Genomic DNA, 228,848 nt, shown 5'->3' on the forward strand with positions numbered 1-228,848 from the left:
GCAGCAACAGCCGTTCTGGGTTGGCAAAGCTGGCACGCAGCGTCACGGTGCCGGTGCCTTCATTGACGCTGACGCCGCTGAATTGCAGGCGGCCATCCTGGTTGTAGGTGCTGCCGTCATCCAGCTTGAGGGTGATGCGGGCTTCCCCGTCGCTGTTGGTTTGCAGCTTGCCGCTGGCCAGGTCGCGCTTGAGACGCAGCAACTCGGTGGTGGACTGGGTGACATCGACATAAATCGGGTCGAGCTGCTGAACCGTGGTCAGCGCGGTGTCCTGCTGGGCCACCACCAATGCACCGGGGGTCACGGTCGAGGTCTCGATGCGGCCGCTGATGGGCGCGGTAATCCGTGTGTAGGCCAGATTGATGCGTGCGGTCTGCACATCGGCCTCCGCCACTTTCACCTCGGCGGCGGCAGTCAGCAGGCTGGCCTCGGCGTCTTCTTTATCCTGCTGGCTGATGGCGTCGATCTTGGCCAACTGCACATCGCGTTTGGCGGTGGCCTGTGCGGACTTGAGCGTGGCACGGGACTTGGCGAGCGTGGCCTGCGATTCTGCCAGAGCCGCCTGGTAGGTCGCACTGTCGAGTTGGTACAACGGCTGACCGGCTTTGATTTCGGCACCTTCGACGAACAGTCGCTGCTGCACGATGCCGCTGACCTGGGGCCGTATCTCGGCAACCATGAACGCTTTGGTGCGCCCCGCCAGCTCGGTGGTCAGCGACTGGCTGCGCGGTTTGACGGTGACCACCGACACGCTCGGTTTCTCCGCAGCAGGCGGCGAATCACCGTCAGAACAACCGCTCAGAAGACCGATAAGGGCTGCGTAGATGACAAAGGTCAAAGTCATCAGGTATTTGGCGAAAATCTTGCTCGACATGATTGCCTCAGGACGTTGTGGCGAAAGCCTGACGTCAGAGTGCGAGGCAAATGTGCAGGAAAATTGAAGATTGCCGCGTTGACTTGAAACTTGCTGTCACGAAGGCCTAAATGGACGCCGTCTTCACGTAAAACCCGGGCCTTCATGAAATCGAGCATCTCCACCAAACTGTTTGTCGCGGTACTGGCCAGCGTGCTGTCAGTGATCCTGATCATGGGCCTGACCGCGAACTGGAGTTTTGCCCGCGGCTTTCTGGGCTACCTCAACGAACAGGCCATGCAACGCATGTCGCCGGTCCTGCCGCGGTTGGCCGCTGCCTATGCACGCGAAGGCAGTTGGGAATTCATGCGTGACAACAAGGATCGCTGGTTCGAAGTGATGCGCCCGGAACCGGCACAGGATTTCGCCATCCCCGGGCTGGCGACACCGCCTACTTCCGACTTGACCGGCGCGGTGTTCCGGATCGCGCTGCTGGATGCGCAGAAGAACCTGGTGATGGGCTTTCCAGGGGTCCATGACGATGAATTCATGCGCCCGGTGGAAGTCGACGGCAACGTCGTTGGCTGGATGGCGGTCACGCCCTTTCAAAGTGTCAGCGAAGCCGGTGGCGAGCGCTTTCAGCAGTACCAGTTGCGCGCCAGCCTGGCGATGGGCGTGCTGTCACTGCTGCTGGCGGTGCTGATTGCCTGGTGGATCGCGCGCACCCTGCTTGATCCGGTCAAGCGGGTGGCCGCAGCAACCCATCGCCTCGCCGCAGGTGAATACGCCAGCCGCGTGGCGGTGTCCTCCAACGACGAGGTGGGTCAACTGGCGCGCGACTTCAACCAGCTGGCGTACACCCTGGAACGCAATGAGAAGATGCGCCGCGAATTCATGGCCGATGTGTCCCATGAGCTGCGCACCCCGCTGTCGGTCTTGCGTGGCGAACTGGAAGCCATCGAGGATGGCGTGCGCACACTGGATCAGGCATCGATGAAGTCCCTGCAGGGCGAAGTCGGCATGCTCAGCAAGCTGGTGGATGATCTGTATGAGCTGTCCCTGGCGGATGTGGGCGCCCTGACCTACCGCAAGGTCGACTGTGACCTGGCGGAGCTGCTGACGAATATCACTGACATGTTCGAAGAGCGTTGCGCAGCCCGTCAGTTGCATTTGCAGTTGGAGCTTGCTGGCGGAGCTCTGCCGGTGCATGCAGACCCAGGGCGCCTGCAGCAATTGATCGGCAACCTTCTGGAAAACTCGGTGCGCTACACCGATGCCGGGGGGACAGTGCATGTGCGTGCCGCTTTGCAGGGCGATGAGGTGCGCGTCGATGTGATGGATTCCGGACCCGGCGTCGACCCGCAGCAATTGCCCAGACTGTTCGAACGCTTCTATCGCGGTGAAACCTCGCGTAACCGCGCCAGCGGCGGTGCGGGTCTGGGGTTGGCGATCTGTCACAGCATCGCCCTCGCCCACGGCGGCACCCTGAGCGCCGACCACTCGCCCACAGGCGGCCTCTGGCTGACCCTGTGCCTGCCAGGACACCTGCGCCCATGACCGCTGCCAGCCTCGACACACCGATTCTCATTGTCGAAGATGAGCCCAAGCTGGCGTCGCTGATGCGCGACTACCTGATCGCGGCCGGCTATTCGACACACTGCCTGAGTAACGGGCTGGACGTTGTGCCTGCTGTCAGAGCGAACGCGCCACAACTGATCCTGCTCGACATCATGCTGCCTGGCCGCGATGGCATGGACATCTGCAAGGAACTGCGCAGCTTCAGCGATGTGCCCATTGTCATGATCACCGCACGCGTCGAGGAAATCGACCGGTTGCTGGGCCTGGACCTCGGTGCCGACGACTATATCTGCAAACCGTTCAGCCCACGAGAGATGGTCGCTCGCGTCAAAGCCATTCTGCGTCGGAGCTCTTCCAGCGAGCCGCACACGCCCAAAGGTTTGCAGGTGGACGAAGCGCATTACCAGGCCTCGTTCAACGGGGTCACCCTGGACCTGACCCCGGTGGAACTGCGTCTGCTGGCTACCTTTGCCCGCTCACCGGGCCGGGTCTTCTCCCGTGACCACTTGCTGGACAGGCTCTACTCGGATCACCGCGTAGTGACCGACCGCACCGTGGACAGCCACATCCGCAACCTGCGCCGCAAACTGGAACAGACCTGCCCGGGTCAGGACCCGATCCAGTCGCTGTACGGGGTGGGTTACAAGCTGGAGTTGTGACCGGTGCTGTGCGCAGCATGGGTACGATAGTTACAGGACGATCGTTCCTTACGCTCCAGTGGAATGCCTGTCGTGACGCTCCGCGTCAAGAATCTACGCCGCGCCGCCTGCGCGACGACAGTCATCACATTTCAGGCACTCTCCGTCTGCCGGTTGCGATGCAGCGCAGCCAGGTCGCGGAATCCGGCACCCGGATGCCCTGCTTCCAGGCGTGGCCCGTCGCCAAACAGCTTCTCGCGCAACGTGCCCTTGGCGTATTCGGTCTTGTAGACGCCGCGCTTCTGGAGCTCCGGCACCAACAGCTCGACCGCATCGATGAAGGTTTCATGGGTCAGTGCGTAAGCCAGGTTGAATCCATCGACGTCGGTTTCTTCAACCCACTCCTGCAATAGGTCGGCCACGGTTTCCGGGCTGCCGACAAACAGCGGGCCGAAGCCACCGATTCCGACCCAATCGGCCAGTGCCCGCGGCGTCCATATCGTGTTCGGGTCTGCCGTGGAAAAGGTCTCGACGGCCGACTGAATGGCATTGGTGTGAACGTGGCGCAGGGGTTCGTCGGGCTTGAACTGGCTGAAGTCGATACCGGTCCAGCCGGAAATCAAGGCCATTGCGCCCTCATAACTGACCCAGCTTTTGTATTCCTCGAATTTGGCCCTGGCCTTGGCATCCGTCTCGCCGAGGATCACCGTCTGCAAATTGAAAATCAGCACCTTGGACGGGTCGCGGCCAGCCTCTGCGGTGCGCCGGCGGATATCGGCCACGGTCTTTTTCAGCAGCACTTTCGAGGGCGCTGCAACGAAAACGCATTCGGCGTGCTCGGCGGCGAACTGCCTGCCGCGGCTTGACGCGCCAGCCTGATAGAGCACAGGCGTGCGTTGCGGCGACGGCTCGCACAAGTGGATGCCAGGCACCTGGAAGTGTTTGCCGACATGGCGAATCTCATGGATTTTGCTCGGATCACTGAATACACGGCGCTCCCGGTCACGCAGAATCGCGCCGTCTTCCCAACTGCCTTCCCAGAGTTTGTAACAAACCTCCAGATACTCCTCTGCGTAGTCGTAACGCGCGTCGTGTTCGGTAAGGGTTTTCTGGCCCAGGTTCTTCGCGCCGCTTTCCAGATACGAGGTGACGATATTCCAGCCTGCGCGCCCCTTGGTCAGGTGATCCAGCGTCGACAGGCGACGGGCAAACGGATAGGGATGTTCGAACGACAGCGACGCCGTCACACCGAAGCCCAGGTGCTCGGTCACCAGCGCCATGGGCGGGATGAGCTGCAACGGGTCATTGACCGGCACCTGGGTGGCCTGGCGAATCGCCGCCTCGCCGTTGCCGCGATACACGTCATAAATGCCCAGCACATCGGCAATGAACAACCCATCGAACTTGCCGCGCTCGAGGATTTTCGCCAGATCGGTCCAGTATTCGAGGTCCTTGTACTGCCAGGAGCGGTCGCGCGGATGCGCCCAGAGGCCCGGCGATTGATGTCCGACGCAGTTCATGTCAAACGCGTTGAGGCGGATTTGGCGGGACATACACTTACTCCTGAAGCTGTGGCGGAACCACGCCGTTGAGGCGTTGATTGCCGATAACCTGATAGTGCCAGCGCAGCGGCTCGCGACCGGCCGGGGCTGACAATGACGGGCGCTGCCCGGTCAATTCGTATTGAATATTGCCCACCGCCTGCAAAGCATCGGCGCTGGCAATGACCGCTTCGCTGCTGGCGATCAGGCGTTGCTCGGCCGAACCGTCCAGCCGCCGGGCGCGCTCCAGCAGCGCGGCGGCGACGTCCAGACGAATCTGCAGATCCCCGACCTTGCTGATCACGTAGGGCTCATCGATGATGCGCTGCAGGCCACTGAGCGACCACGGCCGACCATGCTCACGCAGGTAATCGAGGGTGTCTTGCAGGCCCTGGCGCGCCTGATCGAGGTCTTCGGTGGCGACCGCCAGTTGTGCGGTAATTGCGGGATGCGTCATGGGCGTACTCCTTGATCAGTTCCAGGCGTGACGTGGCGGTGCGATACCGTTGAGCACCTGATTGCCGATCAGGTGGTATTTCCAGCGCGCCGGGTCATGCAGCGTGTGGGTCCGCGCGTTGCGCCAGTAACGGTCCAGATTGAGTTTGCCGGGCACCGAGCGGGTGCCGGCCAGTTCGAACAGCTGGCTGCTGGCGAGCAAGGCAATCTGCGCCGACAGCACCTTGGCCTGGGCGACGATCACCGAGGCCTGTGCGACGCTGGCCTCACTGGGTTCGGCCAGGGCATGGTCGATGGCCTGCCCGGCTTTGGCGAGGATCGCGTCGGTACCGTGCAGCCGCCACTGCAAGTCGCCGATGGCGGCAATACTGAACGGGTCCTGCCAGCCGAAATCCTGCTTGCTGTCGATCCATGGGCGGGCCAGCCGGGCATGCTTCAGGGTTTCCTCGAACGCGCCGTGAGCAATGCCAGTGTCCACCGCCGCCTGAATGATCTGCGAAATCGGCCCATTGGCCGTCGGTTCGTCGAAAGCGCGATGCGCCGGGATCACCGCACTCGAGGGTACGCGAACGGCCTTTAACACCGCCCCGCCACTGGCCGTGGTGCGCTGCCCGAAACCGTCCCAGTTATCGATGATGGTCAGGCCCGGGTTGTCGCGCTCGACGAAGGCGATGAACGCCTGATTCTGCTCGTTGACGCCGGAAACCGGCACGATGTGCGCGAACAGGGCACCGGTGCAGTAGAACTTTTCGCCGTCCAGCACCGCGTACTCGCCCTCGAAGCGAATCCGGGTCTGAAAGGCGCCGGCGTTCTTGCTTTTCGACTCGGAGAACGCATTGCCGAAGCGGTAGCCGGCCAGCGCCTTGCCGAAGTAGTAGCGCTTCTGCGCCTCGGTGCCGGTCTGCAAGAGAATATCGAGCACGCCCAGATGGTTCTGCGGGATTTGCCCGAGTGACGGGTCGGCGGCAGAAATGAGCTTGATCACTTCCGCGACGGTGACATAGGAAACGCCCGCACCGCCGTAGGCCTTGGGTACGGTAATGGCCCACAGGCCGCTGGCGGAGAACTCATCCAGCTCGGCGACTGGCAGACGCCGTTCGCGATCACGCACTGAAGCTTCTTCAGCGAAGCGACCCGCCAGTGCCCTGGCTACTTCAATGGCTTCGGCGTCCGAGCCAATGACGTGCGCTGCGGGAGGTGCGGCAGTTGCAAGGGAGGAAGGGAAACTCATGGACAGGCTCCTGCTCGTTGGCGACAGGTTGAAAACACTCAACACGCTTGACCCTGAACACTGCACAGCCCGTGCCTAAAAATATTTACCTTTAAAAGCAATAAGTTGCGAAGCAATCCACATGAATAGCCGCACCCTGCAGCGCAAAATGTTCGAACGCTGTTGCTGGCCGAACAGCGGCGCACTCGCAGCGCATCCAGCGCAGACACAGGTATTTCAGGGCTGACGAGCTGCCGACGTGGCTGACGACGCGGTGGGATTTGCCAACCAGCAGTCATGCCACTGTTGGCTGATCAACAAGAAAACCATCGCCCCACAAATAAATCATTAAAATCAGTCAGTTACATTCAGGCACAAAGCATGCAAAGAGTCCGACGAACCTTCCACCGGCCCGTGTGCCGATGTCTTCGCGCTCAGGAGTACTGCATGACTCAAACAACCGGCTCGAACCCGCTCTCGCTGGGGACCGATTACGAAACCCTGGCCAACCGATTTCGCCCGATCTTCCGTGAGATCGGCGCTGGCAGCGTCGAACGCGAAAAAGCCCGCGCCCTGCCCCATGAACCGATTGCCTGGCTGCAGAAAGCCGGTTTCGGCGCTGTGCGTGTGCCTATCGAATATGGCGGTGCAGGTGCTTCGATCAGCCAGCTGTTTCAACTGCTGATCGAGCTGGCCGAAGCCGATTCGAACATTCCGCAAGCCCTGCGTGCGCACTTCGCCTTTGTCGAGGACCGTCTGAATGCACCGCCCGGCGCTGACCGTGACCAATGGTTTGCACGCTTTGTCGCCGGGGATCTGGTGGGTAACGGCTGGACCGAAGTCGGCGCGGTGAAAATCGGCGATGTGATGACCAAGGTCAGCCCGCAAGGCGATGGTTTCGTGCTCAACGGCACCAAGTACTACAGCACCGGCAGCATCTTTGCCGACTGGATCGACGTCTATGCCCAGCGCTCCGATACCGGCGCCGATGTGATCGCGGTGGTCGACGCCAGGCATGCCGGCGTGCGTCACAGTGATGACTGGGACGGGTTCGGCCAGCGCACCACCGGCAGCGGCACCTCGGTCTACGACAACGTACCGCTGCCGGCCACCCACGTCATACCGTTCGAGCAACGCTTCAAATACCAGACCGCGTTTTATCAATTGGTGCTGCTGGCGGTGCTGGCCGGTATCGGTCGAGCCGTCGAACGCGACATCGCTCAGGAAGTGCGCGATCGCAAACGTGTCTTCAGCCATGGCAACGCCGGGAGCGTCAGCCAGGACTCACAAGTGCAGCAAGTAGTCGGTCAGATCGCTGCCCAGGTCTATGCCGCCGAGGCCGCAACGCTGCGCTCCGCCGAGCCGTTGCAGCGTGCCTACGTGGCGCGCTTCGGCAATGACCCACAACGGGAAAAAGACGCCAATATCGCCGCCGAAATCGAAACCGCCAAGGCCCAGGTGATCGTCTCGGAACTGGTGCTGCGCGCTGCCAGCGATCTGTTCAACGCACTAGGCGCTTCAGGTGTCAGCGTCAACAAGGCGCTGGACCGCCACTGGCGCAATGCGCGCACAGCCGCCTCGCACAATCCGCTGATCTACAAGGCGCGCATTGTCGGTGACTGGCGCATCAACGGCACCGAGCCGCCGTTTGTCTGGCAGATCGGCAGCGGTAAAGGCAACGCGTAAGGAGCACTTACGCCGCGTTACGCAGCAGGTGGCGACTGGTGAAACTGAACGCCAGCACCAGAAAGATCAGTGCCCCGGTCGCAACCTGCTGCCAATAGAAGTTCCAGCCGATCAACAACAGGCCATTGGCGATCACGTTGATGAACAGCACACCCAAAAGTGTGCCCGGAATATTCGGACGCCCTTGACGACTGAGTGTCGTACCGATGAACACGGCGCCGATGGCATTGATCAGGTAAGCGTTGCCCGACATCGGTACGTAGGCATTGACCGTAGAGCTGAGCAGGATACCCGCCACCGCACAGGCCAGCGCGCTGGCGAAAAACACCTGCATGGCAATGCGTCGCGTGGGCAAGCCCGAGTAATACGCCAGTTGCGGCTGCGTGCCCAGCGCAAGGATTTCCCGCCCCAGACGTCCGCGCGCCAGGATCAGCCCGTAAAGCGCTGCCAGCACGCCGACCACCAGCAGCGGCAATGGCACGCCGAGGATCAACACAGCGCTGATACCCGGCAACGCGCCCTGAGCGATATAGATCGGCTGGCCACCGTCGGATAACAACTGCTGCACGCTGGTACCGATAAACAGCGTCCCCAGGGTCGCCAGAAACGGCGAAATACGCAGCCCGGCGATCAGCATTGCGTTGAACGCCCCGGCGATGCCCCCTGCCAGCATAGCCACCGCAACGGCCGCGCCCAGACCATGACCACCATTCAGGGTGACCACAAAACCCAGGCTGGCAAAGTCCAGCGCCGTGCCCACCGACAGATCGATACCGCCAGCCGCAACAGCCCAGGTCATGCCGATCGCCACGATGGCCAACAACACGAAGTTGTTCAGCACCAGACTCGACAGGTTGCCCCAACTCAGAAAGCCCGGTGCATTGATCGCGAAAAACAGCAGGATGACCAGCACCAACAGCGGCAGCACCGCTGGCAACAGGCGCGGCAGAACCTTTATCAGCGTCGAAGAGGTACTCAGGGTCAGCGTACTCATTGTTCACCCTCCCGGCGGCCGAATGCCCCGGAAAATGCCACCACCAGCAGAATCAACACGCCTTGCACGCCGTTGACCCAGAAGCTGGAAATGTTCAGCAATTGAAAGCCATTGATCAGAAAGCCCAGCAGCAGCGTCGCCAACAGGGTGCCGGGAATGTTCGCGGTCAGACGCCGCGAAAACACCACGCCGAGAAAGGCGATAGCCACCACTGACAGCAGCATGTCACCGGAACCGGTCGTGCTGCCGCTGAAAAACGCTGCGGAACAGAACGCGGCAATGGCGGCGCATCCGCCGGCAATCAGGTAGCTGGCGAACACATAGCGCCGCAGATTCAACCCGGCAGCCTCGGCTGCTTGCGGGTATTCGCCGATGGCGTACAGACGCAGGCCGAACGCGCTGTGCTGAATCAACAGCCACAACACCGCCGCGACACCCAGCAGCACCCAGGCCAACGCCGGAACACCCAGCCAGATGCCGGACGCCAGGCTGTCCAGCAACGCAGAATCGGTCGCCAGCACAGTGTTCTGGGTCAGCACCAGCTCCAGGCCGGCAATCAGGTTCATGCTCGCCAGCGTTGCCAGTAACGGCGGCAAGCGTAAAAACACCACCGCCAGACCGTTGAACGCGCCGACCAGCAGGCCGCAGCCGAGCGTCAGGCCAATCGCTTGCCAGGCATCGAACCCGGCGTTGTTCAGGCTGCTGTAAACGGCCGCACACAGACCGAGATTGGCCGCCAGCGACAGGTCCAGGCCGCCACTGACCACATTGGAACCACCACCGATGACCACACAGGTCAGGCCCAGCGCGAGTATGCCGAGCGTTGCTGACTGGGCGAACACATTGCTGATGTTGCCAAGGCTGAGAAAGTTCGGCGCACTGATGGCAAAGCCGAGCAGAATCGCCAGAAATACCAGCAACGAACCGCGCTGCGCCAGTTGCACGAGCCAGCGTTGCGCTGGATCGCCAGCCTGCGCAACGGATAGATCAAGCGCGGACATAGAGGGCCTCCGCAGGGAATGATTGGCTGTCATGGTCGCTTTCAGTGGCGCCCGTGGCGCAGGCCAGCAACTGGTCGCTGTCGGTGTTCAATGAGTCGAATTCGCCTGCAACGCGCCCTCTGTGCAGGACCACAATGCGCTGAGTGATGCCGATCAGCTCCGGCAAGTCCGACGACAGCACCAGCACCGCTGCGCCGCCCTCGGCAAGCCGGGCTATCAACCGGTAGATTTCCACCTTGGCGCCGATATCGACACCGACGCTGGGCTCGTCCAGCAGGTATAACGTCGAATGGCGGCTCAGCCATTTGCCCAGCGCAACCTTCTGCTGGTTGCCACCGCTGAGCGCGTGCACCGGCGCATCATGGCCTGAGGTCTTGATTGCCAGTTCATCGATCAGCTGTTGGCTTTCCCCGGCCTGCGCCGCAGCGTCGAGCAATCCCCAGCGGCTGAAGCGCCCCAGGCTGGCCAGGGTGATGTTCTCCAGCACCGAAAGCGCCGGTGCCACGCCGTGTGTGCGGCGCTCCTCGGGGACCAGCGCGATGCCATGGCGTACCGCGTCACGCGGTGATTTCAGCTGCAACCGCTGACCGTTCAAGAGCAATTCACCGCGATCCGGCTTGAGCAGCCCGAACAGACTCTTGAGCAGCTCCTTGGCACCCGAGCCGACCAGCCCGGTCAGGCCCAGCACTTCACCACGCCGCACGCTCAGGTCAACGCCGTCGTAGAAGCGCCCTGCCCCCAGTCCGCGCAGTTGAAGCACTGGCGCGCCGGGTAATGTCCGGGCACGGAAATATTGCTCGCCTACCTCGCGATTGACCATCAGCCGGGCGATCTGCGCGGTGCTGGTGAGAGCCGGATCGACCACCGCCACATCGCGTCCGTTACGCAGCACGGTGACCTGATCACACAGCGATTCGATCTCCTGCAAGTAGTGGGAAATGTAGACAATGGTCAGTCCTTCATCGCGCAGGCGGCGGACGATGTCCAGTAAGCGGTCCACCTCCTGCTTGACCAGTGACACACTCGGCTCGTCGAACACCAGTACCTTCGGCTTGGCCAGCAACGCGCGAGTGATCTGCAGTATTTGCCGCTGGGCGCTGTCCAGATCGCGTACCAGCGCCCTGGCGGGCAGGCGCATGGCAAAGTAATCGTCCAGAAGCCTTGCCGCCTCGCGCTCCTGGGCGCGTCGATCGACGAAGGGGCCACGCTTGATTTCCTGCCCGAAAAACAAGGCCTCGCCGACACTGAAGCTGCCCGGCAGGAGTCGCTCCTGATGAATGAAGTGCACGCCTGCAGCCTCGACCTGACGCGGCGTGAAATTGTCGAACGGCTGGCCATGAATACTCAAATGGCCGGCATCGGCACGATGAATACCGGCGAGAACCTTGATCAGGGTCGACTTGCCCGCCCCGTTTTCCCCCACCAGCCCGTGAATCGTTCCGGCCTCGACCCGCAGGTTGACGCCGTCCAGCGCCTGGGTGACGCCAAAGCGCTTGCTGATACCCTTCAAGTGCAAGGCTGGTGGCAGCGCCGCAACGTCTGTAATCGCTGATCCCATGATCGATCTCCCGCGTCAGTTATCGCCTCTGAGCTTTTGCACGTCCGGCAGATTGGCGGCCGTGGTCAGCAAGGTGGGCACTTGGGTCTCCTTCGGCAGATCGTGCTGTCCGGCCAGGTAACGGGCGACGTTCTGCACCGCAGTCTTGCCGATCAATGCAGGCTGCTGGGCAACCACGGCGCCCACCGGCGAATCTTCGCGGCGCATCAGCTCGAGCACTTCCGGCGTGCCGTCGACGCCGTAGGTCTTGATTTCGGTTCTGCCGGCGTCGATCAGCGCCTTGCTGGCGCCCAGTTGCGGGATGTCCCACGCAGCCCAGATCGCCGAAACACTGCCTTTGGGGTACTTGTTGAGCAACGCCGAGACTTGCGAGTAGGCGTCCTGAACCGTGTTGGGAATGACATCGCGCAACTCCGGCTCGATGATTTTCAGCTGCGGATGATCCTTGAGCGCCAACTTGAGCTGGTCATAACGAATGGCACAGACCGGTACGCCATAAAAGCCATTGAACACCAGCACGTTACCCTGGCCACCTGCGTCCTTGATCAGTTGCCCGGCCAGCGCCTTGCCGGTGGCAACGTTGTCGGAGGTTGTGTTGTTGAGGCTGTATTGCGATGGCGCATCAATGGTGAACAGCGGAATCCCCGCCTTGCTGATGCGCTTGAGCCAGGGGTCGATAACGCTGAGAGTGCCAAGGGTCTGGATCACTGCATCGGGCTTTTGCGTGACCACGGTCTGCAATTGATTGACCAGGTTCTTGTCGTTACGACCGGCATCGAGCGTGATGGGCGTGCCGCCCAGGCGCTTGACCTCATCCACCTGCGCCTGGAAGGCCTTGATATCGAAGTAGTGACTGGTGCCGGTCATGCTGATCGCAATGCGTTTGCCCGCCAGCGAAGGCACGTCGCTGTCCTCGGCATACGCGGTTGCGACGAGGCTGGTGGCCAACAGGCTCAGCACCAGGGTGCGCCCTATTGCATGCAGGCGTTTGGTCTTGGGGGTCGGGACGGCATCAGGCATTCGGGTGGCTCCGCTGGCTCAGGAAAACAATCCTGATCGGCAGTGCACAGGTCATGCCCAAAGCCTTGTGCGCCGCCTGGCGATGGCGTGAAGCCCTGCGCCAGGCGCTTTCAAGCTGTTGCGCCAGATGGCGTTTGCGCGGAGTGGCCTGGCTTTGCCGGCGTCAGCGCCAAACACATTGTCGATTCGCTGTTGCACGGACAACAGCGAATCGATGCGGGAACAGGCCTGCTATAGGCGCGTGTTATCCGAGCTTGAATTGCCCCAGGGTGATCGTCAGGTCACTCGCCAGCTCGGCCAGCGACTGGCTGGCGCTGCCGGTCTGGCTGGTGCGCACCGCCGATTGTGCCGACAAGTCACGGATGCGCACCAGGTTGCGGTCCACTTCCCGCGCAACCAGTGCCTGCTCCTCGGAGGCGCTGGCGATCACCGTATTGCGCTCATCGATAACCATCACCGAGCTGGCGATGCTGGCCAGCACGGCATTGGCCGACTCGGCCTGTTGTTTGGTGCGTTGCGCCTGTTCGGTACTGACTTCAAGCGCAAGCAGGGTACTTTTGGTGCCCTGCTGGATGTGCCCGACCATGGTTTCGATCTCGCGCGTCGATTCGCTGGTGCGGTGGGCCAGCGCGCGCACCTCGTCGGCGACCACGGCAAAACCCCGTCCGGCATCGCCCGCGCGTGCCGCTTCAATGGCAGCGTTGAGCGCCAGCAGGTTGGTTTGCTCGGACACCGCGCGAATGACATCCAGCACCTTGGTGATATCCAGCGTGCGGGTTGCCAGCGCCTGCGCCTCGACCGACGCCGTGCCCACATTTCGGGTCAGCTCAAGGATCGATTTGACGGTTTGATTGAGCTCTTCCTGACCTTCGCGGGCCGACACCGAAGAGGCTCTGGATTCCACCGAAGTGGTCACCGCATTACGCGCGACTTCATCGACCGCCTGACTCATCTCGGTGACCGCGGTGGCGGCCATTTCTATTTCGCTGTTCTGCACCACCAGATCGGCGTTGCTGTTGACCATCAAGGCGCTCATTTCTTCCGTGGCCGACGCCAACTGGTGAGCGGCATCGCCCACCTGACTCAGGGTCTGGCTCAGATTGCCGCGCATGCGCTCCATCGATTGCAGCAACAGGGCCGCTTCATCAGTGCCCTCACGGTTGATTGCGCTGGGACGCAGGTCGCCCGCGGCAATGGTTTCCGAGCTGTGCAGCGCCTGACTGATCGGCACTGCCAGACTTTTGGTCAGACGCCAGGCAAGCAATACCGTCAGCAACACCGTCAGAAACATGACCCCCTGAGTGACGATCAGGGCGTTTTCATACACCGACGTCGCTGCTGCGCTGGATTCGGCTTCGGAGTCATCATTGATCTTTTCCAGCTTGCCAAGCGCCGTTTCCATACCTTCCGCCATGGCCTTCATCTCGCCCCAGACCAGCGCCCTTCCGGCCTCCGCCTGATTCTCGTTGATCAGCGTATAGACCTTCTCGGCACGCTCGATGTAGCCCTGATAAGTACTCTTCAGCCCCTCGACGAGCGCGCGCTCGTCATCCTCGGTGATCAGCGGGTCGTAGGCCTCTACGGCCTTTTGGAACCCGGCCTTCCTGTCAAGGAACTCGGTATGAGCCAGAGTCACCTGCGCCATATCATGAGCGGCAAGCATTTTGGCCACCGTCGTGCGGGTTTTCTCGACCGCCAGGGCAATATCGTCACCCAGCGCAATCCCGGGAAGCGCATCGTTTTCTATTTCAAGCGATTGCTCACGAATACCGTGCAATTGCTGAATGCTGAAAATACCAAGCCCGAACACCAGCACCACCATCAACGCAAAGCAGGCGGAGGTCCGCGCGGCTATTTTCAGCTGTCTCAGCATCTTCAATCCCCTTCCCGTGACCGGTGAATAAATTAACTCCGTCATGTCTATCGGCAGAACAGGGCAAAGGATGAAGATGCTCTGAACAGAGAGGTGCCACTGCTATCGTGGGCCCACCTGAATCGAAGCTTATGGTAGGTTTCGCGACGCTCGATAATCGCGAGATGGACGGGTCTTTTCCCCCTTCAGACTGACTTCCTGGAGCTGCCATGAAACATTCCTACGCCGCTGCACTGCTTGCTCTTTCAATGCCAGGCCTCGCTCACGCAGGCGACGCGCTACCCACCTACTCTGCCATTACCCAGGCATTGAATACCGGAAAATCGGTCGCCGTGGTGATCGACCTGGGACAATGCAAATCCTCGATCGCCGGTGCCGAGCCGTCCAAAACCAAAGGCGGCAAACGCATCGATGCCTACCGCATCACCCCCGACGGCACCCTGGCGTTTTCGGACACTCATTTCAGCCTCGACCGCGATAACAAGCCCATCGAGCAATTCATTCGCTATCAGGTACGCTCGAACGGCACAGCCACATTCAGCATGACCACGCTGAATGTTCCTGGCTATCAACAAGTGGGTACGCCGGTGAGTTATGAGTGTGCGATCAGCAAAGGACTGAGCTTTTTTGTCAGCCAGTAAGGTTCACGCCTTAACCGAATAAACCAGATAGATATTCGGCGTGAGCGACAGACCCTCCTCACGCCTTTAACAGTAACGCTCGAGCTGCTTGTCGGGAGACAACATTTCGAGCACTTCAAACCCCTGTGAACTGGCGACTTCGACAAAATGATCGGGATGTAATGAACATGCTTCAACGGCCCCGGATGAAGCCTTTTCACGATGCTTTGCTTGTGCTGCCGAGTACCCTGAGCAACCAGCTCCCACACCCTCAGGCCTGACAAGCCCCCCCCTCTTCCGGGTGCAAACGAATCAAGCCCTGCTTCTATACATCAATAGAAAAAATAATTTAAATTTCGTTGCGCCGGGCCCGACAGGTGTCGACGACAAGGGTTGCGCCTCGATAGACAAAGCCAACACTTGCTTTCACATCTGCCCGCTTCTGTGAAGGCTCTTTATATCTCGTTAACCTGAAAAATACTGACACGCATGCTGTCATCCCCGGCGTGTATATTTACTCTGCCGACGTACAGGTTTCTCTGCAGGTCATCATGCGTACCGGCAGCAACGCTGAACTGCTTGCTGCACGTGCACCGACAGCGCGATTCGTCCAATGGTGCGCGGTCCGCTTCATCGAAGGCCACGAGCCCCTCTCCAACGACATCTATCTTTATTCCATCGTCAGTCAGCAAGGTGTAGTACAGGCTGAATCGTGCAAGGCTGTCATCCTGGGGCACGAGAAAAAGACTGCCTCCCGGAAGAACCTGCCCCTGCAATCCATCGCCGTTAAATTCTCCTCCCAGTATCTCACCGCTGCTGCGCTGGCCCCGCTGCGGGTTGCAAAGCGCTTGCGGCTTATCGATACGCAGGCGAGCAGTCAGTACTTCATGCAGTTGCATCGTCTCCATCCCCTACCCCCTTATCTTGCATGCGACGAGTGACGTTTCGCCCATAACTGTACCAAGGAGTATGTTTTAGCCCGTGCACCGCACGCTGTCAATTTAAATGTACCCATTGGTACGCTTATCAGGTGCAGGACAGGTTCCGCCCAAGCGGTATCGTTTCGCCACTTCCGATAAAAACCCTGGTCCGTGCCATGCGCAAAAAGAGGTGTAAGTGCATTGCATAAGGCCATGTAATGAACTGATTAAAATGGTTTTTACTCAACTAACACCCCTGGCCAACCAAGCCTGCCTGGCCAACTCATAGCACACTAGGTACTAAATGAATTTTAATCCAACGCCTATCAAAAACCTGCTTACATGAGCGATATCAATTTTCCTGACCGTGCCTTACAAGGAGAAACGGAATGACCTATACCGTCAAACAGTATGGATGGATTCGCGATCTGCCTGATCATCGCGATCATCTGTATGCCGCCCCGCCCACCGCACTGGCGGCGCTTCCACACATGGTTGACCTGCGCCCCCATTGCCCGCCTGTATACGATCAGGGCCAACTGGGCAGTTGCACCGCAAACGGTATTGCCGGAGCGATTCAGTTTGATCGCATGAAGCAAAAGCTGACGCCAGCATTCGAACCCTCGCGGTTGTTTATCTATTACAACGAACGGGTTATTGAACATACCGTCGATTCGGACAGCGGCGCGATGATCCGGCACGGCATTAAAAGTGTTGCGAAGCAAGGTGATTGCCCTGAAGAAGAGTGGCCTTATGATATTGAAAAGTTCGCTGTCAAACCTCCGGCAGCCTGCTACAAGGATGCAAGAAAGTACAAGGCGGTGTCTTATCAGAAAGTTGCGCAAAACCTCAACCAGATGAAAGGCTGCCTGGCGGCAGGTTATCCGTTTGTCATTGGTTTTTCCGTCTACGAGAGCTTTGAAAGCAAGAAAGTTGCCAAGACCGGGCATGCCCCAATGCCGGGTCCTCACGAAAAAATGCTGGGAGGGCACTGCGTATTGGCAGTGGGCTACAACGATGCCCATCAGCATTTCATCTTGCGCAACTCATGGGGCGCTGGCTGGGGCATGGAAGGCTACTTCACCCTGCCCTACAGTTATCTGCTGGATGAAAATCTGTCTACCGACTTCTGGACGATCAGGGTCGTGGCTGCCTGACCTTGTCAGGCACTTGAGCATTGCACGGCCGCATTGGCACTCTGCTGGTACTCTCGCGGCGTGCAGCCGAACTCGCGACGAAACACGGTGTGCAGGTATTGCGCAGACCGAAAACCACAATCACGGGCGATTTCGGCAATGGCCAGCCCGGTGTTTTCCAGTCCGTTCGCAGCGGCGGCCAGTTTGAAACGCAGGATCTCGTCATGCACGCTACAGCCCCTTACGCGGCGAAAGTGTGACTCCAGTGACGAGCGCGAAACGCCCACGTAGGCGGCGACCTGTGCAGTCTTGATGCCTTGGCACGCGTACTGCCGGATAAACAGCAGCGCTTGCATGACATAGGGGTCACCCAAAGGCTGATGCAGACTCGAAGCCTGCACGTTGACAGTATCCGGCGGTATCAGAATGTGGGTACCCGAGGACGGCATGCCGTGCAGCATCTGGTGCAGCAGACGTGCGGCTGTGCGACCCATGGTGTCGGTGCCCTGAACGACCGAACTCAGTGGCACGCGAGTGAGGGTTCTGGTCAACGGATCATTGTCGATGCCGATCAGTGCCACCTGTTCGGGGACGGCAATTCCGGCGGTCAGGCAGGCCTGCAATAGCTGACGAGCGCGGGCGTCGGTCACGGCGATGATGCCGATCGGTTTGGGCAGGCTTTGCAGCCAGGCGATCTGCTGTTCTACCGCGCTGTCCCAGAGCGGCGCGCTGGTGCCCAGGCCACGATAGACCTCGGCGTGCAGGCCGTCGCGCTGCAGCAGGCGGCGAAAGGCCTGCTCGCGCTCCTGGGCCCAGCGATTGGCTTGCGCTTCAGGCAGGCTGAAGCAGGCAAAGCGCGTCAGCCCGGCCTCGATCAGGTGCTCGTAAGCCGCCTTGATCAAGGCGTGATTGTCAGTCGCCACATAAGGAATACCCTTCGGGTAGGCGCGCTCGTCCTGATAGGACCCACCCACCGCTACCACCGGCAGTTTGATCCCGGCCAGTGCCTCGCCGATCAGCGGGTCATCGAAATCGGCAATGATCCCGTCGCCCTGCCAGCGCTCGATGCCTTTCAGGCGACAGAGGAAATCCTCCTCCAGGAACAGGTCCCAGGACACCCGGGTGCTGCTGAGGTAGTTGCCGATACCGCTGATGATGCCGCGGTCATAAATCTTGCTGCCGTTGAACAACAGCGCGATACGGTGAACGGGAGGTACGGTTTTCATTGTTTTTATGCCGATTCGATAAGCACGACGCCGTTGGCCACAGACTAGGCCGCTGACCGGCGAATCTCAACACTCAAAATCGCACTGTGCGTTGACGATTTTCATAATCAGCGCACGCGGGGCCGTTGCTAGTATCCAGACACCGCCAAGAACAATAAGGAAAACGCTCATGCCGTACTTCCCCGACGTCGACAGGGTTCGCTACGAAGGCCCTGACAGCGACTCGCCTCTCGCCTTTCGCCACTATGACGCCGACAAGCTGGTCCTCGGCAAACCCATGCGCGAGCACTTGCGCATGGCGGCCTGCTACTGGCACACCTTCGTATGGCCGGGCGCCGACATGTTCGGTGTCGGCACCTTCAAGCGCCCCTGGCAAGGGTCCGGTGACCCGATGGAACTGGCCATCGGCAAGGCCGAAGCAGCGTTCGAGTTCTTCTCCAAGCTCGGCATCGACTACTACAGCTTCCACGACACCGATGTGGCACCGGAAGGCGCCTCACTGAAGGAGTATCGCCACAACTTCGCGCACATGGTCGATCACCTGGAACGCCATCAGCAACAGAGCGGCATAAAACTGCTGTGGGGCACGGCCAACTGCTTCAGCAACCCGCGCTTCGCCGCAGGCGCTGCGAGCAACCCGGACCCGGAAGTCTTTGCCTACGCCGCGACCCAGGTGTTCAGCGCGATGAATGCCACCCAGCGCCTCAAAGGGTCCAACTACGTGTTGTGGGGCGGTCGTGAAGGCTACGAAACCCTGCTCAATACGGACCTCAAGCGTGAGCGCGAACAACTCGGTCGCTTCATGCGCATGGTCGTTGAACACAAGCACAAGATCGGTTTCAAGGGTGACTTGCTGATCGAGCCCAAGCCACAGGAGCCGACCAAGCATCAGTACGATTACGACAGCGCCACGGTGTTCGGTTTTCTGCAGCAATACGGCCTGGAAAACGAGATCAAGGTCAATATCGAGGCCAACCACGCCACGCTGGCCGGGCACAGCTTCCACCACGAAATCGCCACGGCGGTCTCGCTGGGGATCTTCGGCAGCATCGACGCCAACCGTGGCGACCCACAGAATGGCTGGGACACGGACCAGTTCCCCAACAGCGTTGAGGAGATGACCCTCGCCACCTATGAGATCCTCAAGGCTGGCGGCTTCACCAATGGCGGTTTCAATTTCGACTCGAAAGTGCGTCGCCAGAGCCTCGACGATATCGATCTGTTCCACGGCCACGTCGCCGCGATGGACGTCCTCGCCCTGGCGCTGGAGCGTGCCGCCGCCATGCTGCAGAACGATAAACTCCAGCACTTCAAGGATCAGCGCTACGCCGGCTGGCAGCAGCCTTTCGGGCAATCGGTACTGGCAGGCGAATTCAGCCTTGCGTCGCTCGCCGAACACGCCTTCGCCAACGAACTGAACCCGCAGGCTGTCAGTGGTCGCCAGGAACTGCTCGAAGGCGTGGTCAACCGCTTTATCTACGCCTGACAGGCTTGGCTGGACGTCGCCGTGACATTCAGGCGACAAATCTTCATACGCGACGTCCGGCAACGCTCTACAGTTCTATCGGTATCACCCACAGTCAAGCAGTGTCTCAAACAACAATAAAAGGACGCACCCTATGAACACCCTCAAACGTACGCTGCTCGCCAGCGCGCTGGCCTTGCTGTCCCTGCCGGTGATGGCTGACTCTGCGCAACCGAAAATCACGCAACCGAAAATAGGTTTTTCCATTGATGACCTGCGTCTGGAACGCTGGTCACGCGACCGTGATTACTTCGTTGCGGCGGCGGAAAAGCTCGACGCCAAGGTCTTCGTGCAATCAGCGGATGCCAATGAACAGAAACAGATATCGCAGATAGAAAACCTTATCTCTCGCGGCGTCGATGTGATCGTCATCGTGCCGTTCAACGCCACCGTGCTGACCAACGCCGTTGCCGAAGCCAAGAAGGCCGGGATCAAGGTGGTGTCGTATGACCGGCTGATCCTCAATGCCGATATCGATGCGTACATTTCCTTCGATAACGAAAAAGTCGGCGAGATGCAGGCCAACGGCGTGCTGAAAGCAGCGCCCAAGGGCAATTACTTCCTGCTGGGTGGCGCGCCCACCGACAACAACGCCAAGATTCTGCGCGAAGGCCAGATGAAGGCGCTGCAACCGGCTATCGACAGAGGTGATATCAAGATCGTCGGCCAGCAGTGGGTAAAGGAGTGGAACCCTACCGAAGCCCTGAGCATTGTTGAAAACGCCCTGACGCGTAATAACAACAAGATCGATGGCATCGTCGCCTCCAACGACGCCACTGCCGGCGGCGCGATTCAGGCCCTCGCCGCACAGAAACTGGCCGGCAAAGTCCCTATCTCGGGTCAGGACGCGGACCTCGCGGCGGTCAAGCGGGTCATCGATGGCACGCAGACCATGACTGTCTACAAGCCGCTGAAACTGATTGCCACGGAAGCCGCCAAGCTATCTGTGCAACTGGTGCGCAACGATGAGAAGCCGAAGTTTGACTCGCAGTCGGACAATGGCATGAAGAAGGTCGACACCATGCTGCTGACCCCGACCTTGCTGACCAAGGACAACATCGACCTGCTGGAGAAAGACGGGTTCTATACCAAGGCGCAGATTGACGGGCAATGAGCCTCGATCGTTGATACGTCGCTGAAAGCCAGAGCACGACCCTGCGGTTAGGCAGGGCCGCCGCTCAGGCCAAGCCATCACACCTTCGTAGAGCCCTGCGCCATGTCTGACTACCTGTTGCAAATGAACGGCATCGTCAAATCCTTTGGCGGTGTAAAAGCGCTCAACGGCATCGATATCACAGTGAAGCCCGGCGAGTGCGTGGGCCTGTGCGGCGAGAACGGCGCGGGCAAATCCACCTTGATGAAAGTCCTGTCGGCGGTCTATCCCTACGGCACCTGGGAGGGCGAAATCCTGTGGGACGGCCAACCGCTCAAGGCACAGTCGATCAGTGAAACTGAAGCGGCCGGGATCGTCATCATCCATCAGGAGCTGACGCTGGTCCCGGACCTGTCGGTGGCCGAAAACATTTTTATGGGCCACGAGCTGACGCTCCCCGGCGGGCGCATGAATTACCCGGCCATGATGCACCGCGCCGAGTCGCTGATGCGTGAACTCAAAGTGCCTGACATGAACGTGGCGCTGCCGGTTTCGCAGTATGGCGGCGGCTACCAGCAACTGGTGGAAATCGCCAAGGCGCTGAACAAGAAGGCGCGCCTGTTGATTCTCGACGAGCCCTCCTCGGCCCTGACCCGCTCCGAAATCGAGGTGTTGCTGGACATCATTCACGACCTGAAGGCCAAGGGGGTCGCGTGCGTGTACATCTCGCACAAACTCGATGAGGTGGCCGCCGTGTGCGACACCGTTTCCGTCATCCGCGACGGCAAACATATCGCCACCACTGCAATGGCGGACATGGACATTCCGAAGATCATCACCCAGATGGTCGGACGCGAAATGAGCAACCTCTACCCCACCGAGCCGCATGATGTCGGCGAGGTGATTTTCGAAGCGCGGCATATCACCTGCTACGACGTCGATAACCCCAGGCGCAAGCGCGTCGACGACGTGTCGTTCGTCCTCAGCCGAGGGGAAATCCTCGGCATCGCCGGGCTGGTGGGCGCGGGCCGTACCGAACTGGTGTCAGCCCTGTTCGGCGCCTATCCCGGTCGGTACAGCGGTGAAGTGTGGCTGAATGGCCAGGCGATCGACACGCGCACGCCGCTCAAATCGATCCGCGCCGGCCTGTGCATGGTCCCTGAAGACCGCAAGCGCCAGGGCATCATTCCGGACCTGGGCGTCGGCCAGAACATCACCCTCGCGGTCCTCGACAGCTACTCGAACATGACCCGCATCGACGCTGAAGCCGAACTGGGCAGTATCGACCGGGAAATCTCGCGCATGCACCTCAAGACCGCCAGCCCGTTTTTACCGATCACCAGCCTGTCCGGCGGCAATCAGCAGAAAGCCGTGCTGGCGAAGATGCTGCTCACCCGGCCACGCGTTCTGATTCTCGACGAGCCCACCCGCGGCGTCGATGTCGGTGCCAAGTACGAGATCTACAAGCTGATGGGCGCGCTGGCAGCCGAGGGCGTGTCGATCATCATGGTGTCTTCGGAGCTGGCCGAAGTGCTGGGCGTGTCCGACCGTGTGCTGGTGATTGGCGACGGCCAGTTGCGCGGCGACTTCATCAACCATGACCTGACTCAGGAGCAGGTCCTCGCCGCTGCACTCAGCCACTCCGATGCCCCTCACAATAATGCCCGGAAGACCGCGTAGATGAACCAGGTCAAACAGTTCTTCACCCGCTACAAAATGCTCGCGCTGGTGATTGCCATCGCCGTTATCTGGCTGTTCTTCAGCTGGCAGACCGAGGGCGGCTTCCTCACCCCGCGCAACTTGTCCAACCTGCTGCGCCAGATGTCCATTACCGGGATTCTGGCCTGCGGCATGGTGCTGGTGATCATCAGCGGCGAGATTGACCTGTCGGTAGGCTCATTGCTTGGCCTGCTCGGTGGCCTGGCGGCGATTCTGGATGTCGTTTACCACGTCCCGCTACTGGCAAACCTGAGTGTGGTGGCCCTGTGCGGCCTGATGATCGGCCTCGCCAATGGCTACATGACTGCCTACCTGCGGATCCCCTCGTTCATCGTCGGGCTGGGTGGCATGCTGGCGTTTCGTGGCGTTCTGCTGGGGATCACCGGCGGCACGACCATCGCCCCGGTGTCGCCGTCGCTGGTCTATATCGGCCAGGGCTACCTGCCGCACGCGGTAGGCACCGGACTCGGGATTCTGCTGCTGGCGCTGACGCTGTTCCTGACCTGGAAACAGCGGCGCAACAGAGCGCTGCACGGGCTGGCGGCACATTCGCTGATTCGTGATGGGTTGCGTGTGGTGTTGATCGGCACTGTGCTGGGCGGCTTTGTCTATGTGCTCAACAGCTACGACGGAATCCCTGTTCCAGTGTTGCTGTTGCTGGTCCTGCTCGGCGTATTCAGCTACGTCACCAGCCAGACGGTATTCGGACGCCGCGTCTACGCCGTCGGCAGCAACATGGAGGCCACGCGCCTGTCCGGCATCAACGTACAGGCCGTGAAGCTATGGATCTTCGGCATCATGGGCGTGATGTGCGCGTTCGCCGGGCTGGTCAATACAGCACGCCTGGCCGCCGGCTCACCCTCGGCAGGCAACATGGGCGAACTCGACGCCATCGCCGCATGCTTCATCGGCGGCACATCGATGCGTGGTGGTTCAGGCACTGTCTACGGCGCCCTGCTCGGCGCACTGGTGATTACCAGTCTCGACAACGGCATGTCGATGCTCGACGTCGACAGTTACTGGCAGATGATCGTCAAGGGCGGCATTCTGGTATTGGCGGTGTGGGTGGACGTGAGTACCCGCGCCGGGCGGCGCTGATCGCTGCCCGACACGCAAGCTGACAGCGCGCGATCAAGCCGGTCTGGCCGCTATCGCTTCGACCTCGATCAACGCGCCGGGCAATGGCAGCGCCACCACCTGCAACGCCGTGCGCGCGGGTTTGAGAGGTTGTTCCGGCGTGCCGAAAAATTGCGTGTAACCGGCCTGCAGCCCGGCAAAATCCAGCTTGCCGGCGGTTTCCTCGGCACCGACCAGAAATACCCGCAACTGTACGATATCGCCCAGATCGAGGTCCTGTTGCTGAAGGATTCTGCGCAGTTTGTTGAATACCGAAACGGTCTGTACTTCGGTGTTGCCATAGGCTGCCGGCGTACCCGCCGGAGCCTTCGGGTCGGCGAGGTCAGGCAAGGTGCCGCTGACGAATACCAGGCTGGTCGAGGCTGGCACTGTCACGGTTTGCGAGATCGGAAAATCGCCGACGCTGGTGCGTTGAATGCTGTCGCTCATGGTGTCTCTCCTTCAATGGATATTCAGGAATAAGGGTTACGTAAAACGACGGGGTCGTGCAGTTGCACGTCATGACGCGGCAAGGGTCGAAATCTGCCGCACTTGCCTCACTCGCTCGGCCAGTTGCGCCACCACATGTCGCGCCGAGTTGGCCGCCGACTCCTGCCAGATGCCGACTCCGCTTTGCACCAGCCCGTCACCGGCGAAGTACACACGACCATGGGGCTCGTCCAGCAACGCACTGGCAGCGGCCGGAAAATGTTCGCGTTGCAACCAAGGGCCTTCGCTGTAAGGGATCTGCTCCCAGGACACGGCCAGCGGGTTGCGCAACTGCCGCGAATACCCCGGATGCAGCAGCTCTACCGCTTCTCTGGAAGCAGCGTATTGTGTGTCGAACGGTTGCGCACCGAACGCAGCGGCCCCCTCCCCGGTGACATAACCCGCCACCAGCAGACCTTCACGGGTGTTCAAATCGTTACTGGGATACCACAACAGCCGCGCCGGATGGTCGATCCAGGACAACCCGCCGTAGATGCGGTAGTCGGTTTCCCAAAAACGCGGAGATTGCCAGGCCACCTTGGTCGCCTGATCGTTGCGGGTGCTGAGCAAGGCCGCCTTGACCGGGTCACTGAAATCGGTGTCCAGTCTGGCCAGCAAGGGCAGTGGCAGGGTTGACACCAGATAGTCGGCGCGCACCACATGCTCGCGACCGCTGTATCTGTCGTGATAGGTAACTGCCACGCCGTCTTCCAGTTGACGAATCTGCCGTACCTTCGCGCCCAGTTGCACCTGGTCGGTGAGGCGCTGGTAAAAGGCGTCGGTGATCCGGTCCATGCCACCGACCGGTTGAAACATGGTCGCGGAAAACTCGGGAAACTCGGTGTGCAGCAGTGCGCCCCACAATTCGGGGTGCAGCAAGCGATCCAGCGCCACCGGTTGCGCACTGGTCGGCAAGGCTCCCGGATGAGAAAGTGACGTCCGATGGCCGGAGCGCAGGCTGCCCTCGTACGCCAGCTCCTGCGAAAGGTCGCCATACACCTGCAAGAACGCCAACAGCCGCTGACGCTCCTCGCCACTCAACACATCGTCCAGCGCGTCGCGCTGCACCGCCCTGGCCAGCAAACCGGAAAGATGGCCGCGAGCGTCATTGATCGCCTGGCCGACAGTGAACGCGGGGCGTTGCAGGTCCGGGCGTACCTGTGCTCCATGGCTGCTGTTGACCAGTACTTCAAGCGGCACACCCAGTTCACTGCAGTAGTCGAGCAACGTCCGATGCTGGCTGGGAATGCGCGCCGGACCGGCATTGAAATACACCCCTGAATCGAAGCTTGCGGTCTGTGAGCGGCCGTCCTTGTACTCCACCCGATCGCCGTTGCGCAGCGTCCAGTTACGGCCACCCACTCGCTCACGGGCTTCCAGCACTTGCACGGCAAAACCTGCGCGCTTCAGTTCCAGTGCCGTGACCAGCCCGGCAATGCCTGCCCCCAGCACCAGCACGCGCGTGCCCTGCCCCAGACCGTCGCCGAGTTTCAGAGGCTGTGGCCGTCGATGTGATGAAGGCCCCAGCCCCAGTACCGCAAGCGCATCCTTGACGGCGGTCTCGCCGCCCACGGCAGCGATACTGGAAAGCGCTTCACGTCGTGTCAGTCCCATATCGTTTGCTCCCTTCAACGCTTCAGTCCGGCAAGCCGGGCGGGTTGATCAACGACCTGTCGACGCGCTCCACATCCAGCCCCCAGCGTTTGAGCACCTGCTCGTACTGGCCGCCGGCAATCGCTCCTTCCAGGGCGGTGTGAATCGGCCTGACCAGGCCGTTGTCCTTGCGCGTGGTCACGGCGATATCCGCCTGCAGCGGCCAGCCGCCATTAACCGTGCCTACCCGCTTGATGCCGCCAGTAATCGCGGCCGAATAGGCATATATCGAATTGGGCCCGAACAGCGCATCACTGCGACCCGACTGAATGGCAAGTTGTGCGGCCGCCTGATCATCGAAGTACTGCAACAGCGCAGGCTTGATACCGGCCTTTTCATTCGCTTCGTTCCACGCCAGCAGAACCTTTTCCTGATTGGTGCCGGAGCCGACGATAATTTTCAGCCCGGCAATGTCCGACGCCTGTTTTATCTCGCTGATTTTGCTGTTGGCTTTCACGTAGAAGCCCAGGACGTCCTGACGGTAAGTGGCGAAATCGAAGCGTTTCTTGCGTGCTTCAGTGACTGTGACATTGCTGATCACCGCGTCGTATTTTCCCGAACTGACGCCCAGCGGCCAGTCCTCCCAACTGGTCTGCACCACGTTCAATTGCAAGCCCAGGCTATCCGCTACCAGTTGCGCGGTATCGGCCTCGCTGCCGATAGTGGTTTTGTCGTCGTTGGCCAGCAGCGCCAACGGTGGCCCCGCAACACCGGAGACGGCCACGGTGAACTTGCCAGGCTGGGCGAACTTGAAGCCCGCCGGGATCTGTGCGATGGCCGCCTCGTTACGCGGCACATGAATGCGTGGCCGGTCGGGACTCAGATCGACCGGTTGCGCGGTCGACGCCAACGTATTGTGGGCGACGCTGACAGCTAGCGTCAGCAAGGCCACACGGGCGGTATTGATGAACATCAGTGGTCACTCCTTGATAGCGGGAAAGTCATAGCACCTTGCCGAGAAAGGCAGCCGTGCGAGGATGTCGAGGTTGATGGAACACCTGTTCCGGCGGCCCCTGCTCGATCAGTCGGCCCTCGCAGAGAAACACGACATGGTCTGCCACCTCACGGGCGAAGCCGATTTCATGAGTGACCACCACCAGCGTGACGCCCAGCTGCGTCAGGCCCTTGATGACGTCCAGCACCTCGCCGACCAGCTCGGGGTCAAGGGCTGAGGTGGGCTCATCGAACAGCAGGACCTTGGGGTCCAGCGCAAGCGCGCGGGCGATGGCGACACGCTGTTGCTGACCACCGGAAAGCTGGCGCGGGTACGCATCTGTCTTGTCTGCCAGACCAACCCTGGCGAGCAGTTCACTTGCCCTGGCCCGGGCCTCGGACTTGCTCCAGCGTTTGTGGGCCAAAGGCGCCTCGGCGATGTTTTCCCAGGCAGTGAGGTGCGCGAACAGGTTGAAATTCTGGAACACGAAGCCGACCTCGATCCGCCGCTTGAGAATCTCGCGCTCCTTGAGTTCATAGAGCAGGTCGCCCTTGCGACGATAGCCAACGTAATCACCGTCGATGGTGATGTACCCGCTGTCGATCTTTTCCAGGTGGTTGATAGTGCGCAGCAGCGTGGACTTGCCGGAACCGGAAGGACCGAGTATCACCGTGACCTTGCCCGGCTCGATGCTCAGGTCGATGTCCTTGAGCACCTGCTGGCTGCCAAAGCGCTTGCCCACGCCCTGAATCTGAATGCGCCCTGCGCGCACTGGCGTGGAGGCCTCACTCATGGTGCTTCTCCCCGGAAGCGCTGGCATGGAGCCAGCCGCGCAGGCGCTGCAAGGGTGTCGGCGGCAGTACACGTGCCGAGCCACGGGCAAAGTGGCGTTCGACGTAATACTGGGCACTGGTCAGCACCGTAGTGATGATCAGGTACCAGACGGTGGCCACGATCAGCAACGGAATCACTGCCTGGGTGCGGTTGTAGATGACCTGCACGGTGTAGAACAGCTCCGGCAAGGCCAGCACGTAAACAATGGATGTTCCCTTGACCAGACCGATGATCTCGTTAAAACCCGAAGGCAGAATCGAGCGCAACGCCTGGGGCAGAATGATCCGGAAAATTCGCCGCGACGCAGGCAGGCCAAGTGCCGCAGCAGCTTCATGCTGACCGGCATCGACACCGATCAGCCCGCCACGAATGATTTCTGCGGTATAGGCCGACTGCATCAGGCTCAAGCCCAGTACCGCAACGGTGAACTGACTGAGCACGTCCACCGTCGACCACTCGGCGAAGACCAGCTGGGTGAACGGCACCCCGAGTACGATGTGGTCGTACAGGTAGGCGAAGTTGTAGAGGATGATCAACACCAACAGCGCAGGCATCGAGCGGAAAAACCAGATGTAGCCCCAGGCCAGTGCCGCCAGCAGCGGCGAGCCGGACAGGCGCGCCAACGCCAGCGCCGTGCCGAGAATGATGCTGAACAGCGTGCTGAGCAACGTCAACAGAAGCGTCTGCGCAAGGCCGCGCAGCACCGATGGCGAGAAGAACCACTGGCCGAAGACGCCCCACTCCCAGCGCGGGTTGGTCGCCAGCGAGTGCACAATGGCCAGCAGCACAAGCGCCGCGAATATCGACCCGATCCAGCGACCGGGATGCCGGGCGGGAACGACCTGAAACGCCTTTATCGGCGGCGGTGCTACGCGGCTCTGAGGAAGCGGATAATGACTGGGCTCATCAATGAAGTCATAGGGTTTGGCGACAATGGGCATGGTGGTTCCTCGCACGCAATATTGAGTTGTCAGGTGCTGGCCTTAAAAGGCGTAAGTCAGCCGGGTGTAGTAATAGCCGCCAGTAAAACCGTAGGGCGAATAGGTGCCGTAGCTGCTGACCATGGTGCTGCTGGGAATCCCCTCCTTTTTGGGATAGACGTCGAACAGGTTCTTGGCCCCGACGGCGACGTTGAGGTTTTTGCTGAGGTTGTAGCCAAGGTCCAGATCGGTGATCCATTTGGTGCCGTACACCCGGTCCAGATCACGATTGGCTGAGGAATTGACCTCCTTGTAAGCGCCGTAGCGGGTCAGCGCCAGATTCAGGTTGAAGCGCTCGATACTCCAGTCACCGCCCAGAATCAGCTTGGTGCGCGGCTGCACACCGGTGATCAGATTGCGCGCTTCGCGGTCCATCAGTTCATAGGACGTACCGAGAATCGAGGTGGATTCCTTGTAGCTGAGGATCTTCGTCTGGTTCCAGTTGAACGCCGCCGTCCACTTCAATGCCCCGTACGGCCCCAGGTCCTGACTGTAATTGCTGACCAGGTCCAACCCCTTGGTACGGGTGTCGGCACCGTTGATGAAGTACTGGCCACCCGACGTCGAGTCGATGCCATTGTTGAGCAGCACCTGCGTGACCTCATCGCCCAGCAAGGTGCCGGTCAGCGTGATGCGGTCACGCAGATTAATCACGTAGGCGTCGGCGCTCAGCGTGAGGCGCTCGGTCGGTGTGAGCGTGAAACCCAGGCTGAAGTTGGTCGAGCGCTCCGGTTTGAGGTCCTCCGCGCCCAGCGCCTTCGCGGCCCCCGACCCGGTCGGCAACACGCCGTAGTTGATGGACTGATAGACCCCGTCCACCACGCCATACGTGGTCGAGCGTGCACTGAACAGGCTGTTGGCCAGAGACGGCGCACGGAAGCCATTGCTGACAGTGGCACGTACGGCGAATTGGGGAGTGAAATCGTAACGCGTGGTCAGCTTGCCGCTGCGGGTCGCGCCCACGCCCTGATTGTAATGCTCGTAGCGAAATGCGCTGCCAACGTACCAGTCCGGTACAGGGTTGAAGCCCACGTCGACATAACTGGCGACACTGTTACGCGAGGCGCTGTTTTCTTCGTCAGGGGAAATACCGTTGGTGACTTGCGCTCCGGAAGACGCGCAGTTGCCCGGCGCAATGCAGTAGCCGCCATTGGCATAGGATTCATAGTCACCGGCCTGCACCTCGTACGTCTCACGCCGATGCTCGAGGCCATAGGACACATCCAGAGGCTTTTGCAGACCGATGTCGAAGCCGCGCTTAAAGTCCAGATTGGTGGTCAGTTCGGTGGATATCCACGTGCCGGAAGTAAAGCGGTTGGGTGTGGCTTCACCCAGGGACGGGTTCTGATTGTGCGTAGTGCCCTGCTCGGCTTCGTTGCGCCCATAAGTGCTGGACAGGTCCCAATCCCATTCGCCGACGGCGCCCTTGCCGCCCAATGCTGCCTGAACATCGTCTTCATCGATGTACCAGGTCGGCGTGTATCCCGCCGGATATCCGTTAGGCCCGGTGGTAATGGTATTGGTGATGGTCGGCAGACGAAAATTCTGCCCCTGCTCGGCCTTACGAAGTGAATACGTGGTGAAGGAATACAGGCTCAGACTGCCATCGACGGGCAGTTCGGCGTTGTACCCCAGGGTCAGCAGATTAGTCTTTGGCGTGCCGTAGCCGCCATACGTGGACTTGCCCGCCAGGTCATAGGCCTGCTCGTAACTGTAACCATTGGCGCTGGCCTTGTTGTCATCATTCTGGCTGCGGGCGTCCAGCGCCAGTTGCACAATGCCCCCGTCGCCGATCTCGAACCCCTTGTTGAGGCTTTGCTGCACAGTCTGCTTCTTGCCGTCATAGCCGAGCCCGGCATTGGTCACCGAGGTACCACTGGTGTCAGCCTTGAGGATGACGTTGATGACCCCTGCAATCGCATCGGAACCGTATTGGGCCGCTGCGCCATCGCGCAGGACTTCAACATGGTCGATGGCGCTGATGGGGATCAGGTCCAGGTCCGCAGGGGCAGCCCCGGTATTGATGCCGTTGATGTTCAGGGTGGCGCTGGTGTGACGGCGTTTGCCATTGACCAGCACCAGCACTTCGGCGGCGCTCAGACCCCGCAAGTTGGGCGCACGGGCAATGCCGCTGGCGTCCCAGCCGGTTTTTTCCGGCAGGGTCAGCGATGGAATCACAGCGCTCAGGGCTTCCATCAGTCCGGGCTTGCCGGTGCTCTGTAACTGTCTGGCGCTGACCACATCGATCGGCACCGGGCTGCTGGTGACCGTGCGTTGCTCGGCACCGCGATTACCGGTGACCACCACAGTGGACAAGGTACGCGGGTCGTCGGTGTTGTTTTCCTGGGCTCTTATGGCCCCTGACAGCAACATGCCCCCTATCGCCAAGGCCAATGGGCAGTAGCCCATTGCAGCAGTCGATACCCGGGCACGTTGTAAGGCTTGTTTCATACCCACTCCAGACATGGCTGTCATCGCAGCCACACATCCAAATCGCGAAATCGGACACTCCCGCTGTCTTGAGGACGGCGCGGCATGCACGGTTTTAAAAGTGATCAACGACATGCAGGAAAGCCTGCGGCCGGGTTTGGCACTTAGCGGTCTGAACGAACTAGCTGTGAGGCGAGTAGTCGGTGCGGAGCAGTGGCAAGGCGATGCGCCTGTCAATGACAGGGCGAGAGAAGTAAAGGCAACGGCAGGATTGAACAGGCAACATACGTTGAACTCCCTTCCAACGATTCTGCACCGGGGTCAGCGTTTCAGCGCCCCTGTCACACTGCGCAGGCTGGCGGCATGACACACAGAATCTTGATCACGATTGGTACCATCCGAGGTAAGGGGTAGGCTGTTGAAACCAAACATAACGGAATCAATTTCGAAAATATAATTCTATTTGGTCATAAGCTAATATTATTATTTCTGATCTAAATTAAATCTAATTATTTAAAAATAACATTTTCTGCATGAGAAATTTTCCAGATCGAAAAGCCCGGTTATCAAGCCGGGCTTCACGCCACATTGCCTACTTCGAGAGCAGAAGCTCGACCAGCTCGTCCGCCCCTCTCGAAATGCCGGCCTGCGCCGCCGACAGACTTCCGAAGGTTGAGCCGATGTCATAGACCTTCGGATACTGCCGGGTGACATAGGACGCCAGCAGTTGCGAAGTGGACGCGTCGTAGATCTCGACGGCATAACTCACGGAGCCGGTAAAAGTCCCCTTACGATCTCGGGCCGCCTGAAACAGGTTATAAGAGCCCATGCCGATATCGAATCTGGAGAACGTCGACAGCCCGGCGACAGTGGTCTCGGCCCCGGTCAGCGTGAGGCGAATCCTCAACGTACCGCGCCCCGGCGTGGCGGTGAATCGAAAGTGTCGCCCCAAGGCCTCGGAGAACTTGACCGTCATGTCGTTGGCCAGGGTTATGCGGTCCTTGCGCTCCAGCCCGGAAAACTGGGCATCCACTCCCGTGTAAATCACCACGGGCTCAAGCATGATTTGATCGTATTTATTCCAGTTGACTGCGGTGGTGTATTTAAACGGTATACGCCCGGTACTGTCCTGCTCGTTAGGCCGCATTTCGAGCGAGGACTCTATGCCCGAGTAAGGGGACGGTTCGTGGCTGGCACACCCCGCGGCCAGAAATCCCAACAACAGAAGCACGGACACCTTCATCTGTTTAACGTAGTGCATGGGCAATTCTCCAGCGTGATCAGGTTATTGATATTCAAACGCTCACCGTCCATCAGGCACGCCTGCAGGCAACGCGCTTGAACAGCATTGTTTGTAGTGAAAAGCTCTCTGTTGCCTGTTGCGGGCTATCCACGAACGGCGATACCGCATTGCACGGCATTCAATCGTTCGCTATCTGTTGACACTGAAAGATGACTCATTCCGTTTGGGCTTTGCCGTCGCTCGTAGCGAAACCGGCAACGCCAAAACTGTACCAAGGTGTATACTTTTAGACGTTTGCAGAGCGCTCGTCAATCTAAAATGTACACATCGGTATACTTTTGATGGCTTCGAGATCATTGACCTGGAAAGACAGGCAGCGTGTCAGGTAAGTGGGAGCTAAACCCCCCTTGGATCGGTAGTACTCGAAACCCAAGGCCCGGATGAACGCCACCGCCCATTGTCAGCAAGGTCTTTTGAGCATAAGGTGTAAAAAACCTATACAAGACTACTAGCGATGTACAAGAAAGTTGAATGGCCGCTGACGCTTTACTTTGATGGTGACTGCCCGCTCTGCGCTCGAGAAGTCAGAACCCTGCGCGCCCATGCAAAGCCTGAGCGGCTTTTGTTCGTGGATATCCGTGATGACGCCTTTGACGCCACTTCACTGGGATTCACACTTGAGGATATGGAGTCGTTACTGCACGCCAGATTCAGCGATGGCACGTGGATCAAGGGTCTGGACGCGACACTCTGGAGTTGGCGAGCGGCCGGGCTGGGTGCATGGGTCGCGCCGCTGTCATGGCGATTCATGAGGCCAGTGTTTAACCTGGGCTACCGGCTTTTCTGCCGCTCGCGCCCTTACCTTGCCTGGCTGCCCCACCCTGACGGCAGCCGCCGTTGCAGTAGCAACAGCTGTGCGGTCCCGGGCGCAAAACCTGCTTCGGCCAAGCGGACGTCCACTACAGAGAAGTAAACCGGGAATGCATACCGCAGAAACGAAAAAAGACGCCTAGGCGTCTTTTTTGCTGATTCACAAAGCACGGAGGGTTCAGTGAATCAATGTTTGGAGCGGGAAACGAGACTCGAACTCGCGACCCCGACCTTGGCAAGGTCGTGCTCTACCAACTGAGCTATTCCCGCATTGTCTTGATGACGGGCGCTATTCTAGCGGTTCAGATAGCGGCGTCAAGCCTTTGATTCAAAAACTTATTTTTTTTCTGCAGTGGTTCTGAGGTGCGGCCACGCGGCTCTCAGGTATTGCACCATGGACCACAGGGTCAGCCCCGCAGCAATGAGCAGCAGCGCATAGCCGAGAATCACCCACAGGGTGATGGCCGGCGGGTTGCCGAGCAGAATGACCAGCGCGAGCATCTGCGCCGCCGTCTTCCATTTACCCATGTTGGAAACGGCAACCTGCGCACGCGCGCCGATTTCCGCCATCCATTCGCGGAGTGCAGAGATTACGATTTCGCGGCCGATGATCACCGCTGCGGGCAGCGTCAGCCATAGATTGGCATGCGCCTGAACCAGCAGCACCAATGCCACGGCCACCATCAGTTTGTCGGCTACCGGATCGAGAAAGGCGCCAAAGGGCGTGCTTTGTTCAAGACGGCGGGCCAGATACCCGTCGAGCCAGTCGGTCGCCGCAGCGAACGCAAAGACTGCACTGGCCGCCATGTAGCTCCAGTGATAAGGCATGTAGAACAACAAAATGAAGATCGGAATCAGTAAAACGCGTAGTACGGTGATCAGATTAGGGATATTCATCGGCACAACTGGCTACGAGGTGAACGAGCATTCTACTCGCTGTGCAGGTTTGCATAAATCGACTCTGCCAGCTTTTTGCTGATTCCGGGTGCTTTTGCTATCTCATCGATGCTGGCACGGGACAATTCCTGCAATCCGCCGAAATGCTTGAGCAGGTCACGACGCCGGGTCGGCCCGACACCCGCCACGCCCTCAAGGGTCGATGTGCGCCGGGTCTTGCCCCGACGGGCACGGTGGCCGGTGATTGCGAAACGGTGTGCTTCGTCGCGAATCTGCTGGATAAGGTGCAGGGCCGGAGAGTCGCCGGGCAGCGTGAATTCATGTGCTGAGTCGTTCAGGTACAGGGTTTCGAAACCGGCCTTGCGCGTGGTGCCCTTGGCAACACCGAGCAGGATGAGCTCAGGAACCTGTAATTCATTGAGCACGTCGCGCGCCATGGACATCTGCCCCTTGCCGCCGTCCACCAGCAGCACGTCAGGCAACTTGCCCTCCCCGGCCTTGATGCGGCTGTAACGTCGGGTCAACGCCTGGTGCATGGCGGCGTAGTCGTCGCCCGCCGTCACGCCTTCGATATTGAAACGCCGGTAATCGGACTTGATCGGGCCTTCGGGGCCGAACACCACGCACGACGCTACGGTCGCCTCACCGCTGGAGTGGCTGATGTCGTAGCATTCCAGGCGCATTGGCGGGTCTTCGAGACCCAGCACCTTGGCCAGCGCTTCGAACCGCGACGCCACATGCTGACGGTTGGCCAGCCGCGCGGTCAGCGCCTGCTCGGCATTGGTGACCGCCATTTGCTGCCAGCGCGCCCGAGTGCCGCGCACGCGATGACTGATGACCATCTCGACGCCGCGCAGCTCTTCGACGGCGTCGACGAACGCAGGGAAATCGTCGTTGATGACATTGACGATGACTTCGCCGGGCAGCTCACGGTCGATGCCGCCGAGGAAATACTGAGCCAGGAATGCCGACATCACTTCGCCGACCTCCTCTTCTATGCCCACCTGCGGGAAGAAGTTCTTGCTGCCCAGCACCCGCCCGCCCCGCACGCTGATCAAGTGCACGCAGGCACCGCCAGGGTTGACGAACGCGGCGACCACATCGACATCGCCGGTGCCGCCATCCATGCTTTGCTGATCCTGGACGCGGCGCAACAAGGCCACCTGATCACGCAACTCGGCTGCGCGTTCGAAATCGAGCGCCATCGCGGCTTTTTCCATCGACGCGTTCAGCTCGTCGCTCAAGGCATTGCTGCGCCCTTCGAGGAACATTACCGAGTGACGTACGTCCTCGGCATACACCTCAGGCTCGACCAGCCCGACACACGGCCCTTTGCAGCGTTTGATCTGATATTGCAGGCAAGGACGGGTGCGGTTCTTGAAGTAGCTGTCCTCGCACTGCCGTACCTGGAAAGTCTTCTGCAGCAGACTGAGGCTCTCGCGAATCGCGCCCGCACTCGGGTAAGGCCCGAAATAGCGACCCTTGGCCTTCTTGGTGCCACGATGAATGCTCAGCCGCGGAAAGGCGTTGTCGGACAGAAACACATAGGGATAGGATTTATCGTCACGCAGGAGAATGTTGTACGGGGGCCGCCACTCCTTGATGAGGGTCTGCTCCAGCAACAGCGCTTCGGTTTCGTTGCCCGTGATGGTGGTTTCGATCTGGGCGATACGCGACACCAGCGCTCCGGTCTTGGGCGCGTGTCCGGTCTTGCGGAAGTAGCTGGCAAGACGCTTCTTGAGGTTCTTGGCCTTGCCGACGTAAAGCAGTGTGGCTTCGACGTCGAACATACGGTAGACGCCGGGGCGACCGCTACAGGTCGCGAGAAATGCACTTGGATCAAATGTCTGGGTCATGTTCAGGCGCTGGCATCAACCATGCCGTGACGTACAGCGAGCAAAGCCAGTTCAACATCACTGCTGATCGAGAGCTTTTCAAAGATACGGTATCGGTAGGTATTAACGGTTTTCGGTGACAGGCACAGCTTGTCCGAGATGGTCTGGACTTTCTGACAGCCAACAATCATCAGGGCAATCTGGATCTCGCGCTCGGACAGCAGATCGAACGGCGAATTGTTGACCTGCGGCTGAAATGACTTCAATGCCAGTTGCTGGGCAATCTGCGGGCTGATGTAACGCTGACCGGCAAACACCAGGCGAATGGCCTGGACCATTTCAGCGAGCCCGGCGCCCTTGGTCATGTAACCGGCAGCGCCGGCCTGCAGCAAACGGGTCGGGAAAGGATCTTCTTCACAGACGGTGACAGCGACGACCTTGATATCCGGGTGGCTGCGCAGCATCTTGCGCGTCGCTTCCAGACCTCCGATACCCGGCATCTTGACGTCCATCAGCACGACGTCCGGCTTGAGCTCGCGCGCTTTTTTCAGGGATTCCTCGCCGGAATCGGCCTGTCCGACAACCTGCAGACCATCAATGTCGGCCAGCATGCGTGTGATGCCTGTCCGGACAAGATCATGGTCATCGACAACTAGCACCTTAATCAAGCAGACACCTCGCGCAACGGTCATAACGAATGCCAATCACCATAACAAAAACAACGAGGCAGACCTAGCACTGCGAACACCGTCTCACATCAATATGATGGCAGGCGCATCCGGGAGGGCTGCAAAAATCTCGACAGGACGGCGGAGCCGCGCGCGTCCCGGTCTTGTATCAGTTACCCGAAGGAAGCTTTGCAGTGCCCGGTGATGGCGCCGACAGCTCGGCAATTGTGGTGGTCAGGCGTCTGATAGCGTCCTGATCTTCCTTGCCCAGCACCCGGTAATTGCCCAGGATCTTTTCTTCGATGAGACTGAGATTGTCTATCGGCACCGGCGTTCGCGTCCCCGTTAACACATAGAGCACGTCAACACCTTTGGCCGCAACCGCAGCCAGGTAATCGGCCTTGGGCGCGCGATCGCCATTTTCATACTTACCCTGTGCGTTGGCCTCGACCCCTCCTATTTCGCCAAATGTACGCTGAGACATCCTCAGGCGCTCTCTTTCCTTTCTCAGCCGGCAACCGATTCCACTCATTTGAACCTATGATCCTGTCGAAGCCATCCTAACGAATGTTAGAATCCTGCGGAATTGAATAGATTTGAACGGTTTTGAACTATGCCCGGAATACGTAGCGCCGCACAAGCCAAGGCCTGGCTGGACCAACAGGGCAAATCTGTTCAGGAGTTCGCTCGTGAAAATTGCATTGATCCGGCGACCACTTACCAGGTACTGGCAGGACGCAAGAAAGGAAGGCGTGGTGAAGCGCATAAGGTAGCTGTACTGCTGGGCATGAAAATCGGGACGATCCCGAACTCGGAAGCCCTGCATGAAGAAGCACGTGAAGAATAGCCGTTATTGGCTGGCGACAACGCATCCCGGTCAAAACGCCAAAGCCGTTGCCTGATTAAGGTATACAGGGTTGCAGGTAAAATAGCTCGCCCGGATACCGCATGCCATCAACCGTTGAGCGGTTCGCTGTCGCTACAGAGAATCCATCTGCCTGCGTTCGCAAAAATCGATAATCCCGCTGATTGAATTTTCCAATTGAAGGCGCCTGCTTTCCTGAAGTAAGCTTGCGCCCATTCTATGGAGACTCACCATGCTGCAATCCACTTCACTGCTACTCGACGTTGCTACCGGCATTACTTGCCGTGCACGCGCCGTGGCTGTGCAGATGGCTTCGGTGAACGCATCCGTTGATTCTTATTATGGGTATTGGTTTAGCCACTGGCGCGCCTGATACCCATCCGGCGCCCACGTTAAGGGGACGCCAACCAGAGAATTCTCTAACCCCCGGTCGGCTTCCCGACCGGGGGTTTTGTTTTTTCAGGGAAACGTATTTCAACGGTCTGTTCCAGAACAGCCGTAAACAATCAACCTGCATCGCATCGAGGATCACGACATGAACTACGCCACTTATTACCGTAACGACATCGATTTTGCCTGGCGATTTAGCCACCTCCGTTCGGGACAGCCTGCCGCCTCCGTTCGGTCACTGCCAGGTGGCAAGCACATACCCCCGGTTCTAGAAGCCCTTTGTCGAACACCCCAATAGGGTCTGCGCGGGAGCGTCCCGCCAGCCCAGGAAGCCAGAACATGAATTCGTCCGTTGCCGTAAACCCGTCCGATGTGTCCAGCCATGCCGTCAAACTGACGGACAACAGCCCCGCCTCGAAACGCCTGCCAGGTACTCTGGAATTGAAGATGCGTCTGCCCCTCGACGCAGCGCTCACCGAACAGGTTGCCGGCCATCGCCGCGCCGTACGTGCCATCCTTGAAGGTCAAGACTCGCGACTGCTGGTCATCGTCGGCCCCTGCTCCATCCACGACCCTCGATCCGCCCTTGAATACGCTGAACGACTGGCCGACCTTGCCGCGCAAGTCAGTGATCAGATGCTGCTGGTGATGCGCGCCTACGTCGAAAAACCGCGCACAACGGTGGGCTGGAAAGGTCTGGCTTACGATCCGCGCCTTGACGGCAGTGACGACATGGCCGAGGGCCTGACGCTGTCGCGGCAATTGATGCTGGAGGTGCTGGGCCTGGGCCTGCCGATCGCCACCGAGATACTGCAACCGATGGCGGCCGGCTACTTCGACGACCTGCTCAGTTGGGTCGCGATTGGCGCTCGGACCACCGAATCGCAGATCCATCGGGAAATGGCCAGCGGCCTGCCCATGGCCGTCGGTTTCAAGAACGGTACTGACGGCGGCGTGACGGTGGCCAGCGACGCGATGCGCTCGGCTGCGCATCCGCATCGCCACTTTGGCATGGACGGTCATGGCCACCCGGCGATTATCGAGACGCAAGGCAATCCGGATACGCACATCGTGCTACGCGGCGGCCACGGCGGGCCCAATTACGATCGCCAGAGTGTGGCCAAGGTGCAGGCGAGCCTGAGCAAGAATAATGTCGCGTCGCGAATCATGGTCGATTGCAGCCACGCCAACAGTGGCAAGGACCCGCTGCGTCAGCCAGGGGTGTTCGAGGACGTTCTGGAACAGCGCTTGTCAGGCAACACCTCGCTGATCGGCATGATGATCGAGAGCCACCTGTTCGACGGCTGCCAGGCATTGGGCGGGACGCTGCAGTACGGCGTTTCGGTCACCGACGGCTGCCTTGGCTGGGAAGGCACCGAACAACTGCTGCGTCGCGCGGTTGACCGTCTGCGTTACAGATAAACAGAGCGACGGAACTTTGTCGGGAAATACCGCACTGAATCCGGTAGGCTGTTTCTTTTTTTTCACAGGAGATTATTCCCCATGGCTAAAGCCACTGCCCGCCACATCCTTGTTTCGAGCGAAGAAAAATGCAACGAACTCAAGGCGCAGATCGAAGGCGGCGCTGATTTCGCAGAAATCGCCAAGGCCAATTCCAGCTGCCCGTCGAGCCGTCAAGGCGGTGACCTGGGTTCGTTCGGTCCAGGCCAGATGGTCAAGGAATTCGACACCGTCGTGTTCAGTGCTCCGGTGAACACCGTTCAGGGTCCGGTAAAGACTCAGTTCGGCTATCACCTGCTGGAAGTGACCAGCCGTCAGGACTGATCCTGCCGCGCCGGGTGCCAGACGGCTCATCTTCGGATGGGCCGTTTTTGTATGTGGCCGTTTTCAACAACACAGTGACCCGGCATGCGCGCCGTGGCTTGGCGAGGCGGCCATTTGTCTGTAGAAGATAGCGCGATGCAGAGCCATGAGCTCTGCCATGTTTTTTGTCACCGCTGCACAGCCAGTCGCCTTTAACCCTGACGTTCGCTTGCGAACGTCAGTCAGGATTCGAGTCATGCGTTTTGTTTTTTCATCATTGCTCGCCTTGACGCTGACCTTCGTTGGCGCTGCCCAATCGCTGTACGCAGCCCCGCAACACGCCCTGACCGTTTACGGCGAAGCTGCGCGCTATCCCGCTGACTTCAAGCACTTCGATTACGTGAACCCGGACGCGCCCAAAGGCGGCAGCATGCGCCGCTCGGCCATCGAGATCGGCCAGTTCGATCACCTGATGCCCTTCACCGACAAGGGCATGGGCGTTTCGCAGATCAACGGCATGCTCTATTCCCCACTGGCCACGCGCTCGATGGATGAGCCCTACACCGTCTACGGGCTTGTCGCCGAGAAAATGGAGCGTGGCGCGGATGGCCTCTCCCTGCGCTTTTACCTGAACCCGAAGGCACGTTTCGCGGACGGCACGCCGATTACTGCCAGTGACGTGAAGTACACCTACGAGCTGCTGATGACGCAGGGCAACCTGCAATACCGCACCCAGTTTGAAGCGGTCAAGGGCGTGGAGGTCGAATCGCCTTCGCAGGTCCGCTTCGACTTCAAGCAGAGCGATAACCGCACCCTGCCCCTCGACCTGGCTTCGCTGCCGGTATTCCCCGAACACTGGTGGAAAACCCGTGACTTCGCCAGCGGCGCCGGCTTTGAAATTCCGCCCGGCAGCGGGCCCTACCGGATCAGCCATGTGGACCCTGGCCGCACCGTTACCTTTGAGCGCGATGCGGACTGGTGGGGCAAGGACCTGCCGGTCAGCAAAGGCCTGTATAACTTCGACAGGTTCAGCATCGAATACTTCGGCGACACCGATGTTGCACGTACGGTACTCAAAGGCGGCGCCTACGATTACAACCGCGAGTTTTCGGCCACCGGCTATTCAATCCGCTATGACGGCCCGGCCCTCAGCGACGGACGCCTGCAGAAAGCCCAACTGGCCAGAGGCGCGGTGCAAAGCTCGCAGGGTTTCGTCTTCAACCTGAGCCGCCCCATGTTCCAGGACCGCCGCGTGCGCCAGGCGCTGTCGCTGCTCTGGGACTTTGAATGGACCAACCGGCAGATGATGCGCAACATGTACATCCGCCAGAACAGCTTCTTCTCCAACTCGGAGCTGGCCGCCAGCGAACTGCCCACGCCGGCTGAGCTTAAAATCCTCGAACCATTGCGCGGCAAAGTCCCCGACCAAGTGTTCGACAGCGTGTTCGAGACGCCCAAAACCGATGGCACAGGCTTCATTCGCGACAAGCAGCTGCAAGCGCTGGCCCTCATGGAGGAAGCAGGCTGGACGCCAAAGGGCGATGAGCTGGTGAATGCCCAGGGCGAACCCTTCAGCTTCACTTTTCTCAATGCACAAACAGGTTTCGAGCGGATGCTGCTGCCCTACAAACGCACCCTGGCGCAGATCGGTATCCACTTCGACATTCGCCGCATCGATGCCGCGCAATACCTCAACCGCGTCATGGCCCGCGATTACGACATGATCGTCACCGGCTACCCGGTCTCGACATCGCCCGGTGCCGAGCTGTACAGCAGTTTCGGCTCCAAAGTGGCGATGGACCCTGGTTCGAGCAATTACATGGCGCTGCAAGAACCCGCCGTCGATGCGCTGATTGCCGGCCTGCTCAAGGCCGACAGCAAGCAGACCATGACCGACTACGCCCATTGCCTGGACCGGGTACTGCAGTGGAACTACTACTGGATTCCCAACTATTATCCGCCCGGCTCTTCAACCGTCTGGTGGAACCGTTTCGGCATCCCGAAAATTCAGGCCAGCAATAACGAAGCCATCGAAACATGGTGGGAAATCAGCCCGACACCGCTGACCAACGAGCAATTCGCTGAAAAACGCGGCGCTTCAGCCATTGTTTCGGAGATGCAGTGAATGCTTGGCTATATTCTGCGTCGCCTGCTGCTGATCATCCCTACCCTGCTGTGCATTCTGCTGGTCAACTTTTTCATCGTGCAGGCCGCGCCGGGCGGGCCTGTCGAACAGGCCATTGCTCGCCTGCAAGGGATCGGCGGTGCCACCGTGGGCGCGGGTGCCAGCGAGTCCGTCGGGGCCGGTCACTCCAAGGCGTCCCGAGGGCTTGACCCGGCACTGATCAAGCAGATCGAACGCCAGTACGGTTTCGACAAGCCACTGCACGAACGTCTCTGGCTGATGCTGAAGAACTACGCACGACTGGATTTCGGCAGCAGCTTCTTTCGCGGCGCAACGGTGACCGACCTGATTCTGCAGAAAATGCCAGTGTCGATATCGCTGGGACTCTGGGCGACATTGCTGACCTACCTGGTGTCGATCCCGCTGGGGATTCGCAAAGCAGTCAAACACGGCAGCCAGTTCGATATCTGGAGCAGCACCGCCATCATCATCGGCTACGCCATGCCAGCCTTCCTGTTCGCCATGCTGCTGGTGGTGGTGTTCTGCGGCGGCACGTCGCTGAACTGGTTTCCGGTGCGCGGGCTGGTCTCGGACAACTTCGAGCAACTGACTACGATCGGCAAGATCGCTGACTATTTCTGGCACCTCGCGCTGCCGGTCTTGGCGCTGGTGATTGGTGGCTTTGCCACGCTGACCCTGCTGACCAAACATTCCTTTCTCAACGAAATCACCCGCCAGTACGTGACCACGGCCCGCGCCAAGGGCATGAGCGAGCGGCGGGTGCTGTATGGCCATGTGTTTCGCAATGCCATGTTGCTGGTGGTGTCAGGCATTCCGCAGGCGTTCATCAGCGTGTTCTTTGCCGGGTCGCTGCTGATCGAGGTGATCTTCTCGCTGGATGGCCTGGGCCGCATGAGCTATGAAGCCGCCGTGTCGCGGGACTATCCGGTGGTGTTCGGCTCGTTGTTCATCTTCACCGTGTTCGGCCTGCTGATAAAACTGATCGGCGATATCTGCTACACGCTGGTCGACCCCAGAATCGACTTCAGCGCGAGGAATGCATGATGCGCAGCCTTTCGCCGCTGGCCCGTCGTCGCCTGGAACGCTTTCGCAGCAATCGCCGCGGCTGGTGGTCGCTGTGGCTGTTCTGCGGACTGTTTGCCCTGACCCTGGGTGGCGAACTGATCGCCAATGACAAGCCGCTGCTGGTCAGCTATCAGCATTCACTCTATTTCCCGGTGTTCAAGCGTTATACCGAGCAGCAATTCGGCGGCGAGCTGCCCTTCCAGCCCGATTACCGCAGCGACTACGTGCGCACGCTGATCAGCAAAGGGGACGGCTGGATGCTGTTCCCGCCCATCCCGTTCAGTGACGACACGCCCAACTATGACCTGACCACCCCTGCCCCCAGCCCGCCCTCTGCAGAAAACTGGCTCGGCACCGATGACCAGGCGCGCGACGTCATGGCGCGGGTGATCTTCGGCGCCCGGGTATCGATCCTGTTTGCCTTGGCACTGACCTTTATCAGCGCGTTGATCGGCATCAGCGCCGGGGCGTTGCAGGGCTATTACGGCGGCTGGGTCGACCTGTTCGGTCAGCGTCTGCTGGAGGTCTGGTCGGGCCTGCCGGTGCTGTACCTGCTGATCATCCTGTCAGGCTTCGTCGAACCCGATTTCTGGTGGCTGCTGGGCATCATGGCGCTGTTTTCCTGGCTGACCCTGGTCGATGTGGTGCGCGCCGAGTTTCTGCGCGGCCGCAACCTCGAATACGTCAAGGCCGCCCGCGCGCTCGGTCTGGGCGACCGAAAAGTGATCATGCGCCACATCCTGCCCAACGCAATGACTGCGACGTTGAGCTATCTGCCGTTCATCCTTACCGGCGCCATCTCGACCCTCACCGCGCTGGATTTTCTGGGCTTCGGCATGCCTGCCGGCAGCGCGTCCCTGGGCGAACTGATCGCCCAGGGCAAGCAGAACCTGCAAGCGCCCTGGCTGGGGCTGACGGCGTTCTTTGCCCTCGCGTTGATCCTGACGCTGCTGGTATTCATAGGCGAGGCGCTGCGTGATGCCTTCGACCCGAGGTCCTGACATGTCGGAAAACCTGATCGAAATCCGCGACCTGAGCGTCGCCTTCAACGGGCAGAAAGTGGTCAGCAACCTGAGCCTGGATGTGCGCCGCGGTGAGTGCCTGGCACTGGTCGGCGAATCCGGCTCCGGCAAGTCGGTCACCGCGCATTCGATCCTGCAATTGCTGCCCCGCAGCGGCACACTGACCACGGGCAGCATTACCTACCGGGGTCAACAGCTGGTGGGTGCCGACGACCGCACTCTCCGCGAGCTACGCGGCAACCGGATTGCGATGATTTTCCAGGAACCAATGACCTCGCTGAACCCGCTGCACAGCGTGGCCAAACAGATCGGCGAAACGTTGCTGCTGCATCGCGGCATCAGCGGTCGTGAAGCGCAGAAACGCATTGTCGAGCTGCTGGAGCTGGTCGGTATTCAGCAGCCGGAAAAACGCCTGAAAGCCTATCCGCACGAACTCTCCGGAGGCCAGCGTCAGCGGGTGATGATTGCCATGGCACTGGCCTGCGAGCCGGAGCTGCTGATTGCCGACGAACCGACCACTGCGCTGGACGTCACGGTACAGCGCAAGATCCTCCTGCTGCTCAAGGAGCTGCAGCAGCGCCTGAACATGTCGCTGTTGTTGATCAGCCATGACTTGAACCTGGTGCACAGCGTCGCGCAGCGCGTCTGCGTGATGCGCGCCGGTGAAATCGTCGAGCAGTCCGATTGCAAATCGCTGTTCCAATCACCTCAGCATCCCTACAGCCGCCTGCTGCTGGACGCCGAACCTGCCGGCGAGCCACTGCCACGCGACACCCGGGAAACGGTGCTGCAAGTCGACAACCTGAAGGTCTGGTTTTCCCTGACCGGCGGCATCCTGCGGCGGCACAGGGAATACCTCAAGGCGGTGGATGACATCAGCCTGAGCATCGAGCGCGGCAAGACCCTGGGTATAGTCGGTGAGTCGGGTTCCGGCAAGTCGACCCTGGGTCAGGCGATCCTGCGTCTGCTGGAGTCACGCGGCAGTATCCGCTTTCGCGGGCAGGCGCTGGATGGCCTGAGTCAGAAACAGATGCGCCCGTGGCGTAAAGAGATGCAAGTGGTCTTTCAGGACCCTTACGGCAGCCTCAGCCCGCGCATGTCGGTGGCGCAGATCATCAGTGAGGGGCTGGAGGTGCACAGCCAGTACAACCCGGCGAAATGCGATGCAGAGGTCATTCGGGCGCTGGAAGAAGTCGGCATCGACCCGCAGAGTAGGCATCGCTACCCCCATGAATTTTCCGGTGGCCAGCGTCAGCGCATCGCCATTGCCCGGGCGCTGGTGCTGAAACCCGCACTGATTCTGCTCGATGAGCCGACATCGGCGCTGGACCGTACCGTGCAGAAACAGGTCGTGGCGCTGTTGCGCGAACTCCAGGAAAAGCATGGCCTGACGTATCTGTTCATCAGCCATGACCTGGCAGTGGTCAAAGCCCTCGCCCACGACGTGATCGTGGTCAAGGATGGCAAAGTCGTCGAGCGTGGCGCGAGCCATGATGTCTTCGAGGCACCGCAACATCCCTACACGCAGGAATTGCTGGCGGCCGCGCATCCGGAATGATCTGGCCCACAACGAAGCTTCTGCCCGGGGGGCGTAGGAGCGTCTCTGATTTACGCCTGCGGACCCGGCGCGTCATCATCGACCAGCCCCCACTCGGCGGTGCTTGCCGTGCTGCTGCCGGTCGGGGCCGGCGGCGGTGTGGTGAGGCTCCCGGCGCCGCCTTCACTGTGCAGTTTGAGGCGCAGGCGCACGTTGTTCTGCGAGTCGGCGTTCTTGAGGGCTTCTTCTTCGCTGATCGCCCCTTCGACGGCCAGATTGAACAGCGCCGAGTCGAACGTCTGCATACCGAGGCTGCCGGACTTCTCCATGATGCCCTTGAGTTCGGTCAGTTCATTGCGCTGGATCAGGTCGCGAATGGTCGGCGTGCCCATCATCACTTCCACCGCCGCGCGGCGCTTGCCATCCGGGGTTCTGACCAGCCGCTGGGAGACGAATGCCTTGAGGTTGTTGCCCAGGTCATGCAGTAACTGCGCGCGACGCTCTTCCGGGAAGAAATTGATGATCCGGTCCAGCGCCTGATTGGCGTTGTTGGCGTGCAGGGTCGAGATCGCCAGGTGGCCGGTGTCGGCAAACGCCAGCGCGTGCTCCATGGTCTCGCGATCACGAATCTCGCCGATCAGAATCACATCCGGCGCCTGGCGCAGCGTGTTTTTCAATGCCGCATGGAAGCTGCGGGTATCGACCCCGACTTCGCGCTGGTTGACGATCGATTTCTTGTGGCGATGGATGAACTCGACCGGGTCCTCAATGGTGATGATATGGCCGCTGGCGTTGCGGTTACGGTAGTCGATCAGCGCCGCCAATGAGGTCGACTTGCCCGAACCGGTGGCCCCGACAAACAGCACCAGACCGCGCTTTTCCATGATCACGTCGAGCAGCACGGGCGGCAGGAACAGGTCTTCGAAACGCGGGATGTCCAGCTTGATATTCCGCGCGACGATGGACACTTCGTTGCGCTGCATAAAGATATTGATCCGGAACCGGCCGATGCCCGCCATCGAAACGGCGAGGTTCATCTCCAGTTCGCGTTGAAACTCGAGCTTCTGTTCTTCGTCCATCAGCCCCTGGGCAATGACTGCGACCTCCCCCGGCTTGAAGGTTTCGCTGCCCAGTGGCTTGAGCACACCGTTGAACTTGGCGCACGGTGGCGCTCCGGTGGAGAGGTACAGGTCCGATCCGTCCTGACTGGCCAGAATCTTCAACAGCGCCGGGAAATCCATAATCAATACCGTACAAAATGAAGTAAAGAGACCACGACCGTCAGGACGGCACGTGTGACGCGCGGGCGTCGCTCAGCAAGAGCAGGCATAATGGCAGCCTTTTGCAGCAGGTGATATTGCGACATGAAAGCCCAAGCCCGCCATATTCTGGTGAAGACCGCCGAAGAGGCCGAACAGCTCAAGCTGCGTATTGCCAAGGGTGAGGCGTTTGACGTGCTGGCTAAAAAGCATTCTAGCTGCCCGTCCGGCAAACGTGGCGGCGATCTGGGCGAAGTCAGGCCTGGGCAAATGGTCGGCGCCATCGATCAGGTGATCTTCAAAAAGCCGCTGCGCATCGTGCATGGGCCAATCAAGAGCAAATTCGGCTATCACCTGGTGCAGGTGTTCTATCGCGACTGAAGCGCAGGGCAAAAGCTGAAAAACCCCGAACCGAGCGCGGTTCGAGGTTTTTCGGGCATCGGCCAGCGCGCTGATCAGTTCGGCGAAATGGCGCCGTCTACCAGCACTTGAGCTTCTGCCACCAGACGCTTGAGGTGATCTTCGCTGACAAAGCTCTCGGCGTAGATCTTGTAGATGTCCTCAGTGCCTGAAGGGCGCGCCGCAAACCAGCCATTTTCGGTCATGACCTTGACGCCACCGAACGCCTGATCGTTGCCCGGTGCATTGCTCAGCACTTGCTGAATAGGCTCGCCCGCCAGTTCAGTGGAAGTCACTTGCTCCGGCGACAGCTTGCTCAGCAGTGCCTTCTGTTGCGGGTTGGCCTTGGCATCGACGCGGGTCGAGAACGGCTCGCCCAGTTCTTCAGTCATGGTCTTGTAGATCTGGCTCGGGTCGCGACCGGTACGCGCGGTCATTTCCGCAGCCAGCAAGGCCGGAATCAGACCGTCCTTGTCAGTGGTCCAGACCGTACCGTCGCGGCGCAGGAACGAGGCGCCGGCGCTTTCTTCACCGCCAAAACCCAGCGAGCCCTCGAACAGCCCCTGAGCGAAGTATTTGAAGCCGACCGGCACTTCGTACAGGCGACGGCCCAGGCGCTTGGCCACCCGATCGATCATGCCGCTGCTGACCACGGTCTTGCCGACCGCTGCATCGGCACGCCACTCGGGACGGTTCTGAAACAGGTAATCGATGGACACGGCGAGGTAGCTGTTGGGCGTCATCAGTCCACCTGACGGGGTCACGATGCCGTGGCGGTCGTGATCCGGATCGCAGGCAAATGCAACCTGATAACGGTCCTTGAGACCGATCAGGCTTTGCATCGCGTGGCTGGAGGACGGGTCCATGCGAATCTGGCCATCCCAGTCGACGGTCATGAAGCGGAACGTAGGGTCGACAAATTTATTGACCACATCCAGATTCAGGCCGTAATGCTCGCCAATCGCCGACCAGTAATTCACTCCGGCGCCGCCCAGCGGGTCGACACCAAGACGCAGGCCCGAGTTGCGGATGGCGTCCATGTCGATCACGTTCTTCAGGTCGGCCACGTAGGTGTTGACGTAATCATGGCGGTGCGTGGTATCGGCACGCAGCGCTTTTTCATGGCTGATGCGTGAAACGCCAGTGACGTTCTCGGCCAGCAGTTCGTTGGCCTTGTTCTCGATCCACTTGGTGACATCACTGTCGGCCGGGCCGCCATTGGGCGGGTTGTACTTGAAGCCACCGCTTTGCGGCGGGTTGTGCGACGGCGTAATGACGATGCCGTCCGCCAGCCCTGAGGTACGGCCGCGGTTGTAGCAGATAATCGCGTGGGAAACCGCAGGCGTCGGGGTGTATTCGTCACCTTGCGAAATCATCACCTGCACGCCATTGGCGGCCAGCACTTCAAGCGCGGTGGCTGCGGCCGGGGTCGACAGCGCGTGGGTATCGGCCCCCAGAAACAACGGGCCGTCGATGCCGTTGGCCTTGCGGTAAAGGCAGATCGCCTGACTGATAGCCAGCACGTGCCATTCGTTGAAACCCAGGTCAAACGACGTGCCACGGTGCCCGGAAGTGCCGAACGCAACACGTTGAGTGGGCACCGATGCATCGGGCTGGCCGGTGTAGTAAGCCGTGACCAGTCTCGGAATATCGACCAGTAACTGCGCAGGTGCCAGCTTGCCGGCGAAAGGACTGAGACTCATACAACCTCCACGAAGAAATGAAATACGGAGAAAAAATAAAGACTTGCTGCAGCTGCCAAGATGATCGATGCCGCAGTTTACTGGCAGTTCGACAGCGCCGCTTGAGTATTGATCCCCGGCATCTGCTTCTGTTTCAGCTCAATCGCCAAAACGGCAACCGAGCTCAGGCCATCGACGTTTCGGGCCGCCACCACGCTGGAAACAACTGCTTCACCTTGTGCTCGGCAAAACGGTCATCGATGAGCATCACCACACCACTGTCACTCTGGCTGCGGATAACCCGCCCCGCAGCCTGCACCACCTTCTGCACGCCGGGGTAAAGGTAGGTGTAGTCGTAACCGGCACCGAACAGCGCCGCCATGCGCTGCTTGAACTGTTCGTTGACCGGATTGAGCTGAGGCAGCCCCAGGGTGGCGATGAACGCGCCGATCAGGCGTGCGCCCGGCAAGTCGATACCTTCACCAAACGCGCCGCCCAGCACGGCAAAACCGATGCCCTGACTGCTCAGGGTGAACCGGTCGAGAAACGCGTGGCGCTCACTCTCGCCCATCCCCCGTGCCTGCAGCCAGAGGCTGATGTGCGGGTGGGTGCGCGCCATCAGCTCGGCGACCTGCTGCAGGTAATCGAAACTGCTGAAGAACGCCAGGTAATTGCCCGGCCGAGCATCGAACTGCTTGGCCATCAGTTCGACAATCGGCGCCAGCGAAGCCTGACGATGAGTGAAGCGAGTGGAAATGCGACTGACGATGCGCACATCGAGCTGATCGTGGTGAAACGGCGATTCCACATCGATCCATGCGGTATTGGCCGGCAATCCCAGCAGGTCCGCGTAATAGTGGCGCGGGTTGAGCGTTGCGGAAAACAGTACCGTGCTGCGCGCAGCGGTCAGGCGCGGGCGGATGAAACGCGCAGGGACGACGTTGCGCAGGCTGAGGCGCGACAGAACGCGCTTGCCGCCCGCCTCGCGCCGGGTGATGTCGAAAATGAAATGCTCATCGAACAGCTCGGCGATGCGCGCAAAGCCGATGGCGTCCAGGTAGAACCCCTGCAACGTGCCATCCACGGCCTGCGGGTGCTCGTTGAAATGATCACCGATGGTCGAGATGCTCTGGTTGAGGCTGCCGATGAATTTTTCCGGTGCTGCCGAATAAGCCTGATAGGTACCGGGCTGTGCCTTGTGCAGCGCATTCCATTGGCGATCCAGGCGCTGCAAGGCTTTTTTCACCGGTTCCGGCGCTGTCTGGATCAAGGCTTTCACCTGGCTCTGGTCAAGGCTCGCGCTGTACATCTGGCGTGCCCGCTCGACCATGTTGTGGGCTTCATCGACCAGCACCGCAACGCGCCACTGATTGAGCTGACCGAGGCCGAACAACAGCGCGCTCAGGTCAAAGTAATAGTTGTAGTCCGCGATGACCACGTCAGCCCAGCGCGCCAGTTCCTGGCTCAAATAATACGGGCAAACCTGATGCTGCAAGGCGACATCGCGTACGCCCGCCTGATTCAGCCACGGCGACGTCAACGCCGCCGAGCGAGCGGCTGGCAGACGATCATAAAAGCCGCTGGCCAGCGGACAGGAATCACCATTACAGGCCTTGTCCGGATGCTCGCAGGCCTTGTCACGCGCCACCAGCTCAAGGACCCGCAGCTTCAGCTCCGGCGCACTGTGATTGATGACTTTCAGTGCATCCAGTGCCAGGCGACGCCCTGGTGTCTTGGCGGTGAGAAAGAAAATCTTGTCGAGCTTCTGGCCGGGTGCGGCCTTGAGCAAGGGAAACAGCGTGCCCACCGTTTTGCCGATACCGGTCGGGGCCTGAGCCATCAGGCAACAGCCGGTACTGACGGCCTTGTACACCGACTCGGCCAGCACCCGCTGCCCGGTACGGAAGGACGCGTGAGGGAATTTCAGGCTGCCCAGCGTCGTGTGCAGCGCCTGCGTATGCGCCAGCTCCTGCTGCGCCCAGCCGAGGAATATCGTGCACTGTCGTTCGAAGAACGCTTGCAACGTGGCCGCACTGAACGGCTCGCGAATCAGGGTTTCCTGCTCGCTGACAATGTTGAAATACACCAAGGCCAGCGTCACTTCCTCAAGCTGCAGGCGCTGGCAAAGCAGCCAGCCGTAGACCTTCACCTGCGCCCAGTGCAACTGACGGTGGTTGGCGGGCATCGCGTCGAGTTCACCGCGATAGGTTTTCACCTCTTCCAGTTGATTGCGACTGGCGTCATAGCCGTCCGCCCTGCCCCTTACCGTCAGCTCGCGATAATCACCACTCAACGACAGCTCGGCCTGGTAATCGGCACCGCGCCGCGCGGCGACCGTGCGGTGCCCGGCAATGCCTTCCTGAGCCGTGGGTGGCGGCGTGAAGCGCAGGTCGAGGTCGCCCACCTTGGCGGTAAACTCGCACAACGCGCGCACGGCGACGACATAACGTGCAGGCAGGTCGCTGGCGAGGACAGGCTCGGGATCAGGGTTTACGGGGGCGTTCGGGGTCACTGCGCTGGGGAGCCGTTGGTTGTGAATACTGGACAGGCGTCCAGTTAACAACCTTGCACCATGTCTGGCAAACACAAATGGATCGACGGCCTGCCATGTCGACGCCTATGGCAGACGAGCGTGACTTAATGCCTCTGCCAGCGCGCCCAGCAGCCTGGCAGGTTCACGGGTCCAGTCAGTCGCATAGCTGACCCACAGATGTTGCGAGTAGCGGTTCTGCAAAGTGAACAGCTCGCCAGGACTGACGACGATCGACTGGGCCAGCAACGTAACGAACACCTGACGCATGTCCACCCGGTACGCACTCTCGGCCCACACGCCGCAGCCGCCCTCGGGCAGTTGATAGCGCAGTGTCCCGCCGGTCTGTTCATCCAGTTGCTGCGTCATCGCCTGCATGCGTCTGCTCAGCGTCTCTCGCAACGCCAGCAGATGCCTGTCCAGACGCCCGCTGCTGCATAACCTGGCGATGGCCCTTTGCCGAAGCGGCGGCAGTTCGAATGCTCGCAGGCAGAAATACTGCTGCCAATGCGCATCCAGGCTTTTGCACAGCAGGTAAGCATAGGGCGCTTCAGGCCCGAGGCTCTTCTCGAATCCGCCGATGATCACCAGCCGCTGCGGGTCGATCCAGTCGCGCAAGGGGGCCTGCCCGGCAGCAAATTGCAGCCCGGCGTGACTGTCGTTTTCCAACACCCAGACCTGATGACGATTGAGCACTTCGGCGACAGCCTGGCTGTTGTCTTGCGGACGCACACTGCCTCGCACCGGGTTCAGCAACGCGGGCAATACGGCAAGGCCGATGTCATGGCCGCGCAATAAGCCGTCAAGCCGGGCCGCATCAAGGCTGCCGGTCTCGTCCAGCGGCAATTCGATAACCCGTATGTCGAACGATTGCAGCAGGCGCAGCAACGCCCAGGCACAGGGCGATTCCACCAGTACCGTGCCGCCGCGCAGCCGCAGCGTGCCAAGCACCGCCTTGAATGCGCCATGAAAGTCAGCGGCAACATAGACATTGTCAGCGTGCCAGCAATGCGCTGCATCGCGGGTGTACCGGGCGGCCAGCGCCGTGCGAAGTTCCGGCTCGCCGAATGGCTGAAAAACCGGGTCCCGCGGGTGCGGGTAATGCCTGCCCAGCTCGCGCTCCATCGCCGGCAGCGGACTGTCCTGGGCGAGCAAAAGCGCCGGCTCATCGCAACCCAGCAACGCCATGCCGGGACGCCGGGCGTTGGCGTACAGGGCCTGCAAAAGATCGCCGTCTGCGTCAGGCACTACGTGACCGTGCGCATTCAAGCTGCGCGGTACCGAGTAATAACCCGATTTGGGCAGCGAATAGACGCGCCCTTCCTTTTCCAGCAATGAATAGGCGCTTTGCACCGTCGATATCGATACGTTCAGGCGCTGCGCCAGCTGTCGCAGTGACGGCATTTTCAGCGCCGGCTCGCCCTGCTGCTGGTCAACCAGACGCACCAGGTAGCGGTAGACCGCCTGATAGGCGAAATCCGTGTTGTTTTTCATGCAGGTACCCGCCGCTCAACCAGAACAGGCTTCAGAACATCGCTGCATGACCAACGCCGTTTACCGACAGCAGTCATGTTTGGCGACCGGATCAGCGTCCCGAGAGCATCTCGGCCACTGCCTGCCCCGTCGCCGGATCAACGGTCATGATCCGGCGCTTGTCGGGGTCGGCAGCGCGGATTCTGGCGATGATTGACTGCGGGTCGTCGAAGTTCACCCGCTGCTTGCCGTAGAGGTTGTGCAACGACTTGAGGCTCAAACCGCTGATATCCACCAGCCACTGCATGACCTGATCCGGCGCCGTCGAACCCGACAGCGCCTTGTGCAGATCCGGCAGCGCTACCAGCATCCCAGGGTGGCAACTGCGCAGAAACGACTCCAGCCCATGGCCATGATCCACGAACGGCGAAAACAGCATGCACACCAGTTGAGTCTCGTTCAGGCCGAAGCCCTCCTGAGCGAAGCTCGATGCCAGCTCGCGGCGCGCCTCGATGCGCGCCCGACCGGCATAAGCGCTCAGCGTCTGGTCGATCAATCGTGGCGGCATCTGCTTTCTGCGCATCAGTGACGTCGCCAGTTCAAGGTATTCGGCGATCCCGTCGGCATAAGTACGCGCTTGCAGGTACTGGGCCGTCAGGCCGCGCATGTGGGCCATCAACAAAGGGTTGGCGCAATCGGATTCACTGAAGCTGAACGACAGATCATCGAAGCGGAAATCGAGGAATTCGGTCAGCAGGTTCCAGTGTTCGTCCGCCTTGCAACTGACCAGATCGGCAATGGTGATGAACGCCGGCGAGCTGCTTTTTTCAGGCAGCGCCATGGCTCGGCTTGCGGGCGTGCTGTCATCGCCCTCACCGTACAGCTCGTGGTAGTAGGCCTGGCCAATCGTATCGATGACATTGAGCACGCTGGCCAGCGTCTGCTTGCCCCAACTGCCCGAGTATTGCCCGGTACGCTGGGCCAGACGCATGATCCAGGTCGCGTACTGACGCTGCTCTCTGAGCGAATCGCCACTGACCACCGCATCAACCCCACTGCCCCAGCTCAGGGCGCGCCCCAGAAACTCCGCCAGCCCGAGGTAACAGGTATTGCAAAACGTGGTGCGGGCGTCGCCAGCAGACAGGTGCCCACCCAGCAGCATGTCCAGACGATTCTGCTCACGCCCCGCGCTGGAAAAAGGCAGGTCCGGCTCGAAGGCCTGGGTGTACTGATTGTCGATCACCAACATCTCGACACGCGGGTCGTCGTAGAGAAACAACGCAGAATAGGTGCGGTTGATGTTATCCATTACCGCAGGAGTCATGCCCGCGTGACGCCGATTGGCAACCCGCAGGCTGAATGTACCGGGCGAGCGGCAGGCAATACTCAACTGGGCAGCGCGCAAAAAGGCCAGTGTGTAGGCACTGTCCTTGCCACCACCGAACGCCACCAGCACCTTGAAGCCGGAAATTCGCTCAATGCCGCCAGCCGCCACAATCAGGCGCTGGATCAACAACTGCAGCGCAGTGCGCTCTGCTCGCGAGAAGTATCCCAACAAGCGTTGCAACACTTGCTGGTAGACATAATTCATTGCCTGTTCGTGGATAGAACTCATTGTGTGTCACCTGCCTGTCGCTCAAGACATGACACCGTGCAGACAGCACATTGAACATCAAGCTGACAACCCAATTTATAGTCGAGCATGACTCATTCCCTGAGTGGTAATTACCGACGCATTATCAGTATCTTTAAAACAATTACAATAGACAGTTTGCATTGAAAAACAGTGCAGTTCAGGGCGAACTTTCAACTGATTAAACATCCTGTTTAAAGGTGTCACCGAACGCCGGCGACAAGCGATTCCCTTTGAACTTAACAGCCTGCAACCCCAGCAGCCAGGCCGCTCAGGCGTCACCACAGGCTGCCGGGCACCCGCCGCCGTTAATATTTCATTCTGACGCGTAGGACATGATATTTATAATATCGCTTTCACTGACAGAACTCATACACTCAAATAAACAATCACGTCGACCCTGTTGCGGGTTTTTATTGTCACTGTTCATTCACAGTTCTGCACGTCTCGGCAAACTGACAGGTGCGTCATTCGACGTCGTTTAATGCCTGGCGGCTCTTTTGCAATATGGAATGCAAAAAGCCCTCCGTTCGGAAGGCTTTTCAATAACCCGCGCTGACAAGGAGGTGATGAATCAGACCGCCTCGACTTCCAGCACCGCACGCCCGCCGATCGGGCAGACATCCATGTAACGGTGCGCCTGCACTACCTGGTCGAACGGAAAGCTGCGCGTCTGCAATGGCATCAGCACCTTGTCGCGAGTCATCTGGTTGATGTCCTGCAAGGCACGCTGCAGCGCTTCTTGATCCTGGGTAATGCCCAGTTCGGGCTTGCCGGTGAAATTGCCCAGGCAATGCACGTAGAACTGGATGTTCTTCTGGAATGCGGCACAGGCCGGGAACGGTGTCTGATTACCGCCTTGCAGGCCATACAGCACCAGACTGCCACGCGGCGCAAGCACATCGCCCATGATCGACATCTGCGGACCGCCAAGACCATCGAAGACGGCATCGACACCACGGTTGTCGGTGTACTTGTTGATCGCCATCAACAAGTCCTGTTCTTCGGTGACCACCACCTTGTCGGCCCCCAGGGACAGCAGGTACTCGCGGGCGTCTTCGGTCTTGGTCGCGGCGATGACCCGAGCCCCCAGCGCCTTGCCCAACTGCACGAATGCAGGGCCGGAGCAGTGGCTGGCGTCGGTGACCAGTACGGTCTGCCCGGACTTGATACGCGCCAGATCAACGTATGCAAAGTAAGCCACCAGATACGGCGTGTAATGCACGCTGGCCTGGACCGGCGTCAGCGCATCCGGATAGCGGGTCAGCGCCCGACGCGGCATGACGATGGATTCGCCATAGACCGGGTGCTGATTGGCGTCGGCAGCAGGAAAACTGGCGACCTTGTCACCCACTTGCAGATCATCCACACCGTCGCCCAGCGCGGTAACCACGCCAGCCATCTCATAACCCAGACCGGCAGGCAGCCGGGCATGGGTAGCCGCGAGATTTTGCCGCCAAAGAACGTCGTACCAGCTGACACCGATGGCCTGAACACGCACCTGTACCTCGCCGGTGACAGGCGACGCGACAGGATGCTCTTCGACTTTGAGCACCTCGGCCGGGCCAAACTGGTGGAAACGGATCGTGCGGGACATTTAGAACCTCGCCTGGTGAACCTTGATGCCACAAACTTTATCCGGGCATTGCCGGCAACACCATCGGTGGCTATTAATAGTCGACATGCCTGTCATCGATTGTGTCCTGTGCGCTGCACGGCGCAGCCAGACAGCGTCCGGGCGTCGATGCGCGTAATGGCCGCCATTGTTCGCATGTCGACGAAACATTGCAAGCCGTGTGGACATTCAGTAACCCCCACAGTAATTTTCGCTGCGCCCGACCCGCATTTGCTCGTACTATCGCACCCTGCTCACGTCCTCAACCGACAAATGGCCCGAGATATTCCGCATGAATCGCAACGACCTGCGTCGCGTCGACCTCAATTTGCTCATCGTTTTCGAGACTCTGATGCATGAGCGCAGTGTCACGCGTGCGGCGGAAAAGCTGTTTCTCGGTCAGCCGGCAATCAGCGCTGCGCTGTCGCGGCTACGCGGCCTGTTCGATGATCCACTGTTCGTGCGCACCGGGCGCAGCATGGAGCCCACCGCCCGAGCGACGGAAATCTTCGCCCTGCTCTCCCCCGCACTCGACTCCATCTCGACAGCGGTCAGCCGCGCCTCGGAGTTCGACCCGGCGACCAGCACCTCGGTGTTCCGCATCGGCCTGTCCGATGACGTCGAGTTCGCACTGTTGCCCACCCTGCTCAAGCGTCTGCGCTCCGAAGCGCCGGGCATTGTGCTGGTGGTCAGACGGGTCAATTACATCCTCATGCCACCCCTGCTCGCCTCCGGAGAGATTTCGGTCGGCGTCAGCTACACCCAGGACCTGCCCGCCAACGCCAAGCGCAAGGTCCTGCGCAGGAGCAAGCCGCAATTGCTGCGTGCCGACTCGATACCCGGCCCGTTGAGCCTCGACGACTTCTGCGCCCGCCCCCACGCACTGGTCTCCTTCGCCGGCGACCTGAGCGGCTTCATCGACGAACATCTGGAAAAACTCGACCGCAAACGCCACGTCGTCCTCGCCGTGCCCCAGTTCAACGGCCTGGCCACACTGCTCACCGGCACCGACATCATCGCCACCGTGCCCGACTATGCGGCGCAGGTCCTGACCGCCGCAGGAGGCGTTCGCTCTGAAGACCTGCCGATTGAAACCCGAACGTTCGAACTGCACATGGCCTGGCGCGGCGCGCAGGATAATGACCCCGGGGAGCGTTGGTTGAGGTCGCGGATTCAGATGTTTTTTGGGGATCCGGATAGTCTTTAGGGGGCGTTGGGCAGGCTGTTTAGCTGGTTATTTCTGGCTTTTCATAGGTCATGGAGATGCAGTACTGCGCACGACACCTGGTATCAAAAATACGACAGCTGCACGGCAGCTATTTCCGGACGGGCGTTGTAAATACGGTATGCGATTTTGGTGTCCTGGCTCCAACCACAGATCAACTCAAATAGCATCGACAGTAGCGCTATTAGCTAAACTACTGCTCGAGGTAGATTAGCGTCAAAGTTATGTATCGCTCATTACGACCCGGCCAGCGATTCTCGGCACGACTAGCTCCCACTCTTGCGAACGATGATAAGCTCGAAACGACTCTTCACACCGGTCAGAACGCCGAACCAAAACAGCCGCCACTTCACACTCCTCAATATCAAGATCTAGGCTGAATGATTTTGCTGTGCGGCCAATAACATAACCGTTGGCGTCCTGAATCAGATATCTATCTTCATGAGCTTTAAACGAAAGCATGTCGCCAGGTTCAAGCGCTGCCAATACCTTGTGTATTGATGCCGTAGGGTTCTGACGCCCAGCATAATCAAGATCAATGTCCTTCAAAGAGAGTTGTAGGTAACGCTTCTCCAGCTCCGCAAGGTATTCTCCTTGGAAGGTTCGCGCCATGACCTCTTCCGTAAGTTGGCTGCAGAAAGGATTGCCTTCTGGGTATTCACACAAGGTTAAAGTCTGCTCGGCGCGAGTCATGCCCACGTAGTAGAGTCGACGCTCATCGCTAAGCGTTTCAGGCTGCGTGGACCAGCCGCCGTCAAGCACGACTACGTGGCGGAACTCCAGGCCTTTGGCGGAGTGGACAGTGCCCAGATAGAGACCCTTTCTAGGTTGCTGACGCAGCTCCCGGAAATAGTCATAGAGCCAATCGAGCAGGATCTCAGCACTTAGCGGACATTGTCCGAACTCGGCTGTTAGCTGATCAAAGGCGACGAGTAACATGTCGTACCATTCTGGCCCGAGCTGCCTCTTACCTAGATATGTCCATGTCTCGGAGGCACTCAGCGGTTCGGTAATCTCTCTTAGTATTTCAACAGCCTGCACGAAGCCACGTTGAGCGGTGAGAGGTAAGACACCTTCCTTGTCGGCTGCCAAACAATATGGAACGCCGTGAGCTTCACACCACGCCTGAAGGGGCAGCAGGTTTTGATGGGTGCGGGCTAGCACGGCACACCCATGCCAATCCTCGCTGTCCAAACTGAGCAGGCGCTGCAACTCTGTCATCGCTGCCTGGGCTTGCAGATTAACCCGTGCGTGGCCCTGAGCGTCTATTTTGAGGCGAAGCACGCGCCCCTCCCGCTCAATGTCGAGGGTTTCCCAGTCACCGCCTTTCGGCATTGCGCGACGAACAGTATCAATCTGAATCGGATGGTCCTTTTTCAGGCGATCTGGGTTACGACCAATAACCCGGTTAGCCGCATCAATGATGCGACCGCTGGAACGGTAGTTGTCGACCAGATAGTTCTTTGTAGCCGAATACTCATCGCGAAAGCGCTCTATATAGCGGTTATTCGTATCCCGCCAGGCGTAGATGTTCTGATCATCGTCACCGACTGCCAAAATGCACAAGCGCCCTTCTTCTTCAGACTTACGCCCGGCCAGCGCACTTACGAGCCGATACTGTAGGTCATCAATGTCCTGGTACTCATCAACGAGGATGTAGCGGTAGCCTCGCATCAATTGCTCGCGCAGATCGTCCTCCCCTTCTACCTGACGCTTGCCTTCAAGCAACTCAACAGCCTCTCCCATCACCTGGGCTAATCGCCCTTCTTCAAGCGTTTCACCTCGCTCGAAGCGAGTGCCCGTCAGGCGCATGGCCATGCGATGATACGTCATCACGTTGACCCCAAAGGCATCAGCGCCAACCAACTTGATCAGGCGCTGCTTGATCTCATTTGCTGCATGCCGGTTGAACGTCAAAGCCACGATACAGCGCGCCGGAACGCGACGAACTCGCAACAGGTAAGCGATTCGATGCACGATCACACGCGTTTTGCCGGAGCCGGGCCCAGCCAGAATCAGGCGATTCACATCATCATCATCGGACACGATGATCCGCTGAGCAGCACTAAGCTTCTCGACAATGCTACGCCAAGATTCCTCACTCGTGGCTAGCTTAAGTACCTCCTCGCGATCTACGAAGTAGCGGCGAATGAACTCCTGTTTGGCTAGTGTGAAATAGTGCTGAACGAGATCCAGGGCATAGCCCATCGAGCCAAGCCCAACCTCGGCATACTCGCGCATGACGTGAACCTGAATACGTTTTTCTCGGTAGTGCTCATCAAGACGCTGATAATCATCTTTCAGGAATCCGGTGCGCTTTCCCCCCTCGACTTCAATCGTCATAGCCCGACGCATGACTGTCATGCCGTGGTTCAGCGTAATCACTTCTTGCTTATGCAGGTACAGCAGTACGTGCTCAACGGCCTTGCGGCGCTGCGACTCTGGGATTCTAGTGCGCAGCTCAAGATCCAGATCAATCAGGCCCATAAGTTCGCCGAACGTAGTATCCACTAACAGGTCTTTGTTGCGTGAACCCGGCGGTAATTTGCCAATCAAAAACGTGAGGACGACAGCGGCCAAAGCACGTCGACGCTCTCCCAGCCCTTGAATAGCTCTCCAGTTGTGTCCGCCGCGGATGCGCAACTTGAGGAAATCCTGAGTGATCTGGCGCAGTTCGAAACTGCTGCGCTGCTGGCTATTGCTGTCGTGATCTTGGGCCAGGCTGCGCAGCAGTCGCAACACGTGAAGCGGTATCAGGTCCTTGTTACCAGAAGCTGTTTTGAGCGTCGAGGTCAACAGTGGCACGTTCAGGTCCTGCCATTCCCCACTCTCGGCCTCAGGCGCCAGTTCCTGCAGCAGGTCGAACAAGGCAGACTCGAGCTGTAAGGTAGCTTGCAGGCGTTGAGTGGAAGGGAACACGACCCCATGTCGGACGTATAAGGTCAGCTTAGAGTCGTTAACCAAAAGCCCCAAGTCCTCCATCTGACGCAGTGTCGCAGTGACTTCTTCGGACGTGAGGCTAGTCAGAGCCATCAAGGCGTCGGTGTTGATTCGCTCGTCGACATTAGCTTCGTACAGATAACTCAAGATAGCCCTGAATTCTTCGAGCCGCCTGGCCGATAACTTAACGGTGGCCAGACGCTTATCGGCCTCCTCCTTAGTCAACTTCAGGCTTGCCGGAAAGATTTGGGTCTGGTTCTCCTCCCGTTTTAAAAACTGCCCTCGCTCAAGCCAGGACACTGCCGTGGCTACCTTGGTTTCAGCATCACGTTCTCCGGCTTCAAAGCTAGTATCAACATGCTCATCCATCAGCACCTCACCGGCAGTGATGACGAGCCTGCTGCCCTTGCGTCGGTCGCTCTCCTTGCGCAACTTGCGCAGGATTTGCTGGATATCACGCAGGGTCAGTTTCGAACCTTCGCACATCCCGAACTGGTTTTCGATGTCCTGAGCGTCATACAGAAGTACGCACCGAGCCTGCCCTTGATCGCGACCGGCGCGACCGGCTTCTTGTAAGTAGTTCTCGAGCGACCCCGGAATATCAGCATGTATCACCAAGCGAATATCGGGTTTGTCGACGCCCATGCCAAAAGCGTTGGTGGCCACGATAATCTTCAGTTCCCCGCCCTTGAAGGCGTCCTGAATATCTTTTTTTTCATGTGGCTCCAGCCCAGCGTGGAAGTACTTGCAAGCCCATCCGTGGCCGATCAAAAAGTCTGCAAGCTCTTCAGCGCCTTTTCGGCTTGAAACGAATATCACCGCGCCACCCTCCCTGGTGCCTAGCTCTTCCTCAATTAACGTCTGAGCATGGTGGCGCTTTTCTGAGCGAGAACACGGCAGGACCTCGAAGTGCAGATTGGTACGCTCGTGGGTACCGATAAAGTGCTTGAAGGTTATGCCCAACTGCTCTTTGAAATGCTGTTCGATGTCCTCAAGCACATCAGGTTTGGCCGTAGCCGTGAAGCAGCCAATCGCCGCGAGCGGACCGTCCCCAGAGAACTGCTTGATGAAGCGCGATACATAGAGGTAATCCGGGCGAAAATCTGCGCCCCATTTGGACAAACAATGCGCCTCATCGAAGATCCAGGCGCCGACCTGACGCTGGGAGATCGCGCGGCGAAAAGCCATATTGCGAAACTGCTCGGGGGATACCAGCAAAATGCCCACATCGCCTAATTGGATCTTCTCCAGCACCTCTGCCCGCTCGGGCATGGTCAACAGACCATTCAAAGTTGCAGCGCATTGGACGTTACGAGCCAGTAGGCCGTCGACCTGATCTTTCATCAGCGACTGCAGCGGCGATATGATGATCGTCAAGCTGCCGTTGCGGTGAAAGCGGTTCAGCGCCGGTAACTGGTAGCACAAGGATTTTCCGCCCCCTGTCGCAAGAATCGCGAGCACGTGCTTGCCCTGCATGCCTGCCAGCACCACGTCATGCTGTAAGGAGCGTCCGTCTGGTTCGGTCCGAAAGTCCTGAATAGGAGCGAAGTAGCGCCTGAGCTCGTGGCGAGGATCATGAGTGGTGCTGCAATAGTCGCATTGGCTCTCCCCGCAGGGAATATCACGCAGTTCAGCAATCAATTTACCTGTTGCAGGAAATTGATGGCGTACCCAAGGTGCCAGAACCGAGTTGCCGCCTGACACGCGCAGCCAGGCCAGCGCATAAGCAAGTGGCCAACGCTGGCTGTCGTCCATGAGGTCGCGTTGCAACAACTGGTTCAGTCGTTTACTGCAAACCTTGGAAGTGCGCGTCAACGTTGGGTCAGTTTCCCTAAGTAGCTCTGGGATCAGGTGACGAATTTCTTTGAGGGATCTAGGCGCCTGACCAGTTATCGAGGTAAAGAACGCCCCCAGGTCGCTATCTGGCATTGGAGCGAGCAGCGCTTGGTAGCAGAGCAGTTCTGATTGCAGATTAATACTCAGATCTTTGAATGCTCGCCGCTGATCATTGAACAGTGTCAAGGTTGAGCGGCAATCGGACAGTGGTGAGTTGAGGCTGTCACGAACGAGTTTGTAATCTTTGACCAGCCGGTGATACGGGTTTTGTGGAAAGGCCAAAGGCGATAGGCGTAGGGTGTCTATCACCGGCAGCTGGTGTAATGCCAGATGCGCAGCTTGCTCTAGAAGTATGGGTAAATCATGGTCGATAACGTTATGGCCAAGTACAAAGCTAGCGCCCTGCCCTAAGCGATCAAGGGCCTCAAGCACTGCAGGCAAGTCCTTGTTGACCTTATGCTCAAGCTCCTCGTCCTTATCAGGACGCATCGCACCAACCATAAATATGCGGTCAGTTTGATTGGGTTTGCCGGGGACGACTTCCAGGTCAAAAATCAGGCTTTTAGGTTGATCCGGTAAAACCATTTGAACAGCATCCTTGTAATAAACCTCTCGCATACTGGCATTTTAACTTCAAATGGCACAGTGCGGATAGGTACGCGAGATTGCGGTGAAGTTCCAACATGGGCAGGTGGTGTCTAGGATTGGGATTTATGAAGCAAGCGAACCCGTCTCAGAAGCGCTTACCGAGAAGCTAGAGAGCAGAAATTTTCTCCCAGTCCCCTGTGTCGATGGCCAGTCATTGGGTAATCATTACGATATCCGGGTGTTCGATGTTCAACATATCAAAGTGCTCTAGTTCGATGCGGTGTTCCTCATCGGGCTGGACGAGCTCGTCGAAGCAAAGCAGACGCTGTTCGAGCGGGTCCTACATATGTGCTTCACCCGTGTGACGACTTATTTCGGCATTGTCTTTCATCAGAAGCTCCCACACAACCTGGAAGATCTCAGACCGTATCTTGAATCGCCATTCATGATCGTTCATATATGCCGTCTGACTGGGGGAAAAATTGAGGGCATATAAAGATTTTTTCAAACTGAAACCACCGGCCCAGAGCCCAGTAAAAATGTTTTTGGGGAAATCCGGATAGCCTCTAAACGAATTATCTCCCCATCGCCTACACCTCTACAGACCGCCCGCTAAACGCGCAAACATAATCACTCAAATCGGCGCTCCTGTTTCTACTGCTACCAACACCAGCCGGAGATTACAGCTATAACCAACACCAAAACCCGCCTACGCAAAGCCCAATCCCGCCCCCTGAAAACAACACTCAAATCCCCTCCCGCCGCCGATCCTCCCTCGGGCATTTCGTAAACCGTGCTCGATAGCTGCGAGTGAAATACGACGGCGATTCGAACCCGCAGGCGATGCTCACTTCCAGCACACTCAGACCGCTTTGCCGCAGCAGTTGCCGGGCTTTCTCCAGGCGCAGGCCCAGATAGAAGTTGCTCGGCGTATCGTTCAGGTGCAGGCGAAACAAGCGTTCCAGCTGGCGCCGGGTGACGTTGATCGCTTCGGCCAGGGCCAGCGTGCTGAGGGGGCGTTCGGTCTGCTGCTCCATCTCTCCGATCACGTGCACCAATTTCTTGTTGGCGATGCCGTAGCGCGTAGCGATCTGCATGCGTTGGTGGTCCCTGCGCGTGCGGATGCGCCCCAGTACGAATTGTTCGGACACCTGAATCGCCAACTCGGGGCCGTGCGCCTGGGCGATCAGGTCGAGCATCAGGTCGATGGACGCTGTGCCCCCTGCGCAGGTGATGCGGCGGCGGTCGATCTCGAACAGTTCCTGGGTCACGGTGAGCTGTGGGTAGGACTCCTTGAACGCGTCGATGGCTTCCCAATGCAGGGTCAGGCGATGGCCATCGAGCAAGCCGGTTTCAGCGAGCACGCAGGCGCCAGTGTCGATGGCGCCCAGGGTCACGCCTTCATGATCAAGGCGACGCAGCCATTGCTGCAGGGCCGGGGTCGCGAACTGCAGCGGTTCAAAGCCAGCCACTACCAGCAGGGTCGCGCCTTTTTTCAGCGACTCAAGCGCCGCGTCGGCGTTGACCGACATGCCGTTGCTCGCCTGTACCGCGCCGCCATCGGCGCTCAGGACGTGCCAGCGGTACAGCTCGCCACCAAAGCGGTTGGCCACCCGCAAGGGCTCCAGCGCGGAGATAAAGCCGATGGCCGAGAACCCCGGCATCAGCAAAAAATAGAAATCCTGGGCCATGGTAACGCTCTCCTCGGACCTGCAGCGTGGCACGTTGATACTCCCGTTCATGGGCGCATTCAAGGGGCAGGTCGCCGCAGTGCAAAAGCGGGTCGCTGCAGTGCGCTTGGCCGCCCTCCAGGCAGGGTAATTTGTTTCCACGGTGCACAAAGACGCCGACACCCCACAATAACGATCTGCCGAGGGCCCCACCATGAACCGACTGATTAGTTGCAGCGTGCTTGCACTCAGCGCCAGCGCTCTCTTGAGCAGCAATGTAATGGCGGCTGATGCCGCTTCATGCCAGAACGTGCGCATGGGTGTGGTGAACTGGACCGACGTGATCGCAACCAGCGCCATGACCCAAGTGTTGCTCGACGGCCTGGGTTACAAGACCAAACAGACCAGCGCTTCCCAGCAGATCATTTTCGCCGGCATCCGCGACCAGCGCCTGGATCTCTTTCTGGGCTACTGGAACCCGCTGATGACCCAGACCATCGCGCCGTTTGTCGAGGCCCGGAAAGTCAAAGTGCTCGACAAACCGAGCCTGGAAGACGCTCGCGCCACCCTCGCCGTGCCGACTTACCTAGCGGACAAGGGCCTGAAGTCCTTTGCCGATATCGCCAGGTTCGAGAAGGAACTGGGCGGCAAAATCTACGGCATCGAGCCTGGTTCAGGCGCCAATACCCAGATCAAGGCGATGATCGCCAAAAACCAGTTCGGTCTGGGCAAATTCCAGCTGGTGGAGTCCAGCGAAGCCGGCATGCTCGCCGCCGTGGACCGCGCCGTCCGCCGCAAGGAAGCCGTGGTGTTTTTCGGCTGGACGCCGCACCCGATGAACGTCAACGTGGCGATGACTTACCTCAATGGCAGCGACGACGCCCTGGGCCCGAACGAGGGCATGGCCACTGTGTGGACGGTCACTTCGCCGACTTATGCCGAACAGTGCCCCAACGTGCACAAATTGCTGACTAACCTGACGTTCACCGCCGCCGACGAGAGCCGGATGATGCAGCCGCTACTGGATCACAAGGATGCTCTTGAGTCCGCCAGACAATGGCTCAAAGACCATCCGCAAGACCAGGCGCGCTGGCTGGAAGGCGTCACCACCTTCGACGGCAAACCGGCTGCGGCAAACCTTCAATCGAGCAGCCAATAACCCGATTTTGAACGGCCGTTTCGCGAGCATCCGTGGTCGCGAACGGCGTCCTCACGCCTGTAAGGAGCCCCCCATGAACCACGACGTCATCATCACCTGCGCACTCACCGGTGCTGGCGACACGACCGCCCGAAGCCCTCACGTACCGGTCACGCCCAAGCAAATCGCGGCCGCCGCGGTTGAGGCGGCCAAGGCCGGTGCCACCGTGGTGCACTGTCATGTGCGCGACCCGCACACCAGAAAATTCAGCCGCGACGTGGCGCTGTACCGCGAAGTGATGGAGCGTATTCGGGAGGCCGACATCGACATCATCGTCAACCTCACCGCTGGCATGGGTGGCGATCTGGAGATTGGCGACGGTGAGCACCCGATGGAGTTTGGTCCCAATACCGACCTGGTCGGCCCGCTGACACGTCTGGCCCATGTCGAGGAACTGCTGCCGGAAATCTGCACCCTCGACTGCGGCACCCTGAACTTTGGCGACGGCGACGCTATTTATGTGTCCACCCCATCGCAACTGCGTGCCGGCGCCAAACGTATCCAGGCACTGGGCGTAAAGGCCGAGCTGGAAATTTTCGACACCGGCCACCTGTGGTTCGCCAAACAGATGATCAAGGAAGGACAGCTCGATAACCCGCTGTTCCAGCTGTGCCTGGGTATCCCATGGGGCGCACCAGCCGACACCACCACCATGAAAGCCATGGTCGATAACCTGCCAGCCGACGCGGTGTGGGCTGGTTTTGGCATCGGCCGCATGCAGATGCCGATGGCCGCGCAAGCGGTGTTGCTGGGCGGCAACGTCCGGGTCGGTCTGGAGGACAACCTGTGGCTGGACAAGGGCGTGCTCGCCACCAACGGCCAACTGGTGGAGCGCGCCAGTGAAATTCTCAGCCGTCTGGGCGCGCGAGTCATGAGCCCGGCAGAAGGCCGCACCAAGATGGGCCTTACCAAGCGCGGCTAATGCCTCCGAGACATAAATCACCGCACTCTTCAGGAACGTCGCCATGAGCTTTATCACTGAAATCAAAACTTTCGCCGCTCTCGGCAGCGGCGTCATCGGCAGTGGCTGGGTATCCCGCGCCCTCGCCCATGGCCTGGATGTGGTTGCCTGGGACCCCGCGCCCGGCGCCGAAGCAGCGCTGCGTAACCGTGTCGCCAAGTGCTGGGGGGCGCTGGAACAACAGGGCCTGGTACCCGGTGCATCCCAGAACCGCCTGCGTTTTGTGGCCACTGTCGAAGAATGTGTGAGAGACGCCGACTTCATTCAGGAAAGCGCCCCGGAACGCCTGGAACTGAAACTGGATCTGCACAGCAGGATCAGCGCGGCGGCCAGGCCGAATGTGTTAATTGGCTCGAGTACGTCGGGCCTGTTGCCAAGTGACTTCTACGAAAGCTCCGCGCACCCGGAACGCTGCGTGGTCGGTCACCCGTTCAATCCGGTATACCTACTGCCGTTGGTCGAAGTGGTGGGCGGCAAAAATACTGCTCCGGCGGCCATACAGGCGGCAATCAAGGTCTATGAATCCCTCGGTATGCGCCCGCTGCACGTGCGCAAGGAAGTCCCCGGTTTTATCGCTGACCGCTTGCTCGAAGCGCTATGGCGCGAGGCGCTGCACCTGGTCAATGACGGCGTGGCGACCACCGGCGAAATCGATGATGCGATTCGCTTCGGCGCAGGGCTGCGCTGGTCGTTCATGGGCACCTTTCTCACCTACACACTGGCGGGTGGCGATGCAGGCATGCGCCACTTCATGACGCAGTTCGGCCCGGCATTGCAGTTGCCGTGGAGCTACCTGCCGGCACCGGAACTGACCGAAAAACTGATCGACGATGTGGTCGACGGCACCACTGACCAGCTGGGTAAACACAGTATCTCGGCATTGGAGCGCTACCGTGACGATTGCTTGCTCGCCGTGCTGGAGGCGGTAAAGACTACCAAGGCCAGGCATGGCATGAGCTTCGCGGAATGAACCTACGGTAGCTGGCTTGCCTTTGATGGGTGGCGGTGGATCTTCCATCGTCCTGCAAAGCACGCCAGCGCCCTCATTTTGATCAGTAATGACCCGGAATCCCCCGACATGCCTGCACTGACCACCTACACCACCCGAGTCCAATCCGACTGGGTCGACTACAACGGCCACCTTCGTGACGCGTTCTACCTGCTGATCTTCAGCTACGCCACTGACGGGCTGATGGACGCGCTGGGGCTGGGTAGCGACAACCGCGAAGCCAGCGGCCACTCGCTGTTCACCCTGGAACTGCACCTCAATTACCTGCACGAAGTGAAACTCGGCGCCGCGGTCGAGGTGCATACCCAACTGATCGCCCACGACGCCAAGCGCGTGCATCTCTATCACAGCCTGCATTTGGCAGGGGATGACATGGAGCTGGCCGGCAATGAGCAGATGTTGTTGCATGTAGATCTGACCGGCCCGCATGCAACAATATTTACCGAGGCAACAAAGGAAAGACTTAACGCTATAAGCGCTGGGCAGTCGGAGCTGCCGAGGCCCAAATTCCTTGGCCGGGTGATCGGGTTGCAGGCTGGAAAATAATCGAAAAAGCCCTCCTATTGCCAAAGCCTTGACCCACATCGGACTGCCCTGGCTGGCACTGGAGGGTGGGTGAGCGCAAGGCTCGCTTCAAAAACCTTGCAGGCGTGACCTGCAAGGTGACTTGTCGAACTGCGAGCATGATGTGCGCAGACGATGAGACCAATCCCTTAAGCACGGTACGTCGCATGACAATGTGCCACGCAAAAACAGCTTGCATTCCAACCCAACATGCCCCTATAAAATGTACATGACTAGACAGGTTAGATTCGACAAGAAAACCCAAGTGATCAATGAGCTGATCCGCCGTATCGAAAGCGGCCAGATGAGCTCCGGTGCTCTGCTTCCCGGGGAAAATCTCCTGGCCCAGGAATTCAACGTCAGCCGCGGCACGCTGCGCGAGGCGTTGTCCGAGCTCAAGCGGCGTAACTTCATTGCCACGCAGACCGGCGTGGGCTCGATCGTCACCTACGACGGCTTCAGCCTGGACCAGCGTGCCGGCTGGGCCCAGGCCCTGGCCGATACGGGTGCTGGCGTGCGTACGGAAATCCTGCGCCTGGTGGCGGTGCAACGCCCCGACATGGAAGTGCGCCTGGGCACTTCCAGTCTGGTGGCTCTGGACCGCCGACGTATCGCCGCCGACGGCAGTATCGTTTCCCTGGAGCGCGCCTTGATTCCGGCGGTCGATGGCTTGGAAAACCTGCCGCAAAACGGCCTGCTGGAACAGTCACTGACGGTGACCATGGCCGCGCACGGCTTCATTGGCGACAAGGGTGACCAGTGGATCGGCGCAGGCCCCTTGAACCGTGATGACGCCGCGCTGCTGGCACGCGAGCCCGGCACGGTGTTTCTCAAGGCCGTGCGCACCACCTTTGACCGCCGTGAACGTTTTATGGAGCACGTAGAGAGCCTGTTGGACCCTGTGCATTTTCGCCTTCATCTCGCCTTCGGATCGTCCACATGAGCGCAACATTTCTGCAAGACCGAGGCCTGGGCGCCTTTTATGGCCTGGCCCTGGGCGACGCCTTGGGCATGCCGACGCAGTCGCTGCCGCGCGCGTTGATCCTGCAACGCTATGGCCGTATCACTACGCTGATCGGCGCCGATGCCGACCAGCCGATCGCACCCAACATGCCGGCCGGCGCCATCACCGATGACACCGAGCAGGCCATCCTGGTGGCACAGTTGCTGGTGGCTGGCGGCGGCAGCATTGACCCGACAGCATTGGCCCACAGCCTGATCGAGTGGGAAGCCGCGATGAAAGCCAAGGGCTCCTACGACCTGCTGGGGCCTTCGACCAAGCGCGCGATTGAAATGATCCTTGACGGCCACAGCCCTGAAGAGGCTGGCCGCTTCGGCACCACCAATGGCGCGGCAATGCGTATCACCCCGGTAGGCATCGCGGCCGACGTGAGCAACCGCGAGGCCTTCATGGCGCTGGTGGTGCAAGCCTGCCAGGTCACCCATAACACCACGCTGGGCATCTCCAGCGCGGCGGCGGTCGCGGCCGTGGTGTCCGCCGGGATCAATGGCGCGCCCCTGACCGAAGCTCTGGATATAGGTACTGAGGTAGCTCTGAGTGCCGAACGCCATGGCCATTGGGTTGCGGGTGGGCGTATCGCCGCGCGCATTCAATGGGCCAAGGCACTGTGCGCTGACTGCACAGACGAACAGCTGGCCGACCGGGTGCACGATGTGATTGGTACCTCGGTCGCCTCACAGGAATCAGTGGTCGCTGCCTTCACCCTCGCCCACCGCGTGGCGAGCAGCCAGCTCAGTCCGTTCGATGCAGTGTGCATGGCGGCCAGCCTGGGCGGTGACACCGACACGATTGCCGCCATTCTCGGTGCCATGCTGGGCGCCTGCAACGGCATGCACGCCTGGCCGGCGGCGCTGATCGAGCAAATCGATGCGGTCAACGCGCTCGACCTCGCGCCTTTGGTCGAACAACTGCTGGCCCTGCGCGCCGGATGATGGACCGGGCTGTGCTCGTCCACTGTTAACGAGATCACTTTCGCCCTCAGCCTTCCGGGCGGCGATCGGGCTAACCCGATTTCGGAAAGCCAATTTGCACTGGATTGCACCTGCTGACGTACTGCCACAACCACAATAAAAGGCAATAGGAGCAACGCAAATGACTACATCGTCCCCCTCTCAAGGTGCGGGTCAGCTGGAAACCCGCGGTATCGAGCCGGTTCCTGAAAACGAATGCAACGGCCACCCGCTGCAGTTGTTCTGGGTCTGGTTCGCCGCCAATATCAGCATCCTCGGCTTGCCGCTCGGTGCCACCTTGGTGGCGCTCCAGGGGCTGGCCATCTGGCAGGCAATTATCGTCGCCATCCTCGGTGCCGCCGGCTCTTTCGCCGTGGTGGGCGTGATCTCCATTGCCGGGCGCCGCGGGCGGGCCCCGAGCCTGACGCTGTCCCGGGCCATCTTCGGGGTACGAGGCAATATCGGTCCCACGCTGGTTTCGCTGATGTCGCGTCTGGGCTGGGAAACGGTCAACACCACCACTGCCGCGTTCGTCCTGCTGTCACTGTTCGCAATCCTTTTCGGCACCCCCGTGGAGGCGAAAAACTCGCCTGGCCTGACCCTGGTGTTCATCGCCTTGTTCGTGCTGCTGACTTTGACCGTCTCGGGCCTGGGCCATGCTACCTTGCTGGTCATCCAGAAATGGGCGACTTACCTGTTTGGCGCGCTGAACCTGGTGGTCGGTGGCTTTCTACTCACCCGCATCGATTGGAGCCTGGTCTTCGACGCGCCAGCAGCGCCACTGAGTGCCATGATTATTGGCGTCGGCACCATGGCCGCAGGCACCGGTATCGGTTGGGCCAATGCGGGCGCTGACATGTCCCGCTATCAGCACGCCAGCGTGAAGGCCACTCGCCTGGTGGCCTCGGCGGCGTTTGGCGCAGGGATCCCCTTGGTCTTGCTGATCACTCTTGGCGGCCTGTTGTCGGTGGGCAACGATCATCTGGCGTCAGCCACCGACCCCATCATTGCCATTCGCGAGATGTTGCCCACCTGGATGGCCGTGCCCTACCTGATCACGGCGTTCGGCGGCCTGCTGTTGTCCAACAACCTGTCGGTCTACTCGGCCGGCCTGACGACCTTGACCCTCGGCCTGAAGGTCAAGCGAGTACACGCAGTCATCGTCGATATCATCGCGATCTTTGCCGGTTCGATCTATTTCATGTTGATCGCCGACAGCTTCTACGGCCCCTTCATTACGTTCATCTCGATGTTGGCAGTGCCCATTACCGCGTGGGTCGGCATCTTTGTCGTCGACCTGCTGCACCGCCACATCTACTCCCCAAAAGACCTGCTGGACCAGACCCCACGCAGCGCTTACTGGTATCGCGGCGGCGTCGAATGGCGCGCGCTGGGCTCGTGGGCATTGGCAATCGTGCTTGGCTTCAGCTTCACCACCGTGGCCACCACCCCGGAGCATGTGCTGTTCAAAGGCTTTCTCGCCGATTCCTGGCTGGGCCATAACGGCCTGGGCTGGATCGTGACCTTCATTGTCGCCGGTGGCCTGTATGCGCTGCTCGGCGGGGCGCGTGATCGCCGTGTCGTTACCGAAGAGGCTGCCCATGCCCGCTAAATTGTTCTACACCGGCCAGGTCTTGGTTGACCTGGTCATGGCCATCGACCGCCTGCCGCCGTCGGGCGGAGATGTGCTGGCCAGCAGCGCCACGTTCGAGGCCGGAGGCGGCTTCAATGTCATGGCCGCTGCGTGCCGCAATGGCCTGCCCACCGTTTACCTGGGTCGCCATGGCCAGGGCCGCTTCGGCGACATTGCTCGCCAGGCCATGCGCGACGAAGGTGTGGAAATTTCTACGATGCCCGTTTCCGGTGAGGACACCGGCCTGGCCGTTGCCCTGGTGGAAGCCTCGGCCGAGCGCTCGTTCATCTCCTATGTGGGCGCTGAAGGTGGCTTGTCTGCCGAGGATCTGCATGGCGTGCAGGTCAGCGCCGAAGATTATGTATTTGTCAGCGGCTACAGCCTGGCCCACAAAAACAAGGTTACAGCCCTGCTCGCCTGGCTGGGCGGATTGCCCAGCGGCACTGCCGTGGTATTCGACCCAGGCCCATTGGTTGATGCGCTTTATGGCGTCGAGATGCGCGCCGTACTTCCCCTGATCAGCTTATGGTCCAGCAACCGCGAAGAAGCCCTGCGCTTCACGCAAACCCAGACGCCCGCCGACGCGATCCACCGCCTGGCGTCCATTCTGCGCGAAGATGCGCTCATAGTGATGCGTGACGGCCCCGCAGGCTGCTGGATCCACCATGCTGGACAGACGCGGCTCATACCCGGCTTTGCCGTCACGGCACTCGACACCAATGGAGCCGGCGACGCTCATGCCGGTGTGCTGCTGGCCGAGTTGGCCAGGGGCAGCAGCGTCGACCGGGCGGCGCTGCGCGCCAATGCGGCAGCAGCGATTGCGGTCACCCGCCGGGGGCCGGCGACGGCGCCTGGCCGTGAGGAGATAGATGCGCTGGTGGGGGCCGATGTCTAATCTGGCTTGAGCCGCGCTACACCGTGATGAAGGTAATGACAGGGCAACTTTGCGGATGCTCAAAGTCTTGCACACGGCCCTGAGCGCTCGAAGCATACGGCAGCATCGTTTATGAGAATCGCCCGTGACCGCCGTCGGCCTGACTGTGGTGTAACCGGGCTACGTTCTGATCAATGCGGCTTTGGATCATGCGCAGGGTGTCTAGAGTAATAACCTGCGGGCACAGGTTCTCGGCGATGGCTGTAAACCGGCTCGCTACATCACACATGCCGTCAATCACTCCGGTTGCAGCGTCCGGGGACATCTCGGCTTCCTCGGCAAGCCGAAGCATTTGCGCACGGGAAATCTCCAGCGCCTCTCCCATCACGTCCATCTGATGGTATCCGCTTGGCCCCTCGCAGAAGGTTACGTCGTAAGCCGGCGACAGTCGCCACTGACCGTCCTGCGACATGATGTAGGCGAAATTCTTGGGATGATCGTCTCGGTTGTTGAACGCAACGTTAAAAACGGCACGTTCGAACGCGCGTGCCATCTCTCGTACATCGTTGGTACACATCTGTGTTGCCCGCAAAAAGTTGACATAGTCCAACACACCCGGAGACTGGTAATTTGCCCCCGTAAAGGCGGCCAGGCTTTGCATGGGTATACGTAGACCCTCGCGGCGGTCAAATCGCTTACTGGCAAACGCTGCCAGGCCATCAGGCAGATTGAAGTACTGGGTGTCAGGGGTCTCGATACCGCACATGCGCAGGCACTCGGCGTAGACCATTTCGATGGCGCACACTTCTGCATGTTCTTCTTTGGCCGGAAACTTGATCAACCATGCTTCAAAGCCCGGCGTAGCAGCAGTGGTAAACCCGCCAGTTTCAGGATCGCGATAGACGAGAGCCTTGGGCCTTGCACCTTGAGGCGAGCCACCCACCAGCAGCAATGCCTGCAGGAACTCACCACCGTTTCCATGCAGTACTTGCTTCACGTCGGCGGCGAGCTGTTCCAGCGGGATGTGGACGTCAGATTCCTGCCCTTCGGGCGCCACGGGCTCAAACGACATGGCGCCCATTGCACTGCTACCGATATAGGCCAGCCGCTCCAGAGGGCCGATGCGCGCGGTGGTGCGCCCGCGACGCCTGAAAAGACGGTCCATCAACAACATGCCCCATCCATCCGGCAACGAGTCGTAAACAGGCCCTGGCAAGTACAGCTGATGGTCCGGGAAGTCTCGACGCAACCTGTCCCCCTCCAGGGGCAGCGTATAGGAGGACAGTTCCAGGCCCCTTTGTCTGGCTTCATTGCTGTATTCGAACACGATCAGCGGGCGACCGGTCAAGGCGGTCGTCGAGACCAGCGTGCCCCACTGCCATCGCTCACCCCAGCCCTCGTAGAAGACGTTAACCTGCTCAAGCATCGCCGGACTTCCTCTTTGTACGGAGACGATTGGCGCTGTTTTCGTAGCGTCGAATGTCTTCGATGCTGTCCAGCTTTGGCAGAAACAGGCACTCGAGTTCCTTGGTTCGGCCAAGAGCCATAGCCACCCGAACGACGTTCTCGAATCCGACATTGCGTCCGGCTTCGAGGTTGGAGACCGTGTTTGTGCCGATGCCGGCACGCCCGGCGAGGTCGGCTTGTGTCATATTCAGCGCCAGTCGCTCTGTGCGCAGGCGCTCGCAAAGGCGCTTGACGATCTCACCGGGCTTGCTGAAGCTTAAATCCAACATAATGTGCATAAAGCTCGATTAAGCTATTTAATTCACAAAATTATAGAATTAACCCCCTGCATCAGCAAGCAGCTTGACGTCCATATTCCGGGTCTTGATCAGATCACCCAGCCAAAACATGTTCCCGGTCCAGCCGGCTGCCCCGTGCAAAACCATGAGCACCTGCGCGCAGTGCGATCAACAGGCTCAGCAATAACAGCATCAACAAGACCCAGGGAAAGGATCCCGCACCCCATTGGCCAAGCAACACGCCACCCAGTAACCCACCGCCTGCGATCGCGCTGTTCCAGACCACGACGTTCATCGAAAGCGCCACGTCTGCGCCCTCGCCTGCCGAATCGGCGAGCGCGGTTTGCAGCAGTGTGGCGGCGCCACCGAAGGTCAGGCCCCAGATAAAAGCGCCGATGTAAATGGCCGGTGCAGAGCCGGAAAACACGCCGAAGAACACTGACACGGCTGCGAAGGTTGCCAGGCTGGCAAGTACTGTCTTGCGCAGATGGCGATCAACCAGCCGTCCCGTTACCCAGATGCCTGCCAGTGCGGCGACACCAAATGCCAGCAATACCAGGTCCACGTCATTCGCCAGCCCCGCCCCGGAAACGAAGGGAGCAACGTAGGTGTAAAGCAGGTTATGCGCCAGCATCCAGGTGAAGACCACGCCCAGCACCGAGCGTACGCCGGGCGTGAAAAAGACCTGACGCAACGCCATGCGCTGTGAGGAAGACTTGCCCGGATAGTCCGGCACCTTGACCAGCACCCAAATGATCAACAGCACGGTCATCCCGGACATCAAGCCAAACGCCATGCGCCAGCCCATGAACCCGCCGAGCCAGGTGCCCAGAGGCACGCCCAGTGACAAGGCAATGGGCGTGCCGACCATCGCCACGGCCAGTGCGCGCCCTTGCAGTTGCGGGACCACCATGCGCCGTGCGTAACCGGCGATGAGGCTCCAGGCCAGACCCGCCGAGACGCCGGCGAAAAACCTTGCGATCAGGGTCAGTCCGTAACTGGACGACAACGCGGTGACGCTGTTGAAAACCAGAAAGCCGATAATCGTCACCAGCAAGACCGTTCTGCGCCGCCAGCTTTGCGTCGCGATCGTCAGTGGAATGGCGGCCAGCAATGAACCCAGCGCATAAACAGTCACCATCTGCCCGGCAAACGATGCGGACACGTCCAGCCCATCGGCGATCTGCGGCAACAAACCCGCAGGCAAGGTCTCGGTGACGATGCAAATGAACCCGGTCATTGCCAGCGCCAGCAACGCCCCCAGAGGGAGTGTTTCGCCCTGCTTCTCATCTGTAGTCATTGAAAAACCCTCACTAATATACTGATCGGTACAAATATAGGCAGATGAAGTCAGGTGGTCAATGACTTATGTATCGATTAGTATTTAATTAATTCCGAAGGAGACTCGATATGGCACAGCTGGGGCGTCCGCGTACATTTGACCGTGATGTAGCGATCACTCAGGCGCTGCATCTGTTTTGGGAGCACGGCTACGACGCAACTTCCCTCAGCCAGCTCAAGGCAACCATCGGTGGCGGCATCACGGCACCGAGCTTCTACGCAGCGTTTGGCTCTAAACAGGCCCTGTTCAATGAAGTGATGGAGCGTTACCTCGACACCTACGGCCGGGTCACCGACAGCCTGTTCGATACGAACCTGCCGCCCCGAGACGCGATTGAACTCACCCTCCGTCGCTCAGCGAAAATGCAGTGCGAGCCAGGGCATCCGACAGGGTGCCTGGTGGCGTTAGGGCTGATGAGCGCCTGCTCGGACGAGAGCAAGGCCATTTCCGAACCTCTTGCGCGGGCGAGGGATCTGAACCGCACAGGTATCGTGGGCTGTATCCAGCGCGCCATTGCGGCAGGCGAGTTGCCCGCAACGGTAATACCGGAAACGCTCGCGGCCGTGTTTGACAGTTTTCTTCTGGGCTTGTCTACACTGGCGCGCGACGGAGTCCCACATGCCACACTGGACGCCGCAGTGACCCAGGTGATGAGGCTGTGGGACAGCCTGGGCACTGGCGCCGACAAAAATTGACCCTGAAGCTCAATCTGGAAGAGGTTCGGGAGGCGTCGAGGACGCCAGACTCTTTGCACTGATTTTTTTGGAGAACACCATGCTTCGCGCGTTTGAAAAATGGCTTGACCCGTTCCCGCCTGACGAGGTGCCGCCGCCACCTGACGGTCTGGCACGGTTTCTGTGGGCCTGCACGCGAGGGGCACGCGGTTACATCCTTGCGTTTGCGCTGCTGTGCGCCGGTGTGTCGATTTACGAAGCCTGGCTGTTTTCCTTCCTCGGGCAGGTCGTGGATCTGCTGTCCACCTGGAAGGCTGGCGGCGACACGGCCGCGCAGGAAAGTAGCGTGCTGTGGGGCATTGGCCTGGTATTGCTGAGCAGCATCGTGCTGGTGGCGTTGCGCACAATGGTGCAGCACCAGGTATTAGCGATCAACCTGCCCCTGCGGCTGCGTTGGGACTTCCATCGATTGATGTTGCGGCAAAGCCTGTCTTTCTTCTCCGATGAGTTCTCCGGCCGCGTCACCACCAAGGTGATGCAGACAGCGCTGTCAGTGCGCGAGGTGCTGTTCACCATCGTCGAAATCGTCCTCGGTATCGGCGTCTACTTCATCGCGATCATCGCCCTGGCCGGCGGCTTCGACCTGAAACTGATGCTGCCTTTCCTTGGCTGGCTGATGCTGTTCGGCCTGGCCATGCTGTACTTCGTGCCACGCTTGGGCAAGGTCGGCCAGGAGCAGGCCAACGCACGCTCTTCAATGACCGGACGTGTCTCGGACGCGTACACCAACATCACCACGGTAAAGCTGTTCTCCCACTCCAAGCGTGAAGCGCATTTCGCGCGCGCAGCGATGGAGGACTTCAAGCTCACGGGCCTGGCCCAGATGCGTCTGGTCAGCCAGTTCGAGATCGTCAATCAGGCACTGGTGGTCGCGCTGATCATGGGTGCAGGCGGTTACGCCCTGTGGCTGTGGCACCAGGGCCAGATCGGCACCGGTGCGGTCGCGGCGATCACCGCTATGGCGTTGCGCATCAATGGCATGTCGCACTGGATCATGTGGCAGATGACCTCGTTGTTCGAGAACATCGGCACCGTCCAGGACGGCATGGAAACCTTGACCCGCGGTCCCAAGGTTGAGGATGCGCCGGATGCGAAGGCTCTGGTCACCCGCGGTGGCGCGGTCACCTTCGATAACGTGAGCTTCAATTACAACGGCGAACGCCAGGTACTGGATGCCCTGAGCCTGAGCATTCGTCCAGGTGAAAAAATCGGCCTGGTGGGTCGCTCCGGCGCTGGCAAATCCACCCTCATCAACCTGCTGCTGCGCTTTTATGATGTGGACAAGGGGTCAATCAGCATTGATGGGCAGGACATTGCGCACGTCACTCAAGACAGCTTGCGCAGTGCCATCGGCATGGTCACGCAGGACACCTCGTTGCTGCACCGCTCCATTCGCGACAACATCGCCTACGGACGCCCCGACGCGACTGATGAGCAAATCCGCAGCGCCGCAGCCAGTGCGCAAGCCGATGGGTTCATCAGCCAACTGAGTGACAAGCAAGGCCACAGTGGCTACGACACGCTGGTGGGTGAGCGCGGTATCAAGCTGTCGGGCGGCCAGCGCCAACGCGTTGCCATCGCCCGGGTGATGCTCAAGAACGCCCCGATCCTGCTGCTCGACGAAGCCACCAGTGCGCTTGACTCGGAAGTCGAAGTGGCGATCCAGGAAAGCCTCGATGAAATGATGCAGGGCAAGACGGTGATCGCCATCGGTCACCGCCTGTCCACGATTGCCGCCATGGACCGGCTGATTGTCATGGATGACGGCCGCATCATCGAACAAGGCACCCACGCCGAACTGCTGGGCAAAAACGGCACCTATGCGCGGCTGTGGCAGCACCAGAGCGGCGGGTTTCTCGGTGAGGATCAGGGTGTGGCCGAGGACATGGGATAAGCAGCAACAACAAAATAAACAAATGTGCTTTCAGTAAAAATACAATTATTCTTTGCCGATGATCAAAGAACTGAAAACGTTTATTGCCGTGGCGAGAGAAGGCACGTTTGCTGCGGCCGGCAGCAAGATCGGGCTCACCCAGGCCGCTGTCAGTGCGCAGATGCAGCGCCTCGAAGCTGAACTGGGCGTCGAACTGTTCGACCGAAAAGGACGTTCAGCCCAGCTCAACCGCATGGGGCAGCAGGTGTTGCTGCAAGGTCAGGACCTGGTGCGCCAGTTCAGCAGCCTGGGCACTACGACAGTAGGGCTACCCGCGAGCGTGCTGGTGACCATCGGCGCAATTGCCTCTGTACAACGCTCCTTTCTGCCGGAAGCGCTGGCTCGGTTTCATCAGCAATTCTCTGCGTGCAGGACGCGCGTCATTCCCGGCCTGTCCATGGACCTGGTCAATCAGGTGGACGCTGGCGAGATCGACATGGCAGCGATCATCCGCCCGCCCTTCTCACTGCAAAGCGACCTGCGCTGGACGACGCTGGTCCGTGAGCCCTATCGCCTTATCGTGCCTGCCGACATGCCGGGGGATGACTGGGCCGAGCTGGTTTCGGCTCATCCATTCATTCGTTACGATCGATCGTCGTTCGGTGGCCGACAGGTTGACCGGTTCCTGCGCCAGACCCATGTCTCGCTGCGCGAAGTCTGCGAGCTCGATGAACTGGATGCGATCATCAAACTGGTCGCCAATGGTGTTGGCGTAGCGTTGGTTCCGGAAACGGCAACCCTGCAGACATGGCACGCCGGTGTGCGCTCTGTCGACTTGAAAGCGCATACGTTCCATCGCGATATCGGGCTGGTACATCGCGCTCGCCGCAGCCTGACCGAACCGGTGAGCGCGCTGGTGCAACTGATTAACGACCACGCTCTGACTCGTTAGCGCTGCGCCTGCTCAAGCAGGCCTGGCGCGACGTGGTGTGCGCCAGGCCTTTTACTATTTTGCGAACAGCTGACTCATGTCCTTGAACGCCTTGAACTCAAGCGCATTACCACAGGGATCGAAAAGGAACATGGTGGCCTGCTCCCCCACCTGCCCCTTGAAGCGAATGTAGGGTTCGATGACGAACTCGGTGCCGAAGGATTTCAGGCGCTCGGCCAAAGCTTCCCACTGGGCCCATTCCAGAATGATGCCGAAGTGCGGAACCGGCACGTCGTGGCCGTCTACCGGGTTGCTGTGCACGCTCTCTTGAGAGGCAGTTTTCGGGTGTTCATGAATCACCAACTGATGCCCGTAGAAATCGAAGTCGACCCACTGGTCGCTGGAGCGCCCTTCGGAAAGACCAAACACTTCACCGTAAAAGGTACGTGTCGCGGCCAGGTCATAAACCGGGATTGCAAGGTGGAAAGGAGAAAGACTCATCAGGACTCCGATTGCAGCTCTTGGTGGCGTGTGAAGCCGGGCGGCGTGATCACTGCCCGGCGACTTGTTCAAGTTCCACTCATGCTAAAGCCGGGCGACACCAATAAAAATCAATATATATTTTCAAGAAACACAAATTATTTTTGTGACAGCCGCCACGCCCAAGCGTCAGGCCAGCTCACGAGTGCAGGCCGATCCAGCCGTTGATTCCTACATACATCCCGACACAAATAATCAGGACGCTGGACAGGTAAGGTGCGCGTCGAGCGGCTGCAGTGAGCCAGGGGAAACGATTCGAGGCTCTTCGCGCACCGATGGCGGCGGCCGCACCAACGGTGACCAACGTGATGGCAAGTCCCACGCTGAAACAGATCACCATCATCGCGCCAAGCGTGACCTGCTGCACCTGCAGGCACAGCAGCAGCACGGTGATGGCCGCCGGGCAAGGGATAAGTCCCCCGGTCAAGCCGAACATCAGGATCTGGCCATTGCTGACCTCTCGATGGGTGAAGCGCTTGCGGATGTCGTCGGCATGGGCCTTTTCATGGGCATCCTGGTAGCCCTCGGCGCTCAGGCTCAAGCCGCCCAGATCGCTGTGGTCATGGCTGTGACCGTGCTCATGCTCTTTGAAGTCAATGTCGTGCTCATGGCCATGGCCTGTATGCCCGTGACTGAGCCGGGCACTTTCGAACTTATACAACTGCTCGCCACGCCAGGTGCGCCACAGCATCCACAGCGCGATGGCGATGATCACGGCAGACGACGCGAGCTGAAAATAAGGCTCCGTGGTTTCAGCGTCCAGCCCCTGCCCCAGATACATCCCGCCGATGGCCACCAGCCAGACAACGGCAGTGTGCGAGACGGTAGCGGCGACGCCGAGCATCACGGCCTGTTTCACGGAGCCACGAATGGCCACGATGAACGCCGCCATCATGGTTTTCGAATGCCCGGGCTCCAGCCCGTGCAACGCGCCCAGCAGAATGGCACTGGGGAAATACAGCCAGGCATGCGAACCACCTTGCTGCAACAGCTCGACGAAATTCGGCATGCGAGACCTAAAGGTATTTGGTGATTTGCTTGAAGGCTTCCAGCGGTGCCCGCTCACCCTTGGCGAGTGAACCTAGCGTGTCTTCGAGGCAGTGATCGATATGATCCTGAATCAACGTGCGCTTGGCCTGGCACACTGCTTTCTCGACCGCGTGCAGCTGCTGGGCGATGTCCACACACTCGCGCCCTTCTTCGATCATGGTGATGATGCTGCGCAAATGACCGTCGGCCCGTTTCAGGCGCTTGATGACAGCTTCGTGGGACTGGTGCGTATGGCCGTGGGGATGGTCGTGTTCACTCATGGCTTGAGTTCCAGTCTGGATAATTCAGACCGGCACTCTATCCCCCCAGGGGGGATAGAGTCAAAGCCTATGCGGTATACATTTGCTGAGGTTTTTTTGCGCAAGCATATCCAGAAAAACCTACTAGACGACTGGTCGGTTTACGTTTAGGATGCTCGGCATTATGAAGAAACCAGCTCAGGACATGCGACAGCACATCATTGATGTGGCCCGCTCGCTCATGACGAACAAAGGCTATACCGCCGTCGGCCTCGCAGAGGTGTTAAGCACGGCTGGTGTACCCAAAGGTTCGTTCTATTACTACTTCAAATCGAAGGAAGAATTCGGTCAGGCGCTGCTGGAAGAGTATTTTTCCGAGTACCTGGGTCGAGTCGACGCCCTCATGGCACGCCCCGGAAGCGGCGCCGAGCGGTTACTGGCCTACTTCAACTATTGGATAGAAACCCAGGGCACCGACTTTCCCGAAGGCAAGTGCCTGGTCGTCAAGCTGGGGGCGGAAGTCTGCGATTTGTCTGAAGACATGCGTGGCGTGCTCGAGGTCGGCACAGCAAAAATCATCAAACGCATCACTGCCTGTGTCGACATGGGTGTCGCCGACGACAGCATTCATCCCGAGGGCGATCATGAAGGATTCGCAGAATCCCTCTATCAGCTCTGGCTTGGCGCTTCCCTTCTGGCGAAGGTGAACAAGTCCACCGAATCTTTCGAAAAAGCACTGACCATGACCAAACGCCTGCTGCGGTAGCGGGCATTTTTTTTGTCTTTTTAAGTAGACGACTGGTCTACTATATGGAGTATTTGATGAATGATTCCCGTAAAACTACCGACCTGTTTTCCCCCGTCACCCTGGGCTCCATGGAGCTGGCGAACCGTATTGTGATGGCACCGGTAACACGCAGCCGCTACGGCGAGGATGGTGTTCCCAATGAACTGCACGCAACTTACTACGCACAACGCGCTACCGCAGGGCTGATCGTCGCCGAGGCGACAAACATTTCCGCTCAGGGTCGAGGCTATGCCGCGACCCCGGGAATCTGGAGTGAGCAACAGGTCGCAGGTTGGCGCCTGGTGACCGACGCTGTGCATGCAGCAGGAGGCAAGATTGTCAGCCAGCTATGGCACGTGGGGCGATTTTCCAGTGTCGACCTGCAACCCAACGGCGAGGCACCGGTAGCGCCCTCCGCCATCAAGGCCGAGGGCAATACCTACACCGCCGACGGCTTTGTACCTGTCTCCATGCCGCGCGCACTGGAAACCGGCGAAATCCCCGGCGTCATCGAGCAATACAAACACGCCGCAGAGAACGCCAAAAGGGCCGGTTTTGATGGCGTTGAAGTCCATTCGGCCAACAGTTACCTGCTGGACCAGTTTCTGCGCGACTCGACCAATCAGCGCACCGACCAGTATGGCGGTTCGATAGAAAATCGCGCTCGCCTGACGCTGGAAGTCACCCAGGCCATCGTGGATATCTGGGGCAGTGACCGCGTGGGTATTCGCTTGTCGCCCGTAACCCCCGACGCCGGTAATACGGCACCCGACAGCAACGTCATGGGCCTTCATGGCTACCTGATCCGGCAACTGAACACATTCAATCTGGCCTATCTGCACTTTGTCGAAGGCGCCACTGCCACCTCCCGTGAAGTGCCGGAGGGTGTCGACATGGATGCTCTGAGCGCCGGGTTCAACGGTCCGTTCATTGGCAATAACAACTATGACCTGAAGATGGCGATCGAGCGTCGGGCGCAGGGCAAGATCGACGCCGTGGCTTTCGGCCGCTTGTTCATATCCAACCCCGACCTCGTCGCCCGTCTGCGCCATGGTGCCGAGCTGACCATTGCACCACGTGAGTCGTACTACGGCGGCGGTGCCAAAGGCTATATCGACTGGCCAATGGGCAAGTACTAAGCCACTGCCGGCCTCTTCCCCTTCATCAATTCCCAGGATCCCGGAAATACCGCGACAAAGGAAAAACACCACATGAATTATCTCGACAAGAAAACCGTAATCGTCACCGGCGCAGCAACAGCCAAAGCGCTTAACGAGATGGCCATTGCGCCTGAAGATATCAGCCGCGCAGTAGTCAGTTCCCAATCCAGGAGTAACACCCCATGAGCAAGAACATCAAAGCCGTCCCGACCACCGATTACAACGCAGTTATCGCAACGGCCGGCAAGTACGTAGAAGGCTTGCGTACAGGCAGCGTTGCCACTATCGAGGAAGCCTTTCATAAAGATGCGGTGATGTATGGTTTCACCAATGGTCAACTGCTGGGTGGACCGATCAGTAACCTGTACACCTTCGTCGAAACCAATGGTACCGCTCCAGACATCACAACGCGCCTGGACGTCCTTGCCATTACGCCCACCACGGCAGTGGTCCGGGTCGATATGGAAAAGGATGCTATTGGTGCGGACTACAACGACTACCTGACGCTGATCAAAATCGACGACAGCTGGAAAGTGATTGCCAAGGTCTACCATCAATTCGAAGGTTAACGCGGCTGGAATGCGCCGATATTGCTGAGCGTCGGCGCACGGCCCACCAGAGGAAGATTTCATGTCAAAAGTTTTTGTCATCGGCGCAGCCGGAAAGGTCGGCCAGCGCCTTCTGAAAAACCTTGGCGGCGGCGCTCATGAAGTGATCGCACTGCACCGTAAAGAAGACCAGTCGGCGGCAATCAAAGCGACTGGCGCCATACCATTGCTCGGCAACCTCACCGATCTGGACGCTTCGCGATTGGCCGCTGCGATGACAGGCAGCGATGTCGTGGTTTTCACCGCCGGGGCTGGCGGCGCGGGCATTGAGCTGACCAATGCCATTGATGGCGAGGGCCTGGAAACCGCTGTTGATGCAGCCGTGCTTGCCGGGGTCAATCGCTTCCTGTTGGTGTCGGCATTTCCTGAAGCAGCACGAGGCACGGACACCTCCGCTGGCTTCGAGAATTACATGCGGGTGAAAAAACAAGCCGATGTGTATCTGGCCTCTTCCGCACTGGACTGGGTGATTCTCAGGCCAGGCACCCTGGTCGACAACCCGGGGACCGGTGAAGTCTGCGCAGGTCCGGCTATCGCATATGGCGAAGTACCGCGCGATGACGTAGCCGCGTTCCTGGCTGCACTGGTCGATCGACCCGGGATATCCCGCCAGATCATCGAACTGACTAAGGGCGCAACACCTATCAACGAGGCATTGCGCACGCTCAGCCAGCGCTGATGTTCGTCACAAACGACTAGACCAGCTCACTGTCCTTGATGTTGGCAATCGGCCCGAGAATGGCTGGATCGAAGTCGCGCAGTGGCGCGCCCTGACGCAACAACTCTGGCAGGTCCGGATTGGCCAGCGCACCCTTGCCCACTGCGATGATGTCCGCACCCTGGCGAAGCACCTGGTCGGCTTTTTGCGGATCGTGCAGGCCGCCATTGGCGATCAGCGCAACATCCGGCGCGTAGCGACGGGCCAGTTCGACCAGGCTGGCTTCACCCTGGGTAAAAGCCGGCTGCCATGCTTCATGTTCGGTCACATGGATGTAATCGACGCCGGCATCGGCCAGCGCATCGAAAATGATTTCGGCATCGCTCTCGCCCCCCGCCCATTTGTGCTGAAAGTCGTTGACCTTGCCTTGTGAAAGACGCACGCCCACCGGTGCCTGCCCGGCGACTTTTTTCACTGCGGCGATGACCTCGAGCGTCAGTCGCAGGCGCTGTCCGACATCACCGCCCCACTGATCGGTGCGCTGATTGCTGTAGTCGGTCAGAAACTGATCCAGCAGGTAGCCGTTCGCACCATGTATCTCGACACCGTCAAAGCCTGCAGTGCCGATCGCCAGTTGCGCCGCGCGGGCGAACCCGTCAATGGCCTCGGCAATATCCTTGTCACTCATCGCCCGCGGAATCCGGTAGCTGCCCGCGCCGTAATAGAACGCCATCTGTTCGCCCTTGGGACGAATGGCCGAAGGACCCGCCGACTCGCTGACGAAGCGATTGGCCTGACTGAGCGCACCGGCGTGCATGAGCTGCGCAATCATGACACTGCCATGCCGGTGCACAGCATCGGTCGTGGCACGCCAAGCCTGAGCCTGCTCGTCATCGGTGAGCCCGGGCTGGAAGCGGTAGCCCTGGGAAGAACTGCGATCGGTGTAGTTGCCCTCAGTGATGATCAGGCCAAAACCGCCCTTGGCGAACCGCTCGTAATAGCGCGCCATGGTCTGCGTTGCACTGCCCTGCTCGTCCGCGCTCACGCGTGTCATGGGCGCCACTGCAAACCTGTTCTTCAGTTTCAGATGACCTCTGTCGAACGGGGCTGTAACGTGTTTGTTTGTCTCGCTCATGCTTCAAATCCTCACTGTGCAGACCGGCTGCGGATTGCCCGCAGTCATTGACAGAACCTGCAGTAACGGTAAGGGCTGGCGCAGCCCATTGGAACCCGGCCGTGCAGATAAGGCGCTTTAACGAAAATGGATAGAATCCATGCAAATATCTGATATAGAGGTGTTCGCCGCCATTGCTTCCAGCAGGAGTCTGTCGGAAGCGGCGCGTCGACTCGGGTTGTCGCCGATGGCCATCTCCAGGCGTCTGGCTGCGCTGGAAAACGACCTGGGCGTCAGGCTGGTGCACCGCACAACCCGCTCGGCATCACTGACGCCGGAGGGCGAAGTGTTTCTGCCGCACGCCAAAACCATGCTGCACGCCAGCGAAACCGCCCGCGCGACGCTGAAAGCCGATGCCGGTACAGCCAGTGGCGTACTGCGAGTCACAGCACCCAGCGTGTTTGGTCAGACCGTCATCATGCCGCTGCTGCCAGCCTTGATGCAGGACAATCCGGCACTGAGCATCGACCTGACGCTGTCGGACAGCATCGTGGACATTGCCGGGCTGGGCATCGATGTCGCCATCCGAATCGCTACGATACGTGACTCTGCTCTGGTGGCCAGATCGCTGGCGCCCAACCCTCGGGTCGTGTGTGCAAGCCCCGACTACCTGGCGCGGCGCGGCCAGCCATCGTTGCTGGACGAACTCCGTCAACACCCGTGCATCACCTTGCATGCGATGCCTTACTGGCCGTTCATCAGAGAGGGAGAACCGGTGGCCATCCGCGCTCAGGGGGCATTCTCGGCCAACAGCGTCGAAGCGGTGCGCACGGCGTGCAAACAGGGCCTGGGGCTGGCCATGCTGACTTATTGGGACGTTCAGCAGGAAATCCGTGAAGGCAGTCTTCAACAGATACACTTCGAGGATGTCATCCCCGAGCAGCTGTCGGTGACGGCCGTATTGCCAACCCGCCAGCGCGTACCTCACCGGGTACGCCTGTTCGTTGACCGTCTTGAAGCAGAGCTCAACAAGAATGCGGTTTGAAGCAAGGTGTCAGTGTCCCTGACGCTTCGCTGACGCTGTGATTTTAAAACATGGACCGCAGACTCAAGGCGCAACCTGTATCGGCTCAAACCGGCTGCAGTTTCGCCCCTCATGCTTGGCCCGGTACAAGGCCCGGTCGGCTTCCGCCAGCAACGCTATGGCGATCGAGTCAGGCGCAAGGCCGATTGCAGCGCCCGGGCTCGGGACGGGCAGCGCACCAGCCTCCAGACTTGCTACCCCCACCGACACGGTCACCCGGCCGAAGTCACTGGTTTCATGGGGCTTGTTGAGGCCTTGAATGTGCTGCACGATTTCATCCGCCAGACGACAGGCGCCCTCTGCCCCGGTATCCGGCAACAGCACGGCAAACTCCTCGCCCCCATAACGAGCCACCAGATCGGTCGACCTGTGCACGCACTTTTTCAAAGCGTGGGCGATGGCAATCAGGCACTCATCGCCTTGCAAATGGCCATAGTGATCGTTGTAACGTTTGAAGAAATCGATGTCGAGCAACAGCAGCGAAAACGCACCTTGGTTGCGCCGCATGCGCAGCCATTCGCGCGCGATACTCTCGTCGAGGAAACGCCGATTGGCCAGCCCCGTCAGTCCATCGGTCTGGGCCAGCAGGTTGAGCTGGTCCATCGCCATTTTCAGGCGCAGGTGGGTCTTTACTCGCGCCGTGACGATCAAAGGCTGAATAGGCTTGCCGATGAAATCCACCGCACCCAGCGCCAGTCCGGCTTCCTCGATACGGGTTTCGGTGTGGCTGGTGATGAAGATGACGGGAACGTCTTCCAGCAATTGATCGGCCTTGAGCGTCTCACAGACTTCAAAACCGCTCATTCCGGGCATCTCGGCGTCGAGAAGGATAAGGTCAGGACGCATTTCCCGGACCATCTTCAAGGCCTGGGCACCGCCCGTGGCAAAACGAATCTGCCCCAGACCGTTCAGAATTTTGCTCAATACGCGAATGGCGGAAATATCATCATCGACAATCAGCAGGCTAGGTACAGGTTGCATGGTGGGTGACGCTCCTTTTTATAATTCCGCACGTTCGAGCAGGTGCAGTGCCTGCTCGAACTCCAGCCCTTCAATGGTCTGCCAGAGCTGTTCGACCAGTGCCTGTCCGGCCAGCTCCTGAAGCGCCACAGCAGCCAGCGGAAACTGGTCCAGCGCGGCGATATCATGGTTTTCAAGCAGTTCACGCAAGGTCGACAATGCCTGTCGGGAAACATCGGGATCCGCATCGATACGCGGGGCCAGCGGCCTTTCCTCAAGTACCGGCGTGCGCTCCTGCAATGACCGGAAAGCGGCACTCAGGGCTCGCAACGCTTGCTCCGGGTCCGCAGCGTTGCGCAGCAGGGTTTCCGCCTGCCCGGCATGCAGGCCCACTTGCGTGGCGCCAAGCAGCAGTGCAGAACCGCGCAATTTGTGCAGATCAGCCATTGTTTGATCGGGGTTTTGTCGCGCCCGTGCCAGAACGCTCTCGCTCTCGCCGAACGCGGCAAATTCACTGAAAAAGCGCCGCAGGGACGAGAGAAACAAGGGCACATCATTGCCTAGCCGAGCGGCGACCTCCTGGGTGTCGATACCTTCGATAACCGGCCATGCAGAGCCTGTCGATGCTTCCTGCAGCAAGGTGCCGACCGCCAGCGGAGCACCTCGGACACGCTCGACGGCACGCCGTACCGCCCGAATCAGGGCTGCGGGGTCCAGAGGCTTGGTGAGGAAATCGTCCATACCCGCCAGCTCGGCCTGCCGCCGCTCTTCTGCCAGGGCGCCTGCGGTCAACGCCAGCACGGGCAAGCGTGTCAGGCCCAGTTCGCTGCGCAAGCGCCGCGTCGCCTCATAGCCATCCATTTCCGGCATCTGCACATCCATCAGCACAGCATCGAAGAAATCCGGCGTCTGCCGCAGTCGTTCAAGGGCCAGCAGACCATTGCTGCAGGTCTGGACCACAGCGCCCTGCTGCTGCAACAACAGGCTGGCAACCTCCAGGTTGATCTCGCTGTCGTCCACCAGCAGCAGGTGCAATCCACTCAACCAGAGCGTCATGGAGGTATCCATCCGCGTGGCCTGGATAACCCGTTCGGTGCTGCCCTGATACCTGGCGATACAAGCGTTGACCGCGTTGAACAAGGCCGAGCTGTCCAGCGGCTTGAGCAATACCTTGTCGACCAGAGGGTGCAGTTCTGCCCGGATCTCGGACGATGTCACCAGAATGACCGGAAGCGGCGTCGCCTCGATCAACTGCTGCACCTCCTCAACCTGCGGCTGCTGCCAGTCCACCAACAGTACATCCGGCAATGCCGCGTTAACGTGATTACGCTCCTGCAAGGCAGTGCGCAGGTCATGTTCGCCGGTCAGACTCGCCACACGCCAGCCCAGGCCGCGGCATAAGCGTTGCAACGCCATGGACGATTGCGCGTCGTCGCTTAGCAGCATGACCTCCAGACTGCTTCCCGGGCCGGACGGCTCCAGGTCGCTCTGGCTGATCTGGAACGGCAACTCCACCCAGAACTCGCTACCTGTGCCGAGTTCGCTCTCCACCCCTATACGGCCGCCCATCTGCTCGGCCAGCCCGCGCACCACCGACAAACCCAGTCCGGTGCCGCCAAACCGCCGCGTGGTGGACGCATCCGCCTGAGTGAACGGCGAAAACAACTGGCCGAGCACATCGCCCGGTATGCCGCAGCCGGTGTCCTGCACAGAGAAGCGCAAGCAGCAGGTGTCGGCGTGATCGTCCTCACGGCTGACCGTCACATCGACTCCGCCGACACTGGTGAACTTGAGCGCATTGCCGACCAGATTCATGAGGATCTGGTTGACTCGCAATGCGTCACCTATCAACTGGCCAGGCAGCGATGCCACAACGTTGACAGAAAAGCGCAGGCCTTTTTCCTGTGCCTGGGGCGTGAACAGCTCGCCCAGTTCGTCGAGCAATTGCCGGGGGCTGAAGGGGTTATGTTCCAGGCGCATCTCTCCCGCCTCGATCTTGGCGATGTCGAGGATATCGTTGATGATCCCCAACAATGTCCGGCCGGCAATCTGCAGTTTGGTCAGCAACTGGCGCTGCTGGTCGTTCAAGGCGGTGTTGTGTAGCAGATGGGAGATACCGATCACGGCATTCATGGGCGTGCGGATTTCATGGCTCATGTTGGCCAGAAACAGACTCTTGGCCGCATTGGCAGCCTCGGCGCTGGACTTGGCCGCGTGCAACTCGGCGCTATGGTGCAGCCGTTCGGTGATGTCCTGAGCAATACCCAGATGACCGATGAGTTCTCCGTCGGCGGTACGGATCGGGGTGATGATCATCAGCACAGGCACCGTCGTGCCATCCTTGCGCACGTAGGTCCATTGCCGGGTTTCCGAGCCTTCGCGGGACGCTTTGTAGCAAAAGACGTCAATGCCTTCGATCAGGGTGCCGTATTCACGACTCAGCTCGGCGGAGCGTGCGGCCACTTCTTCAGGAAGATGAAACACCCCTGGGCCGTTGCCACTGAGCATTTCCGAATTGCTGTAGCCCAGCAGCAATTCAGCGCCCCGATTGAACACAAAGATCTGCCCCTGTGTATCGGTAGCGATGATCGAAACTTCCGAAGAAGCGTCCAGCACACCCTGCAGCAAACCCGCCACTCTGGACAGCTCTGCAGTGCGCTCGCTGACCTGCTGTTCAAGCTGTGCGTTGAACTCCATGAGGTAGCGTTCGACGCGCTTGCGGTCGGTGATGTCGTGCATCATTTTCGCCGCGCCGAGTAGGGTGCCGTCAGTCTCGCGGATGAAACTGCAGGTAATGGTCACATCGATCAACTGGCCGTTCTTGTGCAGCCGCCGGGTTTCCAGCGTCGGCCCGCGCTCACCGCGGGCCACCCTTTCCAACAGCTGTTCGTCTTCGTGAACCAGCTCTGGCGGAACCAGCAGTGGCGCCAATGGGCGGCCCAGCACTTCGTGCTCGTCGTAGCCAAACATCTGCTCGGCAGCCCGGTTCCAGGTGATGATCCGACCGTCCAGGGCTTCACCGATGATCGCGTCGCTGGAGTTTTCGACGATGGTTGCCAGCCTGGCCTGACCGGCAACCACCTGCTGTTTGCGCTGACGGGACAGTAGCAGCGTGCCGACCAGCACCGTCAACATCAGGCTGACCAGCGTGCCGATGAGGAACACCCTGCCCGCCGGGACCGGATCGAGGGCCGCGATAAATGCCGGGTGAGCACCTACCTCCATGCGCCACACGCGCCCATAGATCTCCCGCTCGAAAGCATAGGTCTGCAAGACCTCCTGATCATGATCGTTTTCCGGGGTCTGGTAGATCAGTTGCCGACCTTCATTGACGTCATAAAGCTTCAAGTGCAGCCTGTGGTTCAAGGGGTCCAGATTGCTCATCACCTCCCGCATGGCCAACGGTGCATAGGTCCAGCCGATCAGGGACGTTTCACGCTGGGCGATATCGGTGGGGATTTCAGGGGTGCTGTAAACCGGTAACAGGAATAGAAACGCGCGCATGTGATCATCGTTGTCCTGCAGCAGGGTAATAGGCGCCGACAGGGTTGCAGCGCCGCTGCGCATGGCCTGAAGGGCTGCATCGCGACGATGCTCCTCCGAGGCAATGTCCAGCCCCAGCGCCTGGACATTGCGGTCCAGCGGGTCGATGAATTGAATGATGAAACGGTCTCCCTGCCGGGTGCCCGGTCCACTCAATCGACTGAGACTGAAGTCCGGCCTGCCATCCTCCCTGACACGCCTTACGAATTCGGCCTCATCGCTGGCCGCAACGCGGCGGATAAAACCGAATCCGCGCGCGCCCGGGTATTCCTTCTCGATATTGCGCCCTTTGCTGTAACGGCCCATCTGGCTGCTGTTGATATGCTGGAGGTCCAGCATGTGAACGGCACCGCGCAGACCTCGAAGGCGGTACTCATAGACCCTGAGCCGTGCCTGTAAGTTATCGCCGATCCCCTCTCCGGCCTCTTTGAGAGCCTGGCCTATGCGTGCATCAATCGACCTGCGCTGTTCATGGCTGGCGATAAAGCTGACGCTGAGCCCGGCCAACAGCACCACAGCCATCCAGCCAACGAGCCACGTGAGAGAGCTTTTCTTCATCGATCAGACACTCGTTTTCAATCCTGAATACCGGGAGGTGACCAGAGGACACCGTCCGCCTGCCCTGGCGCGTCTCTGCGACCTCAAGCGTAGATTGTCTTCGACCAAGCGCCAGTGACGTCGCCATGGCTGCCGGTTTATCGCGCGCGCGGTCGCACGGCATCTGTCAGCAGCCACCTGCAACTCATGGAATCGACCCAGCTGATGGCTAAATGATAGTTATCCTTTTTTTAAGGAAACCTTAGCGCCTTTATCGACTGAGCACAGGCACGACTTGACAAGCCATCAGTGCCTTATTTATGCGGGTGTGTTCGACAGGTTGCGGTGTACGACGAAGGAAGGAAGTCGGCTGGGCCCGGTCATGCTGGCCAGCCCTGCGGTTTCAGCTTGAATCGTAAGCTTGTTCGGCGTAACCAGTGCGATTGCCGCTCATGCAGTAAAACGAACCGGCATTGAGCCGGTTCGCCATTCAGTCAATACCGTCAGGCCTCTGCCATCAAGGCTTCCAGCTTCCGCCTTCGACGATGACCGCGTTGGGGTCTGTGCCCTCGGCCAGTTCCGGGCGTACATACTGGTCGTAGAGCTTGAGCAGGTATTTCTCTTCGCCCAGTCTGGCCAGTTCGGTATTGACCCAGTCGCGCAGCTCGATATTGCCTTTTTTGACTGCAGGGGCGATTGGCGCTTCGTCACCGAGTTTCTGCTCCAGCACGCGGTAGCCGGGGTTTTTCTTCGCCCAGCTGAACAGCACCAGATTGTCCTGCGCATAGGCATCGCCACGACCATTGGCCAGCGCCTGCAGCGACTCGGAGTTTTTCTCGAATTTCAGCACTTTCCAGTCAGGGTGATTTTTCGTCAGCCAGATATCAGCGGTGGTGCCGGTGGTGACGATGGTGGTCTTGCTCGCCAGATCGTCCAGGGTCTTGACCGGGCTGGCTTGCGGCACCAGCGCCTGGACTGCAACACGCAGATTCGGATGGGTGAAATCCACCGCCTCCCGACGTTCCGGCGTGACGGTCATGTTGGCCAGAATCAAATCTACCTTGTCACTCTGCAGAAACGGTATGCGGCTGGCGGGCTCGACCACCACGAACTCGACCTTCTTCTCGTCGCCCAGCAGGTCCTTGGCGAAACGCTTGCCCAGGTCAGTGTCGAAACCGACGTACTGGCCCTGCTCGTTGACGAAGCCAAAAGGCGGTTTATCGCTGAACACGCCGACAATCAGCTTGTCACGGGCCTTGATGGTTTCCAGGTAGCTGCTGGACGGTGAAGGGGCAGCCTTGGCCACGGGCTTCTGTTCGGAATGCGTAATCGAAGGTCATTGCTGGCCTTCCACATCGGGATAAACGGACAGAAAACACATCAGGCAGGGCCTTGAACTTACGTATTGATATATAGCTTAACCTTATGTTTTACATAAAATTAATACCTTTTTAGCATAAGCATAGCGCGAAAAAGGTGCCTGCCTGGGCGCCCCATACGCGTCACGTGCCAGTATCAAGTGGAATGAACACTTGCCCAATCAGTATGTGTGGGGCTCCATGAATTGGCGGTAGCGGGCTCTGCAAAACCGGATTGGCCCGAGGTGATGCAGGGCGTCTGCCTGGCTGGAATGTCTTCGCGAAGACGCTACTGCCAGTGCTCACACAACCGCACCAGCTCATCAACCACATACCTCACCTTGGGCCGCAAGTGAGAAACCCTGGGCCATACGGCATGTACTTCAACGGGCTCTGGTTCATAGCCTGCCAGCACCTCAACCAGTCGGCCCGCGTCAATGTCGTCCTTGAACAGGCAGCGCGGCATCTGGCACAGGCCGACGCCGGCGACGGCTGCCAGGATCATGGCCTCGCCATCGCCGATCTGATGTGCGGAAGGTGGCGCGTAGCGAACGGTTTCCTGATCTTCATTGACTCGCCAGGAGAGTGGTTGGCCCCGTCGATGGCCGACGATGCAATGGTGACGATTCAGATCTTCCAGGGTGTCAGGTACGCCAAAACGGGCCAGATAACTCGGCGCGGCGCAAATAGCCCAGCGTTGTCGCGCAAGCCGGCGAGCAACAAGGCCGCTGGTATCCTTGAGTTCTCCAAAACGAACCAGCAGGTCGATCCCCTCTTCAATCGGATCGACCAAGTGGTCAGAAAAAGTCATATTCAACTGCAGCGCGGGATACTTGTTAGCGATTTCAAATAACAACGGGGCGACAACCCGGCGCCCGAATGCCACGGGTATATCGATGCGCAATCGTCCGGACGGTTCGCGGGTTCCCGGAGCCAATCCGCTTTCAGCCGCACCTATTTCTTCGAGCGCGTTCGAGCAGGCGATGAAATAGGCATCGCCATCAGCAGTCAGAGATATTCGACGGGTAGAGCGATGAAACAGCTGGACGCCCAGTCGCGCTTCAAGCCGGGCTATGGATTTGCCGACGGCCGATTTCGAAATACCCAGTCGCCCGGCTGCCTCGGTAAAGCTATTCGAACGCGCTGCCACCACAAAGGTGATGACGCCTTGGAACGAGTCTATGGGAATCATAACCGCCCTGAAAAGTAGACAATAACTCTACCCACTTTAGAGTTTCAGGCAGTTTATCGCCAGACACTTCTACCCTAGCATGGCGGTATGTCTCTGGCTGATCACATCAGACCGAGTTTTCAATCCCAAACAGGAATACATCATGCCCGTCGTACGCGTCAGCTGGTTCGAAGGTAAAGAGCATGCTCAGAAAGCCGCCGTAGCTGCTGAAATCACCGAAAGCATCGTCAAAAACACGGGGACTCCCGCCGAATACATCTACGTCATTTTCGAAGACGTAGCACCGTCGGATTGGGCAGGTGCGGGCAAATTGTTCGGTGAAACTCCCGCCACGCCCTGAACCTGCACACTGCATAAATGCAACGACTGGATCAGCGTTGCATCCTCACCTGCCCCCCTTGGGGGCCGACCGTGGAAGAGATCACCATGCATCCACATATTTCCTGCTTATTCTCGCTTGCAATCAAACCCGGCGACTTTGCCGAGTTCAAAGCACTGATCGCCCAGGTCGTTGCCGCCACCCGGAAAGAGCCCGGCACCCTGGTTTACGAGTACAGCGTGAATGAAGATCAAAGCGTTGCGCATATCCTTGAGCGCTATAACGTCGAATCCGTTGTCAGCCACGTAGACATCACCTTCGCCCCATTCGGCAAGCGCTTCCTCGAACTGTGCACCATCACCAGTCTGGTTGTGTACGGCACACCAGATGCCGAGATCCGTAAACGCCTGGATCCGTTCGGTGCTGTGTACATGACGCCGTTCGACGGCTTCAGCCGCTAACCGATTTGATCTGCGCAGACTCGACTGCAAAAAATCGGGGCTGCACTTGTTTCCCCCTTACGGCACAGAGAGCACCATGTCTATTATCGCTGACCTCATCAAGTCCCGAATTTCCGCCAACAACTACGACACTGAGCGCAAACTCTCAGATCAAGCGATCACTGATCTGATTGATCTGGCCACCCATGCGCCGTCCGCCTTCAACCTTCAAAACTGGCGTTTCGTAGCCATACGCAGTGAGGAAGCAAAAGCACGTTTGCTGCCCTTGGCCTATGGACAAAAGAAGGTGGTGGATTCAGCCGTGACATTTATTGTGTGTGGCACCCTGAATCCGCATCAAACGATTGCAACGTCGCTGAAGCCTTCGATGGATGCCGGGGTCATCGACAAGGCCATTTATGACATGTGGGTGGGCGCCGTTCAGGGTATGTACGCTGAAAATCCACAACTGCAGCGCGATGAAGCCATCCGTTCAGGCTCGCTGGCCGCCATGACGCTGATGCTTGCAGCTAAAGGCCAAGGCCTTGATTCAACCCCCATGATCGGCTTTGACCCAGCGGCGGTTGCAGAAGCATTCAATCTTTCAGCTACTGAAATCCCCGTGATGCTGGTGACCGTCGGTTATCCAGGCGAGAGCAACTGGCCGCAAAAGCCGCGTAAAGCCGTTCGCGAAGTGCTTGAGTTTATCTAGCACACAAAGTGCGAACGACGCATCGCTTAAGCAACCCTGTCAAACCCGACATCACGACGACCAGATCACTCTGAAGGAGCGTCCCATGGCCAACCCGACCGGCCCGCATGACAACATCAGTTCCAAAGTTGAAATCGAGTATCCCGATTTTACAAAACTGCCTGATCAGGTACGGGAAAAATTCGAGAAGCTTCCAACGAAGGTCAACTTCTTTCGAATGCTGGGTTACAGCCCCGGAGCATTTATTCCTGTCATCGACCTGACCAACGCAATATTCAGGGACCTCACCCTCTCCGACTATCATAAGGAGATGATGGTATTGCTGCTGGCTGCGCATGAGAACGTCGCCTATGAGTGGGAGCAGCATGTTTCCATCGCTCAAGTTGCGGGGGTTCGTCCTGATCAGTTCGTCGCCATCGCAGAAGGCTGCCTGGAGGATGCCACAGCGTTCAAAGAGGACGAGCGCGTCCTGCTTCGGTTTGGCCAGGCCATTATCGACAAAGGCAAGGCCCCGGGTGTGCTGTTCAAGCATACCTTGCAGCACTTCTCGCTCCAGGAGCTGAGCGATGCCATTCTCGTCATTGGTTTTTATCGGATGTTGTCAGGCTACATTCAGACCTTCGATATCGCCGTTGATGCCCAGTCGGATGGCAACTGGATCAAAGGCTGATACCGACGCATGCCTGCTTCCTGAAGCATGGATCGATGGCTGTACCGCCATCGACCCACCTCCTCCTTTCAACGGTCGCGGCACGCTGAATGATCGAGCCTGGTCTGCGTGGGCAACGATCAACCCGTACGGCCTGCCAAAGGCCTGGGGCGATGCCAGGACCTGTCCATCACCCTTTTTAATTGCAGGTGTTCCTTCTTGAAATACCCATTAAAAGCCATAGCGCTCCACGCATTGCTTGATGAAGATTTCTACTTTCCCCATGAGATCATTGGTCAGCCCTTTCGTACCTCCGACTTTACTGATCTGAAGATAAGCAGCTTCACCACCAGCGACGGCGTTAATCTCGGCTATTGGGAAGCCGGCGCCGGGCAACCGTTGATCTTCATCCCCGGCTGGTCGGCCAACGGCGCAATGTACTTTCACCTGATGCACATCCTGAGCGAGCACTACCATGTGTATGTGCTGGACGTGAGAAATCAGGGCCTTTCCGAGCGGGTCGACTTCGGTAATCGCATTTCACGGTACGCCATGGACGTGAAGGAGTTCGCCGGCCATTTGGGCGTTTCGCAGGCCGACTACTGCGGCTGGTCCATGGGCGCATCGGTGATGTGGGCCTACATCGATCTGTTTGGCACGCAAGGCATTCGCACCCTGAGCATCATTGACCAGGCACCCTCGATTTATTGCCACGCCGACTGGACGGAGCAAGAACGGCTCGAGGCCGGGGCGTTCACCACGTCGCCCGAGCGAATGATCGCATCCTATGCGCAAGGCATCGCCACCAACAGGCTGGTTTCCGCAAGCCGGGTTGTCGAGCGAGCGATGGCGATGGACTCGCCCTACTTCCATAACGTCATCAGCCTCGTGCAAGAGGTGGTTAAAGATGACATGGCATTTACCAGGCAGGTGCTTTTCGATCACACAACCAACGACTGGCGAGACGTCATTCGGTCAAAGATCAATGTGCCGACCGCAATCTTCACCGGTGAGTACAGCGACTGGCTGGAGAGTCAGCACTGGATGAGCTCGGTTATCCGGGACTCGGTACTTCATGTGTACACCAAAGCCGAGCAAGGCGATCACTTCCTGGCGTTCAAGAATCCAGTGAAATTTGCGGCAGACCTGCGCAGCTTTTTGCAGTAACGGCGATTCGGTGGGTGGCCGCACTTCCGGGTTTCTGTGTGTACGGACGTGCCTGATACAGCGCTCCTTTTATCCGGCTGATACCTTCACTGCCCCTTATATCAGCCGGTTTTTTCCAAAGGTCTGTCACTGCTCCCATACTGGATGGGCGAATCGCTCAACCAGAAAGTTGATCAGCGATCTTACCTTCGCGGGTAAATGTTTACGGGTTGGATACACCACGTAGATCCCCAACTCGACCGATTGATACTCGGGAAGTATTTCGACCAGATCGCCTCGGCGTAGATCCTGCGCCACCATAAAACTCGGCTGCAACGAAATGCCACCACCGGCCAATGTGATGGCGCGGCAGGTATCCCCGTTATTACATCGAACCACCGAGCGCGTGTGCACGCTTTCACTGCCTTCGGGCCCCTCGAATTGCCATTCAGTACCGCTGGCAAAGTTGCTGTAGGCCACTACCCCGTGCTCTGCCACATCCGATAGTTTTTCAATGGGTGCGTGGCTGGCCAGATACGCAGGCGACGCACACAGGCACATCCGGGTACTGGCCAGGCGTCTGCCCACCAACGACGAATTATCCATGCGTGCGATACGCACCGCTGCATCAATACCTTCGTCAACCAGATCCACCAGACGATCGCTCAAGCTGATTTCCAGCTCGACCTTGGGGTAGGCGCTCATGAAATCGGCCCAGCTCGGAGCCAGGTGCAGCACGCCAAAACTGACCGGGGCGTTGACTCGAAGCACTCCGCTGGCCTCCGGCGAAGCAGACGATACAGCCTTCTCTGCCTCATCCATCATGGCCAGCACCTCACGGGCCTGGTGATAGAACTGACGCCCCTCATCCGTCAAGGAAAGCCGCCGAGTCGTGCGGTGCAACAACCGCGCGCCGAGACGCTCCTCCAGCGTGCTCACGTAACGCGAGATGGCTGCCTTGGACATGCCGAGTGGCTCGGCTGCCCCGACAAAACTGCCCTTATCAACAACGGTGCAGAAGACCTGCATTTCCAGTGCACGATCCATGATTGTCTCACTTAGTGGAACTATTCATCACATTCAGCCCGATTTATCCCTGCCTGGCAATCTATAAACTGGGCCCATCGAAACGCAACTCAACTCAGAGAGAGGCAGTCATGAAAATCACAGTAATCGGTACCGGCAACATGGGCTCAGCCTTTGCGAAACAGCTTTCTGCCGCAGGGCACAGCGTCCGCATCACTGGCCGTGACATCAGCAAGGCGCAGGCCCTGGCCGACCAGCACGCGAATGTCAGCGCTTATGTAGCGTCCGAAGCGTTGGGTGACAGCCAAGTAATCGTGGTGGCCACCGCCTATGCCGATGCGACCGCTGCACTGCAAAGCCTGGGTGACCTGACCGGTAAAGTGGTGATCGATATCACCAACCCGCTGAGCGCCGACTACATGTCATTGACCGTCGGCCACGTCACCAGCGCCTCGGAAGAAATCGCCAGGGCTGTGCCGCAAGCCAACGTTGTGAAAGCGTTCAACACCCTGTTCGCTCAAGTGCTCGCCGATGGTCCGAAGTTCGCCAACGACCAGACCGGCAGCGTATTTGTCGCCAGCGACAGTGAGCGCGCCAAGCAAACCGCTATCGCGCTGGCTCGCAGCCTGGGCTGGAACACCGTGGACGCTGGCGGCCTGGTTAACGCTCGCTATCTGGAGCCACTGGCGGGTTTCAACATCTACCTCGGCTACGGCGCGGGTCTGGGCACTTCGGTCGCTCCGGTCTGGCTGAGCAAGTAAGCAATACATCATCAATCAGGAGCAGTCACCATGAACACTTCATTCCCCCTGCTGTTTGTGTCTCATGGTGCTCCCACGTTCGCCATCGAGCCCGGCCTGGCAGGCCCGAGACTGGCCAGGCTCGGTCGTGAGCTGCCAAAACCTGATGCCATCGTGGTTGTCTCGCCGCACTGGATGACCCGTGGCGAAGTCAGGGTTACGTCAAGCACAGCACCTGAAACCATTCATGACTTTGGCGGTTTTCCGGGCGCTTTGTATACGTTGTCCTACCCGGCTCCGGGCGCACCAGCGTTAGCGAGTCATATTGTTGAGCTGCTGCAGACGGCGGGCTGGCAATCGCGGCTCGATTCCGCCCGCGGCCTGGATCACGGTGCCTGGATACCACTTATGTATCTGGCACCCGACGCAGACATACCGGTCGTTCAGGTGTCCATGCCCGCCACGCTTGATACACGCAGCGCCTGGCAGCTCGGCGCAGCACTCAAGCCACTGCGTGAGATGAACGTATTGATCGTGGCGTCAGGCAGCCTCACCCACAACCTGTACGAGTTCCGCGGCGCAACAAGCCACGGCGCCGACTACGTCAAACAGTTCGCAGCATGGACCGCCCTGACCCTGCAGGCAGGAAACATTGATCAGTTGCTCGACTACAAGCAGTACGCACCTTCAGCCGAACGTGCACATCCGACCGATGAGCATTTCCTGCCGCTGTTTATTGCGCTCGGGGCAGCTGGTCACGGTTATCAGACACAGGTAATGGACGGCGGTATTACCCACGGCGTTCTGGCGATGGACAGCTACCTGTTTACCTCAATTGATAGCGAACGATTCGAGTCAGCTCAAACCGTTCAAGGTGTGAAATAACCTCATGCAAAACATCAACTTCTCTGAACCCGCACGCGAGTCCGAGTCGGGTATTTTTTTTCGTAAGGCATGTAGCACTGTCAACCCAAAGGCACGGTTGCTACTGCTTCACGGAGTAGGATCGAACGAAGCCAATCTCGCCAGTCTGGCCGCGTCGCTGCCCGAAGAGATCGAAATCCTGTTGCTCCGCGGCCCGCTGCAACTGGGTCCTCAAGGCTTCGCCTGGTACCAGGTCAACTTCACCAGCGATGGGCCTTCTTTTAACCAGGAGCAGGCTGAGTCCAGCCGCCAGTTATTGATCCGGTTTATTCAGGCGCTTCCCCCGCTGCCCACTGTGATCGCCGGGTTCAGCCAGGGCGGCATCATGAGCTCAAGCGTCGGCGTCACACAACCTGAGCTGGTAGCAGGTTTTGCGCTGCTGAGCGGGCGGATGCTGCGAGAAATCGAGCCAAAGATTGCGCCACGTGATCAGTTGCAAGGCGTCTCAGCCTTCATCGCTCACGGCCAGCAGGACAACGTACTGCCGATTGACTGGGCACATGAAGCTGACGCCTGGCTCAGCCGGATCGGTGTGCAGCACCAGACTCATTTTTACGACATGGCCCACGAGATCATTCCGCAGGAACTGGCTGACTTCTCGCAATGGCTGGACCGGACACTTTCGCTTTCCAACTGAACCCCACTGCTTATTTAACACAAGGAATTTTCCATGATCGATTCACGCACCGCGCCTTACGCTGCTTTTGTACTGCGCCTGGCATTGGGCCTCATGTTCATCGCCCACGGCCTGACCAAAGTATTGGTCTTTACTCCGGCAGGTACTGCTGGCTTTTTCGAATCCATTGGCTTTCCAGGCTTCCTTGCCTATCCGGTTATGGCCTTCGAAGTGATCGGCGGTTTGATGCTGGTACTGGGGGTCTACGCCCGCTGGGTTGCTGCAATCGCTGTTGTTCAACTGTTTGTCGCCGCCACCGTGCATTTCGGCAACGGCTGGAGCTTCACCAACGCTAACGGTGGCTGGGAATATCCGATCTATCTGTCCGTCACAGCGCTGGTCCTCGCTCTGCTGGGTGATGGCGCGTTTGCTGTGAAATCTTCCAGAACGCAGTGACAGGCACCTATCGATGCTCGGCCCAAAGACAACGATCAAAGGCTCGAGCATCATCAATTGGAGAAAATCACATGAAGTCTCGTGCTGCAGTTGCATTTGAACCTGGCAAGCCGCTCCAGATCGTCGAGATCGACGTCGAGCCGCCACGCAAGGGCGAAGTGCTGATCAAGATCACCGATACCGGTGTATGCCATACGGATGCTTTCACACTTTCGGGCGATGATCCGGAAGGCCTGTTCCCGGTAATACTGGGCCATGAAGGCGCCGGCATCGTCATGGAAGTAGGCGAAGGCGTGACCAGCGTGAAAGTCGGTGACCACGTCATTCCGCTGTACACCGCCGAATGCGGCGAGTGCCTGTTCTGTAAATCGGGCAAAACCAACCTGTGCACCGCTGTGCGCGCCACTCAGGGCAAAGGCGTGATGCCGGACGGCACTTCACGCTTCTCCTACAACGGCCAACCCCTGTACCACTACATGGGTTGCTCGACCTTCAGCGAGTACACTGTTGTCGCTGAAGTTTCTGTCGCGAAGATCAATCCAGACGCCAACCCCGAGCACGTCTGCCTGCTCGGCTGCGGCGTGACTACCGGCATTGGCGCGGTGCACAACACGGCCAAAGTCCAGCCTGGCGACACAGTCGCGGTATTTGGCCTGGGCGGCATCGGTCTGGCGGCGATTCAGGGTGCGCGTCAGGCCAAGGCAGGACGCATCATCGCTATCGACACCAACCCTGCCAAGTTCGAACTGGCCCGTTCGTTTGGCGCTACCGACTGTGTGAATCCAAAAGATCACGAACAGCCGATCCAGCAGGTGATCATTGAGATGACTGGCTGGGGTGTCGACCACTCCTTCGAATGTATCGGTAACGTGCATGTGATGCGCGCTGCGCTCGAATGTGCCCACCGCGGCTGGGGCCAATCGATCGTCATTGGTGTTGCCGGTGCCGGTCAGGAAATCTCGACCCGTCCCTTCCAGCTGGTCACCGGCCGTACCTGGAAAGGCTCGGCGTTTGGCGGCGTAAAAGGCCGTAGCCAACTGCCGAAGATGGTTGAAGACGCGATGAAAGGCGAGATCGAGCTGGCACCTTTTGTCACTCACACCATGGGCCTGGATCGCATCAATGAAGCGTTTGACTTGATGCACGAAGGCAAGTCGATCCGCACCGTCATCAAATACTGATGTCGTCCACTGCTCCGGGGCAGTTGCCATGGAACCTGTTCCAAGTCACCCCTATAGCTGGAGGTACACTGTGAGCGATGTAAAACTTCACCCTGCGCTGGATAACGGCATCAAATCCGCTGCTACCGACTTTGCAGGCGGCACTCTGCAGTGCCTTTGCCCGACCGACAAGGTTGAGGTCAAAGTCGATGCTCAAACACTGCATAACCACGCCTGCGGTTGCAGTAAATGCTGGAAACCAGCGGGCGCCAGGTTTGCCGTCATCGCGGTAGTCAATCGCGACAAAGTCAGCGTTACCGTCAACGCAGCCAAACTGACCATCATTGATGCAAGCGCTACCATCCAGCGTCACGCCTGCAAAGAATGTGGTGCCCACATGTATGGTCGCATCGAAAACCAGAACCACGCGTTCCACGGTCTGGATTTCGTGCACACCGAACTGTCTCCTCAGACAGGCTGGGCTGCGCCCGGTTTTGCCGCGTTCGTCTCGTCGGTCATTGAAACGGGTACGCCGCCAGCTGAAATGGACGGCATTCGCGAACGTTTCAACACGATGGGTTTGCCAACCTACGACTGTCTTTCCCCGGCACTGATGGATGCCTTGGCAGCACACGTAGCGAAGCAAAATGGCGTTCTTCAGGCGAGCTGAGATAATCCCTGGCGGGCATCACCCACCTTACCAAGCGTGGTGATGGCTTATCCGGAACGCATGCACTGAACCATACAGCACTCACAAAGCCCTCCTGACTCGAGGGCTTTGTCGTTTCCGGGGCGCGCTGCAGACCCGTTACAGAAATTGGCCATGCACCATAAAATACCAATAGAGCATAATTACTAACTTTATAAATCATAAAAACCTATATTAGCTTAGAACAAAAAAGACTTTTACAGCGCATAATCATAAGAATACGGTCTTAAGAAATCAGTGCTGAAGCACTGTGCCCGACTTGAAGAGGACCTTCCATGCGCCGTACACCACCTTCGACTTTCTCAAATGGATTCGTGACTCGGAGCACAATGCGATGACCCGGCGCCCGCTCCTCTCGCGCCTGCTGTTTACCGCCGTCACAGCCATAACCCTGCTTGGCTGCTCACCTTCCGGCCAGGACAACCAGGCAGCCACAACCCTCAAGGTGGCGTTCTTCAGAGACAACACCACGCTGGTCAGCCTTGACCCCTTTCAGGTTTACTGGCTGGAGCATCGGGTGGTGCTGCGCAATATTGCCGAGTCCCTGACCGATCAGGACCCGCAGACCGGCAAGATCATTCCCTGGCTGGCGGAGCGCTGGGAAATCAGTGACAACGCGCTGGAGTACACCTTTCACTTGCGCAAGGACGTGACCTTCAGCAACGGCACACGTTTCGACGCTCAAGCGGTGAAGACGGCCTACGACGCGGACAAGTCGTTCGCCGCACAATTGCCAGCCACCTTCGGCGCCACTTACCTCAAAGGTTACGACCATGCCGAGGTGCTGGACGAGTTCACCATCAAACTGGTGCTGGCCCAACCCAATGCGGGCTTTCTGCAAGCCACCTCCACCACCAATCTCGCCATCCTGGCTCCAGAGTCCTACGCGCTCAGCGTCAAGCAGCGCTCGCTGGGTGCAATCATCGGCACCGGGCCATTCGTGCTGGAGCGCTATACCCCGGAAAGCGGTTTGCGCCTGATCAAACGCAAGGGCTATGCCTGGCCATCGGCCAATGCGCAGAACAAGGGCGAAGCGCATCTGGACGCAGTCGAGGTCAGCTACGTGCCGGAAGAAAGCGTACGTAACGGCCAGTTCGTTCAGGGGCAGGTCGATATTCTCTGGCCGCGCAACCCGTTCTCCGAGGTGGATCTCAACCTGTTCAAGTCCAGGGGCGCGACCATTCAAAGCCGGTCGCTGCCAGGACCGGCACTGAACCTGTACCCCAACACACGCGGCAATCGCATTCTTGCCGACCGTAACGTGCGCCAGGCTTTGCAAAAGGCAATCGACCGCAAGACCTATGCAGCGACGGTCTACAACCCGCAGTTCCCGGTGGTCTCCGGTGTCTTCGACATCACTACACCGTTTTACAAAAACCAGGCCGACAAGCTTGCCTATGATCCTCAGGGTGCCGAGCGCTTGCTCGACCAGGCTGGCTGGCAAAAAAATGCCGACGGCTATCGCTACAAGGAGGGCAAACGGCTGAAGCTGGCCTACAACCTGTCACCCGCCGAAACCGCTGGCGATGTACTGATCCAGGATCAACTGCGCAAGGTGGGCATCGAGCTCAAGCTCAACGTGGTGACCACCGCCGAATGGGCCGCTGCCAATGCGGCAGGCAATTATGACCTGACGTACAACTACATGACCCGCGCCGACCCGATCATCCTGCAGACCATCATCGACCCGCGCAGCGCCAACAGCTCGACTCTGGCGACCAACCTTTACGCGCCGGAAACACTGCCCAGAGCCCTTGCGCTGTTCGACGCCGGACTGACCGCCACGCAAAGCGAGCAGCGTGCCCGGGCCTATGGCGAGTTGCAGGACTTGCTGATCGACGAAGGCTCGGCGTTCCCGGTCTACGAGCGGGTCTGGCAAGCCGCCACGGCGAAAAACGTACGCAACTTCCACTGGACGGCGGAAGGCTTTGCGCTGTTCAACGACATCGAGTTGGCAACGCCATGAGCCGCTATATCCTCAGTCGCATCGCGCAAGCGCTGCTGGTACTTTGGGGTGCCTACAGCGTCACCTATTTCATTCTGTACCTGCTGCCCGGCGACACCCTGTCGATCATGCTCAGCGCCTCGGGTGTCGAAATCGACTCACTGTCCGCGCAGGACCTCGCCAAGGCCAAGCTCTATTACGGGCTGGACCGGGGCATCTTCGAGCAATACGTCGATTTGCTGTGGGGAGCCATACACGGTGACTTCGGCAACTCGCTGACGCTCAATCGCCCGGTATCGGAGTTGCTGATCGAACGTCTGCCGCAAACCCTGAGCCTCGCGGGGCTGGCCATTGTTCTGTCACTGATCGGCGGGACAGGTCTGGCGTATCTCACTGCCTACGTACGCTGGCAGCCCTTGAAAGTCGCCTTGTCACGCCTGCCGTCGCTGGGCTTCTCGGTGCCGGTCTTCTGGCTGGGCCTGCTGTTCATTCAACTGTTCGCGTTCACCCTTGGCTGGTTCCCGGCGACCGGCAATCAGGGTTTCTCAAGCCTGATACTGCCCGCCGTCACGCTGGCGATCCCCAGCGCTGCGGTGTATGCCCAGGTCCTGCAACGCGGCTTTCAGGGCGTCTGGAAAGAGCCCTACATCATAACCGCCTACGCCAAGGGCCTTACCCGCGCGCAGGTTCAGGCCCGCCATGCGTTCAAGAACGCTGCCCTGCCGCTGCTGACACTGATCGGCCTGCAGGTGGGTAACACGGTATCCGGCGCGGTGCTGGTGGAAACCATTTTCGCCCGCTCCGGGGTCGGTCGACTTGCCCAGGAAGCCGTGCTGCGCCAGGACATCCCGGTGGTACTTGCCATCGTTGCGGTCTCCGCAGCTGCGTTCGTCGTGGTCAATCTGATCGTTGACCTGCTGTATCCCGCGCTGGATCCGCGCATCGCCCATACGCCAAAGGTCTCCTGAAGCCATGACTATCTTCGACAACCGCCTTGCGCGCCTGGCTCGCCTGGTCGTTTCCAGTGAAACCATTGCGGGTAAAACCGCACCTGCCCTGCAGTGGCGACGGCGCAGCAGCCTGAGCCGGATCGTGGAAGCGACGCGCCCCCTGTTGCGGCGCCCTGGTTTTCTGCTGGCCGTGGCAATCGTCGCCTTTGCGCTGCTGGCCGCGCTGGCACCCAACCTGCTGAGCAGCTACGCACCTTATGCCACCTCGCCTGCCGACAAGCTCACCGCGCCCAATGCCGCGCACTGGTTCGGCACCGACGAGTTGGGCCGTGATCTTTATACCCGCGTGGTGCATGGCTCCAGCCTCTCGGTACAGGCGGCATTGCTGGCTGTCGGCATCGCCATGGCCGGCGGCCTGAGTCTGGGGGTGATTTCCGGTTTCGCAGGCGGGCGCATCGATGCGGTGATCATGCGCCTGATCGATGTATTGCTGGCCCTGCCCGGTCTGTTACTGGCGCTGGCGATTGTCACTGCTATCGGTTTCGGCACCCTGCCGGTGGCCATTGCGGTCGGTGTGGGGATCATCCCCGGCTTCGCGCGCACCACCCGCGCCGAAGTGCTGCGGGTCAAAACCCTGCCGTACGTCGAAGCCGCGCGTCTGGGCGGTGCAAGCTGGACGCGAACCCTGCTGCGCCACATCCTGCCGAACGCCTGGGGCCCGGTGGCGGTGTTGGCCACGCTGGACTTCGGCGCGGCGATTCTGGCCACTGCCGGGCTGAGTTTTCTGGGTTTCGGCGCCGAACCACCGGCCGCCGAATGGGGCACGCTGATTGCCAACGGTCGTCATTTTCTGATGACTGCACCCTGGGTGTCGCTGTTGCCGGGGCTGTTCGTGGTCGGCGTGGTGTTCAGCTTCAACCACATCGCCCGCACGCTGGAGGAGACTCAACGATGAATGACACCGCTCAACTGATCGACATTCGTCATCTGAGTGTCGCCTACCGCTTCGATGGCCAGATCAACCAGGCCGTGCGCAACGTATCCTTCCAGGTCGCCCGAGGTGAAACCGTGGCGATTGTCGGCGAATCCGGGTCCGGCAAGTCGACGATGGCCAACGCCATACTCGGCCTGCTACCGGACAACGCCGCCATCACCGGCGGTGAGCTACACGTCGATGGACACGATCTTGGCCATGCTGGCGAACGCGAGAAACGGCGAATTCGCGGCGGCACCATTGGTCTGGTGCCGCAGGACCCGATGGTCAGCCTCAACCCGACCCTGCGCATCGGTCGGCAAATCGCCGAAGCACTGCTTCTGGCTCACGGTCGACGTTATCCGGCAGTGGATGCCGATGTGCTGGAATTGCTGCAGCAGGTCGGTCTGGACAAACCGGTATTGCGCGCTCGTCAGTACCCGCACGAGCTGTCCGGCGGCATGCGCCAGCGCGTGTTGATCGCCATCGCCCTGGCCGGCAATCCTCGCCTGATCATCGCCGACGAACCCACCAGCGCTCTGGACGTGACGGTACAGCGCAGGATCCTCGATCATCTGCAACGTCTGGTGGCCGAGCGTGGTATTTCCCTGCTGATCATCACCCACGATCTGGGCGTGGCGGCCGACCGGGCCGATCGAGTGCTGGTGATGAACAAGGGCGAGCTGGTCGAACAAGGCCCTCCGCAACAGATACTCATCGCGCCTCGCCATGCCTACACACGTGCGCTGATCGCAGCAGCACCCGCGTTCGGGCAACGCAAGAGCCCGGCAATACCGCGCCCGGTAGCGAGCAGCGCCAGGCCACTGCTGACCTTGAACAACATCGGCAAGACCTATCGCCTGCCCTACGTAAAAGGCGAAGACACAGACTTCCAGGCGCTGCAGGACGTCAACTTCAAGGTGTATGCCGGCCAGACCCTGGCCATCGTCGGCGAGTCCGGCTCGGGTAAAAGTACTGCGCTGCGCATTGCGCTGGGCCTGGAAAAGCCCACTCACGGACGAGTTTTACTGGACGACCAGGATGTCACCGACCTGGGCTGGCGCGAATTCAGGCCGCTGCGACGGCGTATTCAGCTGGTGCAGCAAAACCCGTTCGCAGCCCTTGACCCACGCTTCACGTTATTCGAAAGCATCGTCGAGCCACTGGTTTCGTTCGGTCTGCTCAAAGGCCGCGAACTGGAGCAGGCGGCACGCCGATTGATAGAGCGAGTGCAGTTGCCCGTGGCCTATCTGGACCGCCTGCCGCGCGAGCTTTCCGGTGGACAGCGTCAGCGGGTTGCCATTGCCAGAGCACTGGCCCTGCAGCCCGATCTGCTGCTGCTCGATGAGCCGGTCTCGGCACTGGACGTGTCAGTGCAGGCGCAGATTCTCGACCTGCTGGTCGAACTGCAAGCCGAATCGGGCATTGCCTACGTGCTGGTGTCCCACGACCTTGCAGTGGTCGCCAGCGTTGCCCACCAGGTACTGGTGCTCAAGCATGGCAAGACTGTCGAGCAGGGTCTGGCCGAGGATGTTTTTGCCAGACCTGAAGCGTCCTACACCCAGGAGTTGATTGCCGCGATACCTGGTCGGCGTCTGGAGTTACAAACAGGGACGTACTGACAAATACCGGGTCTTGTAGAAATTGGCCGCCCGACGTTTGGAGTCCATAACGTCGGCGACTGTATATATGCATATTCTTTATTGATATTTAAATTATTTTTTTAATAGCTATAGAGTTGCACCTTATGCACCAAACGTTGCCGAAGCAGGATGCAGGCAAGACCAGGCTACCTTGCGCACCTGACCCGCATGCTCAGGCCGTATCAGCAAGAAGCCCTATCCCTCCCTACGTCGAGCACCCGCAATGAAAGGCATAAAAACCCTGTCGTTCCCAGCCCTGATGGGTTCAGCGCTGCTGTTGAATGCCGTCATCTCATTCCCTGCCCTGGCCGGACTGCTGGAAAAAGGTCGCACTGACGGCCTGACCGCTGGCATCGCCAATGAACAGCCCTATGCCTACATCGGCACCGATGGCAAAGCCACCGGGGCCAACGTCGAGATACTGCGGGCGATTCTCGAACCGCTGGGCATCAAGCAGATCGAGACGCCTATCACTGACTTCGGTTCGCTGGTGCCGGGTCTGGCGGCAGGTCGTTTCGACTTGATTGGTGCGGGCCTGTTCATCAATCCGAATCGTTGCAAGGTCATCGCGTTCTCCAACCCGGTTACACGATCCGGTGGTGCGTTCATTGTCAAAACCGGCAACCCGCTGAACCTGCACAGCCTCAAGGACGTCGCCAGCAACGCCAAGGTGCGCCTGGCCACTCAACCTGGCAGTAATCAGGTCCAGGAAGCCAAAGACAGCGGTATCGCCAACGGCAACGTGGTGTTGTTCGACAAGGACACCGAGGCATTGGCCGCCTTGCAGGCGGGTCGCGTGGACGTGGTGTATTTTCCCGACGCCGAAGTCATCAGTCTGATCAAGAAAGCCAACAGTCCGGACATCGAGCGCGCCTTGCCTTTCGAGCAGATTCCGGACGCCAGTGGCAAACCGGGCTGGAATTACCACGCCTACGGCCTGCCGAAAAACGACCCGGCTTTTGAACAGGCTTTCAACGAACAACTGGCGAAACTCCGGGCGTCGGGCGAGCTGCTGAACATCCTGCAGAAGTACGGCTACACCGAAAACGAACTGGCTGACCCGGCTATCACCGCAGCCCAACGCTGCAACCCATGACCTGCCGCGCCCCGCGAGGGCGCGCAGTAAACGGCCCTGACCCACACGAGTACGGCCATGCCTGTTGATGCCGCAACACTGGAAACCGCAGGCTTCATTGCCAGACAACTGGCCCACGGCGCCTGGATCACCCTGCAGATCACCGTGCTTGCCGAACTGCTGGTACTGGTGCTTTCGTTTGTAATCGCCCTGATGCGCCTGTCGCCGTTCAGGGCGCTACGCTGGTTCGCTACTGTGTATGTCGAGGTGCTGCGCGGCATCTCGGCATTGGTGCTGCTGTTCTACCTGTTCTTCATCCTGCCGCTGTTCGGCATTCGCCTGTCCCCCATGACCACCGGCGTGCTGGGGCTGGGCCTGACGTTTTCGGCGTATGGCGCGGAGATCATTCGCTCGGCGCTGATCAACGTCAGCCAGGGCCAACGCGATGCGTTGCGTGCGCTGGACTTCGGGCCGATAAACGCGTTTCGGCGAATCATTCTGCCGCAGGCCCTGCCGTTCATGATCCCGCCGATGGGCAATCAATTGGTCGAGCTGCTGAAAACCACATCACTGGTTTCGCTCATCACCCTCACCGACCTGACCTTCACCGGCAGTCAATTGATCACCACGCTGGGCCAGCAGACGCTGATCTGGAGCATCGTGCTGGTGTGCTATTTCGTGATGGCCTGGCCACTGAGCTGGCTGGTCCGACGCTATGAGCAGCACGCCACCGCGTGGCGCACAGCCAGGGGATGAACGATGGAATTTGATATCGCATTCGCCTGGTCGATTCTGCCGGAGCTGTTTCAGGGTTTGCTGGTGACTGTGCAGGTCGTGGTCCTCGGGTTCCTGCTCGCGGTGTTGCTCGGTCTGGTCCTGGCCCTGACACTACGCTCGCAGATAACCATCGTGCATCGCCTGAGCAAAGGCTACCTGAGCTTTTTCCGCAATACGCCGCTGATGGTCCAGTTGTATGTACTGTTCTTCGCCCTGCCGCTGGCGGGCATTACCTTTCCGGCGATCACCACCGGTGTGATCGGCCTTGGCTGCTATTACGCGGCCTACATTGCCGAAGCGTATCGCGGAGCCATTGACGACATCCCGGCCGGACAATGGGAAGCCGCACGCGCCCTGGACTTCAATCGTAGCGACACCTGGCGGCGCATCATCCTGCCGCAGGCGTTGAAACCCATGCTGCCGGTGCTCGGCAATTACCTGATCGGCATGTTCAAGGAAACCCCGCTTCTGGCGGTGATTACCATCCCTGAACTGTTTCAGGCCGCCAAGCAGATCGCCGGCATGACCTATCGTTACAACGAACCGTACACGGTGATGGCGCTGATGTTTCTGGCAATCAGCGTGCCGACCTCGTTGCTGTTCAAATACCTGGAAAGACGCAGCCATGTCTGATCTCGCACACACCGCAATCCCGCCCGTCACCACCGCGCAGATACAGCTGAAACACGTGGTCAAGGACTTCGGCCACAACCGGATTATCGACCACTTGGACCTGAGCATTCCTCAAGGTCAGAAAGTGGCCTTGATCGGCCCCAGTGGCTCGGGCAAATCAACGGTATTGCGCCTTATCAAGGGGCTGGAAAACTACCAGCAAGGCAGCATAGAAGTCGCAGGCCGAGCAGTGCCCGCGCGCACATCCGGATGGCGCTGGCCTGGCGCGCGCAAGGCTCCGGTAGAACATCGGGTAGGCATGGTGTTCCAGCAATTCAACCTGTTCCCGCACCTCACCGTGCAGGAAAATGTCACCGAAGCGCCGTTACGGGTACTCAGACTGACTCGCGAAGAGGCCCTTGAGCGCGCGCACCAATACCTCGGGCTGGTCGGGCTTGCGCACAAGGCCGATGCCTATCCGAGCCAGCTTTCCGGTGGTCAGCAACAACGTGTAGCGATTGCCAGGGCGCTGGCCATGCGTCCGCAGGTCATGTTGTTCGATGAGGTCACGTCAGCGCTCGACCCCGAGCTGGTCGGCGAGGTCCTGGCGGTGATTCGCTCGATTGCCCACGAGTTTCAGATGACCATGCTACTGGTGACCCACGAGATGAAATTCGCTCAGGACATCGCTGACCGGGTGCTGTTCATGGAGGGCGGCCGCATCGTGGCGGACGGCACCCCGAGCGAAATTCTGCTGAATCCGCAAAACGAGCGGACCCGAAGGTTTCTGCAGCGGGTGGAGCAGCGCTGATTGCCAGCGCCGCTCTTTTTGCAGGGTGAGACGTTTGAACTTCGCAACGATTTGAAAGTGGCGACCATCAGATCCGGAAGCGCGCAACCATGTCCTGCAGGTTGCTGCCCAGGCGCGCCAGTTCCACGGTAGACGCCGCGCTCTGCTCAGTGGCCGTGGCCGACTGATCGGCAATATCGCGTACGCTGATGACACTGCGATTGATTTCGTCGGTCACGGCGCTCTGCTCTTCAGCGGCAGCAGAGATCTGTTGACTCATCTGCTCGATGGTCACGATCGAATGAGTGATTTCAAGCAGCGATTCTTCGGCCTGCCGCGCCAGCGCCACGGTGCCTTCAGTGCGTTGACGGCTGGCATTCATCAGCTCCGACGCTGCGCCGGTGCCATCCTGCAAGGACTTTATCAGCGCCTCGATTTCAGTCGTGGATGACTGTGTACGCTGAGCCAGCGAGCGCACCTCATCGGCCACCACGGCAAAGCCACGGCCCTGCTCACCTGCACGTGCAGCTTCGATCGCCGCATTGAGGGCCAGCAGGTTGGTTTGTTCTGCCACCGCCTTGATCACATCGATGACGCCGCCGATCTTGTCACTGTCCTGAATCAGGCGCTGCATGGCCTCGCCCAGTTGTCCCACTTCACCGGCGAGCTGGCTGATTTCACGCGTGGCGTGTTGCACCACGCTGCTGCCATGGGCGGCACGATCACTGGCCTGTCTGGCGGCCTGCGATGCATCTTCAGTGTTCTGCGCCACTTCCTGGACGGTGGACGCCATCTGGTTCATGGCGGTCGCCACCTGATCGACTTCCAGTTTCTGCTGAGTAACACCCGCGCTGGTCTGCTCACTGACGGCTGAAAGCTCCTCGGCTGCCGTGGCAATCTGTGTCACACCATTGCTGATACCGCCAATCAGGGTCCGCAGCGATACGGTCATGTGTTGCATGGTGTTTTGCAGCAGGCCCAGCTCATCCTGGCGAGTGGTGCTGAGGTCGTTGGTCAGATCGCCGTCGGCAATCCGACGCGCCGCGATCACAGTCGAATCGAGCGGACGGGTGATCTGACGGGTAATCAGGATCGCCGCGAAGATACCCAGCAGCAATACGATCACCGCCACCGTGAGCAACTGGGTTACTGCGCTGTCTTTTTCTTTATTGGCGCTGACCACCTGACCCGCCATCAGCTTTTCCGCACTGGTGACGATGTCCATTGACTGCTGGCGAAGGCTGTCGCGAATCTGATCGTTCTGTTGCATCAGTTGCGAGATGGAGACCATCAACGACTTGTACTGTTGCAGCGCCGCGAGCGCCTCATCCACCGCCGGGCCGGCCTTGTTCGGCAATTGATTGCGCGCGCTGCCCACCTGAGCGATCAGCGAGTCGGCAGCGTCGAAAGTAATCTGCCTGTTTTCAGCAGTCGGGATACTGATATAACGGCGAAACACCAGGCGAAAGTTGGTCATGCCATTGCGCAGGTCGCCGGCAATCTTCACCTGATCGATGCCGCTCTGGTCCAGCGAGCGGGAAACGTCGTCAAAGGTCTTTTGCAGCAGTGTTTCGAAACTTCCGCTGACCTGTTCGGAAATAGTGATGAGCGGCTGCATGGCCTGATCAATTTGCCGATTGTTATCGACCAACTGGCTGAACGTTTGCTTCAAGACACCCGCCTGGTCGCGAATCCCTCTGAGCATATCGGCGTTGACCGGAACGGTCAGAATCTTCAGGCCGTCCTCGATGGTCTTGCCCAGGTTGTCCAGAGCCGACGTGTAGCCCTGCGAATTGCTCGCGTCAGGCTTGGCGGTGTAGGTCTGCGCAGCGATCCTGAGGCTCAGCGCATCGGCCTTCACCTCAGAAACCTTGGCTGCCTTGCCCAGCCGTTCGATCAGCAGGTTGGTACTGAGGTAACCGATCGCGGTGACCGTCAGTACGCCCAGCAGTATCAGACCGAAGCCTACGCTCAGCTTTTTGCTGACCTTCAAATTGTCCAGCCATGTCGACTTCATAAATTTTTCCTGGGGATTTATCGTGATACCCAAGGATCGACTGTCCGCGGAACAACTTAATAGTCGCGGCGATTGCAAAGATTGATCGACGAGATAGCAATATGACATGAGCTTTTTTGGCGCTCTGTCAGGGCATCACTTTCAGCTCCAAATACCTGGCCGAAGTCCACTTTCAGGTTCGCTCGGCCAGGGAGTTTCACAGACCTATAGGTACTCATCATTGTCGGTGATAGTAACCTTCGGTTTATTCGATTCGTTAATAACACCCCGTGCGCAACAGAATCCGCCCCATTCTTCACTATTGGCGGAACTTCCCATGCACCAGACAATCAGCCATCTGCGCTATCCTCTCACCGCCCTCGCCTTGATCGTCATCAGTGCCTGCGGCCGTGCGCCGGAAGCCACCAGTGCGCCTGGCGCGGCCAAGGTCAGTGTGGCCAAGGTACTGGAGCAGCCAGTCAACGAGTGGGATGAATTCACCGGTCGTCTCGAAGCACCTGAAACGGTCGAAGTGCGTCCAAGGGTCTCCGGCCAGATCGATCAGGTAGCCTTCACCGACGGCGCGCTGGTCAAGAAAGGCGATCTGCTGTTCCAGATCGATCCTCGCCCTTTCCAGTCGGAAGTCCGCCGCCTCGAAGCCCAGTTGCAACAGGCCCGCGCAGTTGCTTCGCGCAGTGACAGCGAAGCGCAGCGCGGTGAGCGTCTGCGCAGCAACAATGCGATTTCCGCCGAGCTGGCCGAATCGCGTACCACCTCGGCGCAGGAAGCCAAGGCCGGTGTCGCGGCCATCCAGGCGCAACTGGATCTGGCTCGACTGAACCTCAGTTTCACCCGGGTCACCGCACCGATTTCAGGCCGCGTAAGCCGTGCCGAAATCACCGCTGGCAACATTGTTACCGCCGATGTCACCGCCCTGACCAGCGTGGTTTCCACCGACAAGGTCTACGCCTACTTCGACGCAGACGAGCGCGTGTTCCTCAAATACACCGAACTGGCCCGCAAAGGCCAGCGCGGTCAGACCACGCCGGTGTACCTGGGGCTGTCCAACGAACCCGGCAACCCGCACCTGGGCCAGATGAACTTTGTCGACAACCAGGTCAACCCGAGGACCGGCACCATTCGTGGCCGCGCCGTGTTCGATAACGCCGACGGTGCGTTTACCCCCGGCCTGTATGCACGCCTGAAACTGGTGGGCAGCGGCACTTACTCGGCCGTGCTGATCAATGACGAAGCAGTGGGCACCGACCTGGGCAAGAAGTTTGTGCTGGTCATGGACAAGGACAACAAGCCCGCTTACCGGGCTGTCGAGCTGGGGCCGAAAATCGAAGGCCTGCGCATTGTGCGCAATGGTCTGGCCAAGGATGACACCATCGTCGTCAAAGGCTTGCAGCGCGTTCGTCCCGGCCAGCCTGTGGACCCTGAAGTCACTCCGATGGCCAGCGCCGACACCCTCGCCGCACTGCTCAAACAACGCCAGGCCCTCGAAGCCAGCAACCTGCCACCAGTGGCGCCCAAAGCGGCCGTCAAAATCGCCAGCGCTGCCGCGCCGCGCGGCTAAGGGACTCGTCCGATGAACTTCTCCAAATTCTTTATTTCACGGCCGATCTTCGCCGCAGTGCTGTCGCTGCTGATCCTGATCGCCGGTGCCATCTCGCTGTTCCAGCTACCGATCAGCGAATACCCGGAAGTCGTTCCGCCAACCGTGGTGGTGCGCGCCAACTTCCCCGGCGCCAACCCCAAGGTGATCGGCGAAACCGTGGCCTCGCCACTGGAACAGGCGATTACCGGTGTCGAAGGCATGCTCTACATGTCCTCGCAGGCCACCGCTGATGGCAAGCTCACCCTCACCATCACCTTCGCACTGGGTACTGACCTGGACAACGCGCAGGTGCAGGTGCAGAACCGCGTGACCCGCAGCGAGCCGAAGCTGCCTGAAGAAGTGACACGCATCGGCATCACGGTGGACAAGGCCTCCCCCGACCTGACCATGGTTGTGCACTTGACCTCGCCGGACAAACGCTACGACATGCTGTACCTGTCCAACTACGCCGTGCTCAACATCAAGGATGAGCTGGCGCGACTGGGCGGCGTCGGTGACGTGCAACTGTTCGGCATGGGCGACTATTCACTGCGGGTCTGGCTTGATCCGAACAAGACCGCCTCACGCAACCTGACCGCCACTGATGTGGTCAATGCGATTCGCGAGCAGAACCGTCAGGTAGCCGCAGGCCAGCTGGGCTCCCCGCCCTCCCCGAATGCCACCAGCTTTCAGATGTCGATCAACACTCAGGGCCGTCTGGTCAGTGAGGAAGAGTTCGAAAACGTGGTCGTGCGCGCCGGTGCCGATGGCGAAATCACTCGCCTCAAGGACATTGCCCGCATCGAGCTGGGTTCCAGCCAGTACGCGTTGCGCTCGCTGCTCAACAACCAGCCTGCGGTCGCGATCCCGATCTTCCAGCGTCCCGGCTCCAACGCCATCGACATCTCCAACGATGTACGGGCACGGATGGCCGAGCTCAAGCAAAGCTTCCCGGAAGGCATGGACTACAGCATCGTCTATGACCCGACGATCTTCGTCCGTGGCTCCATCGAGGCGGTGATTCACACGCTGTTCGAAGCCCTGATTCTGGTAGTGCTGGTCGTCATCCTGTTCCTGCAGACCTGGCGCGCGTCGATCATCCCGCTGGTGGCCGTACCGGTCTCGTTGATCGGCACCTTTGCGGTCATGCATATGTTCGGTTTCTCGCTGAACGCGCTGTCCTTGTTCGGCCTGGTACTGGCGATCGGTATCGTGGTCGACGATGCCATCGTGGTGGTGGAGAACGTCGAACGGAACATCGAACTGGGCCTGGAACCGGTCGCCGCCACGCACAAGGCCATGGCCGAAGTGACGGGGCCGATCATCGCGACGGCGCTGGTGCTGTGCGCCGTGTTCGTGCCTGCGGCATTCATTTCCGGGCTTAGCGGGCAGTTCTATAAGCAGTTCGCGCTGACCATCGCCATCTCGACGGTCATTTCCGCCTTCAACTCGCTGACCCTGTCGCCTGCACTGGCAGCGGTATTGCTCAAAGGTCATGACGCGCCCAAGGATCGCTTCTCGCGGTTCCTCGACAAAATGCTCGGCAGCTGGCTGTTCCGTCCGTTCAACCGTTTTTTCGAGAAAGCCAGCCACGGCTATGTCGGGACGGTCGCCAGGGTCATTCGCAGCAGCGGTATTGCCTTGCTGGTCTACGCGGGCCTGATGGTTTTGACCTGGATGGGCTTTGCCAGCACACCAACCGGTTTCGTACCGAGCCAGGACAAGCAATACCTGGTCGCATTTGCCCAGTTGCCGGACGCCGCAAGCCTGGACCGCACCGAGGATGTCATCAAGCGCATGTCGGAGCTGGCCCTCAAGCAGCCTGGCGTGCAGGATGCGATTGCCTTCCCGGGGCTGTCGATCAACGGCTTCACCAACAGCCCGAATAACGGCGTGGTGTTCGTGACCCTCAAACCGTTCGACGAACGCAAGGACCCGAGCCTCTCGGCCAACGCGATTGCCGGTGCACTAAACGGTCAGTTCGCTTCGATTCAGGAAGCCTACATGGCGATCTTCCCGCCACCACCGGTACAAGGCCTGGGCACCATCGGCGGCTTCCGTCTGCAAATCGAGGACCGTGGCAACCTCGGCTATGACGAGCTGTACAAGGAAACCCAGAACATCATCGCCAAAAGCCGCAGCGTGCCGGAACTGGCCGGACTGTTTACCAGCTACACGGTGAACGTACCGCAAGTCGATGCCGCGATTGACCGCGAGAAAGCCAAGACCCACGGCGTGGCAGTCAGCGATATTTTCGACACCCTGCAGGTGTATCTGGGTTCGCTGTACGCCAACGACTTCAACCGCTTCGGCCGCACCTATCAGGTCAATGTCCAGGCTGAACAGCAGTTCCGTCAGGATGCCGATCAGATCGGTCAGCTCAAGGTGCGCAATAACCTGGGCGAGATGATCCCGCTGGCGACCTTCGTCAAGGTCAGCGATACCGCAGGCCCTGACCGCGTCATGCACTACAACGGCTTCATCACTGCTGAAATCAACGGTGCGGCAGCGCCGGGCTACAGCTCTGGTCAGGCTCAGGCGGCAGTCGAGAAACTGCTTCGCGAGGAACTGCCCACCGGCATGATCTACGAATGGACCGACCTGACCTATCAGCAGATCCTTTCGGGCAATACCGCGCTGTTCGTGTTCCCGCTCTGTGTGCTGCTGGCGTTTCTGGTGCTGGCAGCCCAATACGAAAGCTGGAGCCTGCCGCTGGCGGTGATCCTGATCGTACCGATGACCCTGCTCTCGGCGATTGCCGGGGTGATGATCGCTGGCAGCGACAACAACATCTTCACTCAGATCGGCCTGATCGTACTGGTAGGCCTGGCGTGCAAGAACGCGATTCTGATCGTCGAGTTCGCCAAGGACAAACAGGCCGAAGGGATGAGCCCGCTGGATGCGGTACTGGAAGCCTGCCGCCTGCGTCTGCGTCCGATCCTGATGACCTCGTTCGCCTTCATCATGGGTGTCGTGCCGCTGGTGCTGTCCAGCGGTGCAGGTGCCGAGATGCGCCATGCCATGGGTGTCGCGGTGTTCTCCGGGATGCTGGGGGTCACCTTCTTCGGCCTGCTGCTGACGCCGGTGTTCTACGTGCTTATCCGTAATTACGTCGAACGCCAGGAGGCCCGCAAGGCCGCCAGGGTAAACAGCCAGCAAAACCTGCCTGCGGAGATGCATTGATGAGTGCGTACAAAGTCTTCATCCCGAGCCTGCTGGTCATGGCACTGGCGGCCTGCGCCGTAGGCCCGGACTACCAGGCGCCGGCCACGGCGCCAGCGAAACTGGCCGCCGCCGCCCAGGGCAACTATGACCGCAGCAAAGTGGACAGGGTCTGGTGGCAGCAGTTCGAGGACCCGACCCTCAACAAACTGGTAGCCCGGTCACTGGACGGCAACCGCGATCTGCGCGTCGCCTTCGCCCGGCTCAAGTCGGCGCGCGCCATTCGCGATGACGTCGCCAACGATGTGATGCCAGTGGTGACCAGCCGCGCCAGCAGCGACATCGGCAAGGGTCAGCAACCCGGCATCACCGAGCGCCGGGTCAACAGCGAGCGCTATGACCTGGGCCTGGACATGGCCTGGGAAGTGGACCTGTTCGGGCGTATACAGCGCCAGCTGGAAGCCAGCGATGCCGATCAGGACGCTGCAGAGGCCAACCTCTATCAGCTGCAGGTCACGCTGATTGCCGAGGTGGTCGATGCCTATGGTCAACTGCGCGGCGCACAACTGCGTGAAGCCATTGCCCGCGACAACCTGAAAAATCAGCAGAGTTCTCAGGACGTGACCACGCAATTGCGCGATGCGGGCGTGGGCAACGAGCTGGATGTGGTGCGTGCCGAGGCACGACTGGCCGCCGTCGAGGCGACCGTTCCGCAGTTGCAGGCCGAGCAGGCTCGCCAACGCAATCGCATCGCCACGTTACTGGGCGAGCGTCCGGAAAACCTCAGCGTCGACTTGAGCCCGAGCAAGCTGCCGGCCATCGCCAAGGCCTTGCCGATTGGCGACCCGACGCAAGTGTTGCGCAATCGGCCCGACATCCGCGCAGCCGAGCGACAACTCGCTGCCTCGACCGCCCGTATCGGCGTCGCGACTGCCGATCTGTTCCCAAGGGTCAGCCTGAGCGGGTTTCTGGGCTTTACCGCCGGACGCGGCTCGCAGATCGGTTCGTCAGCGGCCAGAGCCTGGTCGCTAGGCCCCAGCATCACCTGGGCGGCCTTCGATCTGGGCAGTGTCCGGGCGCAGATTCGCAGTGCCGACGCCGACGCAGAAGGCGCACTGGCCAACTATGAGCAGCAGGTGCTGCTCGCGCTGGAAGAGTCGGAGAACGCGTTCAGCGACTACGACAAACGCCAGCAGCGGCTGGTCTCACTGATGCGCCAGAGCGATGCGAGTCGCTCGGCGGCCAGACTGGCCTCGGTGCAGTATCGCGAAGGCACGGCGGACTTTCTGGTCCTGCTGGATGCCGAGCGCGAGCGTCTGGCGGCCGAGGACGCTCAGGCGCAGGCAGAAATCGAGCTGTACCGTGGCATTGTGGCCATCTACAAGGCACTGGGTGGCGGCTGGCAACCTCAGGCCTGAACCTGAAAAGCCGGTAAACCCGCCCCGCGTCCGATCAGGCCGCGGGGCTTTTTTTGCCTGAAATCCGGCTGCATCATGATTGCCGTTTGACAGCTGCCAGCCACTCCCCGAAGCTGCAACCCGTCAAGCATTGGAAATCGATATGCCCAGACTTTCTACCACGGGGTTATCGCCTCAACCCACTTCTCGACGTCGCTGGCTGATCGGCGCAGCGGCTGCAGCGCTGCTGGTGCTTTCGCTGGTTTTCTGGTGGTGGCGCATGCCCGTCCAGACGGCCCCGGCCAAGCTCAGTCATACCTATGCCCAGGCGCTGGAGCAGGCACATGACGGCAAACCCGGTGCCGCGCGCGTGCTGTACCAACAACTGGCGCGGACTGACCTGTCTGACGCACAACGCATCAGCCTGCTCGCCGAACTGAGCGACTACCCCAGCCCCCAGGCCCTCAAGTTGCTCGATGCGGCCTTGAGTAACCCGTCCGCGCAAGTGCGCGAAGCGGCCATCGATGTCAGCGTCAGGCTGGTCTCCAACAGCCAGCGCAGTCTGTTGCTCGGCCCGCTGCTGGATGACGCCGAACAATCCGTCAGGTTTCGCGCCACCGGCGCCCTGCTTGGCCTCTCCCCCGATGAGCTGGGCCTGTACTTTGCCGTTCTGCAGCAAAGTGCCGAGGCGTTTCAGGAATCACTCAAGAGCCAGCCGCAAAACGCCCAAAACCAGCTGCAACTGGCCAGGCTGTATCTGCAGACCGGCGACCTGGAACCTGCGCTCGCGGCCCTACAGCGGGCCACCGCGCTGGACCCGGGCAATATCGAAGCAGCGCTGGCGCACATCGAATTACTGGACCGCAAGGGCCAGGCCGAGCAGGCGCGCGGCCTTTTCGCACAGTTGCTGGAGCACAATCCTGGCTCGTCCCTGCTCCAGCATGCGCTGGGCATGTGGCTGCTGAACCACGGCCAGGCTGAATTCGCCGTGCTCAGCCTGGCCAAGGCCACGGAACTGGCACCCGATAACAATGACTATCGCTATGACCTGGCGGTGGCCCTGCACTCGTTGAACGAGCTCGAAGCGGCACAGCGCCAGTTGACCCAGATCGTTCAGAACCAGCCCGCCAATCGCAAGGCCAGGGTGCTGCTGATCCAGTACTGGAAAGAGAACGGCCAGTTGCAAAACGTGCAGATTCTGCTGGCCGAGCTCGAGCAGCAGAACCCGGATGACCCAGTGCTGCAACAGGGACTGTAGGGTCACAAACGCAACGCTGAGACGGGCGAAAGGCCATCTTTGAAGGGTCTACGCGCCTTTCAGCACGTGGCCTTCAGACATTCCGGCCATTTCCTCACTCAACACTCCTTTTGCCTGTGGGATATTTCTTTTTCTAAGCCCTCCACTCTCTCATGGCACGTTTTCCATCCGTGGGTAATATCGGAAATAACTTACAACACCCCTCAGCCTACAACACGGACATCACCCCCTATATCCAACATCGTTCCCCCATGCCATTTAACGAATTTGAGAAAGGCTATTTTCTAACTGAAAAAAAAAGTGCATCATTTGCGGGCGACTGAGTTATAAATACCCTCTATCTGCACAACGACAAGCCGCAAAGGCCAAGTTTCAGCATAGAAACCGCAGGTATCGGGCACCCTCGAGTGAGCGAATCGACCCATCAGTTTTGTCTCATCGCTTTATAGGGCTGACAACAGCCATTACATTGTTGGAGTATATTAATTGTCCAGACTTGCCGAGTTTCGAGCAGCAGAGAAAGCCCTTCAGGAACAGCTTGCACAGCTGGAATCGTTGAAGAATGACGCCGGATTGAAGAAGGAGATCGAATTCGAGCAAAAGCTCCAGGACCTGATGGGCACCTACGGCAAAAGCCTGCGTGACATCATCGCCATCCTTGACCCTTCGAGTGCCACCTCGCTGGTTGCACCCGCAGGGCCCAAGCGTCGCCGTGCACGCGTGGTCAAGGTGTACCAGAACCCGCACACCGGCGAGCTGATTGAAACCAAGGGCGGCAACCATCGCGGCCTCAAGGCGTGGAAAGAGCAATACGGTGTAGACACTGTTGATTCATGGCTGCGTGCCTGATTGCAAGTTGTCACTTGAAGCCCTGCACGTGCAGGGCTTTTTTATCTCCGGCACTGCAGATGAACACCTGCGCATTGCAGCGCTGCGCTCAGGCGTCATCACACAGTGCCTGCCGGTCCGCGCTGGGAATTCATATACATGATTAGGTGAACTGTCCGGTTCGTATACTTCAATGCACCGGGTAAATGCCGCGGGAATAATGACGCCAATAAATCCGGATTATGCGATTCAGCACACAGTTACAAACCTGAACAGTTGCTGAAGTGTGTAGAGTAATTATTCAGGTCGACAGCATGATGAGATACAGCACTATTTGTTTCTCAATGATTCGGTGCGCTGAACAGCATCGAATGCGCAGCCCAGCGCAGCTTCACACTTTTTTCACATGGACTCTCGGATGATGAAGACCGCTAAAGGAATAGCGCCCCATGCCCGCCTCGGCGGGCTTCTTTTTGTCTGCGAAAAGGCAGATGTCACTGCGTAACGTCCAGACGCAGACTCTCGCGAATACGCAGTGCCTCATCCTTGTTGCTCGCATAGCCGTCTGCCGATCCCGCATAAGACAACGACCAGGCCAGATCCTTGCTGGCGGCCGCGACCAGTGTCTGGGTCAGCACGTGCACACCGTTCTGGGTAATGGTGCAGGTGGTTTCGAGCGCGGGCACCACGCTGAGCCGGCTTTCGCGGACATGCGTGCAGGCGCTCTGCAATCCGCTGCGGGCAAAATTGACCTGAACCGACTTGCGCATTTCCAGCAGAACGCCCTGGACGTTGACCTCATGCCCCGGCGTCAGGCGCGTCTGGGTGAGCTCCATGACCATCAGCGGATTTCCACTTTGATCGTTTTTAACCGCGCGCTGTCTGACCTGCACGGAAGGTTGAACGGGCTCGCCCGACTCGGTCGGTAACGACTCGACCTCCCAGCCTGCGGGCCAGACGATCATTGCATCGGCGGCATGGACCTGGGCAGCGCCCAGCAGCAGGAACAGGCACAGGCTTGGCACGGAGCGTCGGTAGTGCGAAAGGATCATGATCGGGTCGCCAGAACGGTTGACCGGAAATTCTGAGCCTGTTGTCGGCATCGAGCAAGGCCGACGCGACGTTATCCAAGCCGGGTTTGGCACTGCTCGCCCTGCCCCGTATCATTTGGCATTATTTGTACATTCTGTTGGAGACACATTGATGAGCTTGCACGAACTCAACACCCTACCGGGCGTCACAGCCAATCCTGAAGCGGCCACCCGGCAGTTTGTGTTCAACCACACCATGCTGCGCGTCAAGGACATCACCAAATCGCTGGACTTCTACACCCGCGTACTGGGCTTCAGCCTGGTCGAAAAACGAGACTTCCCGGAAGCCGAATTCAGCCTGTACTTCCTGGCGCTGGTCGACAAGGCGCAGATCCCGGAAGACGACGCTGCGCGCAACGAATGGATGAAGTCGATCCCCGGCATTCTAGAGCTGACCCATAACCACGGTACCGAAAGCGATGCCACAGCGTCGTACCACAACGGTAACAGCGACCCGCGCGGCTTTGGCCATATCTGCGTGTCGGTGCCTGACGTGAAAGTCGCCTGCGAGCGATTCGAAAGCCTGGGCGTCGACTTCCAGAAGCGCTTGTCCGACGGCCGCATGAACAGCCTGGCTTTTATCAAGGACCCGGATGGCTACTGGGTAGAGATCATCCAGCCTACACCGCTCTGAGACTGGCGGTGATCGCTCCGGCAAGGAGCGATCAGCCTGAAAAACAAAAAGCCCCGTGATCGCTCACGGGGCTTTTTGTTTACCGCTGTCCGATCAAGCCGGTGCGGAGGTACGGATCAGGTGGTCAAAAGCGCTCAGGGAGGCCTTGGCACCTTCGCCCAGGGCGATGATGATCTGCTTGTACGGGGCGACTGTCACGTCACCGGCAGCGAAGATACCCGGCACCGAAGTTTCTCCACGGGAATCGACCACGATCTCGCCACGCGGCGACAGCTCGATGGCACCTTTGAGCCATTCGCTGTTGGGCAGCAGACCGATCTGCACGAAGATACCTTCGAGCGGCACGGTGATCTCTTCGCCTGTGGTGCGGTTCTTGTAGCGCAGGCCGTTGACCTTCTGCTCATCACCCGTCACTTCAGTGGTTTGCGCACTGGTGATCACGGTCACGTTCGGCAGGCTGTGCAGCTTGCGCTGCAGCACCGCGTCGGCACGCAACTGCACGTCGAACTCCAGCAGTGTCACATGGGACACGATACCGGCCAGGTCGATTGCAGCCTCGACACCCGAGTTACCACCACCGATGACAGCGACGCGCTTGCCTTTGAACAACGGACCGTCGCAGTGCGGGCAATAAGCCACGCCCTTGTTACGGTACTGCTGCTCACCCGGCACATTCATCTCCCTCCAGCGTGCGCCGGTGGCAAGGATCAACGTCTTGGCCTTGAGGCTGGCACCGCTGGCAAACTTCACTTCATGCAACTCGCCGGCTGCGCCAGGGATCAGCTTGTCGGCGCGTTGCAGGTTCATGATGTCGACTTCGTACTGCTTGACGTGTTCTTCAAGCGCCACGGCCAGTTTCGGCCCCTCGGTATGCTGTACCGAGATGAAGTTCTCGATGGCCATGGTGTCGAGCACCTGACCACCGAAACGCTCGGCGGCAACACCGGTGCGGATGCCTTTGCGGGCAGCGTAGACCGCCGCCGCAGAGCCCGCGGGGCCACCGCCCACGACCAGCACATCGAAAGCCTGCTTGGCGTTGAGTTTTTCCGCCTGACGCGCACCGGCACCGGTGTCGATTTTGGCCAGAATCTCTTCCAGGCCCATGCGGCCCTGGCCGAACAATTCACCGTTCAGATAGATGCTCGGTACCGACATGATCTTGCGATCGGTGACTTCGTCCTGGAACAGCGCACCGTCGATAGCGACGTGCTTGATACCAGGGTTCAGTACTGCCATCAGATTCAGTGCCTGGACAACGTCCGGGCAGTTCTGGCAGGACTGCGAGAAATAGGTTTCGAAATGGAATTCGCCCTCAAGCGCGCGAACCTGTTCGATGGTTTCCGCACTGACCTTGGGTGGATAGCCGCCGACTTGCAGCAGCGCCAGGACCAGCGAGGTGAATTCGTGACCCATGGGGATACCGGCAAAACGCAGGCTGATATCGTGGCCAGGGCTGCTCAGCGAGAACGACGGAGTACGTGCGTCGGTGCCGCTGTCATTCAGGGTGACGTCCTTGGAAACGCTGATCACATCATTGAGCAGTGCAAGCATTTCCTGGGACTTCGCGCCGTCATCAAGGGACGCGACGATCTCGATGGGGCGAGTAACCCGCTCCAGATAGGATTTCAACTGGGCTTTAAGATTGGCGTCCAACATGTGGCGGCTTCCTGTTTACAAAGGGTAGAAATAACAACTTTACAAAGGGTAGAAATAACAACGCCCAGGCGATGACCGCCCGGGCGTTTTTTGGGGCGATGCGGTTTACTTGCTCAAGAGCTCAACGCCCCTAGCCGATTCATGCGACTCAGATCTTGCCAACCAGGTCCAGGGACGGAGCCAGAGTAGCTTCGCCTTCTTTCCACTTGGCTGGGCAGACTTCGCCCGGGTGAGCGGCAACGTACTGAGCAGCCTTGATCTTGCGCAGCAGCTCGGAAGCGTCACGGCCAACACCGCCGTCGTTCAGCTCGACGATTTTGATCTGACCTTCAGGGTTGATCACGAAAGTACCGCGATCCGCCAGACCGGCTTCTTCGATCAGTACGTCGAAGTTGCGGGAGATGGTCAGGGTCGGGTCACCGATCATGGTGTACTGGATCTTGCCGATGGCTGGCGAAGTGTTGTGCCATGCAGCGTGAGCGAAGTGGGTGTCAGTCGAGACACTGTAGATCTCAACGCCCAGCTTCTTGAACTCTTCGTAGTTGTCAGCCAGGTCTTCCAGCTCGGTCGGGCATACGAAGGTGAAGTCGGCCGGGTAGAAGAATACGACAGACCACTTGCCTTTGAAGTCAGCGTCCGAGACGTCAACGAAAGCGCCGTTCTTGAATGCGGTAGCCTTGAACGGTTTTACTTGGCTGTTGATGATAGGCATCGGTATATCTCCTGATGGGTTGGATGGGTTGTGAATTCGATGAAGTGAAGCTTACGCATGATCGATGACAATCGCTCATTGGCAAACCTGATGTCACTGATTGCTTTTCACTATGAAGGCAGCTTATTGATAGAAGAAACCTTCGGACCGCTCCCCGCCTCCGATGGGCTCAGGAACGGAGCGGCATCAATGTAGCGCATCGCCGACTTGATGTCCCTCCAGCCTACATAGGACATCAGTGACTTGAGGTCCCAGCCGTTGCTGTGCGCCCAACTGGCGAAGCCACGGCGCAGCGAGTGGCTGGTGTAGTGCTCGGCGGCGATGCCTGCACGCTGGAGGGCCTGACGCAGCAACGGGATGACGCTGTTGGCGTGCAACCCCTCCTCGCTTAGATTACCCCAGCGGTCCACGGCCCGAAACACCGGCCCGCGCACTAGCGCGGCACAGTTGATCCACTCTATATAGGCCTGCACCGGGCACAGCCGCTGCAACGCGGGGGTCTGATAGGTCCGGCCCAGGTTGTCGCGATCACCCTTGCTGCGCGGCAGATAAAGGCTGATTCCCGAGTCGGCGATGGCCTTGACGTCCTGTATTTGCAGGCGGCAAAGCTCGTCGCTGCGAAACCCGCGCCAGAACCCCAGCAGGATCAACGCCGAATCACGTCGACCGCGTAACAGACGCGGCTGGTCGTGTTGCGCCTTCGCCTCGTGTATCTCGATCTCCAGCCAGGCGATGACTTTTTCCAGATCCTGTAGCTGCAATGGCTCGGCCTGCTTTTCCTGCGCAGGATGCAGCGCACGAATGCCCTTGATGACCTTGCGCACCATCGGTGCCTTGGTGGGATCGACAAAACCCTGGCTGACATGCCACTGGGCCAGCGCTGACAAGCGCAGCTTCAGGGTATTGACCGACAGCGTTCCCGCGTGGCTGGCCAGGTAACGCGCCACGCTTTCGCTGGTCGCCGGCAGAAAGCCGCCCCATGTCACCTCGAAATGCTCGATGGCAGCCCGATAGCTGCGGCGCGTGTTGTCGCGGGTCGCCGCCTCGATATAGCGGTCAACGTCATTCATGGCTCAAACCTGCTCGGGTGTACCGGTAGCGACGCGTCAAAAGGAGCTGACAGCGCCTGACACGGGATAATACGCCAATATCCCGCGTTATTTAATTCAAAAAATAGCTAATTATTTCAAAACATATAGTATGTAATTACAGAGTACATACCACAGTACGAAATCGTAGGAGAGAGCATGGCCCGCGGCGGTGTAAACAAGGCATTAGTGCAGAAAGCGAGAGCGTCGCTGCTGTCCCGAGGCGAAAACCCCAGCATTGATGCGGTACGTATCGAAATGGGCAATACCGGCTCGAAAACCACCATCCACCGCTATCTGAAGGAGCTTGAATCCACACACGCCCCGGCACCGGATATCAATGAGGAATTGAGCGACCTAGTCGCGCATCTCGCCCAGAGGCTTCAGCAGCAGGCGCAAGAGCGTATTGATCAGGCGCACGATCAGCACCAGGCCGAACGCGACACCCTCCAGCGGCAACTTGCGGCCACTCAGGAGCAGATCGGTCAACTGGATCGGCACGCACAGCAGCGTGAAGAGGCACTGGAACAGCAGGCTGCCGCCCTGCTCCACACGCAACGCACACTGCAGGATGTACAGACAGAACACGCCAGACTGCTTCAGGCCAATCAGGACCTGGAGGCTCGCCTGCACGACAAGGACGGGCAGATCCACTCCCTGGAAGAAAAGCACCAGCATGCCCGCGACGCGCTGGAGCACTATCGCAACGCGATCAAGGAACAACGCGAGCAGGAGCAGCGACGCCACGAAGGTCAGGTTCAGCAGTTGCAAATGGAACTGCGACAGGCACAACAAGGCCTTGCCATGCACCAGGAAAACATCACACAGCTCAATCGAGACAACGAAAGACTGCTGGCTGAAAATCGCAACACCCTGCGCGAACTGCACAGCCAGACCGACCAGCTGAAGCAGGCCAACACACAGAATGCTGCCTTCGCAGAACAACAGCAGCACGCCCGCACCCAATGCGCCCTGCTGGAAGAACGGTTACGCGGCGCGCAGGACGAAAACGCCGCGCTCAAACAAGGCATGACCGATGCGCAGCAGCAGAGCCGCATGCTGGAACTGTTGCTGACCAAGAAGGAAGCAGCACTGGAGAACCTGCAGATCAGGCTCGATCAGCCGGACAAGCCTAAAGCCACCAGAAAGAAGCCAGCGGACAAGCCATGACCAGAAGCTTCAGGCAACCGCAGCCTTGCCGCATGGCAGCTGCAAATGAACCCGGGTGCCCTGACCTTCAGTGCTTTCTATATGCACGTGCCCGCCACTCTGCCGGGTAAAGCCGTAGACCATCGACAAACCCAGCCCGGTGCCCTGACCTACCGGTTTGGTGGTGAAAAACGGATCGAACACCTGGTCGATAACATCCCGAGCAATGCCGCAGCCGTTATCTTCGACACTGAGCTGTATGTAGTCGCCAGGCAGCAAACCCTCTTTTTGCGCCGCCAGTGTTAACGAGCGACTGCGCACGCACAGCCTCCCTCCGACAGGCACAGCGTCGCGAGCATTGATGACCAGATTCAACAAGGCATTTTCCAGCTGGTGCTCATCAGTGCGCACCGCGCTCAACCCCTCCTCCAGCTCGATCTCCAGATGCGCATGAGCGCCGACCGTGCCTCGCAACAGCTCCTCCATGGAGCGGACCATGCAATTGACGTCCACTACAGTGACGTTGAGCGACTGCCGGCGGGCAAATGTCAGCAGCCTGCGGGTCAGCGCGGCAGCACGGTTCGCCGAGCTCGCTGCCGCATCCAGGTAGCGCGCGACCTCACCGATCCGCCCGGCCGCTACACGCAGCCTGATCATGTCCAGTGCGCCAATCACGCCGGAAAGTACATTGTTGAAGTCATGGGCGATGCCCCCGGTCAACTGACCGATCGCATCCATCTTCTGCGCATGACGCAAGGCCTCCTCAGCCATCGCCCGCTCGGCAATTTCGGCCTGCAGCAACTTATTGGCGGTTTCCAGCTCACGCGTACGCTCGGCGACGCGTAACTCAAGACTCTCGTTGAGTTCGCGCAACGCCTCTTCTGCATTGACCTGAGCGGTGATATCGGTGTGAGTACCCAGCCAGTGGGTGATGTGGCCCCGCGCATCGCGCAGGGGTAACGCGCGCGACAGGAACCAGTTGAACGCACCGTCCTTGCCACGGATCGGGAAGGTATCTTCCCAGATCGAACCGGTGGAAAAGCAGTATTGCAAACGCGCCATCACCCGCTCGCGATGCTCAGGATGCAGAACCGAGCGCCAGCCCAAGGCCGTCATGGCCTCAAGCGAGGCACCGGTGTAGGCATACCAACGCTCGTTGTACCAGTGGACCTGCCCTCGGGGGCTGGCAGTCCAGGCCAATTGGCTCATGTTGTCAGCCAAGGTCCTGAACTGACGCTCGCTTTCACGCAAGGCGTCGATGTACTGCGCGACTTCGCGATCCTGCTCAGCCGAATGCAATGGCATTCTGGCCGGTGGTTGTTCTCTATTCACGTCGGGATCCATCCTCTTCAAGCCTTTACCCCGGAGCTCTTCCTGAACTCCGGGCGCTGCGTGACTTAACGTTTGACAGGCGTGCGCATGGTGACGAACTCTTCTGCTGCGGTCGGGTGCACCCCGATAGTATCGTCGAATACCTGCTTGGTCGCGCCAGCCTTGATGGCAATGGCCAGGCTCTGGACGATTTCGCCAGCATCCGGCCCCACCATATGGCAGCCCAGCACGCGGTCGGTTTTCGCATCGACGACCAGCTTCATCAATGTGCGCTCCTGATCATCGGTCAGGGTCAGCTTCATTGGCCTGAAACGGCTCTCGAAAATCTGCACATCGTGACCGGCCTTGATTGCATCTTCTTCGGTCAGACCGACCGTACCAATGTTCGGCAGACTGAAAACCGCCGTCGGGATGTGATTGTAGTCTACCGGGCGATACTGCTCGGGCTTGAACAGTCGACGCGCGACCGCCATGCCTTCAGCCAGCGCGACCGGGGTCAGCTGCACACCTCCGATGACGTCGCCGATGGCCAGAATGGAAGGCTCGCTGCTCTGGTAATGCTCATCGACCTTGATGTAACCGTGCTCGTCCAGCTTGACGTCGACACTGTCCAGACCGAGGTTGTCGAGCATCGGCCGACGCCCTGTTGCGTAGAACACGTAATCAGTTTCGAGAGTGCCGCCGCCTTTCATGGACAACAGCAGACTGCCGTCGGCCTGCTTGTCGATGCGCTCGATATCGCTGTTGAAGCGAATCGTCATGTCACGCTTGAGCAGCTCTTCGTGGAGATGGGTACGAACACCGCCATCAAAACCACGCAGAAACAGTTCGCGGCGGTAGACCAGCGTGGTATCGGCGCCCAGGCCATTGAAGATCGAAGCGAACTCCACGGCAATGTAGCCACCACCCACGACCACCACGCGCTTTGGCAGCGTCTTGAGGTAAAACGCCTCGTTGGACGTAATGGCATGCTCGCGTCCCGGCACATCAGGCACCTGCGGCCAGCCACCGGTGGCGATCAGAATGCGCTCGACGCTGTAGGTCTGACCGTTGATTTCGACCTGCTGCGGCCCGACGATCTTTGCGTGGCCTTCAAGCAGAGTAACGCCGCTGTCGACCAGCAATTTACGATAGATGCCGTTGAGGCGGGTGATCTCACTGTCCTTGTTGGCAATCAGCGTGGACCAGTCAAAACTGGCCTCGCCCAATGACCAGCCAAAGCCCTTGGCATGATCAAAATCCTCGGAAAAATGCGCTCCGTACACCAGCAACTTCTTGGGAACGCACCCGACGTTGACGCAGGTTCCACCTAAATAACGGCTTTCGGCCACGGCTACCCGCGCACCAAAACCGGCAGCAAAACGTGCTGCCCTGACACCGCCCGAACCGGCGCCAATTACAAACAGATCAAAATCGAAGGCCATTGCTATCTCCTGGGCAGAGTTACAGCATAACCGCACGGCGGCTATTCAGAAATGAAAAAGCCACCCGGAGGTGGCGTTTTCACAGCATCGTCATTCAGGTATCAATGAGCTTTGCCGGTCTTGTAGAAGTGCTCGAAGCAGAAGTTGGTAGCCTGGATGTAACCTTCCGCACCACCGCAGTCAAAACGCTCGCCCTTGAACTTATAGGCGAGTACGTTGCCTTCGGCAGCCTGCTTCATCAAGGCGTCGGTGATCTGAATTTCACCGCCCTTGCCCGGCTCGGTCTGCTCGATTTTCTCGAAGATGTCCGGAGTCAGGATGTAGCGGCCGATGATCGCCAGATTGGACGGCGCATCTTCAGGCTTCGGCTTTTCAACCATGTTGGTCACGCGGAACAGGCCTGGCTTGATCTCTTCGCCAGCGATCACGCCATACTTGTTGGTTTCCTGCGGATCGACTTCCTGGATGGCGATGATCGAGCAGCCATAATGCTTGTGCAGCTTGACCATCTGCGCCAGCACGCCATCACCCTCAGGGTTGACGCACAGGTCATCCGCCAGAACCACGGCGAACGCTTCGTTGCCGATCAGCGGGCGACCGCTGAGAATCGCATGGCCCAGGCCCTTCATTTCGGTCTGACGGGTGTACGAGAAGCTGCATTCGTCGATCAGCTTTCGAATACCGACCAGGTACTTTTCCTTGTCAGTACCCTTGATCTGGTGCTCGAGCTCGTAGCTGATGTCGAAGTGGTCTTCAAGAGCGCGCTTGCCACGACCGGTCACGATGGAAATTTCGGTCAGGCCTGCAGCGAGGGCTTCCTCAACACCGTATTGGATCAGTGGCTTGTTGACCACCGGCAGCATTTCCTTGGGCATGGCCTTGGTCGCTGGCAGGAAGCGAGTGCCGTAACCGGCTGCTGGGAACAAGCATTTCTTGATCATAAAAGTCCTTGGTAAGGGCTGTTGGTGTTAACGGCGCAGTCTAATGATGAGGCAGTCACCTTACAATGCTGCCTTTGGCCGTCCGATGCCATGATAGAGGAATACTCGTACAGATAGTTCCGCACTTTCTGGATATTGCCTGTACATAAATGCAGCGCAGAACACCATTAAACGACCCTCAGGGCCAGCACAGCAGGCTCGGAATGCCTTTCCGGACGGCTGCAGCATTTACATCAGGCTTCGTGAATGGCAAGGCGGCGACAAGCGGGAAGCAGGCAGTTTATGATGCAAAACATGGCGGAACGATGGCACCTATTACCAGTCCAACGCTCGCATTTGTTAATTCCCTGGCCTTATCTCGAAGCGAAAAACATGATCAGAATTTTGTCCATTATTGCTGTGCTGGGCCTTACCGGCTGCGCAACCGCCTCCAACACCTACCTGAAAAACGGCAAACAGGGCTTGAGCATCGACTGCTCCGGCGAGGCGATGTCCTGGGCAAGCTGCTACGAAAAAGCGGATGCGTCCTGCGCAGGCACAGGCTATGAAATTGTTGGCACAGATGGCACCCCACAGCCTGCCGAAAGCGACAAGACGCTGGGCGTGGACGTTGGCAACTACAAAAGCCGCAGCGTGCTGGTGGTCTGCAAATAATCAGGTCTGCCGCCCTGCCCACCGCGGGCAGGGCCAGCTGGCCGAGCCTGACCGATCAGCCTGAAATGCACGCTTCGGCAGCGTTCTGCACATCCCTGAAACGGATGGGCACATTGGCAAGTCGTTCGTAGACCTTGATCGTACTTCCGCCCGAGCGGCTCTCGATATCCACTACTGCTGCGGGTGACTTGCTGAGTTTCTGCGCGACGATGACCCGCAGGCCGTCATGGCGAGGCTCGATCAGAGGCGGCTTGCGACTGCTGCTGATCTTGCCAGCGAAGCAATCGGCGTATTCCTGAGGATTCTTGCCCGACATCACGTTCATGGTGGGGGGTGTATGCTCAATGTCGTTCACTGTGGCACAGCCAGTGATTGCCAGAGCCAGGACTACTACAGCAGCCAGTTTCATACAAAGCCTCCAAATAAAGGTCCTACGACAAGCCTCAACGCAATTAAATCCCGACTGAGGCATTTTTTCCCGGAAACACGGCAAATTAATACTCACCGACGTCAAATTGCGGGCGTCGCATGCTATCGTTTTGATTTTTCAGAAAAACCCCCATTTCGGAGCCCGTCATGAAATTCGTACACCAGCGTGAGCATCTCAACGAGGACGATCTTGTCGTCATCGAGTGCTCTCAGACCTGCAATATTCGCCTGATGAACGATGCGAATTTTCGCAGTTTCAAAAATGGTGGTCGGCACACCTATCATGGCGGTGCGTTTGACAGATTTCCGGCCAAGATCGCCGCGCCAAGCACCGGTTTCTGGAACATCACCATCGATACCGCAGGGCGCAAGGCAGATACCAATGCCGGACGCAAACTGCCCTTTACTCACAAGATCAAGATCGTCCGGCGCTCGACCTCTCGCCTGGGATGATGCAAGGAGTCACCGTGAACAATCCAGCCCCGCGCACGACCAAATTTGCTGTCAGCTACAAGCTCAATGGCGAACGCCGCTTCGAATTCGCCCAGCTGCAATCGGCATCCACCGAAGAAGCCGAGGCCGCCTTGAAGAAGATGCACGGCGAGAGCAACGACCTTATTACCGAGGTCAAGGTCAGCAAGGCTCTCTGATACTTACCGGAGCTCGATCCGATCATGCAACGCAAAGGTGACACTCCCGCCACTCTGGACCTGTTCGCGGACCAGACGGCCCAGCCTCGCAGCGATGAGCGGATCGGGCCCGGGTCATGGCTGTTCAGAGGCTTTGCACTGCCGGCCATGCCGCAGCTGCTGCCTGCCCTTGAAGAGACACTGGGCCTCTCCCCGTTCCGGCACATGCAGACCCCCAGCGGTCTGAGCATGTCTGCAGCACTGAGCAGTTGCGGACAACTGGGCTGGATAACCGACCGCCACGGTTACCGGTACAGCGCGACCGACCCACAAACAGGACAGGCCTGGCCGACGATGCCGGACGTATTCATGCAGCTGGCGCAGGATGCCGCACTGGCAGCCGGCTATGCCGGGTTCGTGCCTGATGCCTGCCTGATCAATCGCTATATTCCGGGCGCCAAGATGTCCCTGCATCAGGACCGAGACGAATACGACCATCGCTGGCCAGTGGTCTCCGTATCACTGGGCATACCGGCCATCTTTCAGTTCGGCGGCCTGCTGCGCGGCGACAAGACTCAACGCATCTCCCTGTTTCATGGCGACGTGGTGGTCTGGGGTGGCGAGGACAGATTGCGTTTCCACGGCATTTTGCCCATCAAGCAGGCCGAGCATCCGCAGCTGGGTGAGCAACGGATCAACCTGACCTTCCGCAAGGCTGGCCGCGACAGCTGATCAGGCCTCTTCAAGCACACCGGAAGTACGGGCCAGCGCCGGGCATACTGCCCGGTGCAGGTTCAGTGCAGTATTGATGATGCCGATGTGGCTGAACGCCTGAGGGAAATTGCCCAGCATGCGCCCACCCTTCGGATCGTACTGCTCGGCCAGCAGGCCAACGTCATTGCACAAACCGCACAACCGTTCGAACAGCTGCGCGGCATCATCAGCCCGGCCGAGCAAGACATAGGCATCGGCCAGCCAGAACGAACAGACCAGAAACGTCCCTTCACGACCGGCAACACCATCGACACTGCGCTCGTTGTCGTAACGCAACAGCAGACCATCCTGCATCAGCGTGCGCTCGATCTGTGCGACGGTGCCGATAACGCGTGGGTCTTCCGGCGCGAGAAAACCGGTCAGCACAATCTGCAGCAGGCTCGCGTCCACCTCTGTCGAGCCATAGGTCTGCACGAAACTGCCAAGCTCGGCATCGAAACCGTGGCGACAGACATCGGCATGAATTTCGTCCGCCACCTTCCGGTAATGCGTCGCCAGCGCACGATCCTCATCGCTCTCGGCAGCCTGGGCGATCTGCGTAGCGTTACGGTCAAAGGCCACCCAGGCCATGACTTTCGAATGGGTAAAGTGGCGCGGCTCGGAGCGTATCTCCCAGATGCCCGCATCCGGCAGGTGCCAGATCTTCTCCAGATAAGGCATGACCACCTTTGAAATCGCCACGCTGCGCGGATGCTGCGCCATACCGCCGCGCAGCGCCTGGATCATCGCATCGGCCACTTCGCCATAGACATCCAGTTGAACCTGCGTCGCCGCACCATTGCCGACACGCACCGGCAGCGAGTGTTCGTAGCCACTCAGCCAGGGCAACTCGTATTCCTGCAGACGCCGCTCGCCGCCTACGCCGTACATGATCTGGATCTGTTCCGGGTTACCGGCAACCGAGCGCAGCAACCAGTCCCGCCAGGCCTGAGCTTCCTCGAAATAGCCCAGATTCATGAACGCCAGAAGGGTCATGGTGGCGTCGCGCAACCAGCAATAGCGGTAATCCCAATTGCGCTCGCCACCCAACTGTTCGGGCAATGAGGTGGTCACGGCCGCAACGATGCCGCCAGTAGGCGCATAGGTCATGGCTTTGAGCGTAATCAGCGAGCGCTTTACCTGCGCCGTCCACGGCCCGACGTCAGGGCAGCGATCAGAAAACTCGCGCCAATAGGCTGCGGTGGTGTCCAAGGCCTGGTCGGCATCGATCTGATCGAGCAAGGGCGCAAAGGATGCCTGATAGGCCAGCGTGAAGACCTTGCGCTCGCCTTCATCGACGTGAAAACGGCTGGCCGTGTGATGATCCTGTGGATGCAGGGCCACGGGGCTGCGCAAAACCAGCATTTCCGGCCCGGCGACTGCCGTCAGCGTATGAGCATCCTTGCGCTCGACCCAGGGCACACTGCTGCCGTAATCGAAACGGATGGCAAGATCCACAGCGAATTCGACCCGACCGGACAGCCCGACCACCATGCGCACCACGTGGCCGGAGGTCTTCATGGGCATGAAATCGATCAGCATGGCGCGACCGTCACGGGTTTCGAAAACCGTTTCGAGAATCAGCGTGCCGTCGCGATAACGACGCTCGACAGCGATAACCTCGGCGGTTGGCGCGATCTTCCAGCGGCCGTGCTCATCACCGCCCAGCAGCGCGGCGAAACAGGCCGTCGAGTCGAAGCGGGGGAAACACAACCAGTCCAGCGAACCATCACGGGCGACCAGCGCCGCCGTCTCGCAGTTGCCCAGCAATGCGTAGTCTTCGATCAGTGCAGCCATTCAGAAATGCCCGTCGTGATGATGATTCGTTAACGTGGGAACACCGTTCGGTCAGGCGCTCAGAATGTAACGCTCGATGGCGTTGGCCACTCCGTCCTGCTCATTGCTATCAGTAACATGATCAGCCTGTCCCTTGACTGTCTGCTCGCCCTGCCCCATGGCAATCGACAAGCCTGCCTTGTGGAACATCGCCACGTCGTTACCGCCGTCGCCTATGGCCGCCGTACGCGACAGGTCGACGCCCAGATAGTCCGCCAGCGCGACCAGAGCGGAACCCTTGTTGGCCTCCAGCGCAGTCACATCCAGGTAGTATTTTTGCGAACGGGCCGCCAGCGCGAGCCCTTCGATCTGCGGATTGAGCTGCGCCTCAAGGGTCTTGAGCAACTCGAAATCGGCGCTGGCCGCGACGATCTTGTCGACGCGATCCAGATACGGCTCGAAACTCTCGACCTGAACATAGCCATAGCCCAGTGCACGGAGCTCATGATCGACGTAATCGGCGTGAGGATCGAGCAGCAGCCACTGATCATCGGCAAACACCCAGATGGCAACGTTCTGCCCGGCAAACAACTCCAGACAAATGCGAACGGCGCGCGGGTCAATGCGATGAGCAACCAGCAGGCTGCCATCAGGATGGGTGATGGTGCCGCCATTGAACGCCACGGTGGGCAGATCCACACTCAACGCTTCGATTACCTGGCGCATGGCCCTGGGCGGGCGACTGCTGGCCAGCGTGAAGTGAACGCCGGCATTACGCAGGCGCTTGACGGCGTCGATATTGGCTTGGCTAAGGCTGTGATCACGGCGCAGTAACGTGCCGTCGATGTCGGACAACAGGAACTGTACAGGCAGTTCAGACATTCAATTCTCTCCATTCCCGACCGTCACGACTCAGCAGCTCTTCACCCGCTTGCGGGCCATCCTTGCCAGCCTCGTAAAGCTGCACTTGCGGCTGCGCGGCCCAGGCATCGAGGAACGGCTGCACGGCACGCCAGCCGTTCTCGATGTTGTCGGCACGCTGGAAGAGCGTCTGATCACCGGTCAGGCAGTCATAAATGAGGGTTTCGTACCCGGTAGAGGGCTGCATCTCGAAGAAATCCTTGTAGGCGAAGCCCAACGCGATATCTTCCATCTCCAGTTTCGGGCCTGGACGCTTGGCAAACAGGTCGAACCACATGCCTTCGTTAGGCTGGATCTGGATCCGCAGGTAGTTGGGCTTGAGCCGGTCGACCTCGGTATCGCGGAACTGCGCGTACGGAGCAGGCTTGAAGCAAATGGCGATTTCGGTGCTGCGTGCGCTCATACGCTTGCCGGTGCGCAGGTAGAACGGCACACCCACCCAGCGCCAGTTGTCGACCATGACCTTCAGTGCAACGTAGGTCTCGGTGCTGCTGTCCGGCTCCACGCGATCTTCCTGACGATAACCGACGACCTGCCTGTCGCCCATCACGCCCTTCGCGTACTGGCCACGCACCGAATTGGCCAGGGCTTCCTCCTGGCTCCAGGGCCGGATCGCGCCGACCACCTTGGCTTTCTCACCGCGAACGGCATCGGCACCGAAAGCGGCAGGCGGCTCCATCGCCACCATCGCCAGCAGCTGGAACAGGTGATTGGGCACCATGTCACGCAAGGCACCGGTGTGCTCGTAAAAGCTGCCACGGGTTTCAACGCCTACGGTTTCCGCCGCCGTGATCTGTACGTGATCGATGTAGTGATTGTTCCAGAACGACTCGAACAGGCCATTGGAGAAACGGCTGACCAGAATGTTCTGCACCGTCTCCTTGCCCAGGTAATGGTCGATCCGGTAAATCTGCTTCTCGCTCATGACCTTGAGCAGGCAGCCATTGAGCTCGACCGCACTGGCCAGATCGGAGCCGAACGGCTTTTCGATCACGACACGACGAAACGCGTCTTCGGTTTCCTGCAACAAACCTGACGAGCCCAGGCGCTGGGCGACCTCACTGAAAAACCGCGGCGCGGTGGCCAGATAGAACACCGCGTTCGCGGTGCCGGTGCTCTCGATCTTGCTGGCGATGTCCTGATAGGTGGAATCGTCGAGGAAGTCGCCCTGCACGTAACTGATGCGCTCGGCCAGCTTGCTCCACAACGCAGGATCGAGCGGATCCTTGCCGCCGCCGGCAACCTTGCCGGCGGCTTCATCACGAATGAAGTTCTCGAGCTTTTTCGCAAAATCGGCATCGCTGATCGCATTGTGATCGACGCCGACAATATGCAGCCCTTCATCCACCAGACCGTCGCGTGACAGGTTGTAAAGCGCCGGCATCAACAGGCGCTTGACCAGGTCGCCATGGGCACCGAACAGAAACAGCGTCGTGGGTGGGGCTACCTCGGTTTTTTGCTCGGCACTGCCACGCGACAGGCCCATTACTTGGGTTCCTTGTGGCCACCAAATCCAAAGCGCATGGCGGACAGCATCTTGTCTGCGTACGAGCTTGTCTGGCGGGAACGGAAACGCGCAAACAGGGCGCTGGACAGCACAGGAACCGGAACCGCCTGCTCGATGGCCGCTTCGATGGTCCAGCGACCCTCACCGCTGTCGGCAACCGAACCGGAGAATGCATCCAGGTGAGGGTCGGTGGCCAGGGCGTCGGCGGTCAGGTCCAGCAGCCAGGACGACACCACACTGCCACGACGCCAGACTTCGGCAATATCCGCCGTGTTCAGGTCGAAACGCTGCTCAGGCGGCAGGAGTTCGGAGTTTTTCTGCTTGAGAAGATCGAAGCCTTCGGCGAACGCCTGCATCATTCCGTATTCGATGCCGTTGTGGATCATCTTCACGAAATGCCCGGAACCCGCAGGGCCGGAGTGGATATAGCCACGTTCGGCGCGATCATCGGTCGAGGTGCGGTCACGGGTGCGCTCGATCGAGCCAAGACCCGGAGCCAATGTCGCGAACAGCGGATCGAGGCGCTCGACAACGGCGGCCTCGCCTCCGATCATCATGCAGTAGCCACGTTCGAGACCCCAGACGCCGCCTGATGTGCCGACATCGACGTAATGCAGGCCCTTTTCAGTCAATTCCTGAGCGCGCCGGATGTCGTCCTTGTAGAAGGTATTCCCGCCATCGATGATCACGTCATCGGCGTCGAGCAACTGGCTGAGGGTCTGAATGGTGTCTTCGGTCGGCGCACCGGCCGGGAGCATTACCCAGACAGCACGGGGCCTGGCGAGCGCACCGACCAGTTCCTTCAGATCTGCGACCGCAGTCGAACCGTCATTGGCCAGGGCGTTGCGCGATGCTTCATCACGGTCGTACACCACAGTCGTATGACCATTCAGCATCAGACGGCGTGCGATGTTGCCGCCCATACGGCCCAGTCCAATAATCCCAAGTTGCATGAAGGTGCTCCTTAAATCGTAAAAAGGTGCCTCGTTTGCCGTCCAGCGCATCGACGGTTGCGAGCATGCTGATTAGTCAAGCGAGGCGGAACGTCGGTTCCCTTGGAGAAGATGAAGACGCGAGCGCCCCCCTGTGGTGCATTTTGTCGCGATTAATAAACATTCGCGACAATTAAAAATAAAAAAGTTCCAAAATCACGCAAAAGAAATCAAAATCGATGCCGATAGAGAGGGTAAGCAGCGGCGGTCAGGGATTGAAAGTCATTGCCACGGACCTCTCTGAGGTTGAATCCGCCATTTGCGAGGTGAGCAATGGGCACTGTACTACCAGCACTTGCACCACAAACCCTGTACGTCACTATCCGTCGTGATGAACTGCGCACATTAAAAGAAGAGCGCGAGCAGTTGCAGAAAAAAGTGGCTCATTTGAGCTCGATGCTGCAGCAATCGCAGTTATCCGCCCCCGGCAAGATGCTTCAAGCCTGACCGCAACTGTATCATTCTTCAAAACGCCTCAGGGCAAGTCCGATAATCCGGCTTGCCCACCTGACCTGCCCTTCTGTTGGTCCCCGCCATCTGTTCCGTCTTCCGACCCGTTCGGCCTGCACCTGAACGATCAAAAAAGCCACCCTGGCGACTCGGCTCTCTACAGTGCCTTCTGCCAGAACATGGCACGCCCCGTTTCAGGGCTCAACTGATAGTTGTCGAAACCGAGCTTTCTGTACGCACCCTGTGCGACCTCATTGCCTTCCAGAACCTCAAGCGTCAGCTTGCAGCAGCCACGCTGGCGTGCAATCTCCTCGACCTTGAGCAACATTTTCTGGCTGATACCGAGGCCACGGTATTGCGAGAGCACCGCGACGTCATGAATGTTGACCAGTGGACGACACGCAAAGGTTGAAAACCCCTCGAAGCAGTTGACCAGCCCCACCGGCTCTCCCGAAATGAATGCCAGAACGCTGAACGCATACGGACGCTTCGCGAGTTCGATTGCCAACTGCTGACGGGTGTCGTTCGACAGAGGCCGTCCTGCACCCATGGCATCCATCGAATACTCGTTCAAAACGAACCCGATCGCATCCGCGTGCACAGGATTGGTGTAACTCGCTTGCAGTACCAGTACCTCGGGGGCTTCCATTTCCATCCTCGTCAATTCGATCAGAGTGATTCAGTGAAATCAGTCAAAGGGTAATGCCTCAGGCCAGCGTCAAGGCCGGGACTTGTGGCCTGATTCTATCCTGCCCTGCGCCAAAATGTTCCAGCGAAGATGTAGGGATTTTCTCGTCGCGCCCGAAGATTGACCGCTACACGCCCCGGGAAAAGGCGTTCTGCACCGTTGCTGCCCATCACAGCCCGACACCAGCGCTATTTAGTGATGAAAACCAAGCGCCTGGGCGCGATTGTCCAACGATCCGACGGCCGGTAACGCCCCCTCGGGACGTAGAAAAAAGCGGTAAAAAAGCGCAGCGACAGCCGGGCTGCCACCTGCAGCCTGCCACCACACAGGGCGTCGAAGCCTGTGCCAGACATTCGCAAATAAAAAAGTCGAAACTTCTCCAAAACCGCCGGGTCAGCTGATTAGAGCATCTATGCTATTGGCTGACATCCGGTAATGGCGACATCACACCGCTTTGTCACTATGCATGGTCCAAACGGGTATCGATCTTGCGTAGTGCACGTATGTGTACCCGGCCATAGGAAATGGCCAATAAAAATCAAGTGATGCACCAAGACTGTTTTAAGGGGAAAAATTGATGATTAGCGCCGCTGTGAAAACCCAGAAGGGAGAGAGTTTTAACCAGCCTGTCGGCGAGCTGACTCATCTGCCTGTGTTCTCTACCAAGAGCGTTCCTGTGTTGCAAATGCCAACGTCGACTGTCCAGCCTCAGCCGACCATGTCCCAGGTCAACAGACGCAAAGTGTTGTTCGTGACCTCCGAACTGGCCGATCTGGTGAAAACCGGTGGGCTGGGCGATGTGTCTGCCGCACTGCCGCGAGCCATGCGTCACCTGCACGACGTTCGAGTACTGATTCCAGGTTATCCGCAGGTCATTAACAGCGGTAATCCGATCCATATCATCAGCCAGCTGGGCGGGCATGCAGCACTGCCACCTTGCAAGGTCGGTCGCATGGACATGAAAGATGGCTTGGTGATCTACGTGCTGATCTGCCCGGAGCTTTACGAGCGCGAAGGCACCCCTTACGCCGACAGCAACGGTCGCGACTGGTCTGATAACCATATTCGTTTTGCCCGCCTGGGCCTGGCAGCCGCCGAGTTCGCCGCCGGCGAAGTAAAGAGCCAGTGGTGCCCCGAGCTGGTTCACGCCCATGACTGGCCAGCCGGCCTGGCGCCTGCGTACATGCGCTGGCGCGGGCAGTCCACGCCCAGCATCTTCACTGTTCACAACCTAGCCTATCAAGGCACGGTAAGCACAGCCTCGAGCCGTGAGCTGGGTATCCCGGACTCCGCCATTACCCCTGAGGGCATGGAGTTCTACGGCCAGCTGTCGTTCATCAAGGCGGGTATGGCGTTCGCCAGCCACATCACCACCGTCAGCGCCACCTACGCTCGGGAAATCACCACCCCGGAGTTCGGCTGCGGCCTGGAAGGCTTCCTGCAAAGCAAGGCCAACAAGGGCCAGCTCAGCGGCATCCCCAACGGCATTGACGAAAGCTGGGATGCGGCCACCGACGAACACCTGATCTGCCACTTTGCGCCCAACGAATGGACGCGCAAGGAAATCAACGCTGACTATGTGCGTGAGCTGTTCGAACTGGACGCCTCGACCGGGCCGCTATTCGCGGTGGTATCGCGCCTTGTGTATCAGAAAGGTCTTGACCTGACGATCGGCGTCGCCGAGCACATCGTCAACAATGGCGGGCAGATCGCAATCATCGGCCGCGGTGAACCGGAGGAAGAAGAGGCCATGCGCGAGTTGGCTGCCCGCTTCCCCGGACGTGTCGGCGTGCGCATCGGCTTCAACGAAACCGACGCACGACGCATGTTCGCCGGCAGCGATTTCCTGCTGATGCCGTCCCGCTATGAGCCGTGCGGGCTTAGCCAGATGTACGCGCAACGCTTCGGCTCGTTGCCTGTCGCACGCAATACCGGCGGCCTGGCCGATACGATCGAAGACGGTGTCACTGGCTTCCTGTTCAATGAATCGACAGTCGAAAGCTACACCCAGGCACTGGATCGCGCCTTCCAGGTCTTCGCCCATCCGGAGCTGCTCAACGCCATGCGCTGCCGTGCCATGGCGGCTCCCTTCAACTGGCATCAGGCAGTAGAGCCCTACGCAGATCTCTATCGCGACCTGTTGAAGAAAAACGTGAGCGTTTCCAGCAACTACTAGGTTAAGGATTTAATGGATGCCACTGCGTACAGACGATAACTGGCGCCACGGCGCCGTTTTGTTGGACCCTGAACACACCCGGTTTGCCCTCTGGGCACCGGATGCCTCATTCGTGAATGTCGAACTGCAGGATGGCCAGTCACTGGCCATGCTGCCGCAGTCCGACGGCTGGTTCGTACTTGAGGCCCGCTGCAAGGCGGGTACCCGCTACCGCTTCAGGATCGACCACGAGCTGGACGTTCCTGATCCCGCCTCCCGGGCACAGGTTGATGATGTTCACTCTGAAAGCCTCGTAGTCGACCCTCACGCTTATTCATGGCAGAACACTGCATGGAACGGTCGTCCATGGCATGAAGCAGTGATCTATGAGCTGCACGTGGGCGCCATGGGTGGCTACGCCGGGGTGGAAAAGCACCTGCCGCGACTTGCCCGACTGGGCGTTACCGCGATCGAGCTGATGCCGCTTGCGCAGTTCCCCGGTGATCGCAACTGGGGCTACGATGGCGTTCTGCATTATGCTCCGCAATCGTCCTACGGCACGCCTGAACAGCTCAAGCACCTGATCGACACCGCTCACGGTCTTGGCCTGATGGTTATCCTGGACGTGGTGTACAACCACTTCGGCCCGGACGGCAACTATCTGGGCAGTTATGCCAAGGAGTTTTTCCGCAGCGACCTGCACACCCCGTGGGGCGATGCGATCGACTTCAGACGTCCGCAGGTGCGCGACTTTTTTGTCGACAATGCCCTGATGTGGCTCCTTGAGTACCGCTTCGACGGCCTGCGCATGGACGCTGTTCACGCCATTCGCGACAAGACCTTCCTGCCGGAGTTCGCGGAGCGGGTTCGTAGCCGCATTGAACCCGGCAGACACGTGTGGCTGAACCTGGAGAACGAGTTCAACCAGGCCAGCCTTCTGGAAAAAGGTTTCGATGCACAGTGGGACGACGACGGGCACAACACCCTCCACGTGCTGCTGACCGGTGAAACCGACGCCTACTATTCCGACTTCGCCAAAGAGCCGACGCAAAAACTTGCGCGCCTGCTCAGCGAGGGGTTTGTCTATCAAGGCGAACCGACGCGCCACGGGCATACGCGAGGCGAGCCAAGTGCGCACCTGCCGCCGTCGGCTTTTGTGTTGTTTCTGCAGAACCATGATCAGATCGGCAACCGCGCACTCGGTGAACGCTTGCCGCAACTCTGTGCGCCTGCGGCATTGAAAGCCGCCACCGCCCTGCTGCTGCTTTCACCGATGATTCCGCTGATGTTCATGGGCGATGAATGGGCGGCCAGCGAGCCGTTTCTGTTCTTCACCAGCCACCACGGCGAACTGGCCGATGCGGTACGCGAGGGACGTCGCAAGGAGTTCGCTGATTTCGCCGCGTTCGCCGACCCGGAAAAGCGCGAGCACATTCCTGATCCGAACGACATCAAGACGTTCGAAGCCTCACGCCCGGCATTTTCCGCAGTCGATCTCGACACCGACATAGGTCAGGATCATCGCAGCTGGCTGGAGTTCTACACGCAGTTGCTGGCTTTACGGCACCAGGAAATCATGCCACGCCTGCAGGGCGCACGCTTCCTGAGTACCGATACTCTCGGCGACAAGGCGGTCAGCGCGCGCTGGACGCTGGGCGATGGCAGCGAACTGCGTATCGACCTCAATCTCAGCGAGCATGCGGTCGATGCGCCGCCACAAACGGGTGCCCGCGAGATATTCTCCAGCGCCGAAAAATCGTCCGAACTTTCCCCACCCGGCACCCTCAATGCTTACACGGCCATTGTCAGCCTGAAAGCGAGTGATGTTCTGGAGGAACAGGATGAACAATGAGCAACTGGAGAGGCTTGCGACCGAGGCAGGATTGTCGGTGCACTGGGTCGATGCCAACGCTCGGCCGCAGACCGTCAGCCCTGATGTGCTGCGCAAGGTACTGGAGGCGCTGGGCTATCCTGCTGAAAACGGCGAGGCTATCGATGCCAGCTTGCTGCGCCTGCAAAAAGCCAGTCACGGTGCCAGTGCCCCGCCACTGCTGACGGTTGATGTGGAAAGCAACCTGGACCTGTCTCAGTGGTTTGCTCCACAGACGCCATTCACGCTACACCTCGAAGACGGTTCTTCGCTGGATGCCAGACTCACCTCGAATGCAGAGCTCCCGGCACTGGCCCCGCCCGGCTATCAACAGCTGGAAATTGCCGGCCAGCACCTGACCATCGCGGTCGCGCCGAAAACCTGCTTCAGCATGGCAATGGCTACCGATACCTCGAAGCCGCACGGCTGGGGGTTGACCGCTCAGCTTTACAGCTTGCGCCGCGAAGGTGATGGCGGCTTTGGTGACACAGAAGCACTGGAGAAGGTCTTGCGCTCTGCTGGCGAGCGAGGTGCCGACGCGTTGGGCATCAGCCCGATCCACGCCATGTTCGCCAACGACCCTCACCGTTACAGTCCTTATTCCCCTTCCAGCAGGCTGTTCCTCAACAGTCTGTATGCGTCGCCGGGTGCGATTCTCGGTGAAAGTGCGTGGCGTCAGGCAATCGAAGACGCGCGTGTCGGCGACGAGATGAAGCGCCTTGAAACACAGACGCTGATCGACTGGCCAGCTGCGGCCAACGCCAAATGGAAAGCGCTTCACGCGCTTTACGAAGGCTTCAGTGCGGGTGATCACCCGCTGCACGAAGACTTCAACAGCTTCCGCCACAGCGGTGGCGAAGCGCTGGAAAATCACTGCCGCTTCGAGGCGCTGTGTGCCGAGTCCGAAACGCTGAACATCGGCAACAACTGGCATGAATGGCCGGAGCAGTTCAAAGACCCTCGCAGTGACGCAGTCGCAGCATTTGCCAAAAGCCATCGCGAGCAAATCAGCTTTCACGCCTTCGCCCAATGGCTCATAGCCCGTGGTCTCGAACGCGCACAGGTTGCAGCACGCAGCAGCGGCATGCGCGTCGGCCTGATTGCCGATCTGGCAGTGGGTGCCGACGGTGCCGGAAGCCAGGCCTGGAGCCGCCAGGACGAGTTGCTGTCGGCCCTGACCGTCGGCGCCCCCCCTGACATTCTCAACCGTGCCGGCCAGAGCTGGGGGATTTCCGCGTTTTCGCCGGACGGCCTCAAGCGTAATGGTTTTCGTGCGTTCATCGAGATGCTGCGGGCCAACTTTGCCCATGCCGGCGGGTTGCGTATCGACCATGTCATGGGCTTGCAGCGCCTCTGGGTCATCCCGCAAGGGGCACCTCCGAGCGAAGGCGCTTACTTGAATTTCCCGCTGGATGACATGCTTCGCCTGCTGAGTCTGGAATCCTGGCGACACAAGGCGATCGTGCTGGGTGAAGACCTCGGTACGGTGCCAGAAGGCTTGAGCGAAAAACTCAGCGCCAGAGCGATTCTCGGGATGCGCGTACTGCTGTTCGAACAGAACAATGGTCAGTTCAAGCCGATTCTCGACTGGTCGGATCAAGCGCTGGCGACCACCAGTACCCACGACCTGCCTACCCTCGCAGGCTGGCTCAGCGAACTGGATATCGAATGGAATGCGCGCCTCGGCCACATTGACGAACAGCATGAATCGCAGTGGCGCGAAGAGCGCACCCGGGAATATGAAAGCCTGCGACGTGCCTTGAGCCAGAATATCGACAGTCTGCCCTCCGAGACTGAAGACCCGGCCCAGATCATCGACGCGAGCATCAGCTACCTGGGTCATACACGTGCGCCACTGGTACTGCTGCCGATAGAAGACGCGCTGGGTGTCGAGGAGCAGGCCAACCTGCCCGGCACCATTGACAGTCACCCCAACTGGCGCAGACGTCTTCCCGGCGATGCGGCCTCTCTGCTTGATAACCCGAATGCTGCTCGACGACTGGAATTACTCTCCCGATCCCGGCTGCAGGCTACGGAGCGTGATCAATGACCCGTCCATTACAACCGTTGCGCGCCACCCAGCGCCTGCAATTCCACAAGGATTTCACCCTCGACGACGCCGTACCGCTGGTGCCCTACTTCGCCAGTCTGGGTATCAGCCACCTCTACGCGTCGCCACTGCTCAAAGCGCGTGCCGGTTCGATGCACGGCTATGACGTGGTCGACCCGACGGTCATCAACCCGGAACTGGGCGGCGAACCTGCCCTGCTGCGCCTGGTCGAGACCTTGCGCGAGCACGGCATGGGCCTGATTCTCGATATCGTGTCCAACCACATGGCGGTCGGCGGTGCCGACAACCCATGGTGGCTGGACCTGCTGGAATGGGGCCGTCGCAGTCCGTATGCAGAGTTCTTCGACATTCAGTGGAATTCGCCCGACCCGCTGCTAGAAGGCCAATTGTTGTTGCCATTCCTGAGCAGCGACTACGGCACGGTATTGCAGGCTGGCGAAATCCCGCTGCGTTTCGATGCCGAGCGCGGTTCGTTCTACATCGAACACTACCAGCATCATTTTCCGATCTGCCCACTGACCTACGACTCGCTGTTGCAGGCCGTGGATCAGCCACAACTGAAGGACATGGCCCAGCGTTTCAACGCACTGGCGCAGTTCCCGCAAGCTTATGAGCGCGCACGCCAGGCCAAGGCCGAGTTGGCCGGGCTGGCCAAGGACCCGCAGGTGCTCAAGGGTATCGAGCAGATCCTAACGCATTTCGATTCCAGCAAGCCGGAAGGCTTCCAGCGCCTGCACCAGTTGCTGGAGCGCCAGCACTATCGTCTGGCCAGCTGGCGCACCGCCGGGGATGACATCAACTGGCGGCGTTTCTTCGACATTAACGAGCTGGGCGGCCTGCGTGTCGAGCGGCCACAGGTATTCGAGGCCACTCACGGGAAAATATTTCAGCTGATTGCCGACGGCCTGGTCGACGGGCTGCGTATCGATCACATCGATGGACTGGCCGACCCGCGCGGCTACGGTCGCAAGCTGCATCGTCGGGTCAAAGGCCTGCTCAAGCTGCGCCCCGAGCATGCGCAGATCGATCATCTGCCGATCTTCGTCGAGAAAATCCTCGGCCCCGACGAGCCGCTGCGTGAAGACTGGAGCGTTGACGGCACGACAGGTTACGAGTTCATGAACCAGGTGTCATTGCTGCAGCATGACCCCAAGGGCGAAGAGCCTCTGGGTGAGCTGTGGAGCCGCCTGACAGAACGTACCGCTGACTTCGATCAGGAAGTGCTGGTGGCCCGTGATCTGGTCTTGCACGGCACGCTGGCGGGCGATTTCGAGAACGTTGCCCAATCGTTGCTGCAGGTTGCTCGCAGTGATTTGATGAGCCGCGACCTCACCCTGGGTGCGATTCGCCGTGCCCTGCTCGCCTTGATCGTCAACTTCCCGATTTATCGCACCTATATCTCGGTGTGCGGCCGCTCGGCGCAGGACGACAAATATTTCCAGCAGGCAATGGAAGGCGCGCGCGCGACGCTGAACGAAGGCGACTGGCCGGTGCTGGATTATCTGGCACGCTGGCTGGGTGGCGAACCGTGGCGAAAACTGCCACGCGGCCCGCTGCGCAAGCTCTACAAGAATGCCTGCGTACGCTTCCAGCAACTGACCTCCCCGGTTGCCGCCAAGTCCGTCGAGGACACCTCGTTCTACCGCTCTGCCGTGCTACTGTCGCGCAATGATGTGGGTTTCCATCCTCAGCACTTCAGTGCGCCGGTGGAGGACTTCCATCAGGTCTGCCTGGAGCGTCTGGAGAAGTTTCCATACAACCTGCTGACCACCGCAACACACGATCACAAGCGTGGCGAAGATACGCGTACGCGCCTTGCAGTCCTGAGCGAGTGCGCCCCGTGGTACGCCGAACAGGTAGAGCGCTGGAGACAGTTGGCAATGCCACTCAAGGGTGACGAGCCGACGATCAGCGCGGGCGACGAACTGATGCTTTATCAGGCCCTGCTGGGCAGCTGGCCGCTGAGCCTGGAAGGCGAACAAGCTCACCAGGAATACGCCAAGCGCATGGTGCAGTGGCAAGAGAAGGCCCTGCGCGAAGCCAAGCTGCAAAGTAGCTGGAGTGCACCGAATCAGCCCTACGAAACCGCTTGCCGCGAATTTCTGGAGCGTTTGCTGCTGGCACCGGAAGCCCTGGCGTTGCGCCAATCCCTTAGTGCGACAGCCAACCGTATTGGCACCGCCGGCGCGCTCAACAGTCTGGCGCAAACCTTGCTACGCTTGAGCGTACCCGGTGTTCCCGACTTGTATCAGGGCACCGAGTTCTGGGACTTCAGCCTCGTGGATCCGGACAACCGCCGCCCGGTTGACTACGCTGCCCGGAAACAGGCCCTGGCGGAAGACGCAAGCGTTACCGACCTGCTGACCGACTGGAAAGACGGGCGCATCAAGCAGGCACTGATCGCGAAGGTCTTGAACCTGCGTGCCGAACATCCGGGACTGTTCAGCGAGGGCAGTTATCAACCTCTGGAAATAAAGGGCAGCCACGCCGAACAGGTGATGGCCTTTGCCCGGGAGACACACGGAGTGCGCGCTATCATCGTAGTACCACGCACATGCAGTGAACTATTGGGTACTGCGCAAACTCCATTGATTAATGCTGCCAATTGGGGCGACACGCGGATCATTCTGCCGTTTGCCGACTCCGGTTCTGACTGGAAGGGACTCTTTTCTGACGTTGTCGTGACGAGTGATCGGGAAGTACCGCTCAGTGCAGCGCTTGAAAGATTTTCCGTCAATTTGCTTATTCAAACTATGTAATAGCTGGGAGTCTCAAGATGAGTGCCGACGAAAAAAGAATTCGCGAATTTGCTTACCAAATCTGGGAATCGGAGGGTAAACCTTCCGGTCACGACGAGCGTCACTGGGAAATGGCGCGCAAGCTGGCCGAGGCCGAAGCGCTGGCACCGAACAAGTCCGGTGTGCGCAAATCGACCAAGCCCAAGCTGCCTGAGGTAGACAGCGCCAAGGCGCCTGCCAAGGGCGCAGCCAAGCCCGCTGCAAAATCGGCGCCTGCGCCAAAGCCTGCTGGTGAAGCCAAGCCCAAGCCTGCACCCAAGGCGGCTGCCAAACCTGCTCCCAAGGCCAAGCCCGCTGCAGCCGCTGCAACCGACGCTCCTGCCAAAGAGGCGCCCGCCAAACCTGCTCCCAAGAAGCCGCGCAAGCCGTCGAATTCTTGAAACTCTTCTGGCCGCGCACCGGTCAATTATTGCAGGTCTCGCTCTGACCAGAGATGAGGCCTGCTACACCCCCTTAGATTATCGTCAGTATCGGAGCCCGCGGCTTCGATAGCGGCCTTGGCCGCTCAGAAAATCATTCGACGTCAGGAAGTCACCATGAATACGAAGTCCACTACACCGGCAGAAGATAATTCAGCCCCGCTAGACAACCCTGGCAGTACCCCGTCTCGCATTCGTGAAGGACTTCCCTTTCCTCTCGGTGCAAGCTGGGATGGCCTGGGCGTCAACTTCGCCCTGTTCTCGGCAAACGCCACCAAGGTAGAGCTGTGCCTGTTCGACTCCACTGGCGAAATCGAACTGGAACGCATCGAACTTCCGGAATACACCGACGAGATTTACCACGGCTATCTGCCGGATGCGCACCCGGGCCAGATCTACGGCTATCGCGTGTACGGCCCGTACGATCCGAAGAATGGTCATCGTTTCAACCACAACAAGCTGCTGATCGACCCGTACGCCAAGCAACTGGTCGGCGAACTGAAGTGGTCGGAAGCGCTGTTCGGTTACACCATCGGCCATCCTGACGGCGACCTGAGCTTCGACGAGCGCGACAGCGCCCCTTTCGTACCGAAAAGCAAGGTGATCGATGAGGCCTACACCTGGGGCCGTGATCAGCGCGTTGGCACGCCTTGGGATAAAACGATTTTCTACGAAACCCACGTACGCGGCATCACCATGCGTCACCCTGAGGTGGCCGAAGAGCTGCGCGGCACGTTCGCCGGTCTCGGATCAGCGCCGGTCGTCGAGCACATTCGCAAGCTGGGTGTGACCTCCGTCGAGCTGCTGCCGATTCATGCCTTCGTCAACGACCAGCATTTGCTGCAAAAGGGCATGACCAACTACTGGGGCTACAACAGCATCGCGTTCTTCGCCCCGGACCCGCGTTACCTGGCAAGCGGCAAGATTGCCGAGTTCAAGGAAATGGTTGCGCACCTGCACCACGCCGGTCTCGAGGTCATCCTCGATGTGGTCTACAACCACACCGCCGAAGGCAACGAGCTGGGCCCTACCCTGTCGATGCGTGGTATCGACAACGCCTCGTACTACCGCCTGATGCCGGACGACAAGCGCTACTACATCAACGACTCGGGCACTGGCAACACCCTCGACCTGAGCCACCCTTGCGTATTGCAAATGGTCACCGACTCGCTGCGCTACTGGGCTTCGGAAATGCACGTCGACGGCTTCCGCTTCGACCTGGCGACCATTCTGGGCCGCTACCACGATGGTTTCGACGAGCGCCACAGCTTCCTGGTCGCCTGCCGTCAGGATCCGGTGCTGCGTCAGGTCAAACTGGTCGCCGAGCCGTGGGACTGCGGTCCGGGCGGCTACCAGGTGGGCGGTTTCCCACCAGGCTGGATGGAATGGAACGACAAGTTCCGCGACACGGTTCGTGCCTTCTGGAAAGGCGACGAAGCTCAACTGGCCGACTTCGCTGCGCGCATGACTGCCTCGGGCAACATGTTCAACCAGCGCGGTCGTCGTCCGCAGGCATCCGTGAACTTCATCACTGCTCACGATGGTTTCACGCTGCATGACCTGGTGTCGTACAACGACAAGCACAACGAAGCCAACGACGAAAACAACCAGGATGGCAGCAACAACAACCTGTCCTGGAACCATGGCGTCGAAGGTCCGACCGAAGATCCGGAAATCAACAGCCTGCGTCTGCGCCAGATGCGTAACTTCTTCGCCACCCTGCTGCTGGCACAAGGCACGCCGATGATTGTTGCGGGCGACGAGTTCGCGCGCACTCAGCACGGCAACAACAATGCCTACTGCCAGGACAGCGAGATTGGCTGGATCAACTGGGATCTGGACGAAGATGGCGAAGCGCTGCTCAAGTTCGTCACCCGCGTGATCAAGCTGCGTCAGACCTACCCGATCCTGCGTCGCAGCCGCTTCCTGGTAGGCGACTACAACGAAGAGATCGGCGTCAAGGACGTCACCTGGCTTGCTCCGGATGGCAACGAGATGAGTGTCGAGCAATGGCACGATGCCAATGGCCGTTGCCTGGGCATGCTGATGGATGGTCGCGCACAGGAAACCGGTATCCGTCGCGCGGGTGCCGACGCCACGCTGTTGCTGGTGGTCAACGCGCATCACGACGGCGTCAATTTCACCCTGCCGGAAGTGCCTGAAGGTACCCATTACGAGTGCCTGATCGACACCAATCAGGATGATGCACGCAGCAAGGAGCACTTTGCGTTCGGTTCGCAATACACCGTAACGCCGCGTTCCCTGCTGCTGTTCGAACTGAAGCGTGAAGACCAGCAATGATTGATGCCTTGAGTGAGTTCCTCGACTGGCGCAAGCACGGTTATGCCGATACGCGTGCGCTGGGCGAGTGCTTACAGGCATTGGTCAATGAAGGTCTGGATCAGCTTCCCCTGCCTGCCCGCGGTCAGACACTTGAGCGCTGGCGGGCGCTGGCCTGCGTTGCAGGCCACGACCTGGGGTTGTGCAAGTTGTACGAGGGGCACACAGACGCCTTGGCGATCATGGCCGAACTGGGTGCCCCGCCCCCCGAACAATTCAGCACCTGGGGCATGTGGGCGGCAGAGCCGCCGCAGGCACGGGTGAATATCAGCGGCGCAGGTGATGCCTTGCGCCTGCACGGCCGCAAGGCATGGTGCTCAGGCGCTTCGGCATTGAGCCATGCGTTGATCACGGCATGGGACGCCGATCATCGGCAGCAGCTGGTTGCAGTACGCCTTGACCAGCCCGGCGTACACATGACCAGCGACGGTTGGCGCGCAGTGGGCATGGGTGCGACCGGCAGCATCGACGTGGTTTTCGACAACGCCATCGGTCAAGCGATCGGTTCGCCCGGCGGCTATCTCGACAGACCTGGCTTCTGGCAGGGCGGCATCGGCATCGCGGCCTGTTGGTACGGCGCATCACGCGCCATTGCGCAGCGCCTGCTGGCCCATGTCGGCAAGCGCGAAGAGCCGCACGCCCTCGCGCACCTCGGCGCTGCGGACGTAGCGCTGCATGCCGCAATCGATGTGTTGCGCGCCGCTGCCACGCACCTGGATCAGGCCCCGACCGACAATGCCGAAGTGCTTGCCAGACGCTGCCGTGCTTATGTAGAGCAAGCCGCCGACCTGGTGATCCAGCATGTGGGCCGGGCCGTCGGCGCCGGGCCTTATTGCAAGGACCCGCACTTTGCCCGGCTGATCACCGACCTGCCGGTTTTCCTGCGTCAGAGCCACGCCGAACAGGACCTGGCGGCATTGGGCCAGTTGGCCGGCAAGGCGTTGCCCGCTGCACGGACGTGGTCACTATGAGAGCGTATCGAACATGAGTGAAGGGTTCGTAGTGAGTGATGACGAGTCCGGCCAGGGTACTTCCCTCGCCGCCTGGAATGCTTCGACCAGGCTGCACGGCCTGCCTGTGATCACCGCTGACCTGCTGGTGCCGACCAATTGCCGAGCCGTGATCATCGCCCCGCACCCGGATGATGAAGTATTGGCCTGTGGCGGTCTGATGAGCCAGTTGGCACAACTGGAACGCAATCTGTTACTGATCTCGGTCACCGATGGTACAGCCAGCCATCCAGGCTCCACGCTCTGGCCCGTCGATCGTCTGTCCAAAGCCCGACCTGAGGAAAGTGCCGAAGCCTTGAATCGCCTCGGCATACCTGCCGAGCGCCTTGAGTGGTTGCGTGGTGGCCTTCAGGACGGCGCCGTGGCCGCAGCGGAAGATCAGCTGGTGACTTTTCTTGAACAGCATCTGGGCCCTGCCGACGTGGTGTTCGCCACCTGGGCAGAAGATGGCCACAGCGACCATGAAGCGGTCGGCAGAGCCAGTGCCAAGGCCTGCGCGTCAACCGGAGCACAGTTCCACGAAGTGCCGGTCTGGGCCTGGCACTGGGCTGACCCTGAAGACCAGCGTCTGCCGTGGGACAGAGCGCGCAAGCTGCTGCTCGATCCGGTGACGCTGGCCCATAAACGCAATGCCGCCCAGGCGTTCACCAGTCAGTTGCACGGTGATCCGGCCATCGGTCTTTCCCCGGTTTTGCCGGACACAGTGCTGGAAAGGCTGCTGCAGCCCTTTGAAGTGGTGTTCACATGAGCGTCGAGGACAGTTATTTCAATGAGCTGTTTCTCAACAACGATGACCCGTGGGCATTCAAGCAACGCTGGTATGAACGGCGCAAGCGCGCCCTGACCCTGGCGGCCCTGCCCCGCGAACGCTACCGCTCGATATTCGAGCCCGGCTGTGCCAACGGCGAACTCAGTGCCGACCTTGCCGGGCGCTGCGATGCACTGGTGTGCTGCGACACCTCGAATCTGGCGGTGGATCTGGCACGCAAGCGTCTGGCCGACCAGCCCCATGTCCGAGTGTTGCAGGCGCGTTTGCCGCAGCAATGGCCGCAGGGCGAATTCGACCTGATCGTCTTCAGCGAGATAGGTTATTACCTGGACGCCGACGACCTGCACGGCCTGATCGACCGCGCACTGGCGGCCCTGACACCGGACGGCCAGTTGCTCGCCTGTCACTGGCGGCCCGATATCGAAGGCTGCCCGCTGAACGCCGAGGCGGTTCACGACATCCTTGCTGCACGCTTGTCCATGCACCGACTTTTCAGTCATCACGAACAGGATTTCCTGCTGGACCTGTGGAGTCGTGATGGAACATCAGTAGCAGAACAGGAATTCTCCGATGATCGGCATTCTGATCCCGGTGCACAATGAAGAGCAGTTACTCGACTTGTGTCTCGAAACGATAAAGCAGGCGGCTGCACACCCCGACCTCAAGGGCGAATGCGTGGAAGTGCTGGTGGTTCTCGACAGCTGCACGGATCGCTCGGCGGAGATCGCACGGGCGCATGGCGTGATGATTCTCGAAGTGTCGGCGCGCAACGTGGGCCAGGCTCGGGCACAGGGCGCGGAGTTTCTTCTCGACCGGGGCGCACGCTGGCTGGCGTGTACCGATGGCGACAGTACCGTGGCCAACGACTGGCTTGCCGAACAGCTGGCGCTGGATGCCGACGCGGTGTGCGGAACGGTGACGCCCGGCGACTGGAGCAAGGACATCTCGGCGGCCGCACAGGCCGCTTACCTGCAGCATTATCAGCACCGTGACGGCCACCGACACATTCATGGTGCCAACCTGGGCGTCAGCTCGATTGCGTACATCAGCGCCGGTGGATTTCCGGCACTGCCCTGCCACGAGGACGTGCACCTGGTTCGGCAACTGGAATTGATCGGTGCGCGGATTGCCTGGAGCTGCCGCCCGAAGGTCACAACCAGCACCCGCCTCGACTCGAAAGCCAGGGGCGGGTTCGGCGATTTTCTGAGTTCGCTGAATGCCTGAACGGCGTGTTTACTGATGATGCGCCGTCTGCATGCCTGAACGGTCATCGTCTGCGGAATTGAGCGCCGCACTGAAGAAGCGCACCGCTTCGGCACTCAGGTTACGGTGAATATCCTCGCGGTCCACGCCGTCAGGGTCATTGCACAGCAACGGCGCACTCGCGCGCTGCTCATCACTGCACGGTGCCATGAAGACAAAGTGCCCTGCGCCGGCGAGTAACTTGTAGTCGGGTGGCTGCGGCAGCTTGCGCGCCAGCGCCTCTGCGTTTCGGTCGATCGCCAGCAACTGATCGTCATCCCCCGCGTACATCAGTACCGGCACGTGCACATCACCCAGCGTATGACGGCCGAACATCAGACTCAACGGGGCCATCAACATCAATGCGCCGACCCGCGGATCCGCCTGAGCGTGAAGGTCATCACGGTCCGCGACCAGTTCGCCCTGCGTCTTGCACGCATCACGGTCTGTCGGGCGCTCGGCGCAGTACTGACGCAGACGCTGCAGATCAGGTTGTGCGCCGGCGAGAATCAGCGCGGTTTCGCCACCGGCCGAATAACCGATCACGCCCACTTGCCGGGCATTGAGATAGGGGGCCAGCAAGGGGTCGAGCAAGGCCGTGCTGATCGCTTCGGAAATCTGCAGCGGTCGCCCGTACAAGTTACTCAGGCTGCCGAGACGGCTGTGATCGCGATCATTGTCGCCAGGATGGACCACGGCAACCACCACAAACCCCTGGCGGGCCAGCGAAGTGGCCAGGTCATGCAGTGCCAGCGGGGTACCGGTGTTGCCGTGCGACAGCAACAACAAGGGGAAACGGCCCATTGCGATGGGCGCTTCTTCACCGGCCTCGACACGGTAACCATGAAGCATGCTCACTTGCTCGGCGGCGGTCGACGGGTAAAAGGCGATGGCCTCGACCGGCTGAGAATCCAGCGGATCAGGGAAACTCAACTGGTGATAACCCGCGCTCCAGGATTCATCCGCCTGAGCGTGCACCGAAACAAGGCTATCGAGCAGGAAAACCAGCATCACTGCACAAAGACGTACCATGGCAAGGCCCAACCTTTGCAAATCCGGAACTTCGTCCAGACAATCCATCAAGCGCTTGTGTCGAGCATCATGCTCCAGCGCGCCGTTCCCACCCAGATATGAGTGTTTAAAACAGAAATAGTGCACAAGCCGGGCCATAAACTGCCCGATGTTTTTTCGCGAGGGCGAATATTTCCGCCAGCCTGACAAGGCAGTGCGCGAAAACCCTAGTTTAGTCCCCTAAGAACCCTGCTACCTGTAAGAAAGCTGTCAAGGTTGTCTCTCGTCAACGCGCCGCTCACTGCAGCCCATCGCCACAAATCAGAAACAAAAAAAACTCCACAACCCGGCAGCAATCCCGCGCAGGTTGTGGAGTTTTGTGCAGCGCGCGCTCGATCAGGCCGCGAACAGCTCGCTCTGAATGTACTGCTGAGCAGCGCTCATGGCGCTGGCACGCGGCTCTTCGCCATATGCCAGGCCGTGGGCGCGGACGAATTGCAGGTCGGTGATACCGATGAAGGCGAACAGCGCCTTGAGCAGCTCTTCGTGACCTACGCCAGTGGGTTGCCCGGCGTGCAGATCGCCCGAGGTAGAGACGATAATGACTTTCTTGCCGCCACACAGGCCTTCAGGACCTGCTTCGGAGTAACGGAACGTGCGACCCGCGATCAGAATCCGGTCAAACCAGGCTTTCAGCTGGGTCGGGATGGTGAAGTTGTACATGGGTGCGCCGATGACCAGCACGTCCGAATCGAGAAACTGCTGCAAGGTGGCTTCGTTGCCTGCCACTTCCTGCTGCTGGGCGGCGTCACGGACTTCTACCGGCGTGCCCGCTGCGGCGAGGCTGGCGGCTGAGAAATGCCCAAGCGCATCGCTGGCCAGATCGCGGTAGGTGACCTGGCTGTCGGCGTGCGCAGTCAGGTAGGCCTGGACAACCTCATGGGTCAGCTGACGCGAAGCAGAGTGATCGCCGAGGATGCTGGAGTCGAGGTGCAATAGATTCATAACGTAGCTCCCATAAGAAAATCGCCACTGAGCGATGAAGTGGCGAGCATCCTATCCTTGATCGCAATAGATGATTAGTGGTCTTGAATGCGACTGTTCGTTCTATTAAGAGAACAATAGAGTGAGTCGGGGCTCAGGCTCAGCTCTTTGAATGAGGTCTCGAACACATCCAGCAGGCCTCTGACGGCAGGAAGCAGGCCACGGCGCGAGGCGAACACGGCATGCACGATGCCGCACTTGGGTCGGTGCTCGCTGAACAGCTCTACCAGGCGTCCGTCCTGCAAGGCTTCCCTGACAATCAGCTCTGGAAGCTGGGCCACACCGACACCCTGCAAGGCAGCCTGCAGCATCATGTCCAGGTCCGAACTGATGAGCCGGGGCGTGTGGCGTATTTCGGCATAGTGGCCGGGCTGCGTCTCCAGCAACCAGCGGTGCTCATGATTCGAAGAAGGCATGTCGAGGCTGGGCAGCGTCGACAGCGCGTCGAGAGAAGGCGTTGCCGACAGCCTGGCCGCCAGGTCGGCGCGTGCCACCAGACGCTGGGCACTGTGCCCAAGCTTCTTGACCACCAGCCCGTCGTCCTCCAGCGGTGGAAAGCGCACACGCAGCGCAATGTCGATGTTCTCGGTCAGCGGGTCGACGCGTCGGTTGGTACTTTCGACCTGGATCTGAACCTTGGGGTGCTCGGCCGCGAAACGGGCGATGGTCTCGTTGAAGCCCATCGCCGCCAAAGCAGGGGGACAACTGATTACCACCCTGCCCTGCGGTTCGGATTTGGAACGCAGGATGGCCTCTTCGGCCGCCTCGGCCTCGACCAGCATGGCCACGCAGTGCGCGTAATAGTCACGCCCGCTTTCGGTCACCGCGAAGGTGCGCGTCGAGCGGTGAATCAGCCGAACACCCAGACGCTCCTCAAGCCCGGCAATGCGCCGGCTGAGCTTGGACTTGGGGATCCCCAGCTTGCGGCTTGCAGGCGCAAAGCCAAGGCACTCGACCACCTGGACGAAATAAAACAGATCGTTGAGATCAAACACCCGGCCACCTCGTTTTCAGAGCCGGGAGTATGCAGCGCCGTGCCCCGTGCCTCAAGACCGGGACTGAGGATCGCACCGGGTCATTCGGCAGTCAGAAATGCCAGCACCGGTACAGTGAATGCCTCACCCGCTTCGACACTGGACAGGTGCGCCGCGTGCAGTTCGATGATCTGCGCTCCCTTAATCCGTTCGACCATGAAACGCCCGTCCGCCGGGGTCGTTACAGCATCCTGCGTGCCACAGACCACCAGCACCGGCAGCTCGATGGACGCGATCTGCTCACGGAAATCCGCATCGCGCACAGCCGCGCAATTGGCCGCGTAACCCTGTGGCGAAGTGCATGCCAGCATGCCGACGACCGTGTCGACGGCAGCAGGCTCGGCGTCCGCGAAGGAAGGTGTGAACCAGCGTGCGATCGAGGCATCGCGCAACGCGACCATGGCTGCCTGGCCGTCACGCAGCACGGTTTCGATGCGAGGATTCCAGACATCGGGGTTGCCGATTTTGGCGGCCGTATTGCACAGAACGACCTTGTGCAGGCGCTGCGGCGCATTGATTGCCAGCCATTGGCCGATCAGCCCCCCCATGGACAGGCCGCAGAAGAAAGCCTTGTCGATGCCCAGCGCGTCGAGTAGCGCCAACACGTCGCGAGCGTTTTGCTCGATGCTGTAACTGCCCTCGCTGACCAGAGATTTGCCATGGCCGCGCGTGTCGTAACGCAACACCTGAAAGTGCCGGCTGAAGGCAGGCACCTGGTTGTCCCACATGTGCAGATCAGTGCCCAGGGAATTGGACAAGACCAGCACCGGCGCGCCCGCAGGGCCTTCGAGCAGGTAGTTCAGTTGACCATCAGCGAGTTGCACGGCAGACATTCGAGACTCCGGAGAAAGACAAAGCTGCACACTAATGAGTGTCGCAGCAGCATACAATCGGCTGATCGAATATCCGTGCGGCTATCGAACAGCTTACCGTGCGCCGTCAAAACCCAGGGAGCATCCATGCCAAAGAGCCCGCAAAAGAGCCTGCACAAGGAGGACATCGCCAGATTCTGCCTCGATCTGCCGGGTGCGCGTGAAGACTACAAGTGGGGCGGCGTGCGGGTTTTTTCCGTCGCCGAAAAGAAAATGTTCGCGGTCATGGGTCTGACCGGCGAGGACCTTGCGTTCAAGGTCCACCCGGAATTGTTTCTGGGTTACGTGGATCGACCCGGCATACGACCTGCGCCCTACCTGGCGCGTGCGCACTGGATCAGCGTGGCAAACGTACAGACGCTGAGCGCCGATGAGTTGCGCGATCTGCTGACCCGCTCGCACCAGTTGGTGGTCGGCAGGCTGCCGAAACGGCAACAGATCGGCCTGAAGCTATAACGGCAACAGCTGCACAAGCCGCTTGCCCAGAAACAGCCAGTCAATCCACAGCGCCTGATGCAGCAGCACGATCAGCCAGAATACGACCTGAAAAGACACCTTGCGGGTCTTGTGCCGGAACACCTGCTGCGCCAGCAGCGCGCCGGGCCAGCCGCCGAGCAGCTCGACGCCATGCAGGACGTTCTCCGGCGTGCGCTGGCCCGCGTTGCCGGCCTGTCGCTTGTCATGCCGGTAAAGCACGAACGCCAGCAGGCTCATGACGATCAGGACCAGCGCCGGAATCGGCGTGACTTGCCTCAGCCACAGCGACGCCGTGCCGTAGACCGGTAACGCACACAGCAGCAACAACGCCAGGACCTTCAAGCGCAGTTGCCGGACCGGCGACCTGCCACGGCTGGCTGGCCGTGACGACTCGCGGCTCGCTGTCATGCCTTGGCCGATGCCCAGTCGATCCAGCCGAACTGCCAGGTCGCCAGAATCAGCAGGCCAAAAGCTATGCGATACCAGGCGAACACCGCATAGCTGTGAGTGGCAATGAACTTGAGCAAACCGCGCACTGCGATCATCGCAAAAATGAACGAAGTAACGAAGCCGATAGCAAACACCGCAAAGTCGTCCGGGCGAAACATGTCACGGTACTTGTAGCCCGAATACACCGCGGCACCGACCATGGTCGGCATGGCCAGGAAGAACGAGAATTCGGTCGCCGCCTTGCGGGACAGGCCGAACAGCAGGCCGCCAATGATCGTCGAACCCGAACGCGAGGTGCCGGGGATCATCGCCAGGCACTGTACCAAGCCTATTTTGAGCGCATCGCTCCAGCTCATATCATCGACGGTTTCGGTGCGCACGGTGTGCTCGCGGCGCTCGGCCCAAAGCATGATCACCCCGCCGATGACCAGCGCCGTGGCCACGGTAATGGCATTGAACAGGTAGTGGTGAATGGTATCGGCGAAGATCACGCCCAGCACCACGGCCGGCATGAAGGCGATCAGCAGGTTGAGGGTGAAACGCTGCGCTTGTTGCTGTTTGGGCAAACCCACGACGACGTCGAGGATCTTGCGCCGAAACTCCCAGACTACTGCCAGAATCGCCCCCAACTGAATGATGATGTTGAAGGCCATGGCGCGCTCGCCGCCAAAATCGATCAGGTCGGCGACGATGATCTGATGCCCGGTACTGGAGATCGGCAGGAACTCCGTCAGCCCTTCTACAACACCCAATATCAACGCCTGAGCAGCGGTCCAAAGATCCATCATTCCCCCATGAAGCGATGCCGCAGGCTCGCTGTTTAATGTTGTCGTGTAAAAAATGCTTGCCACTATGCCGCTACATGCCTGAACGAAGCTTGAAGAAACTCGCGCAAATGCACGGCGCGGAATGCTAGCAGACCTGCACGCACAACGCCTGCTGACGTAAGCTCTGGCGCAACACAAGCTGCACGCCGCGCGCAGAAGCGCATACAATCGCCGGCCCCACCCCTCACTACCCTCACCAAGGAGCCGCCATGTCCGGGCTTGAACTCTTCGCTGCCGCCATCGGCGTTATCGCAGTCTGGCTGACAGTGAAGCAGAATCCCTGGTGCTGGCCAATCGGCCTGGTCATGGTGGTGATTTACATCTGGATATTCTTCGACGTGAAGCTGTATTCGGACATGCTTCTGCAGGTCATCTACGCAGGCCTGCAGGTCTATGGCTGGCTGCAATGGACCCGGCACGGTGACGGCCTGCCGGTCAAAGCCGTAACCACGTTGCAGAACAGTTCGGTGCTCAAGGGGCTGGCGGTCGGCGCACTCATCAGCGTTGCACTGGGTGCCGGCATGGCGCATTTCACCGATGCTGCACAACCCTGGCTGGACGCCGCGTTGACCGGGTTCAGTCTGGTGGCGCAGGTCTGGATGGCGCAAAAACGCGTTCAGTGCTGGCCGCTGTGGATCCTGCTCGATGTGATTTTCGTCGGCCTGTTCATCTACAAGGAGCTGTACCTGACGGCTGCGCTGTATGGCTTGTTCACCCTGCTGGCGGTACAGGGCTGGCGCGAGTGGCGTAACGATCTGGCGCTGGCGCGATGAAAGTTCTGGTCCTCACCGGCCCCGAGTCCAGCGGCAAGAGCTGGCTGTCGGCGCAAATACAGCATAGGTTTGGCGGCCTGCTGGTCGGCGAATACGTCCGGCAGTTCATCGATCAGCAGGGCCGCGATACCGATTACGCCGACATACCGGCCATCGCCCGGGGCCAGCTGGCCTGGGAGGACGCCGCGCGCAGCGCCGAGCCAAACTTGCTGATACTCGACACGCACCTGTTGAGCAACATGCTCTGGAGCCGCACCCTGTTCGGCGATTGCCCTGCGTGGATCGAACAGCAACTGCTGAGCCGATCCTATGACCTGCACCTGCTGCTGTCGCCCGAAGGCGTTGACTGGATCAGCGACGGCCAGCGCTGCCAGCCGCAGTTGGGTGAACGCCAGGCCTTTTTCGACGCCAGCCGGGAATGGCTGGAACACCACCTGCAGGCTTACCGGGTACTGGGCGGTAACTGGGAGCAGCGCCGCGAACAGGCGCTGACCGCTGTCTCACAGTTGCTGGGCGACTCAGCGGATCTGGTGCTTGTGTAACAGCCGATAGAACGTTGGCCGCGAAATACCCAGCACTCTGGCCGCCACACTCAAATTGTCACTGTGGCGCGTCAACACGTCGCACAACGCCTGACGCTCGGCACGCGACTTGTAATCCTCCAGCGTCCCCATGCTGCCAATGCTGTCCTCTTCGCCAAGCAGGCCCAGGTTTGCCGCCTCTATCTGCCTGCCTTCGGCCAGCACCAGCCCGCGCCGAACGCGACCGGCCAGTTCGCGCACATTGCCCGGCCAATCGTGCTTGCCCAGCGCCACCAGCGCATCCTGACTGAAACTGCGCGCCCGCCTGCCGGTTTCCTGACTGTACAAATGGGCGAAATGGTTAGCCAGCAGCGCCAGATCGCCATGGCGCTCGCGCAGCGGCGCTACACCGACCTGCAGTACATTGAGCTGGTAATACAGGTCATCGCGAAAGCGCTTTTTGCGTACGGCCGTTTCAAGATCCTCGCGAGTGGCGGCCAGCACCCGCACATCCACTGCAATCGGTTCGCCGCCGTCCGCGCGTTCGATCTGCCGGTCTTCGAGAAAGCGCAGCAGGCTCGCCTGGGTATCCAGCGGGAGCTCACCGACCTCATCGAGCAACAGCGTGCCGCCGTCTGCGGCCTCAAGCAGCCCGACCCTGCGCTCTTGAGCATCGTCAAATTCGCCGTCCTCATGACCGAACAGCACGGCGTGGATCGACTGCCCGTCAGGCGTTGCGCAATCAACGACGATAAAGGGTTTGTCACGTCGCAAGGATTGAGTATGCAGGCTGCGCGCGATCAGTTCCTTGCCCGTGCCCCGCTCGCCCCTGATCAGTACCGGCGAATCGGTGGGCGCCAGTTTGCTCAGCAGCCTGCGCAATTCACGGACAGGCCGACTGTCGCCGAGCAGCTCGGGCTCCGCGCTGAATTGCGATGGCGCGCCCTGCACATTCGGGTGCCCGGCAGTCAATGCTCTGTCCAGCGAGGCATGCAGCCGACCTGCATCGAAAGGCAGCGTATGGAAGTCGAAAAACCAGCGGCAGACGAAATCGCCGATTTTCTCACGTCGCAAATCACTGGCTGACAGCACTGCAATCCAGCGCACGGGGCTGTTAACGAACAGCGCCTCGAGCCTGGACACGTGTTCAAAATGATCGGACGTCAGGTGAATGAGGCCTACATCACAATCAGAAATGATTGCCGAACCCGATGGGCTTTCCTGCACCGTCCAGCCGGCTGCGATCAGAACTGCGATCAATGGATGACAGTCGTCACCGCCGTCGAGCATTAACAGACGTCGTGTTGGGGCCGATCCATGCATGAAGTTTCCTTGGCGCCCGGCGTATGGAGGGATTTTTAAAAGCTTTTTATAAACAGTCTGTTGGCGAGCCCAACCATCACCCTAGCAAATATTTGACGCGGCGTTGTACCGTTTGGGTCTAACGCTCATAACCTGCGGTCATTAATGCGTTGCCTGCCCGACCCTTCTTCACGCGCGTGCCCGCCGAAAATAATTCGCAACTATTTTCAGTGAACAGTGTGACTCAAGCCCCCTTGTCGTTCATCAACACAAGTAACCAGCCGGACGGTTAGCCCGCCGACGTGACTGAATTGATATGGGCACTTGAGGAAACGACCATGAACGCCCCACTGCGCTTCAACGATGCACTTCTGATCGCTGGACACGCTTTTGAACCCTTCCAGTGTGTTGCCTGGGCACCACAGGACGGTAACGGCGAACTGAGCCTGACGGTGATCGACCGCACCAGCAACCGTATCGGTCGCAAGCAGATCCCGAGCAGCACCTATTCCGACAAGCGCCAGCTGGCCAGCGCTCTGGAACAGGCCCGTGCAGAAATCAGCAACGAAGGCTACGACCTTGAGCCGTGGACCATGCCGGCTTGATGCCTGACCGAGCGGGCTCCCCGCTTGGCGTAATGGAAAACCTGTGGGATCGCCGCACTAGCCGCGCCCACAGGAATGTGTTCTCAGTGCCATGCTCTGCGCGCGCCAACCCCGCAGAGCATCGGCAAGAGAGCAGGGCCTGACGGATTCCCCATCCTCAGACCCGCTTCAACTCATCGATGTGCCGATACTCGGCCCCCAGACTCGATGCCAGTTCCCGCGCCCTTCCCAGGCGGATCGGGCCTTTCTCGATATCGATCAGCAAACTGGCGCAGTCGAACGCAGGCAGTGCCGGTAACGACTTGATCCGACCATCGGTCAGCACCAGAACCCGCTGCTGTTCAGCCGGATAGCGTTTTTGCCGTTGCGCCAACCATTCAGCCGCCTGTTGCAGCGCTTCCGGCAACGGCGTACCACCACCAGCCCCCAGTGCATCCAGCCAGGGTGTCAACGCCGACGAGGCCTTCAGCCCTTGATGCTGCCAGCGTGGCGCAGTGCCGCTGGCGGTCAGCAAGGCCAGCCGAGCCCGGCGTCGATAGGCATCGTCGAACATCTGCGACAGCAGGCCCTTGGCCTGACTCAACGCCTGATGGCGGCGGGTAGACGCCGAAGCATCGACAATCACCAGCAATAACTCGCTGGGCCGGCTGCTACGCGGCTGGCGAACCAGGTCCTTGTAGCTCTTCGGCTGACCGCGCAAAAAGGTCGGCAACCATTGCACCGGGCCGTCAGCTCCGACACGCACAGCGCCCTGCCTGCCGCTGGCCAGTCGACCGGGACGGGGAATGGCATCCGCCCCCTGTATGGCGCGGGGGCGGATGCCTAGGGCTTTTTTGGCCAGCTCGGCACTTCGCGGCGTGATCCGGTCGTGACGGCCTGAGCGGGCAACTCACCCCAGTTGCCCTGCCCGCTTTCAGGCTCGGCCTGTTTGCTGGACGAGCCCGGTGGCGGTGGCGGCGCCTCGGAGTTTTGCGGCGGCGGTAAGGGCTCGCGACGCCGATGACGCAAGGCAAATTCGGCAACCGCCTCGATGTCCTGCTCTTCAATGTGCCCGGCCCCCCGCCACGCCGCATGCGCGCGCGCAGCCCGCAGCCAGACCAGATCGGCGCGCATGCCGTCGACACCTGCGGCAAAGCAGCGCTCGGTGATCATTGCCAGGGACTGGTCATCCAGTTCAATGCCCGACAGCAACTGACGTGCCTGTTCACAGCGCTGCTTCAAGGCATCCTGCTGCGTTTGCCAGTGCTGGCAGAAGCCCTGCGGATCGCTGTCGAAATCCAGACGGCGACGGATGATCTGACTGCGCTCGGCAGGCAGCGTATGGCCGCTCAGGGCCACATTGAGGCCAAAGCGATCCAGCAACTGCGGGCGCAATTCGCCCTCTTCGGGGTTCATGGTACCGATCAGCACGAAACGCGCAGCATGACGATGGGAGATACCGTCGCGCTCGACCAGGTTGACGCCGCTGGCTGCGACGTCCAGCAGCAGGTCGACCAGATGGTCGGCAAGCAGGTTGACCTCATCGACATACAGCACGCCACCGTCGGCCTTGGCCAGCACGCCCGGAGAGAAGCGCGCGCGGCCTTCGCTCAGCGCGGCGTCAAGGTCCAGCGTGCCGACCAGACGCTCTTCGGTAGCGCCCAGCGGCAAGGTGACGAACTGACCGCTGGCCAGCACATCGGCCAAACCGCGGGCCAGCGTCGACTTGGCCATGCCTCTTGGCCCTTCGATCAACACGCCGCCGATGCGCGGGTCAATGGCAGTCAGGCATAACGCCAGTTTCAGGTCATCAGCACCGACCACAGCGGCCAGTGGAAAATGCGGAGTTTCGCTCATCGTTGAATCAGACACGGTCATCAGTTCTCTTCTATGTCCAGGAGCAGGTCTTCCAGCGCCTGCTGATACTCGCCAGGCTCCTGCCAGAGGCCGCGCTGCTGGGCTTCGAGCATGCGCTCGGTCATGTCGCGCAAGGCATCGGGGTTGTGCTCGGCGATGAAATCGCGAGTCGCCGGGTCCAGCAGATAGGCGTCGGCGAGCAGCGCGTACTGGTGATCATCGATCAGCTCGGTGGTCGCATCGAACGCGAACAGGAAATCCACGGTCGCGGCCATTTCGAAAGCACCTTTGTAACCATGGCGCTTGGCCCCTTCGATCCATTTCGGATTCGCTGCGCGCGAGCGTATCACCCGGTTCAGCTCTTCCTTGAGGGTGCGGATCTTCGGCAGGTCGGGCTGGCTGTGATCGCCATGGTAACTGGCGGTCTTCTGCCCGCTGAGGCTTTCAGAAGCGGCGAGCATGCCGCCCTGAAACTGGTAGTAGTCATTTGAGTCGAGCAGATCGTGCTCGCGATTGTCCTGATTCTGCAGCACCGCCTGCACCTGAGAAAGCCGCTGGGCAAAGCGCTGACGCGCAGGCGTACCTTCATCGGCAGCGCCATAGGCGTAACCGCCCCAGTTCAGGTAAACCTCGGCAAGGTCGTCGCGGCTCTGCCACAGGCGGCCATCGATAGCACCCTGTACGCCAGCGCCATAGGCACCGGGCTTGGCACCGAATATCCGCCAGCCGGCCTGACGCGCCGCCTCGTCTTCGTCCAGACCTTCTGCGAGGAAGCCTTGCCGTTCTTCACGGACCCTGGCCGCCAGCGGGTTCAGGTCGTCGGGCTCGTCAAGCGCCGCGACGGCCTGCACCGCAGCGTCGAACAGCTTGATGAGGTTGGCGAACGCGTCGCGGAAGAAACCGGAGACCCGCAGTGTCACGTCCACTCGCGGGCGGTCGAGCAGGCTGATCGGCAGAATCTCGAAGTCGTCGACCCGCTGACTGCCCGTCGCCCACACCGGACGCACGCCCATCAGCGCCATGGCCTGGGCGATGTCGTCACCGCCGGTACGCATGGTCGCCGTGCCCCATACCGACAGGCCCAGCTGGCGCAGGTGATCGCCATGGTCCTGCAGGTGACGTTCCAGCAACAGGTTGGCGGACTGGAAGCCGATTCGCCAGGCCGTGGTGGTCGGCAGGTTGCGCACGTCCACGGTAAAAAAGTTGCGGCCGGTGGGCAGCACATCCAGACGGCCCCGGCTCGGCGCGCCGCTGGGGCCTGCCGGAACGAAGCGACCACTCAGGGCATCGAGCATGCCCTGCATTTCGCCGGGGCCGCAGGCATCCAGACGCGGCGCGACAACGTCACGCAAGCTGTCGAGAATCAGCGCCAGATCATCGTGCGCCGGCAAGTCGGTCAACGCTTCGCCCTGCGTGACGCGTTCGATAAGGATGGCGGCGTAAAGCTCCAGCCGCTCGCGCGCGTCGCCCGCACTGCGCCAGGGGTCGCTGCTCAGGTGCTGCAACGCAGCAGGACGCGGGCCGGTCCAGGGTTCGGCCAGCTCGCAGTTCAAGGGGTCGAAGTCCAGCTCGAACGCCTTGCTCAACGCGCGCAACAGACTGGACTGCGCGCCACGCCCGTCACCGCGCGGAATACGCAGCAGGGCTAGCAAGGTGTCGATGCGCAGGCGACCTTGCGGCGATTGACCGAAGATATGCAGGCCATCGCGAATCTGTGATTCCTTCAGGTCACACAGGTAAGTGTCCAGACGTGGCAGCCAGAGCGCCGCGTCGGCATCGCTGTCGAGGTTCTCGCCCAACGCCAGTTCGCGGTCGATATGGGTTTCACGAACCAGTTCGAGAATGTCACGCTGCAGCTCGCGCGCGCGGCGCGGATCAAGCATTTGCGCTTCATAGAATTCGTCGGCGAGCAGTTCCAGATTGCGCAACGGGCCGTAGGTCTCCGCGCGGGTCAGCGGCGGCATCAAGTGATCGATGATGACCGCCTGAGTGCGCCGTTTGGCCTGTGCGCCCTCGCCCGGGTCGTTGACGATGAACGGATAGATGTTCGGCATGGCGCCCAGCACCGCGTCCGGCCAGCAGGTTCGCGACAGCCCCACGCCCTTGCCCGGCAGCCATTCGAGGTTGCCGTGCTTGCCGACATGCACCACCGCATGCGCGCCGTAGGCCTTGCGCAACCAGAAGTAGAACGCCAGATAGCCATGGGGTGGAACCAGATCCGGGTCGTGATACACCGCGCTCGGGTCGACCTGATAACCCCGCGCCGGTTGAATGCCGATGAACGTGAGGCCAAAGCGCAGTCCGGCGATCATCATCCGGCCGCTGCGAAACATCGGATCGGTGTCCGGCGTGCCCCAACGGGCGTTCACCGCATCGCGATTTTCCTGCGGCAGTTCGTTGAACGCCGCCAGGTATTCCTCCAGCGCCATGCTCTGCTGACACGGGCGCTGGTCGATACTGTCCAGATCATTGGTCACGCCGCCCAGCAGTTGCTGGATCAGTTCGGTGCCAGTGTCCGGCAACGGTGCCAGCGGATAGCCCTCGGCCTGCATGGCGCGCAGCATATTCAGCGCCGCAGCAGGCGTATCGAGCCCCACACCGTTGCCGATCCGCCCGTCGCGAGTCGGGTAATTGGCGAGGATCAGTGCCACGCGCTTTTCGCCATTGGGCAGGCGTGCAAGCTCGATCCAGCGCCGCGCCAATTCCGCGACGAAATCCATCCGGTCCGGCTGGGCGCGGTAGCAGACCACGTCCGACTGGCTGCGCTCACTGCGCCAGGCCAGGTCCTTGAAGCTGATCGGCCGACTGATGATCCGTCCGTCCAGCTCCGGCAAGGCAATGTGCATCGCCAGATCGCGAGCGCCGAGGCCCTGTTCGCTGGCCTGCCAGGCAGGCTCGTTGTCCTGCGCGCAGATGGCCTGAATGACCGGCACGTTGCGCCGAAACGGCCGCAGATGCGGCGCTTCCGGACTCGACTGGGCAAAACCGGTGGTATTGAGGATCAGCTCGGTTTCAGCCTCATCCAGCCAGTCTTCCACCTGAGTGAAACAGCCGGGCTCCTTGAGGCTGGCCACGGCGATGGGCAGCGGGTTGATGCCTTGCGCCTGCAAGCGCGTACAGAACTCGTCGATGAAACCGGTATTGGCGGCCTGCAGGTGCGAGCGATAGAACAGCAGCGCCACCACCGGCTGCTCGGCAAGCCAGTCTGCCTGCCAATCGGCAAGCTGCGCGCTTGCCAGTCGCGGATGGTAGATGGCCGTGCGCGGTAACGGCGCGGGCTCGGCCCATGAGTAATCGCGGTGCAGCCAGCGACTGGCCATGCAGTTGTACAGTTGCAGCGCGTTCTGCAGGCCGCCCTGACGCAGGAACTGCCAGAGTCGATCGCGCTCTGCGGCAGGCACGGTGCTCAGATCGCTCAGTTCCGGATCGGGGCGGTCATCACCGGGCACCAGAATGACCTGAACACCACGTGCCGCGAGCTCCATCAGCCGCTCGACACCATAGCGCCAATAGCCGATACCGCCGTGCAGCGAAATCAGAATGACCTTTGCGTGACGCAGCACTTCATCGACGTACAGGTCGACAGAGGCGTGATTCTGGACCTGCATCGGGTTGGCCAGACGCAGGCTGGGGTAGTCTTCGGGGAGCTGCCGGGCAGCTTCGGCCAGCAGCGCCAGGCTGGAGTCGCCGCTGCAGAGAATCACCAGCTCGGCCGGCGTCTGGCCCAGATCGGCAATATTGTCGTCAGGTACGAAACCGCCGGGCTGGGTTCTCAGTAAATGCATGGGTCAGCCGGCAATCGCAGCATTGAGTTGCGCTTGCAGGGCTGCGGCATCCAGCTCCTGACCAATCAGCACCAGGTGCGTGGCACGCTCTTCATCGGCACGCCAGGCGCGGTCGAAGTGCTTGTCGAAACGCGTGCCGACACCTTGAATCAGCAGGCGCATCGGCTTGCCGGGAATGGCCGCGAAGCCCTTCACACGCAGAATGCCGTGTTGCACCACCAGTTGATTCAGTGCATCGAGCAGGACTTTTTCATCGGCTTGCGGCAGCTTCAGGGAAATCGAATCGAACGCGTCGTGATCGTGGTCATCATGATCGTCATCGTCGTGGTGATCATGGTGGGTCTTGCGAGCGTCGATGTGCAGCTCGGACTCGGCACCAACACCCAGCAGCACGCTGATCGGCAGGCGACCGCTGCTGGCTTCGATCACCTTGACCGCAGGCGGCAGCTCCTCGGCAACTTCGGCACGCACCGTCGCCAGACCTTCGGCGTCGATCATGTCGGCCTTGTTGAGGATCACCAGATCGGCGCTGGCCAGTTGATCGGCAAACAGTTCGTGCAGGGGCGACTCGTGGTCCAGGTTGGGATCGAGTTTGCGCTGCGCATCGACCTGATCCGGGAAGGCAGCGAAGGTACCGGCCAGTACCGCCGGGCTGTCGACCACCGTGATCACCGCATCGACCGTGCAGGCGTTGCGGATTTCCGGCCACTGAAAAGCCTGGACCAGCGGCTTGGGCAGCGCCAGCCCCGAGGTTTCGATCAGGATATGGTCCAGGTCACCACGGCGCGCGACCAGTTCGCGCATCACCGGGAAGAACTCTTCCTGCACGGTGCAGCACAGGCAGCCATTGGCCAGTTCGTACACCCGGCCGTTGGCTTCTTCTTCGGTGCAGCCGATCGTGCACTGCTTGAGGATTTCTCCGTCGATGCCCAGCTCGCCGAACTCATTGACGATGACCGCAATGCGCCGCCCTTCGGCGTTGTCGAGCATGTGCCGCAACAGGGTGGTCTTGCCCGAGCCGAGGAAGCCGGTGACGATGGTGACGGGAAGCTTGGCCAGTGTTTTCATCAGGTGCCCTTTGGCAATGCGGCGGGCAAACAGGACGAGAACCGCATGCATGACACGCAGATCGGATCGCCACCGGATCACCCCGCCCGGTTGTAGTGAGAATTCTCCAGGGCCGCAGCATGTGTGGCCCGTTCGAGGCAGGTCTCCTGGCTCACGGCGGCGTGCGGCAGGCAATCAATAATGTGCCGACACGCATTCATCGCGCCTTCCCGCCGCAGCAGTGGCTGTGCAATGAACATGACCGTTTACAGTTGCGGGGGCAGCTGCGGCTTGTACCGCATTCCCGTCTTAGCTCCACTGGGTGATGTTTTACCCGGGGAGAACCTCGAACCGGCAAGGCTACGCAGTGACTGCAGACAGGTCAATCGTTCAGATTGACGCTGCCCCGCCGCCCATGCTCTCCTGTGCGCCTTGTTTCGGGTGCCCCTCACGGGGTGAAACGGGAAACCGGTGCGCTCGCGTTGTCGAGCAAGTCCGGTGCTGCCCCCGCAACGGTAAGCGAGCGTAGGTCTGATCCACTGTGCCGCTGGCATGGGAAGGTGACCTTGCAGGCTTTGACGCATTGACGTCCTGGCCCCTCGCGAGCCCGGAGACCGGCCCGATATGCTTGCAATGACAAACCCGCGGTGGGCGGGCGCAGTTGAAACCTCCGGCGTCTGCCGGCAGGTTCTTTTGCGCGTGGCCCACTTGCCGATCATCAAGAGGGAACGCCATGTCGACCATCAGCAGCCACGCCGCCGCACCCAGCTCCACACGCATTCAACGCCTGACCGCCGCCATCAGCGCTGCGCTTCTCGGCGCCTGCCTGGTGTACTTCGCCGGTTTCTCGCACATCGCGGCCGTACACAACGCGGCACACGATACCCGTCACAGCGCTGCCTTTCCTTGCCATTGAGGGCCACACATTGTTCAAGCGAATCGCCTATACCGCAGGTTTCACCGGCCTGCTCGCCGCCCTGCTGCTGACCCTGCTGCAAAGCCTGTGGGTGGTGCCGCTGATCCAGCAGGCCGAGACCTACGAAAACGCGCCTGCCGAGCAACTGCATCAGCACGCGGACGGCGCGATGGCCGAACACAGCCATGCCCATGAAGAAGCGGCCTGGGAGCCCGAAAACGGCTGGCAGCGTGTGCTATCCACCACTGGCGGTAACCTGGTGGTCGCGGTGGGCTTTGCGCTGATGCTTGCCGGGCTTTACACCCTGCGCGCGCCGGGTCGCACCGTGCAAGGCGCATGGTGGGGGCTGGCGGGTTTTGCCGTGTTCGTGCTGGCCCCCACCTTTGGCCTGCCACCCGAACTGCCAGGCACAGCCGCGGCCGAGCTGAGCCAGCGGCAGTTGTGGTGGCTCGGCGCTGCCGCGTCGACTGCCGCCGGGCTGGCCTTGCTGGTGTTCGGTCAGAACTGGCTGCTCAAAGCACTGGGTGTGGCGATTTTGCTGGTCCCGCATGTGCTTGGCGCGCCACAGCCGCTGGTCCATGAAAGCCTTGCTCCCGAGGCGCTGGAATCGCAGTTCATGATGGCCTCGCTGCTGACCAACGCGCTGTTCTGGGTCGCGCTGGGATTGATCAGTGCCTGGCTGTTCCGCAGAAACGATGTGCATAACGACAATGTCGACCTGCATCAAGCCTGATCCAGCGACGCTTCAACCCGGCGCAGCACTGGTGGCCGGGCTGGGCTGTCGGCGCGGCTGCTCGGCTGCGCTGTTGCGCGATCTGCTCGAGCAAAGCCTGCAGGCACTTGAGCTGGACATCGGCCGGGTGACCGCGCTGGCGTCCATCGACCTGAAACAAACCGAGCCCGGCCTGCTTGAGCTGGCCGGGCAACTGGCAGTGCCGCTGGTGTGCTTCAACGCTGCGCAACTGGTGGCCTGGGAACTGCACCTCACGCACCGTTCTGCGCAGGTGTTCCAGAGCACTGGCTGTCATGGCGTCGCCGAAGGCTCGGCTCTGGCGCTGGCGGCGCAACTGGGAGACGGTACCGCCACGCTGCTAATCGAACGGCAGAAAAGCGCGCAGGCCACATTTGCCTTGGCAATCAGCCCTGCGCACAGCGGATAATCTCCCCGCGCTCATTCACCCCGGAGAATTCATTGACTGTCTATTTCATCGGCGCAGGCCCTGGCGATCCCGAGCTGATCACCGTCAAGGGCCAACGCCTGATTCGCAGCTGCCCGGTCATTATCTACGCCGGCTCGTTAGTGCCCCTCGCCGTGCTGGAAGGTCATCAGGCCGTGCAGGTGACCAACAGCGCCGAGCTGCACCTGGAGCAGATCATCGAGCTGATCAAGCGCGCGCACGCACAAGGCCAGGATGTGGCACGCGTGCACTCCGGGGACCCAAGCCTGTATGGCGCTATCGGCGAGCAGATCCGCCATCTGCGCGAACTGAACATTCCGTTCGAAATCATTCCGGGGGTCACCGCGACCGCTGCCTGCGCTGCGCTGCTGGGCGTCGAGCTGACCCTGCCGGACGTTTCGCAGAGCGTGATTCTGACCCGCTATGCCGACAAGACCTCAATGCCCAGCGGCGAGGAACTGGCCAGCCTGGCCAGCCATCGGGCAACCATGGCGATTCATCTGGGAGTGAACAACCTGCAGCGGATCGTCGAGGAGCTCATGCCACATTACGGCGCCGATTGCCCGATTGCAGTGGTGCACCGCGCCAGCTGGCCGGACCAGGACTGGGCCGTTGGCACGCTGGCGGATATTGAGGAAAAGGTACAGGCCAAGGGCTTTCGCCGTACCGCACTGATTCTGGTCGGACGTGTGCTTGCCGATGACACCTTCAGCGAGTCCTCGCTGTACCGCGCTGGGCATGCCCACTTGTTCAGGCCGTTGTAGTCAGTACCTCTACGCGGCACGACGATCGCATCGCGTAATGAAAAGCGTGCCAACGCTGAGCTGGCACGCTGATTGGTATTGCGCTCCTCAGGCAGCCGCCTCGTACAGCTTCGGCGCAGCCACTTCGCCGCTTTCCAGGCTCTTGCGCAGAATATCGGCCTGCACGGCAGCGGCCTTCATGGCGCTTTCCTTGATGTAGCCATAGCCGCGAATGCGTTCCGGCAGGCGTGCCAGACTCAAGGCGGTGTGGCGATTCTGCGCCTGAAGGTGCTGCAGGATCAGCTCGACATCGCCGACATAGCGGTCAATCAGCGCCCTCTCCTGCTGACGTTCGAGGCTGCGACCGAACGGATCGAGCGCCGTGCCACGGAGGAATTTGAATCTCGCCAGCACATCGAACGCGCGCAGCATCCAGGGGCCAAAGCTGCGTTTGCGCGGTAACCCGTTGTGCGGATCGCGCTTGGCCAGCCACGACGGTGCCAGATGAAACTCCAGCCGGTAGTCGCCTTCGAACTGCGCTTGCAACTGGCGGGTAAACTCGCCGTTGCTGTAAAGCCGCGCCACTTCGTATTCGTCCTTGTAGGCCAGCAATTTGAAGTAGTTGAAGGCCACCGCCTCGGTCAGCGTCGGCTGCTGACCGGGAAACGCCCGCGATTCGCTGTCGCGCACGCGTTGCACCAACGCCAGATAGCGCTTGGCGTAGGCAGCGTTCTGATACTGCTTCAAGGTATCGACGTTACTCTGGATACGCTGATCAAGGTCCATCGATTGCGGCTCGCTGACCTTGTCTTGTGGATTGACGAAGGCCTCCACAGCGGCGGGATCATGCGCGGTACGACGCCCCCAGAGAAACGCCTGCTGATTCAGGTTGACCGCTACGCCGTTGAGCTCGATGGCTTTCTCGATGGCCGCTGAGGTCAATGGAATCAGGCCCAGCTGGAACGCATAGCCGAGCATGAACAGGTTGCTGGCAATACTGTCGCCCATCAGTCGGGTGGCCAGTGATGTGGCTTCGACAAAGTGGGTCTTCGCCGCGCCGACCGCCTCGATGATGGTCTGCTTCATGGCTTCGGCCGGAAACACGGCATCCGGATTGCGCGTGAACTCGGCGGTCGGTGTTTGCTGACTGTTGACCACCGCATGGGAAATCTTGCTATCGAGCTTGGCGATCGCGTCCGGGCCGGCAGCCACCAGCAAGTCACAGCCGAGCAGCAGGTGCGCTTCACCGGCGGCGATACGCACGGCAAACAGATCCTCCTGGCGCGCGGCAATGCGGATATGGCTGACCACCGGGCCGAATTTCTGTGCCAGACCGGCCTGATCGAGCACGCTGCAGCCCTTGCCCTCCAGATTCGCGGCATAACCCAGCATCGCGCCGACAGTGGTCACCCCAGTGCCGCCGACACCTGGCAGGAGAATATTGAACGGCCTGTCGAGCGACGGCAATACCGGTTCCGGCAGACGCGCGAACGCCTCGACCTGCTTGGGCAACGCAGGCTTGCGCAGTTTGCCGCCGTGCACGGTGACGAAGCTTGGGCAGAAACCCTCGACGCAACTGAAATCCTTGTTACAGGCGCTCTGATCGATTTCGCGCTTGCGCCCCTGCGCGGTTTCCTTGGGCAGCACAGACAGGCACCCGGATTTGACCCCGCAATCGCCGCAGCCCTCGCACACCGCCGGGTTGATCAACGCGCGCTTTTCCAGATTGGGCATGGTGCCGCGTTTGCGACGGCGGCGCTTTTCAGTGGCGCAGGTCTGGTCGTAGATGATGACCGACACGCCTTTGAACTCGCGCAACTCGCGCTGCACGCTGTCCAGATCGCGCCGATGATGAAAGGTGGTAATCGGCGCGAAGTCCTCACGACTCGGGTACTTGTTCGGTTCGTCGGAAACCAGCGCGATGCGCAGCACGCCTTCGTTGAACACCTGACGGCTCAGTTGATCGACGCGCAGCACGCCGTCGATCGGCTGGCCACCGGTCATGGCCACCGCATCGTTATAGAGAATCTTGTAAGTAATGTTGACCTTGGAGGCCACCGCCGCACGCAGCGCCAGGTGACCCGAGTGAAAATAGGTACCGTCGCCCAGGTTCTGGAAAACGTGTGGGGTTTCGGTGAACGGCGCCTGACCGATCCAGGTCACGCCCTCGCCGCCCATCTGGGTAAACGTGTCGGTTTCGCGGTCCATCCAGATGGTCATGTAATGGCAGCCGATCCCGGCCAGGGCGCGGCTGCCCTCCGGCACCTTTGTCGAGGTGTTGTGCGGGCAGCCGGAGCAGAAATGCGGGGTGCGCTGGGTGTTGAACAGCGGCGCCTGCAGCGCTTGCTCCTTGTCACTGAGAAACTGCAGGCGCGCTTCGATCTGCGGGCTGCTGTAGAACGGCGCGAGGCGTTTGGCAATCACCCTGGCAATCATCGCCGGAGTCAGCTCGCTGAGGTTCGGCAGCAGTGAGCGGCCCTGCTCGTCGAACTCGCCGACCACCACCGGCCGGCGCTCCACAGGCCAGTTGTAGAGCTGACCGGTCAACTGGTCTTCAATGACACTGCGTTTTTCCTCGACCACCAGAATCTCGTCCAGCCCTTCGGCAAAATCGTGCACCGATACCGGTTCCAGCGGCCAGCTCATGCCGACCTTGAGCACGCGAATCCCGACCTTCTCGCACAGCTCCTGATCGATACCCAGCTCTTCGAGGGCCTGGCGCACGTCCAGATAGGACTTGCCGGTGGTGATGATGCCCAGCCGGGGTTGCGCAGAATCGATCACCACCTTGTTGAGCTGGTTGGCGCGAGCGAAGGCCCTGGCTGCGTAGATCTTGTAGGTATTGAGTCGCGCTTCCTGAGCCAGCGGCGGATCCGGCCAGCGGATGTGCAAGCCGCCTTCGGGCAGATCGAAATCGTCGGGGATACGGGTTTTGATCCGCAATGGATCGACCTCGACCACCGCGGAAGAGTCGACGTTCTCGGCAATGGTCTTCATCGCCACCCAGCAACCGCTGTAGCGCGACAGCTCCCAGCCAATGATGCCGTAGTCGAGAATCTCCTGGACATTACTGGGGTTGAGCACGGGGATCATCGAGGCGATGAACGCATGCTCGCTCTGATGGGCGATGGTCGATGATTTGCAGCCGTGGTCGTCGCCCGCCAGGATCAGCACACCGCCATTGGCGGCAACACCGGCTGAGTTGCCGTGCTTGAACACATCACCGCAACGGTCTACCCCCGGCCCCTTGCCGTACCAGAGGGCGAACACGCCATCGTACTTGCCATGCGGGAACAGGTTGACCTGTTGACTGCCCCAGACCGCCGTGGCGGCCAGTTCTTCGTTGATGCCCGGCTGAAAATGGATGGCGTTTTGTCGCAGGTAGTCCTTGGCGTCCCAAAGGCTCTTGTCCAGATTACCCAGCGGCGAACCGCGGTAGCCGGAGATGAACCCGGCAGTGTTCAGGCCCTGCGCCTCATCGCGCTGCTTTTGCAGCATCGGCAGGCGGGTCAGGGCCTGTGTGCCGGTCAGGTACAGATTGCCGGTGGCAAGCCGGTATTTATCATCCAGACGAATATCAGCCAGGGACATGCGCATACCTCTCTTGTTCTTATAAGTCAGGTCATTTGCACCGGGACGGTCCTGCCCGGCAGCCTTGCAACTAGACTGCCAGCAGCAAAGAGGCTTTTTCTTTCTAAATGCGCGCAAATCTGCTGATATTGAGCATGCTTTTTTCGACCAGAACAAAAAACAAGGTCAATTCATGCAGCCAAAATTGAGCCCCATCGATCGCAAGATTCTTCGTCTGCTGCAACATGACGCCAGCCTGTCGGCCGCGGAAATCGCCGAACGGGTCGAGCTGTCGCAATCGCCCTGCTGGAGGCGTATTCACCGGCTTCAGGAAGACGGGGTGATCGAACGCACGGTCGCCCTGCTCAGTACCCAGAAGCTGGGACTGAGCATGACCGTATTCGTCGAGGTCAAGCTGTCAGGCCATGGCCGCCGCTATCTGGCCGAGTTCGAGGAGGCAATCATCGGCCACCCCGAGGTGCTGGAGTGCTACACGATGGCCGGGGGGATGGATTTCATGCTCAAGGTTGTGGCTCAGGACATCGCCAGCTACGAACGCTTTTTGCGCGATCATTTACTGCAATTGCCCCACGTCCACGAGGCCCACTCGAACATCGCCATGAGCACGGTAAAGCGCACCACGGAGCTGCCGCTGGACTAGACGATATCGGGGGAGAATCGAGAAAAGAAAATCCGCCGAGCGAGCGCTGGCGGATTATCGGTATCAATGAGGGCAATAAAAACATTTGACTTGCAAATGATAATGATTATTATTGCATCAGCGGGTCGCGAGACTCGCTGGATAACCCGGAAGTCTTAGGTCGGCTTCCTGATTATCTCCTCATCAGGCTAATCACGGTTTTTGACCCGGCTTTTTGCCGGGTCTTTTTTTTGGTTCTTTCTTTATGGTTTCGCTGCTTCAGGCTAATGAAGTCTGGGTATTGCGCGGTGTGTTGCAATGACGCGGATCATAGCAAAGGCGCCTCGATCAAGGCCATGCTTTTAGGGCAAAAACGCCTGGATGCGGCAGATAAAACGTAAATGCTGGGACTTTTCACTTGAGAATGATTCTCGTATTCACTAGTCTACGCTTGTCACGGACGCTACCCGACATCGCAAGGAAGATTCCCATGGACGACCAGCGAGCGATACATCATGAGTAATCAGCTCTCGTCTCTACTGCACCTCCCCGCCCGCCTGCCCGAGCCGCAACCCACGCTGCAGGCCATCGAACTCGGCCACCGCCTGGGCAAGCTCTCGCGCCGGACCCGGCAGATATTCCTGCTCAGCCGACTCGACGGCCAGGCCTATGCCGACATTGCAGCCTTCATGAACGTCGATATTGCCCGGGTAGAGCGTGCGATGCTTCGTGCGCTGGGCAAGGCCCACGTGCCTGGCGCGGCTGACACCACAAGCGCTGCCACTCAGGCCGCCATTCAGGATCAGGCCAGCCGCTGGTATGTGCACTTGCAGAGCCCTGCGGCAACCGCCAGTGAACGCATCGAGTTTCGTCACTGGCTGGACGCCGATGCCGCGCACCTTTCGGCCTTCCAGAACAGCGAGCGACTGTGGCGTCAGTTGCAGGCACCCGCCTCTTTACTCGGCGCATCCGGCTGGCATCGGCGCAAGCGCCGCGTGTATCTGGCCTGGTGCCTGCTGACCGCCTTCATCTGCAGCCTGATGGTCACCGCCGAGGCCATCTCCTGACGCGCAGATGACCGTTGCAGTGAAGTTTACGTCGCAGGACGCGATGTCGATCGGTGTACAGTAGCGGCCTGAAAAGGCATCTACGCAGCAGGCACCTATCTTGACTCTCACTATCGGTTCAGATTTCGACAGCGGCAACATTCAGGTTCTCGACGCAAGCGACCCGGCGCATATCAGGCTGGCGATTCGGCCCGACACGCAAAGCGCGCATTTCCAGTGGTTTCATTTCAAGGCAGACGGCCTGAACGTCGGCCAGACCTATGGCTTCAGCCTGACCAATGCCAGCCAATCCACTTTCAACAGTGCCTGGAGCGGCTACAACGCCGTGGCGTCCTACGACCATCAGAACTGGTTTCGTGTCGCGTCGGATTTCGACGGCAAGGCGCTGAATTTCAGCCTGGCCGCGGAGCAGCCGCAGGTCTGGTTTGCGTACTTCGAACCCTACAGCCGTGAACGCCATGACTGGCTGATCGAACAGGCGCAGGAAAAAGCCGGTACACAGTTGCTGGCTGTCGGCAAAAGCGTCGAGGGCCGGGATATTCAGCTGCTGCGCAAGGGTGACGGTGCCGAAGGCAAACGCAAGATCTGGATGATTGCCCAGCAGCACCCTGGCGAACACATGGCCGAATGGTTCATGGAGGGCGTGATCGAACGCCTCCAGCAAAAGGATGACGCCGCGCTGCAGCAATTGCTGGCCGAGGCAGACCTGTACCTGGTGCCGAACGTCAACCCGGACGGGGCCTTTCATGGCCACTTGCGCACCAACGCCAGCGGCAAGGACCTTAACCGTGCCTGGCAGGACAGTACCGAAGCGCTGAGCCCGGAAGTGTCCTTCATCAGGCAGCAGATGGAAAAATACGGCGTGGACATGTTCCTCGACGTGCACGGTGACGAGGAAATCCCCTACGTATTCACCGCGGCCTGCGAAGGCAATCCGGGGTATACCGCACAGCAACGCCAGCTTGAAGAGCGCTTTCGCAGCCGCCTGTGCGAGGTCAGCGACAACTTCCAGACGGCTCATGGCTACCCACGCGGCGCAGCCGGTCAGGCCAACATGAACCTGGCCGCCAATGCTGTGGGCGAACGCTACAAGTGCCTGTCACTGACCCTGGAAATGCCCTTCAAGGATCATGACAACGCGCCAGACCCAGTCACCGGCTGGTCAGGCAAGCGTTCCGCGCAACTGGCCGGGGACATACTGACCGTGCTGTCCGAGATGGTAAAAGAGCTGCGTTAAGGGCTCTGCTGTCTTCAGGCAAACCGAAATGCCCATCTACGCGTGGGCATTTTTGTTTGCGCTGGCCGCACGGCGTACGATCAGGCTGGCCAGCGCGATCAGCGCCAGCGTGATCACCACTGCCCCGTAGACATTACTGGTCATCACCAGCCCTGCCGAGTGGGCAAAGAATCCGGCGACCAGTGCCGGTATGCAGAAGGCCAGGTAACTGAGCACCAGAAAAGCCGACATCAGCCCGCCCCGCTCGTGGGCATGCGCCAGTGGCATGAGCATGCGCAGCGCGCCCAGAAAGCTCGATCCGAATCCCACACCTGCGACCACTGCGCCGACGAAAAACAACCACAACAAACCGAGGTTGATCGAAAGCAGGATCACCGCAACACCCAACGGCAGAAAGCTCGCGCCAACCCATAAGCCGAGCACCGGCTCACGCTGACGCAGCGTCAGAATCGCCGCAGCGCCGCTTAGAGTCAGCGCCGCAACCGCCAGGCCGCCATTGAGCGGTGAGGTGGAGCCGGTCGCCGCCACCAGCAAGGACGGGCTCAACGACAGAAAGAAGCCACCCAGTGCCCACGCGGCGATGTCCACCGGCAGGACCAGCCATAGCATGCGCCGTGCCTGCTGCGGAACATGCAACGAGGGCTTGAGGGATTGCCAGACACCGGGCTGGCGACTGACGGTTTCCTCGACGCGTCCCAGGTACAGGGCCTGACTCAGGAATGCGGCCAGCAGCAAGCAGTAACCGAGCATCAGCGGCAACGGCGCGTACTGCGCCAGCAGTGCCGTGCCCAGAGCGCCAACGGCCATGCCGAGCATCGGCGAAATACTGTTGATCAACGGTCCTTTGACCGAATCACTGTCCAGCAAGGCTGCGCCCAGTGCGCTGGCCGCCAGCCCCGTTGCAAAACCCTGCAGCAGGCGCGCGGCCACCAGCCAGCTGACATCACTGGCCAGAATGAACAGCAGCATCGAGACGCTTTGCAGCAGCAAGGCACCGAAAATCACCGGGCGCCGTCCCAGATAGTCAGACAACGATCCGCCCATCAACAAGGCAGCCAGCAGGCTGAATGCATACACTGCAAAAATCAGGGTGAGCACGCCCGCCGAGAATCCCCATGCCTCCTGATACAGGTGATAAAGCGGCGTGGGCGTGCTGGACGCGGCAAAAAAGCATAACGTGGTAAACGCCAGAAACCCGAGATGGTTTGGTGCCCGACCGTCAGACTTCACGTCTGGCGACGTCGAATCGTTTGAAGAAAGGGACATGGATACGCTCTCCGCCAATGCAATCTGTTAAAGCCATAAATTAGCTTTTGCGAAGTGTGCGACGTGATAGCGCTTAAAGCAAATACTTTGTGTTAAGGTCCGCCGTATGGCTATCAAAGAAGCAGTTCGCACCGGAGGCCGCAGTGCCCGGGTGCAGGAATCCATTCACCGCGCGGTCCGCGATTTGTTGCAGGAGCACGATCGGTCAGCACTCAGCGTGCCGATGATCGCGACCCGGGCAGGCGTCACGCCGTCGACCATTTATCGCCGCTGGGGTGATCTGACCACGTTGCTGGCGGACGCTGCCCTGGAGCGTCTGCGCCCTGACGTGCCGATCGATCAGGGCAGCCTGCATCAGGACCTGCTGACCTGGAGTGAAATGTATCTGGACGAAATGTCCTCGGCACCTGGCCGGGCATTGATGCGCGATGTCGCCGCCAGCACCTCCGGCTGTGTCGGCAAGTGCGCGGCAATGGTTCGCGAGCAGTTGCAGGTCATGATCGATCGTGCCATCGCTCGCGGCGAGGTTTCTCCCAGTGCCGACGACATGATCGATGCCGTCGTTGCACCGATGATTTACCGGATTCTGTATGCCGAATCGGCACCTGCGCCCGAACGCGTGCGTCAATGGGTCGACCGCTGCCTGAGCTGAGCCGCTTTGCAGGGAGTCAGCGGCGGCAACTCCCGTTATCATGCGCGCCTCGTCCGACATCAATGACCGAACCTATTCATGCATACCCTCGCAGACCTACGCGCCGGCAAGCTGGCAGGCATCAAACGGCTTGACCTCTCCTGTGGCCTGAGCGAATTCCCGGTCGAAATCTTCGACCTGGCCGACACGCTGGAAGTCTTGAACCTCAGCAGCAACAGGCTGACCTCGCTGCCTGACGACCTGGGTCGCCTGACCCGCCTGCGCGTGCTGTTCGCATCAGACAACGCCTTTATGCACCTGCCGGAAAGCATTGGCCAATGCCCGCAGTTGCAGATTGTCGGCCTCAAGGCCAACCGCATAGAGCAGGTCAGCGCCGCGGCACTGCCGCCGCGCCTGCGCTGGCTGATCCTCACCGACAACCGCATCGAGTCGCTGCCCGACGAACTGGGCTGCCGCCCGGACCTGCAAAAGCTGATGCTCGCCGGCAATCGCCTGCGCACCCTGCCCGCCACCCTCGCGCAGTGTCACAAGCTGGAGCTGATCCGCATTGCGGCCAATCGTCTGACCGAGTTGCCGGACTGGCTGCTGAGCCTGCCTGCGCTGGCATGGCTCGCCTTCGCCGACAACCCGCTGTGCGCAGAGCGTCCCAGCGCGCCGATCCGGGAAATCCCCTGGCAACATCTCAGTCTTCATCAACGCCTGGGCGAAGGTGCGTCGGGGATCATTCAACAAGCGGTCTGGCACGACGCCGGCGCTGAGCGCATGGCAGCGGTCAAGCTGTACAAGGGCGCGGTCACCAGCGATGGCTCGCCGCTCAATGAAATGGCGGCCTGCATTGCCGCAGGCCGCCACGCACAGCTGATCGAGGTGCTTGGACAGATCAGCGGGCATCCCGAGCAGCAGCGCGGCCTGGTCATGGCGCTGATAGCCCCCGATTTCGGCAATCTTGCCGGTCCGCCGAGCCTGGAATCCTGTAGCCGCGATGTCTACGCCAACGACACGCGCTTTTCCCTGCCGGTGCTGCTGCGCCTCGCTGAAGGCATCGCATCGGTCACCGCGCACCTGCACGCCCGCGGGATCACGCATGGCGACCTTTATGGTCACAACATTCTTGTGCAGGAGGATGGCCATTGCCTGCTCAGCGACTTCGGCGCGGCGTCCTTTCACCCGTCAGCCGGGCTGGGTGAGGCGCTGGAGCGCATCGAAACGCGGGCATTCGGTATCTTGCTGGGGGAATTGCTGGAGCGTTGCGAGGCAGATCCACAGGATCAGAACGTCATGGCGGGTCTACAGGCGCTGCAGGCGAGTTGCGTGCAGCCCGATTGCCAGCAACGACCGTCGCTGGCAGAGATTCTTCTACAGATCAAAACATGGAGCGCGTAAAGCGCTCCATTGCGCAGTGATCAGCCTGCCAGGCCCACGTAAACGTTCTGCACGTCATCATGGTTGTCGATGGCTTCGAGAAACGCTTCGACTTCGGCCATCTGCTCATCGGTCAGGCCGTCCACGGTGCTTTTCGGGCGATAGCCCAGTTGCGCGGACTGGACGGTGAAACCGAACTCCGGGAGCGCCTTGCAGACCGCGTCCATGTCGGTGGATTCGGTGAGGAACAGCGTCGCGCCCTCTTCACCTGGCTCGAAATCCTGAGCGCCGGCCTCGATTGCCGCCAGTTCCGGGTCAGCATCTGCTGCTGCAGGAACAGCCTCGATCATGCCCTGATACAAAAAGTCCCACGAAACCGAACCCGCAGCGCCCAACTGGCCCTTGCGGAACAGCACGCGAATTTCCGAGACCGTCCGGTTGATGTTGTCGGTCAGGCACTCGACGATCACCGGCACGCGGTGTGGCGCAAAACCTTCGTAGGTCAGACGCTCGAAATTGACGCTCTCACCCAGCAGGCCTGCGCCCTTCTTGATGGCACGCTCCAGGGTCTCGCGCGGCATCGAGGCCTTCTTGGCCTGCTCGACCACCAGCCGCAGACGCGAGTTCATGTCCGGGTCTGCGCCAGCGCGGGCTGCGATCATGATCTCCTTGGACAGCTTGCCAAACGTACGTCCCTTGGCATTGGCTGCCGCTTCTTTATGCTTGACCTTCCACTGTGCGCCCATGTCTGCTCTCTTGATTCGCTAGGCACCTCGCCGCCTGCGCCTGCATGACTGACAGAACGCGGCGCTGGCAAGGCGCTGAAAAAGGGTCACCGGCAAATACCCTGTCCGGCGCGGCGCATTTTATACGCGATCACGGCAGATGAAACCCCCGACAGACAGATTGGCCTTATGAACTCGCCAGGATGGCTGCCAATCCGGCCAACGGCAATCATCTTCTTTCCGTCACCGCTTGTAGGCTCTTTCCGAAAAACCTTGCAGCAATGCTTTTGCGCCTCCGTATTCCGTAACCTGCGCGGCCCCGTTTTTGAAGCTAGAGAGCCCCGCAGATGCGCAAGGACCTGCAAGTGCCCTTCATGCTGGCGATCACCGACTGCCAGCCGGATCTGCATATCATCAACTTCGCCGGCCATGAAGCCCTCAACGAAACGTATCGCTTCGACCTCTGGATGATCGGCAGCCACCCGCAGCTGGATGTGCGCAGCCTGCTGCATCGCGAAGCGTTTTTAAGCTTCGGCGAATCTGGCGGCGGCAGGCATGGCCGTATCGAGCATGCGGCCCGGCTGCACAGGGGGAATCGCGTGAGCCTTTACCATCTGATTCTGGTGCCTGATCTGCAGCGGCTGGCGCAACACCGACAACGCCGCACCTATCAGGACCGTGCGATTCCTCAACTGATCGTGCGCTTGCTTGAAGCACACGGTATCGAAACGAACGCTTACCGCTTCGAGCACGTGAACGGTCTTTATCCTGCCAGGCCGCTGCATATCCAGTACGACGAAAGCGATCTGCACCTGTTGCAGCGCCTGTGCGAGGAAGAAGGCATGCATTTCCGCTTCGAGCATCGCCGGAGCGGCCACCGGCTGGTGTTCTCGGACGACCCTGCCAGCTTTCCGGCGCAGCCATTGCCGGTGCGTTTCAAGCGCCCGCAAGCGTCAGACGTACCTAGAGAGACGCTGTTACACCTGGCCGAGCGACTGGGGTTTCCGCAGTTTTCAAGACAACCCGCCGACCACCCGCAACCTGCGCACGCACCTTCTTCGCCGCACGATGCACACCCTCTGACGATAGCGGCCAATCATGCCTTTCAACCGCCAGGCTTACGTGGAGCGATCAGTCCCCGGGAGGCACTGAGTCGGCAGCGTGGCAGTCGCGGACTGGAGCGCCTGCGCTGCGAACGGAGCGATGTCAGAGGACAAAGCATCGACACCGCCTTGCAGTGTGGTGAAGTCATTCAGGTGCTCGATCATCCGGAGCCATTGCTTAATGATCAGTGGTTGCTGACCGAAGTTGTTCACGCAGGCAGGCAGTTACAGGTGCTGAAGGGCGCCGCCGCTCATGATGCGCTGGCAATCCTGCGCATCCTCGTCGAAGCGCAACGTTCGTCACCCGAGGCTGAACAACTGCAAGGCAACGGTTACTGCAACAGCTTCAGGGTAATACCCTGGGCGACGCCGTTTCGCCCGTCGATCAGCCACCCTCGACCCATTGTCACCGGTGAGCATTTCGCCACCTTGCAGCGCAACGACAACCAACCGGACCCACCCGGATATCGTTCAATCCGCTTCGACTGGCACGCTCAAGGCCCGGAAGACCAACCCGCACGACGTTGGCCGATGGCAAAAGTCGCCTGCCCGGAGATTCATCGGCTACCGGCGGGTACACGTGTGCGGGTCCACTACCTCGACAATCATCCCGAACGCCCCGTGATCTGCGCGGCACTGTTAGCGAATCCGGGGCAGGACGCAGTGACTGCTTACCCCACCGACTGCGTTCGACTGGCGAACGGTCAGCGCCTGCACATCAACGCGCATGACGGATTGACAGTGCGCGGGCGGACCGCCGAGTTGCAGGTCGACGCGCAACGCATTCTGATCGTTGCCCATGCAGATCAGCAGTCCTTGAAATCGGGCTGGCGCTTGTCGATGAAGGCGCGCATGCCCTCCTTCTGATCCTGGCTGGCGAAGGCGGCGTGAAAGACCCGGCGTTCGAAGCGGATGCCTTCGGCCAGGCTGACCTCGAATGCGCGGTTGACGCTCTCCTTGACCATCATCGCCACTGGCAGGGATTTACTGGCGATGACCGCTGCCACTGCAAGCGCTTCCGGCAGCAACTGATCGAGCGGCAGCACGCGGGCCACCAGACCGGCGCGCTCGGCCTCGTGAGCATCGATCAATCGGCCGGTCAGGCACATCTCCATGGCCTTGGCCTTGCCGACTGCGCGGGTCAGACGCTGCGTTCCGCCCATCCCCGGCAACACGCCGAGATTGATCTCGGGCTGTCCAAACCTGGCGTTCTCGGCAGCCAGAATGAAATCGCACATCAATGCCAGTTCACAGCCGCCACCCAAGGCAAAACCGGCCACCGCAGCCACCAGGGGTTTGCGTCGGGCCGCGACCCGGTCGCTGTCACGAAACAGGTCATCGAGGTAGATCTGCGGGTAGGACAGGTCGACCATTTCCTTGATGTCCGCACCAGCGGCGAAGGCTTTTTCCGAGCCGGTCAGCACGATGCAGCCGATCGCACTGTCCGCCTCGAACTGATCGAGCGCATGGTTCAACTCGTTGATCAGACGCGCATTCAAGGCGTTCAACGCGTTGGGCCGGTTAAGTCTGATCAGGCCCACACTACCTATAATCTCAATGAGAATAGTCTCGTAAAGCATTGATAAATATCCTTTTTATTTAATTATGCAATCAGCAGCTTTTTATAGATTCAACATTCAATTATTAGATCAAGCTACTGATTAATAAGGCCAATTCAAAAACTCGATAGCTATCGCAGTAGCTTCACCGCCGCCGATGCAGATCGCCGCCAGGCCACGCTTGAGTTGTCGATGCCGCAAGGCCGCCAGCAGCGTCACGATGATCCGCGCACCCGAGGCGCCGATCGGATGACCAAGCGCGCAGGCACCTCCATTGACATTGACTTTATCGTGCGGGATGCCCAGCTCGCGCATTGCCACCAGTGGCACCACCGCAAAGGCTTCGTTGATCTCGAACAGATCCACATCATCCAGGCTCCAGCCTGTCTTGCCCAAAAGGCGCTGAATGGCGCCTATCGGCGCTGTTGGAAACAGGCCCGGCTCGTCGGCAAATGCCGCATGCGCATGAAACACCGCCAGAGGCCGCAGGCCACGCCTTTGAGCCTCGGACTGACGCATCAACAGCAGCGCTGCTGCGCCGTCGGAGATAGAACTGGAGTTGGCCGCGGTGACCGTGCCGCCCTCGCGAAAAGCGGGTTTGAGCGTGGGTATCTTGTCGGGACGTGCCTTGGGTGGCTGCTCATCGTGGGTGATTTGCCTCGACTCCTTGCCCACGGTGACTTGCACCGGCACGATCTCGGCGTCGAAATGGCCTTCGGCAATGGCCTTTTGCGCGCGAGCCAGTGAGGCCAGGGCAAACGCATCCTGCGCCTCGCGAGTGAAACCGTTGAGCCCGGCGCAGTCCTCGGCGAAGGTGCCCATCAGCCGTCCTGGCTCATAGGCATCTTCGAGGCCGTCGAGAAACATGTGATCGAGCACCTTGCCGTGCCCCATGCGATAACCGCTGCGCGCGCGGTCCAGCAGGTAAGGCGCATTGGACATGCTCTCCATGCCGCCAGCCACCGCCACCGCAGTACTGTCTGCCAGCAACAGGTCATGGGCCATGATTGCGCTCTGCATGCCGGAACCGCACATCTTGTTGACCGTGCTGCACAGCGTCGCATGGCTGAGCCCGGCACCCAGCGCCGCCTGCCGAGCGGGTGCCTGGCCCAGACCTGCCGGCAGCACACAACCAAACAGCACATGCTCCACGTCTGCAGGCTCGATGCCTGCCCGCTCGACAGCGGCACGGATGGCGATCGATCCCAGCGCGGTGGCACTGAGGCTCTGCAGATCGCCCTGAAAACCACCCATGGGCGTGCGCACGGCACTGACAATGACCACGGGGTCTTGATGAGGGGGTGTCCTTTCGATGGACATGGCTATCTCCAGTCTTGTTTTTATCGGTACGGTTTTCTAAAGGTACGGGGGAATCATCAACCTGCTGCCTTGCAGACGCAATGGTTGAGGCAGGCAGATTAGCCGCTATCCCGGCATCGTGCCCGACGCGGCGAATCTCTCACCACTGACGAGGTCTGAAGATCACTGAACCTGACGCTGGAGCACACGAATGCCGCTACGCCTGATCCGCGCCCTGCTCTCGGGGCTGCTCATCCTCGGCTTGAGCGCCTGTGCGCTGATTCCCCATCGAGACCCGCTGGCGATCAGTGTCGTGGGTATCGAACCCATCCCCGGCCAGGGCCTGGAACTGCGCATGGCAGTCACGTTGCGGGTGCAGAATCCAAACGAGACCGAGATCAACTACAGCGGCGTCGCGCTGGACCTGGACCTGAACGACAGGCTGCTGGCCTCCGGGGTCAGCAACCAGAAAGGCACTGTAGGACGCTTCTCCGAGGCAGTGCTGGTGGTGCCGGTCAGCGTGTCGGCATTCGCTGCCTTGCGCCAGGCACTGGGGCTTAGTCAGAGCCAGCGTCTGGACAATCTGCCCTATACGCTTCGCGGCAAGCTGGCCGGCGGCCTGTTCGGCACAATGCGCTTCAGTGACAGCGGCACGCTGGATTTGCGCCAGGCCGAGGGAGATCCCTGGTAACAAGTCATTACCGGTGGTAATGCCTGTCGGGGTTTGGCAGGGTATACGGGACGATACAGGTGGCATGCTTTCTGCTGGCTGACGGCAGCGCATGCTCTGCACCTCTCCACCCTCAAGGAAGATTTGCCAATGACCCCGCAGAACCCGTCAGCACGTTTTTTCCCGACCTTTCTGGCCCTTGTGGCGCTGATGCTCAGCCTGTGCGTAGCACCGGCATGGGCTGCAGAAAAAAGCGCCAAGCGCGGCATCGCCTACGACATCGCCCTGCCCGCCGACCTGAGTGCGTTATCTGCAGGCGTGAGCTGGTGGTACAACTGGAGCCCCAGGCCCCACGACCGCCTGGCGTCGTACGACTACGCCTCGATGTACGGCGTGGATTTCATTCCGATGGTATGGAACGGCAACGTTGACGACGGGCAGTTGAAGCAATACCTGCTGGCTCACTCAGCCATCCGCTATCTGCTGGTGATCAATGAGCCGAATCTGCTCGATCAGGCCAACATGACGCCCGAAGCGGCGGCCGGCTTCTGGCCGAGACTGGAACAGATCGCCGCCCAGACCGGCGTAAAACTGGTGGGGCCAGCGATGAACTGGGGAACCATGCCGGGCTACGGTGACCCGGTCGTGTGGCTCGATGCCTTCTACACAGCCTATCGGTCGATGAATCAGAATCGCGACCCGCGCATCGATTACCTGGCTTTTCACTGGTACGACTATGGCTTGCCAGGGATGCTCGACCGGCTGTCGAAGTACGGAAAACCCTTCTGGGTCACCGAGTTCGCCAATTGGCACGCTCCGGATGACGGAGCGCAGATTGATTCGGTCGACAAGCAGAAGCGGCAGATGGCGGAAATGGTCGCCACCCTTGAGCAGCGCCAGGACGTGTTCAGATACGCCTGGTTCACCGGCCGGATGAACCCTGACCCGCACTTTTCAAGTTTGCTGGACGCTGAGGGCAAGCTGACTGAGATGGGCCAGTATTACCTGTCGCTGCCACACAGCGAGTAAGCCCTTGCGGCTCGGTCAACGCATTTTCGCAGCCTCTCAGCGAGGCTGCGCCGATCTCGGTCAGACCGCTGATGATGTGCTGGGTGTAGGGAAATGAATGATCGGGTTCCAGGACTCTTGTCGAGATCAACAGCCCTTCCCTGACCAGCGTGTCGACTGTCGCCACGCAGACGTGGATTGCCGGGGCGCTTGAATAAGCGCGCACCAGCTCCCTGTAGATCTGACCGAAGGTCAGTTTTTGCGGTTTGCTGAAGTACAGGCGACCGACGATGCTCAACACCGCGAGGTCGACCCGCTGTTTTCCCTCACTCACCACGATTGCCTTTAACGTAATAAAAACTGACGCGCCGTCGGCTGATTATCCCTATTGCCCTTGCGCCACCTGAACACGGCCATGGTCGATCGGTAATGTACACTTTCACGTCCAAATTTAATGGAATAGAAATTAAAGACGTCGTTAATTAACGTGCACTTCAAGGCCTGAAAATTCCTTTAAGCGCGCATTAATTCACGTGTACATCCCGATACTTTCTCTTAGGGAGCCGGCTTTTTAAAACGCGCACGAACCACGAGGATGCAAAGCTTACCAGCTCGCTAAACCTAACGACAATTAGGTTTATTAAAAAACAATAAAAATCTAACATTTGATGATTTAATGGATTTTTATGGCTGCAAAATGGCTAAATTACCGATTTTATTCTTAAAAATCGGTCTAAAACCTCCGGCCTATTCTGAAAAAACAACATGATGGCCATGTGGCATCATTTATTAAAATCTCCATTACTCATACTTTAGCGACCTGTGAACTGTTTACTGTCGCGCTGGACTGATTGTTCAGCCGAGCTTTGTGCCATCGCAACAGCCGTCCGTTTTTATCCTGCAAACCATCAATCGAGATTCAATCGATGACTAGATCAATGCTGTCTGTTTTCAGTGCAGTACTTCTGTGCGCGCAAAGTGCCTTAACTTTCGCCGCGGACTCAACTTCCAGCACACCTGCCACTGGGTCCGATCAACAGATCCGGACGCAGGTGGAAGCCAAGCGCGACCAGTTGTCAGGCGCCGACAAGATCAACCCGGCCCAACAGCAGAGTTCGTCGTCCCTGCTCGACGCGCCGGTGAACACCGACGACGCCCCTGCCCAGGCACAACGACCATGAACAACCTCAATCAACCGATCACATCGACCGCAAGGACATTTGCCTTGTCAGCCTTCAAACAGACGCTGGGCCTGAGTCTGCTGACGTTCAGCGTCATGCAGGCCAACCTTGCACTCGCCGCCGTGACCCCGGCGACCGGCAACGAAGTCGAAGCGCGCGTCAGCTCGATTCTCGACAACATGAACCAGTCGGAAAAGATCAACTTCACCCGCGTCAACGACGGTCACATGATCCCGTCGCTGCTCAAGTGGGGCATCAAGGGCACCGTGGCGTATGACTCGTCCATGGGCGTGCACGTCAACAACGCCACCTTCGGCGCCCAGTACCCGTCGCAGTCTGCGCTGGCAGCGACCTGGAGCATCAACCGGGCCAAGGAATTCGGCCTGGCCATCGCTTATGAAACGCGAATTTCCGGCGGCCAGCAGATGCTTTCGCCAGGCGTGAACCTGTACCGGACGCCCTACAACGGCCGCTCGGCAGAATACGTCAGCGGTGAAGACCCGTTCCTCGGCGCCGTGCTGGCACCCGCTATCGTCAACGGCATTCAGGCTCAGGGCATCCAGGCCAGCGGCAAGCACTACCTGGCCAACGAGCAGGAAGCCAATCGTCAGGCGATCGACGTCAAGGTCGATGAGCGCACCCTGCGCGAACTGTACCTTCCAGGCTTCGAGTCGATGGTGAAGAACGCCAATGTCGCCTCGATCATGTGCGGCTTCAACAAGGTCAACGGCGACTATGCCTGTGAAAACCATCACCTGATCACTGAAGTGCTCAAGGGCGAATGGGGCTATCAGGGCATGGTCATCAGTGATTTCAACGCCATCCACGATGCCTTCAAGGGCGCGTGGGCCGGTACGGACATCGACATGCCCTCCGGCCTGCAGTTTACCGAAGCCAATCTCCTGCCCTACCTGTGGAGCGGGCAACTGACCCAGAACGTGATCGACGACAAGGTCAAACGCAACCTGCGTGGCATCGTCAGCTACGACCTGCAGAACAACCTCAACACCGCCAAGACCTTGGAACATCCGGAATACGGCATGCGTGCCGCGCTGAATACCGCGCGCGAATCCATCGTGTTGCTGCGCAACGAGAACACCGCTGCCGGCAAACCGCTGCTGCCGCTGGAGCGTTCGGCGAAAATAGCCGTGATCGGCAACTGGGCGCACGACGTACCGGCATCGCCTTTCGGCACCGCCAATTCACCGCCCAACAGCTACGTGACCGAGCTGAGCGGCTTGCAGCAACTGGCCTCCAGCAGCAGCGATGTCACGTATCTGTCAGAGATGAGCCTGAATCCGGCGAGCTCGGTGTGGTATCAGCCAGCAACCGGCGACAACGGGATCAGCAACGCCGGGGTAAAAGCCGAATACTTCTCCAATACCAGCTTTTCCGGTGACCCGGTACTGACGCGCGTCGAGCCCGGCGTGAACCTGAACTGGACCACCGGCAGCAACGTGACCAACGCAGGCAGCACGGCAGTGTCTGGCTTCAGCCCGACAGCCGGCGCTTTCTCGGCACGTTTCACCACTACCATCAAGCCCACCATTTCGGGCGCCCAGGCGTTCAAGGTGCGTGCGGATGGCCCGTACAAACTCTGGGTCAATGATGAGCTCATCGTGCAGAGCGACGGCGTGCCTTACTCGGGCGATGTGGTGAATGCACTGACAACGTCGGGGAAGACTGCCGCATTGTCAGCCGGCAAGACCTATACCGTGAAACTGGAATACCAGCGCGTACAGGGTAATTTCATTCCCGCACTGGGCGGCCTGACCGGCGTGCAGATGAGCTGGGCTTCGTTGCGTCCGCCGAAGGATCTGTCGAAATACGATGCGGTGGTGGTTGCGACCGGGACCACGTCTGAAAACGAAGGCGAAGGTTCCGACCACGGCTTCGATCTGCCGGACCAACAGGCTGAACTGATCAGCTTCGTTGCCAAGGCCAACCCCAACACCATCGTGGTCATGCACGGCGGTGGCGTGGCCAATATGCAGCCATGGGCGAACAAGGTCGGCGCCACGCTGCAAGCCTGGTTCCCGGGCCAGCAAGGCGGTCAGGCACTGGCCGAGATCCTCTACGGCAAGGTCAACCCGTCGGGCAAGTTGCCGGTCACGATCGACAAGAACATCGAGGATAACCCGAGCTATGCCTCTTATCCGGATCCGGCGGCCTATCGCGGCAGCAACCCGCTGACCGAGATGACCTACAGCGAAGGCCTGTACATGGGTTATCGCGGGTATGACAAGAAACACGCCAAGCCGCTTTATCCATTCGGCTATGGCCTGTCCTACACCACGTTCAGCTACAGCGACCTGAAACTGTCGACCAACGTGCTGACCCCAGGCTCGACGATCGACGTGAAATTCACGGTGACCAACACCGGCGACAAGGCCGGCTTCGAGGTGGCGCAGCTGTATGTGCAGCCGGTCAAACCTGCCGTGGACCGTCCGGAGAAAGAGCTCAAGGGCTTCACCAAGGTGTACCTGCAGCCGGGCGAGAGCAAGACCGTCAGCGTACCGATAGACTCGCGCTCCCTGGCTTACTACGTCGACAAGACGGCAAGCTGGGACGTCGATGCCGGGAAGTTCAAGATCCTCGTCGGCGCGGATTCGGAGAACCTCACGCTCAACAGGACGCTGATCACCCTGTACCCGGAAAAACTGACCACGCGTGACAGCAACCCGCTGCCATTGCCACTGCGCAAGGCAGTCCAGGTCAGCGCGGCACAGACCTACTGATGCACCCCGTCAAGGCTCATGGATGAGCCTTGATATCCCTTCCCAATCGCTGCACGTAGATATCGAAAACCGCCATGACATCCACGTCGCGGGGGCTTCGCAGCCACTGAATCTGCAAGCCGTCCATGACCGAGAAGATCTCCTGGGCCAGGGCTTTGACATTGATATCGCCGCGCACTTCCCCCGCTTCTATCAACGCCTGCAAATGGCTGCGTGCGTGTTCGTGGGTCAGCTGGAATCGCTCAAGGTGCCAGGCCCATGCCGGGTGCGCCTTCGACAGGCTCTCGGTATTCATCAGCAGCGCTGCCTGACACTCCTCGGCATTCTCGATACTGAAACTCATGCTCAGCTTGAGAAACTTCAGAAACCCTTCAAGCGTCGGCTCGGTGACCAGATCCTGAAAGCGCGAGGTGACCCGCTGGTCCCTGCGCTCCAGCAAGGCGGCGAGCAAGGCTTCCTTGTTGGGAAAATGGTGCAGCAACCCTACCGTAGTGATACCGGCAAGCAGTGCAACCTCGCGCATCGACGCACTCGAATAGCCGTCTCTGGCAAAAACGACGGTAGCGGCATCCAGCAAGGCCTTTCTGCGCATGTCTCCCTTGGGCGCGCGGCGACGCTTGGGTGGGGCCGTTTCTGCGGATTCATTCCCTGATTCTTCGATGACCATAAAAACCTGATAACGCCTTGATTCAATGTGCCCCGATGCTCATGACCGGGGCCCTGCTGGTAAAAAACCGTTTCGCCGTCAGCGACGCCGTGGTGATGGAGATCAGCGCGATGAGCGCATTGCCGGTAAACATGCCGGGCAAGGCGCCGCTGCTGCCGAACCAGTGGGTCCCGGCGAAGACGAACGGCACTGTACCCGCCGTTGCCCTGAGCCAGGCAAATACCGCGACCCACCACGACCTGTTCATGGTCAGGAATACCGCGATGGCGACGAAATCCAGGCCTATCAGAACCCAGAGGCCACCGCCCCACAAGCAAAAGGCCATGAACACGGCACGGGCTTCGTCACCCAACTGGTAGAGGTCGGCAATCATGCCACCACAGAGCAGCAGCACCAGCCACACGGCCAGCCCGTAACAGACCACCAGCCGCCGGGTAAAAACGACCGCAGATCGCACACGATCATCGCGGCTCGCACCAATGTTCTGACCCAGCACCGGAGCCAGCGCGCCAGGCAGGGCAAAAAAGGCGCAGTAGGAAAACTGTATGACCCGATCCAGCACTGTCATGGCGGCCAGAGCCGAGGTGCCAAATGCCGAAAGCGAGGCGACAAGATAAGCCAAACCGACCGGCGTCGCCAGATTTGCCGCCATCGCCGGAAGCGCCAGCCTGAAGGTATGCCGCGCATGCAGGCGCAACAGTTTCAGATTGCGCGTGAACACTATGCCTATTCGGCTGCGCACCCAGTACAGCCCGATGGAAGCGGAAACTGCTGCAGACACAGCGAAGGCGATCCCTGCACCGTCGAGCCCCAGGCCGAGTGCAAAGATGAAAAACGGGTCCGCCACCGCCAGCGTGGCGGCAGCGGACAGCACGACGCCCATCGCCCGGCGGTTGTCACCAATGGTTCTGAGCATCTGCGCCGACATCTGCATCACCGCCTGCAACGCGGTAAAAGGCAGGGTCAACCAGATAAAACTGCGCGCTGCCTCGTAAGTGGCCGCCTCGGCACCCAGCCATCTTGTGATCGGCACGATGAACGTCAACTGCGCGGCGGCGGCCAGACCGCCGACCGTAATCACCATGAGCATCAGACTGCCGGTGAGCCTGGGTATCGACCTGGCCGCCCGATGGCCGATGCGCGCGGAAAGCACCGAGGCCCCGGCGATGATCAGGCCGGTCGCCAGCGCGCCGTTGAAAAACATCAGGACCTTGGCAATACCGACCGCCGCCAGAAGCACGGGGTCATGCAGCATAGACACATAGACCAGCGTGAGAATGTCGACCAGAAAGACGGCGAACAGGCTCAAGGCGCTGGCACTGGCGGTGACGACGATATGGCGCGCTACGCTGCCCTGGGTGAATCTTGCACTGGCTTGGGCCATCAACGTTCTCAAAAGGCCTTACGGATCAGGAAGGCAAGACACCCTCACCAGGACGCCCTCACGCTACACGTGAAGAACGATCAGCGCCGGATTGTCGGGGCGCTGTCGGGCTGCTACCTGCTCGCCGCCATCAGACGATTCACTTCACTGCGGACCATGTTGGCGTATTCCGGGGGACTCATGGTGTCCAGCTCGGAACGAACCCACTCAGACCACTTGCCCTTGCGTTTGGCGCGTTCGCCCATCAGGCGTGCTGCCTCGCCCTTGGCCTTGCCCAGATTGCTCTGCCACAGTTCGAACAGCCGGGATTTTTCGTCTTCCAGAGCGGTACGTTCAGGGAGCGGCCGATTGGCCAGATTGAAACTCATCACAGTCACCTACGGCTAAAAACGGCTGCATCTTACACCCGTAAGGGGCATTGCTTGCAGAGTCTTGCGTCGGGTCATTCAAGCAATTGCAACTTTTCAGGATGCGCGAGACTCCATTGAACACTGTTGCCACCACTTGAAAGGAATACACCCATGGCTCGTAAGACCCCTGCTCAACAAGCTGCCGATCAAATCAAGGATCAGGCATTCAGTGACCTGCAGGCACTGATCGAAGAATCCGACAAACTGCTCAAGGAAAGCGCTGCACTGGTTGGCGAAGAAGCAGAGACATTGCGCGCGCAGTTGAGCGTCAAACTCAAGCAGGCACTGGACTCGATGGCCAGTGTTCGCGACCGTACCAAGCCGGTTGTCGAAGCGACCGAAACCTACATCGGTGGTCATCCATGGCAGACCGTGGCTATTTCTGCCGGCTTTGGCCTGGTAGTTGGCCTGCTGCTGGGTCGTCGTTGATCGACTGATTGACGGCATCGCGGGTCAGGTTACCGGCCCGCGATGCCGTTGCAGTAAGATGCCGTTGCAGTAAGATGCCGTTGCAGTAAAGTGTGATGAAGCAGATGTAAACCTGGCGAACGCCCTTAGCGGGTGTGCTGCACCACCGAAGGCTCGGCAAAACGGTGCGACTTGGTCACCTTCGCCTGTAACGCCACGCGCTCTTCCTCGGCCTTGGCCTGGCTTTCATAAGGCCCTATCAATACCTGCTGCTTACCGTCCACGTCCACGATGATCGGGGCATAACTGCGCTCGAGCAACCAGGCGCTGGAATCGCTGACCGCCTCCCGCGAGTTCATCTGAATGAACCACTGCGGCGTAGAGACCGGAGCAGTCGCTGCCGTCCCCTGGACTTTATCCCTGGCGGGCCCGCCTCCATCGCATCCGGCCAGAGCCAGTACCGCTATCATCATTACCGTCTTGCGCACGTAGGTCTGCTCCTCGTCTGAAGTGGCGCGAGTCTAACATTGCCGCGCGGCCCGTTGATCACCTGTGTCGAGGTGTCGCACTGCCTCTGCAATGACGTGAAGTACCGACAATACGGGGCTATCGCCACATCAGGCAGGTTTGGCGGCAACCGTCGATCATGTAATCAGATATTTCGTTGCATATAAACGCGACATGAAGTGTCACACGACTGCGACCATGTTGATCGGTGGCTTGCCGCCATCGATGCATTAGTACAGGAGTTCATCATGTGCGACGACCGAAATCCCCTGCATTGCTTCATTCCGCCTTACATGCTCGAGCGTATGGCGCAATCCCCCAAGAATCTGGTCAGCGCCCGGGCCATCGCCAACCTGACGAGTAGCTCGGCGTTTCTCGCCTCCCGCCTCTCTGCGCGAACCATGCCATCCATGCACGCGATCAAATCGCCAGACGGACGAAAACATCGCGTGATTCATGATGCCAAGGGCACTAACGATCTGCCCGGCGCCGTGGTGCGCAAGGAAGGCCAGGCAGCGACGGGCGACAAGGCAACCGATGAAGCCTACGATGGCTCAGGCGACGTCTACGATTTCTATGCGCAACTGTTCGAACGCAACTCGCTGGACGACAGCGGCATGTCACTGGTCTCGACCGTGCACGTCGCCGAAGTGGATTTCAACGGCGATCACGTACCGTTGAGCAACGCCTATTGGAATGGCAGCCAGATGGCTTACGGCGACGGTGATGACCTGGTCTTCAAGCGCTTTACCGGCAGCCTTGAAGTGATCGGTCATGAACTGACCCACGGCGTGCAGAGTTTCACCTCGAATCTGGACTACCGCGGGCAATCCGGGGCCTTGAACGAGCATTTTGCCGACGTGTTCGGCATGCTGGTGCGCCAGTGGAAACAAGGCACCAGCGCCGCCGAGTCGGACTGGGTGGTGGGCAAGGAGTTGCTGGTGCCGGCGCCGACGCGACGAGGCATTCGCGATATGGAAAAACCCGGCACTGCCTATTCCAACGATCCGGATCTGGGCGATGATCCGCAACCTGCAACGATGGCCGACCTGTATACCGGTGCCAAGGATCGCGGCGGTGTACACATCAACTCGGGCATTCCCAACCGGGCATTCGTGCTGGTGGCCAAGGCGCTGGGCGGAAATGCCTGGGAAGTGGCGGGCAGAATCTGGTATGAAACGATGCTGGAGCTGGCCTCGGACAGTCAATTCATCGATTGTGCCAAGGCCAGCATAAAAGTAGCCTCGGACCCACGCTTCGGCCCCAAAGCCAAGAAAGCCGTGCAGGCGGCCTGGAAAGAGGTCGGTCTCAAGGTATAGGCAAAGCATAACCACCAAAAGGTGCTTGAAATGAAGGTCTGTCTAGTGCAATCCGGCGGTTTTGCAGGTGCAGTCAAACGCTGTGAGGTCGATACAGCCACCCTTGAGCAGCCCGAAGCAGAGCAATTGCAGAGGTTGGTGAGCGATAGCGGTCTGAAGCAGTCCAGCAGTGCTTTCAATGACGAAGCGCGGGACCTGAATCAGTACGAAATCACCATCGAGGATGACGCCAGGGCAATCTGCCTGACGTTCGACGAACACAACGTGCCTGCATCCGCCCGCCAGTTGCTCGGCTTTCTCAAGCAACGCGTCAAACCCGGCAAGCTATAAGACAGGCTTTTGCCATAGGACTCTGGCAGCAGCGATGTCCTTTCGTCGTCAGATGGGGGCGTCGCTGCTACCGGATTCGCCAGCACTCTCCGCGCGTGGAATAATGGCGCAGTGACATGTGAACCACCCACCACCTGGGCGGTCAATGATTTGTACCGATCTGCTAGCGCTGAACGTACAAAAAAAAACGCTTCACACTGCCATTAACGAGGTATCTTTTCGTGCTGCGCGTTCTTACCTCCTTACCTCTGCATCAATGGCGTCGATGAGCACTGTGCATCCTATCGAACACTCTTCCGGCCTGATCATCTGCGAGCACTGTGACTCGCTCTACGAAGCCCATCCGCTGCAGCCCGGCGAGGCGGCATTCTGCCTTCGCTGCGAGGCATTGCTCGGTCGTGGCCATCGAGTGACCATAGAGCAGCTGCTCGCGCTGACCATCGCTGCAGCCATGCTTTTCGTCTTCGCCAATCTGTTTCCGGTCATCAGCATCAATATGAAAGGCCTGTCCAACGAGGTCACACTCTGGCAATCGGTTGAAGCGCTTGCTCAAGGGCGGATCACGATCATTGCCCTGGTGGCCGGCCTGTCGATCATTTTTGCCCCTCTGTTGCAGATCGTTCTGCTGTTCTGGGTGCTGGTACATGCGCACAAGGGCATTATCGCGCCCGGCTTCAGAACCTGCATGCGTGCGCTGGAGCACTTGCGTCCATGGAGCATGCTCGAGGTGTGCATGCTCGGTATTCTGGTGGCCATCATCAAACTGTCCGGGATGCTCGATGTACACCCCGGTGTCGGTCTCTGGGCCATGGCCATGCTGATGGTGCTGATCCTGCTGATCGCCAACAAGGATATCCGCCGATTGTGGGATGAACTGGGAGTGCAGCCGCAATGAACGGCATCCCCTTCGCCCATGAACACAAGCTCTGCCTGTGCCACACCTGCGGTTATGCCTGCCAGGAGGACGCTACGCGCTGCCCGCGCTGTGACTCGCCTGTGCACAAACGCAAACCCAACAGCATCAGCCGCACCTGGGCCTATCTGATTGCCGCCCTGATTTTCTATATCCCGGCCAATGTGCTGCCGGTGATGTACACCAACCTATTGGGTAACCGCAGCGAAAGCACGATCATGAGCGGCGTCATCGAGTTTTTCGAAAGCGGCTCCTGGGACATCGCCATCCTGATTTTCGTCGCCAGTGTTCTGGTGCCGTGCATCAAGTTTCTGGTGCTGGGCATGCTGCTGATCACCTGCCAGCGTCGCAGCACCTGGGCGATGCGCGAGCGTGCGCGCCTGTATCGCTTCATCGAACTGATCGGCTACTGGTCGATGCTCGATGTGCTGGTTGTGGCCCTTGTGGCGTCTCTTGTCCAGTTTCGTGAGCTCAGCACCATCGAGCCGCGAATCGGTATTCTGTTTTTTGGCTTGGTAGTGGTGATGACGATGTTCGCCGCCATGAGTTTCGATCCCCGGCTTATCTGGGACGCAGAGGTTGAAGATGTCTGACAGTACCCTCCCCCCGCTTGCTTCAGTGCCACGCCCTGAAGTCAAACGTCGTCGCCTGCGTGTCTCGCTGATCTGGCTGGTGCCGATCGTTGCCGCGATCATTGGCATATCCATGGCCTTGCATGACTGGATGAACATCGGTCCCAGAATCACGGTCAGCTTCCTGACAGCCGAAGGTCTGGAAGCCAACAAGACTCAGGTCAAATACAAGAACGTGGTCATCGGCATGGTCACGGATATCAGCCTCAGTGAGGACCGCACCCATGTGCTGGCCAACATCGAGCTGAACACCAGCGCCGCACCGTTTACACGGGTCGACAGCCAGTTCTGGGTGGTGCGCCCACGCATCGGCGCACACGGGGTTTCGGGTGTAGACACGCTGCTTTCGGGCGCCTTCATCGGCGCCGACGCAGGCAGCGCCGAGGAAACCAAGAGCAGCTTCACCGGCCTGGAAACGCCGCCGCCGGTGACCTTCGGTGAAAAAGGCAAGCGCTTCACCCTGCACACCGACGATCTGGGCTCGCTGGACATCGGCTCACCGATCTATTTCCGACGTATTCAGGTCGGTCAGGTGGTGGCCTACGACCTGTCCAAGGACGGCCGCGGCGTCGACATCCAGATTTTCATCAACGCACCGAACGATCAGTACATCACCACTGACACGCGCTTCTGGAACGCCAGCGGTGTCGACATCACCGTCGGCGCCTCAGGCGTCAAGGTCAATACGCAGTCGCTGACCTCGATCATTTCCGGCGGGATCGCCTTTCGCGAGCCGAACTGGAGCCCGGACTCGAAGCCGGCGGACGAGAACGCAGAATTCAAGATATTCGATGACCAGACCGCGGCGATGGCACCACCCGATGGTGAGCCACGCTACATCCGCATGCGTTTCAATCAATCGCTTCGCGGGCTGACGGTCAATGCGGCAGTTGACTTCCTCGGGGTCAATATCGGCAAGGTGGTATCGGTGGACCTGGATTACGATCCGGCCACCAAGACCTTCCCCGGTATCGTTGGCGCAGTGATCTATCCCAAGCGCCTGGGGGCGGCCGAGTCCAAGCTCAAGGAACTCGGCGGCTCGGGTGATGAAGAAGAACAGTCTGCCCGCGTACTGGGTGCTTTCGTGGCCAATGGTCTGCGTGCCCAGGTGCGTAACGGCAACCTGCTGACTGGCCAGCTGTACATCGCCATGGAGTTCGATCCAAAGGCGCCGAAGGTGGCGTTCAACGCCAAGGCCCGACCGCTGGAGATTCCGACCGTACCGGGCAGCTTCGACAAGCTGCAGGAGCAACTGCAGGCATTCGTCGAGAAACTCAGCAACTTGCCGATCGACCAGCTGGCGGGCAACCTCAACGGCACCCTCAGCGAGTTGCAGAAAACCCTCAAACAGGTCAACAGCAGCGTGTTGCCGCAAATGCGCGGCACCTTGCAGCAGGCCGAAAAAACCCTGGGGACTGCCAACGACTCGTTCGCCGAAGATTCGCCAGCGCGTCAGCAACTGGGCCAGGCCATGGATGAAGTGCAACGTACCGCGCGTTCGGTGCGGGTCCTCACCGACTTCCTCAGCCGCCATCCGGAATCGCTGATTCGCGGCCGTACGGGCGACGCAGCGCCTCGTTCGTTCAACGCCCCGTCCTCGTCCCGAGCCATTGATCCGGAGCCAAAACAATGACCTTGCGCCTGAAACTGATGGTACTTGCCGCAGCAGTGGGCCTGGGTGCCTGCACATCGACGCAGACCCACTACTACACGCTGATCGCGCCGATGAGCGCAACGAGCACGGCCGCCAGCAAACCCATGCCGTTCCAGTTCGAAATGCTGCCGGTCATCATGCCGGTGCAGGTCGACCAGCCGCCGCTGGTGGTTCGTCAGGGTAACGGCAGCCTGGCCATTCTGGACACCGAACGCTGGGGATCACCGCTGGGCGACGAGTTTCACGATGCGCTGACCCCGCAACTGGAGCGTCGCTTCGGCAGCCGCGACATGGCCGGCTTGCCGAAAAACAGCGATCAGCCAACGCTGTCGCTGCGTACCGACGTGCGGCGCTTCGAGTCGATGCCTGGCAATTACGCACTCATTGACGTGGTGTGGACACTCGGGCTTCGCGAAGCTGGTGCCACGGCGGGCAGCAAACGGCAGAGCCTGACCTGCAGCAGCGTGATCCGCGAGCAGGCCGGTGAAGGCATGGAAAATCTCATCATGGCCCACCAGAAAGCGGTTGCCCAGCTGGCAGACAAGATCGCCGCTACGGCCGCGAGCTGGACCGCACAGCGCGCCTCGCGCTGCCTCTGAAATCTATCGGGAGGTCTGCGTAAAAGGCCTCCCGATTTCGCTTCATTCAGCCTGAAACCGTTGTGCCAGCTACCTGCACGTCGCTGCTCGAAACGTTCAATTCGGTACAAAAATGTATCACCCTTCCGGATTCCTACGTACACTCTGCCATCTGTCTGGTACGTTAGTACCTGATTGGACCGAACACGCAATTCCTCGCCCTAGCAGGGATGTCTGATCAGTCGACGCCAGAAACGCTTGTTAACCCTGACTGTAGCGGTGCACAGTTTATCGAGGACAAACGGATGACAGGGATCGGACCACGACTTAAAAAGGAACGTTTGCGCCTCAAGCTTTCGCAGAGTGCACTGGGGGCGATAGGTGGCGTGGAAACCAACGCCCAGGGCAACTACGAAAATGGCGTCCGCTCCCCCCGTGCGGATTATCTGTCCAGCATTTCGAATGCCGGAGTGGATGTTGCCTATGTGGTCACCGGCCTCAGCGCTACGCGTAACGTCCCCGCTGTCATAACGTCGGACAGTCAGAGCAGCGCCCCGCTCAACCGCGTCGTCGAACGCCTGCACGGCAACCTGCACGACGTGACCCAGAATCTGTACCACTTCACCCGCCTGATCGAATCGAACTCAGGCATTGGCAATGTGGACAGCAATCAGCTGGAAAACATCAAGAACGACGCCGAAGCGATCACCGTCGCCACTGTTCGGCTGATCTACATGACGTCACGAATCAAGTAACGCGCAAGTATCGCGTGCCGCCAAGGCTGTTCAGCGCGCCAGAAACGCCTTGTCCCTGAGTTTGTCCATCACCAACGCAATGAATGCCGACACCGCTGGCGGCAGATGCTGTCGGCTGGGATAAAGCACATGCAGACCATGGCTGGTGCGCTGGTACTGCGTCAGTACCGGCACCAGTCGACCATCCCGCAGATCCGAGCGGATCAGCGTCGCGGGCAACAACGCGATACCGAGCCCGGCAAGGGTCGCCTTGCGCAACGCCTGTGCGGTGTTGGCATTGAACCGGCTGGCAATGTGCACCTCATGCATCTTCGCCTCCGGGCCGAGCAACCGCCAGGCAGTGACGCCACCGCGATGCGCTGCACTGACACAGTAATGACCGTGCAGGCTGTGCAGGGAATCAGGCAGGCCATGAGCGGCAATATAAGCCGGACTGGCGACCATCGTGTCATGGCCTTCATCGATCAGTTGCCGCCCTACGTACCCCGAGTCCTGCAAGGGGCCGCCGCGAAAGGCGATGTCCAGCCGGTCAGCGATCAGGTCGGCGTGATCATCACTGAGCACGAACTCCAGTTGAACGCGCGGATAACGGGCAAGAAAACCGGCCACCCAGTCCATCGAGAAAAAGTCGAAGAAATCAGCCATCGCTGCAATACGCACCAGGCCGCGCGGCTCGTCACGACCTGACACAAGCTGCTCTGCGGCTTCCATCACCCCGTCCACCGCGCTCACGCAGCGGCCATAGAAATCCTCTCCAGCCTGAGTGAGCACCAGCTTGCGGGTCGAGCGCTGCAACAGGCGAGTGTCCAGCTGCATCTCCAGTTGCTGAACCCTGCGACTGACCGTATTGGACGGCATGCCCAAGTGCCTTGCTGCCTGGGCAAAACTGCCGCTGCGCACCACCTGCACGAACAGCGCAACATCGTTGAGATCGAACGCCACGCGCGGATTCCTCGTATTTATGGATCAGTCCAAGCCAACTATACCGGCTAATCAAGCAATGCATTGACGCTTATTCTTTGCGCTCAGGCATCAAGGCCCAGAGGAAAACGCCATGAACAGCATCGTCAGCATTCGGCCACGCGCCATCGTCCATCGCACCACCGGCAGAACCCGTGGGCCGATCACCCGACTGGTGAGCCCGGGCGATCTGGGTCAAGTGTTGAAGCCTTTCGTGTTTCTGGATCGAATCGGCTTCACCTCCGAGCCGGGTAAAACGGGATTCGGCATGCACCCGCACTCGGGTATCGCAACGCTGACCTACATGATCGAAGGCGAACTCACCTATGAGGACACCACCGGCAAATCCGGGATACTGCCCAGCGGCGGTGTGGAATGGATGAGCGCCGGCAATGGCGTCTGGCATGACGCCCAGCCGATAAGCGGTTCGGCTGTCAGGGGCTTTCAGCTATGGGTCGCGCTGCCCGCCGCGCAGGAAAATGGTCCGGCACAGAGCGTATACCTGTCGGCAGCGCAGGTTGCGCAACAAGGCCCGGCAAGCGTGCTGCTGGGACGCTATGGCAGCGCAAAGAGCAGCCTGCCGGCACCGGAAGGCATGAATTATCTGGCAGTACAGCTAAAGGATGGCGAGCACTGGCGCTACACACCGCCTGCGGGCCATAGCGTAGGCTGGCTGGCAGTCAACACCGGACAGCTCGACGCGGGCGGCCAGGTCGGCGCGGGTGAACTGGTGATTTTCGAGGAATCGGATCGCCCCATCGACATCGTCGCCAAGGGTGATACCCACTTCGTGCTGGGATCGGCAGTCAAGCATCCGCACGAACTGGTCACAGGTTACTACTCGGTGCACACCAGCAAAGCCGCGCTGATTCAGGGCGAGCTGGAAATAGAACGTATCGGCGCACTGTTGCGCGAGGAAGGCAGACTCTGATTGAGCAGCAGCCTTTAAAACAGACCCACCCGAAAGCATTCAGGCGGGTTGCTCAACAGCTATCCCTCTAAGCAACACTATCGAGTTCGGCGAGCAATTGCGGCGCAATCACCAGCTCGCTGGCGGCAAGGTTTTCGCGCAAATGAGCGATGGATGAGGTGCCCGGAATCAGCAGAATATTGGGCGCACGTTGCAGCAACCAGGCCAGAGCGACACACGACGGCGAGGCATTCAGCCCAGCGGCTACTCGGCTCAGGGTTTCCGATTGCAGGGGTGAAAATCCGCCCATCGGGAAGAACGGGACATACGCAATGCCCTGCTCGCCCAGTTCTGCAATCAGCGGCTCGTCATGGCGATGCGAAAGGTTGTAGTGATTCTGCACGCAGACAATCTCGGCAATCCCCTGCGCCTGCCTGACTTGCCGGGCAGTGACGTTACTGACCCCGAGATGACGGATCAGACCCTGGCGCTGCAACTCGGCCAGCACCGTCAACGGTTCCTCGATCGAGCCTTCTGCGGGTGAATGCTGCTCGCCCCATGCCCGGAAGTTGACCACATCGAGCACCTCCAGCCCGAGGTTCTTCAGGTTGTCGTGGACCGCCGCGGTCAATTGCGCCGGGCTGGATGCAGGATTCCATGAAGCATCCGCGCCACGCACTGCGCCGACCTTGGTGACGATCAGCAAGTCATCCGCGTAAGGGTGCAGCGCTTCGCGAATCAGCGTATTGGTGACATGCGGGCCGTAAAAGTCTGCGGTATCGATATGGTTTACCCCCAGGGCGAGGGCTTCGCGCAATACCGCGATGGCGCCCTGCGGATCTTTTGCAGGACCGAACACGCCAGGCCCGGCCAGTTGCATCGCGCCATAGCCCATGCGGTTGACGCGATGGCTGCCCAACAGGAACGTACCTGCCTTGTTTGCATGATTCATTTAGTGCCCCTTGATTCGATGTGTGTTCCTCACTATAGGCACTGAGCACTGTATTGATAATCATGCGTAATCGGCACAACCTGTACGCCTGAGCGAACACTGAACAGAGCAACCGGGCCACGACAATGACTACCGATATTCAGGACCTGCTGGCCTTCGTCGCCGTGGTCAATGCCAGAGGCTTTCGCGAGGCAGCGCGGCTCAGCGGCAAATCCGCCTCCAGCCTCAGCGACGCCATTCGCCGCATGGAGGCGCGGCTTGGGGTGCGGCTGCTGAATCGCACCACTCGCAGCGTGGCTCCGACAGAGGCTGGCGCCAGGCTTATGGAGCGTATTGTGCCCGCACTGGGCGAAGTGGAGTCGGCCCTGGATGTGGTCAATGACTTTCGCGATCGCCCGTCAGGCACTCTGAGGCTGAACGTTCCGGTCAGCGCCGCCAGGCTGGTGCTGCCCTCGATCATCACACCGTTCCTGCAGACCTACCCCGACATCCGCCTGGAGGTGGTCACCGAAGAAAGCTTCGTCGACATGCTTGCAGCCGGATGCGATGCCGGCATTCGCTACGACGAACGCCTGGAGCAGGACATGATCGCGGTGCCCATAGGCCCGAGGTTCCAGCGTTTTGCGACGGCTGCGTCACCGGCCTATCTGCAGGCCAGAGGACGCCCCGAGCACCCGCGAGATCTGCTCGCGCATGCCTGTCTGCGAGGAAAATTCCCCAGCGGGGTCATACCGCTGTGGGAATACGAGCGGGACGGCGATACCGTCAAGGTTGACCCCACAGGCCCTCTCACCGTCAGGATAGGCGGAGCGTTCGATCTGACTGTGCAGGCCGCCATCGACGGGCTGGGCGTTGTTCATCTGTTCGAGGACTGGCTACGCCCTCACCTGGACAGCGGCGCACTGGAACCGATACTCGAACCCTGGTGGCAGCGCTTCACCGGGCCGTATCTGTACTACCCGGGGCGCCGCTACCTGCCCTCGCCGCTGAGGGCTTTCATCGACTTTATCAATACGCGCTGAGCCGCAGGCGGCATCAGCTCATCGCCACAACCGGACCCACGCCGCGCCGCGCTGGCGCGGCCATGGCGAACAACTCGTCGACGCGTCTGACTTCATCCGCACTCGGTTTGATGGCAACGGCACAGGCAACGAAGATGCCCGCATTAAAAATCAGACCGACGATGCCACTGGTCAACGAACCCAGTGCCGGAATGTCATCCGGGTAGATCGTGGTCAGTACGATGGCGATCACGATCCCCACCAGCATGCCGGCAATCGCGCCTTGCTTGTTGCCACGACGACTGAACACGCCGAAGAACAGCGGCACGGCCAACTGGATGATGCCCTGATAGGAAATCTGCGCCAGCAATTGCAGGCGGGCATAGTCGAAGGTCAGGTAGGCCAGTAATGAGGCCGCGGCAATGAACACCACCATGCCGACCTTGGCGAGAATGGTCTTCTCGCGATCACTGCGTGGCTTGCTCCAGGTCGCCAGGTCATTGGCAAACTGCGTGCCGCACACCTGAACGCAGCCGTCGACATGACCGATGCTGGCCGCCAGCACGATCATGATTGCCACGCCAAGCAGCCATGGCCCGCCGATGTCGAACAGTGACAGGAACCAGCCGTGTTGCGGATGAGCCGCGACATTCGGGTCCTGGCTGATTGCTGCGGCGAAGAGCATCAGAATGCCGTAGAAGCCGCCGACCAGCAGGATGGTCAGCAGCGTGCCCTTCTTCACCGAACGCACGCCGCTGGCGGTGTAGATGCGCTGAAAGCTCATCGGCCAGCACATCGAGCCGATAACGCCGGTAAAGATCAGGCTGAACATGTACATCGGCCCGTAGGTACTGCCTGCTCCGCCAGGAATCACCAGCATGCTGGCGGGCAACTGCGACAGGTTGCTGAACGACGCCTGCGCGCCGAACAGCAGGAAGATGCACAGCCCGGCGCACAACACATAGGCAATCAACCCCTGATACATGTCGGTCATGATCAGGCCGCGCATGCCCATGCTCACTGTCCAGTACTGACGAATCAGGATCACCACCACCCCGACCAGCAGGCAGGTGGTCACGCCCCAGCGGCCGAAGCTGGCGAACTGGAAAAGCGTCGCGAGGGCCTGAATCCCCATCACCACCCAGGGGAATACCGAGATGATGCCGATGATCGAAGCAATGCGTTTGACCACGGGACTGTTGAAGCGCATGCCCAGCAAATCCGGTTGGGTGGTCAGGTTGAAGCGCTTGCCCCAGGTCCAGGCACGATTGGCCATCAGGTACATCGCGGTTACGCCCAGCGTGGCGTAGACCATGCCGTAAAAGCCCAGCGCGCCACCGACCGACAAGGCGAAAAACGCCGTGAACGTTGCGCCCGGCCACCAGGAGTTGGTGTAGCACATGGCGATGAACCACGGCCCGTAAGAGCGACCACCCACCGCGTAATCGGAAAAGCTCTCGCTCTTGCGGTTCGTCGCGTACAGCACCGCAATCATGCCCGCCAGAAACACGCCGATCAGGCCGAAGGTGATGTAAAGATCCGAAACCGTAGTCGTACTGATCATTGCCCGTCCCCCTCTTGTGGAATTTCACCCAGCAGCGACTCGACCACGTAGAGCATCCACAGGCCCAGCCCCATGAGCACCGCGATCAGAATCCAGTAGAAGATCGGCAGCGGAATGCCGAGCACCAGCACGCTGCTGCCGCTGACCTTGAGGTAAAACGGCGGAAACAGCGCCATCATCAGCAGCGCGAAGAAGTACAGGCCAAACACCAGATTCTTCAGGCGGCCGGGGGTAGAAAGGGACGGAACGTTACTCATGGAGTGCTCCTTGAATTTCAGGATCTGGCTATGGATAAGTGATCGGATAAAACTCAAGCAGTGAAAGAAACACGCGGTTACCCGCTACTTTTTTATTATTGAAATACTTGCCTTGAATGTTCAAAGGCGCGCCGGACGAGATCGACTCAGGCCTGCCGCAGCCAGGTTTCCCATTGCGAATCATTGATGATGCTGCGCGCCCGCATGTGTTTCCAGGCGCCGTACTTGTAAAAGTCGAAGTCCAGTTGCGACACCGCGTGCTGCACCATCGCCCAGGTCGACCATTTGATGTCGGCCAAGGCCTTGTTGAGCTTGATCCGCGCTACGGTTTGCGCGCTGACCTGGCCGAAGTAGTCCTCGATCAGCGCCAGCTCCATGTCGTCGCTGAAAAACATCTCGCCGAACCACAGCGCCAATTCGTAATGGCGGTCGTTGTTGGAGGCGTACTCGAAATCCACCAGACGAATCTGGCGATCCGCGTTGAGCATGAAATTGCCTGCCAGCGTGTCGTTCATGCACGGCGCCAGATCGATCCCGGAAGCTTGCAGCGCAGCTTTTGCGCGCTGGTATTGCAGGCACAGCCAGTCGTCATCCTGAGGCTTGATGCCCTTGAGTTCGGCCACCTGGCTCTGGTGCTCGGTGATCATGTCGAACACGGTCTTGGTCTGTTGCAGCAGCGGCTGATCGTTGAACGCCTTGAGCCCGCGCAGGGCACTGTGGCGTATGTCGCGTTGCAGGAAGTCATGGTTGGACGACGCCCGCCAGCCCTCCATGAATTCGAACACCTCGACACCGAAGGCTTCGAGAAAGGCGAAAACCGGCGCGCCATAACCGGTTTGCGCAGCTTTCACACTGGCCTCGTGAGCAGTGTGACGATCAATGAACATCTCTGTACCGACGCCTGGCACCTTGAAGAAGTACGCTGTGTCGGCACCCTCGACCTCGACCCGCCAGTTGGTGTTGGAAATGCCACCACTGACAGGCTCGTAGTCAACGCGGCGGCCCTGCCAGCTGTCGATGCTGCGCACGGCGGCTTCCAGTTGTCGCTCCTGGGTACTGACCGACTGCCCTAACGTTTTCATGCTCTACCCTCCTGAACCTGACGCATCCAGCCTTCCAGCCGCGGGTCCTGAACGCACTGCCGACACCGCAGCAGCGTCCATTGCCCGACCTTGGAAAACTCCAGTGGCCGCGAGGACGTGGTACCGGCCCAAAGCCCCCACAATGTCCAGTACCAGTCGTTGATCAGCGCATACAGACGGCACACGGCGTAGTCGATTTCCAGGCATTGCCCGGCCCACGCGCCGATTCCTTCGCGCCACTGGCGCTCGAACGAATAAAGCTCGTTGAGGGTAATCGCCACGTCGTACCACGGGTCCATGCAGCCACCGTAGTCAAAATCCACCAGACGCAACTGACCTTCGCTGGACACCATGACGTTGCTCGACACACCGTCGCCGTGCAGCGGAACCGCTTGCACGGATCGGCTCTGCAGCGACTGCCAGGCCATGTCGACGCAACGGTCGATCCATTGATGCTCGGCAGGCAGCGCAACGTTGTCGCGTTCGCACACTGCGCGCAGGCGCTCGATGTCCGCCATTGGCGAGCGCACCACATCAGGCACCGGCCCGGCATGCACCTGCCGCTTGAGTGCCCACAGTGCCTGAAGCCGGCCGGGTGCGAGCAGATCGTCGAGCCGCGCAGCTCGCCAGTCCGGGCCCAGATCCTCGAAGATCAGCACGCCAGTGGCCTGGTCTGCCCCAAGTAAACGCGGTGCAGCAGCGCTAAGCCCGGCACAGTCGCTGGCCTGGGCTACCGTGTCGAAATCGATCAGTGGCGCCATGTCGGCATGCAGAACCTTGGCGTAGCAACCGCCCTGCGCACTGCTGACCCGAAAGCCGGCCCACTCGGTCGACAGTCTCGAGGGTGACGCAACGCCCTGGGTAACGTTCTCGATCCCGGCGTCTGCCGCGAACCCGCAATGTGCCAATGCGCTGCGCAGGCGTGTGGTCAAGTCGTCGGCATATGACATGGTCAGCCCCTCAACCAAATGAAGCGGACGAGGTGCAAGCCCGATGCAACAGACCGGTCAGCATGCGCAAACCGTTGTGCATGTCCTGATCGCTGGTGTATTCGGCCTCGTTATGAGAAACGCCATTACTGCTGGGGATGAACAGCAGGCATACGGGATAGCGCCTGTTCAGACTGATCGCGTCGTGACCGGCCACGGTCATGCTGTCGGTGGTCGACAAACCCAGCTCGGCGCCTACGTCATGCGCCAGTGCAGCGAACCCTTCATGCAGCCTGGCAGGTGAGCGCAGCACGCTGCTTTCCACTTCAAACGCGGTCATGGTCTTGTCAGCGATCGCACGCAGCGTTGCATCCAGGCGTTCCGAGGCAGCACTTAGCAGATCGACGTCGCGGGAGCGGTACTCAATCAGCAGCGATACCCGCGACGGCACCACGTTGGGCGAATTGGGGTAGACCTCGATACGCCCTACCGAACTGTGCATCTGCACGCCGTGCTGCAAGGCCTCGTCATGCACCGCAGTGATGGTGTGTGCGGCGGCCAGCAACGCATCCCGGCGCGCGGCCATGGGCGTGGGGCCGGTGTGATTCTGTTCGCCGTCGAAACGTACCCGCCGTTTCAGGGCGGCCCAGGTCTCGCGCACCACGCCGATCGCCGTCTGGCTGCTTTCCAGGCCAGCGCCCTGCTCGACATGAATTTCGACATACCCGGCAATGTTCAAGTCAACCTGATCATTGCCCAGATAACCGATGGCCTGCAGGGCGTCCTTGAGACGGATACCGTCGCCATCGCGGCTTTCCCAGGCGCTGTCCAGCGTCAAGGCACCGGTGAACACACCACTGCCGATCAGGCTCGGCTGAAAGCGCGCGCCCTCCTCGTTGGTCCAGTTGACGACCGCCAGATTGCAGCGCGGGACTTCACCACGCTCAAGCAATTGCCGCGTCAGACTGGACACCGCCACGGCGCCGGCAAGCACGCCGTATACGCCATCGAAACGCCCGGCACTCGGTTGGCTGTCCAGGTGCGAACCGCAGAGCAGATAAGGCGCATCCGGATCAAAGGTCATGAGGCCGAACAGGTTGCCCACCGCATCGATACGGACTTCGAAGCCGTGCGCTTCGAGCCAGTCCCGAAACAGGTCACGTACCTGACCGTCTTCAGCCGAGGCCGCCAGCCGATGCAGGCCACCGGCCGGTGTCGCACCGATGGCCGAGCTTTGCCGAAACAAGGCTTCGAACGCTGCCAGATCAGTTGCGCTCGGCTCGATCAGCTCAGGAATAGAGGGTGTCGACATGATCGTTCTCCAGGCGTGTCGCAAACTCGTCGGATAGCGCGCGATTGGTGACCAGAGTCGTGATCGCGGCAAATGGCAGGGTATTGATAAAGGTGCGATGACCGAACTTGCCATCGTCGGCCAGCACGACGCTGCGCGTGCAGTGCCTGACCAGCGTCCTGCGCAACATGGCTTCAGGTTCCTGGTAATCCATCAGGCCGAAGTCCAGGTCAATGCCACCGATGCCCATGAAGGCAATGTCGTAGTGAAACTGCCGGGCGAATTCCAGCGTGTGGGGGCCGATCAAGGCGTTGTCGGTGCGCCGCACATCGCCGGGCGCAACCAGCACCTGATTGTCGCTCTGGTGCGATATCAGCTGGGCGATGTCCAGCGAATTGGTGATGATCTTCAGCTGGCTGAACCGGGTCAGTTGCTGGGCCAGCGCCAGCGTCGAGGTACCGGTGTCGAGGAAGATCGCCATGCCTTCGCTGACCAGTTGCGCGGCGCGCACAGCGATGCCCGCCTTGGCGCGAGGCTTGAGCCTGCTGCGCTCCTGCAACGGCAATTCTTCGCTGGACCTGGGCAGAATGGCGCCGCCGTGAATTCGCCTTAACCTGCCCTCCTCCTCCAGATGCTTGAAGTCGCGGCGGATGGTCTCTTCGGAGACGAACAGCAATTGTGCAAGGTCCGACGCCTTGACCCGCTGTTGTTGAACGAGCAGGCGCATGATTTCGTCCAGACGCGGCTGATTGAGCATGGGGGTGACATTCCGTTGCAAAGTGATGGCTCCAGTGTCCGGGCCCTTGGGCCGCTGATCTGCGTGCGAGAGCGACATGCCTATTGCCCCGAAACCGGTGGCAGGTGCTGATCCCAGGGCGCAATGGCCTCTACCGCAGCACAGAACTGCAGCACCTGGGCATCAGCAAAGCGTGGGCCGACGACCTGCAGACCGATCGGCAGTCCTGCGCTACTGCGCCCACAAGGCAGATTGGCGGCCGGGTTGCCGGTGATGTTGAAAGGGTAAGTGAACGGCGTCCAGCGCGCCCACGGCACAGCGCCGTCCTGTCCGGCATAGCCGACGGGCGCTACGTCGTCTGCGGCAAACGGCAGGATCGGCAGCGTGGGCATGAGCAGCAGATCGTAATCGTCAAACAGCGCGTGCACCTGATTGGCGAACGCCGCACGTTGTTGAAGTGCCTGTAGATAATCACTCAGGCTGTACTGGGCAGAGCGCTTGATCAGATCGGCAAAGCCCGGATCGAGCTGGTCCAGCTTCTGCGCAAGCGCCTTGCCATAGGCAATACCGCGCCCGGCGACCCACAGAGTTTCGAAGGTCGCCAGCGGGTCCTGCCAATCCGGCTTGAGCGTGCTGACTGTAACGGGCAGCGATCTGGCGATATTACCCACGGCAGCGTCAACCGCTGCAGCGACTTGCGCATCGACCGGCGTGTCGAACAGGGTCGGGCAGAAACCGATGCGCAACGGTTTCAGCGGCTGGTCGCAACGGGCCAGAAAGGACTCGTCGGGGGCTGGTAGCGCCTGATGATCGAGTGGATCGGGGCCCGAGAGAATGTCGAACAGCAACGCGCTGTCGCGCACGGTTCGGGTGATCGGCCCGGCATGACTGAGCATTTCGGTGGCCGACCAGGGCCAGGTGGGAATACGCCCCAATGTACCCTTGAGGGCAAATGCGCCACAGAACGAGCCAGGTATGCGCACCGAGCCGCCGCCATCCGAGCCCAGGGCCGCAGACACCATGCGCGCCGCCACGGCGATGGCCGAACCGGAGCTGGAGCCGCCGCTGGTGAGGCTCAGGTCCCACGGGTTGCGTCCGTTGCCGAACACCCGCGACGTACTGGCGCCCGTCCAGCCGAACTCGGTGGTCGCGGTCTTGCCGAGAATAATTGCGCCAGCGTTTTTGAGGCGACGGATGATCGGTGCGTCCTGAACCGGCACCGACTCCAGCGCAGTCAACGAACCCCGCGTGGTGCGCAGCCCGGCAGTGGAAAAGAGATCCTTGATGCCGAAGGGTATGCCGTGCAGCGGCCCGCGTAGCTCACCGCGCTGCAGTTCGGCCGTCATGCCTGCGGCCTGTTCGAGCGCGGCATCGGTGTATACGTCACCGAATGCATTCAGTGTGGAATTGTGGGTTTCGATCGCTGCCAGGCACAACTCGGTCAAACGTATCGGCGTCAGGCCCCCTTCGCGAACACGCGTGGCAGCTTCAATCACGGTAGGCATGGAAGATGGCTTGGACTCAATCAAAGCAGATACCTCTCAGACACTTATGCGTAATGCACGGCACCAACGACTGTCGGGGCATTACATTCAGCAGCCCCTGATGAGTCAAGTGGGTTTTGTTGGATATATTGAATTTGTGGTTTTAAATTTTGTAACAGCACCGTCACGGTGCCGAAAAACGCGCAAAACGACGCGTCGCACAATTGCGGTGCGCGATTAAAACCATAAAAGAAGGGGAGATTCGGCCATAAAAGACTGCGCCTGTCAGCGGCGCAGTCCTGTCATTGAGATCGGTCTTTCAGGTCAGCGATCAGACCGCCAGATCGTGGGCATGGAACTCGCTGACGCCGACCAGCTGGATTTCAAAGTCCGCATGCAGGTCGCCGTTGACGTTGCCGGACAGCACATGGTCGGCGAAGCGCAGTTGGCCAGCGCCGGTGAACTCGCCGCTGCCGATGAAGCTGAAAGCATCGAGGGCCTTGGTGTCCACGTTGGCATCCATCTTCAGGAAGCTGAGTTTGTCGCCTTGCTGGCTATTGAAGTCGGTGATCACGTCGCTGTTGTGGCCTTTGCCCATTTCCGACAGATCGTTGAACACGAAACGGTCAGCACCGCTACCGCCAGTCATGATATCGGCGCCCTGACCGCCCACCAGTTTGTCATTGCCGGCACCGCCGAAGAGAACATTGTCCGCATCGTTGCCGGTCAGAGTGTTGTTGCGATCATTGCCCAGCACGGTAAAGGCGCCCTCGCCTTTGAGGTGGACATTCTCGAAGTTCGCTAACGTCCCGGCATTGAGGTTGATGACCTGTGCGATGGGCGAGGTATTGTCGTAAGTGATCTTCAGCGTATCGATGCCCTGGTCGGCCTTTTCCTGAACCAGGTCCAGTTCGCCTGCCTGATCGATGACGTAGGTATCGTTGCCCAGCCCGCCGATCATGGTATCCAGCCCGCCGCGACCATTGAGCACGTTATCCAGATCGTTGCCGATCAGCGTGTCATTGAAGGCAGAACCTATGGCGTTTTCAATGTGTGCACCGTAGGCGATCGCCAGACCGGAATTCATCAACGTCGGCGCGTCCGGGTTCGCGTTGTAATCGAGAAACGCCTTGCCGATGGTGCTGAACTCACCCTCGTTGAGGTTGATTTTCACCGATGCTTCCTGATTGCTGGCATCAATGGTGTCTTTGCCGCCAGCGTCCCAGATGGTCTCGAATACCGACTGCCCGGGTGCCCATTTATAGACGTCGTCGCCGGTGTGATAGTGGGTGTTGGCGCCGTATATGAACTGCATGGCCGCAACATCGAGCAGCATCGGCGTGGTGGGCTTGAAGCTGTAATTGTTGGTGTAACTCATGATGGTGTAACGCGCATCTTCGAATTTGGCATCGAGCAGAACATCGTTGTACTGCGAGGCTTCGAACGAATGCTTCAACCCCAGTGCATGACCGGTTTCATGCATGAACGTGAGGTAATCATCCGTGCCCTTGGCAGGATCGGCCGCGTTGACGTTCGGCCCGATCCAGACATCGCCGGAGCGGCCCAGCGTACCCGGCGCATAAGCCTGGCCAAACTCTGTACCTTGCAGGCCCTTGAAGCCGCCGAAACGGATGTCTCCGACATTATCGGGGGTGTCCTGAACCTCGGTGAACTTGATATCTGCCACCGCACTCCAGGCATCCAGTGCGCTTTTTGCGGCTGCCGCCTGGGCGTCGGTCAGCGAATAGGCATCGCCCGGTTCCTGAGAGCGACTGTAGTCAGTGGCATAGACAGAGTCGGCCTTATGAAAACTGTAAGTCAAATGGGTGCCGGACGAATCCCCGAGCCAGAATGGCCCCCATAGCAGACTGGTGACTCGATCGTCGGGAGCTCCCTCGGGCAGAAGTTCGGCAGGACTTGATTCATTTGGGCCGGGCATTGGCGTTGCTCCAGAAGAATACGGACGTTATTAATGGGCTCACGATCTTTGCCAAGGCAAAAACCGGACGGCAGTTTATTACACAGCACGTACAATATGGACATAATAAGTTACAAATGCCACATTCAGAAAGGTCCGCTCGTTACTCTCGACACCTGCAAACTTCTTATGTCGAGCGAACTTTAATTTTTATTACGAGCGTCATTTAATATCACCTCGATATATAGGATTGAAAGAGTCGGCGCCAACAGTAAGAAGTGACTGTTGCGAGGGTATTCGAGCCCGATCATGACGCCCTGCGAACTGCGCCCGATTGCCTCACTTTATGTCGACCGAGTAGCCCGAATAAGGGGGACACCGCTCAAACCTGCGCACGCCGAGCTGATTTATGCGGTGTATACCTTGCTGCGCTCTATGGATCATAGGCATCATAAGACCTATTTCATCCGATCGCGGTGCGCCCCATGACCCACCACCCTGCGCCACTTCCCGCCAGCGAGGAAGAACGTGTCCTGTCCCTTGAGCATCTCAAGATACTGGACAGTGCTCCCGAGCAAGACTTCGACGACATTGTGCTGCTCGCCACAACACTGTGCGACGCGCCCATTGCGCTGGTCTCGCTGGTTGACCGAGAACGCCAGTGGTTCAAGGCCTGCATCGGCCTGGACGTGCAGGAGACGCATCGCGACCTGGCATTCTGCGCCCACGCCATCCTGCAGCCTTCCGATGTGCTGGTGGTTGAAGACGCGACCACCGATCCTCGCTTCAGAGAGAGCCCGCTGGTGCTGGGGCCTCCCTACATCCGCTTTTATGCGGGTGCGCCGATTCGTACCGAGGCCGGCCATGCACTGGGCACCGTCTGCGTGATCGATATCTGGCCGCGCGTACTGAGCGACCAGCAACGTCGTGCCCTGCTGGCACTGGCGCGGCAAACCGCAGCCCTGATGCAATACCGCCTGGTTTCGGAGCAGCGTGACCAGCACGCCGCCGAACTGGCGCTGGGGCTCGAAAGCTCACAGAGCCAAAGCCTGGCGCTGGAGCGCAACCTGCGCCAGTCGCAACGGGTGTCGTCGCTGGGCATGCTCACCGCTAGCATCGCTCATGACTTCAATAACCTGCTCCAGGCACTGAGCGCCAGCCTGCAACTGATTCGCATGCGCTCACGCCGTCCGACCGACGTCGAGACGCTCAGCGATACCGGACTGCGAGCGGTGGATCACGGTCGCCAACTGGTGACTCGCCTGCTCAACAGCGTTCGCCAGGACGGTTCCGAACTGATCTGCATCGATGTCAGCGAACGGATCGATGCCGCGCGTGATCTTCTGTTGCGTTCGGCGGGCGACACGCTGGAGCTGTCATTCGACCTATCCGCCCGAGGCTGGGGCGTGTTGTGCGCCGAAGCGCAATTGCATACCACCTTGTTGAATCTGCTGAGCAATGCGCGTGATGCAATTTCAGGCCCCGGCAAGGTGCATATCTCGACCCGGCTGGAGTCCGTCAAGGACGACCCGCAATTCCCGGAAGGCGATTATCTGGTACTCAGCGTGAAAGATAACGGTCCTGGCATGACCGCCGAGCTCAAGGAGCAGATGTTCGAACCCTTCTTCACAACCCGAAGTTCGGACCCTGGTGCCGGGCTTGGCCTTGTTCAGGTGCAGGAGTTTGCGGTAAATGCCGGCGGAGGCGCACGCGTCGAAACAGCACCAGGAAGCGGCACTACCGTGCATCTCTACTTGAGAATACTGGGCCCGATCAGTGCAACGAACGCACCGGCTCATATAACCGAACAATAACAACGGCTCATCGCCAGCGAGGCGTGGTTACTTCAGATACCCGTTAAATACCCGTTAAATAGAAATGGCCGAACATTCACTGTTCGGCTTTTTTATTTTCTAACCTGCTTCATCCTGTCGCCGGGGGTTTCCAAGGCCAATGGCGTCGTATGACCGCGTTGACCAGCGGCTCCGCGTCAACCTTTAGCAACAGCGCATGAAAATCCGCGCGGGTGTTACGCAGGTGCTCGCGCGCGCCACTCCATCGCGTCACGACAGAGGCCAGAATCTCCACTGCGCCGGGCGCATCGCAACGCCAGATCCCGGCATCACCAAACAGGTCGGCAAACGTCTCCCAGTGTTCATGCAACCGCGTCCGGGCGCCCGCTTCGAGCAGCCTCTCCAGATCATCGTCGGAACCTGCCAGCCAGCGCTGCGGGTAATCAATGATGCCGATGGCGGCGTAGCAATTGGCTGCAATGTAAACCAGCGCGCGTAGCGCTTGAGCACGCTGCGCGGACTTGCCAGGCAGAAGTCCGGAGTCGGGGTGCTCCAGGCCCAGATGAATCAGGATCGCAGCACTTTCAGTGAGTACCGTGCCATCGGCCAGCAACAGCGTGGGGACCTGCATCAACGGGTTGACCCGCCTCAACGCCTCCTTGCCAGGCCCCTCTTCCCACCCACAGGCTTCGCTCAGGGTAAAAGGCACCGAGCAACGCCGAAGCGCTATCTCGATCGCAGCCGAACCCGAACCTTGCGTGCCGAAAAGCGTGTACATAGCGGTGCTCCTTGCCAGGTGCTGCAGGCTCGCTCCGCGCAGTCATACTGACGGAGGAGCGAACAAATGGGTGTGCATGAAATCAATGAAGACTCGCAGGCGCAGCGAAAGATGCTTGCTGGACGGCCAGAGCAATCTGAACGTTCCGGTATGCACCGTGTAGTCATCCAGGACAGGTATCAGCTCGCCGTTGCGAATGGCCGATAAAATCATGAAGTCCGGCAGACAGGCAACTCCCAACCCGGCCCGCGCGACGTCCACCAGAATCTCGGTGGTATTACACACCATGGCCTGGGGTAACTCGAGATCGTCGACGCCCGCCTCACGGCGCAGCGGCCAGTGTTCAAACCTTCCAGTGGAAGGAAACTTGTGCAACAGGCAGGCGTGCTGACTCAGGTCCCCAGGATGCCGGGGTATACCGTGCCGGGCAAAATAGTCCGGAGCGCCGACAACGCGCAATTGGAAACTGCCCATCCGCTTCGACATCAGCCCCGAGTCACCGGGATCGCCGGTGCGTAACACGATATCGAAGCCCTCCTCGATGATATCGACCATGCGGTCGGAGAAATCGATGTCCAGTTCGATATCGGGATAGGTACGCATGAAGTCGATGATCACCGGCATCACCAGTCCGCTGACCAATGGCAAACTGATCCGCAACCTGCCCTTGGGCAAGTCTCTGGCATTGCTCAACTCCATTTCCGCCGCTTCCAGCTCCGACAGAATCCGCCGGCAACGCTCAAGGAATATCGAGCCTTCCAGCGTCAGGGCGATACTGCGCGTACTGCGATGAAAAAGGCGGACGCCGAGGCTCTCCTCCAGACGGCCAATACTCTTGCCGATCCCCGACGAAGAGATGCCCAGGCGTTTTCCGGCCTGGGTAAAACTCCGCGTTTCAGCAACCAGAACGAACACGGCGATGCTTCCGAGCGATTCCAATACCCACTCCTATTCAGGACAACCCTGTCCTATACGTTCGGAACATAAGCCTGTTTTTGTTTGCGGGCGCAACCCCTAATCTCGCGGCAGGGCGATCGCTCTTGGATAAACGCGTGCACCACGGCAAAACCCAGGCACGCTTCACAGGGACATTGCACATGACCACAGCACACAGGGTTCAAACACAGCCCACTGCAGGACGATGGGGGCAACTGCTCGCCGCTTGCCTGACCGGCATTCTGATCCCGTTATGCTTCACGGGCCCTGCCGTGGTTCTACCGTCGATAAACCAGGCACTGGGCGGATCAGCCGTCGAGCTGACCTGGGTCATCAACGCCTACATCCTGACCTACGGCAGCGCGATGATGGCCGCCGGGAGCCTGACGGATATCTACGGCAGAAAACGCGTCTGGTTGATCGGGCTGGCGATCTTCGTGCTCTCCACCTTCGCCATTCCGGCAGCCTCCTCCGTCGTCCAGATCGACCTGCTCAGACTGGTGCAAGGCCTGGGTGGCGCGGCAGCGTTCGCCGGGGCGATGTCGTCGCTTGCCCAGACCTTTCATGGCGCCGAGCGCACCCGAGTCTTCAGCCTGCTGGGCACCACCTTCGGTATAGGTCTGGCCTTCGGCCCTCTCGCAGCCGGCTCGCTGGTGGATTCGGCAGGCTGGAAATGGTCATTCCATGCGACTGCACTCATCGGCGTCGCGGGGTTCCTGCTGGTGCTGTTCAGCGCCACCGAGTCAAAGGATCCCGACGCAACAGGTATGGACTGGCCGGGCGCAATCAGTTTTACCGCAGCATTGACCCTGTTCACTTATGCCATTCTGCTCGCCCCTGAAGAGGGTTGGACCGATCCATTGGTGATGGTTGGCATCATTGGCTCACTGCTGCTGTTCTGGGTATTCATTGCGGTGGAGCGGCGCATCGCCCGTCCCATGCTGGATCTCTCGTTGTTCAAGAGCGCGCGCTTTGTCGGCGTGCAGATTCTTGCAGCCACTCCCGCATTTTTCTTCGTCGTGCTGATCATCATGCTGCCAGCGCGCTTCATTGGCATCGACGGCCTCAGCGCCCTGGAAACCGGGCAGATGATGACTGCCCTGGCCGCGCCCCTGCTGATCGTGCCCCTGCTTGCCGCGCAGCTGGCACGTCGTTTCACGTCAGGACTGCTGTCCGGCGTCGGGCTGCTGCTGGTGGCGGCCGGCCTGCTATGGCTGGCGCTGGCACTGGACAGTGGTGCGATCAGGACAGCGTTGCTGCCGATGGCCTTGATCGGTATCGGTATCGGCCTGCCCTGGGGGCTGATGGATGGCATGGCGATCAGTGTCGTCGAAAAGGAACGCGCCGGTATGGCCACCGGCATCTTCAATGCGGTACGCGTTTCGGCAGACGGGATCGCTATCGCAATCGCCGGCGCCCTGCTTGCAACGTTCATTCAATGGGGACTTTTCGACGCACTCAAGGGTGTCTCACCTGAGGTGGTCACCGAAGCGGCCAACCGCGCTGCCCTGGGCGATCTGCACAATGCGACAAGCCTGCTGTCCGGTCAGTCAGCGTTGCTGCACCAAGAGTACGTCAATGCATTCCGCAATCTGCTGTTCATTCTCAGCGCCGCCACCGTGCTGACGGCGGTGGCGGTCTTTGCCCTGCTTGGTCGCGTACGCGCTCATGAAGAACCGCCCATAGAGCCCTCCGACACGCTTGAACTGGCGGGTGAAACCAAGTGAGTCCCTATGAAATACCCGGCGCAAAGCGCCATCCCGCCTTTGCAAAGGTGTTCGCGCCGGGACATCTCACGTTCGGTCTGATCGCGCCACTGGAGGGCTACCCGGACTCCGCAGCACCGACCATGAAAGACCATCTGGCCCTCGCCATTCAGGCCGACAAGGCCGGTTTCGCCGCGCTGTGGCTGCGCGACGTACCGCTTCTCGATCCGGGGTTCGGCGACGCCGGTCAGGTGTTCGATCCTTTTGTCTACGCCGCGCTACTGTCTGCGGTCACCCGGCAAATCTGCATCGGCACGGCAGGCATCATATTGACGTTGCGCAATCCGCTGATGGTTGCCAAACAGGCGTGCAGCGTCGACGTGTTGCTCGAAGGACGCTTCCTGCTGGGTGTGTCTACAGGGGACAGGCCCGGCGAATATCCCGCGTTCGGCGAGCGTTTCGAGACCCGCGCAGAACGCTTCAGAGACGGCGTCGAACTGCTGCACGCGGTGACCGAGCAGTCTTTTCCAGTGTTCAAATCGCGTCATTACGGGCAACTCAATGGCACGCTGGATCTACTGCCGAAACCGGTTTTCGGGCGGCTGCCGATGCTTGCCATCGGCCGCTGTCAGCAGGACATCACATGGCTGGCCAATAACATGGACGGCTGGATATGGCATCAGAGCGGCTTCGACACCTTGCCTGAAGTGATCAATCACTGGCGCAGCGCCAATGAGCAGATGCAGTTCAAGCCCTACGGCTATGCGACGTTCTTCGACCTGGACGAGAACAAGGACGCGCCGATGAAAGTCGGCCGTGGAATCAGTACCGGGCGCAACGCCCTCATCGCCCTGTGGCAGCGTCAGCGGGAACAGGGTGTTTCGCATGTGGCGCTGAACCTCAAGCCACTGAGGCGTCCGGCCACAGAAGTGTTACAAGAGCTGGAAGAGTATGTGCTGCCGTACTTCCCGACCCGCCGGGGTGATCATGCCTGACCGAATACTTCGTCGGCACGGCCACCGCAGGTTCAGGATGTAGCAAGGACGAACGATCCAACTATCGACCTGGGAGGTCACGATGCGCGCTGAAAAATCCTATCCGATAAAAACCAACCCGATGCGCAGCAGCGCGAACAAGATACAGCTGGGTGTTTTCTCCACCAATACCGAGGGCGGCTGCACCGTCACCAACGCGCCTGAACGCCTGCGCGGAGACGATTGGGCAGGCAACCTGGAAATCGCCCGGATTGCCGACGATGCAGGGTTTGAAGCCTTCATACCGGTCGGCCGCTGGAAAGGTTTCGGCGGCACCAACAATACCGGCGGTGTCTGTTTCGAAACCTACACCTGGGCTGCCGGGATTGCAGCCCTGACCAGTCAGATCGCCGTGTTCACCACCTCGCACCTGCCCACCGTGCACCCGCTGTTCGCGGCCAAACAGGCGGTGACCATCGACCACATCAGCGGCGGGCGCTTCGGGCTGAATATCCTTTGCGGCTGGTATGGCGCGGAAATGCGCATGTTCAGCGGCCATATGATGGAGCACGACAAACGCTACGACTACGCAGAAGAGTGGCTGCACATTGCAAAAAATGCCTGGGAGCAGCAGACCCCGTTCGACTTCAAAGGCGAGTATTTCAACATCTGCGGCGCAATCTCGCAGCCACAACCTCTGAATAAACCCTACCTGATCAACGCAGGGGGGTCGCCACGCGGCAAACTCTTCTGTGCAGAACATTGCGACGCCGCGTTCCTGATCGTCAAACATCTGGACGGCGAACAGGCCGTGCGTGAGCAGATTGCATCCTACAAGGACCTGGCGAAACAGAAGTTCGGCCGCGACATAAAGATATGGTGTTATGGCTATGTGGTGCAGAAGGACACGCAAGAGGAAGCAGACGCTTACCTGGACTATTACGCCAACCAGGTCGGTGACGATGAGGGCTGCGACATCATCACCGGCGAGCTGGGTATCCAGACCGGCATTTTCACCCCCGAAGACGCCGTGCGTTTCCGTTTCCATTTCAAGGCCGGATTCGCCGGGGTGCCACTGGTAGGCACACCCGAGAAGATCGTGGAGCTGTTCAGGAAATATTCTGACTGGGGGATCGACGGCATTGCCCTGACGTGGCTCGATTACCATGAGGGTATAAAGGACTTCGTGAGGGAAACACTGCCACTGATGGAGGACGCGGGCCTGCGTGAATCCAGGGTTGTGGAGGCGATGACTTCGAAGGTGTCCGCAGAAGTAGCCTGATGGCCGGGCCTCCCTGGCGGTGCTGGCCAGGGAGGCGCTTATCCGGACAGCTTAAAGGGCCAACATGCGTTGCGGATTCAGCAGCGTCACCTCGGTGCGGCGCTCGTCGCTCAAGCCGAACGCGTCGAACCACTGCCCGCTCAGCGACAGCCACTGGTGGACATCGATCTGACTGGTCTGCCCCAGGTCCGAGCTGTAGACCACATTGCCGACATGGCTCAACACATCGCTGAAATCCTGGCGGTCCTGATAACCCAGCAAGTACGTCAGTGCGGTCTGCTCGATGTAGACCGATGGCTCTGTGCCGATCAGCGCCAGCTCGGCCGCGTCAAGACCGGTCAACGGATTGGCAGGCTGATTGAGCATCAACCTCGGCACACCGATGCGCAGCGCTTCGTCGATCAGCGTCCTGACTTCATTGGCATCGGCATGCCCGGTCGAGATCACCAGCGGATAGTCACGCGCCATTCTCAGAATATCCAGCGTCTGTGGCGTCAGCCGGCCGTTGTCCGATGTCACTCTGGCAGGCTTGATGGGCTTGTCCCGCAACAGCGGATGGCTCAGGTTGCGGGTCAGCGTACTGGCATGCGTCCTGCCGGTCACGGTTGGCAAGTGAACCAGGAAACGCCCGGGCTCATCGCCACGCAAACACAGGCTGCGCTCGACCACACGGTAGTCGATGCCGCCGGCAATCTCGTTCAGCACCACCGAGCCGCTGACCGGAAACCCCTGATCGCGCGCTTCCCACGCCTGGGCTGCCGTACACCCCAGATGATTCTTCAGCACCACCCTGCCCTGCACCCGCGCGTAGCACCTGCCCGCCTCGATCGCACCATGACGACGAATGAACGCGTCAGGATTGGCGTGGTAATGCACATCAATGAAGTTCAGCGCATCGACCTGACTCATTGCACGCACTCCTGGCGGGTCATCAGGAACGTGTCGATGCTGTCCAGCACCTGCTGCAAGTCATCCGCCAGCGGACGCATCCCGCCGCCGTCTATGCACAATGAGCGCTGCTGCAGGCCACGGGTACGCAGTACATGGCGTGCACTCACCAATTGCGACTTTTCACCGAACACGCTCAACACGCGGCCCTGGTAATCGAGCAGACATTCACTGACATCGACACCAGCCAGCAACCTGAAACCCACTGTCAAGCGCTGCCCCTGCATCGAAAGCGTCGCGTCACTCTCGTCGCCGGCGAGGCCTACTCGTTCATGCGACTGCCCGTCAGGCAGTACCAGATTGTCCAGCAGATGCCTGGCTTGCTCGACATGCCCCTGTTCGGCCAGGTCCGCCATATGTCCCAGCCTGGAATCGAGTAACCCGTCGGCCTTGGCCGGGGAAGACAGCAGCAGCAAGGCAGGTGTCGACTGCAGAAATGAACTGCCTGCCAGTGCCTGCGCCAATGCACCGCCCAAGGCAACGCCGACCAGTACATCCGGCACACCCCATGGCTCGAGCGCGCAGGCCCAGCGCTCGGTAAAGACACCAAAGTCCTCACCCTGCATAACGGGCAGCGACAGGGAATCAAACACCGTGACCTGAAAACCGGCGGCGGTGAAGTGCTCGATCAGCGGCTGGGCAAATCCACCCTCGTCCCAGACCGGCATCACCGGTGACAGAATAAAGACGCGCGAATGCCCGACACCAAAGGTCCGGAAGGTCATGCAATGACTCATGGCTTTTGCTCCTGCAAAAAGAACCAGACCCGCCTTGTGAGCGGGTCCGGTCGTTGCTCCATCGTGAGGGCTCAATCGTGAAGGCTCAGCGGGGCGTGCGAAGGCGTTCGACACTGGCGGCATACCCGCGCAGGGTCGACTCGATAATCCGTTGCGCGGGCAGCACCTCCTTGATCAGGTCCGCGACTTCGCCCGCCCAGATGGCCCGGATACTGACATCATCGGCCGCCAATGCGGCTTCATAGTCCAGGCGCAGTTGACCGGCTGAGGCAGCGAAAGCCTGCTCCTCACCCACCCAGCTAGCGGAAAAGTCATTGCCGATCACGCGTCCGCTGTAGCCCTCCGGCCAGTCGATGCCGCGCACCTGATCAAAGATCCGGGTTCGTACCGTATCGCTCGCAACCGCCTGCAGCAGTCGCTGCTTTACCCGTTCGGAAGGCAGTGCCTCCTGCGAAGCCAGAAAACGCGTACCCATCATCACGCCGTCCATACCCAGCGCCAGAGCAGCAGACATGCCGCGCCCATCGGCGATCCCGCCGGCACCGATCAGCACGACATGCTCACCCACCGCGTCGCGGACCGCCGGGAACAGCGGCAATGAAGAGCGGCGCAAACTGTGCCCCCCCGCCTCGGCGCCTTGTACGATCAGCGCATCGGCACCGGCGTCCAGTGCTTCAAGCGCCTGATCGACGTCGTGCACCTGAACGATGACTTTGGCATTGGCCTGATGGATGGGCCTGACGAAAGGGCGTACATCACCAAACGACAGGGCAACCACCGCCGGACGATACTCCAGCGCCAGGTGAAGCAATTCGAATTGTTTGGCCACGGTAAACATGACCAGGCCTACGCCCCAAGGCTGCTGCACCTCGCGCATCATCTCCAGTTCACGCGCCATCCATTGCGGGTCGCCGTAACTGGCACCCACCAGGCCGAGGCCACCGGCACGGGAAACCGCAGCCGCCAGACGCCCACCGGACGCGCCGCCCATGGGCGCCAGAATCAGCGGGTGGTCAATGCCCAGAAGTGAGGTCAGTGCTGTATTGATCGTGGTCATCGCATAATCCCTGTGCAAATCCGAGTGAATATCAGACGAAGGCGGCCTGTGCGCCGCCCTCTTCTGTCGGTACTGGCTCAGCCGGCCTTTTGTAAGGCAATTTCAGGGGTGATGTACTCGGCCACGTTGTAAAGGTGATATTCCCAGGTGCCGGTTTCTTTCAACCGCGAGTAGCGCGACAGAAACTCTGCGTCGCTAAACAGCGACTCGAACTGGCTGCGATCACTCCATTGCGCCTGATTGATGACGGTCTTGCCGTCGGTGCTTTTCATCAATCGGCTCCATTTGAAGGCACTGTAATTGCGTGCCACGTAGCTGACGGTTTCTTCGAGAATCTGAATGGCCAGATCCTGAGCCCCCTCGTTTACCTGTACGACATTGACCAGATAGACCGCGCTGTCATCGGTGACGGATTGAGCGTCGAACAATTCCATTTTCATCATCATTTCCATTCAAGTGGGAAGGCAGATCGGTTCACGCCTGTGAAGGCACAGCGACGCTGACTTTTTCAGCGTCAGTCAGCCAGGGCTGGTCGTAGCGATAGGTGCTGCGGGCTTTTTCCAGGGGCCAGCCAGCCGATATGGCTTCAATGATGCTGCGCTCTGTGTGCTCGATCGCCTGGGCACGGCGTACGACCTCGACGGCCAGCTGCTGTGGAATCACCACGCACCCGCTGCCATCACACACCAGAAGGTCGCCAGGCCGGACCGCCACGCCCGCGATGAGCAGAGGCACCTGTACAGCCTGGAGTCGAGCGCGGTTCTTTGCTGACTGCATGAAACGTCCGCGACTGAACAATGGGTAATTGCACTCGATGACCGTATCGATATCGCGTGCCACGCCATCGATCACGGTGCCCTTGATGCCATTGGCCAACGCGAAGCGGGTCATGATATCGCCCCATACCGTGCAGTCCTGGCGTCCGTTGTTTGAGGAAACAATCACCGCGCCGGCAGGTACATGATCGATATAGTTGGCAGCACCCTTGAAGACCGCAGATGCACCAACCGGCTCGTACTGCACGGTAAATGCGATACCCACGCAACGAGTGCCCGGTACTTGCGAGGCAATACCCGAAAGCCCGCCGTCGATCCCCAGGCTGTCCAGCGCATCAGACAAGGACGCAGTGTCGAGATGTTCACATGCGTCCAGCACGGCTTGCGCAATGGGCACCGCTTCAAAGTGCGCTGACATGACGTTCTCCCGGTGCCGAAGCCTGCTCGTTGCGATACCCGAACGTGCGGGACTGCAACTCGATGCACTGCTGAACGATCGCTTCGCCCACCTGGGCCGTGGTATGGGAACCGCCAAGGTCATACGTGCGTGTGGATGTGCGCGAAACCAGGCTGACGGCCTGGCTGATGCACGCCGACTCGGCCGGGTACCCCAGATGCTCCAGCATCAGCGCGATGGCCATGAACATCGCGCCGGGGTTGGCCTTGTTCAACCCCGCATGGGCAGGCGCGCTGCCGTGTACCGGTTCGAAATAAGCCCCTGAATTGCCGAAGTTGCCACTGGGCGCGAACCCCAGGCCACCCATGACTCCGGCGCCCAGATCGGAAAGAATATCGCCAAACATGTTCTCGGCAACGATCACCCCGAAGCGCTCGGGGCGCTGCACCATCCACAGGGCAACCGCATCGACATTCTCGATGACCCCGGTCACGTCCGGATACCGCTGAGCTGTTGCTTCGAAGATGCCCCGTGCAAAGGCGCTGCTGTGCCGCAGGACCATGGGTTTGTCGACAAACGTGACCCGCGTGAAGTGGTTCTTGCGGGCGTACTCGAAGGCGTATTCGAAAATACGCGTCAGGCCACTTCGCGTCTGCAGGCGCAACGTCACCGTCGCATCATCCTGCCCTTCTCGCTGCCACGCCGCGCCGAGGGCTTCCCGCTCTTCGAGCAGCGGCACCAGTGCATCCGGGATACAACCGAAGTCCAGCCCCGCATAAAGCCCTTCGGTGTTTTCCCTGATCACGACAAAGCGAAATCTGTTTTCGCCAGTCATGTCACTGACCGGGCGGACATTGGCGTACAGGTCGAGATTCTGCCTGAGCTGAATGACCGGACTGACATAGCGGCGGTTCTGGCCCTGAAGCGCCAGTGGCAACTCTGCTTCGGCCTCTGCTAGAGGTTTGCTGGTGATTGCGCCAAGCAATGTCGCATCGCAACTGGCCATGATCTCCCAGGTCCGG

At 59.8% G+C, this 228,848-nt stretch carries 202 protein-coding genes, 1 tRNA gene, 4 pseudogenes and 2 riboswitches (2 of these 209 only partly in view); of the genes and pseudogenes, 109 read left to right on the forward strand and 98 right to left on the reverse strand.

What is annotated here, in order from left to right:
* Nucleotides 1-874: the 5' portion of an efflux RND transporter periplasmic adaptor subunit gene (locus AC54XV_RS14735; protein WP_058398278.1), read on the reverse strand. Its footprint begins 329 nt before the window's first position; the window shows 874 of its 1,203 coding nt (coding positions 1-874); the start codon lies at nt 872-874; the stop codon falls past the left edge of the window.
* 144 nt (nt 875-1,018) lie between these two features.
* On the opposite strand from AC54XV_RS14735, the gene baeS reads away from it, so the two are divergent.
* Together baeS and AC54XV_RS14745 are read left to right on the forward strand one after the other, a co-directional pair.
* Nucleotides 1,019-2,410: a sensor histidine kinase efflux regulator BaeS gene (gene baeS / locus AC54XV_RS14740; protein WP_003400907.1), complete on the forward strand. Its 1,392-nt coding sequence runs from the start codon at nt 1,019-1,021 to the stop codon at nt 2,408-2,410.
* Nucleotides 2,407-3,090: a response regulator gene (locus tag AC54XV_RS14745; RefSeq protein WP_058398277.1), complete on the forward strand. Its 684-nt coding sequence runs from the start codon at nt 2,407-2,409 to the stop codon at nt 3,088-3,090. Before baeS ends, AC54XV_RS14745 begins: the two co-directional genes overlap by 4 nt.
* Before the next feature lie 131 nt (nt 3,091-3,221).
* On the opposite strand, the gene AC54XV_RS14750 is transcribed toward AC54XV_RS14745, so the two are convergent.
* The 3 genes from AC54XV_RS14750 to AC54XV_RS14760 are packed head-to-tail and all read right to left on the reverse strand — an operon-like array spanning nt 3,222 to nt 6,297.
* Nucleotides 3,222-4,622 carry an LLM class flavin-dependent oxidoreductase gene (locus AC54XV_RS14750; RefSeq protein ID WP_058398276.1) on the reverse strand — a complete coding sequence of 467 codons (1,401 nt, stop codon included), beginning with the start codon at nt 4,620-4,622 and terminating at the stop codon, nt 3,222-3,224.
* A 4-nt stretch (nt 4,623-4,626) separates the two neighbouring features.
* Entirely contained in the window at nt 4,627-5,067 is a 441-nt protein-coding gene (locus AC54XV_RS14755) for an acyl-CoA dehydrogenase family protein (protein WP_003400904.1), read from the reverse strand.
* Between the two features lie 15 nt (nt 5,068-5,082).
* A complete protein-coding gene (locus AC54XV_RS14760) occupies nt 5,083-6,297 on the reverse strand; it encodes an SfnB family sulfur acquisition oxidoreductase (RefSeq protein ID WP_024642724.1) in 1,215 nt (404 codons plus the stop codon).
* Between the two features lie 426 nt (nt 6,298-6,723).
* On the opposite strand from AC54XV_RS14760, the gene AC54XV_RS14765 reads away from it, so the two are divergent.
* Nucleotides 6,724-7,962 (forward strand): acyl-CoA dehydrogenase family protein, encoded by a 1,239-nt coding sequence (locus AC54XV_RS14765; protein ID WP_024642723.1) that lies wholly within the window; start codon nt 6,724-6,726, stop codon nt 7,960-7,962.
* Between the two features lie 7 nt (nt 7,963-7,969).
* Here the strand turns inward: AC54XV_RS14765 and AC54XV_RS14770 are convergent, their stop codons facing one another.
* The 6 genes and pseudogenes from AC54XV_RS14770 to AC54XV_RS14795 all read right to left on the reverse strand — a co-directional run.
* Nucleotides 7,970-8,956, reverse strand: a complete 987-nt coding sequence (locus AC54XV_RS14770) for an ABC transporter permease (protein WP_024642722.1) — start codon at nt 8,954-8,956, stop codon at nt 7,970-7,972.
* Complete coding sequence (locus AC54XV_RS14775) at nt 8,953-9,957, reverse strand: ABC transporter permease (RefSeq protein WP_024642721.1); 1,005 nt, start codon at nt 9,955-9,957, stop codon at nt 8,953-8,955. Before AC54XV_RS14775 ends, AC54XV_RS14770 begins: the two co-directional genes overlap by 4 nt.
* Nucleotides 9,944-11,515, reverse strand: a complete 1,572-nt coding sequence (locus AC54XV_RS14780; protein WP_058398275.1) for a sugar ABC transporter ATP-binding protein — start codon at nt 11,513-11,515, stop codon at nt 9,944-9,946. Before AC54XV_RS14780 ends, AC54XV_RS14775 begins: the two co-directional genes overlap by 14 nt.
* Before the next feature lie 15 nt (nt 11,516-11,530).
* Nucleotides 11,531-12,535 carry a sugar ABC transporter substrate-binding protein gene (locus AC54XV_RS14785; protein ID WP_011268054.1) on the reverse strand — a complete coding sequence of 335 codons (1,005 nt, stop codon included), beginning with the start codon at nt 12,533-12,535 and terminating at the stop codon, nt 11,531-11,533.
* A gap of 244 nt (nt 12,536-12,779) precedes the next feature.
* Nucleotides 12,780-13,949 (reverse strand): methyl-accepting chemotaxis protein, encoded by a 1,170-nt coding sequence (locus AC54XV_RS14790; RefSeq protein WP_371134856.1) that lies wholly within the window; start codon nt 13,947-13,949, stop codon nt 12,780-12,782.
* Nucleotides 13,929-14,453 (reverse strand): annotated as a pseudogene (locus tag AC54XV_RS14795) (MCP four helix bundle domain-containing protein); the annotation flags it as partial. The gene AC54XV_RS14790 and the pseudogene AC54XV_RS14795, both read right to left, overlap by 21 nt.
* Before the next feature lie 164 nt (nt 14,454-14,617).
* Between AC54XV_RS14795 and AC54XV_RS14800 the strand changes: the two are divergent.
* Nucleotides 14,618-15,049, forward strand: coding sequence for a VirK family protein (locus tag AC54XV_RS14800; RefSeq protein ID WP_024643202.1), 432 nt, complete (start codon nt 14,618-14,620; stop codon nt 15,047-15,049).
* 434 nt (nt 15,050-15,483) lie between these two features.
* On the opposite strand, the gene AC54XV_RS14805 is transcribed toward AC54XV_RS14800, so the two are convergent.
* Nucleotides 15,484-15,936, reverse strand: coding sequence for a DUF3237 family protein (locus AC54XV_RS14805; RefSeq protein ID WP_058398273.1), 453 nt, complete (start codon nt 15,934-15,936; stop codon nt 15,484-15,486).
* A gap of 401 nt (nt 15,937-16,337) precedes the next feature.
* Here AC54XV_RS14805 and AC54XV_RS14810 point away from each other — a divergent pair, with 401 nt between their 5' ends.
* Complete coding sequence (locus tag AC54XV_RS14810; protein WP_024643203.1) at nt 16,338-17,105, forward strand: C1 family peptidase; 768 nt, start codon at nt 16,338-16,340, stop codon at nt 17,103-17,105.
* Nucleotides 17,106-17,110: 5 nt separating this feature from the next.
* On the opposite strand, the gene AC54XV_RS14815 is transcribed toward AC54XV_RS14810, so the two are convergent.
* Nucleotides 17,111-18,310 (reverse strand): XylR family transcriptional regulator, encoded by a 1,200-nt coding sequence (locus tag AC54XV_RS14815; RefSeq protein ID WP_496716984.1) that lies wholly within the window; start codon nt 18,308-18,310, stop codon nt 17,111-17,113.
* 169 nt (nt 18,311-18,479) lie between these two features.
* Here AC54XV_RS14815 and xylA point away from each other — a divergent pair, with 169 nt between their 5' ends.
* The 4 genes from xylA (at nt 18,480) to AC54XV_RS14835 (ending at nt 23,745) form a co-directional block, all read left to right on the forward strand.
* A complete protein-coding gene (gene xylA / locus AC54XV_RS14820) occupies nt 18,480-19,796 on the forward strand; it encodes a xylose isomerase (RefSeq protein ID WP_003400879.1) in 1,317 nt (438 codons plus the stop codon).
* A 133-nt stretch (nt 19,797-19,929) separates the two neighbouring features.
* On the forward strand, nt 19,930-20,949 hold the full coding sequence (xylF, locus tag AC54XV_RS14825; RefSeq protein ID WP_058398272.1) for a D-xylose ABC transporter substrate-binding protein: 1,020 nt from the start codon (nt 19,930-19,932) through the stop codon (nt 20,947-20,949).
* A gap of 102 nt (nt 20,950-21,051) precedes the next feature.
* Nucleotides 21,052-22,608 (forward strand): D-xylose ABC transporter ATP-binding protein, encoded by a 1,557-nt coding sequence (gene xylG / locus AC54XV_RS14830; RefSeq protein WP_058398271.1) that lies wholly within the window; start codon nt 21,052-21,054, stop codon nt 22,606-22,608.
* On the forward strand, nt 22,609-23,745 hold the full coding sequence (locus AC54XV_RS14835) for a sugar ABC transporter permease (RefSeq protein ID WP_024643206.1): 1,137 nt from the start codon (nt 22,609-22,611) through the stop codon (nt 23,743-23,745). It begins immediately after the preceding gene.
* Between the two features lie 33 nt (nt 23,746-23,778).
* Here the strand turns inward: AC54XV_RS14835 and AC54XV_RS14840 are convergent, their stop codons facing one another.
* The 7 genes from AC54XV_RS14840 to AC54XV_RS14870 all read right to left on the reverse strand — a co-directional run bounded on the left by AC54XV_RS14840 (nt 23,779) and on the right by AC54XV_RS14870 (nt 32,344).
* Entirely contained in the window at nt 23,779-24,213 is a 435-nt protein-coding gene (locus tag AC54XV_RS14840; RefSeq protein ID WP_024638593.1) for a RidA family protein, read from the reverse strand.
* 69 nt (nt 24,214-24,282) lie between these two features.
* On the reverse strand, nt 24,283-25,866 hold the full coding sequence (locus tag AC54XV_RS14845; protein ID WP_024638592.1) for a flavin monoamine oxidase family protein: 1,584 nt from the start codon (nt 25,864-25,866) through the stop codon (nt 24,283-24,285).
* Between the two features lie 22 nt (nt 25,867-25,888).
* Entirely contained in the window at nt 25,889-26,818 is a 930-nt protein-coding gene (locus AC54XV_RS14850) for an ABC transporter substrate-binding protein (RefSeq protein WP_058398270.1), read from the reverse strand.
* A gap of 28 nt (nt 26,819-26,846) precedes the next feature.
* Complete coding sequence (locus tag AC54XV_RS14855; protein ID WP_011268065.1) at nt 26,847-27,632, reverse strand: amino acid ABC transporter ATP-binding protein; 786 nt, start codon at nt 27,630-27,632, stop codon at nt 26,847-26,849.
* On the reverse strand, nt 27,625-28,614 hold the full coding sequence (locus tag AC54XV_RS14860) for an amino acid ABC transporter permease (RefSeq protein WP_058398269.1): 990 nt from the start codon (nt 28,612-28,614) through the stop codon (nt 27,625-27,627). The genes AC54XV_RS14855 and AC54XV_RS14860 overlap by 8 nt, the downstream gene beginning before the upstream one ends.
* Before the next feature lie 42 nt (nt 28,615-28,656).
* The gene (locus AC54XV_RS14865; protein ID WP_058398268.1) at nt 28,657-31,104 is read right to left on the reverse strand and encodes a TonB-dependent receptor plug domain-containing protein; all 2,448 of its coding nucleotides are present in this window, start codon (nt 31,102-31,104) and stop codon (nt 28,657-28,659) included.
* 571 nt (nt 31,105-31,675) lie between these two features.
* Nucleotides 31,676-32,344: a DUF3313 domain-containing protein gene (locus AC54XV_RS14870; protein WP_011268068.1), complete on the reverse strand. Its 669-nt coding sequence runs from the start codon at nt 32,342-32,344 to the stop codon at nt 31,676-31,678.
* Nucleotides 32,345-32,840: 496 nt separating this feature from the next.
* On the opposite strand from AC54XV_RS14870, the gene AC54XV_RS14875 reads away from it, so the two are divergent.
* A complete protein-coding gene (locus AC54XV_RS14875; RefSeq protein WP_058822107.1) occupies nt 32,841-33,299 on the forward strand; it encodes a thiol-disulfide oxidoreductase DCC family protein in 459 nt (152 codons plus the stop codon).
* Nucleotides 33,300-33,390: 91 nt separating this feature from the next.
* On the opposite strand, the gene AC54XV_RS14880 is transcribed toward AC54XV_RS14875, so the two are convergent.
* The 5 genes from AC54XV_RS14880 to AC54XV_RS14900 all read right to left on the reverse strand — a co-directional run bounded on the left by AC54XV_RS14880 (nt 33,391) and on the right by AC54XV_RS14900 (nt 37,080).
* Nucleotides 33,391-33,466, reverse strand: a tRNA-Gly gene (locus tag AC54XV_RS14880).
* 66 nt (nt 33,467-33,532) lie between these two features.
* Nucleotides 33,533-34,093, reverse strand: coding sequence for a CDP-diacylglycerol--glycerol-3-phosphate 3-phosphatidyltransferase (pgsA, locus tag AC54XV_RS14885; RefSeq protein ID WP_003400851.1), 561 nt, complete (start codon nt 34,091-34,093; stop codon nt 33,533-33,535).
* A 32-nt stretch (nt 34,094-34,125) separates the two neighbouring features.
* Entirely contained in the window at nt 34,126-35,949 is a 1,824-nt protein-coding gene (uvrC, locus tag AC54XV_RS14890) for an excinuclease ABC subunit UvrC (protein ID WP_496716987.1), read from the reverse strand.
* A 2-nt stretch (nt 35,950-35,951) separates the two neighbouring features.
* A complete protein-coding gene (gene gacA, locus AC54XV_RS14895; RefSeq protein WP_002553344.1) occupies nt 35,952-36,596 on the reverse strand; it encodes a response regulator transcription factor GacA in 645 nt (214 codons plus the stop codon).
* Nucleotides 36,597-36,765: 169 nt separating this feature from the next.
* A complete protein-coding gene (locus tag AC54XV_RS14900; protein WP_003400847.1) occupies nt 36,766-37,080 on the reverse strand; it encodes a helix-turn-helix domain-containing protein in 315 nt (104 codons plus the stop codon).
* A gap of 129 nt (nt 37,081-37,209) precedes the next feature.
* Between AC54XV_RS14900 and AC54XV_RS14905 the strand changes: the two genes are divergently transcribed.
* The 7 genes from AC54XV_RS14905 (at nt 37,210) to AC54XV_RS14935 (ending at nt 45,406) form a co-directional block, all read left to right on the forward strand.
* Nucleotides 37,210-37,443 carry a DNA-binding protein gene (locus AC54XV_RS14905; RefSeq protein WP_003400846.1) on the forward strand — a complete coding sequence of 78 codons (234 nt, stop codon included), beginning with the start codon at nt 37,210-37,212 and terminating at the stop codon, nt 37,441-37,443.
* Nucleotides 37,444-38,190: 747 nt separating this feature from the next.
* Nucleotides 38,191-39,273 (forward strand): 3-deoxy-7-phosphoheptulonate synthase, encoded by a 1,083-nt coding sequence (locus AC54XV_RS14910; RefSeq protein WP_058822108.1) that lies wholly within the window; start codon nt 38,191-38,193, stop codon nt 39,271-39,273.
* A gap of 81 nt (nt 39,274-39,354) precedes the next feature.
* Complete coding sequence (locus AC54XV_RS14915; protein WP_002553340.1) at nt 39,355-39,636, forward strand: peptidylprolyl isomerase; 282 nt, start codon at nt 39,355-39,357, stop codon at nt 39,634-39,636.
* A 235-nt stretch (nt 39,637-39,871) separates the two neighbouring features.
* Nucleotides 39,872-41,740: an extracellular solute-binding protein gene (locus tag AC54XV_RS14920; RefSeq protein WP_058398265.1), complete on the forward strand. Its 1,869-nt coding sequence runs from the start codon at nt 39,872-39,874 to the stop codon at nt 41,738-41,740.
* On the forward strand, nt 41,741-42,805 hold the full coding sequence (locus AC54XV_RS14925; RefSeq protein WP_058398264.1) for a microcin C ABC transporter permease YejB: 1,065 nt from the start codon (nt 41,741-41,743) through the stop codon (nt 42,803-42,805).
* Complete coding sequence (locus tag AC54XV_RS14930; RefSeq protein WP_003400841.1) at nt 42,805-43,827, forward strand: ABC transporter permease; 1,023 nt, start codon at nt 42,805-42,807, stop codon at nt 43,825-43,827. The genes AC54XV_RS14925 and AC54XV_RS14930 overlap by 1 nt, the downstream gene beginning before the upstream one ends.
* 1 nt (nt 43,828) lies before the next feature.
* Nucleotides 43,829-45,406: an ABC transporter ATP-binding protein gene (locus AC54XV_RS14935; protein ID WP_060409414.1), complete on the forward strand. Its 1,578-nt coding sequence runs from the start codon at nt 43,829-43,831 to the stop codon at nt 45,404-45,406.
* A gap of 50 nt (nt 45,407-45,456) precedes the next feature.
* Here AC54XV_RS14935 and AC54XV_RS14940 read toward each other — a convergent pair whose 3' ends face one another.
* A complete protein-coding gene (locus AC54XV_RS14940) occupies nt 45,457-46,626 on the reverse strand; it encodes a PilT/PilU family type 4a pilus ATPase (protein WP_003400837.1) in 1,170 nt (389 codons plus the stop codon).
* A 123-nt stretch (nt 46,627-46,749) separates the two neighbouring features.
* Between AC54XV_RS14940 and AC54XV_RS14945 the strand changes: the two genes are divergently transcribed.
* Nucleotides 46,750-47,025 (forward strand): peptidylprolyl isomerase, encoded by a 276-nt coding sequence (locus tag AC54XV_RS14945; protein WP_003400836.1) that lies wholly within the window; start codon nt 46,750-46,752, stop codon nt 47,023-47,025.
* 74 nt (nt 47,026-47,099) lie between these two features.
* Here AC54XV_RS14945 and pgm read toward each other — a convergent pair whose 3' ends face one another.
* From pgm to AC54XV_RS14970, 5 genes are all read right to left on the reverse strand, one after another.
* A complete protein-coding gene (pgm, locus tag AC54XV_RS14950; protein ID WP_011268077.1) occupies nt 47,100-48,746 on the reverse strand; it encodes a phosphoglucomutase (alpha-D-glucose-1,6-bisphosphate-dependent) in 1,647 nt (548 codons plus the stop codon).
* A gap of 163 nt (nt 48,747-48,909) precedes the next feature.
* Complete coding sequence (locus tag AC54XV_RS14955; RefSeq protein ID WP_496716992.1) at nt 48,910-51,237, reverse strand: ATP-dependent DNA helicase; 2,328 nt, start codon at nt 51,235-51,237, stop codon at nt 48,910-48,912.
* Between the two features lie 105 nt (nt 51,238-51,342).
* A complete protein-coding gene (locus tag AC54XV_RS14960) occupies nt 51,343-52,749 on the reverse strand; it encodes an aminotransferase-like domain-containing protein (RefSeq protein ID WP_058398261.1) in 1,407 nt (468 codons plus the stop codon).
* 91 nt (nt 52,750-52,840) lie between these two features.
* On the reverse strand, nt 52,841-54,343 hold the full coding sequence (locus AC54XV_RS14965) for a hypothetical protein (RefSeq protein ID WP_024641466.1): 1,503 nt from the start codon (nt 54,341-54,343) through the stop codon (nt 52,841-52,843).
* Between the two features lie 592 nt (nt 54,344-54,935).
* Complete coding sequence (locus tag AC54XV_RS14970) at nt 54,936-55,958, reverse strand: zinc-dependent alcohol dehydrogenase family protein (protein WP_003400830.1); 1,023 nt, start codon at nt 55,956-55,958, stop codon at nt 54,936-54,938.
* A 310-nt stretch (nt 55,959-56,268) separates the two neighbouring features.
* Here AC54XV_RS14970 and AC54XV_RS14975 point away from each other — a divergent pair, with 310 nt between their 5' ends.
* Nucleotides 56,269-57,183, forward strand: coding sequence for a LysR family transcriptional regulator (locus tag AC54XV_RS14975; RefSeq protein ID WP_003347707.1), 915 nt, complete (start codon nt 56,269-56,271; stop codon nt 57,181-57,183).
* 240 nt (nt 57,184-57,423) lie between these two features.
* Here the strand turns inward: AC54XV_RS14975 and AC54XV_RS14980 are convergent, their stop codons facing one another.
* Nucleotides 57,424-62,562, reverse strand: coding sequence for a RecQ family ATP-dependent DNA helicase (locus AC54XV_RS14980; protein WP_058398260.1), 5,139 nt, complete (start codon nt 62,560-62,562; stop codon nt 57,424-57,426).
* 749 nt (nt 62,563-63,311) lie between these two features.
* Nucleotides 63,312-64,256 carry a GlxA family transcriptional regulator gene (locus tag AC54XV_RS14985; RefSeq protein ID WP_024660045.1) on the reverse strand — a complete coding sequence of 315 codons (945 nt, stop codon included), beginning with the start codon at nt 64,254-64,256 and terminating at the stop codon, nt 63,312-63,314.
* Between the two features lie 193 nt (nt 64,257-64,449).
* Here AC54XV_RS14985 and AC54XV_RS14990 point away from each other — a divergent pair, with 193 nt between their 5' ends.
* From AC54XV_RS14990 to AC54XV_RS15025, 8 genes are all read left to right on the forward strand, one after another.
* Nucleotides 64,450-65,394 (forward strand): choline ABC transporter substrate-binding protein, encoded by a 945-nt coding sequence (locus tag AC54XV_RS14990; RefSeq protein WP_496716994.1) that lies wholly within the window; start codon nt 64,450-64,452, stop codon nt 65,392-65,394.
* Nucleotides 65,395-65,467: 73 nt separating this feature from the next.
* On the forward strand, nt 65,468-66,355 hold the full coding sequence (gene cdhC / locus AC54XV_RS14995) for a 3-dehydrocarnitine:acetyl-CoA trimethylamine transferase CdhC (protein ID WP_496716996.1): 888 nt from the start codon (nt 65,468-65,470) through the stop codon (nt 66,353-66,355).
* Nucleotides 66,356-66,398: 43 nt separating this feature from the next.
* Nucleotides 66,399-67,364 carry an L-carnitine dehydrogenase gene (locus AC54XV_RS15000; protein ID WP_496716998.1) on the forward strand — a complete coding sequence of 322 codons (966 nt, stop codon included), beginning with the start codon at nt 66,399-66,401 and terminating at the stop codon, nt 67,362-67,364.
* A gap of 108 nt (nt 67,365-67,472) precedes the next feature.
* Nucleotides 67,473-67,949 carry a thioesterase family protein gene (locus tag AC54XV_RS15005; RefSeq protein WP_104684300.1) on the forward strand — a complete coding sequence of 159 codons (477 nt, stop codon included), beginning with the start codon at nt 67,473-67,475 and terminating at the stop codon, nt 67,947-67,949.
* A gap of 241 nt (nt 67,950-68,190) precedes the next feature.
* On the forward strand, nt 68,191-68,910 hold the full coding sequence (locus AC54XV_RS15010) for a GntR family transcriptional regulator (RefSeq protein ID WP_011268086.1): 720 nt from the start codon (nt 68,191-68,193) through the stop codon (nt 68,908-68,910).
* Entirely contained in the window at nt 68,907-69,920 is a 1,014-nt protein-coding gene (locus AC54XV_RS15015; protein ID WP_024660040.1) for an ADP-ribosylglycohydrolase family protein, read from the forward strand. Before AC54XV_RS15010 ends, AC54XV_RS15015 begins: the two co-directional genes overlap by 4 nt.
* Before the next feature lie 160 nt (nt 69,921-70,080).
* A complete protein-coding gene (locus tag AC54XV_RS15020; protein WP_058398256.1) occupies nt 70,081-71,550 on the forward strand; it encodes a purine-cytosine permease family protein in 1,470 nt (489 codons plus the stop codon).
* The gene (locus AC54XV_RS15025) at nt 71,540-72,466 is read left to right on the forward strand and encodes a PfkB family carbohydrate kinase (RefSeq protein WP_496717001.1); all 927 of its coding nucleotides are present in this window, start codon (nt 71,540-71,542) and stop codon (nt 72,464-72,466) included. Before AC54XV_RS15020 ends, AC54XV_RS15025 begins: the two co-directional genes overlap by 11 nt.
* A gap of 109 nt (nt 72,467-72,575) precedes the next feature.
* Here AC54XV_RS15025 and AC54XV_RS15030 read toward each other — a convergent pair whose 3' ends face one another.
* The 3 genes from AC54XV_RS15030 to AC54XV_RS15040 all read right to left on the reverse strand — a co-directional run bounded on the left by AC54XV_RS15030 (nt 72,576) and on the right by AC54XV_RS15040 (nt 75,490).
* A complete protein-coding gene (locus AC54XV_RS15030) occupies nt 72,576-73,871 on the reverse strand; it encodes a type II toxin-antitoxin system HipA family toxin (RefSeq protein ID WP_058398254.1) in 1,296 nt (431 codons plus the stop codon).
* Complete coding sequence (locus tag AC54XV_RS15035) at nt 73,864-74,181, reverse strand: helix-turn-helix domain-containing protein (protein ID WP_058398309.1); 318 nt, start codon at nt 74,179-74,181, stop codon at nt 73,864-73,866. The genes AC54XV_RS15030 and AC54XV_RS15035 overlap by 8 nt, the downstream gene beginning before the upstream one ends.
* 103 nt (nt 74,182-74,284) lie before the next feature.
* Nucleotides 74,285-75,490: an MFS transporter gene (locus tag AC54XV_RS15040; RefSeq protein WP_058398253.1), complete on the reverse strand. Its 1,206-nt coding sequence runs from the start codon at nt 75,488-75,490 to the stop codon at nt 74,285-74,287.
* A 110-nt stretch (nt 75,491-75,600) separates the two neighbouring features.
* Here AC54XV_RS15040 and AC54XV_RS15045 point away from each other — a divergent pair, with 110 nt between their 5' ends.
* From AC54XV_RS15045 to AC54XV_RS15055, 3 genes are all read left to right on the forward strand, one after another.
* On the forward strand, nt 75,601-76,227 hold the full coding sequence (locus tag AC54XV_RS15045) for a TetR/AcrR family transcriptional regulator (protein WP_057457486.1): 627 nt from the start codon (nt 75,601-75,603) through the stop codon (nt 76,225-76,227).
* Nucleotides 76,228-76,306: 79 nt separating this feature from the next.
* A complete protein-coding gene (locus AC54XV_RS15050) occupies nt 76,307-78,160 on the forward strand; it encodes an ABC transporter ATP-binding protein (protein WP_496717004.1) in 1,854 nt (617 codons plus the stop codon).
* A gap of 58 nt (nt 78,161-78,218) precedes the next feature.
* Nucleotides 78,219-79,091 carry a LysR family transcriptional regulator gene (locus AC54XV_RS15055; protein ID WP_011268093.1) on the forward strand — a complete coding sequence of 291 codons (873 nt, stop codon included), beginning with the start codon at nt 78,219-78,221 and terminating at the stop codon, nt 79,089-79,091.
* 54 nt (nt 79,092-79,145) lie between these two features.
* On the opposite strand, the gene AC54XV_RS15060 is transcribed toward AC54XV_RS15055, so the two are convergent.
* From AC54XV_RS15060 to AC54XV_RS15070, 3 genes are all read right to left on the reverse strand, one after another.
* Nucleotides 79,146-79,571 carry a VOC family protein gene (locus AC54XV_RS15060; RefSeq protein WP_011268094.1) on the reverse strand — a complete coding sequence of 142 codons (426 nt, stop codon included), beginning with the start codon at nt 79,569-79,571 and terminating at the stop codon, nt 79,146-79,148.
* 178 nt (nt 79,572-79,749) lie between these two features.
* Nucleotides 79,750-80,619: a nickel/cobalt efflux protein RcnA gene (locus AC54XV_RS15065; RefSeq protein WP_011268095.1), complete on the reverse strand. Its 870-nt coding sequence runs from the start codon at nt 80,617-80,619 to the stop codon at nt 79,750-79,752.
* A 7-nt stretch (nt 80,620-80,626) separates the two neighbouring features.
* The gene (locus AC54XV_RS15070) at nt 80,627-80,920 is read right to left on the reverse strand and encodes a metal-sensing transcriptional repressor (RefSeq protein WP_024639532.1); all 294 of its coding nucleotides are present in this window, start codon (nt 80,918-80,920) and stop codon (nt 80,627-80,629) included.
* A 163-nt stretch (nt 80,921-81,083) separates the two neighbouring features.
* Here AC54XV_RS15070 and AC54XV_RS15075 point away from each other — a divergent pair, with 163 nt between their 5' ends.
* From AC54XV_RS15075 to AC54XV_RS15095, 5 genes are all read left to right on the forward strand, one after another.
* Nucleotides 81,084-81,665, forward strand: a complete 582-nt coding sequence (locus tag AC54XV_RS15075; protein WP_011268097.1) for a TetR/AcrR family transcriptional regulator — start codon at nt 81,084-81,086, stop codon at nt 81,663-81,665.
* 56 nt (nt 81,666-81,721) lie between these two features.
* A complete protein-coding gene (locus AC54XV_RS15080; RefSeq protein WP_058821889.1) occupies nt 81,722-82,825 on the forward strand; it encodes an alkene reductase in 1,104 nt (367 codons plus the stop codon).
* A gap of 72 nt (nt 82,826-82,897) precedes the next feature.
* The gene (locus tag AC54XV_RS15085) at nt 82,898-83,032 is read left to right on the forward strand and encodes a hypothetical protein (protein ID WP_003400790.1); all 135 of its coding nucleotides are present in this window, start codon (nt 82,898-82,900) and stop codon (nt 83,030-83,032) included.
* Nucleotides 83,029-83,415 (forward strand): nuclear transport factor 2 family protein, encoded by a 387-nt coding sequence (locus AC54XV_RS15090; protein ID WP_003400789.1) that lies wholly within the window; start codon nt 83,029-83,031, stop codon nt 83,413-83,415. The genes AC54XV_RS15085 and AC54XV_RS15090 overlap by 4 nt, the downstream gene beginning before the upstream one ends.
* Before the next feature lie 61 nt (nt 83,416-83,476).
* Nucleotides 83,477-84,133, forward strand: coding sequence for an NAD(P)H-binding protein (locus AC54XV_RS15095; RefSeq protein WP_024660032.1), 657 nt, complete (start codon nt 83,477-83,479; stop codon nt 84,131-84,133).
* A 16-nt stretch (nt 84,134-84,149) separates the two neighbouring features.
* Here AC54XV_RS15095 and AC54XV_RS15100 read toward each other — a convergent pair whose 3' ends face one another.
* Nucleotides 84,150-85,247 (reverse strand): NADH:flavin oxidoreductase, encoded by a 1,098-nt coding sequence (locus AC54XV_RS15100; RefSeq protein WP_024660031.1) that lies wholly within the window; start codon nt 85,245-85,247, stop codon nt 84,150-84,152.
* Between the two features lie 139 nt (nt 85,248-85,386).
* On the opposite strand from AC54XV_RS15100, the gene AC54XV_RS15105 reads away from it, so the two are divergent.
* Complete coding sequence (locus AC54XV_RS15105; RefSeq protein WP_011268101.1) at nt 85,387-86,271, forward strand: LysR family transcriptional regulator; 885 nt, start codon at nt 85,387-85,389, stop codon at nt 86,269-86,271.
* 63 nt (nt 86,272-86,334) lie between these two features.
* On the opposite strand, the gene AC54XV_RS15110 is transcribed toward AC54XV_RS15105, so the two are convergent.
* The 4 genes and pseudogenes from AC54XV_RS15110 to AC54XV_RS15125 all read right to left on the reverse strand — a co-directional run bounded on the left by AC54XV_RS15110 (nt 86,335) and on the right by AC54XV_RS15125 (nt 93,900).
* Nucleotides 86,335-87,291, reverse strand: coding sequence for a GGDEF domain-containing response regulator (locus AC54XV_RS15110; protein WP_011268102.1), 957 nt, complete (start codon nt 87,289-87,291; stop codon nt 86,335-86,337).
* Between the two features lie 18 nt (nt 87,292-87,309).
* A complete protein-coding gene (locus tag AC54XV_RS15115) occupies nt 87,310-91,371 on the reverse strand; it encodes a CHASE domain-containing hybrid sensor histidine kinase/response regulator (protein ID WP_080374699.1) in 4,062 nt (1,353 codons plus the stop codon).
* Nucleotides 91,372-91,867: 496 nt separating this feature from the next.
* Nucleotides 91,868-92,629: pseudogene (locus AC54XV_RS15120) on the reverse strand (transporter substrate-binding domain-containing protein); the annotation flags it as partial.
* Nucleotides 92,630-92,997: 368 nt separating this feature from the next.
* Nucleotides 92,998-93,900: a LysR family transcriptional regulator gene (locus tag AC54XV_RS15125; protein WP_003400772.1), complete on the reverse strand. Its 903-nt coding sequence runs from the start codon at nt 93,898-93,900 to the stop codon at nt 92,998-93,000.
* Nucleotides 93,901-94,042: 142 nt separating this feature from the next.
* Here AC54XV_RS15125 and AC54XV_RS15130 point away from each other — a divergent pair, with 142 nt between their 5' ends.
* The 5 genes from AC54XV_RS15130 to AC54XV_RS15150 all read left to right on the forward strand — a co-directional run bounded on the left by AC54XV_RS15130 (nt 94,043) and on the right by AC54XV_RS15150 (nt 97,187).
* Entirely contained in the window at nt 94,043-94,240 is a 198-nt protein-coding gene (locus AC54XV_RS15130) for a tautomerase family protein (protein ID WP_003400770.1), read from the forward strand.
* Nucleotides 94,241-94,326: 86 nt separating this feature from the next.
* Nucleotides 94,327-94,680: a putative quinol monooxygenase gene (locus AC54XV_RS15135; RefSeq protein WP_003400769.1), complete on the forward strand. Its 354-nt coding sequence runs from the start codon at nt 94,327-94,329 to the stop codon at nt 94,678-94,680.
* Nucleotides 94,681-94,756: 76 nt separating this feature from the next.
* The gene (locus AC54XV_RS15140) at nt 94,757-95,371 is read left to right on the forward strand and encodes a nitroreductase family protein (protein WP_024641488.1); all 615 of its coding nucleotides are present in this window, start codon (nt 94,757-94,759) and stop codon (nt 95,369-95,371) included.
* 85 nt (nt 95,372-95,456) lie between these two features.
* Nucleotides 95,457-96,041, forward strand: a complete 585-nt coding sequence (locus tag AC54XV_RS15145) for a carboxymuconolactone decarboxylase family protein (RefSeq protein ID WP_011268111.1) — start codon at nt 95,457-95,459, stop codon at nt 96,039-96,041.
* Nucleotides 96,042-96,239: 198 nt separating this feature from the next.
* Nucleotides 96,240-97,187: an alpha/beta fold hydrolase gene (locus tag AC54XV_RS15150; RefSeq protein ID WP_496718957.1), complete on the forward strand. Its 948-nt coding sequence runs from the start codon at nt 96,240-96,242 to the stop codon at nt 97,185-97,187.
* 126 nt (nt 97,188-97,313) lie between these two features.
* Here AC54XV_RS15150 and AC54XV_RS15155 read toward each other — a convergent pair whose 3' ends face one another.
* Nucleotides 97,314-98,213, reverse strand: a complete 900-nt coding sequence (locus tag AC54XV_RS15155; RefSeq protein WP_024641490.1) for a LysR family transcriptional regulator — start codon at nt 98,211-98,213, stop codon at nt 97,314-97,316.
* Between the two features lie 110 nt (nt 98,214-98,323).
* On the opposite strand from AC54XV_RS15155, the gene AC54XV_RS15160 reads away from it, so the two are divergent.
* The 14 genes from AC54XV_RS15160 (at nt 98,324) to AC54XV_RS15225 (ending at nt 111,583) form a co-directional block, all read left to right on the forward strand.
* On the forward strand, nt 98,324-98,953 hold the full coding sequence (locus AC54XV_RS15160) for an NADPH-dependent F420 reductase (protein WP_024651130.1): 630 nt from the start codon (nt 98,324-98,326) through the stop codon (nt 98,951-98,953).
* A gap of 30 nt (nt 98,954-98,983) precedes the next feature.
* Nucleotides 98,984-99,817 (forward strand): DODA-type extradiol aromatic ring-opening family dioxygenase, encoded by an 834-nt coding sequence (locus AC54XV_RS15165; protein ID WP_024651131.1) that lies wholly within the window; start codon nt 98,984-98,986, stop codon nt 99,815-99,817.
* 4 nt (nt 99,818-99,821) lie between these two features.
* Complete coding sequence (locus AC54XV_RS15170) at nt 99,822-100,493, forward strand: phospholipase/carboxylesterase (RefSeq protein WP_003400760.1); 672 nt, start codon at nt 99,822-99,824, stop codon at nt 100,491-100,493.
* Between the two features lie 33 nt (nt 100,494-100,526).
* The gene (locus AC54XV_RS15175; protein ID WP_003400759.1) at nt 100,527-100,928 is read left to right on the forward strand and encodes a DoxX family protein; all 402 of its coding nucleotides are present in this window, start codon (nt 100,527-100,529) and stop codon (nt 100,926-100,928) included.
* Between the two features lie 71 nt (nt 100,929-100,999).
* Nucleotides 101,000-102,109, forward strand: a complete 1,110-nt coding sequence (locus AC54XV_RS15180) for an S-(hydroxymethyl)glutathione dehydrogenase/class III alcohol dehydrogenase (protein WP_148193911.1) — start codon at nt 101,000-101,002, stop codon at nt 102,107-102,109.
* Nucleotides 102,110-102,179: 70 nt separating this feature from the next.
* Nucleotides 102,180-102,758, forward strand: a complete 579-nt coding sequence (gene gfa, locus AC54XV_RS15185; RefSeq protein ID WP_003400750.1) for an S-(hydroxymethyl)glutathione synthase — start codon at nt 102,180-102,182, stop codon at nt 102,756-102,758.
* A 373-nt stretch (nt 102,759-103,131) separates the two neighbouring features.
* Nucleotides 103,132-104,763: an ABC transporter substrate-binding protein gene (locus tag AC54XV_RS15190; protein ID WP_011268117.1), complete on the forward strand. Its 1,632-nt coding sequence runs from the start codon at nt 103,132-103,134 to the stop codon at nt 104,761-104,763.
* Nucleotides 104,760-105,710 carry an ABC transporter permease gene (locus AC54XV_RS15195; RefSeq protein WP_003400748.1) on the forward strand — a complete coding sequence of 317 codons (951 nt, stop codon included), beginning with the start codon at nt 104,760-104,762 and terminating at the stop codon, nt 105,708-105,710. Before AC54XV_RS15190 ends, AC54XV_RS15195 begins: the two co-directional genes overlap by 4 nt.
* Before the next feature lie 4 nt (nt 105,711-105,714).
* Entirely contained in the window at nt 105,715-106,647 is a 933-nt protein-coding gene (locus AC54XV_RS15200; RefSeq protein ID WP_003400747.1) for an ABC transporter permease, read from the forward strand.
* The gene (locus AC54XV_RS15205) at nt 106,644-108,287 is read left to right on the forward strand and encodes a dipeptide ABC transporter ATP-binding protein (RefSeq protein WP_058821894.1); all 1,644 of its coding nucleotides are present in this window, start codon (nt 106,644-106,646) and stop codon (nt 108,285-108,287) included. Before AC54XV_RS15200 ends, AC54XV_RS15205 begins: the two co-directional genes overlap by 4 nt.
* Nucleotides 108,288-108,531: 244 nt before the next feature.
* Nucleotides 108,532-109,404 carry an ectoine/hydroxyectoine ABC transporter substrate-binding protein EhuB gene (gene ehuB / locus AC54XV_RS15210; protein ID WP_011268119.1) on the forward strand — a complete coding sequence of 291 codons (873 nt, stop codon included), beginning with the start codon at nt 108,532-108,534 and terminating at the stop codon, nt 109,402-109,404.
* 57 nt (nt 109,405-109,461) lie between these two features.
* The gene (ehuC, locus tag AC54XV_RS15215; protein WP_053275456.1) at nt 109,462-110,139 is read left to right on the forward strand and encodes an ectoine/hydroxyectoine ABC transporter permease subunit EhuC; all 678 of its coding nucleotides are present in this window, start codon (nt 109,462-109,464) and stop codon (nt 110,137-110,139) included.
* A gap of 3 nt (nt 110,140-110,142) precedes the next feature.
* Nucleotides 110,143-110,793 carry an ectoine/hydroxyectoine ABC transporter permease subunit EhuD gene (gene ehuD / locus AC54XV_RS15220; protein ID WP_058821895.1) on the forward strand — a complete coding sequence of 217 codons (651 nt, stop codon included), beginning with the start codon at nt 110,143-110,145 and terminating at the stop codon, nt 110,791-110,793.
* Nucleotides 110,786-111,583, forward strand: coding sequence for an amino acid ABC transporter ATP-binding protein (locus tag AC54XV_RS15225; RefSeq protein WP_060409411.1), 798 nt, complete (start codon nt 110,786-110,788; stop codon nt 111,581-111,583). Before ehuD ends, AC54XV_RS15225 begins: the two co-directional genes overlap by 8 nt.
* 67 nt (nt 111,584-111,650) lie before the next feature.
* On the opposite strand, the gene AC54XV_RS15230 is transcribed toward AC54XV_RS15225, so the two are convergent.
* Both AC54XV_RS15230 and AC54XV_RS15235 read right to left on the reverse strand, forming a co-directional pair.
* The gene (locus AC54XV_RS15230; RefSeq protein WP_370683546.1) at nt 111,651-112,523 is read right to left on the reverse strand and encodes a methyl-accepting chemotaxis protein; all 873 of its coding nucleotides are present in this window, start codon (nt 112,521-112,523) and stop codon (nt 111,651-111,653) included.
* Between the two features lie 33 nt (nt 112,524-112,556).
* Nucleotides 112,557-113,687: pseudogene (locus AC54XV_RS15235) on the reverse strand (methyl-accepting chemotaxis protein); the annotation flags it as partial.
* A gap of 208 nt (nt 113,688-113,895) precedes the next feature.
* On the opposite strand from AC54XV_RS15235, the gene mexE reads away from it, so the two are divergent.
* From mexE to AC54XV_RS15260, 5 genes are all read left to right on the forward strand, one after another.
* Nucleotides 113,896-115,137 (forward strand): multidrug efflux RND transporter periplasmic adaptor subunit MexE, encoded by a 1,242-nt coding sequence (gene mexE, locus AC54XV_RS15240; protein WP_003400728.1) that lies wholly within the window; start codon nt 113,896-113,898, stop codon nt 115,135-115,137.
* A gap of 12 nt (nt 115,138-115,149) precedes the next feature.
* The gene (locus AC54XV_RS15245; protein WP_011268123.1) at nt 115,150-118,341 is read left to right on the forward strand and encodes an efflux RND transporter permease subunit; all 3,192 of its coding nucleotides are present in this window, start codon (nt 115,150-115,152) and stop codon (nt 118,339-118,341) included.
* Nucleotides 118,341-119,738, forward strand: coding sequence for an efflux transporter outer membrane subunit (locus tag AC54XV_RS15250; protein WP_054091942.1), 1,398 nt, complete (start codon nt 118,341-118,343; stop codon nt 119,736-119,738). Before AC54XV_RS15245 ends, AC54XV_RS15250 begins: the two co-directional genes overlap by 1 nt.
* 142 nt (nt 119,739-119,880) lie before the next feature.
* A complete protein-coding gene (locus tag AC54XV_RS15255) occupies nt 119,881-120,975 on the forward strand; it encodes a tetratricopeptide repeat protein (protein WP_011268125.1) in 1,095 nt (364 codons plus the stop codon).
* A gap of 486 nt (nt 120,976-121,461) precedes the next feature.
* The gene (locus tag AC54XV_RS15260) at nt 121,462-121,824 is read left to right on the forward strand and encodes a histone-like nucleoid-structuring protein, MvaT/MvaU family (protein ID WP_002553302.1); all 363 of its coding nucleotides are present in this window, start codon (nt 121,462-121,464) and stop codon (nt 121,822-121,824) included.
* Nucleotides 121,825-122,297: 473 nt separating this feature from the next.
* Here the strand turns inward: AC54XV_RS15260 and AC54XV_RS15265 are convergent, their stop codons facing one another.
* The gene (locus AC54XV_RS15265) at nt 122,298-122,906 is read right to left on the reverse strand and encodes a DUF4946 domain-containing protein (RefSeq protein WP_024660021.1); all 609 of its coding nucleotides are present in this window, start codon (nt 122,904-122,906) and stop codon (nt 122,298-122,300) included.
* A gap of 100 nt (nt 122,907-123,006) precedes the next feature.
* Between AC54XV_RS15265 and gloA the strand changes: the two genes are divergently transcribed.
* Entirely contained in the window at nt 123,007-123,528 is a 522-nt protein-coding gene (gene gloA, locus AC54XV_RS15270; protein WP_003315308.1) for a lactoylglutathione lyase, read from the forward strand.
* Nucleotides 123,529-123,621: 93 nt separating this feature from the next.
* Here the strand turns inward: gloA and ahpF are convergent, their stop codons facing one another.
* The 3 genes from ahpF to AC54XV_RS15285 form a co-directional block, all read right to left on the reverse strand.
* Entirely contained in the window at nt 123,622-125,184 is a 1,563-nt protein-coding gene (gene ahpF / locus AC54XV_RS15275; RefSeq protein WP_003315309.1) for an alkyl hydroperoxide reductase subunit F, read from the reverse strand.
* A 148-nt stretch (nt 125,185-125,332) separates the two neighbouring features.
* On the reverse strand, nt 125,333-125,896 hold the full coding sequence (ahpC, locus tag AC54XV_RS15280; protein WP_002553298.1) for an alkyl hydroperoxide reductase subunit C: 564 nt from the start codon (nt 125,894-125,896) through the stop codon (nt 125,333-125,335).
* 110 nt (nt 125,897-126,006) lie between these two features.
* On the reverse strand, nt 126,007-126,966 hold the full coding sequence (locus tag AC54XV_RS15285) for a site-specific integrase (protein WP_011268128.1): 960 nt from the start codon (nt 126,964-126,966) through the stop codon (nt 126,007-126,009).
* A gap of 177 nt (nt 126,967-127,143) precedes the next feature.
* On the opposite strand from AC54XV_RS15285, the gene AC54XV_RS15290 reads away from it, so the two are divergent.
* Entirely contained in the window at nt 127,144-128,154 is a 1,011-nt protein-coding gene (locus AC54XV_RS15290; protein ID WP_060409409.1) for a DNA-binding protein, read from the forward strand.
* Between the two features lie 9 nt (nt 128,155-128,163).
* Here AC54XV_RS15290 and AC54XV_RS15295 read toward each other — a convergent pair whose 3' ends face one another.
* From AC54XV_RS15295 to galU, 3 genes are all read right to left on the reverse strand, one after another.
* The gene (locus AC54XV_RS15295; RefSeq protein ID WP_050594015.1) at nt 128,164-129,438 is read right to left on the reverse strand and encodes a hybrid sensor histidine kinase/response regulator; all 1,275 of its coding nucleotides are present in this window, start codon (nt 129,436-129,438) and stop codon (nt 128,164-128,166) included.
* A gap of 92 nt (nt 129,439-129,530) precedes the next feature.
* A complete protein-coding gene (gorA, locus tag AC54XV_RS15300; protein ID WP_496717019.1) occupies nt 129,531-130,889 on the reverse strand; it encodes a glutathione-disulfide reductase in 1,359 nt (452 codons plus the stop codon).
* A gap of 101 nt (nt 130,890-130,990) precedes the next feature.
* Nucleotides 130,991-131,830 carry a UTP--glucose-1-phosphate uridylyltransferase GalU gene (galU, locus tag AC54XV_RS15305; RefSeq protein WP_003364457.1) on the reverse strand — a complete coding sequence of 280 codons (840 nt, stop codon included), beginning with the start codon at nt 131,828-131,830 and terminating at the stop codon, nt 130,991-130,993.
* 372 nt (nt 131,831-132,202) lie between these two features.
* Here galU and AC54XV_RS15310 point away from each other — a divergent pair, with 372 nt between their 5' ends.
* On the forward strand, nt 132,203-132,484 hold the full coding sequence (locus AC54XV_RS15310) for a hypothetical protein (protein ID WP_003400694.1): 282 nt from the start codon (nt 132,203-132,205) through the stop codon (nt 132,482-132,484).
* 55 nt (nt 132,485-132,539) lie between these two features.
* Here AC54XV_RS15310 and AC54XV_RS15315 read toward each other — a convergent pair whose 3' ends face one another.
* Nucleotides 132,540-132,893, reverse strand: a complete 354-nt coding sequence (locus tag AC54XV_RS15315) for a hypothetical protein (RefSeq protein ID WP_003400692.1) — start codon at nt 132,891-132,893, stop codon at nt 132,540-132,542.
* Between the two features lie 167 nt (nt 132,894-133,060).
* Between AC54XV_RS15315 and AC54XV_RS15320 the strand changes: the two genes are divergently transcribed.
* From AC54XV_RS15320 to alkB, 3 genes are read left to right on the forward strand one after another with little or no spacing between them, the layout of a single operon-like run.
* On the forward strand, nt 133,061-133,366 hold the full coding sequence (locus AC54XV_RS15320) for a DUF1883 domain-containing protein (RefSeq protein WP_003364463.1): 306 nt from the start codon (nt 133,061-133,063) through the stop codon (nt 133,364-133,366).
* Between the two features lie 14 nt (nt 133,367-133,380).
* Nucleotides 133,381-133,563 carry a hypothetical protein gene (locus tag AC54XV_RS15325; protein ID WP_003400691.1) on the forward strand — a complete coding sequence of 61 codons (183 nt, stop codon included), beginning with the start codon at nt 133,381-133,383 and terminating at the stop codon, nt 133,561-133,563.
* Nucleotides 133,564-133,587: 24 nt separating this feature from the next.
* On the forward strand, nt 133,588-134,274 hold the full coding sequence (gene alkB / locus AC54XV_RS15330; protein WP_011268133.1) for a DNA oxidative demethylase AlkB: 687 nt from the start codon (nt 133,588-133,590) through the stop codon (nt 134,272-134,274).
* Here alkB and AC54XV_RS15335 read toward each other — a convergent pair whose 3' ends face one another.
* The 4 genes from AC54XV_RS15335 to gnd are packed head-to-tail and all read right to left on the reverse strand — an operon-like array spanning nt 134,275 to nt 139,452.
* Nucleotides 134,275-136,092 (reverse strand): glycoside hydrolase family 15 protein, encoded by a 1,818-nt coding sequence (locus AC54XV_RS15335; RefSeq protein WP_116799689.1) that lies wholly within the window; start codon nt 136,090-136,092, stop codon nt 134,275-134,277.
* A 51-nt stretch (nt 136,093-136,143) separates the two neighbouring features.
* A complete protein-coding gene (locus tag AC54XV_RS15340) occupies nt 136,144-136,953 on the reverse strand; it encodes a Cof-type HAD-IIB family hydrolase (RefSeq protein ID WP_011268135.1) in 810 nt (269 codons plus the stop codon).
* Nucleotides 136,946-138,478: a glucose-6-phosphate dehydrogenase gene (zwf, locus tag AC54XV_RS15345; protein ID WP_024641511.1), complete on the reverse strand. Its 1,533-nt coding sequence runs from the start codon at nt 138,476-138,478 to the stop codon at nt 136,946-136,948. The genes AC54XV_RS15340 and zwf overlap by 8 nt, the downstream gene beginning before the upstream one ends.
* Entirely contained in the window at nt 138,478-139,452 is a 975-nt protein-coding gene (gene gnd, locus AC54XV_RS15350) for a phosphogluconate dehydrogenase (NAD(+)-dependent, decarboxylating) (RefSeq protein ID WP_096126521.1), read from the reverse strand. Before gnd ends, zwf begins: the two co-directional genes overlap by 1 nt.
* 312 nt (nt 139,453-139,764) lie before the next feature.
* Between gnd and AC54XV_RS15355 the strand changes: the two genes are divergently transcribed.
* Nucleotides 139,765-139,938 carry a DUF6026 family protein gene (locus AC54XV_RS15355; RefSeq protein ID WP_003400675.1) on the forward strand — a complete coding sequence of 58 codons (174 nt, stop codon included), beginning with the start codon at nt 139,765-139,767 and terminating at the stop codon, nt 139,936-139,938.
* A gap of 160 nt (nt 139,939-140,098) precedes the next feature.
* On the opposite strand, the gene AC54XV_RS15360 is transcribed toward AC54XV_RS15355, so the two are convergent.
* Nucleotides 140,099-140,590, reverse strand: a complete 492-nt coding sequence (locus AC54XV_RS15360) for a GNAT family N-acetyltransferase (protein WP_003400653.1) — start codon at nt 140,588-140,590, stop codon at nt 140,099-140,101.
* A gap of 616 nt (nt 140,591-141,206) precedes the next feature.
* Between AC54XV_RS15360 and glgA the strand changes: the two genes are divergently transcribed.
* The 10 genes from glgA (at nt 141,207) to AC54XV_RS15410 (ending at nt 155,285) form a co-directional block, all read left to right on the forward strand.
* Nucleotides 141,207-142,805 carry a glycogen synthase GlgA gene (gene glgA / locus AC54XV_RS15365; RefSeq protein ID WP_011268137.1) on the forward strand — a complete coding sequence of 533 codons (1,599 nt, stop codon included), beginning with the start codon at nt 141,207-141,209 and terminating at the stop codon, nt 142,803-142,805.
* Between the two features lie 16 nt (nt 142,806-142,821).
* Nucleotides 142,822-144,636 (forward strand): malto-oligosyltrehalose trehalohydrolase, encoded by a 1,815-nt coding sequence (treZ, locus tag AC54XV_RS15370; protein ID WP_024641514.1) that lies wholly within the window; start codon nt 142,822-142,824, stop codon nt 144,634-144,636.
* Nucleotides 144,626-146,704, forward strand: coding sequence for a 4-alpha-glucanotransferase (malQ, locus tag AC54XV_RS15375; protein ID WP_024641515.1), 2,079 nt, complete (start codon nt 144,626-144,628; stop codon nt 146,702-146,704). Before treZ ends, malQ begins: the two co-directional genes overlap by 11 nt.
* Nucleotides 146,701-149,484 carry a malto-oligosyltrehalose synthase gene (locus AC54XV_RS15380; RefSeq protein WP_496717026.1) on the forward strand — a complete coding sequence of 928 codons (2,784 nt, stop codon included), beginning with the start codon at nt 146,701-146,703 and terminating at the stop codon, nt 149,482-149,484. The genes malQ and AC54XV_RS15380 overlap by 4 nt, the downstream gene beginning before the upstream one ends.
* Before the next feature lie 17 nt (nt 149,485-149,501).
* Nucleotides 149,502-149,903, forward strand: a complete 402-nt coding sequence (locus tag AC54XV_RS15385) for a DUF2934 domain-containing protein (protein WP_011268141.1) — start codon at nt 149,502-149,504, stop codon at nt 149,901-149,903.
* 156 nt (nt 149,904-150,059) lie between these two features.
* On the forward strand, nt 150,060-152,243 hold the full coding sequence (glgX, locus tag AC54XV_RS15390) for a glycogen debranching protein GlgX (RefSeq protein ID WP_011268142.1): 2,184 nt from the start codon (nt 150,060-150,062) through the stop codon (nt 152,241-152,243).
* Nucleotides 152,240-153,253 carry an acyl-CoA dehydrogenase family protein gene (locus tag AC54XV_RS15395; protein ID WP_003400636.1) on the forward strand — a complete coding sequence of 338 codons (1,014 nt, stop codon included), beginning with the start codon at nt 152,240-152,242 and terminating at the stop codon, nt 153,251-153,253. Before glgX ends, AC54XV_RS15395 begins: the two co-directional genes overlap by 4 nt.
* Before the next feature lie 13 nt (nt 153,254-153,266).
* The gene (locus AC54XV_RS15400) at nt 153,267-154,040 is read left to right on the forward strand and encodes a PIG-L deacetylase family protein (RefSeq protein WP_054091933.1); all 774 of its coding nucleotides are present in this window, start codon (nt 153,267-153,269) and stop codon (nt 154,038-154,040) included.
* Nucleotides 154,037-154,663, forward strand: a complete 627-nt coding sequence (locus AC54XV_RS15405; protein WP_060409404.1) for an SAM-dependent methyltransferase — start codon at nt 154,037-154,039, stop codon at nt 154,661-154,663. The genes AC54XV_RS15400 and AC54XV_RS15405 overlap by 4 nt, the downstream gene beginning before the upstream one ends.
* Nucleotides 154,632-155,285 carry a glycosyltransferase family 2 protein gene (locus tag AC54XV_RS15410; RefSeq protein WP_003400627.1) on the forward strand — a complete coding sequence of 218 codons (654 nt, stop codon included), beginning with the start codon at nt 154,632-154,634 and terminating at the stop codon, nt 155,283-155,285. The genes AC54XV_RS15405 and AC54XV_RS15410 overlap by 32 nt, the downstream gene beginning before the upstream one ends.
* 9 nt (nt 155,286-155,294) lie before the next feature.
* Here the strand turns inward: AC54XV_RS15410 and AC54XV_RS15415 are convergent, their stop codons facing one another.
* From AC54XV_RS15415 to pcaD, 4 genes are all read right to left on the reverse strand, one after another.
* Entirely contained in the window at nt 155,295-156,335 is a 1,041-nt protein-coding gene (locus AC54XV_RS15415) for an alpha/beta hydrolase family protein (protein WP_011268147.1), read from the reverse strand.
* Between the two features lie 375 nt (nt 156,336-156,710).
* Nucleotides 156,711-157,319, reverse strand: a complete 609-nt coding sequence (locus AC54XV_RS15420) for an FMN-dependent NADH-azoreductase (protein WP_496717029.1) — start codon at nt 157,317-157,319, stop codon at nt 156,711-156,713.
* A gap of 74 nt (nt 157,320-157,393) precedes the next feature.
* Nucleotides 157,394-158,353: a LysR family transcriptional regulator gene (locus tag AC54XV_RS15425; RefSeq protein WP_058821904.1), complete on the reverse strand. Its 960-nt coding sequence runs from the start codon at nt 158,351-158,353 to the stop codon at nt 157,394-157,396.
* Nucleotides 158,354-158,433: 80 nt separating this feature from the next.
* Nucleotides 158,434-159,225: a 3-oxoadipate enol-lactonase gene (pcaD, locus tag AC54XV_RS15430; RefSeq protein ID WP_003400621.1), complete on the reverse strand. Its 792-nt coding sequence runs from the start codon at nt 159,223-159,225 to the stop codon at nt 158,434-158,436.
* A gap of 126 nt (nt 159,226-159,351) precedes the next feature.
* On the opposite strand from pcaD, the gene AC54XV_RS15435 reads away from it, so the two are divergent.
* Nucleotides 159,352-159,720, forward strand: coding sequence for an MmcQ/YjbR family DNA-binding protein (locus AC54XV_RS15435; RefSeq protein ID WP_011268151.1), 369 nt, complete (start codon nt 159,352-159,354; stop codon nt 159,718-159,720).
* Here AC54XV_RS15435 and AC54XV_RS15440 read toward each other — a convergent pair.
* A complete protein-coding gene (locus AC54XV_RS15440; protein WP_011268152.1) occupies nt 159,715-160,149 on the reverse strand; it encodes a DUF1294 domain-containing protein in 435 nt (144 codons plus the stop codon). The two genes, AC54XV_RS15435 and AC54XV_RS15440, sit on opposite strands and share 6 nt — an antisense overlap.
* Nucleotides 160,146-160,976, reverse strand: coding sequence for an undecaprenyl-diphosphate phosphatase (locus AC54XV_RS15445; protein WP_003400617.1), 831 nt, complete (start codon nt 160,974-160,976; stop codon nt 160,146-160,148). The genes AC54XV_RS15440 and AC54XV_RS15445 overlap by 4 nt, the downstream gene beginning before the upstream one ends.
* A gap of 251 nt (nt 160,977-161,227) precedes the next feature.
* On the opposite strand from AC54XV_RS15445, the gene pnuC reads away from it, so the two are divergent.
* Both pnuC and AC54XV_RS15455 read left to right on the forward strand, forming a co-directional pair.
* Entirely contained in the window at nt 161,228-161,791 is a 564-nt protein-coding gene (pnuC, locus tag AC54XV_RS15450) for a nicotinamide riboside transporter PnuC (protein WP_003400615.1), read from the forward strand.
* The gene (locus tag AC54XV_RS15455) at nt 161,788-162,333 is read left to right on the forward strand and encodes an AAA family ATPase (protein WP_011268153.1); all 546 of its coding nucleotides are present in this window, start codon (nt 161,788-161,790) and stop codon (nt 162,331-162,333) included. The genes pnuC and AC54XV_RS15455 overlap by 4 nt, the downstream gene beginning before the upstream one ends.
* Here AC54XV_RS15455 and AC54XV_RS15460 read toward each other — a convergent pair.
* Nucleotides 162,310-163,635: a sigma-54 dependent transcriptional regulator gene (locus tag AC54XV_RS15460; protein WP_011268154.1), complete on the reverse strand. Its 1,326-nt coding sequence runs from the start codon at nt 163,633-163,635 to the stop codon at nt 162,310-162,312. The two genes, AC54XV_RS15455 and AC54XV_RS15460, sit on opposite strands and share 24 nt — an antisense overlap.
* Nucleotides 163,636-163,952: 317 nt before the next feature.
* Between AC54XV_RS15460 and AC54XV_RS15465 the strand changes: the two genes are divergently transcribed.
* Nucleotides 163,953-164,219, forward strand: coding sequence for a hypothetical protein (locus AC54XV_RS15465; protein WP_003315350.1), 267 nt, complete (start codon nt 163,953-163,955; stop codon nt 164,217-164,219).
* A gap of 157 nt (nt 164,220-164,376) precedes the next feature.
* Here the strand turns inward: AC54XV_RS15465 and AC54XV_RS15470 are convergent, their stop codons facing one another.
* From AC54XV_RS15470 to cobW, 4 genes are read right to left on the reverse strand one after another with little or no spacing between them, the layout of a single operon-like run.
* A complete protein-coding gene (locus AC54XV_RS15470) occupies nt 164,377-164,988 on the reverse strand; it encodes a vWA domain-containing protein (protein ID WP_024641520.1) in 612 nt (203 codons plus the stop codon).
* Between the two features lie 53 nt (nt 164,989-165,041).
* Entirely contained in the window at nt 165,042-166,076 is a 1,035-nt protein-coding gene (locus AC54XV_RS15475; protein WP_011268155.1) for a magnesium chelatase ATPase subunit I, read from the reverse strand.
* Complete coding sequence (gene cobN / locus AC54XV_RS15480) at nt 166,076-169,840, reverse strand: cobaltochelatase subunit CobN (protein WP_240851150.1); 3,765 nt, start codon at nt 169,838-169,840, stop codon at nt 166,076-166,078. The genes AC54XV_RS15475 and cobN overlap by 1 nt, the downstream gene beginning before the upstream one ends.
* A 3-nt stretch (nt 169,841-169,843) precedes the next feature.
* On the reverse strand, nt 169,844-170,908 hold the full coding sequence (gene cobW / locus AC54XV_RS15485) for a cobalamin biosynthesis protein CobW (protein WP_011268157.1): 1,065 nt from the start codon (nt 170,906-170,908) through the stop codon (nt 169,844-169,846).
* A 119-nt stretch (nt 170,909-171,027) separates the two neighbouring features.
* Nucleotides 171,028-171,251: riboswitch (cobalamin riboswitch) on the reverse strand.
* A 58-nt stretch (nt 171,252-171,309) separates the two neighbouring features.
* A riboswitch (cobalamin riboswitch) is annotated at nt 171,310-171,524 on the forward strand.
* A gap of 96 nt (nt 171,525-171,620) precedes the next feature.
* Here cobW and AC54XV_RS15490 point away from each other — a divergent pair.
* The 4 genes from AC54XV_RS15490 to cobM are packed head-to-tail and all read left to right on the forward strand — an operon-like array spanning nt 171,621 to nt 173,745.
* Nucleotides 171,621-171,803, forward strand: a complete 183-nt coding sequence (locus tag AC54XV_RS15490; protein WP_024641522.1) for a CbtB domain-containing protein — start codon at nt 171,621-171,623, stop codon at nt 171,801-171,803.
* A gap of 10 nt (nt 171,804-171,813) precedes the next feature.
* Nucleotides 171,814-172,536: a CbtA family protein gene (locus AC54XV_RS15495; RefSeq protein ID WP_003400609.1), complete on the forward strand. Its 723-nt coding sequence runs from the start codon at nt 171,814-171,816 to the stop codon at nt 172,534-172,536.
* Nucleotides 172,514-172,963, forward strand: a complete 450-nt coding sequence (locus tag AC54XV_RS15500) for a cobalamin biosynthesis protein (protein WP_003400608.1) — start codon at nt 172,514-172,516, stop codon at nt 172,961-172,963. Before AC54XV_RS15495 ends, AC54XV_RS15500 begins: the two co-directional genes overlap by 23 nt.
* A 32-nt stretch (nt 172,964-172,995) precedes the next feature.
* Nucleotides 172,996-173,745 (forward strand): precorrin-4 C(11)-methyltransferase, encoded by a 750-nt coding sequence (gene cobM / locus AC54XV_RS15505; RefSeq protein ID WP_024651152.1) that lies wholly within the window; start codon nt 172,996-172,998, stop codon nt 173,743-173,745.
* Nucleotides 173,746-173,832: 87 nt separating this feature from the next.
* Here cobM and AC54XV_RS15510 read toward each other — a convergent pair whose 3' ends face one another.
* Complete coding sequence (locus AC54XV_RS15510) at nt 173,833-177,315, reverse strand: indolepyruvate ferredoxin oxidoreductase family protein (protein WP_496717035.1); 3,483 nt, start codon at nt 177,313-177,315, stop codon at nt 173,833-173,835.
* A 172-nt stretch (nt 177,316-177,487) separates the two neighbouring features.
* On the opposite strand from AC54XV_RS15510, the gene AC54XV_RS15515 reads away from it, so the two are divergent.
* From AC54XV_RS15515 to AC54XV_RS15525, 3 genes are all read left to right on the forward strand, one after another.
* Complete coding sequence (locus tag AC54XV_RS15515; RefSeq protein WP_002553253.1) at nt 177,488-177,955, forward strand: Lrp/AsnC family transcriptional regulator; 468 nt, start codon at nt 177,488-177,490, stop codon at nt 177,953-177,955.
* 494 nt (nt 177,956-178,449) lie between these two features.
* Nucleotides 178,450-179,001 (forward strand): DUF4880 domain-containing protein, encoded by a 552-nt coding sequence (locus AC54XV_RS15520; protein ID WP_011268161.1) that lies wholly within the window; start codon nt 178,450-178,452, stop codon nt 178,999-179,001.
* Nucleotides 179,002-179,101: 100 nt separating this feature from the next.
* The gene (locus tag AC54XV_RS15525; protein ID WP_060409401.1) at nt 179,102-180,238 is read left to right on the forward strand and encodes a M14 family metallopeptidase; all 1,137 of its coding nucleotides are present in this window, start codon (nt 179,102-179,104) and stop codon (nt 180,236-180,238) included.
* A 36-nt stretch (nt 180,239-180,274) separates the two neighbouring features.
* Here AC54XV_RS15525 and AC54XV_RS15530 read toward each other — a convergent pair whose 3' ends face one another.
* Complete coding sequence (locus AC54XV_RS15530; protein WP_032619714.1) at nt 180,275-181,504, reverse strand: MFS transporter; 1,230 nt, start codon at nt 181,502-181,504, stop codon at nt 180,275-180,277.
* Nucleotides 181,505-181,610: 106 nt separating this feature from the next.
* Between AC54XV_RS15530 and AC54XV_RS15535 the strand changes: the two genes are divergently transcribed.
* Both AC54XV_RS15535 and AC54XV_RS15540 read left to right on the forward strand, forming a co-directional pair.
* Entirely contained in the window at nt 181,611-182,156 is a 546-nt protein-coding gene (locus tag AC54XV_RS15535; protein ID WP_011268164.1) for a TetR/AcrR family transcriptional regulator, read from the forward strand.
* Between the two features lie 78 nt (nt 182,157-182,234).
* Nucleotides 182,235-183,539: a leucine-rich repeat-containing protein kinase family protein gene (locus AC54XV_RS15540; protein WP_060409399.1), complete on the forward strand. Its 1,305-nt coding sequence runs from the start codon at nt 182,235-182,237 to the stop codon at nt 183,537-183,539.
* A gap of 20 nt (nt 183,540-183,559) precedes the next feature.
* Here the strand turns inward: AC54XV_RS15540 and AC54XV_RS15545 are convergent, their stop codons facing one another.
* Entirely contained in the window at nt 183,560-184,264 is a 705-nt protein-coding gene (locus AC54XV_RS15545; protein ID WP_003364547.1) for a YebC/PmpR family DNA-binding transcriptional regulator, read from the reverse strand.
* 326 nt (nt 184,265-184,590) lie between these two features.
* Between AC54XV_RS15545 and tssI the strand changes: the two genes are divergently transcribed.
* Entirely contained in the window at nt 184,591-186,213 is a 1,623-nt protein-coding gene (tssI, locus tag AC54XV_RS15550; RefSeq protein WP_060409398.1) for a type VI secretion system tip protein TssI/VgrG, read from the forward strand.
* On the opposite strand, the gene AC54XV_RS15555 is transcribed toward tssI, so the two are convergent.
* A complete protein-coding gene (locus AC54XV_RS15555; protein ID WP_011268167.1) occupies nt 186,153-186,926 on the reverse strand; it encodes an enoyl-CoA hydratase in 774 nt (257 codons plus the stop codon). The two genes, tssI and AC54XV_RS15555, sit on opposite strands and share 61 nt — an antisense overlap.
* Nucleotides 186,927-187,007: 81 nt before the next feature.
* Nucleotides 187,008-188,225, reverse strand: a complete 1,218-nt coding sequence (locus AC54XV_RS15560; protein WP_496717038.1) for an acetyl-CoA C-acyltransferase — start codon at nt 188,223-188,225, stop codon at nt 187,008-187,010.
* Nucleotides 188,226-188,415: 190 nt separating this feature from the next.
* Here AC54XV_RS15560 and AC54XV_RS15565 point away from each other — a divergent pair, with 190 nt between their 5' ends.
* The gene (locus tag AC54XV_RS15565; protein WP_060409397.1) at nt 188,416-188,895 is read left to right on the forward strand and encodes an LEA/WHy family protein; all 480 of its coding nucleotides are present in this window, start codon (nt 188,416-188,418) and stop codon (nt 188,893-188,895) included.
* A 129-nt stretch (nt 188,896-189,024) separates the two neighbouring features.
* Nucleotides 189,025-189,903, forward strand: coding sequence for a glycoside hydrolase family protein (locus tag AC54XV_RS15570; RefSeq protein ID WP_003400585.1), 879 nt, complete (start codon nt 189,025-189,027; stop codon nt 189,901-189,903).
* 37 nt (nt 189,904-189,940) lie between these two features.
* On the opposite strand, the pseudogene AC54XV_RS15575 reads toward AC54XV_RS15570, so the two are convergent.
* A pseudogene (locus AC54XV_RS15575) lies at nt 189,941-190,237 on the reverse strand (hypothetical protein); the annotation flags it as partial.
* A gap of 583 nt (nt 190,238-190,820) precedes the next feature.
* On the opposite strand from AC54XV_RS15575, the gene AC54XV_RS15580 reads away from it, so the two are divergent.
* Nucleotides 190,821-191,063 carry a hypothetical protein gene (locus tag AC54XV_RS15580; RefSeq protein WP_003400578.1) on the forward strand — a complete coding sequence of 81 codons (243 nt, stop codon included), beginning with the start codon at nt 190,821-190,823 and terminating at the stop codon, nt 191,061-191,063.
* A complete protein-coding gene (locus AC54XV_RS15585; protein ID WP_032657595.1) occupies nt 191,060-193,801 on the forward strand; it encodes a glycoside hydrolase family 3 protein in 2,742 nt (913 codons plus the stop codon). The genes AC54XV_RS15580 and AC54XV_RS15585 overlap by 4 nt, the downstream gene beginning before the upstream one ends.
* A 16-nt stretch (nt 193,802-193,817) precedes the next feature.
* Here AC54XV_RS15585 and AC54XV_RS15590 read toward each other — a convergent pair whose 3' ends face one another.
* From AC54XV_RS15590 to AC54XV_RS15600, 3 genes are all read right to left on the reverse strand, one after another.
* Nucleotides 193,818-194,468 (reverse strand): TetR/AcrR family transcriptional regulator, encoded by a 651-nt coding sequence (locus AC54XV_RS15590; protein WP_011268171.1) that lies wholly within the window; start codon nt 194,466-194,468, stop codon nt 193,818-193,820.
* A gap of 22 nt (nt 194,469-194,490) precedes the next feature.
* A complete protein-coding gene (locus tag AC54XV_RS15595; protein WP_003400566.1) occupies nt 194,491-195,852 on the reverse strand; it encodes an MATE family efflux transporter in 1,362 nt (453 codons plus the stop codon).
* Nucleotides 195,853-195,965: 113 nt separating this feature from the next.
* Nucleotides 195,966-196,220, reverse strand: a complete 255-nt coding sequence (locus AC54XV_RS15600) for a hypothetical protein (RefSeq protein ID WP_003315380.1) — start codon at nt 196,218-196,220, stop codon at nt 195,966-195,968.
* A gap of 153 nt (nt 196,221-196,373) precedes the next feature.
* Between AC54XV_RS15600 and AC54XV_RS15605 the strand changes: the two genes are divergently transcribed.
* A complete protein-coding gene (locus tag AC54XV_RS15605; RefSeq protein WP_003400563.1) occupies nt 196,374-196,691 on the forward strand; it encodes an ElaB/YgaM/YqjD family protein in 318 nt (105 codons plus the stop codon).
* Between the two features lie 125 nt (nt 196,692-196,816).
* Here AC54XV_RS15605 and AC54XV_RS15610 read toward each other — a convergent pair whose 3' ends face one another.
* Nucleotides 196,817-197,158 carry a hypothetical protein gene (locus AC54XV_RS15610; protein WP_003319121.1) on the reverse strand — a complete coding sequence of 114 codons (342 nt, stop codon included), beginning with the start codon at nt 197,156-197,158 and terminating at the stop codon, nt 196,817-196,819.
* 267 nt (nt 197,159-197,425) lie between these two features.
* Between AC54XV_RS15610 and AC54XV_RS15615 the strand changes: the two genes are divergently transcribed.
* From AC54XV_RS15615 to AC54XV_RS15645, 7 genes are all read left to right on the forward strand, one after another.
* Nucleotides 197,426-198,496, forward strand: a complete 1,071-nt coding sequence (locus tag AC54XV_RS15615) for a M4 family metallopeptidase (RefSeq protein ID WP_060409393.1) — start codon at nt 197,426-197,428, stop codon at nt 198,494-198,496.
* Between the two features lie 30 nt (nt 198,497-198,526).
* Nucleotides 198,527-198,826 carry a protealysin inhibitor emfourin gene (locus tag AC54XV_RS15620; protein WP_003400556.1) on the forward strand — a complete coding sequence of 100 codons (300 nt, stop codon included), beginning with the start codon at nt 198,527-198,529 and terminating at the stop codon, nt 198,824-198,826.
* A gap of 265 nt (nt 198,827-199,091) precedes the next feature.
* Nucleotides 199,092-199,721 (forward strand): paraquat-inducible protein A, encoded by a 630-nt coding sequence (locus AC54XV_RS15625; RefSeq protein WP_003400553.1) that lies wholly within the window; start codon nt 199,092-199,094, stop codon nt 199,719-199,721.
* The gene (locus AC54XV_RS15630; protein ID WP_003315385.1) at nt 199,718-200,332 is read left to right on the forward strand and encodes a paraquat-inducible protein A; all 615 of its coding nucleotides are present in this window, start codon (nt 199,718-199,720) and stop codon (nt 200,330-200,332) included. The genes AC54XV_RS15625 and AC54XV_RS15630 overlap by 4 nt, the downstream gene beginning before the upstream one ends.
* Nucleotides 200,325-202,004 (forward strand): PqiB family protein, encoded by a 1,680-nt coding sequence (locus AC54XV_RS15635; protein WP_060409392.1) that lies wholly within the window; start codon nt 200,325-200,327, stop codon nt 202,002-202,004. Before AC54XV_RS15630 ends, AC54XV_RS15635 begins: the two co-directional genes overlap by 8 nt.
* Complete coding sequence (locus tag AC54XV_RS15640) at nt 202,001-202,624, forward strand: PqiC family protein (protein WP_011268174.1); 624 nt, start codon at nt 202,001-202,003, stop codon at nt 202,622-202,624. Before AC54XV_RS15635 ends, AC54XV_RS15640 begins: the two co-directional genes overlap by 4 nt.
* Nucleotides 202,625-202,908: 284 nt before the next feature.
* Nucleotides 202,909-203,358: a helix-turn-helix domain-containing protein gene (locus AC54XV_RS15645; protein ID WP_011268175.1), complete on the forward strand. Its 450-nt coding sequence runs from the start codon at nt 202,909-202,911 to the stop codon at nt 203,356-203,358.
* A 30-nt stretch (nt 203,359-203,388) separates the two neighbouring features.
* Here AC54XV_RS15645 and AC54XV_RS15650 read toward each other — a convergent pair whose 3' ends face one another.
* A complete protein-coding gene (locus AC54XV_RS15650; protein ID WP_024639589.1) occupies nt 203,389-204,300 on the reverse strand; it encodes a LysR family transcriptional regulator in 912 nt (303 codons plus the stop codon).
* A gap of 112 nt (nt 204,301-204,412) precedes the next feature.
* Between AC54XV_RS15650 and AC54XV_RS15655 the strand changes: the two genes are divergently transcribed.
* Nucleotides 204,413-205,249, forward strand: coding sequence for a pirin family protein (locus tag AC54XV_RS15655; protein WP_024639590.1), 837 nt, complete (start codon nt 204,413-204,415; stop codon nt 205,247-205,249).
* Between the two features lie 67 nt (nt 205,250-205,316).
* Here the strand turns inward: AC54XV_RS15655 and AC54XV_RS15660 are convergent, their stop codons facing one another.
* Complete coding sequence (locus AC54XV_RS15660) at nt 205,317-206,180, reverse strand: aldo/keto reductase family oxidoreductase (RefSeq protein WP_003400541.1); 864 nt, start codon at nt 206,178-206,180, stop codon at nt 205,317-205,319.
* Nucleotides 206,181-206,305: 125 nt separating this feature from the next.
* On the opposite strand from AC54XV_RS15660, the gene AC54XV_RS15665 reads away from it, so the two are divergent.
* A complete protein-coding gene (locus tag AC54XV_RS15665) occupies nt 206,306-207,202 on the forward strand; it encodes a LysR family transcriptional regulator (protein WP_011268178.1) in 897 nt (298 codons plus the stop codon).
* 13 nt (nt 207,203-207,215) lie between these two features.
* Here AC54XV_RS15665 and AC54XV_RS15670 read toward each other — a convergent pair whose 3' ends face one another.
* The 8 genes from AC54XV_RS15670 to AC54XV_RS15705 all read right to left on the reverse strand — a co-directional run bounded on the left by AC54XV_RS15670 (nt 207,216) and on the right by AC54XV_RS15705 (nt 216,463).
* Nucleotides 207,216-208,745, reverse strand: a complete 1,530-nt coding sequence (locus AC54XV_RS15670; protein WP_054091918.1) for a sodium:solute symporter family protein — start codon at nt 208,743-208,745, stop codon at nt 207,216-207,218.
* Nucleotides 208,742-209,002: a hypothetical protein gene (locus AC54XV_RS15675; RefSeq protein WP_003364607.1), complete on the reverse strand. Its 261-nt coding sequence runs from the start codon at nt 209,000-209,002 to the stop codon at nt 208,742-208,744. The genes AC54XV_RS15670 and AC54XV_RS15675 overlap by 4 nt, the downstream gene beginning before the upstream one ends.
* 146 nt (nt 209,003-209,148) lie before the next feature.
* Nucleotides 209,149-210,084, reverse strand: a complete 936-nt coding sequence (locus AC54XV_RS15680) for a choline kinase family protein (protein ID WP_003400536.1) — start codon at nt 210,082-210,084, stop codon at nt 209,149-209,151.
* The gene (locus AC54XV_RS15685) at nt 210,081-211,034 is read right to left on the reverse strand and encodes a phosphotransferase family protein (RefSeq protein WP_024642682.1); all 954 of its coding nucleotides are present in this window, start codon (nt 211,032-211,034) and stop codon (nt 210,081-210,083) included. The genes AC54XV_RS15680 and AC54XV_RS15685 overlap by 4 nt, the downstream gene beginning before the upstream one ends.
* Nucleotides 211,035-211,044: 10 nt before the next feature.
* On the reverse strand, nt 211,045-212,325 hold the full coding sequence (locus AC54XV_RS15690) for a M20 family metallo-hydrolase (protein ID WP_024639595.1): 1,281 nt from the start codon (nt 212,323-212,325) through the stop codon (nt 211,045-211,047).
* Nucleotides 212,303-213,061, reverse strand: coding sequence for a DeoR/GlpR family DNA-binding transcription regulator (locus tag AC54XV_RS15695; RefSeq protein WP_024639596.1), 759 nt, complete (start codon nt 213,059-213,061; stop codon nt 212,303-212,305). The genes AC54XV_RS15690 and AC54XV_RS15695 overlap by 23 nt, the downstream gene beginning before the upstream one ends.
* Before the next feature lie 80 nt (nt 213,062-213,141).
* Complete coding sequence (locus AC54XV_RS15700) at nt 213,142-214,545, reverse strand: amidase (RefSeq protein ID WP_060409391.1); 1,404 nt, start codon at nt 214,543-214,545, stop codon at nt 213,142-213,144.
* 310 nt (nt 214,546-214,855) lie between these two features.
* Nucleotides 214,856-216,463, reverse strand: coding sequence for a M10 family metallopeptidase (locus AC54XV_RS15705; RefSeq protein WP_060409390.1), 1,608 nt, complete (start codon nt 216,461-216,463; stop codon nt 214,856-214,858).
* Nucleotides 216,464-216,927: 464 nt separating this feature from the next.
* Here AC54XV_RS15705 and AC54XV_RS15710 point away from each other — a divergent pair, with 464 nt between their 5' ends.
* A complete protein-coding gene (locus AC54XV_RS15710; RefSeq protein WP_122335990.1) occupies nt 216,928-218,256 on the forward strand; it encodes a sensor histidine kinase in 1,329 nt (442 codons plus the stop codon).
* A gap of 109 nt (nt 218,257-218,365) precedes the next feature.
* Here AC54XV_RS15710 and AC54XV_RS15715 read toward each other — a convergent pair whose 3' ends face one another.
* Both AC54XV_RS15715 and AC54XV_RS15720 read right to left on the reverse strand, forming a co-directional pair.
* On the reverse strand, nt 218,366-219,013 hold the full coding sequence (locus AC54XV_RS15715; RefSeq protein ID WP_024659999.1) for a glutathione S-transferase: 648 nt from the start codon (nt 219,011-219,013) through the stop codon (nt 218,366-218,368).
* A gap of 42 nt (nt 219,014-219,055) precedes the next feature.
* Nucleotides 219,056-219,952 carry a LysR family transcriptional regulator gene (locus AC54XV_RS15720; RefSeq protein WP_011268187.1) on the reverse strand — a complete coding sequence of 299 codons (897 nt, stop codon included), beginning with the start codon at nt 219,950-219,952 and terminating at the stop codon, nt 219,056-219,058.
* Nucleotides 219,953-220,110: 158 nt separating this feature from the next.
* Here AC54XV_RS15720 and AC54XV_RS15725 point away from each other — a divergent pair, with 158 nt between their 5' ends.
* From AC54XV_RS15725 to AC54XV_RS15735, 3 genes are all read left to right on the forward strand, one after another.
* Complete coding sequence (locus tag AC54XV_RS15725) at nt 220,111-221,676, forward strand: MFS transporter (protein ID WP_496717048.1); 1,566 nt, start codon at nt 220,111-220,113, stop codon at nt 221,674-221,676.
* On the forward strand, nt 221,673-222,650 hold the full coding sequence (locus AC54XV_RS15730; protein WP_011268189.1) for an LLM class oxidoreductase: 978 nt from the start codon (nt 221,673-221,675) through the stop codon (nt 222,648-222,650). The genes AC54XV_RS15725 and AC54XV_RS15730 overlap by 4 nt, the downstream gene beginning before the upstream one ends.
* A gap of 82 nt (nt 222,651-222,732) precedes the next feature.
* On the forward strand, nt 222,733-223,911 hold the full coding sequence (locus tag AC54XV_RS15735) for an LLM class flavin-dependent oxidoreductase (protein ID WP_024651172.1): 1,179 nt from the start codon (nt 222,733-222,735) through the stop codon (nt 223,909-223,911).
* 51 nt (nt 223,912-223,962) lie between these two features.
* Here AC54XV_RS15735 and AC54XV_RS15740 read toward each other — a convergent pair whose 3' ends face one another.
* From AC54XV_RS15740 to AC54XV_RS15765, 6 genes are all read right to left on the reverse strand, one after another.
* Entirely contained in the window at nt 223,963-224,820 is an 858-nt protein-coding gene (locus AC54XV_RS15740; RefSeq protein WP_024639604.1) for a DUF6282 family protein, read from the reverse strand.
* The gene (locus AC54XV_RS15745; protein WP_240851138.1) at nt 224,817-225,596 is read right to left on the reverse strand and encodes a hypothetical protein; all 780 of its coding nucleotides are present in this window, start codon (nt 225,594-225,596) and stop codon (nt 224,817-224,819) included. Before AC54XV_RS15745 ends, AC54XV_RS15740 begins: the two co-directional genes overlap by 4 nt.
* An 85-nt stretch (nt 225,597-225,681) precedes the next feature.
* Nucleotides 225,682-226,653 carry an NAD(P)H-dependent flavin oxidoreductase gene (locus AC54XV_RS15750; RefSeq protein WP_496717050.1) on the reverse strand — a complete coding sequence of 324 codons (972 nt, stop codon included), beginning with the start codon at nt 226,651-226,653 and terminating at the stop codon, nt 225,682-225,684.
* 77 nt (nt 226,654-226,730) lie between these two features.
* Complete coding sequence (locus AC54XV_RS15755) at nt 226,731-227,093, reverse strand: antibiotic biosynthesis monooxygenase (protein WP_240884076.1); 363 nt, start codon at nt 227,091-227,093, stop codon at nt 226,731-226,733.
* A 34-nt stretch (nt 227,094-227,127) separates the two neighbouring features.
* Nucleotides 227,128-227,847: an RraA family protein gene (locus tag AC54XV_RS15760; protein WP_003400491.1), complete on the reverse strand. Its 720-nt coding sequence runs from the start codon at nt 227,845-227,847 to the stop codon at nt 227,128-227,130.
* A protein-coding gene (locus tag AC54XV_RS15765) for an isocitrate/isopropylmalate dehydrogenase family protein (RefSeq protein ID WP_496717052.1) crosses the window boundary here: on the reverse strand, nt 227,831-228,848 show its 3' portion. 173 nt of this gene lie beyond the right edge of the window; the window shows 1,018 of its 1,191 coding nt (coding positions 174-1,191); its start codon lies off the right edge, out of view; its stop codon occupies nt 227,831-227,833. The genes AC54XV_RS15760 and AC54XV_RS15765 overlap by 17 nt, the downstream gene beginning before the upstream one ends.

Source organism: Pseudomonas fragariae (ex Marin et al. 2024), from assembly GCF_059621105.1.

Excerpts from the sequence above, each read along its gene's own strand:
- AC54XV_RS15685 (WP_024642682.1), bottom strand. The coding sequence starts at position 211,034 with ATGTCATATGCCGACGACTTGACCACACGCCTGCGCAGCGCATTGGCA.
- AC54XV_RS14935 (WP_060409414.1), top strand. The coding sequence starts at position 43,829 with ATGTCGGAAAACCTGATCGAAATCCGCGACCTGAGCGTCGCCTTCAAC.
- AC54XV_RS15465 (WP_003315350.1), top strand. The coding sequence starts at position 163,953 with ATGAACGCCCCACTGCGCTTCAACGATGCACTTCTGATCGCTGGACAC.
- AC54XV_RS15230 (WP_370683546.1), bottom strand. The coding sequence starts at position 112,523 with ATGCAACACATGACCGTATCGCTGCGGACCCTGATTGGCGGTATCAGC.
- AC54XV_RS15420 (WP_496717029.1), bottom strand. The coding sequence starts at position 157,319 with ATGAATCTATTGCACCTCGACTCCAGCATCCTCGGCGATCACTCTGCT.
- AC54XV_RS15705 (WP_060409390.1), bottom strand. The coding sequence starts at position 216,463 with ATGCCCGGCCCAAATGAATCAAGTCCTGCCGAACTTCTGCCCGAGGGA.
- AC54XV_RS14840 (WP_024638593.1), bottom strand. The coding sequence starts at position 24,213 with ATGAGCGACAGCATTCAACGCACCAGCGTCGGCGATTTTCCGATCTCG.
- AC54XV_RS15585 (WP_032657595.1), top strand. The coding sequence starts at position 191,060 with ATGAACAACCTCAATCAACCGATCACATCGACCGCAAGGACATTTGCC.
- AC54XV_RS15510 (WP_496717035.1), bottom strand. The coding sequence starts at position 177,315 with ATGTCCCTGGCTGATATTCGTCTGGATGATAAATACCGGCTTGCCACC.
- AC54XV_RS15285 (WP_011268128.1), bottom strand. The coding sequence starts at position 126,966 with ATGAATGACGTTGACCGCTATATCGAGGCGGCGACCCGCGACAACACG.
- AC54XV_RS15105 (WP_011268101.1), top strand. The coding sequence starts at position 85,387 with ATGCAAATATCTGATATAGAGGTGTTCGCCGCCATTGCTTCCAGCAGG.
- AC54XV_RS15395 (WP_003400636.1), top strand. The coding sequence starts at position 152,240 with ATGATTGATGCCTTGAGTGAGTTCCTCGACTGGCGCAAGCACGGTTAT.
- AC54XV_RS15675 (WP_003364607.1), bottom strand. The coding sequence starts at position 209,002 with ATGAGTAACGTTCCGTCCCTTTCTACCCCCGGCCGCCTGAAGAATCTG.
- AC54XV_RS15535 (WP_011268164.1), top strand. The coding sequence starts at position 181,611 with ATGGCTATCAAAGAAGCAGTTCGCACCGGAGGCCGCAGTGCCCGGGTG.
- AC54XV_RS14905 (WP_003400846.1), top strand. The coding sequence starts at position 37,210 with ATGCCCGGAATACGTAGCGCCGCACAAGCCAAGGCCTGGCTGGACCAA.
- AC54XV_RS15490 (WP_024641522.1), top strand. The coding sequence starts at position 171,621 with ATGTCGACCATCAGCAGCCACGCCGCCGCACCCAGCTCCACACGCATT.
- AC54XV_RS15625 (WP_003400553.1), top strand. The coding sequence starts at position 199,092 with ATGAGCACTGTGCATCCTATCGAACACTCTTCCGGCCTGATCATCTGC.
- AC54XV_RS15670 (WP_054091918.1), bottom strand. The coding sequence starts at position 208,745 with ATGATCAGTACGACTACGGTTTCGGATCTTTACATCACCTTCGGCCTG.
- ehuC (WP_053275456.1), top strand. The coding sequence starts at position 109,462 with ATGCCTGTTGATGCCGCAACACTGGAAACCGCAGGCTTCATTGCCAGA.
- AC54XV_RS15455 (WP_011268153.1), top strand. The coding sequence starts at position 161,788 with ATGAAAGTTCTGGTCCTCACCGGCCCCGAGTCCAGCGGCAAGAGCTGG.
- AC54XV_RS15295 (WP_050594015.1), bottom strand. The coding sequence starts at position 129,438 with ATGCCATTGCATTCGGCTGAGCAGGATCGCGAAGTCGCGCAGTACATC.
- AC54XV_RS15130 (WP_003400770.1), top strand. The coding sequence starts at position 94,043 with ATGCCCGTCGTACGCGTCAGCTGGTTCGAAGGTAAAGAGCATGCTCAG.
- AC54XV_RS15570 (WP_003400585.1), top strand. The coding sequence starts at position 189,025 with ATGACCCCGCAGAACCCGTCAGCACGTTTTTTCCCGACCTTTCTGGCC.
- ahpF (WP_003315309.1), bottom strand. The coding sequence starts at position 125,184 with ATGTTGGACGCCAATCTTAAAGCCCAGTTGAAATCCTATCTGGAGCGG.
- AC54XV_RS14940 (WP_003400837.1), bottom strand. The coding sequence starts at position 46,626 with ATGGATTTCCCGGCGCTGTTGAAGATTCTGGCCAGTCAGGACGGATCG.
- AC54XV_RS15055 (WP_011268093.1), top strand. The coding sequence starts at position 78,219 with ATGATCAAAGAACTGAAAACGTTTATTGCCGTGGCGAGAGAAGGCACG.
- AC54XV_RS15290 (WP_060409409.1), top strand. The coding sequence starts at position 127,144 with ATGGCCCGCGGCGGTGTAAACAAGGCATTAGTGCAGAAAGCGAGAGCG.
- AC54XV_RS15255 (WP_011268125.1), top strand. The coding sequence starts at position 119,881 with ATGCCCAGACTTTCTACCACGGGGTTATCGCCTCAACCCACTTCTCGA.
- ehuB (WP_011268119.1), top strand. The coding sequence starts at position 108,532 with ATGAAAGGCATAAAAACCCTGTCGTTCCCAGCCCTGATGGGTTCAGCG.
- AC54XV_RS14870 (WP_011268068.1), bottom strand. The coding sequence starts at position 32,344 with ATGCACTACGTTAAACAGATGAAGGTGTCCGTGCTTCTGTTGTTGGGA.
- AC54XV_RS15760 (WP_003400491.1), bottom strand. The coding sequence starts at position 227,847 with ATGTCAGCGCACTTTGAAGCGGTGCCCATTGCGCAAGCCGTGCTGGAC.
- AC54XV_RS15620 (WP_003400556.1), top strand. The coding sequence starts at position 198,527 with ATGAAGGTCTGTCTAGTGCAATCCGGCGGTTTTGCAGGTGCAGTCAAA.
- cobN (WP_240851150.1), bottom strand. The coding sequence starts at position 169,840 with ATGCATTTACTGAGAACCCAGCCCGGCGGTTTCGTACCTGACGACAAT.
- AC54XV_RS15020 (WP_058398256.1), top strand. The coding sequence starts at position 70,081 with ATGACTACATCGTCCCCCTCTCAAGGTGCGGGTCAGCTGGAAACCCGC.
- AC54XV_RS15015 (WP_024660040.1), top strand. The coding sequence starts at position 68,907 with ATGAGCGCAACATTTCTGCAAGACCGAGGCCTGGGCGCCTTTTATGGC.
- AC54XV_RS14810 (WP_024643203.1), top strand. The coding sequence starts at position 16,338 with ATGACCTATACCGTCAAACAGTATGGATGGATTCGCGATCTGCCTGAT.
- AC54XV_RS15310 (WP_003400694.1), top strand. The coding sequence starts at position 132,203 with ATGATCAGAATTTTGTCCATTATTGCTGTGCTGGGCCTTACCGGCTGC.
- AC54XV_RS15175 (WP_003400759.1), top strand. The coding sequence starts at position 100,527 with ATGATCGATTCACGCACCGCGCCTTACGCTGCTTTTGTACTGCGCCTG.
- AC54XV_RS15445 (WP_003400617.1), bottom strand. The coding sequence starts at position 160,976 with ATGGATCTTTGGACCGCTGCTCAGGCGTTGATATTGGGTGTTGTAGAA.
- AC54XV_RS15180 (WP_148193911.1), top strand. The coding sequence starts at position 101,000 with ATGAAGTCTCGTGCTGCAGTTGCATTTGAACCTGGCAAGCCGCTCCAG.
- AC54XV_RS15035 (WP_058398309.1), bottom strand. The coding sequence starts at position 74,181 with ATGTTGGATTTAAGCTTCAGCAAGCCCGGTGAGATCGTCAAGCGCCTT.
- alkB (WP_011268133.1), top strand. The coding sequence starts at position 133,588 with ATGCAACGCAAAGGTGACACTCCCGCCACTCTGGACCTGTTCGCGGAC.
- AC54XV_RS15435 (WP_011268151.1), top strand. The coding sequence starts at position 159,352 with ATGCCAAAGAGCCCGCAAAAGAGCCTGCACAAGGAGGACATCGCCAGA.
- AC54XV_RS15735 (WP_024651172.1), top strand. The coding sequence starts at position 222,733 with ATGCGCGCTGAAAAATCCTATCCGATAAAAACCAACCCGATGCGCAGC.
- AC54XV_RS15440 (WP_011268152.1), bottom strand. The coding sequence starts at position 160,149 with ATGACAGCGAGCCGCGAGTCGTCACGGCCAGCCAGCCGTGGCAGGTCG.
- AC54XV_RS15010 (WP_011268086.1), top strand. The coding sequence starts at position 68,191 with ATGTACATGACTAGACAGGTTAGATTCGACAAGAAAACCCAAGTGATC.
- malQ (WP_024641515.1), top strand. The coding sequence starts at position 144,626 with ATGAACAATGAGCAACTGGAGAGGCTTGCGACCGAGGCAGGATTGTCG.
- AC54XV_RS15750 (WP_496717050.1), bottom strand. The coding sequence starts at position 226,653 with ATGACCACGATCAATACAGCACTGACCTCACTTCTGGGCATTGACCAC.
- AC54XV_RS15640 (WP_011268174.1), top strand. The coding sequence starts at position 202,001 with ATGACCTTGCGCCTGAAACTGATGGTACTTGCCGCAGCAGTGGGCCTG.
- AC54XV_RS15605 (WP_003400563.1), top strand. The coding sequence starts at position 196,374 with ATGGCTCGTAAGACCCCTGCTCAACAAGCTGCCGATCAAATCAAGGAT.
- AC54XV_RS14960 (WP_058398261.1), bottom strand. The coding sequence starts at position 52,749 with ATGAAAAACAACACGGATTTCGCCTATCAGGCGGTCTACCGCTACCTG.
- AC54XV_RS15380 (WP_496717026.1), top strand. The coding sequence starts at position 146,701 with ATGACCCGTCCATTACAACCGTTGCGCGCCACCCAGCGCCTGCAATTC.
- AC54XV_RS15095 (WP_024660032.1), top strand. The coding sequence starts at position 83,477 with ATGTCAAAAGTTTTTGTCATCGGCGCAGCCGGAAAGGTCGGCCAGCGC.
- AC54XV_RS15740 (WP_024639604.1), bottom strand. The coding sequence starts at position 224,820 with ATGAGTCAGGTCGATGCGCTGAACTTCATTGATGTGCATTACCACGCC.
- AC54XV_RS15335 (WP_116799689.1), bottom strand. The coding sequence starts at position 136,092 with ATGGCTGCACTGATCGAAGACTACGCATTGCTGGGCAACTGCGAGACG.
- AC54XV_RS15265 (WP_024660021.1), bottom strand. The coding sequence starts at position 122,906 with ATGCCGACAACAGGCTCAGAATTTCCGGTCAACCGTTCTGGCGACCCG.
- AC54XV_RS14860 (WP_058398269.1), bottom strand. The coding sequence starts at position 28,614 with ATGCCCATTGTCGCCAAACCCTATGACTTCATTGATGAGCCCAGTCAT.
- AC54XV_RS15135 (WP_003400769.1), top strand. The coding sequence starts at position 94,327 with ATGCATCCACATATTTCCTGCTTATTCTCGCTTGCAATCAAACCCGGC.
- AC54XV_RS15460 (WP_011268154.1), bottom strand. The coding sequence starts at position 163,635 with ATGCATGGATCGGCCCCAACACGACGTCTGTTAATGCTCGACGGCGGT.
- ahpC (WP_002553298.1), bottom strand. The coding sequence starts at position 125,896 with ATGCCTATCATCAACAGCCAAGTAAAACCGTTCAAGGCTACCGCATTC.
- galU (WP_003364457.1), bottom strand. The coding sequence starts at position 131,830 with ATGATCAAGAAATGCTTGTTCCCAGCAGCCGGTTACGGCACTCGCTTC.
- AC54XV_RS15355 (WP_003400675.1), top strand. The coding sequence starts at position 139,765 with ATGGGCACTGTACTACCAGCACTTGCACCACAAACCCTGTACGTCACT.
- AC54XV_RS14975 (WP_003347707.1), top strand. The coding sequence starts at position 56,269 with ATGAATCGCAACGACCTGCGTCGCGTCGACCTCAATTTGCTCATCGTT.
- AC54XV_RS15385 (WP_011268141.1), top strand. The coding sequence starts at position 149,502 with ATGAGTGCCGACGAAAAAAGAATTCGCGAATTTGCTTACCAAATCTGG.
- AC54XV_RS14765 (WP_024642723.1), top strand. The coding sequence starts at position 6,724 with ATGACTCAAACAACCGGCTCGAACCCGCTCTCGCTGGGGACCGATTAC.
- AC54XV_RS15710 (WP_122335990.1), top strand. The coding sequence starts at position 216,928 with ATGACCCACCACCCTGCGCCACTTCCCGCCAGCGAGGAAGAACGTGTC.
- pnuC (WP_003400615.1), top strand. The coding sequence starts at position 161,228 with ATGTCCGGGCTTGAACTCTTCGCTGCCGCCATCGGCGTTATCGCAGTC.
- AC54XV_RS15400 (WP_054091933.1), top strand. The coding sequence starts at position 153,267 with ATGAGTGAAGGGTTCGTAGTGAGTGATGACGAGTCCGGCCAGGGTACT.
- AC54XV_RS15540 (WP_060409399.1), top strand. The coding sequence starts at position 182,235 with ATGCATACCCTCGCAGACCTACGCGCCGGCAAGCTGGCAGGCATCAAA.
- AC54XV_RS15615 (WP_060409393.1), top strand. The coding sequence starts at position 197,426 with ATGTGCGACGACCGAAATCCCCTGCATTGCTTCATTCCGCCTTACATG.
- AC54XV_RS14755 (WP_003400904.1), bottom strand. The coding sequence starts at position 5,067 with ATGACGCATCCCGCAATTACCGCACAACTGGCGGTCGCCACCGAAGAC.
- pcaD (WP_003400621.1), bottom strand. The coding sequence starts at position 159,225 with ATGTCTGCCGTGCAACTCGCTGATGGTCAACTGAACTACCTGCTCGAA.
- AC54XV_RS15360 (WP_003400653.1), bottom strand. The coding sequence starts at position 140,590 with ATGGAAGCCCCCGAGGTACTGGTACTGCAAGCGAGTTACACCAATCCT.
- uvrC (WP_496716987.1), bottom strand. The coding sequence starts at position 35,949 with ATGACCCAGACATTTGATCCAAGTGCATTTCTCGCGACCTGTAGCGGT.
- cdhC (WP_496716996.1), top strand. The coding sequence starts at position 65,468 with ATGAACCACGACGTCATCATCACCTGCGCACTCACCGGTGCTGGCGAC.
- AC54XV_RS15040 (WP_058398253.1), bottom strand. The coding sequence starts at position 75,490 with ATGACTACAGATGAGAAGCAGGGCGAAACACTCCCTCTGGGGGCGTTG.
- AC54XV_RS15125 (WP_003400772.1), bottom strand. The coding sequence starts at position 93,900 with ATGATTCCCATAGACTCGTTCCAAGGCGTCATCACCTTTGTGGTGGCA.
- treZ (WP_024641514.1), top strand. The coding sequence starts at position 142,822 with ATGCCACTGCGTACAGACGATAACTGGCGCCACGGCGCCGTTTTGTTG.
- zwf (WP_024641511.1), bottom strand. The coding sequence starts at position 138,478 with ATGGGCCTGTCGCGTGGCAGTGCCGAGCAAAAAACCGAGGTAGCCCCA.
- AC54XV_RS15695 (WP_024639596.1), bottom strand. The coding sequence starts at position 213,061 with ATGCTCAATCAGCCGCGTCTGGACGAAATCATGCGCCTGCTCGTTCAA.
- AC54XV_RS15415 (WP_011268147.1), bottom strand. The coding sequence starts at position 156,335 with ATGGTACGTCTTTGTGCAGTGATGCTGGTTTTCCTGCTCGATAGCCTT.
- baeS (WP_003400907.1), top strand. The coding sequence starts at position 1,019 with ATGAAATCGAGCATCTCCACCAAACTGTTTGTCGCGGTACTGGCCAGC.
- AC54XV_RS15580 (WP_003400578.1), top strand. The coding sequence starts at position 190,821 with ATGCTGTCTGTTTTCAGTGCAGTACTTCTGTGCGCGCAAAGTGCCTTA.
- pgm (WP_011268077.1), bottom strand. The coding sequence starts at position 48,746 with ATGAGTCTCAGTCCTTTCGCCGGCAAGCTGGCACCTGCGCAGTTACTG.
- AC54XV_RS15140 (WP_024641488.1), top strand. The coding sequence starts at position 94,757 with ATGTCTATTATCGCTGACCTCATCAAGTCCCGAATTTCCGCCAACAAC.
- AC54XV_RS15145 (WP_011268111.1), top strand. The coding sequence starts at position 95,457 with ATGGCCAACCCGACCGGCCCGCATGACAACATCAGTTCCAAAGTTGAA.
- AC54XV_RS14845 (WP_024638592.1), bottom strand. The coding sequence starts at position 25,866 with ATGGGACTGACACGACGTGAAGCGCTTTCCAGTATCGCTGCCGTGGGC.
- AC54XV_RS15200 (WP_003400747.1), top strand. The coding sequence starts at position 105,715 with ATGACTATCTTCGACAACCGCCTTGCGCGCCTGGCTCGCCTGGTCGTT.
- AC54XV_RS15155 (WP_024641490.1), bottom strand. The coding sequence starts at position 98,213 with ATGGATCGTGCACTGGAAATGCAGGTCTTCTGCACCGTTGTTGATAAG.
- AC54XV_RS15320 (WP_003364463.1), top strand. The coding sequence starts at position 133,061 with ATGAAATTCGTACACCAGCGTGAGCATCTCAACGAGGACGATCTTGTC.
- glgA (WP_011268137.1), top strand. The coding sequence starts at position 141,207 with ATGATTAGCGCCGCTGTGAAAACCCAGAAGGGAGAGAGTTTTAACCAG.
- AC54XV_RS14915 (WP_002553340.1), top strand. The coding sequence starts at position 39,355 with ATGGCTAAAGCCACTGCCCGCCACATCCTTGTTTCGAGCGAAGAAAAA.
- AC54XV_RS15555 (WP_011268167.1), bottom strand. The coding sequence starts at position 186,926 with ATGCTTTACGAGACTATTCTCATTGAGATTATAGGTAGTGTGGGCCTG.
- gorA (WP_496717019.1), bottom strand. The coding sequence starts at position 130,889 with ATGGCCTTCGATTTTGATCTGTTTGTAATTGGCGCCGGTTCGGGCGGT.
- AC54XV_RS15000 (WP_496716998.1), top strand. The coding sequence starts at position 66,399 with ATGAGCTTTATCACTGAAATCAAAACTTTCGCCGCTCTCGGCAGCGGC.
- AC54XV_RS14750 (WP_058398276.1), bottom strand. The coding sequence starts at position 4,622 with ATGTCCCGCCAAATCCGCCTCAACGCGTTTGACATGAACTGCGTCGGA.
- AC54XV_RS15565 (WP_060409397.1), top strand. The coding sequence starts at position 188,416 with ATGCCGCTACGCCTGATCCGCGCCCTGCTCTCGGGGCTGCTCATCCTC.
- AC54XV_RS15045 (WP_057457486.1), top strand. The coding sequence starts at position 75,601 with ATGGCACAGCTGGGGCGTCCGCGTACATTTGACCGTGATGTAGCGATC.
- AC54XV_RS15665 (WP_011268178.1), top strand. The coding sequence starts at position 206,306 with ATGACTACCGATATTCAGGACCTGCTGGCCTTCGTCGCCGTGGTCAAT.
- AC54XV_RS15075 (WP_011268097.1), top strand. The coding sequence starts at position 81,084 with ATGAAGAAACCAGCTCAGGACATGCGACAGCACATCATTGATGTGGCC.
- AC54XV_RS15195 (WP_003400748.1), top strand. The coding sequence starts at position 104,760 with ATGAGCCGCTATATCCTCAGTCGCATCGCGCAAGCGCTGCTGGTACTT.
- AC54XV_RS15170 (WP_003400760.1), top strand. The coding sequence starts at position 99,822 with ATGCAAAACATCAACTTCTCTGAACCCGCACGCGAGTCCGAGTCGGGT.
- AC54XV_RS15725 (WP_496717048.1), top strand. The coding sequence starts at position 220,111 with ATGACCACAGCACACAGGGTTCAAACACAGCCCACTGCAGGACGATGG.
- AC54XV_RS15250 (WP_054091942.1), top strand. The coding sequence starts at position 118,341 with ATGAGTGCGTACAAAGTCTTCATCCCGAGCCTGCTGGTCATGGCACTG.
- AC54XV_RS15165 (WP_024651131.1), top strand. The coding sequence starts at position 98,984 with ATGAACACTTCATTCCCCCTGCTGTTTGTGTCTCATGGTGCTCCCACG.
- AC54XV_RS14980 (WP_058398260.1), bottom strand. The coding sequence starts at position 62,562 with ATGGTTTTACCGGATCAACCTAAAAGCCTGATTTTTGACCTGGAAGTC.
- AC54XV_RS15635 (WP_060409392.1), top strand. The coding sequence starts at position 200,325 with ATGTCTGACAGTACCCTCCCCCCGCTTGCTTCAGTGCCACGCCCTGAA.
- AC54XV_RS15680 (WP_003400536.1), bottom strand. The coding sequence starts at position 210,084 with ATGAAAACGTTAGGGCAGTCGGTCAGTACCCAGGAGCGACAACTGGAA.
- AC54XV_RS14945 (WP_003400836.1), top strand. The coding sequence starts at position 46,750 with ATGAAAGCCCAAGCCCGCCATATTCTGGTGAAGACCGCCGAAGAGGCC.
- AC54XV_RS15005 (WP_104684300.1), top strand. The coding sequence starts at position 67,473 with ATGCCTGCACTGACCACCTACACCACCCGAGTCCAATCCGACTGGGTC.
- cobW (WP_011268157.1), bottom strand. The coding sequence starts at position 170,908 with ATGAAAACACTGGCCAAGCTTCCCGTCACCATCGTCACCGGCTTCCTC.
- AC54XV_RS15590 (WP_011268171.1), bottom strand. The coding sequence starts at position 194,468 with ATGGTCATCGAAGAATCAGGGAATGAATCCGCAGAAACGGCCCCACCC.
- AC54XV_RS14910 (WP_058822108.1), top strand. The coding sequence starts at position 38,191 with ATGAATTCGTCCGTTGCCGTAAACCCGTCCGATGTGTCCAGCCATGCC.
- AC54XV_RS14785 (WP_011268054.1), bottom strand. The coding sequence starts at position 12,535 with ATGCCTGATGCCGTCCCGACCCCCAAGACCAAACGCCTGCATGCAATA.
- AC54XV_RS14815 (WP_496716984.1), bottom strand. The coding sequence starts at position 18,310 with ATGAAAACCGTACCTCCCGTTCACCGTATCGCGCTGTTGTTCAACGGC.
- AC54XV_RS15405 (WP_060409404.1), top strand. The coding sequence starts at position 154,037 with ATGAGCGTCGAGGACAGTTATTTCAATGAGCTGTTTCTCAACAACGAT.
- mexE (WP_003400728.1), top strand. The coding sequence starts at position 113,896 with ATGCACCAGACAATCAGCCATCTGCGCTATCCTCTCACCGCCCTCGCC.
- xylA (WP_003400879.1), top strand. The coding sequence starts at position 18,480 with ATGCCGTACTTCCCCGACGTCGACAGGGTTCGCTACGAAGGCCCTGAC.
- xylF (WP_058398272.1), top strand. The coding sequence starts at position 19,930 with ATGAACACCCTCAAACGTACGCTGCTCGCCAGCGCGCTGGCCTTGCTG.
- AC54XV_RS15595 (WP_003400566.1), bottom strand. The coding sequence starts at position 195,852 with ATGGCCCAAGCCAGTGCAAGATTCACCCAGGGCAGCGTAGCGCGCCAT.
- AC54XV_RS15600 (WP_003315380.1), bottom strand. The coding sequence starts at position 196,220 with ATGAGTTTCAATCTGGCCAATCGGCCGCTCCCTGAACGTACCGCTCTG.
- gnd (WP_096126521.1), bottom strand. The coding sequence starts at position 139,452 with ATGCAACTTGGGATTATTGGACTGGGCCGTATGGGCGGCAACATCGCA.
- AC54XV_RS15090 (WP_003400789.1), top strand. The coding sequence starts at position 83,029 with ATGAGCAAGAACATCAAAGCCGTCCCGACCACCGATTACAACGCAGTT.
- AC54XV_RS15755 (WP_240884076.1), bottom strand. The coding sequence starts at position 227,093 with ATGAAAATGGAATTGTTCGACGCTCAATCCGTCACCGATGACAGCGCG.
- gloA (WP_003315308.1), top strand. The coding sequence starts at position 123,007 with ATGAGCTTGCACGAACTCAACACCCTACCGGGCGTCACAGCCAATCCT.
- AC54XV_RS15065 (WP_011268095.1), bottom strand. The coding sequence starts at position 80,619 with ATGCCGAATTTCGTCGAGCTGTTGCAGCAAGGTGGTTCGCATGCCTGG.
- AC54XV_RS15690 (WP_024639595.1), bottom strand. The coding sequence starts at position 212,325 with ATGTCGACACCCTCTATTCCTGAGCTGATCGAGCCGAGCGCAACTGAT.
- AC54XV_RS15340 (WP_011268135.1), bottom strand. The coding sequence starts at position 136,953 with ATGTCTGAACTGCCTGTACAGTTCCTGTTGTCCGACATCGACGGCACG.
- AC54XV_RS14900 (WP_003400847.1), bottom strand. The coding sequence starts at position 37,080 with ATGTCTCAGCGTACATTTGGCGAAATAGGAGGGGTCGAGGCCAACGCA.
- tssI (WP_060409398.1), top strand. The coding sequence starts at position 184,591 with ATGCGCAAGGACCTGCAAGTGCCCTTCATGCTGGCGATCACCGACTGC.
- AC54XV_RS14805 (WP_058398273.1), bottom strand. The coding sequence starts at position 15,936 with ATGGAGACGATGCAACTGCATGAAGTACTGACTGCTCGCCTGCGTATC.
- AC54XV_RS15645 (WP_011268175.1), top strand. The coding sequence starts at position 202,909 with ATGACAGGGATCGGACCACGACTTAAAAAGGAACGTTTGCGCCTCAAG.
- AC54XV_RS14990 (WP_496716994.1), top strand. The coding sequence starts at position 64,450 with ATGAACCGACTGATTAGTTGCAGCGTGCTTGCACTCAGCGCCAGCGCT.
- AC54XV_RS15085 (WP_003400790.1), top strand. The coding sequence starts at position 82,898 with ATGAATTATCTCGACAAGAAAACCGTAATCGTCACCGGCGCAGCAACA.
- AC54XV_RS14865 (WP_058398268.1), bottom strand. The coding sequence starts at position 31,104 with ATGAAACAAGCCTTACAACGTGCCCGGGTATCGACTGCTGCAATGGGC.
- AC54XV_RS15700 (WP_060409391.1), bottom strand. The coding sequence starts at position 214,545 with ATGCCTACCGTGATTGAAGCTGCCACGCGTGTTCGCGAAGGGGGCCTG.
- AC54XV_RS15530 (WP_032619714.1), bottom strand. The coding sequence starts at position 181,504 with ATGTCCCTTTCTTCAAACGATTCGACGTCGCCAGACGTGAAGTCTGAC.
- pgsA (WP_003400851.1), bottom strand. The coding sequence starts at position 34,093 with ATGAATATCCCTAATCTGATCACCGTACTACGCGTTTTACTGATTCCG.
- AC54XV_RS14855 (WP_011268065.1), bottom strand. The coding sequence starts at position 27,632 with ATGAGTGAGGCCTCCACGCCAGTGCGCGCAGGGCGCATTCAGATTCAG.
- AC54XV_RS15660 (WP_003400541.1), bottom strand. The coding sequence starts at position 206,180 with ATGAATCATGCAAACAAGGCAGGTACGTTCCTGTTGGGCAGCCATCGC.
- AC54XV_RS15475 (WP_011268155.1), bottom strand. The coding sequence starts at position 166,076 with ATGACCGTGTCTGATTCAACGATGAGCGAAACTCCGCATTTTCCACTG.
- AC54XV_RS15050 (WP_496717004.1), top strand. The coding sequence starts at position 76,307 with ATGCTTCGCGCGTTTGAAAAATGGCTTGACCCGTTCCCGCCTGACGAG.
- AC54XV_RS15025 (WP_496717001.1), top strand. The coding sequence starts at position 71,540 with ATGCCCGCTAAATTGTTCTACACCGGCCAGGTCTTGGTTGACCTGGTC.
- AC54XV_RS15520 (WP_011268161.1), top strand. The coding sequence starts at position 178,450 with ATGAGTAATCAGCTCTCGTCTCTACTGCACCTCCCCGCCCGCCTGCCC.
- AC54XV_RS15160 (WP_024651130.1), top strand. The coding sequence starts at position 98,324 with ATGAAAATCACAGTAATCGGTACCGGCAACATGGGCTCAGCCTTTGCG.
- AC54XV_RS15545 (WP_003364547.1), bottom strand. The coding sequence starts at position 184,264 with ATGGGCGCACAGTGGAAGGTCAAGCATAAAGAAGCGGCAGCCAATGCC.
- AC54XV_RS15655 (WP_024639590.1), top strand. The coding sequence starts at position 204,413 with ATGAACAGCATCGTCAGCATTCGGCCACGCGCCATCGTCCATCGCACC.
- AC54XV_RS14985 (WP_024660045.1), bottom strand. The coding sequence starts at position 64,256 with ATGGCCCAGGATTTCTATTTTTTGCTGATGCCGGGGTTCTCGGCCATC.
- AC54XV_RS15115 (WP_080374699.1), bottom strand. The coding sequence starts at position 91,371 with ATGAAGAAAAGCTCTCTCACGTGGCTCGTTGGCTGGATGGCTGTGGTG.
- AC54XV_RS15060 (WP_011268094.1), bottom strand. The coding sequence starts at position 79,571 with ATGAGTCTTTCTCCTTTCCACCTTGCAATCCCGGTTTATGACCTGGCC.
- xylG (WP_058398271.1), top strand. The coding sequence starts at position 21,052 with ATGTCTGACTACCTGTTGCAAATGAACGGCATCGTCAAATCCTTTGGC.
- AC54XV_RS15205 (WP_058821894.1), top strand. The coding sequence starts at position 106,644 with ATGAATGACACCGCTCAACTGATCGACATTCGTCATCTGAGTGTCGCC.
- AC54XV_RS14780 (WP_058398275.1), bottom strand. The coding sequence starts at position 11,515 with ATGGGATCAGCGATTACAGACGTTGCGGCGCTGCCACCAGCCTTGCAC.
- AC54XV_RS14920 (WP_058398265.1), top strand. The coding sequence starts at position 39,872 with ATGCGTTTTGTTTTTTCATCATTGCTCGCCTTGACGCTGACCTTCGTT.
- AC54XV_RS14745 (WP_058398277.1), top strand. The coding sequence starts at position 2,407 with ATGACCGCTGCCAGCCTCGACACACCGATTCTCATTGTCGAAGATGAG.
- AC54XV_RS14925 (WP_058398264.1), top strand. The coding sequence starts at position 41,741 with ATGCTTGGCTATATTCTGCGTCGCCTGCTGCTGATCATCCCTACCCTG.
- AC54XV_RS15190 (WP_011268117.1), top strand. The coding sequence starts at position 103,132 with ATGACCCGGCGCCCGCTCCTCTCGCGCCTGCTGTTTACCGCCGTCACA.
- AC54XV_RS15315 (WP_003400692.1), bottom strand. The coding sequence starts at position 132,893 with ATGAAACTGGCTGCTGTAGTAGTCCTGGCTCTGGCAATCACTGGCTGT.
- ehuD (WP_058821895.1), top strand. The coding sequence starts at position 110,143 with ATGGAATTTGATATCGCATTCGCCTGGTCGATTCTGCCGGAGCTGTTT.
- AC54XV_RS15245 (WP_011268123.1), top strand. The coding sequence starts at position 115,150 with ATGAACTTCTCCAAATTCTTTATTTCACGGCCGATCTTCGCCGCAGTG.
- AC54XV_RS15715 (WP_024659999.1), bottom strand. The coding sequence starts at position 219,013 with ATGTACACGCTTTTCGGCACGCAAGGTTCGGGTTCGGCTGCGATCGAG.
- AC54XV_RS15080 (WP_058821889.1), top strand. The coding sequence starts at position 81,722 with ATGAATGATTCCCGTAAAACTACCGACCTGTTTTCCCCCGTCACCCTG.
- AC54XV_RS14965 (WP_024641466.1), bottom strand. The coding sequence starts at position 54,343 with ATGAGTTCTATCCACGAACAGGCAATGAATTATGTCTACCAGCAAGTG.
- glgX (WP_011268142.1), top strand. The coding sequence starts at position 150,060 with ATGAATACGAAGTCCACTACACCGGCAGAAGATAATTCAGCCCCGCTA.
- AC54XV_RS14970 (WP_003400830.1), bottom strand. The coding sequence starts at position 55,958 with ATGTCCCGCACGATCCGTTTCCACCAGTTTGGCCCGGCCGAGGTGCTC.
- AC54XV_RS15515 (WP_002553253.1), top strand. The coding sequence starts at position 177,488 with ATGCAGCCAAAATTGAGCCCCATCGATCGCAAGATTCTTCGTCTGCTG.
- AC54XV_RS15560 (WP_496717038.1), bottom strand. The coding sequence starts at position 188,225 with ATGTCCATCGAAAGGACACCCCCTCATCAAGACCCCGTGGTCATTGTC.
- AC54XV_RS14930 (WP_003400841.1), top strand. The coding sequence starts at position 42,805 with ATGCGCAGCCTTTCGCCGCTGGCCCGTCGTCGCCTGGAACGCTTTCGC.
- AC54XV_RS14835 (WP_024643206.1), top strand. The coding sequence starts at position 22,609 with ATGAACCAGGTCAAACAGTTCTTCACCCGCTACAAAATGCTCGCGCTG.
- AC54XV_RS15070 (WP_024639532.1), bottom strand. The coding sequence starts at position 80,920 with ATGAGTGAACACGACCATCCCCACGGCCATACGCACCAGTCCCACGAA.
- AC54XV_RS14800 (WP_024643202.1), top strand. The coding sequence starts at position 14,618 with ATGAAACATTCCTACGCCGCTGCACTGCTTGCTCTTTCAATGCCAGGC.
- AC54XV_RS15225 (WP_060409411.1), top strand. The coding sequence starts at position 110,786 with ATGTCTGATCTCGCACACACCGCAATCCCGCCCGTCACCACCGCGCAG.
- AC54XV_RS15745 (WP_240851138.1), bottom strand. The coding sequence starts at position 225,596 with ATGAGTCATTGCATGACCTTCCGGACCTTTGGTGTCGGGCATTCGCGC.
- AC54XV_RS14760 (WP_024642724.1), bottom strand. The coding sequence starts at position 6,297 with ATGAGTTTCCCTTCCTCCCTTGCAACTGCCGCACCTCCCGCAGCGCAC.
- AC54XV_RS14770 (WP_024642722.1), bottom strand. The coding sequence starts at position 8,956 with ATGAGTACGCTGACCCTGAGTACCTCTTCGACGCTGATAAAGGTTCTG.
- AC54XV_RS15110 (WP_011268102.1), bottom strand. The coding sequence starts at position 87,291 with ATGCAACCTGTACCTAGCCTGCTGATTGTCGATGATGATATTTCCGCC.
- AC54XV_RS14875 (WP_058822107.1), top strand. The coding sequence starts at position 32,841 with ATGTACAAGAAAGTTGAATGGCCGCTGACGCTTTACTTTGATGGTGAC.
- AC54XV_RS15500 (WP_003400608.1), top strand. The coding sequence starts at position 172,514 with ATGTCGACCTGCATCAAGCCTGATCCAGCGACGCTTCAACCCGGCGCA.
- AC54XV_RS14850 (WP_058398270.1), bottom strand. The coding sequence starts at position 26,818 with ATGTTCATCAATACCGCCCGTGTGGCCTTGCTGACGCTAGCTGTCAGC.
- AC54XV_RS15030 (WP_058398254.1), bottom strand. The coding sequence starts at position 73,871 with ATGCTTGAGCAGGTTAACGTCTTCTACGAGGGCTGGGGTGAGCGATGG.
- AC54XV_RS14775 (WP_024642721.1), bottom strand. The coding sequence starts at position 9,957 with ATGTCCGCGCTTGATCTATCCGTTGCGCAGGCTGGCGATCCAGCGCAA.
- AC54XV_RS15630 (WP_003315385.1), top strand. The coding sequence starts at position 199,718 with ATGAACGGCATCCCCTTCGCCCATGAACACAAGCTCTGCCTGTGCCAC.
- AC54XV_RS15100 (WP_024660031.1), bottom strand. The coding sequence starts at position 85,247 with ATGAGCGAGACAAACAAACACGTTACAGCCCCGTTCGACAGAGGTCAT.
- AC54XV_RS15410 (WP_003400627.1), top strand. The coding sequence starts at position 154,632 with ATGATCGGCATTCTGATCCCGGTGCACAATGAAGAGCAGTTACTCGAC.
- AC54XV_RS14790 (WP_371134856.1), bottom strand. The coding sequence starts at position 13,949 with ATGGCGGAAGGTATGGAAACGGCGCTTGGCAAGCTGGAAAAGATCAAT.